This is a genomic window from Ancalomicrobiaceae bacterium S20 (assembly GCA_040269895.1).
In the GTDB taxonomy this organism is placed as follows: Bacteria; Pseudomonadota; Alphaproteobacteria; order Rhizobiales; family Ancalomicrobiaceae; genus Methyloraptor; species Methyloraptor flagellatus.
On sequence record CP158568.1, the window covers coordinates 4,156,028 to 4,385,167 of the forward strand.

Here is a 229,140-nt window from a genome sequence, read left to right on the forward strand (position 1 = left end):
TCAACGCGCCGCCGCGCGAAACGCGCTTCGGCGTGTTCCGGATGTGAGGGAGGCACCGATGACGACGTCCTCGATCCGGCCGCTCCGAACCGTCCTCGTCGCCAACCGCGGCGAGATCGCCGTCCGCGTGATGCGGACCGCGCGGACCATGGGCCTCCGTACCGTCGCGGTCCATTCCGAGGCGGACCGCGACGCGCTGCATGTGCGCACCGCCGATACCGCCGTGCTGATCGGCCCGGCAGCGGCACGTGAGAGCTATCTGAACGTCGCCGCTATTCTGGAGGCGGCTCGTGCGACGGGCGCGGATGCGATCCATCCTGGTTACGGCTTCCTGTCGGAGAATGCCGATTTCGCCGAGGCGGTCGCCGCAAGCGGGCTCATTTTCATCGGCCCGCCCGCGCAAGCGATCCGCGCCATGGGGTCGAAATCGGCCGCCAAGGCGCTGATGGAAAAGGCGGGCGTGCCGCTGGTGCCCGGCTATCACGGCGCCGATCAGGATCCGGGCCTGCTGGCGCGCGAGGCGGATCGGATCGGCTATCCGGTGCTGATCAAGGCCTCGGCCGGCGGCGGCGGCAAGGGCATGAAGGTGGTCGAACGCGCGAGCGACTTCGCCGAAGCGCTGGCTTCGGCACAGCGCGAGGCGAAGAACGCCTTCGGCGACGACCGCGTGCTCATCGAGAAGTACCTGACCCGCCCGCGCCATATCGAGATCCAGGTCTTCGCCGACGGCCACGGCAACGCCGTATCGCTGTTCGAGCGCGACTGCTCGATCCAGCGCCGGCACCAGAAGGTGCTCGAGGAAGCGCCCGCGCCCGGCCTGACGGCCGAGAAGCGCGCCGCCATGGGCCGCGCGGCGGTCGAGGCGGCGAAGGCGGTCGGCTATTTCGGCGCCGGCACGGTCGAATTCATCGCCGAGGGCGACGGCTTCTACTTCATGGAAATGAACACGCGGCTGCAGGTCGAGCACCCGGTCACCGAGGCGATCACCGGGCTCGATCTGGTCGAATGGCAGATCCGGGTTGCGCGGGGCGAACCGCTGCCGGTCCGGACCGAAGATCTGGCAATCCGCGGTCACGCGATCGAGGCGCGGCTCTATGCCGAGGATCCCGACAAGGGCTTCCTGCCGCAGACGGGCCGCCTGACCCATCTCGTGCTGCCCGAAGGGCTGCCCGGCATCCGCGTCGATGCCGGCGTCGCCGCCGGGGATGCCGTCTCGCAGTACTACGATCCGATGATCGCCAAGATCATCGCCCATGGCGCGAGCCGCGACGAGGCGCTCGCGCGGCTCGCCGCCGCGCTGGAGCGGACCGAGGTGGTCGGGCTCCGGACCAACCGGGCCTTTCTCGCCCGGATCGCCCGGCATCCGGCTTTCGCGGCCGCAGCACTCGATACCGGCTTCATCGAGCGGCACCGCGCCGATCTCATGCCCGAGCCGGCACCGGTCGGGCTCGACCGGCTGGCGCTCGCGGTCGCCGCACATCTCGACCAGGCCGGACAGGCGGCCGAGACCGATCCGGCCGATCCGTGGTCGCCCTGGGCCGCGGCCGGGGCGTTCCGGCTCAACCGGCCGCGCACGGTCAATCTGGTGATCGAGGCCGACGGCGCGGAACGGCGGATCAGCGCCGAGGTCGCGGGTTCGCGGCTGAACATCCGCGAGGCCGGACAGGCCGACACCGACATTGCGATCGAAGCCAGGTTCGCGGCGGACGGGCGGTTCGACGCGGTGCTCGGCGCGGGTGTCGGGGCGCGGCGGATCTCGGGCCGGGTGGTCGTCGCCGGCGGACGCACGACGATCTTCGCCGACGGTCGGGAGACGGTGCTGCGCTTCGTCGATCCGCGCGACAGTGCCGGCCATGCCGGCCACCACGCCGGGCGGCTCGTCTCGCCGATGCCCGGTTCGGTCGTGCGGGTCGACGCCGCCGTCGGCGCCAGGGTCGTGAAGGGCCAGCCGCTGGTGGTCGTCGAGGCGATGAAGATGGAACATGTCGTTTCGGCGCCGGCCGACGGCACGATCACGGCCGTCAAGGTCGGCATCGGCGACGTGGTGCAGGAAGGCGCGGAACTGGTCGCCATGGACGAGGCGTGACCCAAGCCGCGGAACATGAAAAGCCCGGCAAGGACCGGGCGGGAGGACGGGCGCGATGGCCGCGAACAGCTTCAAGGGCTTCGATTTCGATCTCGGCGAGACCGCCGACATGCTGCGCGACACGGTCGCGAGCTTCGCCGCCGACCGGATCGCGCCGATCGCCGACAAGGTCGACCGCGAGGACTGGTTCCCGCGCCATCTCTGGCCGGAGATGGGTGCGCTCGGCCTGCACGGCATCACGGTCGAGGAGGAATGGGGCGGCGCCGGGCTCGGCTATCTCGAGCACTGCATTGCGATGGAGGAGATCTCGCGCGCATCCGGTTCGGTCGGGCTCTCCTACGGCGCGCATTCGAACCTGTGCGTGAACCAGCTCCGCCGCTGGGGCACCGAGGCGCAGAAGCAGCGATACCTGCCGAAGCTCGTTTCGGGCGAGCACCTCGGCGCGCTCGCCATGTCGGAGCCCGGCGCCGGCTCGGACGTCGTCTCGATGCGGCTCAAGGCCGAGAAGCGGGGCGACCGCTACGTCCTCAACGGCACCAAGATGTGGATCACCAACGGCCCCTCGGCCGACACGCTGATCGTCTATGCCAAGACCGATCCGGACGCGGGCCCGCGCGGCATCACCGCCTTCCTGATCGAGAAGGATTTCAAGGGTTTTTCGGTCGCCCAGAAACTCGACAAGCTCGGCATGCGTGGCTCGGAGACCGGCGAGCTCGTCTTCGAAGACTGCGAAGTGCCGGAAGAGAATGTGCTCGGCGCGGTCGGCAAGGGCGTGAACGTGCTGATGTCGGGCCTCGACTACGAGCGCACCGTGCTCGCCGCCGGGCCGCTCGGCATCATGCAGGCGGCACTCGACATCGTGCTGCCCTACGTTCACGACCGCAAACAGTTCGGTCAGTCGATCGGCACCTTCCAGCTCGTGCAGGGCAAGGTCGCCGACATGTATGTCGGCCTCAACGCCTGCCGGGCCTATGTCTATGCCGTCGCCAAGGCCTGCGATCGCGGCCAGACCACGCGCGAGGACGCCGCCGGCGCCATTCTCTACGCGGCCGAAAAGGCGACCAGGGTGGCGCTCGATGCGATCCAGCTGCTCGGCGGCAACGGTTACATCAACGACAGCGCCACCGGACGGCTCTTACGCGACGCCAAGCTCTACGAAATCGGCGCCGGCACGAGCGAGATCCGGCGCATGCTGATCGGCCGCCAGCTGTTCGAACGCACCGCCTGAGCCCGCCCGCGCCACCGGCCGGGCATCATGCACCAGCGTGTGGATGAAGCGCATCTTGTCGATCACCGGGGCCGTCAACACGAACGGATAGAGATCCGGCTGACCCATGCTGCGGTTGATGCCGTTGACCGCGACGGTCAGCGGCACCCAGGCCTCGATCACGCGCTCGACCGGGCCGGCGCGGTAGGGATCGAACGATACGTCGGCGGACAGATCCTCGGCCGCGACCCTCGGCCGGAGCCTGAGGCCGAAGGCGTGCGCCGTCTCCAGCGCATCGACGATGTGCAGGTAATGCGCCCAGGTCTCGGCGAAATCCTCCCAGGGGTGCGCCGAGGCGTAGGCGCTGACGAAGCGGTCGCGCCAGTCGGCCGGCGGGCCGTTCTCGTAATGCGCCTTCAGCGCGTCGGCGTAGGAGACGCGCTCGTCGCCGAAGATCGCGCGGAAGTCATCGAGCCGGCCACCGTCGCGCACGAGCCGGTCCCAGTAGTAATGCCCGACCTCGTGGCGCATGTGGCCGAGCAGCGTGCGGTAGGTCTCGCCCATGGCGACCCGGCGCTGCTCGCGCTCGACATCGTCGGCCTCGGCGATGTTGAGCGTGATCAGGCCGTGGTCGTGCCCGGTCATTACCGGGGTCACCTTGCCATCCGGCCCGACCTCGTCGGCACGGAAATCGAAGGCGAGGCCCTCGTCGGGATCCTCCGTGCGATCGGGCATCGGCAGGCGCCAGCGCATGAGGGAGTAGAACAAGTGCCGCTTTGCGCCCTCGATCCGCTGCCAGCGCTCACGATTGGACGGATCGTCAAGCGCCGGGATCATCCGGTTGTGCCGGCAGGCGACGCAGAATCCATCGGCGTCATCGGCCTCGACCAGCCAGTTGCAGGCGTCGTCGGCCGCATTGGCGCAGAGTGCCAGCGGCCGATGGTCCGGGTCGGCGAGCAGGCGCCAGCGCGCGGCGGACTCTCCTCCGGCCTGAGCGCCGGTCTCCGGGTCGGCCGGCTCGACCGCCGTCAGTTCGAAGCGCGTCGGCCACCACGCGAGCCGGTGGCCGCAAGAAAGACAGGTGGTGTTGTCGAAAAAGGTCGGCTGGCCGCAGGCCTGGCACTGAAAGAGGCGCATTGCTCGACGAAGCTCCGGTCGGGATCCGGCGGGGTTCCGGTCGTGGCGACAACGCGATCTCAGCCGGAAAGTTGCCCCGACGCGGTGCAACCGTAGCGGCGCGGTGACCGGGGCGGGGCGCGGCCTCAGTCTTCGCGGGCCACGACGGTCACCGCCGCGCCGGCGGGCATCCCGGAGCCGACGATTTCGCCCAAGTCGCCCTCGAAGAAGTCCGGATTGAGGTCGCGCACGGCGGCGAGGCTCTGATGCAGTCGGCCGATATGGGCGCCCATGATCGTCGCCGCCGCGGTCGAGTCGCCGACCGCGATGGCATCGACCACCGCGCGATGCTCGCCGAGCGCGCGTTGCATGCGGCCCGGTTCGGGGAGCGTCAGCCGGCGCAGCCGATCGAGCTGGGTGCGGATCTGCAGCACGATCCGCCAGATGCGCGGATGGCCGGCGATCTCCGCGATCGCGCGGTGGAGCCCATCGTCGGCAATATGAAAGGCATCGCGATCGTCGCGCTCGGCGGCGACACGCTGATCCTCGAGGAAAGCGCGCAAGATCGCGATGTCGCCGGGGCCCGCCAGACGCGCGGCGGCACGCGCCGTCGCCTCCTCGAGCGCACGCCGCGCCACGATGGCCTCCGGTAGATCGGCGATCGGAATACGCGCCACCCGTGTGCCGGATTGCGGCGTGATCACCACCAGACCCTCGTCGGCGAGCCGGAGCAGCGCCTCCCGCACCGGCGTACGACTGACGCCGTGGTCGGCGGCGATATCCTTTTCCGCAATGACGGCGCCGGGACTGCGGGCGAGCGACAGGATTTCCTCCCGGAGCGCCCGGTGAACGATCGCCGACGCCGTTCGTGCACGGTCGCCGCCGGTCGACCTGCGCACGACGATCGTCTCGGTAGCCGGCTGGGGCATCCCCGGAACCTCCCTGCCACGAACCTCCCGCGGTGTCGCGATACGTCGCCGCGACACTCGTGATCATTGGTATATCAGCCCTTTACGTCGCTCAAGTCGCCATGGTTGCGCCGCCCGGCCAAAGCACGGCGGGAGGATTGCCATTTCGTTCCGCCTCTACAACCGGTGTGCGTTATTTTTCGGGACGTCGGTTGCAGTCGTTCCCTTCTTGTTCTATGAAGGATGGAAACGGGGGGTCATGCGATGGTCGCACGCGTCACGACGGTCGCCTTTCAGGGCATCGAGGCGGTGCCGGTCGACGTTCAGGTCCAGATCACCGCCGGCAATCCGAACTTCACCATCGTCGGTCTGCCGGACAAGACCGTGGGCGAAAGCCGCGAGCGCATCCGCGCGGCGCTCTATGCCTCGGGTCTGGCGCTGCCGCAGCGGCGGATCACGGTCAATCTGGCGCCCGCCGATCTGCCCAAGGAGGGCAGTCACTACGATCTGCCGATCGCGCTCGGCGTGCTCGCCGTCATCGGGGCGCTCCCGGGCGATCAGCTCGACGGTTTCGTCGCGCTCGGAGAACTGTCGCTCGACGGCACGATCGCCCCGGTCTCGGGCGTCCTGCCCGCCGCCGTCGGCGCCTGCGCGCTCGGCAAGGGGCTGATCTGCCCGGCCGACAGCGGCTCGGAAGCGGCCTGGGCGAGCCCCGAGCTCGATATCGTCGTCGGACGCAGCCTCGTTCAGCTCGCCAACCACTTCAAGGGCACGCAGGTGGTCGCGCGCCCTGAGCCGCGCATCCGCGAAAACGGCGTAGCCCTTCCCGACCTGCGCGATGTGAAAGGGCAGGAGACGGCCAAGCGCGCGCTGGAGATCGCTGCCGCCGGCGGGCACAACCTGCTTATGTGCGGACCGCCCGGTTCGGGTAAGTCGATGTTGGCGAGCCGTCTGCCGTCGATCCTGCCGCCGCTCGGGCCGCGCGAGCTCCTGGAAGTGTCGATGATCCAGTCGATCGCCGGCGAACTCGCCGATGGCCGGCTGACCGACCGGCGTCCGTTCCGTGCGCCGCACCATTCCGCCTCGATGGCCGCGCTGGTCGGCGGTGGCCTCAGGGCGCGGCCGGGCGAGATCTCGCTCGCCCATAACGGCGTGTTGTTTCTCGACGAATTGCCCGAGTTCAATCCGCAGGTGCTCGATTCGCTGCGCCAGCCGCTCGAGACCGGCTCGGTCATGATCGCACGCGCGAACCATCGCGTGTCCTATCCGGCGCGCATCCAGCTCGTGGCGGCGATGAACCCGTGCCGATGCGGGCTCGCCGGAACGCCGGGCCACAGTTGCCGGCGCGGCGATCGTTGCGCCGCCGACTATCAGGCCCGGCTTTCCGGCCCGCTGCTCGACCGCATCGACCTGCGTGTCGAGGTCGGCGCCGTGACGGCCGCTGACCTGATCCTGCCCGCGCCGGCGGAAGGATCGGCCGAAGTCGCCGCACGCGTCGCCGTGGCCCGAAACCGCCAAGCCGAACGCTATCGCGCGCTCGGCCTCGACGGCATCCGCACCAATGCAGAGGCACCGGCGGCCGTGATCGAGACGGTCGCCGCGCCGGACAAGGCCGGCGCCCGTCTGCTCGGCGATGCGGCCGAGGCCTTGCGGTTGTCGGCGCGCGGCTATCACCGCGTACTCAAGGTCGCCCGCACGCTCGCCGATCTCGACGGCGACGACCATGTCGGCCGCGTGCATCTCGCCGAGGCGCTCGGCTACCGGTCGGTGGGAGAGGGGTTTTCGGCTGCGGCGTGAGATCTCGTACCGGACGGGACCGCTGGCGCAGCGGTGCGATACCGGCACCAAGCGCGGCGCGCCGGCCGGGAACGCCCGGCGTGCGCCTGAACCGGTCATGTCGGTGAATTTGGGGACGCAGGGCCGCCGGCCGGCGCTCGCGCATGCCGAGGTCGCAAACTCGCGCGGCCGAACGTCCCGAGGCCGAGCATCCGAGCTCGAGCATGCGAGCTCGAGCATACCGGGCCGACAAGGACCGAGGCCGAGACAGGCGTTCGGTCCCACCGGCGGCACGGGGACGGCACGGGTCGGCTCAGACCTTGTCCTTCGCGGCGGCGACCCGCAGGCGGTGGATGAGGTCGGTCAAGGAGGCTTTCGACAGGCCGTGGATCTTGACCGCCAGCAGGTTGGCGAGTTCGGTCGCTTGCGGATCGAGCCCGGCCGTGTCGATGACCACGCGCGGATCGGACATCTCGGCGAGGCGCTGCAGCTCCTCGGCCTCGTCCCAGATCACGTTGAAATAGGCGATGATGCGCTGGACCATGAACCAGGTCGGCACGCCGCGCTTGCCGTGTTCGAGCGCGGACAGGTAGGTCGGTGTAACGGCCAGAGCCTCGGCCATCGCTTTCAGCGTGACCCCGCGCTCGGCGCGCAACTGGCGCAGCTTGGCTCCGAACGGCGTCATCGGTCGGCCCCTCCGCCCGTTCCGCGCCGGCGTCGATCGCGTCGGGGCTTCTTCGTCGTGACCCCACGCCCGGCGTACGGGTCCGCACCGTTATCGCCATCGCCCGACACGCCGCGCTGCTGTGCGGCGGTCTCGTCGGCCAGACCGGCCGTCGCCGCATCCATCGGCCCGGCATGGGCCTCCAGCGCGGCCCGAAACGCGGCCCGCAAGGCCTCGGCGCCCGACCCCACCAGACGGGCGGCGTCGCCGAGCAAGGCACCGCGCCGACGACGGCGGCCGGCCGAGGGCTGTTCGGTCTGCGCGGATCCCGGCGCGGCGGGCATGACATGGGGTGCGACGACGGTGCTCTCGGCCGGGTCGTCTCTGTCGCGCAGCGGCCGAACCCCGAGGGCTTCGGCCCAATGATCGGCGGGATCCTTCGCCTCGGACGGCGGCCGCGGCCGCTTTGCGCCTCGGCCCGACGCGCCCGCCTCCTTCGACGCGGGCGGCTTGGCCACGCTCGGGCTCGGGCCGGGCACCGGAATCGTGAGCACGCGGGCGCGGCGCAGGCGGACATAGAGCGCGCCGGCGCCGCCATGGGCCAGATGGGCCTCCTCGAAACCGACCACCTGATCGCGCATGTCCGGCATGGACAACCATTGCGGCACGACGCGGCGGAGCACGCCGCGATCGTTGGGGTCGAACAGAGGGCCGGACGATCCGCTGCGCCCCTTGCCGGTGATCACCAGCACCATCTTCAGCTCGCGCCGGCAGGCGTCGGCGATGAAGCCGCGCAGCGTGATGAGGGCGTCGTGCTGGGTCAGGCCGTGCAGATCCAGCCGCGCCTCGACCGGCTCACGGCCGCGCGCGAGCCGCCGGCGCGTGCGATCGTCGAACGGCGCCAGCGGCTTCAGCGCCGGCTTCGGACGCGCCGTTACGGCGGCGGGCGACGTCCTGTGTCGCTTGCCCGGCTCGTGCCCGTGCGCCGGGCCGGCGACCAGCGGGGCGTCATGATCGGCTTCGGTCGCGAGCGGTCCCGCACTACCCGGATCGAGCAATGCTGCCGGACCGTCGGCGTTCGCCGACGTCTCGATCGGCCGGCCGGATTCGAGCGGCGCGATCGACTGGGCAACCTGGTCCCACAGCGCCCGCTCATCCGCCCGGAGATCGCGCCGGCGTCGGCCGCCACCCGAACCGCCGGCCATCATGCGGTCTCCCGCGGACGCAGGAGCACGAAGGCGGTCGGGCGGTGGCGGATACGGCCGGCAACCATGCCGGCCGCCTCGCCGCAGCCGACGAAGATATCGCCGCGCGCCGGTCCGACGATCGCCGATCCGGTATCTTGCGCGATCATCAGCCGCTCGAAGGCGACCTCCTCACCCTCGGGCCCGAGCGGGAGCCGGCCGGCCAGATAGATCGGCGTCCTGAAGGTGTGCTCGGTCCGATCGACCGCCAGGCTGCGGCCCGGCGTCAGCGGCGCGCCGGCTGCGGCGATCGCGCCGAGCGCCGGATCAAGCTCGGGCAGTTCGCGGAAGAAGATGTAGGAGCGGTTCTCGCGCATCAGCGCGCGGCCGGCATCACGGTCCGCCTTCAACCAGGCGCGCAGACGATCGGCCGTCAGCGGCTCGGTACCGGCGAGGCCGAGGTCCGCGAGCCGCCGCCCGATCGACGTATAGGGGTGGCCGGTCTTGCCGTCGAAGGCGATCCGCAGCGTACCGCCGTCTTGGAGGTCGATCCGGGCGGAGCCCTGGACATGGACGAAGAAGGCGTCGACCAGATCCTCGACGAAGGCCAGTTCGAGGTTGCGGCCGTCGAGCGCGCCGGCCTCGATCGCCGGCCGGTCGGGGTGTTCGACGAGGCGGCCGCCGGGTTCGCGGCGCGCAAACGAGAGGGCCGGGTCGAGATCCGTCGGCCGGGTCGCCGCGTCGACCTCGACCAGATCGTCGGGGCGCCGGTACACGGGCACCGTGAATCGCGCGGTCCGCTCGCGGGAACCGGCCAGGACGGGCTCGTAGTAGCCGGTCAGGAACGGTGCGGCGCGAGACTGGACGACGGGCTCGAAGTGGCGCTCGAAGAAGGCGCGCGCGGCGACGCGATCGAGCGGGCCGGCCGCACGGGCCGCGGCACCGATCGCGGCGAGCCGACCGCCATCGATGCCGAGCGCGCGGGTTTTCGGGGTCGCTCGGCCATGACGGCGGCGGAGCGGAGGAAGGCGGCATAGGCCGCCTCGTGCGCGTCGTCGGCCCAGCCCGGCAGGGTCGCAAAGTCGAGGCGCTGCCAGGCCGGTTCGTTCACGGGGGGGATCCTTCCACCGGTCCATACGACGGGCCGGGCCGGTCATCGGGTACGTCAAGCGGGACGGCTCGATCGGGCCTCGCCCGGCCGATCGGACAGGCGCTCAGTCGGGCGCGTGGGTCGCGACCAGACGCCAGTTCGGGTCGCTGGTGTTGGTTTCGCGCGCGAAGGTCCAGATGTCGATGAGCTCGTTGACGCGGTTCGGGTCGCCGTCGACGACATGGCCCTGTGCGTCCTTGGTCGCCGAGATCGACTGGCTGACGAAGCGGATCGTGATCTGCGCCGTGCCGCCGCGCAAGGCGGCCTCGACGATCTCGGCCTTCTCGATGCCGACGAAGGTCATCTCGACCTTCTCGCCACGCTTCTCACGCTCCTCGATCGCCTTGGCGAAGCCGTCGTAGACCTCTGGCGAGAGCAGCGGCTTCAGCGTCTTGGTGTCGCCGGCGGCGAAGGCGCCGACGATCATCTCGTAGGCGACGCGCGCGCCGTCGACGAAGTGGCGGCGATCGAAGCTGCGATCCGAGGCCATGATCGTCGCCAGCGCCCGATCGAGGGCCGAACCCGGCGCCGGCGCGGCATCGGGCGCGACCGGCTCGGGCTGAGCCGGCGTACGCGGCAGCGGCACGACATTGTCGTTCTGCCCGCGGACATCGCCGCCGCGCGCGTCCGACCCATCCGCCGGCGTCTCGCCCCGGCGCGTCCAGCGCTCGGGCGGGCGTTCGTTGCCCGTCTTCGCACCGAGCACGCTGCGCAGCCGGACAAAGATCACCACGGCGATGACCAGAAAGATGATGCTGTAGATATCGAATATGTGAGCCATCGGCCGTGCACCCAGTGACCAGGTCGATCCAACCCGGCGGTTGGATCGATCTGGCCACGCCTTGAAAGCGGGCGGCGCTGCGCGAAACGGCTCGGGCCACTTCGATCACACCGCCGCAACGAAGCGCGTCGATCAGGTCGAAGGTCCGCCGATCCTGACCGCGCCGCGCATTCCGTGATATAAGCCTAACCGCTCCGAGTTCCAGACGGAACGGCATCGAGCGGTTCGCGATCCGACAAACGCCGCCGTGCCTTCGAGCGGCATCGGTTCGGTCTTGCCGCAACGTGGCCTCTATGAACGGCCTCGGGTCTTTCGTTCTCGTTACCGTTCCTACCGAAGCAGGCCCGCACTGGTAAAGCGGCGGCCGCATCACGAAATGGGTCTCGAACGCACCCCGACAGCCGCGGCGCCGGGCCTCGACCCGAACAATGGAGTGAACCGATCTCATGCCTCTGCTCGCCCTTCTGTTCCTGGCGTGGCCGTTCCTGGAGATCGCCGGCTTCATCGTGGTGGGGCGGGCGATCGGCGTGCTGCCGACGCTGGCGCTTCTGATCGCGTCCATCGCACTCGGCGTGCTCATCCTGCGCGGTCTCGGGTTCGCGACTGTCGGTCGGCTCCGGGCGGAATTCGACCGTGGGCGAAATCCGGGCGAGACGCTCGGCCACTCGGCGCTCATCGCGCTCGCCGCGCTGCTCCTGATCGTGCCCGGCTTCCTGTCGGACATCGCGGCGTTGCTGCTCCTCGTACCGCCGGTGCGGACGATGCTGATCCGGGCGATCGGCCGGCGCGCCGACTTCGTCGTGGTCCGCACCGAGGCCTCGTCACGCGTCGTCGATCTCGACGAGGGCGAGTGGAGCCGCAAACAGCCCGAGACCGCGGCCGGCGCTCCGCGTGCGGATTCGCCCTGGCGGCAACTCGGGCCGGGGACCGGACCCGATCGCGAAGCCGGGCCGCGCTGAGCGGGCCCGCCGGCCGGCGGCGCTCCGCTTCGGCGCGCCTGGGGTGGCGGTCTTTGCTTGTGCGCGCGCGGCCACTCGTGCTAGCGAGCAGCCGTCCGACGGCGACGGGTCATCCGTACCGTCCCAGAGTTTCCGGGGATTTTCATGTCGAACGAAAACGGCGGTAACGCCACAGCGAACACGCAGGGCGGCGGCGCTCCGTCGGTCAACGTGCTGGCGCAGTACGTCAAGGATCTGAGCTTCGAGAACCCGGGCGCGCCGGCGTCGCTCGCGCCGCGCGAGCAGGGCCCGGAGCTGACGATCAACGTCAACGTCGGCGCCAAGCCGCTGTCGGAGACCGAGATCGAAGTCGACCTCAAGCTCGAGGCGCGGGCGCTGAGCGGTTCGGAGGTGCTGTTCGCCGCCGAGGTGATCTATTCGGGCCTGTTCCGGATCATGAACGTGCCGGAAGAGCACATTCATCCCTTCGTGCTGATCGAGTGCCCGCGCATCCTGTTCCCGTTCGCGCGGCAGATCGTCGCCGACGTGACCCGCAATGGCGGCTTCCCGCCGCTGATGATCGACCCGATCGACTTCGTCGCGCTCTATCAGCAGAACATGGCGCGCGAGCAGGTCGGCGCGCCGAACTGAGCGCGTTTCACCGCGAGTGTTTCACGTGAATCACTGGAGGCGCGGGTCGCGAGGCCCGCGCCTCTTGCATTTGTGCGGGTCGGAAAGGTCAGGCCTCGGTCGAGTACTTCCGCCAGATCGCGTTGTCGCCGAGCTTGGCGATGAAGGCGTCATGGGCCGCGCGTTCCTCCGCCGTGATGCGTGGCGCGAGCGGGGTGGGCCGGGTCCGGACGAGGCGGGCAAGGCCCGAACCGGACGATCCGCCGACGGAGACGGCGGTCTCGGTGACCAGGCTGAGCGCGGCCTGCTTGCCGCCGATCAGCTCGATATAGACTTCCGCCAGCAGCTCGGCGTCGAGCAGAGCGCCGTGGCGCGTCCGCCGCGAATTATCGATACCGTAGCGCGAGCAGAGCGCATCGAGCGAATTGGGCCCGGCCGGATGCTTGCGTTTGGCGAGCGCAAGTGTGTCGAGCACGTTGTCCCAATGCACGGGATCGACACCGATCCGGGCGAACTCGGCATTGATGAAGCCGATATCGAAGGCAGCGTTGTGGATGACCAGCCGCGCCCCAGCGATGAAATCGGCAAAGCCGGGACCGACTTCGGCGAACTTCGGCTTGTCGGCCAGGAACTCCTCCGACAGGCCGTGCACGTCGAAGGCCTCGCGCGGCATGGACCGCTCGGGGTTGATGTAGACGTGATAGCTCTGGCCGGTCGGGATGTGGTTGATCAGCTCGACGCCGCCGATCTCGACAATGCGGTCTCCGCCGCGCGGGTTGAGGCCGGTGGTCTCGGTGTCGAGCACGATCTCGCGCATGGGTCGGGTCCGCCGTTGAGGATCCGCCGAAGGAATCACCACGGGCCGCTCACCGCAAGGCCGGCGGCTTGCCTTTCCCCATCATCCCGGCCGCGGCGCGGATCACATCGGCGACCTGCCGTCGAGCCGGTTCCAGGCCGCGCCCGGTGTCGATGACGAAATGGGCGCGGGCGCGCTTTTCGGCGTCGGGCATCTGGCGGGCGAGGATCTGCTCGAACCGTTCGACGGTCATGCCGGGACGGGCGAGCACGCGGGCGCGCTGGACGTCCGACGGTGCCGTCACCACGACGAGCGCATCGACGCGGTCTGCTGCGCCGGTCTCGAACAGCAACGGCACATCGAGCACGACCACCGACCGGCCGGCCGCAGCCGCCTCGTCCAGAAACCGCCGCTCGGCCGCGCGGACCAGCGGATGCACAATCGCCTCCAGCCGACGCATCGCGACATCGTCGCCGAGCACGCGCGCCGACAGTGCCGGGCGATCGACCACGCCGTCGCGGGTCGTGCCCGGAAACGCCGCCTCGACGAGCGGAACCGCCTCGCCGGCATAGAGCGCATGGACACTCGCATCGGCGTCGTGGACCGGGACGCCGGCCTCGCGGAACAGCGTGGCCGTGGTCGACTTGCCCATGCCGATCGATCCGGTGAGGCCGAGCACGATCATCGGTGACCCTCGATGTCGGCCAGCACCAGATCGCGCAGCGCCGGCGTAACCTCGGGACAGCCGCCGAACCAGCGCCGGAAGCCCGGCACCGCCTGATGCAGCAACATGCCGAGGCCGTCGACAGTCGGATTGCCGCGCGCCCGAGCCCGGGCGAGCAGCGGCGTCTCCAGCGGCACGTAGACGATGTCGGTGACAAGCGCGGTCGCGGGGAGCGCGGCGAGATCGAGATCGAGATCCCCCTTGCCCGACATGCCGAGCGAGGTGGTGTTGACCAGCACGCGCGTCTGGCCGAGCAGTGCCTCGGCTTCGCTCCAGTCGTGGGCGACCGCACCGAGGCGGGTCGCCAACTCCTCGGCACGGGCGCGGGTGCGGTTGACGATCCGCACCTTCAGGCCGCGTGAGGCGAGCGCCCATACGACCGCGCGGGCCGCGCCGCCGGCGCCGAGCACCAGCGCTTGACCCCCGCTGTTGTCCCAACCATGTGCACGGTCGTCGAGATTGGCGAGAAAACCGAGCGCGTCCGTGTTGGTGCCGCAGAGCTTTCCAGCCTCGATCCACAGGGTATTCACCGCCCCGGTGGCACGGGCGACGGGCTCGAATTCGTCACAGGCGGCGAAGGCGGCTTCCTTGTGGGGAACGGTGACGTTGGCACCCGCGAGGCCGGACCGCGCCAGTCCGGCGAAGAAGCGAGCAGCGTCTTCAGGCCGGACCGCGATCCGGCCGTAGCCGCCGGCGCGGCCGAGCTTGCGGAGCCAATAGCCCTGGATCAGCGGCGAGCGGGCATGGGCGACCGGCCAGCCGACGACGGCCGCGATCGGGCCATCGGCAGCGCCGCGCTGGAGGTCGTCGACACGATAGAGATCCTGATCGAAGGCAGTCATGCGAGGGCACGTCCCATGCGGCGAAGTTCGTCGAGCAGCGGCAACAGCGGCAGCCCGAGAATGGTGAAATAGTCGCCCTCGATGCGCTCGAACAGCTGAATGCCGAGGCCTTCGAGCTGATAGCCGCCGACGCTCGACAATACCCGGTCGCCGACCGCCTGGAGATAGGCGTCGAGAAACGCGTCCGAAAAGGCGCGGACCGTCAGGCGCGCGGTCGAGACATGGCGCCAGACAACGCTGTCGCCACGCGCCAGCACGAGCGCCGAATGAAGTGCGTGGGTCCGGCCGCGCAGGGACAGAATCTGCTCCCGCGCCTCGTCGATGGTTTCGGCCTTCACATAGCGACGACCATCGAGCCCGAGGGTCTGGTCGCAGCCGAGCACCAGATCGTGGGGCCGGCGCGATGCGACGTCGAGCGCCTTGGCCTCCGCCAACACCATGGCGATCGTTTCCGGATCGGCGCCGGCGGCGAGGTGCTCGGCCTCGACCGCGCGTTCGTCGACCTGCGACGGTTCGGCATCGAAGGCGAGGCCGGCACCGGTCATCAGGCCGACGCGGGCCTTGCTACGCGAGGCGAGGACGAGACGTCCGGCCGCGGGGTCGAAGGACGAGTTCATGAAGCGCTTTCGGAAGAGGGGGCGGGCGGAAAATGGCGACGACGATCGGTTCCGGGATCAGGCGCGCCGCGCGCGCATCAGCGAAATGATCGCAGCCGCGGTTTCCTCGATCGAGCGCCGCGTCACGTCGATCGTCGGCCATTCGTGTTCGGAGCAGATGCGGCGCATGTCGGCGATTTCCTGCGCGATCGCCTGCCGATCCGCGTAGGCCGTGTCGAAGGTCTTGGTGCCGAGCGCCAGAATGCGGTTCTCGCGGATCTGCGCGATCCGCTCGGGGCTCGCGACCAGACCGACGATCACCGGCCTGGTCACCTCGAACAGGGCGGGCGGCAGCGGCACGTTGGGGACCACGGGGATGTTGGCGACCTTCACGCCGCGGTTGGCGAGATAGATCGAGGTCGGCGTCTTCGATGTGCGGGATACGCCGAGGATGATCACCTCGGCGTCGTCGAGATCGCGCGGCAGCTGGCCGTCGTCATGCGCCATGGTGAAGTTCAGCGCGTCGATCCGACGGAAATATTCGGCGTCGAGCGCATGCTGGGCGCCGACGCGGTGCGTCTGGGCGACGTTCAGATAGGAGCGGAACACATCGAAGATCGGCGCCAGCACCGAGACGCAGGGCAGGCCCTGGTCGCGGCAGAACCGGTCGAGCCGCGCCGCAAGGTCCTGCGACACCAGCGTATAGAGCACGATCCCCGGCGACTGCTCGATCTCGATCAGCGCCCGGTCCAGATGCCGGTCGGTGCGCACCAGCGGATGCACGTGCTCGATCGCCTCGATCGACTCGTACTGGGCCGCGGCGGCGCGGGCGACCGTGATCAAGGTCTCGCCGGTGGAATCGGAAATCAGGTGGAGGTGGAAGTAGTTGGGTGCGGTGTTCACAGCTTCGTCCCCAGAGCGGCGTGCGGCTGGGGAGAAGTCCCCGGCACCCGGTGCGGCGGGCGACAGTGTTGCCGCTCGCCCGCAAACGATCAACAGCCACGACCGACGGGGATCGTCGAAGCGGCCGATCCGGGGATCCGGGGAGTTCGTAAACGATTCGTTAACGATCGACTCCTCGTCCACAGGGCGACACGCGCCGTGACGGTCGTTAAGGCCTTGGTAACGAAGCTTAAGAAAGCGTAAACGCCGATCCGGCCGACAGGCTGGGGAGAACGGCCGGTCGCGTCCGCCGCAGGTGGACGAGGTCGTTTCCGGATTGTGGATCGCCGGGGATACCGGTAATCCACCGCCTAAGAGTCAAACCAAGAGTCTTCTCGAAGAGAGATTTAAGGGAAGGGGGCTGTGCGTGACCGAACGCGGCGGATCAGGACAGGGGCCGACGGCACCCGAACGGAAGCTCCTCAAGGTCCTGGCGGGCGAAGCTATCTTTCCTCCTCCGATCTGGGTCATGCGACAGGCGGGCCGCTACCTGCCGGAGTACAGGGCAACGCGGGCCGAAGCGGGCGGGTTCCTGGATCTCTGCTACACGCCGCGGCTGGCGACCGAAGTCACCCTGCAGCCGATCCGGCGCTACGGCTTCGATGCGGCGATCCTGTTCTCCGACATCCTGGTCATCCCGGATGCGCTGGGACGGAAGGTGAGCTTCCTGGAGGGCGAGGGACCGGTTCTCGAGCCCCTACCGCTCGGCGAGGTCGAGCGGCTGTCGGGTGAAGGCGTCGTGGATCGTCTGGCGCCGGTGCTGGAGGCCGTCGCATCGATCCGGGCTGCCCTGCCGCGCGAGACCACGCTGCTGGGCTTCTGCGGGGCTCCCTGGACGGTGGCGACCTACATGATCGCCGGACGGGGCACTCCGGACCAGGGACCGGCCCGGCGGGCCGCGCTCGGCGATCCCGAGCGGTTCGGCCGGCTGATCGATGTCCTGGTCACCGCCTCGATCGATTATCTGATCGCGCAGCTCCGAGCCGGGGCCGATGCGGTGCAGATCTTCGACACATGGGCCGGCGTGCTCGACGAGGCGTCGTTCGAGCGCTGGGTGATCGAGCCGACCAAGCGGATCGTCGCAGGGATCCGCGCCGCCGTGCCGGGGGCGCGCGTGATCGGCTTTCCGAAGGGCGCGCAGGCTTCACTGGTACGGTTCGCCGCCGAGACCGGCGTCGATGCGGTCGGCATGGACTGGACCATGCCGCTCGGTTTTGCCCGCGATGCGATCCAGCCGAAGGTTGCTGTTCAGGGCAACCTCGATCCGATGCGGGTGGTGACCGGCGGCCGGGCCATCGATGAGGGCGTCGATCGCATCCTCGAGACGCTTGGTCAGGGCCGGCTGATCTTCAATCTCGGACACGGCATCACGCCGGATGCGGATCCGGCCCATGTCGCACGGCTGGTGGACCGGGTGCGCGCGGCGCGGCGTTGAAGCGATCGGATCGAATCCGGGCAAGGGAGAGGCATCGATGACATCCGATCTCGGATCGATCGAACGGGACCGGTCTCCGGCGCGGCGGGCGGCGATTGCCATCGCGGTCACGGTTGTGCTGTTCGGCGCGCTGGTTCTCTGGAATCCGGCCGGGCTCTACAACTGGATGAAGGCGTTGCATGTGATCGCGGTCATCGCCTGGATGGCCGGCATGCTCTACCTGCCGCGGCTTTTCGTGAACCACGTCGGACTACCGATCGGGTCGGCCGAATCCGAGCTTCTGAAGGGCATGGAGCGCCGCCTGCTGCGGATCATCGTCAATCCGGCGATGATCGTGACCTGGGTGGTCGGCGCCTGGCTGGTCTGGCAGGGCGAATGGTGGCGAGCGCCGTGGTTTCACGGGAAATTCGCCCTCGTGCTGATCCTGTCGGCTCTGCACGGGCACTTTTCGGCCGCGGTCCGGGCCTTCGGCGAGGATCGGAACGCGAAGACGGCGCGCTATTGGCGAATCATGAACGAGATGCCGGCCCTGTGCATGATCGGCATCGTCATCCTGGTGATCGTGAAGCCGTTCTGAGCGGCGTTCCGCTGCACGTTCCGCATCGAGAACCCTTTTCCCGATCGAGGCTTGGCGCGGTCCGTACGGGCCCTGACGGCACGTTTGGCGAATTGCTCTTGTCCGAAGCCGCGCGGACCGCTATTTTCGCGATATCACCTCTTTGCAGGCGCGGCCCTTCCCCATGACGAAGGGCCCCGACTTGAGCCCGGTCCATCCGGCGCCCGGTCTGCCCTGCTCTCTCCCCGTTCTTCGTATCGACTGGTCCGGCCCGCACGCGACCTCTTCGATTCCCGATATCGATCGCTTTCGTCGCGCCATCCGACGCCCGCGCCCTCACGAGATTCCCACTCATGCAGCAGTTGAAGCTTCAGGACCTCAAGTCCAAGTCCCCGACGGAACTCCTCTCCTTCGCCGAAGAGCTCGAGGTCGAAAACGCGAGCACGCTGCGCAAGCAGGAGCTCATGTTCGCGATCCTGAAGCAGCTCGCGGCCAAGGAGACGGAGATCATCGGCGAGGGCGTCGTCGAGGTCCTGCAGGACGGCTTCGGCTTTCTGCGTTCGCCGGATGCGAACTACCTGCCGGGTCCGGACGATATCTATGTCTCACCGTCGCAGATCCGGCGCTTCTCGCTGCGCACCGGCGATACGGTCGAGGGCCATATCCGCAGCCCGAAGGAGGGCGAACGGTACTTCGCCCTGCTCAAGGTCAACACGATCAACTTCGAAGACCCCGACAAGGCGCGCCACAAGGTCCACTTCGACAATCTGACGCCGCTCTATCCGGACGAGCGGTTCAAGATGGAGCTCGAGGAGCCGACCTCGAAGGACATGTCGCAGCGGATCATCGACATCGTGTCGCCGCTCGGCAAAGGCCAGCGCGCGCTGATCGTCGCGCCGCCCCGGACCGGCAAGACGGTGCTGCTCCAGAACATCGCCAAGTCGATCACGGCGAACCATCCGGAGTGCTACCTGATCGTCCTGCTGATCGACGAGCGTCCGGAAGAAGTCACGGACATGCAGCGCACGGTAAAGGGCGAGGTCGTGTCGTCGACCTTCGACGAGCCGGCGTCGCGCCACGTCCAGGTCGCCGAGATGGTGATCGAGAAGGCCAAGCGCCTGGTCGAGCACGGCCGCGACGTGGTGATCCTGCTCGACTCCATCACCCGCCTCGGCCGCGCCTACAACACGGTGGTGCCGTCCTCGGGCAAGGTGCTGACCGGCGGTGTCGACGCCAACGCGCTGCAGCGGCCGAAGCGCTTCTTCGGCGCGGCGCGCAATATCGAGGAAGGCGGTTCGCTGACCATCATCGCGACCGCGCTGATCGATACCGGCAGCCGCATGGACGAGGTGATCTTCGAAGAGTTCAAGGGCACCGGCAACTCGGAAATCATCCTCGACCGCAAGGTCGCCGACAAGCGGACGTTCCCGGCGCTCGACATCACGCGTTCGGGCACCCGCAAGGAGGAGCTGCTCGTGCCGTCGGACATGCTCAAGAAGACCTATGTCCTGCGCCGCATCCTCACGCCGATGGGTACGGTCGACGCCATCGAGTTCCTGCTCGACAAGCTGCGGCAGACCAAGACGAACAGCGATTTCTTCGATTCCATGAACACCTGATCGGGCGGGGTCGTTTCGCGATTCACGTGGAACATCCACCCCGTCGATCGATTCGGATCTGTAATGAAGCCCGGCCGGGATCCCCGTGCCGGGCTTCGTGTTGTCAGATCGAGAGCGGCGGGCTCTCTCAGGTGCCGGGCATCGGCCGGCCGGTCAGCAAGGCACGCAGTTCGGCCGGCTCGGTCACAGGCAGCGAGCAGGCGCCGTCGCGGCAGACGAAGGCCGTCGCCATGCCGGAGATCGGCGCCTTGCCGCGAGCCGGGTGGTCTTCGGGAAGATCGTCGATCGATTCGACCACGAAAGGAATGACGCGCAAATCGGTCGAAGCGGCGATCTCGTTGCGCATCGGCGTCAGGCTGGTGCCCGGCGGGGCGGCGATGACGACTTCGACCGGTCCCAGGCGCGTGTCGAGCGCGTTGAGCAGGCTCGCGGTGCCGAAAACGTTGCGCAGCACATCGCCGGAGAAGGCGAGCAGGATGCGATCGGCACGGTCTCGGAAGCGCGGCTCGCCGGTCAGAATCCACAGCCGGACCAGAGAGTCCGCCAGTGTGCCATTGGCATTCGGGGTCGCTTCGTCGAGTGCGCTCTTCGGGCGAACGACTAGAGCCTCGGCATCGCCCGCGGTCATGTAGACGCCGCCGGCCGTCTCGTCCCAGTAATGAGTGTGAAGCGCATCGGCCCAACGTACCGCGTCCGCGATCAGGGCTTCGTCGCCGATCGCTCTATGGAGCGTGAGAGCGGCGCGGATCATCTGGGCGAAGTCCGACGCCATGCCCGGGAAGACGAGGCGTCCCTCGCGCCAGGAATGGCCGAAGCGATCGCCGCGGGTCATGGATTCGGTGACGAAACGATACGCGTCCCAGGCCGCGGCGACCCAGTCGGGCCGTTCGAAATGGGCGCCGCAGCGAGCGAGGCCAGCGATGGCGAGGCCGTTCCAATCGGCGAGAACCTTGTCGTCGAGGCCTGGACGAACCCGATGCGCGCGCGCCGCCAGCAGCTTGGCACGGGCGGCGGCGAGGCGAGTTTCATCCTCGAGCGATCGACGGTCGGGAGCGCCGGACCGGTTCAGGATGTTGACCTCCTCCCAGTTTCCCTCCGGTCGAACCCCATAGGCCGTGATGAACAGGTCGGCGTCGATGCCGAGAACGCTGCGGATCTCGGTCTCGTCCCAGACATAGAACTTGCCTTCGACGCCCTCGGAATCCGCGTCGAGGCTCGAGGCGTAGGCGCCGCCGGGCAAGGTCATTTCTCGCGTCAGCCAGCCGATCGTCTCCTCGATTCGGTCCCGAAACAGCGGGTCGTCGGTTTCGGCGTGGGCGAGGCAATAGAGGTCGAGGAGTTGGCCGTTGTCGTAGAGCATCTTCTCGAAATGCGGCACGAGCCAATGATCATCGACCGAGTAGCGCGCGAAGCCGCCGCCGAGATGGTCATAGATGCCGCCCTGCGCCATCTTGCGCAGCGCGAGGAGGGCGGCGTCCTTGTAGGCGGGAACGCCCGTGCGGGTGCCGGCACGCCAGAGCAGTTCGAGCAGACCGGCCTGCGGGAACTTCGGCGCGCCCTGCGTGCCGCCCTCGTCGGGATCCATGATCGCCAGCAGCTTTTCGGCGGCCGCGTCGAGCAGGGGGCGATGCAGAGGTGCGCCCTCGCGGGCCCGGGTCTCGATCCGCTCGATCAGTGCGCGCCGGTTTTTGGCGACGCGGTCAGGCTCCTCGCGAAACACCCGCGCGACTTCCTCGAGCACCTGGGTGAAGCCCGGCTTGCCCCACTTCGCCTGTTTGGGAAAATAGGTGCCGCCCCAGAACGGCTCGCCCTCCGGGCTCAGGAACATGGTCAGCGGCCAGCCGCCCGGTTCGCCGAGCGCATGGAGGGCGGCCATGTAGATCTGGTCGATGTCGGGCCGTTCTTCGCGGTCGACCTTGATGTTCACGAACAGGCGGTTCATCACCGAGGCCACCGCTTCGTCCTCGAAGGACTCGTGCGCCATCACATGACACCAATGGCAGGCCGCATAGCCGATCGAGAGCAGGATCGGCTTGCCGGTCGCCTTCGCCTCGGCGAGCGCCGCAGGGCCCCAGGGACGCCAGTCGACCGGGTTGTCGGCATGCTGCAGCAGATACGGACTGGTTTCGCCGGCGAGCAGGTTCATCGGTATGTCCATCTGTTCGGGTTCGACGCAGTGACCGTGGCGGCGTCGGGCTTTGCGGTTGGAGCAGTTTCCCGGTGCGTAGACAATCGCTAGAGCGGCATCCGATCAGATTGGATCGGATGCCGCTCTAGCCTATTTGTAAACGCAAGCCTTTTCCGATCGGAGTGAATCACTCCGATCGGGTCTTGCTCTAGAGAGGATCGTGGCGCCCGCAAAGTCAGATGGCGCCGACGGTCGATAAGTCGAGGATGCGGCATCGGGTTCGGCCTGCCGGGTCTTCGAATGCCGTGGATCGGAGTGGAGCCGCTTGAACGACACGATCTTTGCCCTGTCGAGTGGCGCGGTGCCGGCCGGGGTCGCGGTGTTCCGGATCAGCGGTCCGGCGACGCAAGAGATCCTTGTCTCGGTCGCCGGCAGCGTGCCGGAACCGAGGCGGGCGAGCCTGCGCGGACTTCGACAGGTCGACGGGACCCTGATCGACCGCGGGCTGGTGATCTTCTTCCCCGGACCGAACAGCTTTACCGGCGAGGACTGCGCGGAGTTCCATGTCCACGGCGGCCGCGCGGTGGTGGCGGCGATGGTCGCGCGGCTTGCCGGTCTGCCGGGGGTGCGGGCGGCGGATGCGGGCGAGTTCACGCGCCGGGCATTCGAAAACGGTCGCATGGACCTGACGGCGGTGGAGGGTCTCGCGGATCTGGTCGCGGCCGAGACCGAGCAGCAGCGCCGGGCCGCGCTCCGGCAGGCGGAAGGCGGGTTGGCCCGGCTCTATGAAACCTGGCGGCATGGGTTGACGCGTGTTCGCGGTCTGGTCGAGGCGGATCTCGATTTCGATGACGAGGGGGATATCCCGGGATCGGTCGCCGATCGCGCTTGGATCGAGGCCGGCGCTCTGCGCAAGGCTATCGCTGCTCATCTCGACGATAGCGGGCGCGGGGAACGGCTTCGGCGCGGCGTTGAAGTGATGCTGATGGGACCGCCGAATGCCGGCAAGTCGTCGCTGCTCAATGCGCTCGCGCGGCGGGACGTCGCTATCGTCACCGCCGAAGCCGGCACGACGCGCGATTTGATCGAGATCCATGTCGACCTCGACGGCTATCCGGTGACCCTCGTCGATACGGCCGGGCTGCGTGAAGCGGAGGGTCTGGTCGAGCGTGAGGGCATTCGTCGGGCCCGGTCTCGTGCCGCCGCCGCGGATCTGGTGCTCTGGCTCGAATCGGCCGACGGGGACGGGACCGCGGTACCGCCGGACGATCTGGTCTGTCCGGTCTGGCGGGTGGCGACCAAGGCCGATGTGGTGCCGGCGGAGGCAACGGATTCGGACTCGAAACGAGCGTCATCCTTATCGATCTCGGTGGTGACCGGGCAGGGCCTGTATCGGCTGGAGTCCGAACTCGGTGCTTTTGCGGCGGAGATCTGCGGCAAGAGCGACGAGCCGATGATCTCGCGCGCGCGCCATCGGCATCACCTGGAAGCTGGGCTCCGCCATCTCGATGCGGCGATCGAGAATGACTTTCTGCCTTTGGAACTTCGGGCCGAAGAGCTGCGTGCGGCCGCCGAGGCGATCGGTCGCGTGACGGGCAAGGTCGACGTCGAAGAATGGCTCGGCGTCATCTTTGCGGAGTTTTGCGTCGGCAAGTGATCGGATCGGACTCGGAACTTTGTTTCACGTGAAACATCGATTCGACTCCGATCAGATTCTCGGCGATGGTGCGAGCGCCTATGATTGCCGCGTCGCGAGCGAGGCGGCGTTCGAGCGCCACGCTTTGACGCGAAAACGCGCCTGCGATAAAACGCTTGGAAGGCGGCCGGAGCCGCGCAGAGAACCCCAATGAACTCGGATGTGATTGTCATCGGCGGCGGCCACGCCGGCGTCGAGGCCGCGGGCGCTGCGGCACGGCTCGGTGCGCGAACGCTATTGGTCACCCATCGCTTCGACACGATCGGCGCGATGTCGTGCAACCCGGCGATCGGCGGCTTGGGCAAGGGGCATCTGGTCCGCGAGATCGATGCGCTCGACGGCTACATGGGCCGGGTCGCCGATCTCGGCGGCATTCAGTTCCGCATGCTCAACCGCCGCAAGGGTCCGGCCGTGCGCGGGCCGCGTGCTCAGGCGGATCGGCGCCTCTATGCGGCGGCGATGCAGGAGGCGATCCGGGCGACGCCGCTGCTGACCGTGGTCGAGGGTGAGGCGGACGACCTCGATGTGGTCGATGGGCGGGTCGCCGCCGTGCTGCTCAAGGACGGCCGCCGGCTGCCGACCGGCGCGGTGGTGATCACCACCGGCACGTTTCTGAACGGCCTGATCCATATCGGCGATGTGCGGCGCCCCGGCGGCCGGGTCGGCGAGGAACCGGCCCGTGGTCTCTCGGCGACGCTGACGCGGCTCGGGATCCGCCTCGGTCGTCTGAAGACGGGCACGCCGCCGCGTCTCGATGGCCGGACCATCGATTGGAGCGCGGTGGAGATGCAGCCGGGCGACGACGAGCCGGTGCCGTTCTCGACGCTCACCACCACTCTGCCGAACCCGCAGATTCAGTGCGGCATCACGCGCACCATCGAGGCGACGCACCAGGTCATCCGAGACAACCTGCATCGCTCGGCAATGTATGGCGGTCACATCGACAGCGTCGGGCCGCGCTACTGTCCCTCGATCGAGGACAAGATCGTCCGCTTCGGCGATCGCGAGGGTCACCAGATCTTCCTGGAGCCCGAGGGGCTCGAGGACCCGACCGTCTATCCGAACGGCATTTCGACCTCCCTGCCGGAGGATGCTCAGCGCGCGTTGCTGGCGACGATCCCCGGTCTCGAACGCGTCGAGATGGTCCGGGCTGGCTACGCGATCGAGTATGATCATGTCGACCCGCGCGAGCTCGACCGATCGCTCCAGGTTCGGGCGGTGCCGGGGCTCTATCTTGCCGGACAAATCAATGGCACGACGGGCTACGAAGAGGCAGCCGCGCAGGGATTGGTGGCCGGTCTCAATGCGGCTCGATTCGCTTCCGGAATGACGCCGCATGTGTTCGATCGCGCGGACGGCTATATCGGCGTGATGATCGACGATCTGGTCGGGCGCGGTATCAGCGAGCCCTATCGGATGTTCACCTCGCGTGCCGAATTCCGCCTGCTGCTGCGGGCCGACAATGCCGACCAGCGGCTGACGCCGATCGGCATAGAGCTTGGGCTGGTCGGAGCGGAGCGGCGGGCGCACTACCTCGCCAAGGCGGAAGCGCTGGCCGGGGCGCGAACGCTGATCGCCGGGCTCTCGATCACGCCGACCGAAGCGGCACGAGCGGGACTGGTGCTGAACCAGGACGGGGTCCGTCGTTCGGCCTTCGATCTGCTGGCCTATCCCGATATCGACTTCGCACGGTTGTCCCGGATCTGGCCCGAGCTGGCCGCGCTTGATCCGGCGGTCGCGGAGCAGGTCGAGATCGATGCGAAATACGCGGTGTACCTGGACCGGCAGGCGGCTGATATCGACGCGCTGCGCCGCGATGAAGCGGTTGCCATCCCTGCAGGACTAGACCTGGCGAGCTTGCCGGGCCTTTCCAACGAGATCCGCCACAAGCTGCTGCGGCACCGCCCTGGCACCATAGGGCAGGCTTCGCGGATCGACGGCATGACACCAGCGGCCCTGACCCTGTTGCTTGCCCACGTGCGGAAAGCCGGCAAGAGCGGCGTGACGTTGACGGCCGACAACGGGTGACAAACGGACATTCGCGCGGGGCATCGACGGGTGACGCGGCCGAGGCCTGCGCAACGGCTTGAACAGGGTGCGGAGAGACGTCCGGTTGGTCCGTGCCGTTTCAGGGATGCAAGGATCGACACTCTGGAGAGGATCGCTCGCTGGCGCGTCTAGGCCGTCGGAAACGGTGGGCGCTATGTCACGCAGCGCGGGGCCGGTGCGGGCTCTGGCGTGGGTCCGTGGCGGTCTTGGAGATCGGGGCTTACTGTACCGGTTCCGGGTTGCTTGGCCGGGACCCGAAGGGCTCGTGGATCACGGTCGTCGGGAAGCGAGCGCGCCGCCAGTCTCTCGCTTAGCGAATGATCGGCGGTTACATACTTCTCTTTGCTCGCTGCGACCGGCAGGGTTGGATCGTCTATGCCGGTGGATAAAGAAAGCCGCCATTGAAGGAGGGATTCGCCTTTGTCGCTGAACAGGGCGGAGTTCTTCGGGCGGGAAGTGGCCGGCGGCTTCCCGGTGTCGGCTGCAGCAAGACTAGGCGGTGGTAGGGGGCATATTCTGGCGGGCCAGATTGCCGTTTGTGCGGCGCAGATGGTGAGGGGCGGAGGCAGGCCCGGCGTATCCGCGGAGTTGCCGCCTGCTAGCCTGAGCTTTTTGGCCGACGGCGGGTGCCCCAGGGCAGCGACCCTATTCGTACTGTCGCGAGGCTAGTCCGGCTCGAAGGCAGTCGGTGGCGCTGTTCGATGTTTGCGTTGGAGTGCCATGCATTGAGGGATTCCGACTCGACCGCGTGACTGATAGGATCCTTGGTGGCCGGGCGGCGTGCACCGAGCCCACCCAAGCCAACGATTCGAGTCCGGAATGAAGATCGATCTGCCCGAGGCTGTTGACGCCGTTTCGGCCATTTACCCTGTTTCACGTGAAACCATGGAGCGGCTGGAGATCTATGCCGGGCTGCTGCGCAAGTGGCAGAAGAGCCAGAACCTCGTGTCGCCGGCTACACTGCCGCATCTGTGGACCCGACATATGGCCGACTCGGCGCAGGCGCTGGCGATGCTCCCGGAGGCGCGGCGATGGGTCGACATTGGCTCCGGTGCAGGATTTCCCGGTCTCGTCACGGCGATCCTGCTCGCCGACGTCGAGGGCGCGCAGGTCGATCTGGTCGAGAGCAATCAGGGCAAGGCGGCTTTCCTCAGGACGGTGGCGCGGGAGACGGGTGCGCCCGCGCGCGTCCATGCCGAGCGGATCGAGGCATTCACGGGCCGATTTGACGAAAAGGTCGATGCGGTTTCGGCGCGGGCCCTGGCTTCCTTGGCCGATCTCTGCCGTCTGACGGCGCCTCTGGCGGCGCGCGGAGCGGCGCTTGTTTTCCACAAGGGTCAAGATTTTGCGTCTGAGCTGAAGGAAGCCACTCAATCTTGGGATCTGGATCTGGTACAAAGGAGCAGTCGGATCGACCCCGCCGGCTCGATCCTCCTCATTCGTCGCTTGGTTCCTCGCACGTCCGTTTGACGGAGTGGATTCCGCCATGAGCTCTCTTCCGAAGATGCCGCGCGTGCTCGCACTCGCCAACCAGAAGGGTGGCGTCGGCAAGACGACCACCGCCATCAATCTGGGCACCGCGCTCGCCGCCATCGGTGAGGACGTGCTCATCATCGATCTTGACCCGCAGGGCAACGCCTCGACCGGTCTCGGCATCGATCGGCGCAGCCGCACGCGCTCGACCTACGACCTCCTGGTCGGCGAGGCCGATCTCGGTCAGGTGATCATCGAGACCGCAGTACCGCGGCTCTGGGTGGCGCCGTCGACGCTCGATCTGCTCGGTGTCGAGCTCGAGATCGCGGCCTCGTCGGATCGTGCTTATCGGCTACGCAAGGCGGTCGCGGACTACGCCGCGCGCATTGCCGGGCAGCCCGGCATGCCGCATTTCAGCTACGTGTTGGTCGATTGCCCGCCGTCGCTGAACCTCTTGACCATCAATGCCATGTCGGCCGCGCATTCGGTGCTGGTGCCGCTGCAGTGCGAGTTCTTCGCGCTCGAAGGTCTGTCGCAGCTGCTGTCGACCGTCGAACAGGTCAAGGGCTCGCTCAATCGCGAGCTTACGATCCATGGCATCGTGCTCACCATGTTCGACGCGCGCAATAATCTCTCCGGCCAGGTCGTCGCCGACGTGCGCGAGCACATGGGCGAGGCGGTCTACGAGACGATCATCCCGCGCAATGTCCGCGTGTCGGAAGCGCCGTCCTACGGCAAGCCGGCGCTGCTCTACGATCTGAAGTGCTCGGGCAGCCAGGCCTATCTGCGGCTCGCCTCGGAGATCATCCAGCGCGAACGGCGCATCCGCGCCAACGCGGCGTGATCGATTCTCATCCGTAATGAATGTCGGTCGTTGCGGGGCCGGCAGTGATTCCAACGCGTGGGAGGCTCCTTTTGGGGGAACGCGACATGGTCGAAGAGCGTAGGCGCCTCGGGCGCGGGTTGGCGGCACTGCTGGGCGATATGGCCGAGCCGGAGACGAGCGCGCCGGACCGCGAAGGTCACAAGCGCATTCCGGTCGAGTTCCTGCGGCCGAACCCGCGCAATCCGCGTCGGAGTTTTGCCGAGGACGACCTCGCCGACCTCGCGGCCTCCATCAAGGAGAAGGGTATCGTCCAACCGATCCTGGCGCGGCCGGCCAAGGCGCAGGCCAATGCCTACGAGATCATTGCCGGCGAACGGCGTTGGCGCGCGGCGCAGCGCGCCGGCCTGCACGAGGTGCCGGTGATCGTCCAGGACGTCTCGGACAAAGAGGCGCTCGAGCTCGCGATCATCGAGAACGTCCAGCGCGCCGACCTCAACCCGATCGAAGAGGCCTACGGCTACGAGCAGCTGATCGCCGAATTCGCCTATACCCAGCAGGATCTGGCGCAGGTGATCGGCAAGAGCCGCAGCCACGTCGCCAACACGCTGCGTCTGCTGAAACTGCCGGACTCGGTCAAGTCGCACCTCAAGGACGGCAAGCTCACCGCCGGCCATGCCCGGGCGTTGATCACCGCCGACAATCCGGGCGCACTCGCCGAGCGCATCGTCACCGAAGGCCTTACCGTCCGCGATGTCGAGGCGCTGGCGCAGGCGCCGAAGCCGGTCGAGGCGATGAAGCCGGGTCGGCCGAAGCGCGACAAGGATGCCGATACACTGGCGCTGGAGAAGACCATCACCGACGCGCTCGGGCTCGCAGTGACGGTCGACCACAAGCCGGACGGGTCGGGTGAGGTGCGGATCCGCTACCGGAGCCTGGAACAGCTCGACGAAATCGCGCGACGGCTCCAGCACGGCTGAGCGCGCAGGCGGCAAGTTGGCGATATGAGGGGCGGGCACGTGCGTGGCCGCCCTTTCTGTTTTTGCGCAGACGGTACGCCGCCGGATCCGGCTTGAACCCCCCAGGACTATGAGGCTCCGCATGCCGGTCTGCAGCAGAGGGCGGCGGGCGGTCTCGGTGCCTCGAGGCATCTCGCCTCGGGCAGCTTCGTCGAACGCGAGGCGTTCGGACGAGGGTTGGCGGCCGGATGCGAACGGCCGGGCTCGGCTTCAGCGTCGGTCGGCGGCGCGGGCCGCGCGGGCTATCTGCAGGAAGGCGTCGTTGAGCACGGCGGTCGCCAGTTGCGGCGTGGTGCGGGACCGCAGCATGGCCTCGTCGAGAAGCTGGAGCGCGCGCTGGAGCCGTTTGGCGGTCCAGAGCGTCAGCTGGCGGGTCATGATCGGCTTGCGCTTGTCGTAGACGGGCGGCTGCATTCGCGCGATCACGTCGGGAATGGTGCGGCCGGAGTCGACGTCGGCGCGGGCGCGGTCGAGCATCTGGAAATGCCGGATCACGGCGGTCCCGGCGCCGGCTGGCGAGGTGCCGGCCCCTTCGAGCCCGGAGACGAGGCGGTCGGTCTCGGTCGGGTTACCGCCGGCGATGGCATCGATCAGCGCGCTGACCTGGTAGGTGCTGACGTCGCCGACGACGGCGGTGACGTCATCCGCCGTGATGCGGCCGCGGCCGTGGCAATAGAGGCAGAGTTTTCGGACTTCGCCGCGCGAGGCGAGGCGGTCGCCGCCGAGCTGGGATTCGAGCAACTCGCGGGCGTCGGCGTCGATGGTGAGGCCGGCGAGCCGGGTCTCTTCCTCGATCAGGCGGGCCAGGTCGGCGGCGTTGTCGACGTAACAGGCAATGGCCGCCGCCGCGGGGTGATCCTCGAAGCGCTTGCGCAGGCCGGTGCCCTTCTTGAGATCCCCGGCCTCGACGACCACCAGGCTGCCCTGCTCCGGCGTGTCGAACAGCGGTTCCAGCGCCGGGCCGACGTTGTAGCGCGCGCCATCGTCGCGTACCCAGACCACGCGCCGGTTGCCGAACAACGAGACGGTGCGCGCCTCGTCGATCAGGCGCGCCGGGTCGGACGACACCTCCGAACTGCCGAGCTTCACCAGCGAAAAGGGATCGTCGGCGCCGGCCGTGGCAGCCTTGATCAGCTTGGCGGCGCGTTCGGCGATCAGGCCCTCGTCCTGGCCGTAGATCAGCACGAGCGACACGCGGTCGAACGGCTTTTTCAGGAAGGCGTCGACCTCGGAGGGCTTCAGCGCCGCCATCGATTCGGCTCCGGAACGGGATTTACGAGCCGTGCGTGGCCAGGAAGACCGCGATCTTGGTGCGAATGTCCTGCGCGATCACGGTCGCGGCGCGGTTTTCGGCGTCGCGCGCCGCGCGGACATTGGCAAAGCGCTGGTTCGTCGCGTCGTAGGCCGCGTTCGCAAAGCTGTTGCCGTAGGTCAGCGTCTTGCCGGTCGCGATGTCGGTCAGCGCGTAGCTGGCATTGAGCGTGACCAGATAGCCGGCCGGGATGTTGGTCTGCTTCTCGACGCCGACCGGGGTCGAATTGTCGGTGTAACGAATATCGAGACGGTAGAGCGGCTTCGGCGTTTCGCCACCGTGGGAGAGGCCGAACTCCAGCTCGTTGCGGATCTTCTGGCCGACGCGGCCTTCCATCAACGCAACATCGACATACCGCATCCGCTCGTTGACCGGCGCTGCGCCGCCGGGCAGGGCGACGGAGCCGTAGAGCGGCCGGACGTTCGAGCAGCCGGCGAGGCCCGTCAGGGCGCCGAGCGCCAGCGTTGCGACCAGGAGACGCTTCATCTTGTCCTTCCGGCGGAGCCGGCTCCTCGACTTGATCTGGCGCCCATCCTAGGGCCTGGCGCGGCCGCGGCCAATCGCAGGCGGGCAACGCTCCCCGAGAACGGTCACCTCGGGCAGAGAGCGGCGGTATGCGAGGCGAGGGCCGATTCACGTGAAACGGCCCCCGCCGGCGTTCTGCGGTCAGGCGACCACGTTGACGATGCGCTGCGGCACCACGATGACCTTCTTCGGCGCCTTGCCTTCGAGGGCCTTCTGCACGGCCTCGAGCGCCAGGACCGCGGCGCGGACCGCGGCCTCGTCGGCGGTGCGGGCGACGGTGATCTCCGCGCGCTTCTTGCCGTTGATCTGGATCGGCAGCGTGACCTCGTCGTCGACGGTCAGGCTGCGATCGACCACGGGCCAGCCCGTGGTCGCGACCAGGCCGTCGCGGCCGAGCGCGGTCCAGCATTCCTCGGCGAGATGCGGCATCATCGGTGCGATCAGGCGCACGAGCACGCCGAAGGCTTCAGAGAGGGCCGCGGCGAGGCTCGGATCGGAGCCCGCCTGACCATCCGCGACGACCTTGCCGATGGCGTTGACGAACTCGTAGAGCCGCGCCACGGCCCGGTTGAAGCCGAGCTTCTCGATGTCGTCTTCGACCGCGGCGAGCGTCTTGTGGGTCGTCTTGGCGAGTGCCAGGGCGGCCGGCGACCAGGTCGCGGACACTTTCGGCGCGGCCCGGACGACATCCGCCGCCTCGCCGACCAGACGCCAGATGCGTTGGACGAACCGATGCGCGCCTTCGACACCGGCCTCGGTCCAGATCACGTCACGATCGGGCGGGCTGTCGGAGAGCATGAACCAGCGGGCGGTATCGGCGCCCCAGGTCGCGATGATCTCGTCCGGATCGACGACGTTCTTCTTCGACTTGGACATCTTCTCGATCGAGCCGATCTCGACCGGCGCACCGTCCTTGCGCAGCCGGGCGCAGCGCTTGCCGTCGATCTCCTCGATCTCGATCTCCACGGGCGAGATCCAGGCACCGTCGGCGTCGCGATAGGTCTCGTGGACCACCATGCCCTGCGTGAACAGGCCGGCGAAGGGCTCGTCGAGCCCGGCATGGCCGGTCGCCTTCATCGCGCGGGTGAAGAAGCGCGAGTAGAGCAGGTGCAGGATCGCGTGCTCGATGCCGCCGATGTACTGGTCGACCGGCAGCCAGGAATCGACCGCCGACCGCGTGGTCGGCGCTTCCGTGTTCCACGGGTCGGTGAAGCGGGCGAAGTACCAGGACGAATCGACGAACGTATCCATTGTGTCGGTTTCGCGCCGGGCCGCCTTGCCGCACTGGGGGCAGTTCACGTGCTTCCAGGTCGGATGGTGGTCGAGCGGGTTGCCCGGCCGGTCGAAGGTCGCGTCGTCGGGCAGCAGCACGGGGAGCTGATCCGCCGGCACCGGCACGACGCCGCAGGCGTCGCAGTGGATCATCGGAATCGGGCAGCCCCAATAGCGCTGGCGCGAGATCAGCCAGTCGCGCAGGCGATAGTTCACCTGTCGGGTCGCCTGCGGAGCGCCGTCGAGCGTGATCGCCTCGAGCTTGGAGGCGACGGCGTCCTTCGCCGCCTCGATCGCGAGACCATCCAGGAAGCCGGAATTGAACAGCGTGCCCTCGCCGTCGTAGGGCGCCTTCTCGACCGAGAAGGCGGCCGGATCGGTGTCGGGCGGCAGCACGACCGGCTTGATCGGCAGGCCGTACTTGGACGCGAAATCGTGGTCACGCTGATCATGACCCGGGCAGCCGAAGATCGCGCCGGTGCCGTAATCCATCAGGATGAAGTTCGCGACATAGACCGGCAGCGTCGCGCCCGGGATCAGCGGATGTTCGACGGTGAGGGCGGTCTTATACCCCTCCTTCTCGGCGGTCTCCAGGACCGCGAGCGAGGTGCCCATCTGGCGGCACTTCTCCTGGAACGCAGCGAGCGCGGGATCGGTGGCGCCGAGCGCCTTGGCGACCGGATGCTCGGGCGAAATCGCCATGAACGACGCACCGAACAGCGTGTCCGGCCGCGTCGTGAAGATCTCCAGCGTGGCGTCACCGTTCGGGGCTGCGGTCGTGAAACGGAAACGGACGCGCAGGCCCTCGGACTTGCCGATCCAGTTGCGCTGCATCAGGCGCACCTTGTCCGGCCAGCGGTCCAGGCCATCCAGCGCGGTCAGCAGGTCCTCGGAGAACTGGGTGATGCGAAAATTCCACTGCTCCAGTTCGCGCTGCTCGACCACGGCACCCGAGCGCCAGCCGCGACCGTCGACGACCTGCTCGTTGGCGAGCACGGTCATGTCGACCGGATCCCAGTTCACCTTCGACTTCCGGCGATAAACGAGCCCGGCCTTGAAGAAATCCGTGAACATCTTCTGCTGGTGCTTGTAGTAGTCCGGCGAGCAGGTCGCGATTTCGCGCGCCCAGTCGAGCGAAAGTCCCATGGACTTCAGCTGACCGCGCATGGTCGCGATGTTTTCGTAGGTCCACTTGGCCGGATGGACCTTGTTCTGCATGGCCGCATTCTCGGCCGGCAGGCCGAATGCATCCCAACCCATCGGGTGCAGGACATTGAAACCCTTGGCGCGCTTGTAGCGCGCGACCACGTCGCCCATGGTGTAGTTGCGCACATGGCCCATGTGGATGCGCCCGGACGGGTAGGGGAACATCTCGAGCACGTAGTACTTCGGGCGCGGATCGTCGTTCTTGGTCGCAAAGACATCCGCGTCGGCCCAGGCCTTCTGCCAACGCGGTTCCGATTCACGGGGATTGTACCGTTCGCTCGCCATCGATCCGTGCCCGATCCGCTTCTCTGATAAATCTGTGGGTCGGCCCCGCGGATCGCGCGATTTTCGCTTGCGAACACCTGCGGCACGGCCGAACGGCGGACCTTCACCAGAAAGCGGCATGCCGGTCAATGGTTTCGGCCGCGGAATCGCCTCGGCGGCGATGCCGCGATGGCTGTTGTGGCGGTCCGGCATGGGCGCATGCTATCGGAGGCCATCGCAACGACCTGCCGGACCCCCTCATGAGCGCTCCCGACCGCCTCGCCGAGATCCTCCATCGCATGCGCCGGGCCGAGAAGGCCGTCGGACGCGCCGAGGGCGCGACGACGCTGGTCGCGGTGTCGAAGACCTTCGGCGTCGATGACATCCGGCCGGTGATCGCGGCCGGCCAGCGGATCTTCGGCGAGAACCGCGTGCAGGAGGCCAAGGCCAAGTGGCCGGAGCTCCGGGCCGAGACCGCCGGCATCGAGCTGCATCTGATCGGACCGCTGCAATCGAACAAGGCGCGCGAGGCGGTCGAACTGTTCGACGTCATCCACACGGTCGATCGCGAGAAGATCGCGGCGGCGCTCGCCGAGGAAATGGCGCGGCTCGGCAAGCGGCCGCGCCTGCTCGTGCAGGTCAACACGGGGCTCGAGGATCAGAAGGCCGGCATCGATCCGCGCCAGGCGGTCGGCTTTGTCGAGCGCTGCCGGTCGGTGCATGGGCTCGCCATCGAAGGGCTCATGTGCATCCCGCCGGTCGGCGAGGAGCCCGGCCCGCATTTCGCGCTCCTGGCCAAACTCGGTCGTGAGGCGGGGACGCCGATGCTGTCGATGGGCATGTCGTCGGATTTCGAGACCGCGATCGGTCTCGGCGCGACGCATGTCCGTGTCGGCAGCGCGATCTTCGGAGGTCGGTCGTATCCGGCCTGAGTCGCGTCGAAAATCGTGTCGGAAACGAAACGACCGGCCGAATGGGAGACTCGCTGGCGGCGTTTCGCCGTGTCGTCCGAGCTCTGCGTCATCCGGATTCGAACGGCCGCCTGCGGCCTTCCCAGGCCCGCCGCAGGGCTTCGACTTTCCCTGCGCGGGCGATCGGGCGCGTAAGCTCCTCTCTTCCGCCTCAGCGCACCACCATGACCGCGTTGCGGCCGATCCGGCCGAGGATCTTGCGCAGGTCGGGTTCGGAGACAGCGACGCAGCCGGCGGTCGGGCCGCGGTCCGGGCGGGTGAGATGAAAGAAGATCGCCGAGCCGCGGCCGAGCGATCGGCGGCTCACATTCCAGTCGAGCACCACGACGATGTCGTAGAGGCGGTCGGTCCGGGCCATCGTCTCGTGCGACTTGGCGAAGGGCAGGCGGACGAGCCGATTGTAGCGACCGTCGGTCGGATCGTCGGCCCAACCGTCGTCGGTCCGGGTCGGACGAAACGGGATCGGTGCCGGCGGCCAGCCGACGCGGTCGGCGCGATAGAAGCCGCCGACGAGCCGCATGCGCGCGGCCGGAGTTGCTCCATCGCCCTCGCGCTTGAAGCGCGTGATTCCGCCGCGCCCCAGGCTGCAGGGGAAAACGTTGCCGGCGATCGTGAGCAGTCCTTCGGTGGCCGCTCCAGGTTTTCGGGTGACCGTGAGCAATATCGGGCGACGTGCGGGCACGCTTTCTCCTGATCGAAATGCGCCAAAACGGCGTATCACACGCGAGCGTGACCGTGGCGACGGGTTCGGACAGATTTTCGCCACATGCAGCGTGTCTTGCACAAGTGGCCGAACGATGTTCTTTTTGTCTCGGACTTGCGGGACAAGCAATGCCACGCGGACGACGCGACGACACCGATCGCGATCACCGGTCTGCCGATCCCCGTCGCGGGGTGGCGCGCCGATGTGATCGGTCGGGTCACGGGTCGGCGGCGATCGACGCGGAGGTGGGGAGCCGCAGCGATCATCGGGCGTGAGCATGGACGACGCCGTTCGCCGCGGAGCCACGAGAGAGGAAACCCATGGCCGCCCGAAAGATCCTCATTTGCGATGACGACGACGATCTGCGCGAAGGTCTCGTCGAGCAGCTCTCCCTCTACGAAGAATTCGAGACGGTCGCGACCGAATCGGCCGCCAAGGGCATTCAGGCCGCTCGCGGCGAGCAGGTCGATCTCATGATCATGGACGTCGGCCTGCCGGACATGGACGGCCGCGAGGCCGTGAAGCTGCTGCGCAAGGGCGGCTTCAAAGCGCCGATCATCATGCTGACCGGCCATGACACCGATTCCGACACGATCCTCGGGCTCGAGGCCGGTGCGAACGACTATGTCGCCAAACCGTTCAAGTTCGCGGTGCTGCTGGCGCGGCTGCGCGCGCATCTGCGCCAGCACGAGCAGACCGAGGATGCGACCTTCAACATCGGCCGCTACACCTTCCGTCCCTCGGCCAAGCTGCTGGTCGACGAGAAGGGCAGCAAGGTGCGGCTGACCGAGAAGGAAACCTCGATCCTCAAGTACCTCTACCGGGCCGGAGAACGTGCGGTGTCGCGCGATGTTCTCCTGCACGAGGTTTGGGGGTATAACTCCGGCGTCACGACGCACACGCTCGAGACGCACATCTATCGTCTTCGCCAGAAGATCGAGCGGGATCCCTCGCAGGCCGAATTGCTGGTGACCGAGACGGGCGGCTACAAGCTGGTGCCGTAACCGGTGTGATCGCCGGACACGAGGCGTCGGATTGCCTCGGGCGGACCTTGGTGGGTCGCGCTCGAGGGGGACGACGCGAGGTCCGGCGGTTCCGGTGGGGCGCCGGCGTTTCGGCGCGGGGTCTGGCCGCGCCGTTCGAGGAAGCCGGTCCGGGCGTCCTCGGACGAAACAATCATTGGATTCCGGTGCCTGTGCGATCCATCGCGGTCGCCCGGAGCCCTGGGGGTGAAACCGGCCGGGAATGACACTCGAGCACGATATCGACATCCTTGGGCGCGTGCCGTTCTTCTCCGGCCTCTCCGCGGAACCGTTGAAGCTCCTCGCCTTCAGCGCGGACACGCTCGACCTCGCCGACGGCGCCGTGCTGTTCGAGGCGGGCGAGCGCGCCGACACGGGCTATGTCGTGATCGACGGCCGGGTGGCGCTCGCGCGCGACGAAGCGGGCGGCCGCAAGGTGCTCGATCTGGTCGGGCCGGCATCGCTGCTCGGCGAACTGGCGCTGATCGTCGATACGGTGCGGCCGGTCACGGCGATCGCGCGCGGCGCCGTGCGCGTGCTGGCGATCCGCCGGCCGCTGTTCCGGCGCATGCTGGAGAACTATCCGGATATCGCGGTCGGGATCCGCGACCAGCTCGCCGACCGGCTCGGCGGTCTTGCGCCCGAGATCGGGCGCATTCACGATATCGTCGCGGAGCCGGACGAGGGCTGACCCCCCGTCCGGCCGCCGCCTTTTCTTCAGCCGAGCACAGCCGCCATCACGCGGGCGAGCCGCTTGCCGAAATCGGACGGATGGGCCGGCGCCTCGCCGTCGAGGATGCGCGCCTGGCCGAGCAGGAGATGCGCGGCGTCGTCGACGAGGCTCTTGTCGTTATCCGCAAGGCGCCGCGTCATCGCCGCGACAATGGCGTGGCGCGGGTTGATCTCCAGGATCGGCTTGGCGAAGGCCGCGCCGCCCTGATGGCGGGCGATGATCTTCTCGAACTGCTTGTCGGGCCCGAAATCCGGCGCGACCAGACAGGCCGGGCTCTCGTCGAGGCGCGCCGACGGGCGCACATCGGCGACCTCGGCCTCCAGCACGGTCTTCAGATGCGCGACCAGCGCGGCGACATCGGCCGCCGGCGCTTCGTCGGCCTTGTCGGCCTCGGGCTTCGCCGGTTCGGGGATCGCGTCGAGATCGGCGGCACCTTGCGTGATCGACTGGAACGGCTTGCCCTCGTAGCCGAGCGCGGAGCGGACCCAGAAGGCGTCGACCGGATCGGACAGCAGCAGCACCTCGACGTCGCGCTTGCGGAAGCCCTCGAGATGCGGGCTCGCCGCGGCCCGTTCGGCCGTGTCGGCGGTCACGTAATAGATCCGGGTCTGGTTTTCCTTCAGATCCTTCACGTAATCGGCGAGCGAGCGCCAGCCGTCGCCGGAGCGGGTCGTCTTGAACCGGGCGATCTTGAAGATGTCGTCGCGGCGCTCGGGATCCTCGTAGAGCCCTTCCTTGATCACGGGACCAAAAGCGCCCCAGACCTTCTCGAAGCTGTCCTTGTCGGTATCGGCCAGTTTGCCGATCTCGGTCAGGACCTTGGTCGTGACGTTCTTGCCGATCGCCTCGAGCACCGGGTTCTTCTGCAGCATCTCGCGCGAGATGTTGAGCGGCAGATCCTCGCTGTCGACCACGCCGCGGACGAAACGGGCCCAGGCCGGCAGGATTTCGACCTCGTCGGAGATGAACACGCGCCGGACGTAGAGCTTGACCCGGCCCTTGCGCGCCGGATCGAACAGGTCGAACGGCTTCATCGACGGCACGAATACCAGCACGGAATATTCGTGCCGGCCCTCGGCCTTGTAATGCAGCGTCAGTGCGGGCTGATCCCACTGGCCGGAGACATTGCCGTAGAACTCGGCGTACTCCTCCTTGGTGATCTCCGACTTCGGCTTCACCCACAGGGCGGAGCCGTCGGTCAGCGCCTTGCGCTCGGCCTCGCCCGCCGTGGCGAAGGCGATCGGCACCGGGATATGCGCGGAGTATTCGCGCACGATCCGCTCGATCGTCGCCTCTTCCGCATAGGTCGCAGCGTCCTCGAGCAGCTCGAGGACGACACGCGTGCCGTGGGCGGGAGCGCCGGGAAGCGCGGCCGGCTCGATCTCGAAGCGGCCGCGGCCGTCGGAGGTCCAGGTCCAGGCCTCGGCGCTGCCGGCCTTGCGGCTCGTTACCCGCACGCGGGCGGCCACCATGAAGGCGGAATAGAAGCCGACGCCGAACTGGCCGATCAGGTTCGACGGCTGGGCGCCGTCGGAGAGTTCATCGAGGAAGGCCTTGGTGCCGGAGCGGGCGATCGTGCCGAGATTGGCGACCAGCTCGTCGCGATCCATGCCGATGCCATTGTCGGCGATGGTCAGGCGGCGGGCGGCCGGATCGGCTTCGATCACGATCTCGAAGCGCTCGCCGTCACCGATCAGCGCGGGCTCGGCGATCGCGCGCCAACGCAGCTTCTCGCAGGCGTCGGCGGCGTTGGAGACGAGCTCGCGGAGGAAGATGTCCTTGTTGGAATAGACCGAGTGCACCATCAGGTGCAGGAGCCGCGACACTTCCGCCTGGAAGGCATGGGACTCGGCCGGCGCATCGGCCGGCCGCTCGGTGGTTTCCGTGCTGTTTTCCGGGGTCATGGTTCCGTCGTCGATCATCGGTGGGAACGTCTGCGGGTCTCGCGGCCCGCGCGTGCCTGATATCGTCGATCGTGACCCGGATTCAAGTCGACGGCCGCGCGGCCGTCACTTCATATTGGTGCTGAGGTTGGTGAAGGTCGAGCCGAGATTGGTGCCCAGGGTCGTCGCACCGGTGATGATCGCGACGGCGATCAGCGAGGCGATCAGGCCGTACTCGATCGCGGTGGCGCCGGATTCGTCCTTCAGCAGGGCAAGGAAAAATTTCATCGTGACCTCCATGACGCGGTGACGGATCACTTCGCCGCCCCCGCCGATACGGCAGACCATGACATTCACGGTTGAATCAGCTCTTAATCACGGACAGATCTTTGGCGATAAATTCTATGCCTTCCCCGGCTCTCGTCCTGCTGGTCGGTGCGCTCTGAGGCGAAATCGGCCCGAATCCCCTACGTCATTCGAGGTTTTCGCTCACCGTGGACGTTCAGGACGTGTGAACCATCTTCGCAAGACATGAAAAAACGCCGCGCTCCGGGGGGGAGACGCGGCGTTCTCGATCGTCATCGACGGGTCGGGGTGAGGCACGGTCCCGATCCGATTGGTGGGTACCTGTGATCAGCCGAAGCTGCGCACATCGACGAAGTGGCCGGCGATCGCGGCGGCCGCCGCCATGACCGGCGACACCAGATGTGTCCGGCCCTTGAAGCCCTGCCGGCCCTCGAAATTGCGGTTCGAGGTCGAGGCGCAGCGCTCGCCCGGGTCAAGCCGATCGGCGTTCATCGCGAGGCACATCGAGCAGCCGGGCTCGCGCCACTCGAAGCCGGCGGCCTTGAAGATCACGTCGAGGCCCTCGGCCTCGGCCTGGTCCTTCACGAGGCCCGAACCCGGAACCACCATGGCGAGCTTGATGTTCGGGGCGACCGTCTTGCCCTTCACGATCGAAGCGACCTGGCGCAGATCCTCGATGCGACCGTTGGTGCAGGAGCCGATGAAGATCTTGTCGAGCGCGATGTCGGTGATCTTCTGGCCCGGCTTCAGGTCCATGTACTCGAGCGCGCGCCACTTGGAGGCGCGCTTGTTCTCGTCGGCGATGTCGTCGGGGTTCGGCACGGTGCCAGTGACCGAGACGACGTCCTCGGGGCTGGTGCCCCAGGTCACGATCGGCGGCAGGTTCGCGGCGTCGAGGCGGATCTCGGTGTCGAAGTGCGCGCCCTCGTCGGTGAACAGCGTCTTCCAATAGGCGATGGCGCGCTCGAGCGCCTCGCCGGTCGGCGCCTTCGGCTTGCCGAGGATGTATTCGAAGGTCTTCTCGTCCGGCGCGATCAGGCCGGCGCGGGCGCCGCCCTCGATCGACATGTTGCAGACGGTCATGCGGCCTTCCATCGACAGCGAGCGGATGGCTTCGCCAGCATATTCGATGACGTGGCCGGTGCCGCCGGCGGTGCCGATCTCGCCGATGATGGCGAGGATGATGTCCTTGGCGCCGACGCCGTCCGGCAGCTTGCCGTCGACGGTGACGCGCATGTTCTTCGCCTTCTTCTGCACCAGCGTCTGGGTGGCGAGCACGTGCTCGACTTCAGACGTGCCGATGCCGTGGGCGAGCGCGCCGAAGGCGCCATGCGTCGAGGTGTGGCTGTCGCCGCAGACGATGGTCATGCCGGGCAGGGTGAAGCCCTGCTCGGGGCCGACGACGTGGACGATGCCCTGCCGCTTGTCGAGCTCGTTGTAATATTCGACGCCGAACTCGGCCGCGTTCTTGGCGAGCGTCGCGACCTGCAGCGCCGACTCCGGATCGTCGATGCCGTGGCTGCGGTCGGTCGTCGGAACGTTGTGATCGACGACGGCGAGCGTCTTCTCCGGGGCGCGGACCTTGCGATGAGCGGTGCGCAGGCCTTCGAACGCCTGCGGGCTCGTCACTTCATGGACGAGATGGCGATCGATATAGAGCAGGCACGTCCCGTCCGGCTGGGTATCGACGACATGGTCGTCCCAGATCTTGTCGTAGAGCGTGCGCGGGGTCGTGCTACGCGCGTTCATCCTGGCGTACTCCCTGAAATCGTCCGGCCTTCGGGTCCCGGCCATGAAGGCGTTCATTTAGAACAACCGGGCCCGGAACGAAAGAGCCGAGACGCTTGCCTTCCGTGCGCTTTGCCGTTATCTAGCCGCTCGGATTTCGGCGTCGAGCCGAATCCGGGCGCCGCAGCGCCGCCGAAGCCGATCCAGGGTGATTAGCAAGATCACGATCGATCGTCCCGGACGACGCGGTCATCGGCCGATAGGTCCAAGCATTCGCAACCGGTGGGCTCGCCCCACCGAAAGTGAAGCCAGATCAACCGGTTGACGAAGCGGACGTGGAGTTGATAATCTCTTGGGCGGGCCAAAACCCGACCGGATGCCGACTTAGCTCAGCTGGTAGAGCACATCATTCGTAATGATGGGGTCGTAGGTTCGAATCCTATAGTCGGCACCACTCTCCTCTTCCCGTTCATCCTCTCCTTCGCGCTGATTATGCAGCTGGTCGCCTCGGGCCGAGGTGGTCCGCCTTAGCGCATTTTTGTCATGCGTCCCACGCCTGATCGCAGGCGCCGTCGTCGTCGGCAGGTGCCGACGCTCGTCGCCGCCCTATGGGTTTGCCGGCGCTCAGAAGACCATCGATCCGTTCCGCGCGGGAACAAGCGCGAGCCAAGCACGTTTGCTTACCAGGGCCCGTGCATTCCGACATGTGCCTCGGGGTGCGCGTGTTGTGTCCGGCCCAGCGAAGGGCTGTCCGAACGTTCAATGCGCCGGTCGTGGTTCGGGGCATGGTGGGCCGATGGCGCAGTCGATATCGATCCGGAAATCGCCGACGGGAATTCAAGGCTTCGACGAACTGACACTCGGCGGCCTGCCGGCCGGGCGCACCGCGCTGGTGTGCGGGTCTGCCGGCTGCGGCAAGACGCTGTTCGCGTCGACCTTTCTGGTCAACGGCGCCCGCGATTACGACGAACCGGGCGTGTTCGTCTCCTTCGAGGAGCGGCCGTCCGACATTGTCGAGAACGTCGCCTCGCTCGGCTTCGGGCTCGACGAGCTGGTCGCCACGGGCCGCGTCTATATCGAGCATATCGTGATCGATCCGTCGGAATTCGCCGAGATCGGCGAATACGATCTCGAAGGTCTGTTCCTGCGGCTCGAACTGGCCATCGATCAGGTCGGTGCCAGGCGGGTGGTGCTCGACACGATCGAGAGCCTGTTCTCGGCCTTCGACAATCCCGCCGTCCTCCGCGCGGAGATCCGCCGGCTGTTCGACTGGCTGAAGGACCGCGGCATGACCACGGTCATCACCGGCGAACGCGGCGAGGGCTCGCTGACCCGGCAGGGGCTTGAGGAATATGTCTCGGACTGCGTGATCCTGCTCGATCATCGCGTCGACAGCCAGATCTCGACGCGCCGCATGCGCATCGTGAAGTATCGCGGCACCAGCCACGGCACCAACGAATACCCGTTCCTGATCGACAGCGACGGCTTCTCGGTGCTGCCGGTATCCTCGCTCGGGCTCGAACATCGCGTCTACGAAGAGCGGATCTCGACCGGCGTGCCGGATCTCGACGCGATGGTTTCGGGCGGCGGGTTCTATCGCGGGTCGAGCATCCTGCTCTCGGGCGTCGCCGGGTCGGGCAAGTCGTCGCTGGCGGCCTGTTTTGCCGCGCAGGCGTGCCGGAGCGGCGAGCGGGCGCTCTATTTCTCGTTCGAGGAATCGCGCGAACAGGCGATCCGTAACATGCGGTCGATCGGCGTCGATCTCGAACCCTATTTCCGTGCCGGCCAGCTGCATTTCGTCGCGACGCGGCCGACCTTGTACAGTCTCGAGATGCACCTCGCGATCCTGCTGCGCGAGGTGATCCGGACCGAGCCGACGCTGGTCGTGCTCGATCCGATCTCGGCCTTCACCGAGAGCGGTGCGCGGCTCGAGGTGCAGTCGATGCTGCTCCGGATGGTCGACTTCCTGAAGACCAAGGGCATCACCGGCGTGTTCACCCACTTGATGCAGGGCGGCGACAATCTGATCAAGACGGACGCCGGCCTGTCGTCGCTGATGGACACCTGGGTCCTGCTGCTCAATCGCGAGACCAACGGCGAATTCAATCGCGAGCTCTATCTGCTCAAGGCGCGTGGCCTCGAACATTCCAACCAGGTGCGGGAGTTCGTCATGGGCGCGGACGGCATTCGGCTGCTCGAACCCTATGTGGGCGACGGGCATGCGCTGACCGGCTCGGCGCGCCGGGCCGAGGAAGCGCGGCTCAGGCGGGTCGAGATCGAGCGGTCGCAGCGGGTCGCGCGCGAGCAGGCGCGGCTCGAACAGAAGCGGCGCGGCGTGCTGGCGCAGATCGAACAGTTGCGGTCCGAACTCGCGGCCGAGGAGGCGGATCTCAAACTCCTGATCGACAGCGAGACGGCCTACCGGCAGAGCCTCGCCGACGATCGTCATGTCATGGAGAAGAGCCGGCGTGCCGCGAGGCCGGACGGAGCATCGCGATGAGTCAGTCCGAACCCCGCAAGCTCGTGCTCTATGTCGCCGGCCAGACGCCGAAATCGCTGGCCGCCATCGCCAATCTGGAACGGATCTGCACCGAGCATCTCGCCGGCAAATATACCGTCGAGGTGGTCGACCTGAAGAAGAACCCGCAGCTCGCCCGCGAGCACGCCATCGTCGCGATCCCGACGCTGGTCCGCGAGCTGCCCGTGCCGCTCAGGAAGATCATCGGCGACTTGTCGGATACGCAGAAGGTGCTGGTCAACCTGATGGTGGAGGCCGAATGAGTGCCGCCCAGGACGAGGTCCAGACCCTGATCGCGGACTTGCGACGCCGGCTCGACGAGGCCGAGGAGACGTTGCGCGCCATCCGCGACGGCGAGGTCGATGCGCTGGTGATCCGCGGCGGCGTGGAAGACGAGGTATTCGCGATCGGGGACGACGCCGAATCGTTCCGCAAGTTCATCGAGGCGATGGACCCGGGGGCCGCCGCCGTCGATGGCAGCGGCCGGGTGCTCTACGCCAATGCGGCGATGATCGAGCTCATCGGGCTCCCGCTCGGCTCGGTGCAGGGCCGGCTCTTCGCCGACCTGTTCGCGACCGAGCCGGCAGACGCGATCCGGGCCCTGCTCGATCAGGCGAGCGACGCGCGCGCGAGCGCGGAGATCGTGTTCCGGGTCGGTACGGGCGAGATGGGGGTGGGCGAGCGGATCCATCTGGTCGCGGCGACCCCCGTCCGGCTCGGCACGATCACCGGCCGGGCGGTGACGCTGACCGACATGACCGAGCGGATCCGTGCCGAACGGGCCGAACAGGCCGAGCAGGTTTCAAACGCGATCATCGCCTCGGCCAACGAGGCGGTGGTCGTCTGCGATCCGGCCGGGGTGGTCACCCACGCCAATGCCGCCGCGGCCGCCGCCTTCGATCGTGGGCTGGTCGGGCAGAGCTTCGATGCCGCATTGCCGCTCGTCCTGGCGGAGGGCTGCGGCTTTCCCCGCGTCGAGGATCTGGTCGCGGTCGCGGCCGCGGGGACGTCGGTGCAGGGCGTCGAGGCGGCGATCCGTGTCGGTGAGCGGCCGAAGGATGTGCTGATCAGCGCGGCACCCTTGCGGGTCGCGCTCGGCCAGATGGTCGGCTGCGTGTTGACGCTGGTCGACATCTCGCAGCGGCGCGCCGCCGAGAAGCAGCAGCTCCTGCTGCTGCGTGAGCTCGACCACCGGGTCAAGAACACGCTCGCGCTGGTGCTGTCGATCAGCAACCGGACGCTGTCGGTCGAAGACACGCTCGAAGGCTTCCAGCAGGCATTCACGGCGCGCATCCAGGCGCTGGCGGCGACGCACACGCTGCTCGCCCACAAGGGCTGGAGCGATCTCCAGCTCAGCGACATCATCATGGCGGAGATCGCGCCCTATACCGACGACGAGGCCGATCGGATCGAGCTCGGCGGCATCGACGTGTCGCTGACGCCGCGCACCGCCATTGCCATGGGCCTGATCATCCACGAATTGACCACCAACGCGGTGAAATACGGCGCGCTGTCGACCGAGACCGGTCGGATTTCGGTGCGCTCGATGGGGCGCTCGCGCGACCGCGACAGCCTGATGATCGAGTGGCTGGAGACCGGCGGGCCGTATGTCGAACGACCCGTGCGGTCGGGGTTCGGGCGCACCGTGATCTCGCGCAGCCTCAGCTATTCGCCGAACGGCGGGGCGGACCTGCAATTCCCGCCCTCGGGTGTCCGCTGCGTGATCGACATTCCGGGCGAAGAGATCGTGGTCTGAGCGGAACCGCCCGGCTTGAAGCGCGCTGCTCACACCGGCGCCACCATGTAGCGTGCCGTCTCGCCGTACCCGGCCAGGCTCTCGGCGAGGTCCGGGCGGGCTTCGATCACGAAGCCGAGCCGCGCCCATAACACTGTCGTCCCATAGACCGACACGCAGGAGAGGGCGCCGATGCCGCGCGCGCACGCCTCGGCGCGCAGGTGGTCGATGAAGGTCGCCGCCAGATTGTGGCCGCGCGCCTCCGGCAGCAGCGCGACATCATGGACGAAGATGCAGTCCGGCGCCTCAGGCAGGCGCTCCAGAAAGCGGTCGAGCTTCGGGATCGCCCCGAGCCGCCACGGATGGGCGATGGCGTAGCCGACCACCCGGCCGTCGGCGACGGCGACCCGCGCGGTCGCCGGTGCCAGGGCGATTTTTTCGGCGAACACCTCGGAGCGCTCGGGCATGTCGGGGTGGATCACCTCGGCGATCGCTTCGGCGGCCGCGAGCGCGTCGGTCGTGAAGGGCTGCCAGATCGGCGCGGGCAACATGGCGTGGTTCCCGTTGGAGGATCGCGGCGCGAGTGACGGCCGGACGGGTGTTCTACCCGACCGGTGAGCTGAAGTCAGGCCGGCCCGCCGTGGCAGGCGTCATGCACGCCGCGGGCGCGCGCCAGGCCAACCCGTGGGATATCGATCGGCGGGACGGGCGAATCCGTCCCGCCGATGTCCGTTGCCTTGCGGTCCGCTCAGGCGTTGAGCGCGGCCGGCGGCAGCTGGTAGGCCGGCGGCATGGCGACTGCGTCGGCCGGCGCCTCGGTGCGAACGGCGACGCGCCGGGTCTTCTCGAGGGTCTTGTCCGAGACCGAGATGAACAGCCCGATCGCCGGCTCGCCCGCCACCGTGGTCGGCAGACACAGCGGCTCGGCCTCGAAGCCGAGACGCAGGAGCCGGGTGATCCAGACCGGATGCGCCTCGGCGGTCAGATGCTCGATGCGGTTCTCCAGCGCGTGCTCGACGATCGCCAGCATCAGCTCGCGCTCCGCCTGGCCGAGCGCGAAGCCCTGGCCGCGATAGTCCGGTGCGACGCAGTGCCGCGTCCACTCCAGGATGTTGGGCCCGCGCGGGATCGGCCGGGTCTGGCACAGGTGCGACAGGACGTCGGACAGCAGATGCGGACGGGTGGTTTCGAGCAGGCGCGCATAGGCGACGAGGACCTGCCCGCGCATGACGCAGATATGGGTCGCGCCCTCGGTATCGAAGGCGTCCATCTCGCGCTGGTCGGGCCGGGCGAGGTCGCTCCAGCCGCGCTCCTCGACGAACACGCGATGACGCAGCCGCCAGGCCTGTTCGAGCACGGCGGTATGCTGGTCGGCCTGATCGTGGGGAATGACGAGGATCATTGGTCTGGTCCTTTCGGAAAACGTTTCTGGTGGATCGCGGTTGGGCGAGATGAACGACGCCTCGGAAACCGGGGGTCGCAAAAATCATAAGCCTGAATCGCGACATCGCGACCAGGTTGCCGAATGCGGTAGCGCAATTGAAAATTCAGGTGATTCTCGCGCAGCCGCCGATAAGACGCGGGGCGATGGGGACCGGGCGCCCGATTTCTGCCCGGAAAGCCGTGATGCGTGCGCGTGAGGCCGCCGCATGGCTGGCGGCGATGCAGGGCTCTGGTCCGGCCTGGCGGAGGTGGTGTGGCCGGGCGTCTCTGCGCCCGGCGGGGCGCATCAGTGGATCAGGCCGTGGCGCATGCCGATGGCGACGGCCTGCGCGCGATTGCTGGCGCCGAGCTTGCGGGTCGCGCAGGTGATGTACCACTCGGCCGTGCTCTCGGAGATCGACAGGATGCCGGAGATCTCCCAGGAGGTCTTGCCTTCGGCGATCCACTGCAGGCATTCGCGTTCGCGCCGGCTGAGGCGCGGGGCGTCGGCAGCGGGCTGCAGCGTGATCAGTTCGCGCACGCGGTTCTGGACGTAGATGCCGACCAGATGCAGCATGCCGCGATCGGCCTCGTCGAGGTCGACCTTGTGGGCCGCCATCGACAGAACCGACTGCCGGCCGTCGAGGTCGTAGACCGGAACGCAGAAGCCGTCGCGCATGCCGAGCTCGGCGGCCTCGTCCATGACGCGCTGCTCTTCCGGCCGGATCTCCTTCATTGCGGCGATCGCCTCGGACCAGACGAACGGCTCGGCCGCGCCGCGGAGTCGCCGGGCGACCGGGTCGACCTGGACATAATCGTTTTTGAGATAGTGTTCGAGCCAGGTCTGATTCCAGCCGGACAGCATAATATAGCCGTCCATGCGACGGCCGGGGTTCGGCACTCCGGTCAGCAAGAACGAATCGAAGCCATACTGACTGCCAAGATCGCGCAGCGACTTGAGCGTCCGCTCCATCGAGCTTTCGTGCTTGATACCCTCGATGAAATCGAGTGCCGTCTTCATGCGGTCGGCAGGAACGCTGTTCTGCATCCGTCTGAGTCCGTGCAATACGATCTTTCAGATCGAGTGGTTTTGTACATCAAAGCCGTGAGTTCCGTCCGCTCCGGCACTCAATTCCTGATCGTAAGTCGATTTCCACTCGGGCGCGCAAGGCCCCACCGAAGGGGAATCTATCGCAGATTTGGGTCTGAACCGCAAGCTTTGCCCCTTTAGTCCGTGTTTACTACAGCTCACGTATGCGGCATCTACTGCGGGTGGCACGTCACAGCATGGTCGCTTGTCAGGATCGGGGTGATCGCCTACTTCGAGGCGATGTTCCCCGAAGGCCCGGAGCACCCATGCGGCTCGACTTCTCTCTGGTTGCCGTTGCTGTATTGTCGCTTTCGACGGTTGTCCAGCCGTCGGCCCAGGAAACGCGGCCGGGCGGAGCCGACGCCGGGATCGAGCGGCGCATCGATGCGCTGGTCGAGCGCATGACGCTGGAGGAGAAGCTCGGGCAGATGAGCCAGGGCGGCTGGGCGCCGGACTTCGACCTCAAGGAGGCGGAATCCGGCATCATCGGCTCCCTGACCAATGCCGACGATCCGGCCGCCATCGCCAAGATCCAGGCCGCGGCCCGGCGGTCGCGGCTCGGCATCCCGATCCTGATGACGCACAACGTAATCCACGGGTTCCGGACGCTGTTCCCGGTTCCGATCGGGATGGCGGCGAGTTTCGATCCGGCGCTGGTGCGCGAGACCGCGCGCTGGGCGGGGCGGGAATCGGCGGCGGTCGGACTGCACTGGACGCTCGCGCCGATGGTCGACATCTCGCGCGATCCGCGCTGGGGTCGCGTGGTGGAGGGGGCGGGCGAGGATGTCTTCCTCGGCTCGATGATGGCGGCGGCGCAGGTCACGGGTCTGCGCGAGGGCGGCATCATCGCCTCGCTCAAGCACTATGTCGGCTATGGCGCGGCCGAGGCGGGACGCGACTACAACTCGACCTCGATCCCGCCCGTCGAACTGCGCGATATCTACCTGCCGCCGTTCCATGCCGGCATCGCCGCCGGTGGTGCGACGATCATGGCGGCGTTCAATGCGCTCAACGGCACGCCCGCGACGGCCAATCGCTGGACGCTCGATCAGGTGCTGAAGCGGGAATGGGGTTTCGACGGCTTCGTCATCTCCGACTGGGATTCGATCATCGAGCTCATGAAGCACGGCGTCGCGGGGTCGCGGGCCGAGGCGGCGGAAAAGGCACTGATGGCCGGGGTCGACGTCGACATGGCCGGCGAACTGTTCCGCGACGAACTGCCGGCCCTGGTCAAGGCCGGCCGCGTGCCGATGGCGCGGATCGACGATGCGGTCCGGCGCGTGCTGCGCGTCAAGTTCCGTCTCGGCCTGTTCGACCGGCCGGACCCCGATCCGGCGGCGGCCGACGCGCAGCTCCTGACCCCGGCCGCCCGCGAGGCGGCACGGCGGGCGGCGCGCGAGACGATCGTGCTGCTCAGGAACGACGGCGACCTGCTGCCGCTCGCCCCCAAGGCCAAGCGGATCGCGCTGGTCGGCGGTGCGGCGGCCGATCCGTCCGATCACATGGGATCGTGGGGTGCGGCGGCCCGGCAGGGCGACACGGTCACGACGCTCGCTGCGCTGCAGGCGCGCGCTTCGGCGGGCGGCTACGCGCTCACCTATGCGCGCGGCTGTGCGGACGACTGTACCTCGACCGAAGGCTTCGACGAGGCGGTGCAGCGGGCGAGCGAGGCCGACCTGGTCATCGCGGTGCTCGGCGAGCCCTGGTACATGACCGCCGAGGGCACCTCGCGCACCCGCCTCGGCCTCCCGAACAGGCAGCAGGAGCTGCTGGAGCGTCTGGTCGCCACCGGCAAGCCGGTCGTGCTCGTGGTGTTCGCCGGCCGTCCGATGGCGCTGACCTGGGCGGCGGAGCACGTTCCGGCGATCCTCTATGCGTGGGCACCGGGCACGGAAGGCGGCAACGGGATCGCCGATCTCTTGTTCGGTGATGCCTCGCCCTCGGCGCGCCTGCCGATGACCATGCCGCGCGCGGTCGGGCAGATTCCGGTCTATTACGACCACCTGCCGACCGGCCGGCCGGCCACCGACGATCGCTACTCGTCGCGCTATATCGACGAGGAGAACGCGCCGCTCTATCCGTTCGGCTATGGCCTTTCCTACACGCGCTTCGCCTATTCGGACGTCGCCATCACCGCACCGAAGCCAGACCGCGAGGGCGTGCTCGAGGTGGCCGTGACGGTCGCGAACACCGGCGCGCGGGCCGGCAAGGATGTCGTCCAGCTCTATGTCCGCGATCTGGTCGCGTCGCGGTCGCGGCCGATCCGGCAGCTGAAGGCCTTCGACAAGGTTGCGCTCGCGCCGGGCGAGAGCCGGCGCGTGACCTTGCGCGTACCCATCGATCGGCTCGGCTTCCACGCGGAGGAGGGTGGCTATCAGGTCGAGCCGGGCCGCTTCGAGGTCTATCTCGGCGGCGACAGCCGGGCGCCGATGGTCGGCGGCTTCGAGCTGCCGACGGGCGTGGACTATCCCGGCGCACCGCCGGTCCGGCTCGACTGATCGGCCAACTTGTCGCACTTCCCGAGAGGAAGACGGCTAATTGTAGCCCGCGGCTTTACCGGGATTTAAAGCGGCCCGGCGCAGACTGGCGAACGTCCGCCCGCACTGCGGCGCCGCCCCCGCGCGCCGCTTCTTCCGAAAGAGGCCCATGGCCAACGCCGCCCCCGCCGTCTCCGACCACCGGGTTCCGGACAGGGGCGCGGACCGGGAAGCCGTGCTGCGGCTGGTGGCGCAGCTCCAGGAAGACTTCATCGCCGACGACGAGCACGCGGCGATCTTCCAGCGCATGGTCGAGGCGGTCATCACGCTGACCCAGAGCGCCTTCGGCTTTTTCGGTGAGGCCCTCGTCGACCCGGATGGCCGGCCTTATCTGCGCCTGATCGCGCTGACCGACATCTCCTGGAACGCCTGGTCGCGGGCGATGTATCGGCAGGTGGAGACCGGCGGGCTCGAGTTCCGCAACTTCGACAACATCATCGGTCGCGCGCTGTCGCAGAGCGCGCCGACGATCGTCAACGACATGGCGTCCAATCCGCATACGGGCGAGTTGCCGCCGGGCCATCCTCCGATCACGACCTTCCTGGCGCTGCCGGTGCACAAGGGTGACACGCTGGTCGGCATGATCGGGCTCGCCAACCGGCCGGGCGGCTATTCGCCCGCCGTGATCGAGCTGATCGAGCCGATCGTGCAGACCTGCGGCACGCTGATCTCGGCCGTGCGTATCGAACGCGAGCGGCGGGCCGCGGTCGAGCTGTTGCACGAGGCGGTCGAAGCGATCCCGGAAGGCATTGTCGTCCACGACGTGCACGACCGCATGGTCCTGTGCAACTCGGCCTACCTCGATCTCTATCCGAAGAGCCGGGACGGCCGATCGCTGTCGCTGTGTTTCGAGGATCTGGTCCGGCAATCGGCTGAACTCGGCGAATATGTCGACAGCGGTGAGACCGAGGCCGAGAAAGCGGCCTGGATCGACTGGCGGCTCGCCGCCCACCGCAATCCGAGCGGTCCGTTGTTCCAGACCACCCGGACCGGCCGGCATCTGCGGATCGACGAGCGGCGAACCGCTTCGGGCCTCACGGTCGGGCTGCGGACCGATCTGACGGAAATTCTCAAGACCCAGACGCTGCTGCGCGGTAGCGAGGCGAAGTTCCGATCGCTGTTCGATCTGGCGCCGCTCGGCATTGCCCGGTTCGATGCCGACGATCGCATCGTCGAGGCCAATCCGGCCCTGTGCACGCTGCTCGGTCGTGACGCGGCGCTCGACGGCGCCTTCGCGCTGGTCGAGATCCTGCACGATGACGACCGTGCGCGTTTCCAGCAGACGCTCAAGACCGTGCGCGACCGCGGCCGGTCGCTGAGTGGCGAATTTCGGATCGTGGTCGAGGACGGCGCCGTCGTGACCGTGCTCCTCCACGCGGCGGCGGTGCCCGAGCAGGGCGGCGGCGCCGGCGTCTGGGCGTTGCTTCAGGACATTTCCGAGCGCAAGCGCATCGAGGACGTGATCTGGCACGCGGCCCATCACGACAGCCTGACCGGCCTGCCGAACCGGACCTATCTCGCCGAGTATCTCGCCGGCAAGGCGCCGGGATCGGACGGACCGGGTGCCTCGTTCGGCCTGCTGCTGGTCGATCTCGACAATTTCAAGCTCGTGAACGACACGCTCGGCCATGAAGCCGGCGACGTGCTGCTGACCAAGGTGGCCGATCGGCTGGCCAAGGGCGTGCGCAAGCGCGACTTCGTCGCACGCCTCGGCGGCGACGAGTTCGCGGTGGTCGCCAGCAACGCCCGTTCGGTCGCAGAGCTGCAGAAGCTCGCCGACCGGCTGCTCGTCGCGCTCACGCGCCGGATCCCCTATGGCGACCGTTCGATCCAGACCTACGGCAGCATCGGCATCGCGCTGTTTCCGCCGCACGGCCGCGACGCCCGCGAGCTGATCCGCTCCGCCGACATCGCGCTCTACGAGGCCAAGCGCGGCGGCCGCAATCGCGCGGTGGTGTTCGACGGCGAGATGCTGCGCGAGGCGCGCGCGCGCTTCGATGCCGCCCAGACCGTGCGCCAGGCCCTGGCCGAGAACCGGATCGTGCCGGTCTACCAGCCGATCGTCGATCTCACGACCGGGCGGCTCGACGGTCTGGAGGCGCTGTTCCGGGTCAAAAGCGAGACCGACGAACTGATCGGACCGGCCGAACTCGCGAGCATCTTCGAGCATCACGAGCTCGGTCGGGCGATCGACCTGCACATGCTCGATCTCGTCACCGCCGACATGGCCGACTGGCTGGCGCGCGGCATCGATGTCGGGCAGGTCGCGGTCAACGTCTGCGACGGCGAGCTCGGGCGGCACCGCTATGACGAGCGCGTGCTCAAGCTCATGGCCACCCGCGGCATCCCGGAAGGGCGGCTGCGCATCGAGGTGGCCGAAGCGGCGCTGCTGCGAACCGAGATCGCGGCGATCGCGCCGACCTTCGCCAAGCTCGCCGCCCATCGCGTCGATGTCGCGCTCGACGACTTCGGCACCGCCTTCGCGGCGCTCAAGCATCTCAAATCGTTACCGATCCAGCAGGTGAAGATCGACCGCTCGTTCATTGCCGACATCGACGACGACCCGGCGAGCCGCTCGATCGTCGCGGCGCTGGTGCGTCTGTGCGCCGACCTCGGCAAGAAGCTGATCGCCGAGGGCGTCGAGACCGAGCGGCAGCGCGATGTGTTGCTCGAACTCGGCTGCCGCTACGCGCAGGGCTATCTGATCGCCCGGCCGATGACCAAGGCCAAGGCGGAGATCTTCGTGCTCAGGAGCTTCGCGCAGGCCATGCGCCGGGAGATCGGTGCTTCGGACGTAGCCGAGGTCGCCGACGTGCTGCTGCCGGCGGTGCGGGCGAGCTGAGCTTCGGGCGCCGGACCGATCTGCTGCCGGTCCCGGTGGACAAACCGCGGTTTGCGCTCCATCTCTCGGACAAGACCGTTCGCGAGAGACCGAAGAGCGATGCTGCAACAGATCCGTGCCTTTCTCGCCGACCTCGTCGCCGCCGATCAGGAGACGCCGCGCTTCGACGCCGATGACCGGCGGCTCGCGGTCGCGGCGCTGCTCGCCCATGTGATCGGCATCGACGGCTTCGTTTCGGCCGAGGAGCGCGCGCGGCTCGAGGATGTGCTCGCCCGACACTTTTCGCTTTCCGTCGAAGATGCCCGGGCGCTCGCCGACGCGGGGCGCGAGGCGGAACTGGAGTCGGTCGATCTCTATCGCTTCACCAGCGTGGTCAAGCGCGGCGCACCGCTCGAGGAGCGGCTCGCGGTGGTCGAGATGCTGTGGGAGCTCGTCTATGCCGACGGCGTGGTGCACGAGTTCGAGGACAATGTCGTCTGGCGGATCGCCGACCTGATCGGCGTGGAGACGCGCGACCGGGTATTGATCCGGCAGGAGGTCGCCGCCGGGGTCGCCAAGACGGCGAGCGAGACGGCCGAGGGCTGAACCGGAACCGTGGCGCTGCCCAAGGGCCGCGGTTTTCCGCCACAGCCGGGCAGCTCTGCCGCACTGCGGCATTGCATCGTGATCTCAGCCGTCTCATGATCGGTCCATCGTCATCCGCGAGGGATTCTCCGATCGCCCATGGGACGACCGAGCCGCTCTTCCCCGTCGTCCGGCCATGCGCCGCGCATCCTGATCGTGCTGCATCAGGACACCTCGACCCCGGGACGGGTCGGGATGACACTCGCCCGCCGCGGCTTCGTGCTGGACATCCGGCGGCCGCGCTTCGGAGACCCGCTGCCGACGACGCTGGCAGACCATGCCGGCGCGGTGGTGTTCGGCGGCCCCATGAGCTGCAACGACTGCGAGGAGTACGTCCGGCGCGAGATCGACTGGCTGTCGGTGCCGCTTCGGGAGGAAAAGCCGCTGCTCGGCATCTGCCTCGGCGCGCAGATGCTGGCGCGGCACCTTGGCGGCAAGGTCGAGCGGCATCCGCATGGACGCGTCGAGATCGGCTATTTCCCGCTGCATGCGACCGAGGCCGGGCGCCGGCTCATGGCGTGGCCGAGCCATGTCTACCAGTGGCACAACGAAGGCTTCGAGTGCCCCGCCGGCGCGACGCTGCTCGCGCGCGGCGACGATTTCCCGAACCAGGCCTTCTCGGTCGGCCCTGCCGCCTATGGCATCCAGTTCCACCCGGAACTGACGCTCGCGATGATGCATCGCTGGACGGTCCGGGGCGCGCCGCGGCTCGAGCTGCCGGGCGCGCAGGCGCATCACCAGCATTTCGCCGGCCGCGAGACCTATGACGCGCAGACGCGGCTGTGGCTGGAGCGGTTCCTCGACCTCTGGCTCGCGCCGCGCGGCCGAGCCGGCCTTTGCGGCCGCGGCCGAGTGAGGCGTCGCGGCCGGCAGGCCGCCATTCCATCGAAGGATGACGGTTTCCCGGGCCCGCGGCCGTCCGGTGCGCGCTCGGTGACGCCGCCCGTGGGCGTCGGGTCAAAAGAAAAGGGCCGCTTTCGCGGCCCAGTGTCTTCGAACTCAAGGGGGATTTGAACCACGCTTGCCTCAGAGGCCCGGCCCGATCCTCGACCACGGGGGGCTGGGGGGCTGAAGATTTCCGGAGCCGAAGCCGAGCCGGACCGTCTGAGACAACGATAGTAAGGTGGTGGCCGACCATGGCTCGCCAAGGGCTCCATTGTGGCAAAAGCGGGATGTTCTTCACGCTTTTCTGAAGTCGATTCGCCTGCGCCGCAGCCGCTCCCCGGAACGATCGCGCCCGATGCCGGTTGGTCTTCGACCGGCGGAGCGCACGCCGATCGAGGCGCTTGCCAGGAGCCGCGAAGCCCGCGATCATGAAGATGCGATGACAGTCCGGAGGGGTCGCCTTGGCCGATATCGAGGATAGCCGGCGCGTTGCCGGGGCCGCCGGAGACACTGCCGGCGAGACCGGCGCAGGACGGCCGCCCTTCGGGAGTGCGGTGGTCGCACCCTTTCCCGGCGCTGCCGCGGTGCGCAACGTCACCTTCGACCGGCGAGAACTCGAGGCGATCCTGCGGCTCTACGGCCGAATGGTCGCCGAGGGTGAATGGCGTGACTACGCGATCGACCATCTGCCCGAACGCGCGGTTTTCTCGATCTTCCGGCGCACGAGCGAGGCGCCGCTCTATACGGTCGAGAAGAACCCGAAACTCGCCCAGAAGCAGGGCGCCTACTCGGTGGTCGCCCAAGGCGGCATGATCTTGAAGCGCGGCCAGGATCTGGCGCGGGTGCTTGCGGTCTTGGAGAAGAAGCCGAAGCTGGTCAGCGTTTGAGGCTTACTGCAAACGGCGCCTTCCGGGTTTGCTATCGATCAGCGAGTGTCGGAGATTTCGATAGCGCCGTGTTTAGATGCGCCACGCATGGAGCGTCTCATCGTGGAGCCGTGGATTCGGCAGAGGTTCGACTTCGGCATCGAACGCAATGTCACCCCTAGATTTTCAGGGATTGGCCAAACGGGCGGCAAGCTGACATTATCCTTCTCAAAACGACTAATCGTATTCGGACGTAAAGATAATGTTTTCGAGAAAGCTTTTGATGGCGACAATCCGCTGCTTCAATGGTTTAAAAATCGGGTATGGAAGTTCGCGCTTCTTTTCTTCGATCGCTGTTTTTATATTTATTGAAATGGTTGTTTTATATATTTTTGCTCAACAAGCAGCCGCAGTTGCGGGGTCTTGGAAAGACGACCCATTGCCGGCATTTAAGCTTCTCGAGCCCGACCGAAATGTCTCCGCACGCGACTGGAAGAGCCCCTACTGCATGGCTTGGGACGACGGCTGTACACGCTGCACCAAGCCGAGCGCAAAAAGTAAGCCGATTTGTAATGACATCGCGGCAGAGCAGCGGTGTGTGCCCGAGAAGATTAAGTGCGACAGCGGCGACTGGAAGGAGCTCAGACGCCTCTGCGCAGGTCCTGCTTACATAAAGGCGGACGAACATGGAAATATTCTTGACATAACATACTGCGATTTTGATTTCGAGGTGGACAAGAAGACCGGATTTCTCAAATCGAGAGAACAGGGCGTCTGCATGTCCGTTGCTCCGTCCAATTGGCGCAAGGTGCTCGACGAAAATATCGTAATAAGAAATTTGCCTGTAAAAGACAATTACAGTCAAAATAGAAAAGTTAAGGCACCCTGGCAAACCCTTATCTGTACATACCCTCAGTTCTTCGACCGCGGCTGGATCATAATTCAAAGTAGATAACGAAAATAATTATTTTGCGATTCGCCGTAAAATATGGGAATGGCTCATACATACGTCAGAGTCATATGAAATTCGGTCATGCTGACTAGTAGGAAAAATCGTAGGGTCCGTCCGCGAGCGCATTTGCGGCGCGACCGCCCGTGGAAGTCGGAATGTCCTCAGCTCGCGAGATCCGGCAGGATCGCGGCGCCGACGATCGGGCCGAGCCGGCCTTCCTTGCCGATCTGCACCAGCACCGCGCAGCCCGTGCCCTTGGCGCGGGCCAGATCCTGACGCGGCAGTTCGATGCGGGTCGCCTTGCCCTTCCACATGCCGACCGCCTGCAGTGAGCGGACCACGTGGCTGTAGGTGATGGTCTTGCCGGTGTTCTCGCCGCGGCCGATCGGTACCGTGTGGCTGCGATCGAACAACACCAGCCAGACCGTCGCCTTCTCCGGCAAGGGCTCGGCGGCAGCGGGGATGTCGATCGTGATCGAATCCGCATTGGCTGCGAGGCCGACGTCGACGGCGAGCGGCGGGCCGGAGGTCGTCGACGCGGTGATGGCCTTTTCGACCGCTGCCTTGTCGGAGCCGACCGCATGCAGCCGGCCGTCGACGATCATCTGCGGCGTATAGACCGTGCGATCGCCGCGTGCGTCGGCATAGGCACGCTGGCGCTGGGTGAACTCGGGACGGGCGGCGGTGTCCTTCCAGCCGAGATAGTCCCAGTAGTCGACCGCGAAGGACAGGGTGACCAGGGTCGGATCCTGGACGAGCTGATTGAACAGCGCATCGGCCGGCGGGCAGGTCGAGCAGCCCTGGCTCGTGTAGAGCTCGAGCACGGCACGGACCTTGTTCGGCTCTTCGGCTCGGGCCGGGTCACGCTCGCCGAAGCCGATCCCGAGCACACCGAACCCGACCGCGCCGATCAGCGCGGGCAGGAGCAGAGCTTTCTTCAGGAACGGGTTCACGGGACGACTCGCCGATTTCGGGCCGCGCGATGCTGCCGCGCCCTTTTGTCCTAAGCAACCCGCGTTTCAAGTGCGAGTCACGTTGGGGTGACTTTTCGTAACGGCGATTCTCACGGGTCTGCGCGGCAAAACGGTCGGCTTTCGGTCCAAGCGCCATGGAGCGCGAATGAAAAAGGCCGCCGGCGCGAGCCGGCGGCCTTGATCGTTGCGTGTCCCGTCGCGATCAGGCGACCAGATTGCGCAGCACGTAGGGCAGGATGCCGCCGTTGCGGAAGTAGTCGATCTCGTCGAGCGTATCGATGCGGCAGATCAGGTCGACCGCCAGCTTCGAGCCGTCCGACTTGACGATCTCCGCCTGCATGATCTGGCGCGGCTTCAGATCGCCTTCGATGCCCTTGATGGTGACGATCTCGTCACCCTTGAGCCCGAGCGACTGCCAGCTCTCGCCGTCCTTGAACTGCAGCGGCACGACGCCCATGCCGACCAGGTTCGAGCGGTGGATACGCTCGAAGGACTGGGCGATCACGGCACGGACGCCGAGCAGGGTCGTGCCCTTGGCCGCCCAGTCGCGCGACGAGCCGGTGCCGTATTCCTTGCCGGCGAAGACGACCAGCGGAACGCCCTCGTCCTTGTACTTCATCGCCGCGGTGTAGATCGGCAGTTCCTCACCACCCGGATAGTGGATGGTCAGGCCGCCTTCCTTGCCGCCCAGCATCTGGTTCTTGATGCGGATGTTGGCGAAGGTGCCGCGCATCATCACTTCGTGATTGCCGCGGCGGGTGCCGTACTGGTTGAAGTCCTGCGGACGGACCTGATGATCGCGCAGGTACTCGCCCGCCGGGCTCGCCGCCTTGATCGAACCGGCCGGGGAGATGTGGTCGGTGGTGATCGAGTCCAGGAACAGGCCGAGGACGCGAGCGTTCACGACGTCCTTCACGGGCTTCGGTTCACGCTCCATGCCGACGAAGTAGGGCGGGTTCTGCACGTAGGTCGAGGTGCCCTGCCAGGAGTAGGTGAGGCCCTTGGTGACCTCGATCGCCTGCCAGTTGGCATCGCCCGCGAAGACGTCGGCATACTTGGTCTGGAACACCTTGCGGGTGATGAACTCCTCGATCACCGCGTCGATCTCCTCCTTGGACGGCCAGACGTCCTTGAGGTAGACCGGCTTGCCGTCGCGGTCGTAGCCGAGCGGCTCGCGGGTCAGGTCGACCTGCATGTTGCCGGCGATGGCGTAGGCGACGACCAGCGGCGGCGAGGCGAGGTAGTTCGCCTTGACGTCCGGATTGACGCGGCCTTCGAAGTTGCGGTTGCCGGAGAGCACCGCGGCGACCACGAGGTCGTTCTTGTTGACCGCCTCGGAGATCTCCTCGGCGAGCGGGCCGGAGTTGCCGATGCAGGTCGTGCAGCCGAAGCCGACGAGGTTGAAGCCGAGCGCGTCGAGGTCGGTCTGCAGACCCGACTTCTCGAGATATTCGGCCACCACCTGGCTTCCGGGCGCGAGCGAGGTCTTCACCCACGGCTTGGAGGTCAGGCCCTTGGCCGCCGCCTTGCGGGCGAGCAGGCCGGCACCGATCATCACGCTCGGGTTCGAGGTGTTGGTGCAGGAGGTGATCGCGGCGATCACCACGTCGCCGTGACCGACCTCGAAGTCCTTGCCCGTGACCGCGACGCGCTTGCCGGCCTCGCCGGGCTTCTTGAACTCGCCTTCGAGCGCGGCGCGGAAGCCTTCCTTAGCCGCGGCGAGCACGACGCGGTCCTGCGGGCGCTTCGGACCGGCGAGCGACGGCTCGACGTCGCCGAGGTCGAGTTCGAGCGTGTCGGTGAACACCGGATCGGCGGTGGCTTCCGTCCGCCACATGCCCTGGGCCTTGGAATATTCCTGCACCAGAGCGATGCGGTCGTCCTTGCGGGCCGAGGTGGTGAGGTAGTTCACCGTTTCGGCGTCGACGGGGAAGAAGCCGCAGGTCGCGCCGTATTCCGGCGCCATGTTGGCGATGGTCGCGCGGTCGGCGAGCGACATCGAATTGAGGCCCGCGCCGAAGAACTCGACGAACTTGCCGACGACGCCCTTCTTGCGCAGCATCTGCGTGACGGTCAGCACGAGGTCGGTCGCGGTGACGCCCGGCTTCAGCTTGCCGGTCAGGCGGAAGCCGATGACCTCGGGGATCAGCATGGAGATCGGCTGGCCGAGCATGGCCGCCTCGGCCTCGATGCCGCCGACGCCCCAGCCGAGCACGCCGAGGCCGTTGACCATGGTCGTGTGGCTGTCGGTGCCGACCAGCGTGTCCGGATAGGCGGTCTCGACGCCGCCGTCCTTCTTCGTCCAGACGGTCTGGGCGAGGTACTCGAGGTTCACCTGGTGGCAGATGCCGGTGCCCGGTGGCACGACGCGGAAGTTCTCGAAGGCCGACGCGCCCCAGCGCAGGAAGCGATAGCGCTCCTGGTTCTGCTCGTACTCGCGGTCGACGTTCTTCTGCAGCGCGGTCGGGTTGCCGGCGAAGTCGACGACGACCGAGTGGTCGATCACGAGATCGACCGGCACGAGCGGGTTGATCTTGGTCGGATCGCCGCCGAGCGCCGTGACCGCGTCGCGCATGGCGGCGAGGTCGACGACCGCCGGCACGCCGGTGAAGTCCTGCATCAGCACGCGCGCCGGACGGAACGCGATCTCGCGCTCGGCCTTGCCGCGATTGTTGAGCCAATCGGCGATCGAGCGGATGTCGTCCGCGGTCACCGAACGGCCGTCCTCGAATCGGAGCAGGTTCTCCAGGAGAACCTTCAGCGAAAACGGCAGCTGCGAAATACCGGGAAGTCCATTCTTCTCGGCATCAGGCAGGCTGAAATACTCGTAGGTCTTGTCTCCGACCTTGAGCGTCTTGCGCGATTTGAACGAATCGAGGGAATTGGTCACGGCTCGGGGTCCCTTCCTAGCGGGTCGGATGGGCCACGGCGGAGTACGAAACACGAAAACCGAAGAGCTCGGCTTCGGACCAACCGGCCTTGGTCCCGATCCGATCGGAATTGTGCAACGCGATATCGGGTCTGTCGATGGGTCGGGCCCGATATCTCGGCCGTCGGCTTCCGGACTGCGAGGCCTGCGCCGACCGGTGGGCAGGTTGCGCGCCTCATAGCGAATTTCGTAAGACGTGACCAGTCGGCCTAAGGTCGGTCAGCCGTGTTTTTCGCGCTGCGGAAATCAAGCCGGCTCATCACTTCGCAGCATGCGTCCGAAGGGGGATCCCATCCCGATGACCAGCCCGACGGCCTTGATGCTCGGGGCGCGCGATCTCGCAGTCGAGCGCGGCGGCCGCATCGTGTTCTCCGACCTCGATTTCCGGGTTTCGAGCGGCGCCGCGCTGGTCGTCACCGGCCGCAACGGCGCCGGCAAGTCCACATTGCTGCGCACCATTGCCGGGCTCCTGAAGCCGAGCGCGGGCGCGCTCACTCTGGAGGGCGGCGATCCGGAGCGCTCGATCGGTCAGCAGTGCCACTATTTCGGCCATCAGGACGCGCTGAAGACCGCCCTGAGCGTCGAGGAGAACCTGGCCTTCTGGCGCGCCTTCAACGATCGGCCGGCGGCTGGCGTGTTCGACGCGCTGGAGGCGGTCGGGCTCGGCCGGCTCGCAGGCCTGCCGGCGGCCTATCTCTCGGCCGGGCAACGTCGACGCCTGTCACTCGCCCGGCTGATCGTCTCGGAAAGGCCGATCTGGCTGCTCGACGAGCCGACCTCGGCGCTCGACGCCGCCTCCGAACGCATGTTCCTCGGCCTGCTCGAGACCCATCTCAGCCGCGGCGGCATCGCGGTCGCAGCCACGCATCTGCCGCTCGCCATCGCGTCGGTGGTGCGGCTCGAGATCGGCGCGCCGGTCGCGGTCGAGGCCGGCATCGGGGGCTTTCGGCATGACGGCGCTCTGGGGCCTGTTCCTGCGCGATCTCCGGCTCGCGACCCGCCTTGGCGGCGGCGCGCTGATGGGGGCGCTGTTCTTCCTGACCGTCGTCACCGTGATCCCGTTCGGTGTGGGGCCGGACCTCAATCTCCTGTCGCGGATCGGGCCGGCGATCCTCTGGATCGGCGCGCTGCTCGCGACCCTGCTCGGGCTCGACCGGCTGTTCCAGGCCGACCGCGACGACGGCGCGCTCGACGGCATTTTGATGGGCGATCAGCCGCTCGAACTGGTCGTCTTGGTGAAATGCCTCGCCCATTGGGTCGCGACCGGCCTGCCGCTGGTGGTCGCTGCGCCGCTGTTCGCAATCTTCATGAACATGGAGCCGATCGCGATCGCCGCGACCACGGCGACGCTCCTCGTCGGCACGCCGGCGCTGACTTTCCTCGGCGCGATCGGCGCGGCGCTGACGGTCACGCTCCGGCGCGGCGGCCTGCTGCTCGCCGTGCTCGTGCTGCCCTTGACCGTGCCGGTGCTGATCTTCGGGGTGTCGGCGGCGACGTCCGTCTCGATCGGCCCGACGCCGTTCGGCACGCCCTTCGCGATCCTCGCCGCGCTCGGCCTGTTCGCCGCCGTGCTCGGCCCGGTCGCGGCGGCGGCCGCGCTCCGGTTCGCGGCGGAGTGAAAGGCCCGCGCCGGCGCGGCCCCGCGTCCTTCCGCCCTTGACCTGCCGCATTGCCCGGGCCACTTCCGCCGCATAGAACTGTTCCATCTCGGGATCGGCGGGGCAGGGCCGGTTTCGGAGCGCCCGATCGGGTGGTCGGCAACCGCGAGCAGGGACGACGGACGGATAATCCATGGCGTGGATCGACTACGCGAACCCGACGCGCTTCCTCGGGCTCCTCGACCGGTTGTTGCCCTGGCTCGTCGGCGCGACCGTCGTGCTTCTCGGCGTCGGGCTCTATCAGGTGTTCCTGATCGCGCCCGACGACTACCAGCAGGGCCAGACGGTCAAGATCATGTATCTGCACGTGCCCTGCGCGTGGCTGTCGATGTTCTGCTACATGGTGATGGCGGCGTCCTCGCTCGGCACGCTCGTGTGGCGGCATCCGCTCGCCGACGTCTCGGCCAAGGCGGCCGCGCCGCTCGGCGCCGTGTTCACGCTGATTTGTCTCGTCACCGGCTCGCTGTGGGGCAAGCCGATGTGGGGCACCTGGTGGGTCTGGGATGCGCGGCTGACCTCGGTGCTGGTGCTGTTCATCATGTATCTCGGCCTGATCGCGCTCTGGCAGACGATCGAGGATCCGGCCAAGGCGGCGAAGGCCGCCGCCGTGATGACGCTGGTCGGCGTCGTGAACATTCCGATCATAAAATTTTCGGTCGAGTGGTGGAGCACGCTGCATCAGCCGGCGGCGGTGTTCCGCATGGACGGGCCGACGATCGACCGCTCGATGCTGATCCCACTCATGGTCATGGCAGTCGGCTTCACGTTTCTGTTCATGACGCTGCACTTCCTCGCCATGCGCAACGAGATCCTGCGCCGGCGGCTGCGCACGCTCAGGATGATCGAGGCGCAGGGCCTCGAGCGGGGGGCGGCGTGATGTTCGATCTCGGCACGCACGCGGGGTTCATCCTCGCCTCCTACGGCATCGCGGTGGTGCTGCTCGCCGCCGTCGTGGTCTGGATCCTCGTCGATCACCGCGCGCTGAAGCGCTCGTTGGCGACACTCGAAGCGCGCGGCGTGCGCCGGCGTTCGTCGCGGCCGGATGGGGCTGCGTCGGGTGGCGCATCGGCGGCGGGGACGGCGTCGGACGGTGCGGTCTCGTCGGAGGTCGCGCCATGACGGAAGCCGATTTGCAGGGTGCGGCCGCCGTCCGGCCGCGCCGGCGCGTGCCGGTGCTGGCGGTGCTGCCGCTGGTGATTTTTGCCGGCCTCGCCGGCCTGTTCCTCTATCGGCTGGAGGCCGGCGGCGACACGAGCCGCGTGCCCTCGGCGCTGATCGGCAAGCCGGTGCCGGACTTCGTCCTGCCGCCGCTCGCGGGTCTCGTCGAGGCCGGCGCGCCGGTGCCGGGGCTCGCGACCGCCGACCTCAAGGGCCGCGTCACGGTGGTCAACGTCTTCGCCTCGTGGTGCGTGCCGTGCCGGCAGGAGCATCCGCTCCTGATGCAGCTCGCGAAAGACCCGTCGGTCCGGCTGGTCGGCATCAACTACAAGGACGAGCCGGAAAACGCCCGCCGCTTCCTCGGCTCGCTCGGCAACCCCTACGCCGCCGTCGGCGCCGACGAAAAAGGCCGCGCCGCCATCGATTGGGGCGTCTACGGCGTGCCGGAAACCTTCGTCGTGGGTAAGGACGGGCGGATCGCGTACAAGTTCATCGGGCCGCTGTCGGACGAGAGTTTTGAGCGGGTGTTGAAGCCGGAGATCGGGAAGGCGGGGCGTTGATGCTCCCAGCAACTGAACGTGGCTAGCTAAAGATCGAACTACTATAGATAGCCGCGTACGTTTGGGTAAGCCCACGATAAATAGCAGATTGGCCTCTTGCATCTCTGCGTCAGCACAACCATCTAGTACGTGCTGCCGGAAATGGCCGGACAGTATGGTCGTTTCGGAAGTCAAGTGGCACGATTGCCGACAGGATCACGATGATTGACATCATCGCTGTATCGGCGGCGCCGGACCAGCAGACAGTGAGCATCGCTCGCACTCCTACGGCTACAGTATATCGCCTTGCGTTTTACAAACCCGCGTTCGGGGATGCCTACGTGACAGCATTGGGCAGAACCAACGTTTCGAGGCGTGCGATTGGGGGGCGTTCGGCGCAAGCCGAGGTTCAGGGTTGGAACCAGCCCTCCAATCTCTGCAATTGAGGCTTCCATGAAGCACAAGTGGTTCCGCCCAAGGGGCTACAAGCATTTCGACGCGCCGGTCGGTGAGGCATTTGCGGAAAAGGCTTGTGATCCGAATTTCGTTGAAAGACACGCGTGGTCGCCGCTTATTCATTACGTGAAGCGTGTAAAGCGCTACAAGCCTACATCCGGCAAGACGAAATACAAAGATCGTCCGATCATGTTCGCATCTCATCGTGATGCGTGCATTCTCGCAAAGTACGCGGCTGATATCGGCGATCGACTGGATGCGCACTACAGGGCAAACGGCCTTCACCGTAACGTCATTGCCTATCGCAGGCTTAGACGCGCCAACTACCATTTTTCCGCGGATGCCTATCGCTTTGCCAAAGAGCGCAGCAAATGTGTCATTCTGTGTTTCGATATCACAGGCTTCTTCGACAACCTTGATCACACTATTCTGAAAGATCGATTGAAGTGGCTGCTTGGGGTTTCGGAACTGCCCAAGGATTGGTTCGGAGTCTTCCGGCACGTCACGAAGTTTCGTCGTGTCGAGCGCACGGCGCTCGAAGCGAAGGACGAATTTAAGGCTAGATTGAAGTCCGATACGAAAGAGCCGGTTGCGACGATTGCGGAAATCAAGGCCGCGTCCATTCCGATCATCGGAAATCCGAACAAATTCGGCATTCCGCAAGGAACGCCGATTAGCGCGTCCTTTTCAAATCTTTACATGATTGAAGTAGATCGTGTGATGGTTGAGGCCTGCAACGCGATCGGCGCGCTTTACCAACGCTATTCTGATGACATTTTGATCGCTTGCGCCCCCGAGCATGAAGCGGAAATTGAAAAGATCCTCAAAGATACGGTTAACGTTCATAAGCTTGAAATCAAAGATGAAAAGACTGAAAGGGCTTTGTTCGAATCGGGAAGTCGAGACGTTTTTCAGTATCTTGGATTCAATGTAACACAAAAAGGTGCTGTGATCCGGCCTTCATCGCTTGCCAGACAATGGCGAAAGGCGAGATACGCGGTAAAGAAGACGAAGGCGCAAGGGCTTGACGCCATCACGAAAGGGACGTCGACATATATATCGACGAAGAACCTTCGGCGGAGGTTCTGGCCGACTGGCGCACGAAATTTTTCGAAGTATGCACGGCGCGCGGCGGACGAATTCGGATCGAAAGCTATCGTTCGTCAAGCGTTGCGCCTTGAACGAATGGTCGATCAGGCCATCCGCGACATGAAGGCCGTATCGCCCGCCCCAACGCCCTGAAGCTACCGTGGCAGCAGATTCTCCGAGCGGTCTCATGGACGGCGGGTTGGTGCCGAAATTTGTCAATCGGCGAGCAATCTTGACCCCGGATCGGCGTCGAACTTTGACCCCCTGGTTTCGCGCAGTTGGGCGCTTCCGATCGAATGTCGAAGCTTCGCTGTGAGCATGTCGTCGGTGTCGTGACGGAGGGAGGGCGTAGCCCGACCGGAGGCACTATACCGACGACGGCGCCGATCTCAGGCCCGGTGTTTGAAGCGCCAGCTGTCGTTGCCGGTCTCGACGATGTCGCAGTGATGGGTGAGGCGGTCGAGCAGCGCCGTAGTCATCTTGGCGTCGCCGAACACCGACGGCCATTCGCCGAAGGCGAGGTTGGTCGTGACCACGATCGAGGTGCGCTCGTAGAGCCGGCTGATCAGGTGGAACAGCAACTGACCGCCGGATTGGGCGAAGGGCAGGTAGCCCAACTCGTCGAGGACGACGAAGCCGAGGCGGCAGAGCCAGTCGGCCATTCGCCCCTGTCGGCCGGCACGGGTCTCGGCCTCGAGCTTGTTCACGAGGTCGACGACGTTGAAGTACCGCCCCCGCATGCCGGCTCGGATGCAGGCCCGTGCGATGGCGATGGCCAGGTGGGTCTTGCCCGTGCCGGTACCGCCGATCAGCACGACGTTGCGCTGCTGGCCGATGAAGCCGCCGGCGGCGAGGTCTCTGACCAGGTTCTCGTTGATCGGCGTGCCGTCGAAGGCGAACTCGTCGATGTCCTTGGCGAGCGGCAGCTTGGCCACGCCCATCTGGTAACGGATGGAGCGGGCCTGCTTCTCGGCGATCTCGGCGGTGAGCATCGCCGCGACGATGCGCTGTGGGTCGTGGTTGCGCTTCAGGGCCGCCGCTACGATCTCGTCGTAGGCCGCCTTCATGCCGAACAGCTTCAGCTCGGTCATCGTGCTCAGGATCTTGGTGCGGTCCATCAGCCGGCCCTCCGCAGGTCGTCGTACCGCGCGCAGTCGGCAATCGGCTCGAACCGCAGCTTCAACGCATCCGGGGTCAGGATGCCGACCGGGATCGGCGCGGGCCGCCGTCGCGCCAGGATGTTCAGCACCACGTCGGCGGAGTGCACGCCTTCGCCGAGCGCCTCGGCGCAGGCCGCCTCGACCGCACCCAGTCCGTCGTCGAGCACCGCGGCGAGGATCTCCACCATCTGCCGGTCGCCGTCGTTGGAGCCGGCGAGCTTGCGGCGCACCCGATCCATCGCGCCCGGCAGAACCCAGTCCTTGAACGGGGCGCCGTTGCGCAGGGCTCCCGGCTTGCGGGCGAGCACCGGCACGTAGTGCCAGGGATCGTAGATCGTCTCGCCGCGACCGAAGGAGCGAGGATGCTCGGCGACCACTCGGCCGTCCTGACGAACGACGATCCGATCGGCATAGGCCCGGATCTCCACCGGCCGGCCGACCGCGCTCGCCGATACGGAGTATTTGTTGTTGTCGAACCGCACGAGGCAGGTCTTCGATACCGACGCCGTCACCGCGTGGAACCCGTCGAAGGGGCCGCGATACGGCACCAGCGACGCCCGCTCGGCTTCGAACGCTTCCCATATCGTCCGGTCGGGGAACTCCGGGTTCCGATGCGCCTTGGCGTAGGCGATGCACCGGTCGAGCAGCAGGGTGTTCAACTCGTCGAAGGACCGAACCCGCAGGCGCGGGGTGAAGAACCGCTCGCGGACCAGCCCGACCTGGTTCTCGACCTGCCCCTTCTCCCAGCCCGAAGCCGGCGTGCAGGCGACCGGCTCGACGAGGTAATGCCCCGCCATCTGCAGGAAGCGCCGATTGTAGGCCCGCTCCTTGCCGACGAAGATCGTCTCCACCGCGGTCTTCATGTTGTCGTAGATGCCGCGCGTGCAGGTGCCCCGGAAGAAGGCGAAGGCCCGGTCGTGGGCATCGAACACCATCTCCTGGCTCTCGCGCGGATAGGCACGGACGAACATCATTCGGCTGTGGCAGAGCCGGACGTGCGCCACCTTCACCGTCATCGGCAGGCCGTTCATCAGGACGACCTCGTGGCTCCAGTCGAACTGGTACGCCTCGCCCGGCGCGAAGGAGAGCGGCACGTAGGCGTCGACCTTCGCCGCCGACGTCTCCAACGCCCAGGCCCGCGCGTAGCGACGAACGGCGTCGTAGCCGCCTTCGTAACCCCGGCCGCGCAACTCCTCGAACAGTCGAACCAGCGTCAGCCGCTCACGCGCAGATGCTGCCGCGTTCGCCGCGAGCAGCCCGTCCAACTCGGTCTTCCACGGTCCGAGCTTCGGTAGCGGCTGGTTCCCGCGACTGTAGGAGAAGATCGTTTCACCGGAACGCAGCACCTTCCGGACCGTGTTCCGGGCAACATGCAGTTCGCGGGCGATCTCCTTGATCGAACGACCTCGAACGAAGAACTCGCGGCGTATCCGCGCAATCGTATCCACTGACTTCATCCCCCGACCGCCGCCCTCCACGAAAGGAACGGCAGTCTGCTCGCGGTGGCGGTAAGGGGGTCAAAATTGGACGCCGATCACCCCTCGTAGGGGGTCAAAGTTCCACGCCGAAACACATCCGAAGATGCGCCGTCCGCCGCCCTGCCGGTTCCGGCAGCATCCGCTGAACCTACAGCGTCGAAACAGCGCGGCCGTCCGTTCATGCCCGGCCAGAGCGGAAATCCGTCCGGTCGGCCGAAGGGGGCCAAGAACAAGCTGACCGACCTGTTCCTGTCGGCCATCGTCGACGACTTCGCCGAACATGGGGCCGAAGCCCTCGCCCGCGTCCGTACCCAAGACCCGGCGTCGTACCTCAAGATCGTGGGCAGTCTCGTTCCCCGCGAACTCGTCTTGCAGCGCGAGGAAAGTCCGGCCATCGACTACGCCGAACTCTCCCATGACGAGTTGGTCGACCTGCTGGAAGCGGTGAGGAAGCGGAAGTTCGTCGAAAATGCGCTGAAGACGATATGACGCGCTAAACGCCTTCGTCCGTCATGCGTTCAATTGCGGCGCGGACGCGGTGCCATCGGCCTTGTTGAAAGTTGTCGGAATACCGCCAAGCCCTATCCTCTTCGATGAAGGCCATTTCGGCCGCGCGCTCACCCCATCGCGCCAGCATAACCTTGGCGTCTGCCTCGATTGCCGCCTTCGGGATCAGACGCGGCCGAATGTCCAAATCCCATATGACCCATAGCAGCGAACCCCATATCGGGAACGCTGCAAGCGCGATCACCAGCCATTTCAGGGCAAGCCACCAGTCCAATCGAGTGTCCACCGACCACGAAATATCTGAATTTAAGATAACTGATTTTCAGATATAATTGAAGTCCCCATCGCTGGCGATGGGGTTCGAAATGGCCAAGACATTGGGGACGGAACGGCACAAGGCTCTGATTTCGATGCTGATTGAAAAGCGCGAAGCCGCTGGCCTCACCCAAGCCGAACTTGCCGATGCCTTGGGTGAATATCAGTCCTTCGTGGCACGATTGGAGAGCGGTCAGCGCCGTGTCGACGTGATAGAATTCATATTATTGTCGGAAATTCTAAAGTTTAATCCAGGCGAGGAAATCAGTTTAGTTATGAACCGATAACTTTTCTACCTTTTGAGAATGCCAGAATCTTCTCTATTATTCCAATTTTGCCCGCATTTCCCATTTCTGTGTAATGCTTTTTTGCGCAATCAATAGTATGTTCGAAATTTTCTCTTTCGCCGATTCTATCAAATATCTTTGCTTTTATTAGATTTATTTCTCCGAGATGGCGAGCGATAACGTTTCCGCCTTCCACCTCAATTTTCTCAACGAGATGTAAGGCATCGTCAAATTTACGCAGACTAATATAGGCATCTATTATAGCAATATCATTATATATAGTAAGCCAGCGATCGGCACCTTCGTCTATATCTTTTTTATTGAGTTCCAATATCAATGGTAGCGCTTTGCCGGCAAGATCAAATGAATGAATAGACATCGCCCTGAGTTTATTCAGATAGGCGTCCGTGCTTGCATTTTTAAAACCATAGGCTCGGAGTGGATCACTGTCATCTGAGTCAAAAATAGAATATAAATCGTGAACATAATCGAGGTTTGTAATTACATCTTCCAAGAAATCTCTATTTTCGTCGGGAAAAAATACTTCTTCTGGATTAAAAATCATTAGAATCCTTTGGTCGACTATAGATCCTAAAAAGAAGCTGCTTTTATTATGCAAATGCAGTTGATCCATTTGCGAAATGGACTCATTTTGATTTATGTAGTCGTTTCCATATCGATAAATTAGATTCTCTCTGTAGAGAGTAATTAGTATACGAAAATAGACATCTTCAGCGTTCAGCGATTTTATGCGCCTCGAAATGATCATAGTCCGAATAAATATAAAATAATTAATCGCATTAATACTTTCATCTGCATCAGAGAATTTTATATTTTCAGAATAGCATATTTTTCGAAAGTTCAACGGTTCGTCAAGGTCTCTTAGTTCGCACTTTATTCCTGAAAAATGACCAATAATGCTCTCAATATCTTCTCTGGTGAATCGCTCTTTCTTTGAAGCTGACGCAATATATGCAGAGTCAATTAGATCTGAAAGATAATCATCATTTAGATATCGCTTAATCTGAAGCAATGTAGAAAAACTTGGAATGACATCACCATTTGTTATTCTAACCCAGTTCCTATATGTTATTCTAAATCCAGAAATTATTTCCATTTTCTTTTGTCCGCTTTCGATGTGCTTCTTCTCCAATGAAAAACGGAGCGCGTCCGCAAGGGGCATTTCAAGCTTGCGTCCATCAAACCGGAATTGAGGAACCTTAGGGGTCATTCTGTGTCGCTTCCTCTTGTCATTGGTGCCTTGTAATAAATCCGCACACAAAGGAGGTGCGGCATGACTAAATTCGAAATCATCACACTCATTCTGATGATTATCCAGATCATATTGATGCTTGTTCTCTAGTAAGTAAATTTTCATGAAAATAGGCTGCCTGGTCGTTGACCATTCAGCCTATTTTTTTATTTCATATACAGTACATATATTGCCACGGTCGACACTCATTGAGAATTGTTTCCGATTTTATTCATATTTAGCAAGTCCCTTCTGACTCATGATCGGTTATTCGTTCAACCTGCACAAACTCCTTATTCTCGATCATCAAGAACAAGCACTTTCCGCCTGACCGCTCTGCCCAAAGTTCGCCGATCAGCCGCTTTTCCTTCGCGTCGTCGGCTGACGCCAGATGCGCGCCCTTGTATTCGATGGCCAATACACGGCCGTCGTTCAGAAGCGCGACGAAATCCGGATAGAACTTGTCCGACGAGGTTTGCAACCAGAAAGAATGCGGCTGGCGTGCAGTGTTGCGCACCCAAGCCTTCACCTCCTTGAGCCGATCCAGATAGACGGCGCATTCGTGCTCTTCGCCGCGGGGCTCAAGATCGCCGATGACGCGGAACAGGTGCTTCTTGAAGTCCGTCCCGCCCTTGTAGGGCTGATTGTAGCCGTAGCGGTTTTCGTCGAATACCAGTTCCACGGCCGAACTGGTCGCAAATTCGAGACCGCTTTGTGGGAACAACGCCTGTTCGAAGGCCGTCTTCTCCCGTTCGTCGCGGTGTTTTCCGATGACCTTCACGAAGGCTTCGACCAATCGGAACTTCGCCTTGGCCAAGGCTTCAACGGTCATGCCCGTCTTCGCCGTGATCACGTCCAGCGCCTTGGCGATGAAGAGCGTCGACGAAACGCGGGTGATGTCGCGGCGCGACGAGAACGGCAAACGCCGGTCGATCCAGTTCACCAGCGCGTTCTTGGTCCAGCCGCGTTCGGCGAGTGCGAGCGAAAGCTGTTCGTGCAGGTCGGTGACAAACTGCACCGTCACCTGTCCGGCCGTGCTCACGTCCACATGGGCTTCGTCCCCGGCAGGCTTGGGAGGGGCGAAGAAATCGAGGATCGGGGCCGGATCACTCTCTTCCAGCTTCCACGGGATATCGAGGAAATGCGCCCGGTCGAACAGTTGCGGCCCGGTCGGCGTCGTAACGGCGAGCCTCGGCACGGCGAAGCGGATAGCCTCTTGCGCCGCGTCCGGAACCTTGAGGCGCGCGCCGCGCGAGCGATGCACCAGTTGGTCGATGACGACGGCGGCGGCTTCCGGCATAGCGAGCTTCAGCGCCGTGCGGTCATAGTCGGTCAGAGCGCCGCGCGCCCGGATCGTTCCCGTGCTGAGGTCGATTTCGACCCGCCCGCCGGTCGCGGTCTCGATATTGGTCTTGAAGCTGGTGGCGTCGATCTCGGCCGGAAGCGCCTCTTCGAAGACGAAGGCCGATCCGCGTTCTTCGAAGCCGGGAATGACCGGCACGGCACGCACCAGTGCTTGGGCTTCGACGCGTTCGAACCCGTTGTTGACCAGCCCGTCGCGAAGCGTGTTCGCCGCATTCTGGAAACTGGTCGTCGTCGCGAAGGCATAGGCGCGGTTCAGGTCTTCATGCACCTTCCGCTTGGCGCGGGGCAGTCGCAGAACCCGGCCCAAAAGCTGTTCCACCGCGCGGGGCGACTTCTGTTCCGCGACCGAACAGAGCACATAGGCGAAGGAGCAATCCCACCCCTCCTTCAATGCCTGCTGCGTGATGATGAACCGAACCCGGCAATCGCGGTCGAACAGGTCGACGCCATCAAGCCCCTTGCTGTCGCCGGTGGCGATGACGACGTGATCGTCGGGCACCCGGAAATCATCGACGAGAATCCTCTTCACCTCTTCGGCGTGCAGTGTCGGACGATCCTTCGACTTGGCTTCGGCCTGAAGCAGCATGACGGGGCGGACGAATTCGCCGGTCGTCTTCTCTTCAGCCGCCGCCGTCGCCGTCAGTTCGTCCAGCCACGCCATGGCATCGCCGATGGTTTCGCGCGGGTCCGCCCGGCCGCGAAGCACCACCGGTAGCTTGATCATGTCGGCGGCCTTGAGTTCGGCGGCGGACACATGGTGCAGGACGTTCGACGCGTAGATGCCCTTTTCGGGCTTGTGCTCCTCTGGCGTGACCGGCGTTGCGGTGAATTCGACTATGAGCGACGGCTTCAGCCGCGCCAGCGTGTCGAACGACAGGTCGGTGCGGGCATTGTGCGCCTCGTCGACGATCACCATCGGGCGGCGGATGCGCAACACGTTGGCGAGCGACGGCACCGGGTCGCCGGATGGACCGGCATCCAGCAAGGCGCGTTGCCCGTCGGCGAGGCCGCTGAAATGGTCCATCAACTCGCCGTTGGCCTCGTAGACCTTGCGGCCTTCGGTCTCTTCCACCCGGAAGGCTTGGATGGTCGCGACGATCACCACCAATCCGCCGTCATAGTCGGCGCGCTTGGCGTAGAGGGCTTCCTGAACGGTCATCACGCGGACATTCTCGCCGAAGCGGTCGGCGAGCGCGCGGCGGTTGGGATTGGCGCGGTCCTGCAAGCTGGCGAGCGTCTGTTCGCGGATCGTCTGCGACGGCACCAGCCAAAGCACAGTCGGTGCATCGGTGCGCAGGAAGCTGTCGGCGGCAATGGCGACGGTATGGGCGGCAAGCACCGTCTTGCCGCCGCCTGTGGGCACACGCAGGCAGACGTAGGGCAATCCGGGCAACGACGGCGGCGGCACATAGGACCGCTTGGTGATGGCGTAGAACGCTGTGTCGGCGTCGCCGAGTTCCACCGTCTTTTCGAGATACCGGCGAAGAGTGGCGAGCGTTTCAAGCTGGTAGGACTTGAGCGTGAAGAGCGGCAGTGTCATTCGAGGTCGCCCTTCTTGGTCTTCGGCTTCGCGCCCAACAGCTTCTTCGTCTCGCGATCAAAATCGCTGAGATAGGTCCGGTCCTGTTCGATCCGGTATTTGTCGAACTCGGCGAGTGCCTTGGCGTCGGCATCCTTGCGGCTCACCTTGCCCGCCCCTTGCAGAATGTCGCGGTCGTTCAGCGTCAGGAAGCCGTGAAGCTTGGCGATCCAATCGGCCATCTTCATGGGAATGCGACGTTCCGCCTGTCCCTCGGCGAAGTCGAGATACTGCGAGACGATTCGTTCCATCGCCGTCAGTTCGCCTTCGTCCAGATAGTTCAAGGCGCTGGTGACATCGGTTGCCGTCGGCACGACGCCCTTGAAGGACGTCATGCCCATGAGCGGCTGCGATGCATCGGCGCGCGCCTTGATCACTTCCGGCGCGGTCATGCCGTGGATGGCGTAATGGAACTTGTTCTGGACGGTGGCGAAGAAGGTCTTCGTGATGTCCGCCTTCGGATCGTAGTCGATGCTGGTCGCAAAGATGTCGGTGATCTTCTGATAGAAGCGCCGTTCGGAGACGCGAATGCGCCGGACACGGCGCACGAGTTCGTCGAAATAGTCATGCCGCGATTGGCTGAGACGTTCGTCGTCCATCGCGAAGCCCTTGACGATGTATTCGCCGAGCCTCGCATTGGCCCATTGCCGGAACTGCGTGCCGCGCGCCGAACGCACCCGAAAGCCGATGGCGATGATCATATCGAGATTGTAGTGGGCAACGGCCCGCGAGACGGTTCGTCGGCCCTCGGTTTGAACTGTCAAGTATTCCTTGACGGTTGCGGTCGGGTCCAATTCGCCTTCGTTGAACACGTTCTTGATGTGTAGACTGATGTTCTGCTTCGTCGTTTCAAAGAGGCTGGCAAGCTGAAGCTGGTTCAGCCAGACGTTTTCGCCCTGCACGCGCACGTCGATGCGCGTTCGCCCATCTTCGGCGACATAGAGCAAGAATTCGGTCGGCTGGTCGCTCATGGTCAAAGCCCCTCGATCTGATAGGGGATTTGCTTGAAGGTCACGCCGAGGCGGGAAAGGCGGTCGTCGGGCACGGTACAGCCTTCTGCGTAGACGACGCGCGCGCCGGTGAAGCCCGTTTCCGGTAAGGGCAGGGCATCCAACATGGAACCGGTCAGCACATTGCCCGCTGCCGTGCTGGCGACGCCGGCACTGTCCGTCGCATGTAGGAGGTAGATGGCGCGGCCCTGAAACGTCCCGATCAACGACGACGATCCGTCGGCACGACGCGGGATCGGCGAGCCGGTCTCGCAGAAGAACACATGGGCGGCGAGATCGGGATAAGTGACGGCCGGACTGACGTTGCCGTCGGCATCGAAGAGCGGTTCGCCGAGGGTGCAGAAGCGGAAGCCGCCGCCCGCCCCTTCGACATGCTCCTTCGTTCCGTTCGCTCTGCCCTTGTCGTATCCCGCAATGACCCGCGACAGCCGTTCGGCCGTCACGTTCTGGCAAATGGACGGTTCCATTTCGATCAGAATGTAGCGCCGTCCCCCTCCTTGCCGGGCGACGGCAACGCCGGTCGTGCCCGATCCAGCAAAGGAATCCATGACGATATCGCCGGGTTCGGTGCTGATTTCGATGATACGCTTCATCAAGCGCGTGGGCTTTGGCGTGATGAAGACCGACGCGCTATCTTCGAAGCTCACCGTTTCGAGCAATTCCTTTTTGGCCTCTTGAGTGTGGCCAACATCTTTGTAGAACCAAAGCGTTTGCGGGACGACACCTTGCTTCACCTCAGACAGGAAGCGCTTGAGGCGCGGTACGTTATCCTTCGTCTCACCCCACCAGACGCGGCCGTCTGCGTCCAATTCCTTCATCTTCGACTTTGAAACGCGCCAGTACATTCCCGTTGGGGGGCCGGGGATAACCCGTCCCGAAGGCGTTTCCACGGCGTACGTCCCTTCGCCGTAGAAGTTGCGCGCCGAGAAGTCGCCGGAAGTCCACGGGCCGCGCGGGTCATTGTCGGGATTGGTATATCGTGCATCTTGTTCGGCGCTTCGGGCAAGCAAACCCATCTGGCAAAGGCCAATGTTTTTCGCGTACGCATAAATGTAGTCATGATCATCCGAGAAAAATTGTGCCGAGTTCTTCGGTGAAAACACTTTTTGCCAAATGATCGAAGCAAGGAAATTACCGCGCCCAAAAACTTCATCTAAAACCATACGAAGCGAGCCGGATTCGCTGTCGTCCATCGATACGAAGATCGATCCATCTTCGCTCAAGAATTCTTTCAACAGGCGCAAACGCGGATACATCATGCACAGCCATTTGTCATGACGCGACAGGTCTTCGGCTTCCTTGCCGACGGTCGCCCCCAGCCATGCCTTGATCTCAGGCGAATTCACATTGTCGTTGTAGACCCAACCCTCGTTGCCTGTGTTGTACGGCGGGTCGATATAGATGCACTTCACCTTGCCCGCGTAATAGGGCAACAGTGCCTTCAGGGCTTCGAGATTGTCGCCCTGCACCAGAAGATTGCCCGCGTCGGGATCGCCGACGGACTTGTCTTTGTCGCAATGGATCAGCCGATACGGCACGTCGCGATGGTGGTTCACCACCGCCTTCTTGCCAATCCAATCGAGTGTGGGCATGTCCCGGCTATTCCTTGTTAAACCAGAGCGATAGCTTCGAATCGCATTTCGCCTGAATGATACTCCAGCAACGGCAATATGTCATCGAATTCGCAGACAGGCCGAAAATCCGGTGCATTTTGCGTCGGATTTTGATTTCTGGTGCGACTCATGGTACAAGTCTCTCAATTCGACTCGACAAGGCGTTGAGCCGCGACCTTAGCACCGCCCAAGGACGTCGCCATGTTCAATCATCTGCATTACGTCCCGATCCTCAAATGGAAGCTCGGTGAATATCAGGCGTTGGCACGATTGGAGAGTTCCGTCAAAGACCGCGTAACCCCGTTGATCGAACTTCCGGCGGTTGGCTATGATTTCGAGAACAGCCGTGTCGCAAAGTCGCTCGACGATCACCTGAAGGACTTCGGTCGACGGCTGAAGGCAAAGTGGGCTTCAAGGACGTGCTTCGTCGATACGAAGAACATCGCCTCATCCGAGCGAATGGCCGATGGAACGCACCCGCTCGAGCGCGTCATGCAGCTTGCGCGGACGGAAGGGTGTACGGCGATCCCGGTTGTTGCGCTTTCCTGCGATGCCGAATATCGCCGCTCGGCTGCGGTGGCTGTTCTTGCAGATGGCAATGGCGCGGCCATCCGTCTTCAGCTTGAAGACTTCGATCGACAGAATATCGATCGCGATATAGAGCTACTGCTATCTGATATCGGCGCCAGTGTTGCAGGTTCTGATTTGATAGTTGATCTTTGCGATAAATTCCTACCAACATCTGTATTCGTCGAGGCAATAATTAGTTCACTTCAAAAATTGCCTCATTTGAATCGTTGGAGAACATTTACTATTGCGGGCAGTTCGTATCCGAAGACGCTTCAGGACGTTGCATTTACCATCCACAAAACTGAAGGAACAGACACACCAGTTCTTTACCCAGATACGTTGTATCCTCGGCGTGAGTGGGCAATTTATAAAACTATTGTAAATACACTTGGAAGAAAAGCCCGCCTACCAGCTTATGGGGACTATGTAGTAGCTCATCCGGATCCCGTTGAGCTTGACATGCGCCTCATAAAGCCATTCGCCAAACTTAGATATACAACAAGTGACTCTTGGTATATTATAAAAGGAAAGCCAGTACGGACTTATGGATTTGACCAATACAAGGACATGTGCAAGCAGACGACGAAGAAAGAGCGCATTTTTGAAAAATCACTACCTTCTGATGGGGACCGATACATCCAGGGATGCGCGGACGGCGACGAGAGTACGGGCAATATGACGACGTGGGTTTGGGTTTCCAGCAACCGGCACATTACGCGGGTTGTGGCTGACCTCTCCACTTTTCACGGCGCTTGAGCATCGCCCGAACGGTGTCGCGAAGCTCGTCGAGTGGCATCACACGGGCGAGTTCCCGATAGAGATAGGCGCGCGGCTTCCGAAGGTCCTTTTCGGAATATTCGAGGTCGCGCAAGACCTCCTTCGCCTCGATGCTCCAAAGGAGTTCGGCGACGGCCAACGGGTCGATGTTGGCGTTCATGCGAGGGCGACGCTCGTCCCGCAACTGAATGCCGCCGCGCGGACCTTCGGTCGCGATCTTCACGCCCCACCACGGCGGAACGATATCCATCGCCTTGTCGGCGTGGCGCTGACCGACGACCAACGTCGCACGATCCAAGACCGACCCGTAGATTTCGATTTGGGCGGGCAGGCGGTCGAGCGTATCGGAATCGCTCTTGATCTCGTAACCGTGAAGCGAACCGTTCACGACGGCGACGTCGACGCGCGCGACACCATGACGAAGTCCGAGTTCATGCAGCACGAGGGTATCGGGTTCACCCTCATGTCGCTTCAAGACCTCTCGTCGCAGCGCGTTCCGGACGTCGATGTCACGCACCTTGGCCTCCCGCCGGTGTCATTATTGTTGGCGAGGCAAAAGTAACGTTTGCCCTAACAACCGTGATATAAATCCGCCCCCGCGAATCTGTCGACGTTGAAGTTTGGGCAGGAGCCGCCACGCCAAGGCGCCGGTGCCCAATCTTGAGTCATTTCCCTTCGCGTGGGTAAAGGGTGGGTAAACGTCTGAACAACAAAAAAGCCGCCTTGCGGCGGCCTGTTTGTAACTCCCTCATTTTATTGAGGGAAATTGGAGCGGGCGAAGGGATTTGAACCCTCGACCCCAACCTTGGCAAGGTTGTGCTCTACCCCTGAGCTACACCCGCATCCTGGGTAACGCCGCCAGTGTCCCGGCGACGGGCGGTTCTATAGACCGAACCGGCCGGGCTTTGCAACACCCTATCTGCGTTTCTCTCCATCGCCGGCAAAGGAATTTTTCGGAAATCCCGGTTTTCCGCCCGATTTCGACCGTCCGGCCTGTGGATGGCCGGCTCGGTGCCGTGCATGCGCGGCGGCCAGTGATGCCTTTCGCATCCGCTGCACATCGGTCGGAACCGGCCCGGACCGTCTCGAACCGGAGGGAGGCCGCCATGCGCGCGTCATCCGATCGAACTGTTTTGCGCTCGTCCGGCCTTGCTCTAAACGTCGGTTCGAGAAAAGCGCGTGCGTGGCGTCGGGCCGACGGTTCGGCGGTCGCGCCGCGCGCCGCCGCATTGTCCGTTAGGAAAGCCCATGCCCTTCACCCGTGACGACCTGTTCGCAAAACTCGCCGAACTCGGCATCGAGACCACCACGCTCGAGCACGAGGCCTTCTTCACCGTCGCCGAGAGCCGGCATGCCAAGGATGCGCTCGCCGGCGGGCATACGAAGAACCTGTTCCTGAAGGACAAGAAGGACAACGTGTTCCTGGTCACCGCCGAATACGACGCGGCGATCGATCTGAAGAGGATCCACGAGAAGATCGGCGCCTCCGGCCGCGTGACCTTCGGCAAGCCGGAGCTGCTCATGGAGCTGCTCGGCGTCATCCCCGGCTCGGTAACGAGCTTCGGCGCCATCAACGATACCGCCGGCCGCGTCACGGTCGTGCTCGATGCGGCCTTGATGGAGCACGCGGTCATCAACGCGCATCCGCTGGTCAACACCGCGACCACCTCGATCCGGCGCGAGGATCTGGTGCGCTTCCTGGAGGCGGTCGGGCATCCGCCGAAGATCGTCGCGGTCTCGGACGGCAAGGTCTCGTTCGACGAGGCGCCGGCCGAGGGTTGAGATCCGCGTCCGGCGCAGACCACCGCGGCAAATTTCCCGTGGGGTGTCGCGAATTGTATTCGCGCGGCTTTGACCCCATGTTATGCGCCGCAGGATTTTCCACGACCGGGCGCGCCGCATGCGCCGCGCGTGCCCGACAAATGACCGGACCCGACCCATGAGCGGCCCCAGCTTTTCCTACGGCAACAGCTATTCCGGCTCCGTTTCCGGCTCCGCAGGCGGACAGGCGGGCGGTCAGGCGACCGCGCGCTTCGAGGCGCCCCAGGCCCCGGCGTCGCCGGGCCCGGCGGGCGCCGCCCCCGGCGATCTGATCAAGGAGACGACCACCCGCGATTTCGTCAAGGACGTGATCGAGGCCTCGCGCCAGCAGCCGGTGCTGGTCGATTTCTGGGCCGAGTGGTGCGGCCCGTGCAAGCAGCTCACCCCGGTCATCGAGAAGGTGGTCAAGAACGCCAAGGGCAAGGTGAAGCTGGTCAAGATGAACATCGACCACCATCCGGAGGTCGCGGGCCAGCTCGGCATCCGCTCGATCCCGGCCGTGATCGCATTCAAGAACGGCCAGCCGCTCGACGGCTTCATGGGCGCGGTGCCCGAGACGCAGATCCAGAGCTTCATCGAGCGTGTCGCCGGTCCGGTCGGGCCGTCGGACGTCGAGACGCTGCTCGCGGAGGCGGCTGCGGCCGAGGCGGAGGGCGATCTGCAGGGCGCGGCCGAGCTGTTCGCCGCCGTGCGCGAGATGGAGCCGGACAACCTCGACGGCACGGCCGGGCTCGCCCGGATCTTCGTCACCGCCAAGGAATTCGATCAGGCGCGCGCGCTCCTCGCGGAGGTGCCGGCCGCCAAGCAGGGCGATCCCAAGATCGCCGGCGTCAAGGCGCAGCTGGAGCTCGCCGAGAACGCCGCCAAGCTCGGCGACCCGACCGCGCTCGAGGCGCGCATCGCCCATGATCCGAACGACCACGACGCGCGGTTCAATCTCGCGCTGATCCTCAACGCCCACGGCCATCGCGAGGGCGCGGTCGATCATCTGATCGAGATCGTGCGCCGCAAGCGCGACTGGAACGAGGAGGCGGCGCGCAAGCAGCTCGTCCAGTTCTTCGAGGCCTGGGGCCCGAAGGACGAGATGACGCTCTATGGTCGTCGCCGGCTGTCGTCGGTGCTGTTCGCCTGATCGGTGCGCGCCCGCCCCCGCGCGGGCGGGGCGCTGTGAGGCGGACGCCCCTAACCGTCATCCCGGCGGCGTGCCGGCAGGTGCGCCGCCGGCCTATCGCAATGAAGCGCGGGACGTCGTCATGACTCAGGCCGGCAACGCCACCTATCGCGGACCGGATGTCCTTCCGCCGGTCGTGCCGCTGTTCCCGCTGCCGGGCGCGCTGCTGCTGCCGCGTGGCCAGCTGCCGCTCAACATCTTCGAGCCGCGCTATCTCGCCATGGTCGAGGACGCCATGCGCGGCGACCGGCTGATCGGCATGATCCAGCCGCGCTTCGATCGCGGCGCGGTCGATCTCGATGGCCGCCCGCCGCTGGTCGAGACCGGCGGGCTCGGCCGCATCACGCAATATGCCGAGACCGGCGACGGCCGGATCGTGCTGACACTGACCGGCGTCAGCCGGTTCCGGATCGTCGAGGAAATGTCGACCACGACGCCCTATCGCATCGCGCGCATCACGGCCGCGCCCTTCGCCAGCGACTTCACGCCCGGTTTCGGTCAGGAGGCGGTCGATCGCAAGGCGGTGATGACGGCGTTCAAGGCGTTTCTGGAGGCGAACGATCTCGAGGCCGACTGGAACAGCTTCAACGGCGCCGACAACGAGCCGATCGTCAATTCGCTGGCGATGATGTCGCCCTATGGCGCGGCCGAGAAGCAGGCGCTGCTCGAGGCCGCGGATCTGAAGACGCGCGGCGACATCCTGGTCGCGATCACCGAGCGGATGCTCGCCGGCCGGGCGAGCCCGCACGGGCCGCTGCAATGAACGGAGCCCCGCCGATGGACGAAACCACGCGCAGCGAGGAACGCCAGAAGGGCCGCGTCGACCCGAAGCTCCTGGAGCTGCTGGTCTGCCCGCTGACCAAGACCACGCTCGCCTACGACGCCGAGCGGCAGGAGTTGGTCAGCCGCGCCGCGAAGCTCGCCTTCCCGATCCGTGACGGCATCCCGATCATGCTGCCGGAAGAGGCGCGGCCGCTCGAGTGAACGGCCGAGGACAGGTGTCGACGAGACAGGAGTGGAGCATGCGCGGTTCGATGGCTTTATCGATGGCTCTGGCCACCTTCGCGGCTGCCGCGCTGACCACCGGCGGCGCGGCCCGTGCCGATCTCGCCGCCGGTGCGGCCTGCGCGGCGAAACTGCCGGTGCCCGCGAAGCTCGTCTATGACGCGGTCGCGCCGGCTTTGAAGCCGGACAGCGTCATGAAGGATGTCGTGATCGCCCAGGTCCGGCCGCTGGTCCTGTCGGGCAAGCTCGATCGGGCGTCGGCGCGGGCCGCGGCCGAGGCTGCCGGACCCTGCCTGAAGCTGGTGAAGTGAAGCCGGCGGACCGGATCGGTGAAGATTCCGGTTACCGTACTTCCTCGCAGGATTTCAACGTTTCCTCCGTAGTTTTGCTCGCCGAAGCTCCCGGTCGCGGGAGCATTCGGGGAGTGTGTCATGCGTCTCTTCAAGCTAGCCGGGGCGATCCCGGCGGCGCTCATCGCGCTCGCCCTCTCGGGCGTGGGCGCGGCGGCGCGCGAAATCGTGTCGTTCCCGGCCGGTTACGAGCCGGGCACCATCGTGGTGAAGACCAGCGAGCGAAAGCTCTATTTCGTGGTCGGCTACGGTCAGGCGGTGCGCTATCCGATCGCGGTCGGCATGCCGGGCAAGGAATGGTCCGGCGAGACCGTCATCGCGCGCAAGGAAGTCAACCCGATCTGGGGTCCGCCGGCGGAAGTCCGGCGCGACAAACCGAGCCTGCCGGCACTGGTGCCGCCAGGACCGTCCAATCCGCTCGGGCCGCGCGCCATGGTGCTCGCGGCCGGCGAATACGCGATCCACGGCACCAACCGCCGCGATTCGATCGGCACCAAGGCCTCGTACGGCTGCATTCGCATGTACAACGAGGACGTGGTGGAGCTGTTCGACCGCGTCGGCGTCGGCACGCGCGTGGTCGTGCTGCGCTGAGCACGGCAGCGTCGATCGGCGGTTTCGGGCCGGCCGTCCCTCGGGGTGGCCGGCTTTTTCTTTGCGCCAAGCTCCGGATCCCACGACCCCGGCAACGTCGCTTCGCCGGCTCTCCGTATCCGTTCGGACTACGCCGCCCCCGCGTCGCCGGCCTAAGATCGTTCTCCGGTCGGTCGCGGGACGGATTTCGACGCGACCGGCGATACGGGGGGAGAACAGATATGCACCGGCTCTTTGCTTCGATTGCGCTTGCCGTTCCGGCCGTCACGGCTGCGGTGCTGGCCGTTTCCGTCCTCGAGCTCGTCGCCGCGGAAGCGGCCGAGGTGCCGGATCCCGCCAACGGTCTGCGGCTCGCCCGGCGCTGGTGCGCGGCCTGCCATGTCGTGGAACCGAGCCAGACGGCGGCGGCGGCCGACGCGCCGGCCTTCGCGGCGCTGGCCGCCGATCCGCTGCGCGCCGAGGACGCGATCGCCAACATCCTCGCAGCGCCGGCCAAGGCGCATTCCAAGATGCAGGATCTGGCGCTGTCGCGGCTCGAGATCGGCGATCTCGTCGCCTACATCAAATCGCTGCGCCGCTGAGCGGCGCGTCGGCGACTGCCTTTCCAACCCTTTGTGGTTGCTCGACCGGCGGCGGAGAAAGACCGCCGCCGAGGCATCGTCGATGTCGCGAGCCCCGCACGGCGGCGTAACAGCACGGGAACGAGCATCGACGCCTGCGGGTGCGGAGAGGGCCCGCAGGGCCTCGGCGGCGAGGGGTGGGATCCGTGCCCCCGGACGAGGGAACGGCCCCGAAAGGGGGCGGGGGGAACCGCGGGGAAAACCGCCTCCTTCGCTGCCTTGGACTGTGCTGGACGGCGTCGCGTTACAGATGTCGCGCTGCGGGCCGGTCGAAACCGGCTCAGCGGGCGCCGCTAGTCGTCGTCCGGCTCTTTCCCGTCGCAATGCGCAATGCCATATGCTGCAAGGAAGACACGAGACGAGGCGAGGTCGGGCTGGCGCCGGGGCGTCATTCTCGAGGCTCAAGGGACGGACGGACGACATCATGAATGGCGAACGCCACCTCGAAGACGATCGCCAGCGCGCGGCGGAGGAAGCCTTGCGCCGCGTCGCGCGCGAAAGCCATGGCGTGGCGGATTCCGGCCTCGGCGGTGTCGTTGACGGCACCAAGCGGCATTTCGGCGCCGCCGATGTCGATCCGGCCGACCCGATCGAGGTCTGGGGCACGCGGATCGGCCGCGGTCTCGCCCTCGTCGCGATCGGCCTTCTCCTCTGGCATCTCGTCGCGACCTACGGCTGAACTCCCGTCCGCCGTGCTCTCCCCATCGTCACGTCCCGTCTCTCCCGAAAGAGCCCCGCATGACCTTGCCGATCGACTGGAGCACGCTCGCCGCCCCCGGCCTCGACGATTTCGAGACCCTGGCGCTCGCCGCCCATGCTGCATTGCCAGAGGCGTTCCGCCAGCTGACCGGTGAGGTGATCGTGCGCATCGCGGACTTCCCCGAAGACGACGTGCTGGACGAAATGGGGCTGGAATCACCGTTCGACCTGCTCGGTCTGTTCCAGGGCGTCGGGCTCGCCCATGGCGCGGCAACCGCCGCGACCGGGCAGATGCCCAATCAGGTCTGGCTCTATCGCCGCCCGATCCTCGACTATTGGTCCGAACACGACGAGACGCTCGGAGCGATCGTCACCCATGTGCTGGTCCACGAGATCGGCCACCATTTCGGTCTCTCCGACGACGACATGGAGGCGATCGAGGCGGCGGCGGGGTGAGGCTTGGGCGCGCGCCGGCCGGGGTGCGCCGAAGCAGCCCCGAGCCCCGCGATTTTCGCCGGCGAAAACCGCGCCCGCGGCGGCATGACATCGTCACGCCTTGGTGTTAGAGAAGCCGCTCGTTTCCGCGCTCATTGCGCGTTGTCCGCACGAAAGGCCCGTCCCATGTCCTCGACGCCTTCCATCTTCATCGACGGCGAAGCCGGCACCACCGGGCTTCAGATTCGCGAGCGGCTGGAGGGGCGCCGGGACGTGCGCGTGGTCTCGATCGATCCGGACAAGCGCAAGGACGCCGACGAGCGCAAGCGGCTCTTGAACAGCTGCGACGTCGCCATTCTGTGCCTGCCCGACGAGGCGGCGATCGAGGCGGTGTCGCTGATCGAGAACCCGGACGTGAAGGTGATCGACGCCTCGACCGCGCACCGGATCGCCGAGGGCTGGGTCTACGGCTTCGCGGAGATGGCCAAGGACCAGGCCGAGCGCATCGCCGACGCCAAGCGCGTCGGCAATCCGGGCTGCTATCCGCAGGGCCTGATCGCGACCGTGCGGCCGCTGGTCGAGGCCGGGCTCATTCCGGCGACGACCCCGATCACGCTCAATGCCGTCTCGGGCTACTCCGGCGGCGGGCGCAAGATGATCGAGGACTACGAGGCCGCCGCCGATCCGTCACCCTACATGCCCTATGGGTTGTCGCTGAAGCACAAGCATCTGCCGGAAATGCGCGCCTATGCGCATCTCGAGGAAGATGTGCTGTTCCAGCCGGCCGTCGGCGCCTATGCGCAGGGCATGCTGACCTTCGTGCCGCTGCAGCTCTGGTCGCTGCCGGGCACGCCGACCGCCGCGCAGCTGCACGAGGTGCTGGCGACACGCTATGCGGGCGAGACCTTCGTCACCGTGGCGCCGTTCGCCGCGGTCGACAAGCTCGCCGAGCTCGATCCGCGCGGCCTCAACGGCACCAACGCGATGCGGCTGCACGTGTTCGGCAATGACGCGAAGCGTCAGGCGATCCTGGTCGCGGTCTACGACAATCTCGGCAAGGGCGCGTCCGGCGCGGCCGTGCAGAATCTCAATCTGATGATCGGGCGCGACCACGCCGCCGGCCTCGCCGCCGCGGCCTGAGCCCGACATTGCACACGCGCCCGACCGGCCGGCCCGACACCGCCGGTCGAGGTGCGGATCGATCCGGAGGAAACCCCATGCAGAAGTTCACCAAGCTGACGGGCGTCGCCGCGCCGCTGCCGATCGTCAACGTCGACACGGACATGATCATCCCGAAGCAGTTCCTGAAGACGATCGAGCGCACCGGCCTCGGGCGTGGTCTCTTCTATGAAATGCGCTTCGACGAGGCGGGCGCCGAGAAGCCGGGTTTCGTGCTGAACCAGTCGGCCTATCGCAAGGCCGAGATCCTGGTCGCGGGCGACAATTTCGGTTGCGGCTCGAGCCGCGAGCATGCGCCCTGGGCGCTGCTCGACTACGGCATCCGCTGCGTGATCTCCACGAGCTTCGCCGACATCTTCTACAACAACTGCTTCAAGAACGGCATCCTGCCGATCGTCGTGACGCCCGAGCAGCTCAAGCTGCTGATGGACGACGCCGAGCGCGGCTCCAACGCCACGCTGACCGTCGACCTCGAGGCGCAGACGATCAGCGGTCCGGACGGCGGCACGATCTCCTTCGAGATCGACGCCTTCAAGAAGCACTGCCTGCTCAACGGTCTCGACGACATCGGCCTGACGCTCGAAAAGGGTGCGGCGATCGACACCTTCGAGAAGAAGAACGCCGAACTGCATCCCTGGGCCTGAGGACGATCCATGACCCGCAAGCTGATTTCGACCGGTTCGCCCTTCGAGAAGGTCGCCGGCTACTCGCGCGCCGTCGCCGACGGCGACTGGTGCTGGGTGTCGGGCACGACCGGCTACGACTATGCCGCCATGGCGATGCCGGAGTCGGTCGAGGACCAGACCCGCAACGCGATGGAGACGATCAAAAAGGCGCTCGGCGACGCCGGCTTCGCGATCGAGGACGTCGTGCGCGCGACCTATTACGTCACCGACGCCGCGATGATGGACGTGGTGTTCCCGATCGTCGGCTCGTACTTCGCCGAGGTCCGTCCGGCCGCGAGCATGATCGTCTGCGGTCTGGTGAAGCCGGAGATGAAGGTCGAGATCGAGGTCACGGCCAAGAAGCGCGGCTGACGCGCCAGGACCTGCATGAATCGGGAAGCCGGCGTCGCGGGTGCGGCGCCGGCTTTTATTTATTGGAGGATAGCGCCGCAAATGTAAAAGGGCTGTAGTCTATATACATTTAGCCAAATGACGCGATCCAAGGATTTTTGTGTACTCGTTTATGGAATCTATGTCCTTCTGGATGGTCTTGGAAATTGAATTGGTTAAATCGTTGAAATTCGGAATGATCTTGTCGCGAATAATCGTTTTTTCTATTTCGCGAGCCCTCAGTGTTTGGTGGTATATATCTAAGAAATTGTCGCTGTAATGTGGCGGATATACGCGCTTTAGATCAATGCTTTCGAGGCCCTTTATTGCCACATCAAATACTATAATTTTATCGTCAGTCAATAAATTTGGTTCTCTATTATCTACCTCTTTGAGAAAAGGAATTACAAACCTAGTAGCGAGACAGGCAAGATTTCGAAATGCGACGAAATCGTCCTTGCGTTCGGCTTCAATTTTGGCAGAATCTTGAAGTAAAGCAAAGGACGCGATAGCAGCTGCCACCATTGCGGACGACGGACTTCCAAATTTATAGAAATATCGACAAAATCGCGCACAAGCTGGTTTTATTCTCCTCTCTATCGCAAATGCGACTATAAGCATAATTACGAATGGAGTAAAACAACCCAAGAGCGCTAAGGTGAACACGGTCGACATCGACATTTTGGCCGTTCCTCCGAGGATGCCTGTCGACCCTTATTTTAAAACATTCCGTTCAATATAAAACGGTATACCCTTTAGGTAGCAGCGCGCACCAAGTTATGATGCGCGCTACTTCGATCCCTAAGCTCCTCACGCCACCATCGCGCCCTTGAGCCGCGGCAGCGCCGCGTCGAGGGCCTTGCCGAACTTCGCCAGCATCTCGTCGATCTCGGCGGCGGTGATGATCAGCGGCGGGGTGAAGGCGATACGGTCGCCGATGGCGCGGACGACCAGGCCGACCTTCTGCGCCTCGTCCTGCACCACGATGCCGGCCTTCGCCTCGGGGGCGAAGGGGATGCGCTTCTCCTTGTTGGCCATCAGCTCGACGCCGGCGATCAGGCCGATGCCGCGGGCGTTGCCGACCAGCGGATGCGCCTCGGTCGCCTCGAGACCGGCCTGCATCAGCGGGCCGACCTGGCGGACATGGCCGAGGATGTTGCGCTCCTCGTAGATCTTCAGCGTCTCGTTGGCGACCGCGCAGGCGACCGGGTGGCCGCCGTAGGTGAAGCCGTGGCCGAAGGTGCCGAGCTTGCCCGACTGGTCGAGCATGGCGTTGTAGATGTCTTCCGAAATCATCAACGCCGAGATCGGCTGATAGGCGGCCGACAGCGCCTTGGCGCAGGAGACCATGTCCGGCTTCAGGTCGTAGGTCTCCGAGCCCCACATGTTGCCGGTGCGGCCGAATCCGCAGATGACCTCGTCGGCAAGGAACAGGATGTCGTATTTCTTCAGGATCGGCTGGATCTTCTCGAAATAGCCCTTCGGCGGCGTGATCGCGCCGCCGCCGCCCTGCACCGGCTCGGCGAAGAAGGCCGCGATCGTCTCCGGGCCCTCGGCGAGGATCAGCTTCTCGAGCGCTTCGGCCATGCGGGTCGAGAACTGCTCCTCGGTCTCGCCTTCCTCGTGGAAGCGGTAGTAGTGCGGGTTCTCGGTGTGGCGCATCATCGGCAGCGGCGCGTCGAAGCCGCCGTGCATGTGCGGCTGGCCGGAGACCGAGACCGAGGCGACCGTGTTGCCGTGGTAGCCGCGGACGCGGCCGATGATCTTCTTCTTCTCGGGGCGGCCGCGGGCGTTGTTGTAGTACCAGACGAGCTTGATCGCGGCGTCGTTCGCCTCCGAGCCCGAGCACTGGAACAGCACCTTCGACATGCCCTTCGGCGCGATCGACAGGAGCCGATCGGCCAGTTCGACGCTCGGCACGTGGCTCTTGGCGAAGAACGTGTGGTAGTAGGGCAGCTCCAGCAGCTGCTTGTAGGCGACGTCGGCGAGCCGCTTCTCGGAGAAGCCGAGCGAGGCGCACCAGAGGCCGGCCATGGCCTCGAGATACTTGTTGCCCTGTTCGTCGTAGATGTAGACGCCCTCGCCACGCTTGATGATCGTGCCGCCGTGGTCCTTGTAGGCGACGAGATCGGTCTGCTGATGGATCACCGTCGCGCGGTCGATCAGGTCGTGCGAATTCGAGAGCATCGGGGGATTTCTCCGTTCTGGTGCGGATCGTTTGACGAGAAGTCCGGCCGGGCGCGGGCGCCCGGTCGGCTGGATCGCGTGGGAGCTTACTCCGCGGCCGCCGGCGCGACAGCGAATTCCTGAGTCTCGGCGCGGGCCGCCACCGCCGCGCGGCGGCTGGCCCTCGCTTCCTCGCGGCGCTTCAGGATCTCGTAGAGGATCGCGCCGAGGACCGTGATCGCGACGATGGTCACCGCCAGGGCCGAGAGCGCCGGCGTCGTGCCCTGGCGGACGCGACCGGCGAGCACGGTGGTCAGCGTCTTGTCGGCGAGGATCGCGAAGGTCGTGGTGTTGTAATTCTCGAACGACGACAGGAACGCGATCACCGCGGCGGAGGCGATCGCCGGCATCAGGAACGGCACCAGGATGTCGAAGAACACCCGCGCGCGCGTCGCGCCGAGATCGAGCGCGGCCTCCTCCAGCGTCCGGTCGAAGCGGGCGAGCCGGGCGAGGAAGATCAGCATCGTGTAGGCCGCGATGAAGCTCGACTGCGCCAGTACGGTCAGCACCGTACCGTCGTAGATGAATTTGGTGCCGGTGAAGTTCGTCGTCTGGCGCCAGAACACCACCGTCGAGATGCCGATGATCACGCCCGGGGTCAGCACCGGCGAGACGACGACCAGATAGTAGAACGACCGGGCGCGGGCGTAGATCTGGCTCATCACCATCGCGCCGGCGAGCCCGATCGGCACCGAGACCAGCACGACCAGAACGGCGATCCACAGGCTCTTCTTCAGGCCGTAGACGAGGTCCTTGTCGGCGGCGAGCACCGAGAACCAGTCGAGCGTGAAGCGCTCGAACGGGCTCACCGTCGGGTAGGCCGGCGTGTTGAACGCCGTGATGCCCATGATCACCAGCGGCCCGAACAGGTAGGCGAAGAACACCAGGATGTAGAAGCCGAACAGGGCCTTCCTGACATGAGCGGCGGTCATCGGGCGATCTCCCCAAGGCGCAGGCGGAAGATCTTCAGGACGCCGAGCACGAAGACGATGCAGGCGACGAGCAGGATCAGCGCATAGGCCGCGCCCTGTTGCCAGTTGAAGGCCTGATAGAACCGGTCGTAGACGATCGGCGTGAACCAGAGGCTGCGCGGGCCGCCGAGGATCAGCGGCGCGGCGAGCGCGCCGGCGGTCAGCATGAACACCAGCGTCGCGCCGGAGGCGATGCCGGGCTTGGCATGCGGAAGCACGATGAAGGTGTGGATGTGCCACCACGGTGCGCCGAGGTCGCGGGCGGCCTCGATCTGGTTCTTGTCGAGCGTCTCGATCGCGTTGTAGAGCGCGAACATCATCATCAAAAGGTAGGCGTAGGCGAGGCCGGCATAGAGCGCGACGTCGGCGGCGAGGAAGTCGATCGGCTGATCGAGCACGCCGATCGCGACGAGCGCGTTGTTGATCACGCCCTGCGTGCCGAACAGGAGCCGGAACGCAAAGGCGCGCAGGATCTCGTTGACCCAATAGGGCGCAATCAGCAGCAGCAGCACGAAGCGCAGCCGCGCCTTGCTCGCCACCTGCGCCATGTAGAAGGCGAGCGGGTAACAGATCAGGAAGTCGAGCACCGTGATGATGATCGAGACCCAGATGGTCAGGAAGAAGGCGGTCAGGTGGGTGACGTTCCAGCTCGCGGTCGAGGTGGTCGAGCCGAACAGGAAGTACTTGTAGTTCTCAAGCGTGTAGAAGTCCTTCGGACCGCCCCACTGCGGCGGCGGCAGCTTCGGGCGGAACGACAGATCGATCATGGCCATCAGCGGCATGACGATCATGAACACGGTCCAGAGTCCGACCGCGACGATCAGAAAGGTCGCGACCGGCCAGCCGTTGCGGGCGACGAAGCCGGGCGGAGCGGCGTCCCCGAGCCGACGGCGCTCGGTCCAGGCCATGACGAAAAAGGCCGCGACCACCAGCGGCGGCAGGCCGTAGATGACGAATTGGCCGATCGAACTATGCATGGGCCACGTCCGGCGGCAGCACGACCGCATCGGCGGGCGCATAGGTCAGCGTCACGTCCGCGCCCTCGGCCGGGATGTCGCGCGCGGCGCCGCCGGCGAGCGTCACGGTCAGCTTGCGGCCGCTCGGCAGCGCGACGCCGACATGGGTGACGGTGCCTTCGAAGGCGGTTTCGACCACGCGGCCGGCGATGCCGGCGCCGCCGGCCCGGCCGATCGCCAGCGCCTCGGGGCGCACGAACAGCACGGCGTCGGAGCCGTGCATGAGCTTGCGGGCGTTGACGCCGACGAGCGGACCGACCTCGGTCTCGATCATGGCGATCTCGCCGTCGGCACCGTCAGCGACCTTGCCGGCGAGCGCGTTGTTCTCGCCGACGAAGCTCGCGACGAAGGCGGTGCGCGGCGTCTCGTAGAGCGTGCGGCCGTCGGAGACCTGCTCGATCACGCCGCGGTTCATCACGGCGATGCGGTCGGACATGGTCAGGGCCTCGCCCTGGTCGTGGGTGATGTAGATGAAGGTGATGCCGACGCGGCGCTGGATCGCGCGCAGCTCGTTGCGCATGTGCTGGCGGAGTTTCAGGTCGAGGGCCGACAGCGGCTCGTCGAGCAGCAGCACCTGCGGTTCGACGGCGAGCGCGCGGGCGATCGCCACGCGCTGCTTCTGGCCGCCGGAGAGCTCGTCGACGCGCTTGCCGCCCTGGCCGGGCAGCGCGATCAGGTCGAGCAGCTGCTCGACCTTCGCCATGCGTACCTTCTTCGGCACGCCGCGCACGCGCAGACCGTAGCCGATGTTGTCGGCGACCGACATCATCGGAAACAGGGCGAGGTTCTGGAAGATCAGCGCGGTCGGCCGCGCGTTCGGGCCGATGCCGCGCATGTCGCGGCCGTTGATCAGCACGCGGCCCGCGGTCGGCTCGACGAAGCCGGAAATGGTCCTGAGCAGCGTGGTCTTGCCGCAGCCGGAGGGCCCGAGAAACGAGAAGAATTCGCCGGGGGCGATGTCGAGCCGGGCGTCGTCGACGGCGGTGAAATCGCCGAACCGGACACTGACGCCGTCGAGCTGTACCGCAGAGGTCATGAAGAGCGAGGCTCCTGGGGGCTTTCGAAGGGGGCTTTCGAAGATGCGAGGTGCCGACGCGGACGCGCGGGCGCCGAGAAAGATCCCCTCATGGCGAGGCGCACGCGGAACGTGCGCCTCGGATCACGAGGGGATCCCTCACGAGACCGATTTCGATCAGGCCGCCTTGAACTTCTCGGCGTACTGGGTGCGCAGCTCGGCGAACCAGGACGGTTCGGGGATGCGGTTCCAGAGCTTCGAGATCGCATCGCCCGGATAGGCTTCCTGGAAGTTCTTCTTGGCGACCTCGGAGAGGAACGCGTCGGAGCCCTTGCAGACCGGGTTGTAGCCCGAGCCGTCGGCGACCTTGGCCGAGGTCTCCGGCGAGTGGACGTATTCGAGCCAAGCGTAGGCCTGTTCGACGTTCTTGGCGCCGGTCGGCATGGCCCAGCCGTCGAGCCAGGAGATCGCGCCTTCCTGCGGCGCCATGTAGCTGACCGGCTTGCCCTGCTTCTTCAGGGACAGGGCCGGACCGTCCCAGGTCTGGCCGATGACGACGCCGTTCTCGAGCAGGCCCGACTTGGTGTTGTCGGCCGAGTCCCAGAACTGCTTGATCCACGACTTCTTGGAGATCGCGAACTTGAGGATCTCGTCGTAGATCTTCTTCATGTTCTCCTCGTTCTTGAAGGCATCCGCCATCCGGTTCGAGGGGACCTTGCCGGTGGCGTCGAGCCACAGGCCGATGCCGAGCAGCAGCGAGTGCGGACGGCCCTGGACCTTGCCCTTGTACTGCTCATCCCAGAGCGAGCCGTAAGACAGGGTCTTGTAGTCGAGCGTGGTCAGGTCGGTGCGCCAGGAGATGGCTTCCGAGCCCCAGCAGTGCGGCACGTGGTAGAGCTTGCCGTCCCAGGTCCAGATGCTGGTCGAGCCGTTCAGCATCGCCGGCAGCAGGTTGTCGAGCTTCAGCTTCTTCGTGTCGAAGGGCTGCAGCACGCCGATTTCCTTGAACTGCGGCGCGCGATCATGGGTCGGCTGGCAGAGGTCGAAGCCTTCGCCGCCGGTCGCCTGCAGCTTGTTGATTTGCTCCTCGTTCTGGGAGAACGGCGTCGAATTGACCTTGATGCCGGTCTTCTTCTCGAACTCGGGGATGACCGGGTTCGGCAGTTCGTCGTCCCAGTGCAGCAGGTTCAGGGTGCCGGAGGACGACAGCGCGTCCTTCACGTACCAGGGGCCGGTCGCGGTGATGGCGCCGGCGCCGGCCGCGGCCTTCAGCATGGTACGACGGGTGAAGCCCTTCGCCGCGGCGAGGGTCTTCACGGTCTCGGATCGATTGTCACGGTTCTTGCTCATGGGCGGATCGTCTCCAGGGGAACGCCGGCGCCTGGAAAAGCACGATCCAGGCCAATGCCCTCGGGTCACGGACAAAGCCCGCCAGAGCCGCCCGCCGAACCCGAATGAATCGACCGTTCAATAAAGATCCGCTTCCCGTGCGCATCGGCCCTGCTCGGCACCGATCGCAAAAGCCTAGCCTTCGCTCACCCCTCTGCGGCAGAGTGCGTTGGTGCTTTTTTGAGCGTCATTCTAGGATCTGCATATGTTGACGGCAGCCGCGGCAGCAATCGTGTTCCTCGCGGGTATCCTGCGGGGAATGACCGGGTTCGGCTTCTCGCTGCTGGCGGTCATGGGGATCGGGCAATTCTGGCCGCTCGAACTGGTCACGCCCACGGTCTTGATGCTCGAGCTGGTGCTGACGGTGCTGCTGATCGGCGACAACGTCCGACCGCACATGGACCTGCGCTGGCTCGTTCCGATGACGCTCGGGGGCGTGTTCGGGGCGGTCGCCGGGCTCTACGGGGTCGGCGCCCTGCCGGCGGCGGCGGTCAAGCCGGTGTTGAACCTCGCGATCTTCGTCTCTGCGCTGATCTCGCTCGTGCATGCGCGACTGCCGGCGCTCGCCACGCCGTTCGCGGCGGGCGTGGCCGGCTTTCTGGTCGGGGCTCTCGTCTCGGCCTTCGCGGTCGGGGGCCCTTCGCGGTGGTCTGGTTCCTCGCGATCGGCGCGGCGCCGGCGGTGATCCGCGCCAACGTCATCGTGTTCTTCGGCGTGCTCGACCTGTTCGTGGTCGGGCTGCGTGCCGCCCAGTTCGGTCTCTCGACGCAGGCGCTGCAGACCACAGCGCTGCTCACCGTTCCGGCCGTCGCCGGCGCTTTCGTCGGCGGTCGGCTGTTCCGCAAGATCGACGCCGGCTTGTGGCGTCGCATCGCCGCCTGGTCGATCGCCGCCGCGGCGGCGATCAGCCTCATCCGCAGCCTGTTCACCGCCTGATCGGCATACGCTTCCGAAGGTTCTTCCGCATGATCAAGAAAATCGAACGTTACCCGGCCATGGCCGACCGCCAGCTCCAGCCGCGCTACACCGGTATCCCGACGTTCTTCCGGCTGCCCTATGCGGAGGTGCTCGAGGATATCGACATCGGCCTGATCGGCGTTCCGTTCGACGGCGGCGTCACGCACCGGACCGGCACGCGCCATGGTCCGCGCGAGATGCGCAACCAGTCCTCGCTCATCCGCAAACACAATCCGGCGAGCGGCATCTCGCCGTTCGAGCTGGTGCGCTGCGCCGATCTCGGCGACGCCTGGGTCGAGAAGCCCTACGAGCTCGAAGGCGCGCATCAGGAGATCGGCGCCTTCTTCCAGGACGTCTGCGCGGCCGGAATCATGCCGCTGTCGATCGGCGGCGATCATTCGATCTCGCTGCCGATCCTGCGCGCGGTCGCCAAGGACGGCCCGGTCGGCATGGTGCACATCGATGCCCATTGCGACACCGGCGACGATTATCTCGGCTCGCGCTTCCACCACGGCGCGCCGTTCCGCCGCGCGGTCGAGGAGGGCCTGCTCGACCCCAAGCGCGTGATCCAGATCGGCATCCGCGGCAGCCTCAACGTGCCGGACATGTGGGACTTCTCCTACGACACCGGCATGCGGGTCGTGGAGATCGAGGAGTTCACCGACAAGGGCTGGGCCTGGGCGGCCGAGGAGGCGCGCCGGATCGTCGGCGACGGGCCGACCTATTTCTCCTTCGATATCGACAGCCTCGACCCGTCGCAGGCGCCCGGGACCGGTACGCCAGAGATGGGCGGTATCACGGTCCGGGAGGCCCAGCGTCTGATCCGCGCGCTCGCCGGCGTCGATTTCGTCGGCGGCGATCTCGTCGAAGTGTCGCCGCCCTGGGACATCGGCGGGCTCACCACCATGTCCGGCGTGACGATCCTGTTCGAGATGCTGTGCGTGCTGGCCCAGGCGAAGGACGCGCGGCAAGCCTGAGCGGGTACGCCACGGCGACGGCTCGCGGCGGCGCTCCGGGCGTCGCCGCGCCTGCCGATCAGGCCGGAACGAGCCTCGCCTTCCGGCCGCGGGCGGCGAGGAAGACGAGGCCGCGCTGCAGCAGGATGAAGGCGAACAGCAGCGCGCCGATCACGATCTTGGTCCACCAGCTCGACAGCGTGCCGTCGAAGGTGATGTAGGTCTGGATCAGGCCCTGGATCAGCACGCCGACGAAGGTGCCGGCGACGGTGCCGACGCCGCCGGTCAGGAGCGTGCCGCCGATCACCACCGCCGCGATCGTGTCGAGCTCGACACCGGTCGCGGCGAGCGAGTAGCCGGCCGAGGTATAGAGCGCGAAGACGATGCCGGCGAGCCCGGAAAGCCCGCTCGACAGCGCATAGATGCCGACGGTGGTGCGCACCACCGGCACGCCCATCAGCCCGGCCGAGGTGCGGTTGCCGCCGATGCCGTAGACGTAGGTGCCGAAGCGGGTGAAGTGCGCGAGCACGATGCCGGCGAGCGTCGCGGCGAGCATGATGAGCGCGATCAGCGTCAGCCGCCCGCCACCGGGCATGACCCACTTCAGGCCTAAGATCGCGCTCCAGGTCGGATGCGCGATCGGGATCGAATCCGTGGTCAGCAGGAAGCAGACGCCGCGCGCGAAGAACATGCCGGCGAGCGTGACGATGAAGGGCGGCGTCTCCAGGTAGTGGATCATCAGCCCCATCACCGCGCCGAACGCGGTGGTGATCACCAGCACCAGCGCGAAGGCGACCAGCGGGTCCAGCCCGGCGCGGATCGTCACGGCCAGGAACACGCCGGTGAAGGCGATCACCGAGCCGACCGACAGATCGATGCCGCCGGACAGGATCACGAAGGTCATGCCGACCGCGGCGATGCCGAGATAGGCGTTGTCGGTCAGGAGGTTCAGCACCACGCGCAGCGACAGCATCGTGGGGAACTGCGCGGCGCAGAGCGCATAGGCGACGACGAAGACCGCGAGCGTCGCGACGAGCGGCAGGTTGCGTCCCATCGTCAGGCCCCCTTGCGCGGCAGGAAGAAGCGGAGAATCCGCAAGAAGGCCGGCGATTGCAGCACCAGGATCGCCAGGATCACCAGCGCCTTCACGATCAGGTTCATCTCGGGCGGGTAGCCGGAGAGCAGGATGCCGGTGTTCATCGCCTGGATCACGAAGGCGCCGACCAGCGACAGCAGGATCGAGAAGCGGCCGCCGAACAGCGACGTGCCGCCGACCACGACCGCGAGGATCGCGTCGAGTTCGAGCCAGAGCCCGGCGTTGTTGGCGTCGGCGCCGCGGATGTCCGCGGCGGCGATGACGCCGGCGACCGCGGCGCAGACGCCCGAGATCGCATAGGTCGCGATCAGCACGCTGCGGCTGTCGACGCCGGCATAGGTCGAGGCCCGGCGGTTGACGCCGATCGCCTCGACCAGGAGCCCGAGCGCCGTCGCCCGCACGATCGCGGCCGTAAGGAAGGCGAGGCCGAGCGCGATCACCACCGGCATCGGCAGGCCCCAGACGGTCGAACTCGATACCGCGATCAGCGACGGGTCGGTGAAGGTCACGATGACGCCATTGGTGATCAACTGGGCGATGCCGCGGCCGGTCACCATCAGGATCAGCGTCGCGATGATCGGCTGGATGTCGAGCACGGCGACCAGGATGCCGTTCCAGAGCCCGCACAGGAGGCCGACGCCGAGCGCGGCGGCAAGGATCACGATGAGGCTGTGATCGCCGGTCGCCAGCGTCGCGGCGGTGGCGCCGGCGATCGCCATGACCGCGCCGACCGACAGGTCGACGCCCTTGGTCGCGATCACCAGCGTCATGCCGATCGACAGGATCGCCACCGGCGCGCCGCGGACGAGCACGTCGACGACGCTGCCGAACAACCGGCCGTCCTGCAGGCGGATCTGGAAGAAGTCCGGGAAGAACCACCAATTGGCGAACAGCACGGCCGCGAGGGTCAGGATCTGCGGCAGCGCGCCGAGACCGATGCGGAAGGGACGGGAGGCGAGCGTCATGCGGCGGCTCCGGCTTGCGAGCTTGCCGGCGTCTCCGCGGCGATGGCGCGGACGATGCTCTCGACCCCGACCGCGTCGCCTTCGAGCATGCCGACATGGACTCGGTCGCGCAGCACCAGGACGCGATCGGCATAGGCGACGATCTCGTCGATCTCGCTTGAGATGACCAGCAGGGCGAGCCCCTCCGCGCACAGGCGTTCGATCAGGCGGATGATCTCGGCATGGGCGCCGACGTCGATGCCGCGGGTCGGCTCGTCGAGGATCAGGAAGCGCGGCTCGGTGGCGAGCCAGCGCGCCAGCAGCGCCTTCTGCTGGTTGCCGCCGGACAGGAGCTTGATCGGCTTGTCGGCGTCCGAAGTGCGGATGTCGAGCGCCTTGATGAATTTGTCGGCGATCGCCCGGCTTTCGGCGGCGCCGAGCGGCTTCAGCCAGCCGCGCCGGGCCTGCAGCGCCAGAATGATGTTCTCACGCACGCCGAGGTCGCCGACGATACCGTCGGTCTTGCGATCCTCGGGACAGAAGCCGAAGCCGAGCGAAACCGCCTTGCGCGGCGAGGCGATACGCTGGGCGGCGCCATCGACGGTCGCGGTGCCGCTGTCGGCCTCGTCGATGCCGAACAGCAGTTGCGCGGTCTCGGTGCGGCCGGAGCCGAGCAGGCCGGCGACGCCGATCACTTCGCCGGCGCGGATGTCGAGATCGAAGGGCGCCACGGAGGTGCGCCGGCCGTAGCCGCGCAAGGACATGAAGCTCTCGCCGGGCGCGCCGCGGCCGCCGTGCCGGCCGATGGTCTCGTGTTCGAGCTCGCGGCCGAGCATGGCGCGGATCACGTCGATGCGCTTCAGGCCCTCGATGTCGCGGGTCTCGACCTTGCGGCCGTTGCGCAGCACGGTCACGCGCTGGCAGAGCGCGAAGACCTGATCGAGGAAATGGGTGACGAAGATCACGCCGATGCCGCGCGCGGTCAGCTGGCGCACGGTGGTGAACAGCGACTGCACCTCGCCGGCGTCGAGGCTGGCGGTCGGCTCGTCGAGCACGAGCACCTTGCCCGACAGATCGACGGCGCGGGCGATGGCGACGATCTGCTGCACGGCGACCGAATAGTCGCCGAGCGCGGCGCGCACGTCGATGTCGAGGCCGTAGTCGGCGAGCAGCGAACGGGCGAGCGCGTTGGTCCGCGCCGCGCGACGGAAGCCGAACCAGGTCGGCTCGCGGCCGAGATAGAGGTTTTCCGCCACCGAAAGGTTCGGCAGCAGGTTGACCTCCTGATAGACCGTGCCGATGCCGAGCCGCTGGGCATCGGCGGTATCGGTCGGATCGATCGGCGTGCCGTCGAGCCGGACCTCGCCGGCATCACGCGACAGGACGCCGGTCATCACCTTGATCAGGGTCGACTTCCCGGCGCCGTTCTCGCCGAGGAGGGCATGTACCTCGCCGGCGCGCAGATCGAAATCGACCGCATCGAGCGCCCGCACGCCGGGAAACGTCTTGGTCAGCCCTCGGATCTCGAGGACGGGCTCGGAGCCTGCCACCATCCGGATCTCACAATCCTGCTTACACGGGTCCGCATCGGCCGCGGCCGACGCGGAACGGGTCGGGCGAAACGCCGTCACCGTGCCGTCCGGCCGGGCGGCACGGCGATCAGCCCCCCCTCGGGGAATGCCCGGGCGCGCGGCGCGGGTCAGGCGCCGCGCACCCTTGCGCCCTCTCAGTAGCCGAGATCCTTGCGCGCCTCGTATTCCTTGGCGGCGGTGTCCGGCAGGTAGACCTTGCTTTCGGTCTGGATCCACTTGGGCGGCATCTTGCCGTCCTTCTTGTACGCGATGACCGCGTCGAAGGCCGGGCCGGCCATGTTCGGGGTCAGTTCGACGGTGGCGTTGGCCTCGCCGTTCGCCATGGCCTTGAACAGATCCGGCACGGCGTCGATCGACACCATCAGGATGTCCTTGCCCGGCTTGAGACCGGCTTCCTTGAGCGCCTGGATCGCACCGATCTGCATGTCGTCGTTGTGGGCATAGACCGCGCAGATCGACTTGCCGCCGTTCTCGGCCTTGATGAAGCTCTCCATCACTTCCTTGCCCTTGGCGCGGGTGAAGTCGCCGGTCTGGGAACGGGTGATCTTGAGGTTCGGGTGCTTGGCGATCGCCTCGTCGAAGCCCTTCTTGCGGTTGATCGCCGGCGAGGAGCCGACGGTGCCCTGGAGTTCGACGATGTTGCAGGGCTTGTCGCCGACCGTCTTGGCCAGCCATTCGCCGGCGACGCGGCCTTCGTAGACCGTGTCGGAGGTGACGGCGGTCAGGTAGAGGCTGTCGTCCTTGCTGTCGATCGTGCGGTCGAGCAGCACGACCGGGATCTTGGCGTCCTTGGCTTCCTTGAGCACGTCGTCCCAGCCGGTGGCGACCACCGGGGCGACAAAGATCGCGCCGACGCCCTGGGCGATGAAGGACCGGATCGCCTTGATCTGGTTCTCCTGCTTCTGCTGCGCGTCCGCGATCTTCAAGTCGATGCCGCGTTTCTTGGCTTCGAGCTTGGTGACGGAAGTCTCCGCCGCGCGCCATCCGGATTCCGAGCCGATCTGCGAGAAGCCGACGGTCAGATCAGCGGCGAAGGACGATCCGCTCATCATGGCCAAGGCGCAGACGGTCCCGAGAACGATGTTCTTGAGCTTCATAAAGACCTCCCCATACGTCACCGTTCTTTTTGGGCGACTGGGGAAAAGCTTAGGCCCGGCCGACATGCCGTTCAAATGCATTTAAGGGTAAAAACGATATCGAATTTGATATGTTGCAACGCACGGTGGCGATAAGCGATTGATTCTTCACGGCTTCGCAAGGCTGGTTGTGCGATGCGGCATGACGAAATGGCTGCCGCAGCCGTGGTTCGCAGCGACCGGCAGGCCGGACTCAAGCGTCCAGATCGACCTTGCGGCCGATCCGGGATCGGGAAGACGAGATCATTCACCGAGCAGCGTCACCGCCCCGCTCAGCCGTGCGAGCGACGAGCCGCCGACATAGACATCGAAGGTGCCGGGTTCGATCCGATAGGCACCGTCGTCATCGTGGAAGCCGAGCTCCGCGACGGGGACGGTGAGCCTGACCCGCTTCGTCTCGCGCGAGGCCAGATCGACGACCGCGATCGCCTTCAGCTGCCGGAGCGGCCGGCTGCGGGTCGCAACGCGCTGGTGGACATAGAGCTGCACGATCTCGCGACCGGCGCGGTCGCTGCGGTTGGTCACGCTCGCCTCGGCGACGAGCGTGTCGCCGCGGCCGAGTGTAGGGGCGCCGAGCGTCAGGTCGGTGTACGCGAAGCGCGAATAGCTGAGGCCCCAGCCGAACGGGTAGAGCGGCGTGTTCTCCTCGTCGATGTAGCGCGACCAGAGGTCGTCGTCCTCGTCGAGGCCTTTCGGTCGGCCCGTCGGCAGGTCGTCATAGGCGAGCGGCACCTGGCCGAGGTGGCGCGGCATGGTCATCGGCAGGCGGGCGGAGGGGTTAGCCTCGCCCATCAGGATGTCGACCAGCGCCGGGCCGCCCATGGTGCCGGGCGAGAAGGCATAGAGCACGGCGCGCGCCTTCGACGCGGCTTCGGTCAGCACCATCGGCCGGCCCGCGAAGACGACCAGCACGATCGGCTTGCCGGTCCTGGCCAGGCGATCGAACAGTGCCTGCTGGTGGTTCGGCAGGCCGATGCGCGTGCGCGAGGTCGATTCCGCGGTCATGAACCAGGGCTCGCCCAGCACGGCGATCACGAGATCGGCCTTCTCGGCGGTCGCGACCGCGCGATTGAAGCCGCCGGTCTCGGTGCATTCGTCGTCGCACCCCTCGGCATAGGTCAGCGTCGTCGTCGGGCCGACCCGGCGTTTCAGCTCCTCGTAGACCACCGGCGCGTCGGTGCGCAGCCCGAGCGCGCCCCAGGCGCCCATGTGGTCGGACGCATCGCGGGCGGCGGCGCCGATCACGGCGATGCGCTTCGTGGTCTTCGCCAGCGGCAGGATCTCGTCGCGATTCTTGAGCAGCACGATCGAGCGGCGGGCGAGATCGCGCGCGGCTGCGCGGGTTTCCGGGCGGGCGAGCGCGGCCTCGGCTTGGGTCGCATCGGGATCGCGGCGTGTTTCGGCCGGGTCATAGAGGCCGAGCCGGAATTTCGTGCGCAGGATGCGGGTGACGGCATCGTCGATGCGCGTCATCGGCACGCGCCCGGAGCGGACCAGCTCCGGCAGGTTGTCGCGGAAGAAGTGGCCGGCGATCTCCATGTCGAGTCCCGCCATGACGGCGCGCTCGGCGGCCTGTGCGCCATTGCCGGCGACGCCGTGGTTCAGGAGCTCGCGGACCGAATCCCAGTCCGAGATCACGAAACCGTCGAAGCCCCATTCGGTCTTCAGGAGATCGGTCAGCATGCGCCTGTTGGCGGGCAGCGGCACGCCGTTCAGCGCATTGAAGGCGGCCATGATCACCGGCGCGCCGGCCTCGAGGCCGGCCTTGAACGGGGCGAGATAGACGTCGCGCAAGAGCGGCGTCGACAGGTCCGCCTCGGCATAGTCGCGTCCGGCACGCACCGCGCCATAGCCCACGAAGTGCTTCAGCGTCGCGCCGAGGCCCGCCTTGGCGAGGCCGCGCACGCTCGCGGCCGCGAAGCCGCGGGCGAGGAACGGATCCTCGCCGGGCCCCTCGACGACGCGGCCCCAACGCGGGTCGCGCGAGATGTCGATCATCGGGCCGAAGGCGAGGTTGACGCCCTGCGCCCCGGCCTCGCGGCCGGTCAACTCGGCCGCGGTCTCCCAGACCCGTTCGTCGAAGCTTGCCGCAAGCCCGAGCGGCACCGGGAACAGCGTCCGGTAGCCGTGGATGATGTCGCGGGCGAAGATCAGCGGGATGCCGCGCCTGGCGGCCCGCGCACGGGCCTGGAACTTCGCCATGGTCGCGGCATCGGGCATGTTGGCCATGGCACCGATCAGGCCACGATCGATCTCGCTCTCGTCGAAGGTCGCCGACCACGAGCCCATCGACATCTGGCCGACCTTCTCCTCGAGCGTCATGCGCGAGACGATATCGGCGATCTTCGCCTCGATCGCCGGATCGCGCGGGCCGGAGACGGAGCCCGTCTCCGCCGCCAGAGCCGGCATGAGGCCGGTGACGGGCGGCAGGCCCGTGAGGGTCGCGGCGACGGTGATCGCGAGTGGGGCGAGAACGGCGAGGAGACGGCGGCGCGGGCTGAGCCGGGCGGCGGGCGTCGCGGGCATGGCGGGGTCCCGTGGCGGAGGAAGGTGGCGGAACCTTTGCCGTCCGAAGTTCCGCGCGTCAAACCCCGTGCGGTGCGAGACGCCGTTGCGTCACGGGCATGTGAGCGCCTCGCACCACTTGTTTGCGATCGTGATGAATCGCCAACGGCTTCAGCCGCTCACCTTGAGGAAGATCGCATAGAGCGAGGTCTGCGCGGTGATGTAGAGCCGGTTGCGCTTCGGGCCGCCGAAGGTGACGTTGGAGACGATCTCTGGGATCGGGATGCGGCCGATCAGCGTGCCATCGGGAGCATAGGTCAGCACGGCGCCGTTGCTGGACGTCCAGATGTTGCCGAGCCGGTCGACCCGGAAGCCGTCGAAGAAGCCGGCCGGCGAGGTCGCGAACACGCGGCCGTTGGCGACGCGGTCGCCGGAGGCCGCTACGTCATAGGCGCGGATCACCGGCGCGACGTCCGGGAAATGGGTGGCGCCGGTGTCGGCGACATAGAGGACGGTCTCGTCGCGCGAGAAGGCGAGACCGTTGGGGCGGACCATGTCGGTGACGATCGCGGTGGTCACGGCCGTCTTCGGATCGAAGCGATAGAGATGGCAGGCGCCGATCTCGCTCTCGGCGGCGTGGCCCTCGTAGTCCGAATCGATGCCGTAGGTCGGGTCGGTGAACCAGATCGTGCCGTCGGACTTCACCACGACGTCGTTGGGCGAATTCAGCCGCTTGCCGTCGACCCGGTCGACGAGCGCGACCCACCGGCCGTCATGCTCCAGCCGCGACACGCGCCGGCCGCCGTGCTCGCAGGCGATCACGCGGCCTTCCGTATCGATCGTGTGGCCGTTGTGGTAGCCGCAGGGGTGCTCGAACACCGAGACCGAGCCGTCGGTCTCGTCGTAGCGCATGACCCGGTCGTTCGGGATGTCCGACCACAGCAGCGACTTCGCCGCCGGCACATAGACCGGGCCCTCCGACCAGCGGCAGCCGGTATAGAGCCGCTCGGGCAGCGCGTGGCCGATGATCAGCGCGGAAAAGCGCGGATCGAGGATCTCGTACGGGCTCGCGACCATGGTTTCTCTCCCCTCGTCGGGCGCCGGATTGAAGCGGCGGCGCCTCGTTGCGGAGAGTGAGACCCGGAGCGGCGGAGAGCGTCAAGGCTCGGACGAAAAGAAGTTTTCCGATCGCGCTGTCATGGCAGCGCCGGCACGGGCCTCAGCCGTCGAGCCCGGCGATCGCCTTGGCGAAGTCGGACGCTTCAAAGGGCTCGAGATCGTCGGCGCCTTCGCCGACGCCGATGAAATGGACCGGCAGGCGGAACTTCTCCGCGATCGCGACCAGGATGCCGCCGCGCGCTGTGCCGTCGAGCTTGGTCATGACCAGGCCCGTGACGCCAGCGACCTTGCCGAAGATCTCCACCTGGTTCAGCGCGTTCTGGCCGGTGGTGGCGTCGAGCGTCAGGAGCACGTCGTGCGGGGCGGACAGATCCTGCTTCTTGATCACGCGGACGATCTTCTCGAGCTCGGCCATCAGCTCGGCCTTGTTCTGCAGCCGGCCGGCGGTATCGATGACGAGCACGTCCGAGCCGTCGGCCTTGGCGGCCTTCAGCGCGTCGAAGGCGAGCCCGGCCGCGTCGGCGCCGGGTTCGCGGGCGATCACCGATGCGCCGGTGCGCGAGCCCCAGATGCGCAGCTGGTCGATCGCCGCGGCGCGGAACGTGTCGCCGGCGCAGAGCGTGACCTTGCGGCCCTCGCGGCCGAGCATCTGGGCCAGCTTGCCGATCGTGGTGGTCTTGCCGGTGCCGTTGACGCCGACGACCAGAATCACGTGCGGTTTCAAGCTCGTATCGATGGCAAGCGGCTTGGCGACGGGTAAGAGGACCTTTTCGACCTCGTGGGCCAACACCGCGCGGACCTCCTCGTCGGAGATCTCTTTGTCGAAGCGGTCGCGGCGCAGCGCCTCGGTGATCTTCATCGCCGTCGGCAGGCCGAGATCCGCCTGGATCAGGATGTCTTCGAGCTCGTCGAGCGTCGCGCCGTCGAGCTTGCGCTTGGTGAAGATCGCGGTGATGCCGGTCGTCAGCGACGAAGAGGTGCGCGCCAGGCCGGATTTCAGCTTCTGCCACCAGCTCTTCTTGTCCGGCTCGGCCGGAACGGGGACGGGCGGCGCGGTGATGCCCGAAAAGGTGACGGGCGAAACGGTGACGGGCGGGGCCACGGCGGGGGCAGTCGCCGGAGCCGGCTCCGGCGCGACTTCGATCACGTCCTTGGCCGTGCTCTCCGGATGCTCGAACAGCGCTTCCGCCTCGGTTTCCGAGACGGGCGGTTCGGCGTCGGGCATCGCGCGGTCGTGCGGCTCGGCCGGGATAGGCGCCTCGGCCGGCTGGTCCTTGCCCCCGAACAGCGACTTCCAGAACCCGCGTTTCTCGGTCATCAAGCCGCCTCGGCGATCAGCGCGCGGGCGGTGTGCCCGGTGATGCGCGCGGTCAGGATCTCGCCCGGCTCGGCGATCGCGGCCGGTCCGGGTTGAAGTTCGCAGAGCGTGAATTGTTCGGTGCGGCCGAGCCCGGCCTTCTCGACCAGCACGCGGCGGAGCTGGCCGACCTCGGCATCGAGGTGGGCCTGCAACGCGGCCTCGCCCTTCAGGCGCAGCCGTTCGGCGCGCGCCTTGATCGTCGCGCGGTCGAGCTGCGGCATGCGCGCGGCCGGCGTGCCGGGGCGGGGCGAGAACGGGAAGACGTGCAGATGCGTCAGCCCGCAGTCGTCGACCAACGCCAGGGAGTTCTCGAACATCGCCTCGGTCTCGGTCGGGAAGCCGGCGATCAGGTCGGCGCCGAACACGATCTCAGGCCGGCGGTCGCGCAGATCGTTGCAGAAGCGGATCGCGTCGTCGCGCAGGTGCCGGCGCTTCATGCGCTTGAGGATCATGTCGTCGCCGGCCTGCAGCGACAGGTGCATGTGCGGCATCAGCCGATGCTCGGTCGCGATGGCGTCGACCAGCGCGGGGTCGGCCTCGACACTGTCGATCGACGAGATCCGGAGGCGTTCGAGGTCCGGCACATGCTTCAGGAGGCTCTGCACCAGCGCGCCGAGGCGCGGGGTGCCGGGCAGGTCCTGGCCCCAGCTCGTGATGTCGACGCCGGTCAGCACGACCTCGGCATAGCCGTTGCCGGTGAGGCGCTTGACCTGCTCGACCACGGCGCCGGCCGGCACCGAGCGCGAATTGCCGCGGCCGTAGGGGATGATGCAGAAGGTGCAGCGGTGGTCACAGCCGTTCTGGACCTGGACGAAGGCGCGCGTGCGGCCTTCGAGCCCTTCGATCAGGTGGCCGGCGGTCTCCTTGACCGAGAAGATGTCGTTGACGCGCACCTTCTCGGTCTCGCCGATGCCGAAGGCGCCGCCGAGACCGTTCCAGCTCTCGGCCTCGAGCTTGGCGTCGTTGCCGAGCACCAGATCGACCTCGCCCATGCCGGCGAAGGTCTCCGGCTCGACCTGCGCGGCGCAGCCGGTCACGACAATGCGCGCGGTCGGGTTCTCGCGCTTCAGGCGGCGGATCTGCTGGCGCGCCTGGCGCACCGCTTCGCCGGTGACGGCGCAGGTGTTGACCACGACCACGTCTTCGAGCCCCGCCTTCTCGGCGAGTGTCTTCATGGTCTCGGATTCCACCGTGTTGAGCCGGCAGCCGAAGGTGACGACCTCGACGCCCATCACTCGGCCGCCTGCGGCGTGTCGACGACCCGGAAGGCGAGCGTGTCGAGATCCAGTTCGCCGACGAAGTCGGTCGCGACCGGGCCGGTCATCAGGATGTGGTCGTCGGAAGCGCGCCACTCGATGACGAGATCGCCGCCCGGCAGCGTGACACGGACGGTCCGGCCGGTGCGCTTGGTGCGGGCTGCGGAAACGGCCGCGGCGCAGGCGCCGGTGCCGCAGGCGCGCGTGATGCCGGCGCCGCGTTCCCAGACGCGCTGGATCAGCGAGCCTTCGCCGGTCACCTGCACGAGCGAGATGTTGGCGCGTTCCGGGAACATCGGATGATGCTCCAGCATCGGGCCGATCTTCTCGAGATCGTAGGCCTGGACGTCGTCGACCCAGAAGATCGCATGCGGGTTGCCGACGTTGACGACCGAGGGCGAATGCAGGATCGGCGCATCGATCGGGCCAATTTGGAGCTCGATCGCGCGGGTGTCGGCGAAGGGTTCCGCCAGCGGAATCTCGGCCCAGCCGAAGCGCGGCGTGCCCATGTCGACCGTGATCCATTCCGGCGCATCGCCATCGAAGGCGCGCAGCAGGCCGGCGCGGGTCTGGATGGTCACCGCCTTGGAGCCCTCCTCCTGCATCAGCAGCCAGCCGATGCAGCGCGTGGCGTTGCCGCACGCTGAGACCTCGGTGCCGTCGGCGTTGTCGATCCGCATGAAGGCGGTCGCGCCCGCCTCGGAGGGTTCCATCGTGACCATCTGATCGAAACCGATGCCGGTCGCGCGGTCGGCGAGCTTCATGATCGCTTCCGGCGACAGGCGCAGCGGCTCGCGCCGGGCATCGAGAACGAGGAAGTCGTTCCCGAGCCCGTTCATCTTGCGGAAGGGGATCGTATTGGCGGTCATTGTGTCGCCCGATAATGTCGCGAGGCCGGATTTCCGTTCTATATGCGCAAGTCCGCGGCAAAACACCAGAAGCAGCGGCGCAATTCCCCGCTGCCAGGATGAACGGGGTCGGGTCCGCCCGCCGTTCGAGGAGACTTCCGTCATGAACGACACGCCCCCCGCCGCCGCGCCGGATGAACCGCATTGGGCTCGCGTGCAGGTGCCGTCGGAGTGGGTGAGCCGGTTCCTCGCCGGGGTGCCGGCGGGGGGCTCGGTGCTCGACGTCGCTTGCGGCACCGGGCGCCACGTCCGGCTGGCGCTCGAACGCGGCTACCGGGTCACGGCGATCGATCGGGACCTGTCTCGACTCGGCGAGACGGCAACGCATCCGCGGCTGGAGACGATCGTCGCCGACCTGGAGACCGGCGCGGCATTTCCGGTCGCCGACCGGCGTTTCGACGCGGTCGTGGTCACGAACTATCTCTGGCGGCCGATCCTGCCGACGATCGCCGCCGCGGTCGCCGAGGACGGGCTCCTGATCTACGAGACCTTCGGGCCCGGCCAGGAGCGCCACGGCCGGCCGACGCAGACCGATTTCCATCTCCGGGCCAATGAACTGGCGAGGCTCGCGATCGCCACGGGGCTGGTGATCGTGGCGTTCGAACAGGGCGAGCTCGACGGGCGTTTCTGTTCCGGCGGCGCGATGAAGATCGTGCAGCGCATCGCGGCGGTCGGACCGCGCCATCGCTGGGCCCTCGAGGCGCCTCGCCCCCTCGGCGGGGAGTGAGCAGGGCTGAAATGCCTGTTACGCCATGACGTTGCGGTATTCGGCGCGTCTGCGCGCCGCGAAATCCACAAGGCGGCTCCGCTGTCGCAAGTTCGGAGTTCCGGGCGTCATCGGAACATGCGATGGAAGGCGAACGCCCGTTCGGGCGGCTGGCCCATGGACGATGAACCGTGGGCGATACGGGGGGACGCGGGCGAGCCGGGGGCGGGCGAGCCGGATCTTTCGGGAGGACGGCATGACCACCAGTTCGATGAAGACGCTCGCCACGCTCGCGCTGGCGGCCGCGATGGCGGCAGGGCCGGGCGTGGGGGCGCTCGGCCAGACCGCGCCGGCCCCGGAACCGGCCAAGCCGACCGCTCCGACTGCGCCTGCGACCCCGGAGGCCCCGTCGAGTGGAGCGCCGGCGACTGTTGCGCCGGCACCCGTTACGCCTGCCCCCGCCGCTCAGGCGCCTGCTCCCCGCGGCGCCGACCCAGACACCTCCAGCCCAGACACCTCCAGCCCAGACGCCGCCGGCCACCACGCCGCCGGCCTCTTCGCTGCCGACGCCGACGTCCCCGAGCGAAATGGCGCCGGGTGCGACCCAGTCCCCGGCGCCGGCCGAGCCGTCGAAGCCGGCGCAGACGGCCGAGCCGGAGAGCATCCTGCTGCCCGACCGGCCGGTCCTGTCGATGACCGGCACCGCGACCTGGGAGGAGGCCGAGAAGGAGCTCGGCCGCTCGTTCGAGCAGATCTTCGCGGCGATTCGCGAGGCCGGCCTGAAGCAGGCCGGGCCGCCCATGGTCGAATATACCGAGAGCGACGACGAGAGTTTTGGCTTCAAGGCCATGGTGCCGCTCGCCGACGAGGCCGGCGACAACCTGCCGGAGGATATCGAGCGCGGCCGCTCGCCGACCGGCCGCGCGCTCAAGTTCGTGCACAGGGGCTCGTTCGACGGGCTGGAGGCGGTCTACAACAAGATCTTCGACTACCTCGCCGCCAAGAACCTGCAGGTGCTCCGGGTGATCGAGGAATATCCGTCGGACCCGGCGAACACGCCGGCCGACAAGATGGTCACCAACATCTACGTGTTCACTGAGCAGCCCTAGACCGGGCAGCCTTGAACGGGCAGCTCTGACTGACGGGTGCCTTGGTCTACGGAATGGTCCTCGCCGGCCGATCGGTCGGCAGGGCGATCACGACCGCCGCAGCGGCGAGCGCCAGACCGGCGCCGGTCAGAAAAGTCGCGCCCGGGCCGATACGGTCCCAGACGATCCCCGCGAGGATGCTCGCCGGGATCATCGCGACGCCGCTCGCCAGATTGAACAGGCCGAAGCCGGTGCCGCGTAGCGCCGCCGGCGCGGTGGCGGCGACCAGCGCCGACAGCACGCCCTGGCTCAGCCCCATCGAGGCGCCCCAGAGTGCGACACCGATGAAGACGCCGGTGAGATCCGTCGCGAGGCCGAGCGCCAGATCGGCGGCGATCAGCACGACCAGGCCCGCCACCAGCAACGGCCGGCCGCCGAGGCGATCCTGCAGCCGGCCGGCCGGATAGGCGACCGCCGCATAGACGATGCTCATCGCCGCGATGACCGCGGGCGTCCAGGTGACCGGCAGGCCGGCGGCATTGGCGCGGATGACGAGAAACGCCTCGGAGAAGCGCGCCAGCGTGTAGATGACGCCGGCGAGCACCACGGCCCAATAGGCACGGGGAAAATCGCGCGCATCCGCCAGGCGGATCGGCGCGCGCGAGCGGACCGGCTCGACGCCGCGATCCTCGACCCCGAGCGCGAGCACCGCGACCGCCAGGAACGCCGGCACGACCGCGAACCAGAGCACCGTGCGGATGTCGTCGTGAAACACCATCATGAGGCCGATCGCCGCCGCCGGGCCGATCGCGGCGCCGACCGTGTCGAGCGCCTGCCGGAGCCCGAAGGCGGCGCCGCGAATGTCGGGATGGGTCACGTCGGCGATCAGGGCATCGCGCGGGGCGCCGCGGATGCCCTTGCCGACCCGGTCGGTCATGCGCGCCGCGATCACCAGTTCGACGGTCGAGGCGAGCGGGAAGGCCGGCTTGGTGAAGGCCGCCATGCCGTAGCCGAGCACGGCGAGCAGCTTGCGCTTGCCGAGCCGGTCGGACAGCCAGCCGGAGAAGATCTTGACGATCTGCGCGGTCGCCTCGGCAAAGCCCTCCAGCACGCCGAGCAGGGTCGCCGACGCGCCGAGCGTGCCGACCAGGAACACCGGCAGCAGCGCATGGATCATCTCCGATGAGACATCCATGAACAGCGACGTGATGCCGAGCGCCCAGACCGTCTTCGGCATGGCCGGGACGGTCGGGAGCCGGCGCGCGGGTTCGAAGAGAGGCGGTTTCGAGGACATCGGGACGCGGCGCTCCGGTGGAGGGTCCGTTGTCCACGGTTTTGGCGCTCGCGACAACCGCGATCGTGCGGCGAGGCCGAGCGTCAGCATGACAGTATTTGAAAGTAGAAAACCGAATACGGGTTGGGCGACAGCGAATGGATGATGCGTCTCTGTAAAAAAGTGATAATGAAATGGAACAAAGATCGATGTTTGTTACAAGGTCGAGCTCAAGCTCGGTAAGGGTCGATCTTTCTTGAGTCCGTTTTTATTGGGCGTCTTTGGTCTGCTCAAGTATCGACCATCGACACGGCCTTGCCGGTTCCGAAGGAGGATCTGATGACATTTGCGATGCGTCCCACCGGAGCCCCGACCGGTTTCGACTGCCTGGATCCGGTGCCGCTGTCGGCCGAGGACTTCGACGACTATGGCGGCGGCGTCACCTATGTCGGTCCGGCCGGGCCGGAGAACGGCCGGGCGGCGCGGGTCGCTGCGGCGGTCGATGCGTTGCGCCGGTTCGCGGGTGCGACGAAGCGCTGAAGCGATCGCCGGTCCCGCGCTCGGGCGCAAAGAAAACGGCCGGAGCGGGGCTCCGGCCGTTCGATGATCCGAGCGGATCGCGATCCTCAGTGCTGGGCGACCGCCGGGGGCGTTCCGACCGGCAGGGTCGGCTCGGCGGCATGCGCGAGCGGGTGGGCGAGCGCCTCGGCGAGCTTCTTGCGATCGAGCTCGCCTTCCCAAGCGGCCACGACGATCGCGGCGACGCCGTTGCCGGTGATGTTGGTCAGCGCGCGGCATTCGCTCATGAACTTGTCGATGCCGAGCACGATCGCCATGCCCGGGACGAGCGCCGGGTTGATGACCGCCAGCGTCGCGGCGAGCGTGATGAAGCCGGCGCCGGTGATGCCGCTGGCGCCCTTCGAGGTCAGCATGGCGACCGCGAGGATGGCGAGCTGCTGCTCGAAGGTCAGATGCGCGCCCATGGCCTGACCGATGAACAGCGTGGCCAGCGTCATGTAGATGTTGGTGCCGTCGAGGTTGAACGAGTAGCCGGTCGGAACCACGAGGCCGACGACCGGGCGGGCGCAGCCGGCGCGCTCGAGCTTGCCCATCAGCTGCGGCAGCGCGCTTTCCGACGAGGAGGTGCCGAGCACGATCAGCAGCTCGTCCTTGATGTAGGCGATGAAGCGGAAGATCGAGAAGCCGACCAGCTTGGCGATGATGCCGAGCACCACGAAGATGAACAGCGCGGCGGTGATGTAGAAGGTCGCGATCAGTCCGAGCAGGCTCGAGATCGCCGCCGGGCCGAACTTGCCGATGGTATAGGCCATCGCGCCGAAAGCGCCGATCGGGGCGGCCTTCATGACGATGCCGATCACGCCGAACACCGCATGCGAGGCCTCGTCGATGAAGCCGCGCAGTGCCTTGGCCTTGTCGCCCATGGCGAGCAGGGCGAAGCCGAACAGCACCGAGAACAGCAGCACCTGCAGGATGTCGCCGGCGGCGAAGGCGCCGACCACGCTGTCCGGAATGATGTGCATGACGAAGTCGACCGGCTTCATGTCGGCCGCCTGCTTGGCGTAGTTCGCCACCGCGGCGGCGTCCGGCGCCTTGCCGGCGAAGCCGACGCCCGGCTGTACGACGTTGCCGACGATCAGGCCGAGCACGAGCGCGAAGGTCGAGACGACCTCGAAATAGATCAGCGCCTTGACGCCGACGCGGCCGACCTTCTTGGCGTCCTGCACATGGGCGATGCCGGAGACCACGGTGCAGAAGATGATCGGCGCGATCACCATCTTGATCAGCTTGATGAAGCCGTCGCCGAGCGCCTTGATCCAGTCGTTCTTGGCGAAATCGGGATAGAGCCAGCCGACGAGCGCGCCGAGCACGATCGCGAACAGGACCTGGACATAGAGCACGCGATAGAGCGGCTTCTTCTCGTGAACGACTGCGGCGGCTGACGTGGCCATGAACGTTTCTCCCCGGGGCGGCGGATCTTTGCCGGGCCGCTCGCGCTCCTCGTCGGCCGCGAACCGGAGCTTTCGCCCATCGGATCGATTTGACCGGGTCGGAGGCGGTGGCACCGGTCCCTGGCGGGACCTGCCACCCACTTGCGCGACGGCGACCGCGCGCTCCCTCGGCGTGCGGTTGAGGACGGCAAATGCACCCGGGGAGAGGGGCTCGTCGAGTTGTGGATTCCCGACATTCCGCCCATTTCCGGCCCTTATCGAGACAAAAGTCTCAATGCCGCTTCGCCAGGCTCGGGCTCAGGCGTCGGGATCGGGCGCGAGCGAGACGCCGTTGAGCCCGGCCACGAAGTCCGACAGGGTCGGCACGAAGTCGCCGCCGTGGCCGCTCGCCACCGCGGTCGCGAAGGCGTTCTTCACCGCCGAGCCGACCGGGTTCGCCACGCCGGCCGCGTTGGCGAGACCGTCGAGATAGCGCACGTCCTTCAGCGCGTTGGCGAGGGTGAACTTGTGCGCCTCGGGATTGCGGTTGATCACCCAGTCGAAGAACGTCTGGTAGAAGCCGCAATCCATGCGGCTGCCGCGCAGCACGCTGTCGAACACCTGCGGCGAGATGCCGGTCTTCTGGGCGAGGGTGAGCGCCTCGGCATAGATCGAGGCGTAGCCGAGCGAGACGAAGTTGTTGAGCAGCTTCATCTTGTGGCCGTCGCCGACCGCACCGATGCGAACGCTCTTCGCCGCCCAGGCGCGGATCACCGGCTCGATCCGCGCATAGGTCGCCTCGTCGGTGCCGACCATGGCGGAGAGCTGGCCGGCCTCGGCCTGCGCCGGCGTGCCGCCGAGCGGCGCATCGACGAAGGTGACGCCCGCGGCCGCGGCCTCGCTTGCGAGCTGCAACGTCGAGGTCGGGTCCGCGGTGGTGCAGTCGATGATGACGGTGCCGGGCGCGGCGCCGGCGAGGAGGCCGTTCGGGCCCCGCATGTTGGCTTCGACCTCGGGCGAACCGGTCACGCAGAGGAATACGATCGTCGAGGCGCGCGCGACCTCGGCCGGCGTCTTCACCTCGGTCGCGCCCTTGGCGACGAGCGCTTCAATGGGCGCGCGGTTGCGATGGCCGAGAATGGTGAGCGGAAACCCCTTCGCGAGCAGGTTCGCCGCCATGCCACGGCCCATGAAACCGAGGCCGATGAATCCGATGCGTTCGCTGGTCATTGTCGTTCCCTCCCGGGATTTTTGATCGGCGGATCGCCGCCGTGTTCGGGAGGCACGATAATCTGGTATATGAGTGGCCGATAGACTGCCTGCGCGATGGCTGCCGCCCGGTGCCGCACCCGACCAGGGCACCTCGGGCGCCGTTCGGTCCGCTCATAGGACGGCCGCGCGCCCCCTTCCTTGACTCTCCCGCGCATTTGCGCCATAGCACGCGCCTCTCGCCGATGTTTTCGTCGACGACCCGCCGACCGGGACTTGGATCCCGGAGGTCAACGCCCGCCAGCGCGATGCGCCCGCGGGCGCGTTTTCGTTTGGTCCGGTCTCCGGTTCGCCGCTGATCGCACCTTCCGAAGCCGGGCGGGCCGACCGATATGGAGACGCGCGAGGGAGACGTGAACGCCGGCGACAAGGCCGGGCCTCGTGTGACACCGCCGACCCTCGGCGGTTCCGATGGACGAAACGGACAGGACGTCCGCTTCGATCGAACCACCAGAGGCCCGGGCGCCGCCGGGAGAGAAGGACGCCATGTTCGAGAGCCTTTCGGAACGCCTGTCCGGCATTCTGGACAAGCTGACCCGCCGCGGCGCGCTGACGGAGAACGACGTCGGCGAAGCCATGCGCGAGGTGCGCCGCGCGCTCATCGAAGCCGACGTCGCGCTCGACGTCGTGCGTTCGTTCACCGACAAGGTCCGCGCCCGCGCGGTCGGCCAGGAAGTGCTGCGCTCGGTCACGCCGGGCCAGCAGGTCATCAAGATCGTCCACGACACGCTCGTGGAGATGCTCGGCTCCGACGCCCGGCCGATCGATCTCGAGGCGCCGGCGCCGGTCTGCATCATGATGGTCGGCCTGCAGGGCTCGGGCAAGACCACCACCACCGCCAAGATCGGCAAGCGGCTGACCGAGCGCATGCGCCGCAAGGTGCTGCTCGCCTCGCTCGACACGCGCCGTCCGGCCGCGCAGGAACAGCTGCGCGTGCTCGGCGAACAGAACGCCGTCGCGACGCTGCCGATCGTCGCCGGCGAGAGCCCGACCCAGATCGCCGAGCGCGCGATGACCGCGGCCCGGCTCGGCGGCTATGACGTCGTCATCCTCGACACCGCCGGCCGCATCCACATCGACGAGCCGCTCATGCTCGAGATGGCCGAGATCAAGCGGGTCGCGAAGCCCCACGAGATCCTGCTCGTCGCCGACAGCCTGACCGGCCAGGACGCCGTCAATCTGGCGAAGTCGTTCGACGAGCGCGTCGGCATTACCGGCATCGTGCTGACCCGCATGGACGGCGACGGCCGCGGCGGCGCGGCGCTGTCGATGCGCTTCGTCACCGGCAAGCCGATCAAGCTGATCGGCGTCGGCGAAAAGGCCGATGCGCTCGAGGACTTCGATCCGAGCCGCATCGCCGGCCGCATCCTCGGCATGGGCGACATCGTCGCCCTGGTCGAGAAGGCCGCGCAGGAGATCGACATCCAGAAGGCCGCCAAGGCGGCCCAGCGGATGCAGAAGGGTCTGTTCGACCTCGACGATCTCTCCGAGCAGCTGCGCCAGATGCAGAAGCTCGGCGGCATGAAGGGGATCATGGGGCTCATGCCCGGCATGGGCAAGATGAAGGGTCAGCTCGACGCCGCCGGGCTCGACGACCGTTTCATCAAGCGTCAGCTCGCGATCATCTCCTCGATGACCAAGGCCGAGCGCGCCAAGCCGGAGATCCTGGCCGCCTCGCGCAAGCGCCGCATCGCGGCCGGTTCCGGCACCAAGGTCGAGGACATCAACCGGCTGCTGAAGCAGCACCGGCAGATGGCCGACATGATGAAGATGATGGGCAAGAAGAAGGGCGGCCTGCTCGGCGGCCTCGGCTCGATGTTCGGCGGCGGCATGCCGGACATGGATCCGGCTGCGCTCGAGGAACTGGCCAAGTCGGGCAAGATCCCCGGCATGCCGCAGGGCGGCGCCGGTGGTCTGCCGGGCGGCCTGCCGCCGGGATTGCCCGGCGGGATGGGGCTGCCAAGGGCTTCCCCGGTCTGCCCGGCGGGCCGAAGGGCCTGGGGTTCCCGGGCCTGCCCGGTCTCGGCAAGAAGAAGTGACGAGGACGGACATGACCGACGCTGCCCAGTCCGCCGCTGCCCAGTCCCCGATTGAAGGTGCGCCCGCGATCCATCCGGAGCTCGCCCGGCTGCGCCAGTCGATCGACAACATCGACGCGGCGCTGATCTGCATTCTGGCCGAACGCTTCCGCTGCACGCGGGCGGTCGGCGAACTGAAGGCCCGCGAGGGCCTTCCGGCGTCCGATCCGGGGCGCGAGGCGGTGCAGATCGCCCGTCTGCGCCAGCTCGCGGCCGACGCCAAGCTCGATCCCGACTTCGCCGAGAAGTTCCTCGGCTTCGTCGTCAAGGAAGTCATCCGCCACCACGAAGCCATTCGTGACGGCCGGAGCTGATCAGTTTCAACGGAATTCCAAGGACCAACAGGAGTAACCCATGTCCCTCAAGATCCGTCTCGCCCGTGGCGGCACCAAGAAGCGTCCGTACTACCGCATCGTCGTCGCCGACGCCCGCAGCCCGCGTGACGGCCGCTTCATCGAGAAGATCGGCACCTATAACCCGATGCTGCCGAAGGACGGCGAGCGCGTCGTGCTCGTGACCGAGCGCGTCCAGCATTGGCTCTCCGTCGGCGCCCAGCCGACCGATCGCGTCGCCCGCTTCCTCGACGCCGCCGGCCTGTCGAAGCGCGAGGCCCGCAACAATCCGCAGAAGGCCGAGCCGGGCAAGAAGGCCCAGGAGCGCGCTGCCGAGAAGGCCAAGAAGGCCGCCGCCGCTCAGGAAGCAGCCGCCGAGTGATCGGACAGGCATCGCGCGCATCGTCGGGGCCGCTCGTGAAGGGTCGTCGTCATGGATGATCGTCTGATCCTGGTCGGCCAGATCGGCGCCGCGCACGGTATCCGCGGCGAGGTGCGGGTGAAGTCCTTCACCGCGCCCGCCGATGCGATCGCGGACTACGGCCCGCTCACCGCGACCGACCGGAAGGGTCGGTCGCGTGTGCTGACCGTCGACCGGCTGCGCGATCAGGGCAATGTCCTGGTCGTGAAGTTCGCCGAGATCGCCGATCGCACCGCAGCCGAGGCGCTGAACGGCACGACGCTGGCCGTCGACCGTTCGGCGCTGCCCGAGCCGGAGGACGAGGAGACCTTCTACCACGCCGATCTGATCGGCCTTCCCGCGGTCGATGCGGACGGCACGGTGCATGGCGTGGTGGTGGCGATCCAGGACTTCGGCGCCGGCGATCTCCTGGAGATCGCCCCGGAGGGTGGCAAGTCGGTCTACCTGCCGTTCACCAGGGCCTTCGCGCCGACCATCGATCTCGCCCATGGCCGGATCGTGATCGCGCCGCCCGAGGGCCTGTTCGGCGGTGGTTCCGACGATGCGGCCGCCGAGGCGGAAGCGCGGGCCGCCGGTGCCGATGGTGTCGGTCAGGCGGTGTCGGACGATGCCGTGGGGCCGAACGACGCCGAAGGGCAGAACGGTGGGGGCAAGGCGCCGTGAGCGGTTTCCGCGCCACGGTGCTGACGCTCTATCCCGAGATGTTCCCGGGGCCGCTCGGCCTCTCGCTCTCGGGACGGGCGCTCGACCGTGGCGACTGGTCGCTCGATGTCGCCAACATCCGCGATGCGGCGACCGACCGGCATCGGTCGGTGGACGACACGCCGTCGGGCGGCGGACCGGGCATGGTCATGCGGGCCGACGTGGTCGCCCGCGCGATCGATACCGTGTCGCCCGCCGACGATCCCCGGCCGCGGCTCTACATGAGCCCGCGCGGCCGGCGGCTCGATCAGCGCCTCGTGCGCGATCTCGCGGCCGGTCCCGGCGTGGTGATCCTGTGCGGTCGCTTCGAGGGGCTCGACGAGCGGGTGATCGAAGGGCGCGGGCTGATCGAGGTCTCGATCGGCGACTACGTGCTCTCCGGCGGCGAACTCGCCGCGCAGGTGACGCTCGACGCGGTCGTCCGGCTGCTGCCGGGCGTGATGGGAAAGATCGAGTCCGGCTCGGAGGAGAGCTTCGAGGCCGGGCTCCTGGAATACCCGCAGTACACCCGGCCGCAGGTCTGGGAAGGGCGGGAGATACCGGAAATCCTCACCTCTGGCGACCATGGCCGCATTCGGGCATGGCGTCGGGCCGAGGCCGAACGGATCACGCGCGAACGGCGCCCGGATCTCTGGGACGCCTACCGGGCGGGGACGGACGGAACGACATGAAGAATCACGGCAGGTCGGCCCTCGAGACCACGACGAGGGCATGACAAGCCGCGGAACTTCGAGTATAGGCAACGCCAACGCGAGAGTGGGCGCCGTCCGACCCGGTCGTGAGACCCGGTCGAATGTGCCCCGCGACAGGAACAACCGACGCCCGACGCGCATCGCAGACGGCTCGACACATTCAAGGTGCAGTCATGAACATCATCGAACAGCTCGATAAGGAGCAGATGGCCGCTATTGTCGAGAAGCGCGCCATCCCGGACTTCGGTCCCGGCGATACCGTCCGCGTCAACGTCAAGGTCGTCGAAGGCACGCGCACCCGCGTGCAGGCCTACGAGGGCGTCTGCATCGCCCGCAACGGCGCCGGCCTGAACGAGAACTTCACCGTCCGCAAGATCTCCTACGGCGAGGGCGTGGAGCGCGTGTTCCCGGTCTACACTCCCCTGATCGAGTCGGTCGAGGTGGTTCGCCGCGGTAAGGTCCGTCGTGCCAAGCTCTATTACCTGCGTGGCCTGACCGGCAAGGCGGCCCGTATCGTCGAGAAGAAGCAGGACAACCGCAAGCAGGAAGCCAAGAAGACCGCCTGAGGTCTTCGGCCTGTTTCGGCAGTTTCGCAGCGCCGGTCGGGGCAACCCGGCCGGCGTTTTTGCGTCTGGCTGTTCGTTGCGTCGGGCCGCTTCATGCATCCGGGCGCTCGGGCGATATTAAGCCTAACGAGAACTAAACATCGGCCGGGCGGCTGCGTGCCCTGGTCTCGCCCCGAACCGCGCCCCAGAGTCCCTGCTCGTAACGTTCTGTTAAGAGATCGGCTCGGGTCATGCGGTATCGGGCACTCGACGGCTGGCGCGGCCTTTCAGCGCTCGGGGTGGCACTGTTCCACCTGAACGCGCTCGGACACTTCTCCGCGCTCGGCTTCGTCCAGAACAGCTTCCTGCTGGTCGACTTCTTCTTCGTGCTGAGCGGCTTCGTGATCACGCGCGCCAGTGCCGACACGCTGGGCGCCGGCCGGGGCGCGGGGCCATTTCTGGTGCGCCGGTTCGGCCGGGTCTATCCGCTGCATTTCGTCATGCTGGCGGCGTTCCTGGCGATGGAGTGCCTGAAGCTCTGGGCGTCCAGGCACGGCGCGGTGCTGAACACGCCGCCGTTCGCCGAGGCGAAGTCGCTCGCGACGCTGCCGAGCAACCTGCTCATGATCCAGTCGCTGGGCTTCTACGAACATCCGACCTGGAATTTTCCGGCCTGGAGCATCTCGGTCGAGTTCTGGACCTATGTCGTGTTCGCGCTGGTCTCGGTCGCGACCGCCGGGCGGACGCGGACGTGGTTTCTGGCCGGGCTGATGGTCGGATCATGGGCGGTCGTCGCGATGTTCTCCCGGCACGGGCAGGAGGTGATGGCGGATCTCGGCTTCTTCCGCTGCCTGTCGGGCTTCCTCGCCGGCCATTTCGTCGCGCGCATCGCCGATCGGCTGCCGCGGCCGGGGCGCTTCGGAACGCTCGTCGAAGTCGGGGCGACCGTGCTCGCCGTCGGCTTTGTCAGCGTGGCGGGGACGTCCGCGCTCGGGTTTGCGGCGCCGCTCGTCTTCGCGGCCGTGGTCGCGGTGTTCGCGGCCGAGGCGGGGGCGCTGTCGCGCTGGCTCTCGACTGCGCCGCTGCAGGCGCTCGGCGCCTGGTCCTTCGCGATCTACATGCTGCACGTGTTCGTGCTGGAGAACCTGATCGGCCGCGTCGTGGTCATCGCCGAGCGGCATTTCGGCGTGGCCTTGATCGGCGTCGGTCACGACCCGCTCGGCGGGGCGGACTATCCGCTGATCCTGCTCGGCGGCCGTTTCGAGGTCGATCTCCTGGCGATCGGATACCTCGCCGTGGTGATCCTGCTCGCGGCGGTCGCGCATCGTGTGGTCGAGATTCCGGCCCGCACCGCGTTCCGGCGGCTCGCCGACGGCCGCCTGCGCTTCGGGACGGCCCGCGCGGCCGGCGAACCGCGCGCGTCGGCGTAAACGCAAACGGGCGCCGTACGGCGCCCGTTCGACGGGTCTCCTGCAACCTTCCTATCAGCTGAAGAGGCGGAACCGCTTGGCGGCGGTATCCTCTTCCTCTTCGACATCGGCGCCGGCCGGGCCGGGATCGTCGGGGGCGCGGTTGAGGCCGACCGGCGGGATGGCCGGGCGGGACGCGGCGCCATCGGTCGCGACCGCGGCCGGCGTCACCGGCTTCATCGTCTCCGACTTCGGACCGACCACGACCTTTTCCGCCGCAGCGGGCTTCGGGGCCGCCTTGACGGGTTCAGGCTCGGGCGCGGCCGGCGTCGAGCGCCGCAGGCGCCGGTTCAGCCGGAGACGGAGTGGCCGGAGACGGAGTAGCCGGAGACGGGGCGGAAGGCCCGGACGGACCCGCACCGAGCTCGATCGTCTTGGCGGATGCAGCCGGGGGCGCGATCTCTTCCTCTTCGATCGCGAGCAGGTGGTCGTCGCCGGTGAGGCTCTCGGGCGGCACCTTCCATTCGAAGGCGTCGAGCTTGCCGGTCGCTGGCGACACCGGCATCCAGGTGTCCGATACGAAGCCTTCCGCGACCCAGGCCGGATCGCGCGGCGCGCGCACCGCGCGGGCGAGCCAGCCGCGCGCGGCGTTGCGGTCGCCGTGCTGGCGGGTCTCGATCTCGGCCATCAGCAGGCAGACGCGCCGGGTCGGCACCTCGGCGATCAGCGGCTTCAGCGCGGTGCGGGCGCCGTCGAAGTCGCCGGCGTCGAGCGAGCCCCAGGCGATCGCGAAGGCGCCTTCGGGATGGTTGGCGCGCACGCGGCCGAGCTCGCGGATGCGGGTCAGGCGATCCTGCACCGAGTCGCCCGGACGCAGATAGGCGTAGGCGCGGGCGAGATCGGGATGTGGGTCGAGCCGCCAGGTGCTCTCGATCACGCGCGCGGCCTTGCGGACGTCGCCGCCGCGCGCGAGCAGGCGGGCGGCCAGAACCGAGGCCGGTACCAGCTCGGGCGCCAGGCCATGGGCTTCCATGGCGAGGTTCTTGGCGCGCTCCGGTTCACCCTGTTCGAGCTCGCCGGCGAGCGCGGTCAGTGCGACGGCGCGCAGCCGCTTGGCGGCGGCCTTGTCGATCACCTTGTTGCGGGCGTTGCGATCGATGGTGGCGAGCGCGTCTTCCCAGTCGTGGGTCTGGGCCTGGAACTCGAGCAGGGCCTGACCGGCCCAGCCGATGCGCGGCTGGGTGTTGTGGGCCTCTTCCGCGAAGTGCCGGGCCGCTTCGGCCTCGCCATAGCGGGACGCCTCGACATAGAGGCCGCGCAGGCCGAGCAGGCGGGTGTCCGGCTCCTTCGCCATGCGCTCGAAGGCGGCCCGCGCGCGGTCGCGGTCGCCGGTCAGCTGGGCGGCCTGTGCTTCGAGCAGCAGCGCGAGCGGCTCGTCGCCGAGGATGCGGCGCGCCTCGATCGCGAGCCGGCCGGCCTGCGACGGGTCGCCGGCGCCGACCGCGATCATGCCCTGCGACAGCGCGCGCCAGCCGCGCTCGCGGCGGCGGCGTTCGAAGAAGGCGCCGATCAGGCTCGGGGTGTTCCAGACACCGCGCAGCACCGCGACGACGGCCATCACGATCAGGATCAGCACGGCGATGGCGATACCGACGGTCATCACGTCGGTTTCGGTGCGATAACCGAGCCAGTCGACCGCGACGGCGCCGTTGTGATCGGCGAGCCAGGAGAAGCCGAGCGCGGCGGCGGCGAGGAACGCGAAGAACAGGACGAGCTTCAACATTCGCTTATGGCCTCACTGGCTCGGCTGGGAGAGCTTGGCGAGCACGGCGCCGGTGACGGCGGTGAGCGCCTTGTCGGCGGCGACGCGGGCCTTCAGCGCCTGCGCCCAGGCCTCGGAGACCCTCTTTCCGGCGTCGGGGAGCGCGTCCCATTCGGCCGCGGCGCCGGCGAAGTCGCCCTTGCCGAGCTTGGCCTCGATCCGGGCGACGATCGCGCCCGGACCCGAGCCGGCCGCCTCGCCCTCGGGGCGGATGCGGACGACGCGGGTCGCGTTGTTGAAGATCGCGCCGAACACGCCGGCTTCGTTGCCGACCGGCTTCGGCTCGGTCACATCGAGGATTGCCGGCGCGATCGCCTTGAAATCGGCGGCGAGCTTCGCCGGCGTGGAGACGCCGGTCGCAGCGAAGGGCGCGAGCGGCTTCAGTTCGACCGAACCGCCGGCGATGCCGGTCGCGGTGTCGAGTTCGCCCTGATAGGGGCGGCCGGCATCGACCGCGGCGCGCAGCGCGCCGAGCGAGACGGCGAGGATCGCGTCACGGCGGGCGGCGGCGCCGTCCTTGGTCCAGGCTTCGAGCTTGCCGACCGTGGTGCCGAGAGCGGCGACGCGGCCGTCGATCGCGTCGGTCTTCTGCGCGATGCCGTCGACGGCCTTGCCGACGTCGGCCTTGATCGTGTCGATGGTGGCGACGCGCTGGCCGAGATCGGCAATCTTGGTGCCCGCCTGTTGCTGGCCGCTCGCCAGCGCCTTGATGTCGCTGGCGAAGGCTTCGACCGCAGTGATGCGGGTCAGAGCGCCGTCGACGGTGGCGCGCACGTCCTCGAGCGAGGCGATGCGGCCCTGCAGCCGCTCCATCGCCTTCTTCTGCTCGTCGGTGAAGCTCTGCAGGTTGGCCTGCGTCGCGGCCGAGGCGTCGAGCAGGCGCTTGGACAGGGCGCGCGCGTCGGACTCGAACACGCCCATGCGCGCCTTGAGGTCGCCGTTGGCTTCCTCCAAGGCGGCGCGGGCGCTGGCGAGGTCCGCGGTCGCCTTGGTGCCGGCGTCGGTGACGCTCTGGGTCAGCTTGGCGATTGCGGCGTCGTATTCGGTCTTGGTCGGGCTCGGCGGCGGTGCCGGCTTGGTTTCGATCGCCTCGACGCGGGAGCGAAGGGCGGCGAGATCGGCGGCGCGCGCCTCGATTGCCTTGGCGTTGTCGGCGGCGGCGGACCGGGCGGCATCGACGGCGGCCGGTTCGACCTTGGGCAGCGCCTTCAGCGCCGCATCCAGCTCGGCGAGGCGCTTCTCGATCGGGGTGAGGTCGACCGCCGCGCCGGTCGTCGGGCGCGCGGAGAGGTCGGCGATCTTCTTTTCGAGCGCGGCGACGTCGGCCGGGGCTCCGGTGGTACCGGAGCCGCCGGCGCCTGGCCAGTTGCCGCTCGCGGCGAGGCCCCAGGCGGCGCCGAGGCCGAGCACGCCGCCGACGAGCGCGGCGGCGATCGGCATGGCGAGGCCGGGCTTCTGCTCGGCGGCGACGGGCGCCGTCGTCGCGGACGGCCGTGCCTCGGACGAGGTTTCGGCCGAGGCGCCGATCGATGCATCCGGAGATGCGGATGCGTCGGCGGTGGTCGCCTCGATCGTGCTCGGGTTCAGCGGCTCGGACGAAGCCGAGGCTTCGGTGACCGTCTCGGGAGAGGCCGGGGCCGGATCGGCCGGCGTCTCGGACGCGGGGTGGGCGGTGCCGGATGTGGCGGCGTGGGTGGCGCCGGCGGCCGTGGTCTCGGCCTCCGTAGCCTCCGCCGGCGCGGCCTCCGGAGCCGTGGCGCCGGTGGCTACGGTTTCGGGCGCGGGATCCGGGTTGGTGGGCTGCGGCGTCTCGCCTTCGCGGGGCTCGACGCGCACCGATGCGGCCTGCAGGTCGATGGTGATCGGATCGCGCCGGCCGGTGTTGTCGCCGCCGTCGTTGCGACCCGCATCCTGACGCGACTTGTCTGCGCCGCTGCCCTTGCCCTTGGCCATTCCGTTCTCCCTGCACGAGCCCTCGTCGGGTCCGGTGCCGCCCGGTGGCCCGGGCCACCGAGGACACGACGGTCGGCGACCGGTCCCGGTTCCGCTCACATCGCCGCCCGATCGCGGCGGGCGCATGGCGAAGTCGCCGGGCCCGCGCTCATCGAAGCGGCGTTCGTCTCGTCCTTGGCGCAAACCCCTAGCCGCGCTTCTTTAACGGAGTGTGGCGAGCAGGCTCTCCGCGGTCGGTTCGTCGGCGACGACCACCCGCTGAAAGCCGGCCTCGGCCACACGGGCCGCTACGGGAGCGGATATAGCATGGACCGTCGGAGCCGGCCAATTCCGGCCTTCGAAGGCCTCAGTCAGGCGACTGACAAACAGGTCGGCCGTCCGTTTCGAATAGAGCAGCACGGCTCGGATCGACCCGTCGGCGAGGGCCGCCACGGTTGCCGGATCGAGATGGTCGGACGGGTCCATCCGGTAGATCTCGCTGGTGACGACCGTCAGTCCGTCCGGCGCGAGCCGGCCGGCGAGATCGCCGCTGCGGTCGACGCCGGCGGCATAGAGCACCGCGCCCCCGGCGGGATCGCAGGCCGCGAGCAGCCGGCCGGCCAGATCCTCCCAGGTGCCGCCGGCCGAGCGCACGTCGGCGAAGCCCGCGTCGCGGGCGGCGGCGGCGGTCGCGTCGCCGACGGTGAAGACGGGCTTGTCTCGATAGGCGCCGATCTCGGGATGCTGGCCGAGAAGCCGGGCGGCGGCCCGGCTGGTCAGCGCCACGGCCTGGATGCCGGCCGGGTCGGGCAGGGCGGCGTCCAGCGGCCGGGGCACCAGAAGCGGGTCGACGATCGGGTCATGCCCCATCGCGCGTAGCCGGTCCGCGGTGGTCGAGGCCTCGGGTTCCGGGCGCGTGACGAGAACCCGCATCCCTGGAGCCCCGCTCAGACGCCGAGCGAGGCGAAGAAATCGGCGCCGCCGCGGATGCGCAGGGCCTCGCCGGCCTCGCGGCCGATCGCGGCCGCGCGTTCCGGCTCGCCTTCTGCGGAGATTGCATGCGCCTGCTGGCCGTCCGGCCGCAGGATCAGGCCGCGGAACTGCAACCGCTCGCCGTCGACGGTCGCGAGACCGGCGATCGGCGTGCGGCAGGAGCCGTCGAGTTCGCGCAGGAAGGCGCGTTCGCAGATCAGCGCCGCGGCGGTCTCGGGATGGTGGATCAGGCCGACCAGCTCGTTGACCTCGCGCTCGTCCGCCTTGGTCTCGATGCAGATCGCGCCCTGACCGACGGCGGGAAGAAAGTCCTCGGCCGGAATCAGGCTCGCGATCTCGTGGTCGAGACCGAGCCGCTTCAGGCCGGCATAGGCGAGCAGCGTCGCGTCGACGACGCCCTCGTCGAGCTTGCGCAACCGGGTCTGCACGTTGCCGCGATAGTTCACCACCGCGAGGTCGGGGCGCAGCCGCTTCACCATCGCCTGCCGGCGTAGCGAGGCGGTGCCGACCACCGAGCCCGGCGGCAGTTCGGCGAGCGTCTTGGCCTTGCGCGAGATGAAGGCATCGCGCACGTCCTCGCGGGGCAGGAAGGCGGACAGGATCAGCCCGTCCGGCAGGATCGTCGGCATGTCCTTCGAGGAATGGACGGCGAGATCGATGGTACGCTCCTCGAGCGCGTCCTCGATCTCCTTGGTGAACAGTCCCTTGCCGCCGACCTCGGCGAGCGGCCGATCCTGGATGCGGTCGCCGGAGGTCGACATCACGACGATCTCGAACCGGTCCTGGGCGAGCCCGGTCGCGGCCATCAGGCGGTCGCGGACCTCGTGGGCCTGCGCCAGCGCCAGCGCGCTGCCCCGCGTTCCGATCCGCCAGATCCGCGTCGACCCTGCCGTCGCGCTGCCGTTGTGCGCTGCCGAAGCGTCCGATTGCCCGTGGGATTGCACGTGGTTCCGTCCCGATGCTAGAGCAGGTCCGGCTCGCCGCCGGACGCCGGCCTCCCCATGGCCGGCTCAGTTTCGATCTTCTCTAGAGGAGATCCGAACGGTGCGCCATCGTTGTTACCCCGATGCCGTTGCGTGCCGCATCGGCCGAGATCCGCGCGGCTCCGAGCCTTCGCGCCAACCACGATCCGCCCCGGTCCGCAATGCCCAGATCCGCGACGCCATCCGCCGGGACGACCGGCGAGATCCTGATCCTAGGGATCGAGACGAGCTGCGACGAGACCGCCGCGGCGGTGGTCGCGCGCGGACCCGACGGGCAGGGCCGGATCCTCGCCAATGTCGTGCGCTCGCAGATCGAGGAACATGCCGTGTTCGGCGGCGTGGTGCCGGAAATCGCGGCGCGCGCGCATGTCGAGTTGCTGGACGGCATCGTCGCGGCCGCGCTCGCCGATGCCGGGGTCGGCTTCGGCGACCTTGCGGCGGTCTCGGCGACCGCCGGCCCGGGCCTGATCGGCGGCGTCATCGTCGGGTTGATGACGGCCAAGGCGATCGCCATGACGCATCGCCTGCCGCTCGTCGCGGTCAATCATCTCGAAGGTCATGCGCTGACGGCGCGCATGACCGATCAACTCGCCTTCCCCTATCTGCTGCTGCTCGTCTCGGGCGGTCACACGCAGTTCGTCGCCGTGCACGGGCTCGGCCGCTACGAGCGGCTCGGCACCACCATCGACGATGCCCTCGGCGAGGCCTTCGACAAGACCGCCAAGATGCTCGGCCTACCCTATCCGGGCGGACCGGCGGTCGAGCGTGTGGCGCGCGACGGCGACCCGACCCGCTTCGATCTGCCGCGGCCCTATCTCGGCCGCGACAGCCTCGATTTCTCGTTCTCCGGCCTGAAGACCGCGGTCCGGCAGGCGGCCGCGGCGGTCGCGCCGCTGACCGAGCGCGACGTCGCCGATCTCGCCGCCTCGTTCCAGGCCGCCGTCACCGATGTGATCGGCCGCAAGGTCGAGCGCGCGCTGGAACGGTTCCGGCGCGCGACCGGGGTCGCCGAGCCGGTGCTGGTCGCCGCTGGCGGTGTCGCGGCCAACAAGGCGATCGGGGCGGCGCTCGGGGCCGCCGCCGCGAAGGTCGGCGGCCGCGTGGTCGTGCCGCCGCCGAAGCTCTGCACCGACAATGGCGCGATGATCGCCTGGGCCGGCGCCGAACGGCTCGCGGCCGGGCTGATCGACGGGCTCGACGCCCCGGCCCGCGCGCGCTGGCCGCTCGATGCCGACGCGGCGCCGAAGCTCGGTTCCGGCCAGCTCGGGGCCAAGGCATGAGCGCGGCGGAGACCTCCGGGGCGACGATGCCGGGCGCGATGCGTTCGGTGGCGGTGGTCGGCGGCGGCGCCTTCGGTACGGCGCTGGCGCTGGTGGCGGCGCGGGCCGGCCGACGCGCGGTGCTCGTCGCGCGCGATGCGGAAACGGTCGCCGCGATCAACGGGCAGGCCCGCAATCCGCGCTATCTCGGCGATCTCGTCCTCGAGCCTGCGATTGTGGCGACGACCGACATCGGCGCCGTCGCCAAAGCCGATCTCGTCGTCCTCGCCGTGCCCGCGCAAGCGACGCGTGCGGCGGCGCGCGATCTCTCCGGCGTGGTCCGGCCGGGCGTGCCGGTGATCGCCGCCGCCAAGGGGCTTGAAAACGGCACCCACGCGGTCATGACCGACATTATCGCCGCCGAGTTGCCGCAGGCCGCGCCGGCCTGCCTGTCGGGACCGAGCTTCGCCGCCGATATCGCGCGGGGCCTGCCGACCGCGCTGACCGTCGCGGCGGCCGACATGGACCTTGCCGAGGCGCTGGCGCAGGCGCTGACCTCGCCGAGCTTCCGGCCCTATGCCTCGGACGATCTCATCGGCGTGCAGATCGGCGGGGCGCTGAAGAACGTGCTCGCCATCGGCGCCGGCATGGTGGTCGGTCGCGGGCTCGGGGCGAGCGCGCAGGCGGCTCTGGTCGCGCGCGGCTTCGCCGAACTGGCGCGGCTCGGCCGGGCGCTCGGCGGGCGTACCGAGACGCTGATGGGGCTTTCGGGCCTCGGCGATCTCGTGCTGACCGCGACCTCGCCGCAGTCGCGCAATTTCTCGCTCGGGCTCGCGATCGGGGAGGGCGGCTCCGTCGCGGCGCTGACGGGGGCCGGGACCAAGCTCGCCGAGGGCGCGACCACGGCCGCGGTCGCGGTCCGTTTCGCGGCCGAGCGCGACGTCGAGCTGCCGATCGCGGCGGCGGTCGCGGCGGTACTGTCGGGCCGGCTCAGCGTCGATGGCGCGGTCGAGAGCCTGATGTCGCGGCCGCTGAAGCGCGAAGTCGAATAGGCGCGCGTGCCGGTGGTGTGCGCGCCTCGGCCGCCCGCTTCACCGGTTCCGCCCCAGCCCGAAACCCTCTACTGTGCCGGCGCAACGGTTCGTTCCATCGGAGGACATGCATGCTGTTCATGGCGATCTGCCGCGACAAGGCCGGGCACACGGGCGTGCGCGCGGCCAACCGCGATACCCATCTCGCCTGGTTGAAGGGGCTCGGCGACACGGTGAAGATCGCCGGTCCGTTCATGGACGAGGCGGCGACCGAGATGCGCGGTTCGCTGGTGGTGATCGAGGCGGAGAGCCTGGCGGCGGCGACCGCGATCTTCGACGCCGACCCTTACAAGGCGGCGGGCCTGTTCGAGAGCGTCGAGATCCGGCCCTGGCGCTGGGTCGTCGGCGCGCCGGCCGCGTGAGGCGCGACCATGGCGCATTGGCTCTACAAGTCCGAACCGGAGGTCTGGTCCTGGGACCGGCAGGTCGAGGCCGGTGAGGCCGGCACCTATTGGGACGGCGTCCGCAACTATCTCGCCAACAATCACATGAAGGCGATGCAGGTCGGCGAGCGCGGCTTCTTCTATCACTCGAACGAGGGCAAGGCCGTCGTCGGCATCGTCGAGGTGGTCAAGCCCTGGGCGCATGATCCCAAGGACGAGACCGGCAAGTTCGGTGCGGTAACGTTGAAGGCGGTGGCGCCGTTGCCGAAGCCGGTCGGGCTCGTCGAGATCAAGGCCGATCCGCGGCTCGCCGAGATGGTGCTGGTCAAGAACTCGCGGCTGTCGGTGCAACCGGTCACGGACGACGAATGGGCGCTGATCTGCTCGCTCGGCGGCGTGACGGCACCCTGAACGGAGACCGGATGGGCAGGGGCGACGAGGCGGCTTTCATCGCGGCGAACACGGCTCTCGCCGCGCCGCCGCACGTGCCGGAGATCCGGCTGCATCTCGCCACCGATGCCCTGCCGCTCTGGCACAAGACCGAAGAGGAACTCGACGCCGCGGGCCTGCCGCTGCCGTTCTGGGCTTTCGCCTGGGCCGGCGGGCAGGCGCTCGCGCGCCATGTCCTCGACAATCCGGATCTGGTCCGCGGCCGCCAAGTGCTGGTGTTCGCGGCCGGCTCGGGGCTGGAGGCGATCGCGGCATGCCGGGCCGGTGCGGCCGCGGTGGTCGCGACCGATATCGATGCCTTCGCCCGCTCCGCCATGGTGCTGAACGCGGCGGCGAACGGTGTCGGCTTCGAGATCACGGCTATGGACGTGCTCGCCGCGCCGTTCGCGGCGCTTCAGCCGCGCCCGGACGTCGTGCTGCTCGGCGACGTCTTCTATGAAAAGCCGATGGCCGAGCGGGTCGCCACCTGGGCGGCGCAAGCGCTCGCGGCCGGCGCGAACGTGCTGGTCGGTGATCCCGGCCGGTCGTACCTGCCGAAGGATCGCCTCGTCGCGCTCGCCGAATACCGCGTCCCGACGACATTGGCGCTCGAGGATGCCGAGGTGAAGCGCACTGTCGTGTGGCGCTTTCTCGGCTGAACGACTTCTGTTTCCGACTGCTTTCGGCCCCCGATCCGTTCATGGCGGAGGGAGGCGTCGTTGCGCGTGACATCCCCCGAAATCGCCGTGACCGGTCTCGACGTTCGGCCTCTCGCTTGCAAATATGAAGGAGAGGTTGACGGCTCGTCTCAATTCGGGACGAAAGCCGTCCCGGAATCGGACTTTCGGAACGCGAGTCGACCCGTCGGGTTGGTCGTTTCGGGATCGGGAGCGCGAAGCGGATGGAAATCGGACCGAACGGCGGCACCTGGCGGTTGGGGGCGTATGGACGCCGCCGGATCGCGGCCGGCCGTGTCGGTGCGGTGCCGCCCGGCGCCAAACGCGAGGACGAACGCGACGAGGGCAGCCGCGACGAGCGCCGCGCGCTGGTGGCGCCGACACGGATCGCAGAGCCCGTCGAGGAACCGACCCGGATCGTTCGGTTCCGCTCGCATGCGCCGTTCGTGGCGCAGCTGATCGCCAGCCGTGACGCGCATCCGGACCTCAGGACCCGGCGCCGCGCCGAGCCGGCGGTGGCGGCGGACGCCTACGAGCGCACGCGTGACCGGCCGAGCGACCTCCCGGCCGGCTATCTCGTTCGCACCGCGCTCTGAGCGCGATCAGAGCGCGTCGGATCGGCTTGTCGCTGGCTTTCTGTCGCGCGAAGTGGTGCACGATCGGGGCATCCCGATCGTGCGTTTAGAGGCCGCCCGGCTCAGTAGCCGATTGCGCAACCGTCCTTGCGCGGATCCGAACCGCCGATCAGCACGCCGCGCTCGTGGTCGATGAAGATCGCCTGGCCGCCGCCGATGGCGTTCTTCTCGGTCACGACCTGGTGGCCGCGCGCCTTCAGGCCTTCGACGGTCGCGGCGGGGATGCTGCGCTCGGCCGCCGCGGTGGTGCGGTCCGCGGCCCAGAACAGGCGCGGGAAGTCGAGCGCCTCCTGCGGGTCCATGCCGTAATCGACGATGTTGCTGATCAGATGGGCGTGGCCGACCGCCTGATAGGCGCCGCCCATGACGCCGAACGGCATCACCGGCCGGCCCTTGCGCAGCGCGAAGCCCGGAATGATCGTGTGCATCGGCCGCTTGCGCGGGCCGATGCAGTTCGGATGCTTCGGATCGACGACGAAGCAGGCGCCACGGTTCTGCAGCACGAGGCCGGTCTTCTCGGTGACGATGCCCGAGCCGAAGTGCGAATAGACCGAGTTGATGAAGGAGATCGCGCGCTGATCGCGGTCGACGACGGTCAGGTAGACCGTGTCGGCCTCGGGGATCTTCTCAGGCGTCACGTCGGCGAGCCGGCTTTCGCGGCTGATCCGGTCGGCGAGCCCGGCGCCGTAGCCGTCGGATATCAGCACGTCGACGGGCGCGCGCATGTGCGCGGGATCCGAGATGAAGGCGTCGCGCACCGCATAGGCGAGCCGGCCGGCCTCGAATTCGAGGTGGAACCGCTCGGGGCCATGCGGGTCGAGGCTCGCGAGGTCGAAGCGCTTCAGGATATTGAGCATCACCAGCGCGGTGATGCCCTGGCCGTTCGGCGGGATCTCGGCGATTTCCATGTCGCGATAGGTCGAGGTCACCGGCGTCACGTCGGTCGCCTCGGTCGCGGCGAGGTCGTCGGCATCCAGATGGCCGCCGAGCGCCTTGATCGTCGCGGCGATGTCGTCGGCGATCTCGCCCTCGTAGAAGGCGCGTGCGCCTTTCTCCGCGACGATCTTGAGCGTGCGGGCCAGTGCCGGCAGCCGCCACAGGTCGCCGGCGACCGGGGTGGCGCCGTTCTTCAGGTAATGCATCGTCGCGCCAGGATTGGCCGCGAGCTTGCCGAGATCGCCCGCCCAGTCGTGGGCGACGCGCGGCGTGACCGGAAAACCGTGCTCGGCGTAGCGGATCGCCGGCTCGAGCGCGCGGCCGATGTCCCAGGTGCCATGCTTCTCGAGCAGATGCGCCCAGGCCGCGACCGAGCCCGGCGCGGTCACGGCATGGACCGACTCGGTCTCGATCTTGTCGATGCCACGCTCGACGAACCAGTTCGCTTCGGCTCCCTTGGCGGCGCGTCCCGAGCCGTTCAGACCGTGGAGGCCGCCGTCGGGCGTCGAGATGATCGCGAAACAGTCGCCGCCGAGGCCGGTCATGTGCGGCTCGACCACGGCGAGCACCGCGGAGGCGGCCACGGCCGCGTCGACGGCATTGCCGCCGCGACGCAGCACATCGAGCGCGGTCGCGGAGGCGAGCGGATGCGAAGTCGCGGCCATGCCTTCGGTCGCCATGGCGGGCGAGCGGCCCGGGAACTGGAAGTCGCGCAAGGGAGGTCTCCGGAGAGGCAGGGCGGCAGGAAGGGGCGGATTGGCCGGACGGTGGTCCCGTCGCGGTCCCGGTTGCGATCTCAGTCGCGATCGAAGCCGAAATCGCGGCGCGCGCCGCGGATCGTCACGGTGAAGCCGCCGACCACGTCGATCAGCGCGATCACCATCAGGACGAAGAACACCGAGGTAGCACAGGCGCGGACCGTCAGGAACTCGACCAGATAGGCGATGAACAGGACGAGCGACATGCCGTGGTCGACGATGGTCGGCCCGGACGTGCGCGTCGCCTTGACGATCTCGATGAACAGAGAGACGAGCGCGACGACGATCAGCACATCGCCGAGCATCAGCGTGAAACGGCCGCCCGAGACCAGGTCGAGGGCGAGGATCGGCCGCGTCCAGGGATCTCCCGTCGCGACGCCGAACGGCCCGAGACCAACGAGATTGTAGACGACGAGGGGCACGAGGGTCAGCGGGATGTTGAAGAACATCGGTCCACCGGTCGGTTGGCAGGAAGCCGAATTTGGCACGCCGGGGGGCGAGAAGAAAAGACCGGGGAAGGGGATGGCTGCCAAAAGAAAAGGCCGGCGCTGGCGCCGGCCCGATCTTTCAGGACATCATGCCGCGGCGGACCGCGACCGGAAGCGTTTGGTGGTTCGGATCGAGAACGGCGACGCGTGCGTGGCCGTCGATCGAACCAAAGACCTCAGTCGGCCTTGGCTTCCAGGATCTGGCGACCGCGGTACATGCCGGTCTTCAGATCGACGTGATGCGGACGGCGCAGCTCGCCCGAGTCCTTGTCCTCGACGTAGGTCGGCGCCTTGAGCGCGTCCGCCGAGCGGCGGAAGCCACGCTTCATGCGCGACGTCTTTCTTTTCGGAACGGCCATTTCTCGAACTCCCGATACGTCCGGCCCGGCTGCGGTCTCGACCGCCGACGCCGTCCGTGTCACTTCAATGTCGTCCCCGTCCGAAGCCCGGTCCCGATCGGCCCCGTGGCAGACACGAGGGCACCTCGGCGACGTCTCGGAGTGGTTTGCCGGTCCCGCGGTCGACCCGCGAGCCAGGCACCACTCAATGAGCTTCGTTGCGGGAGCGACCCGACCGAAGTGCCTCGTCAAGGGTGGATGGGCGCGGCTTATACAGTCTCTCGTCCCGTTTGACCAGTACGCCGGCGTGTTTTTCTGCCGCGCAAACGGGCCCGCAGCGCCGGGCCGCGCCGATGATGTCCCGGCGTCGTGCCGAGATGGTCAACGCATCGTGGTCCGCGTCGTTTTCGCACCGAAGATGCAGCCGGTCCAGGCGTCGGCGGCGAGCATCCGGCCTTCGATGGTCGCGGCGAGAATCCGGTGCCGGCGGCTCGGCTTCTCGGGCTTGCGCAGGATCGGGTTCGGCAGGCTGGTGGCCAGCAGCGCCGCCTCGCGCCGGTCGAGCGCGGCGGCCGGCTTGTTGAAGTGCCGGCGCGCGGCGGCCTCGGCGCCATAGATGCCTGGACCCCATTCGGCGATGTTCAGGTAGATCTCCAGCACGCGACGCTTCGGCATCACGAAGTCGATCCAATAGGCGAGCGGCAGCTCGATCGCCTTGCGGACGTAGGAGCGGGAGTTCCACAGGAACAGGTTCTTCGCCACCTGCATGGTGATGGTGCTGGCGCCGCGCACGCCGCGGCCGGTCTTCTCGGCGCGCGAAAGCGCCTCCTGCATCTCGTCCCAGTCGACGCCGTGATGGGTGCAGAAGGCCGCATCCTCCGAGGACACCACCGCCTTGATCAGATGCGGCGAGATCGAGCCGATCGGCATCCAGCGCTGGTCGATCGCCTCGCCTGAAAGCCGGTCGGCGAGAATGGGCGAGGTGATCGGTGGGTCGATCCCGCGATAGGCGACCGCGCCGAGGAATGGCACCGTCGCGAGCAGCGCCACGACGATCACCAGCGTGCGCAGGATCCTGAAGGCGGTGCGCCAGCGCGACCGGCGGGATCCGCGCGCGGTCGGCGCCGCCCTCGACGTGCCGGATTTCAGCGCCGGGATCTTGGCCGCGTCATCCAATTGGGTTAGCTGAGCGCCCGAGATCCGATCCATGAGAGCCGCCCTTCCGCCATGACTGCAACGCTCGACGACGAACGCGGCCCCTTCGAGGCACGTCTGGCCGATGCCGCCGGCGCTGTCGAGACAACGCTCGACCGGCTGCTCGGTGCCGACCCGCTCGACCAAGAAATAGCGCGTCCGGCGCGGCTGATCGAGGCCATCCGCTATGCGACGCTCGGCGGCGGCAAGCGGCTCCGGCCGTTCCTGCTGATCGAGGCTGCCGCATTGTTCGGCGTCGGCGGCGAGGGTGCTGCGCGCGGCGGCGGCGCTCGAGATGCTCCATGGCTACAGCCTCGTCCATGACGACCTGCCGGCCATGGACGACGACGATCTCAGGCGCGGCCGGCCGACCGTGCATCGCGCCTACGACGAGGCGACGGCGATCCTGGTCGGCGACGCGCTGCTGACCTATGCCTTCGACGTCATGGCGGATCCTGCGACCCATGCCGACGGCGCGGTGCGCGCCGACCTGGTGCGCCGGCTGGCGCGCGCGGCCGGGCTCGGCGGCATGGTCGGCGGCCAGATGCTCGATCTGGCGGCGGAGGGCCGCTACGCCGCCGACGGCCGGCCGCTGGCGCTCGGGGCGGACGAGATCCGCCGGCTGCAGGCGATGAAGACCGGCGCGCTGATCCGTTTCGCCTGCGAGGCCGGCGCGGTGATCGGCGGCGCCGGTCCCGACGATCTCGCGCGGCTCGGCCGCTATGGCGCGATCATCGGCCTCGCCTTCCAGATCGCCGATGATCTGATCGACCTCGAAGCCACGCCCGAGGTTGCCGGCAAGGCGACCGGCAAGGATGCCGAGCGCGGCAAGGCGACGCTGGTCGCGCTCAACGGGGCGGCAGCAATGCGCGCGCAACTTGGCGAGCTCGTGACCGAGGCCGAAGCGGTGCTCGCGCCGTTCGGCGACCGTGCACGAACGCTGGTCCAGACGGCGCGGTTCATCGCCGGCCGCTCATTCTGATTTCGGCGGCAGAGGTCGTCGTTCCGTCGTCCCTCCAGCAAAGAAAAAGGCCGGCAACATGGGTTGCCGGCCTTGAAGTTGTGCCCGCTGGGAGGAAGCCGGCGACGGTCGGGCACCGCCACCGGGGAAGAACCTGTGGTCGATCTCACTTCTGGGCGAGATCGAAGGCCTCGAGCGCGACGCGCGGCGCCACCGCTTCGGTCAGCACGCCGACCGGCTTGGCGCGGGTGGCGGCGGCGAAACGGGCGGCCGGCACGTACCAGGGCGCGACGGCGGCGGTCATGACGCTCGCCCGCGGCGAACGGCTGCCGAGCCGGTCGAGCTTGGCCTTCTGAACCGCCTCCGACAGCAGGTCGTCGGCAAGCGCGTAGGAGGCGAGCTGGTGCACGGCAGTCATCGGCACGATGATCTGCGTGACTTCGCGGGCCTGGCCGGTCTTCAGCATGGTGGTGCGCACCGTCGCCGGCAGCGCGCCGCGGGAGGCGGCCTCGGCGACGTCGGTCTCGTCGAGGATCGCGACATCGACGCGACCCTTGGCCAGCGCCAGCATCAGCTCCGCCGGGGTGCGGCGGGTCTCGGCGTTCGGCTTCAGCAGGCGCAGGTAGTTGACGGTGTGCAGCGCGCACTCGCCGTGCGCCCAGACATCCGCGCCGCGCTCGCCGAGCTTGGCGTCGTAGATGAAGCCGCGGCAGCCGTTGACGGGCAGGCTGATCAGCAGCGTCTCCAGGAAGGTCGCGCCATACTGCTTGCCGAAGCCCGGCACGAAGCCGACGCGCTTGGGATGCGAGCCGGCGAAGGCGGCGAGGCCCTCGGTGGTTTCGACCGCGCTGGCGGCGACCTTCGACTGGTCGAAGGCGACGACCTGCTGGCGGATGTCGAACGGCACGGTCGAGCCGGCCATGTAGGCCGCGTCGGCGACATTGGCGATCGCCGGATCGATGTCCTTGGAATGCGGCAGCAGATCGAGCACGCGGCCGGAGGCGAGGCCCGCCTCGACGAAGCCGCGGGCACGGGCGTCCGACATCAGCACGAGGTCGGCCGGGCTCGGGCGACCGGCTTCCTTGGCGGCGGCGATCTCGGTGGTGATGGTCGCGGCCGGCTTGACGGCGAACTCGACCTTGATCCCGCGGGACTTGGCGAAGCGCGGCGCGACGACTTCGGCGAAGAAGGTCTTGAAGCGGCTGTCGTCGGCCCAGACGGTCAGCGTGCCGCCGGCCTTGAGCTGGGTGGCGATCGCGGTGCGGATCGCGTTGCGGTCGAGGGCCGTGCCGGTCTCGGCCGCGCGGGCCGGGGTGGCGAGAGCGGTGGCGGCGAGCAGCGCCGCGGCAATGGCATGGGTGTACGTGCGGTTCATCGGACTTCTCCTGCCGGTGCATCGGGCCGCCGGTCAGTTCGGGAAAAAACGAAGTCTCCCGATCCTTGGGTTCCGTTATCGGTCTTGTCATTGGCGGATCATCTCAGGCCTCTCGCCGAAGCGGGGTGGCCCGGAGCCGCTGTGCTGTTGATGAATCGTGTAATCGAAGCCCGTGGCACTGTAAAATCAGTGATGTTGCCGACCTGAACCGGTTAAACAACTGTTCATAGGCGATCCCGATCGATCGACGGCCGCATCCATCCATGGGGGGCAGTTTCAATCGATCAGATTCGAATAAGGTGAATTGCTGATTTAAACGCGTTTAATCTCGCGAGCGCTTTTCGACAGTGACGCGACAATGGCATGCGTTGCGCGCAGCCCAGCCGTGCGCAAAATGCTTCCAGCTTTAATAAAATCAGACGACTGCGGTGACGGTCGCGGTCACTCGGCCGCGCGGCCGACGCCGAAGCGGCGCTCGATATAGTCCTCGACCAGCTTCTTGAAATCGTCGGCGATGCCGGGACCACGCAGCGTCAGCGCCTTCTTGCCGTCGATGAACACGGGCGCGGCCGGGGCCTCGCCGGTGCCGGGCAGCGAAATGCCGATATCGGCATGCTTCGATTCACCCGGCCCGTTCACGATGCAGCCCATGACGGCGAGGTTCAGCGTCTCGACGCCCGGATACTTCTCGCGCCAGACCGGCATCGAGGTGCGGATGTGGTCCTGGATGTCGCGGGCGAGTTCCTGGAACACGGTCGAGGTGGTGCGGCCGCAGCCCGGGCAGGCGGCCACCACCGGCACGAAGGAGCGGAAGCCCATGGTCTGCAAGAGTTCCTGCGCGGCGATCACCTCGCGGGTGCGATCGCCACCGGGCTCGGGCGTCAGGGAATAGCGGATCGTGTCGCCGATGCCCTGTTGCAGCAGGATGCCCATCGCGGCCGAGGAGGCGACCAGCCCCTTCGAGCCCATGCCGGCCTCGGTCAGGCCGAGATGCAGCGCATAGTCGGAACGCCGGGCGAGTTCGACATAGACCGCGATCAGGTCCTGCACCTGGCTGACCTTGGCCGAGATGACGATCCGGTTCCTCGACAGGCCGAGTTCCTCGGCGTAGGCCGCCGACAGCAGCGCCGACTGCACGATCGCCTCGTGCATGACCTCGCGCGCCGAACGGGGCGAGCCGGCTTCGGCGTTCTCGTCCATCAGGCGGGTCAAGAGATCCTGGTCGAGCGAGCCCCAGTTGACGCCGATCCGGACCGGCTTGCCCCAGTGGATCGCCTTCTCGACGATTTCGGCGAACTGGCGGTCCTTCTTGTCCTTGAAGCCGACGTTGCCCGGGTTGATCCGGTACTTGGCCAGCGCCTCGGCGCAGGCCGGATGATCGGCGAGCAGCTTGTGGCCGATGTAGTGGAAGTCGCCGACCAGCGGCACGCGCACGCCGCGCTTCAGCAGCTTCTCGTGGATGTGCGGCACGGCCGCGGCCGCCTCGTCGCGGTCGACGGTGATGCGGACCAGTTCCGAGCCGGCGCGGGCGAGGGCCGCGACTTGCGCCACGGTCGCTTCGATGTCGGCGGTGTCGGTGTTGGTCATCGACTGCACGACCACCGGATGCCCGCCGCCGACGATCACGCCGCCGATGTCGACCGGCACGGTGATGCGACGGGCGAGGGGGCGGCGAGGAAGGCGGTCATGGGCGAGGCTCCGGCTGGCCGGCGCACGGTGGCGGCGGCACCGCACAAAAGGGGCCTCGGATCGGCTTCGTCAAGGGGCGCGGAAGGGGTCGGGCGCCGCCTATCGGCGCGCATGGCGGCTCCGGCAGGTTCGGAAACCCTGATCCGCGCAGGCCGGAAGCATTCTTCCTGCCCTTGCGCCGGCTCCGCTTCTGATTAATGTGCCGCGCAAATTCGGCATTATGACAGGAACGGGATCGCGATCCATGGCGACGAAGCAGGTCAAGAAGGTCGTACTCGCCTATTCGGGCGGGCTCGACACGTCGATCATCCTCAAGTGGCTGCAGGTCACCTACGGCTGCGAGGTGGTGACGTTCACCGCCGACCTCGGTCAGGGCGAGGAGCTCGAGCCGGCGCGCAAGAAGGCCGAGATGCTCGGCATCAAGGAGATCTTCATCGACGACGTGCGCGAGGAGTTCGTGCGCGACTTCGTGTTCCCGATGTTCCGCGCCAATGCGCAGTACGAGGGTCTCTACCTGCTCGGCACCTCGATCGCCCGGCCGCTGATCGCCAAGCGCCAGATCGAGATCGCGCGCCAGGTCGGCGCCGACGCGGTCTGCCACGGCGCGACCGGCAAGGGCAACGACCAGGTTCGCTTCGAGCTCTCCTACTATGCGCTGCAGCCGGACATCACGGTGATCGCGCCCTGGCGCGAGTGGGAGTTCAAGAGCCGCGAGGCGCTGATCGACTTTGCCGAGAAGAACCAGATCCCGATCTCCAAGGACAAGCGCGGCGAGGCGCCGTTCTCGGTCGACGCGAACCTATTGCACTCGTCCTCGGAAGGAAAGGTGCTCGAGGATCCGTGGATCGAGGCGCCGGAATACGTCCACATGCGCACGATCTCGCCGGAGGCCGCCCCCGACAAGGCGACCGAGATCGTCATCGATTTCGAGAAGGGCGATCCGGTCGCCATCGACGGCGAGCGCCTGTCGCCGGCCGCGCTGCTGACCAAGCTCAACGAGCTCGGCAAGGCCAACGGCATCGGCCGGCTCGATCTCGTCGAAAACCGCTTCGTCGGCATGAAGTCGCGCGGCATCTACGAGACGCCCGGCGGCACGATCCTCTTGCAGGCGCATCGCGGCATCGAGAGCATCACGCTCGACCGCGGCGCGGGGCACCTCAAGGACGAGCTGATGCCGCGCTATGCGGAGCTGATCTATTTCGGCTTCTGGTACTCGCCGGAGCGCGAGATGCTGCAGGCGTTGATCGACAAGAGCCAGGAGCAGGTCACCGGCCAGGTGCGGCTCAAGCTCTACAAGGGCAACGTGACGGTGACCGGCCGCCGCTCGCCCTATTCGCTCTACGACCAGGACCTCGTCACCTTCGAGGAGGGCAAGGTCGCCTACGATCACCGCGACGCCGCCGGCTTCATCAAGCTCAACGCGCTGCGCCTGCGCACGCTCGCCAAGCGGCGCGCGCGCGACGCCGGCTGATCGACGTCGGCCGATGGCCGAAGACGAAAAAGCCCCCTCGGGGCGCGGCGCGGGCGAAGTCAACGGCTTCGCCCGCGTTCTGTTTTTTGCGGCCGCGGTGGTGGTCGCGGCCGTCGCCCTGGTGGTGATCGGCGTCGGCGCCCTGATCGGATCGCGAACGACGGTGTTCGTGGGGGTGACCGGGTTCGGTGTCGCCCTCTATCTGGTCTGGCGCGCGTTCAAGGCGCCGTGACGGTGCTTCCGCCGGCGATTCGCTCATCCGAGCATCGCCCGCGACTTCCACCGGCGCGGGCGGTCCGGAATTTTACCTTCTTCGCAACAGCTTGTCCGGCATGCGCCGAACGGCCTCGCCTTCGCCGCTTTTGTCCTTATATTGCACTGCACAATAATAATGATTCCGAGGAAGTGCCCGACCCGAAAACCACTGACGAGAGGTGAGAATGACCACCACGACCGTCACGGGCTCGGTTCGGAAGCTATGGATCGCGGATCTCGACGCCTTCAGGCAACATCTGACGCGTCTCGATCCCGCCACCCGCCGCCAGCGATTCGGCATGGGTGCCAGCGACGAATTCGTGAGCCGTTATGCCGAGACGAGCTTCAAGCTCGACACCCTGATCCACGGCTGGTTCTCCGCGGGCATGATCCGCGGCGTCGGTGAGCTGCGTGCCATCGACGGCGGACGCCGCGAGGCCGAGGCCGCCTTCAGCGTCGAGGCCGGTTGGCAGAACCAGGGCGTGGGTTCCGAACTGATGGAACGCACGCTGCTCGCCGCACGCAATCGCGGCATCAGCCGCGTCTACATGAGCTGCCTGGCCTCCAACGGCCACATGCAGCGCCTCGCGCGCCGGTTCGGCGCCGAGCTCGAATACGAGGCGGGCGACGTCGTCGGCCTGCTGCTGCCGCCGAGCCCGTCCCCGGTCTCCTACATGAAGGAAGCCGTCAACGACGCCTCCGGCTGGGCGACCGCCGTGCTCGATCTCCAGCGGGGGATGCTGCATGCGGCCGAATGACGTGGCACTCGCCGCGGGCCGGGTCTGGCGGCGATTTCCGTGGGCGGTCAGGACCGCGCGCCCGCGCATCCTGATCGGCCTCGGACGGGCCTGATCGGCTCCGCCGACGCCTCAACGAGCAAGAGCCCCGGATCTCGCGATCCGGAGCTTTTTTGAATCGCGACATCTGATTGCCAAGGCAGGCCGCGTGGAAGCTCGGCTAGTGCTTGGTATTCGACGAAGTACTCAACTGCGAGGCGGTTGCGTATCCGCTTGAGACTCGGGTGAATCAGTTTCATCGGCAGCACCAATGTAGGCGGCAAGTCCGACTGCGATAAATATTATTCCAATGATGGCTTCGTACAATGTTGAAAATCTTGCGACAGTATTGGTTGGATAGAAGTCGCCAGATCCTAACGTTGTGATCGTGACGCCCGATAAAAAACAAGCATCGAGAATCGATTCGAATTTATTATTAAATATTACCTTGTCCGGGTACATTCCTTCTAATACAGCATACAAAAATCCGAACCAAATAATAATTTCAACGTACGCAAGACTTAACAAAATTATGCGTTCTTGCCGATTTATGGGCATTCTCTTTTTATTTTGCCCGTTGTTGATTGCATCATGAAAAAAGGCAAAAACAAGCTCGTTGACTCTAGTTATGCAAAAATACATAGCAAGAAACTTGATCGCCCCGTCGGGGCCGACAATTTTTACGTCTAATGTTACGAAGGCCGTTGCAAGAAAAATTATAAAATAAAAGACCGAATTCCATATCAACATTGTCTTAAAATTCTTAATACACGTCCTATCTATTAGGCAGCGCGCAGCATATCGGCTGGGTGACAGCACAAACACTATTGGGCTTTTCATGCTGGTATCCAAAGTCACGATACTTGGAAGGACTAGCGCTCCCTGTCGAAGTAGTTTGAGACATGATGCGGTTATGTCAACCGAAAATTGCGAGAGGGTCTTGCAGCGTCTCCAATGACGTTTGCGCTAGATAGCCTCGTTCATCAAAGGATATCCAAGTCTCGCCATAGCGTCGCCCAACACCGCAAGGCGCGCGGAACCGTAGCGCCCCGCGGTGCGTGGACATTGGATTATGATCCGCTCAACTGCAGTCCACACGCTGGTGCGTCACATGCGGCGCTCGACCATCATCTTCTTGATCTCCGCGATCGCCTTGGCCGGGTTCAGACCCTTCGGGCAGGTGTTCGCGCAGTTCATGATCGTGTGGCAGCGGTAGAGCCGGAACGGATCCTCGAGATTGTCGAGGCGCTCGCCGGTCGCCTCGTCGCGGCTGTCGATCAGCCAGCGATAGGCCTGCAGCAGCACGGCCGGGCCGAGATAGCGATCGCCGTTCCACCAGTAGCTCGGGCACGAGGTCGAGCAGCAGGCGCACAGGATGCACTCGTAGAGGCCGTCGAGCTTGGTGCGATCGTCGTGGCTCTGGCGCCATTCGGTCTGCGGCTCGGGCGTGACGGTCTTCAGCCACGGCTCGATCGACCGATGCTGCGCGTAGAAGGTGGTCAGATCCGGAACCAGATCCTTGATCACCGGCATGTGCGGCAGCGGATAGATCTTCACCGGGCCCTTCACGTCGTCCATGCCCTTGGTGCAGGCGAGCGTGTTGGTGCCGTCGATGTTCATCGCGCAGGAGCCGCAGATGCCTTCACGGCACGAGCGGCGGAAGGTCAGGCCGGCGTCGATCTTGTTCTTGATGTAGAGCAGACCGTCCAGCACCATCGGACCGCAATCGTCGAGATCGACGAAATAGGTGTCGATGCGCGGGTTGGCGCCCGTATCCGGATCCCACCGATAGACCTTGTATTCCTTCAGGCGCGTCGCCCCGGCCGGCTTCGGCCAGGTCTTGCCCTCGGTCATCTGCGAGTTCTTGGGGAGCGTGAGCTGAACCATGTTTGCCTCGTCTCCTCAGTACACGCGCGCCTTGGGCTCGATGTACGACACGTCGTTCGTCATCGTGTAGGTGTGCACCGGCCGGTAGTCGATCGTGACCGTGCGCTTGGACGGATCGGCCCACGCGAGCGTGTGCTTCATCCAGTCCTGGTCGTTGCGGTCGGGGAAATCCTCGCGGGCGTGGGCGCCGCGGCTCTCGGTCCGGTTCACGGCCGAGTCCATGGTCACCACGGCCTGGGAGATCAGGTTGTCGAACTCGAGCGTCTCGATCAGGTCCGAGTTCCAGATCAGCGAGCGGTCGGCGACCGAGACGTCGTCGATGCCGCCCCAGACCTCGTGGATCAGCTTGTGGCCTTCCTCGAGCACCTCACCGGTGCGGAACACGGCGCAGTTGGTCTGCATCGTGCGCTGCATCCGGTTGCGCAGCTCCGCGGTCGGCGTGCCGCCCTTGGCGTTGCGGAAGTGGTCGAGGCGGGAGAGCGCCAGTTCGCCGGCGTCGGCCGGCAGGTCGGCGTGGCGCTCGCCCTTGGAGATCATCTCGGCGCAGCGCAGACCCGCCGCGCGGCCGAACACGACCAGGTCGATCAGCGAGTTCGAGCCGAGGCGGTTGGCGCCGTGAACCGACACGCAGGCCGCCTCGCCGATCGCCATCAGGCCGGGGACCACGGTGTCCGGGTCGCCGTTCTTCTTGGTCAGCACCTCGCCGTGATAGTTCGTCGGGATGCCGCCCATGTTGTAGTGGACGGTCGGCAGGACCGGGATCGGCTCCTTGGTCACATCGACGCCGGCGAAGATCTTGGCGCTCTCGGAGATGCCCGGCAGGCGTTCCGCGAGGATCGCCGGGTCCAAGTGCGACAGGTGCAGGTGGATGTGGTCCTTGTTCTTGCCGACGCCGCGGCCTTCGCGGATCTCGATCGTCATCGCGCGGCTGACGACGTCACGCGAGGCGAGGTCCTTGGCCGACGGGGCATAGCGCTCCATGAAGCGCTCGCCGGCGGAGTTGGTCAGGTAGCCGCCCTCGCCGCGCGAGCCCTCGGTGATGAGGACGCCGGCGCCGTAGATGCCGGTCGGGTGGAACTGCACGAACTCCATGTCCTGCAGCGGCAGGCCGGCGCGCAGCACCATGGCGTTGCCGTCGCCGGTGCAGGTATGCGCCGAGGTACAGGAGAAGTAGGCGCGGCCGTAGCCGCCCGTCGCCAGGATGGTGCGATGGGCGCGGAAGCGATGGATCGAGCCGTCTTCCTGGCAGAGCGCGACCACGCCGCGACAGGCGCCGGTCTCGTCCATGATCAGGTCGATCGCGAAATACTCGATGAAGAACTCGGCCGAATGCCTGAGCGACTGGCCATAGAGCGTGTGCAGCATGGCGTGGCCGGTACGGTCGGCCGCCGCGCAGGTGCGCTGGGCGATGCCCTTGCCGTAGTCGGTGGTCATGCCGCCGAACGGGCGCTGGTAGATCTTGCCGTCCTCGGTGCGCGAGAAGGGCACGCCCCAGTGCTCGAGCTCGTAGACGGCGGCCGGCGCGTTGCGGACCAGATATTCGATCGCGTCCTGGTCGCCGAGCCAGTCGGAGCCCTTGACGGTGTCGTACATGTGGAAGCGCCAGTCGTCGCGACCCATGTTGCCGAGCGCGGCGGCGACGCCGCCCTGGGCGGCGACCGTGTGCGAGCGCGTCGGGAACACCTTGGTGATGCAGGCCGTCTTCAGGCCGGCCTCCGAGGCGCCGGTGACGGCGCGCAGGCCCGCGCCGCCGGCGCCGACCACGACCACGTCGAAGGTGTGGTCGATGAACTTGTAGGCGTTGCCACCGAGCGCGGGGGCTCCGACGCCGTTCGATCCGTCGGCCATGATGGTCACATCCCGAAAGAGAGCTTCGCGACCGCCCAGATCGAGGCAATGCCCACGATGGCGGCGAAGAAGCTGTTGGCCATGAGCGCAAGGGCCTTCAGGCCCTCCGTGTGAACGTAGTCCTCGATGATGACCCGCATGCCGAGCTGCATGTGGACCGCACCGGCGACGATCGAGGCGGCGAGCAGGATCGCCGAGAACGGCGAGCCGAGCACCGCGCGCGCCTCGGCCGGGCTGCCGGCGTGGGCGATCGAGAGCACCAGGATGACGAGGAACAGCGCGAGCGGGATCAGCGCCAGCGCGGTCAGGCGCTGCAGCCAGAAGTGCTCGGTGCCGTCCTTGGCGGAGCCGAGGCCCCGGACGCGGGAGAGGGGCGTGCGCATATCGGTCATCGGATCACCTCACCGCACGATGTAGTAGACGACCCAGATCAGGATCGTCAGCGCGACGGAGCCGTAGAGATTGATCTTGGCCATGGCGAAGCGGCGATCGCGATCGAAGCCGAGCCCCATGTCCCAGACCAGATGGCGGACGCCGCCGAGCATGTGGTGCATGAGCGCCCAGGTGTAGCCGAACAGGATCAGCTTGCCGATGAAGCTCGCCATGAACCACTGGACCGCGGCGAAGCTCGACGCGCCCGAGGCGGCGGCGATCAGCCAGATCGCCAGCAGCGCGGTGCCGACGTAGAGTGCGGCACCGGTGATGCGATGGACGATCGACATCGCCATCGTCCACGAGAACCGATAGATATCGAGGTGGGGCGAAAGCGGCCGCGCCGCAGCGCCGCGGAGTTTGGTGTCGGTCGTCGACATGTCGCGCTAACCGTCCGTCCGTGCGATGGAGTGAGCCGACCGCCCGCCATGGGCCGGCCGGAACCCGAAGGATGGAAGGGTTCTAGTCTCTTTTTGCAGCGTGTCAAAACCTTCGAAGGGCGTAGACCGCTTTGCAACCCTGTTCTTCAAGCGACCAACGGTCGCCTGCGCCTTTCGGGCGCGGCCGACGCGATGACGCACTGCGGCATCGGGGGCCACGTAACGGCCGCCGCGGGATGGATCCCGCGGCGCTTCAGCCGGATCGGTCGACCGATCCGCGCGGGCCGCGATCCGGGCGACCTGGGGTCAGGCGCGCGCGATCTGGTAGGTCTCGAAATGCTGCGGGTCGAGCGCGCCGCCGGCGACGGTCTTCTGGTCGCCGTCGTGGTGCAGGATCACCTCGGGCAGGTGCGGCAGCGGCCGGCGGACCTTCTCGGCCGGCGCGATGACCAGCGCCTCGCCGGCGACGACGGCCTGACCGTCCTGATTCTCGGCCTTGCAGTCGAGCGTCACATGCCGCTTCTCGGCCTTGGTGCGCACGGTGACGCTGAAGCGGATCGTGTCGCCGATGCTGACCGGGTAGAGGAACTGCAGGCTCTGGCCGAGATAGAGCGTGCCGGGTCCGGGGAGCCGCGTGCCGAGCAGGGACGAGATCACCGCGCCCGACCACATGCCATGCGCGATCACGCGGTGGAACCGGCCGGCATTGGCGTAGTCCTCGTCGAGATGGGCCGGGTTCAGATCCCCCGACACGGTGGCGAACAGCTCGATATCCTCGCGGCGCAACACGCGGGCGACTTCGGCGCGGTCCCCGACGGCGATCTCGTCGAAGGTACGGTTCTCGATCTCGGTCATCGACGTCTCCTTGCTGCGACGCGACAATTATGCTGCGTCGCAGCGAGGAACGCTACGCCGATCCGATGTCAATTCGGCGTCACTGCCCGTGATCGGGGTGAGCCCGGCCGGGCGAAACCCCAATGGACGAAGCCGTTTCAGGGGCTCCGGGCCCAGCCGACCGTCTCGCCCTCGAACAGGGGCACGAGCGTGCCCTCGCCCGGCACCTCGACCGATTCCGCAATGAAACGGCCGGTTTCGGCATAGGTGACCGTCTCGGTCGCGACGGGCAGACCGTAGAAGGCCGGGCCGTTGCGGCTCGCGAAGGCCTCAAACCGGTCGAGCGCACCCTCCTCGGCGAAGACCTTCAGATAGGCCTCCACCGCCACCGGCGCGGAAAACACGCCGGCGCAGCCGCAAGCGCATTCCTTGAGGTGTTTCAGGTGCGGCGCGGTATCCGTGCCGAGAAAGAAGCTCGCCTCGCCGCTGCTCGCGGCGGCGCGCAGCGCCAGCCGGTGCTTCTCGCGCTTCAGAACCGGCAGGCAGTACATGTGCGGGCGCAGGCCGCCCTGGAAGATGGCATTGCGGTTGTAGAGCAGGTGCTGCGGGGTGATCGTGGCGCCGAGCCGGCCGGGATGCGCGCGCACGACCGCGACGGCCTCCTCGGTCGTGACGTGCTCCATCACGATCTTGAGGCCGGGGAAATCCTTCAAGGTCGGCAGCAGCACCTCTTCGACGAAGCGCGCCTCGCGGTCGAAGATGTCGACGTCGGCGCGGGTGACCTCGCCATGAGTCAGGAGCGGCATGCCGGCCTTTTCCATCGCGGCCAGGACCGGACGGATCGCCGCGATATTGGTGACGCCGAAGTGCGAATTGGTCGTCGCATGCGCCGGATAGAGCTTGGCGGCAGTGAACACGCCGTCGCGGTGGCCGGCGACGAGATCGGCCGGATCGGTGCCGTCGGTCAGATAGCAGGTCATCAAGGGCGTGAAGGTCACGCCTTCGGGCACGGCGGCGAGGATGCGGTCGCGGTAGGCGGCGGCCATGGCCGCGGTGGTCACCGGCGGCGTCAGGTTCGGCATCACGATCGCGCGGCCGAAGGCGCGCGCCGTGTAGGGCACGACGGATTTCAGCACCGCGCCGTCGCGGAAATGAACGTGCCAGTCGTCGGGGCGCGGAATCGTGATCGTGCGCATGGGCCTGCCGGTCGCTTGTGAGGTTGCCCCCTCTTCAGCACGAGCGCCCCCTTCGATCAAGCGTCGGCGGATCGCGTGTCGTTCGATCGAGCCGCGGCCGTCATGCCGCGTCGGGCATCTCAGCCCCTGCGCTCGACGATCTCGACGCGGCTGCGGCCCTGGCCCGCGCGTTCGACCCGGATCTGGACCGGGATGCGCTCGTGCATGGCCGGGACGTGGCTGATCACGCCGACCTTGCGGCCCTGGCTCTGCAGGCTCTCGAGCGCATCGATCGCCAGTTCGAGCGAACCGGCATCGAGCGAGCCGAAGCCCTCGTCGATGAACAGCGTCTCGACGAAGGACTGCCGGCCCTCAAGGCCGGACAGCGCCAGGGCTAGCGCGAGCGAGGTCAGGAAGCGCTCGCCGCCGGAGAGGCTGCGGGTCGAGCGGATCTCGTCGCCCATGTCGCGGTCGACCACGGTCAGGCCGAGGCCATCGACGCGGCTGAGCCGGTAGCGCGGCGCGAGATCCTTCAGATGGCGATTGGCGAGGGCGGTCAGGCGGTCGAGCGTGATCTCCTGGGCGATGCGGCGGAACTTGTCGCCTTCGCGCGAGCCGACGGCGGCGTTGACCGCCTGCCAGACGGCGCAGGCGTCCTTGGCTTGCGCGATCTCGGCATCGAGCCGCGCCGCCTCTGCCGTGGTTTCGGCATCGCGGGCGGTCTCGGCCTGGAGCCGGCCGCGCTCCTCGGCGAGCGCGGTCTCCTGTTCGCGCAGCGCGGCGATGGCGGCCTGGATCTCTTCGACCGGGCGTGCCGGGCGGCCGGCGGCCAGCGCGGCGTCGAACGTGGACCGGCGGTCGGCGAGGGTGGTGCCGGCGCGAACGAGCGCGGCGTTGAGCGCGGTCAGCCGGGTGTCGAGCGGTTCGATCTCGGCTTCCGCTGCCAGCAGCGCCTCGACCTCGGCCTCGGCGCGATCGAGGCTGCGGGCCGCGGCCGCCCAGGCCTCCCGGCAGGCGGCGCGCGCCGTTTCCGCCTCGACTTGCGCAGTCTTGGCCGCGGTTTCGGCCGCGCGGGCGCCGGCGAGATCGGCGCTCGCCTTGGCCAGCGCACCGCGTGCGGCGTCGCGGGCAGCGTCGGCCGCAGTCCGGACCTCTAGGATCCGCGCGCGATGGGCCTCCGTCGCCTCGCCGTCCAGCAGCCCGGCGCGCTCGGCCGACAGACGGGAAAGCGCGGCTTCCCGCTGGACAAGGGCGTCTCGACATTTCGCCAAGGCGTCCCGGGCGGCCACTTCGGCGGCGGCCGCGCGATCGGCGGTCGCTTCGGCCAGCCGTAGCGCCTCGCGTGCCGGCTCGACCGATGCTTCGAGACTCTGCCGCGCCTCGACCTTCTCAGTGAGCAGGGCCTGGACCCGCTCCGGATCGCGGTCGAGATCGGCAGACGCAAAACCGGCCTCGCCGAGCGGCGCGGACAGCCGCGCGTCGATCTCGGTCAAGCGGCGGTCCGCCCCGTCGCGGCGCGATCGTGCCGCTGTTTCGGCGAGTGCCGCCTCGGCGCGCGCGGCGACATCGGCATCGCGCTCGGTCCGCCGCAGCTCGCGGGCGGTATCGAGCGTTTCGATCGTACGGCGCAGAGTGTCGATCTCGGTGTCGAGCGCCGCGGCCGCGCGCAGCCCGTCGCGGGCTTGCTTGTAGGCGCCGGTGGTCCGCTCGCGCCAAAGGTCGAGGGCGGCGAGGGTTGCGGGGGCGGCTCATCGGCGGTCGTCAGGCCGAGGTCGAGCGCGGTTTCGACGATGGTCGCGGTCCGGCTGGCGATCTCGGGGGCGAGCGCGGCGAGCTGCGCTTCGGCCTTGGCGATCCGGTCGGCGGCATCGTTGCTCGCGGCCTGGTGTCCGGCCAGTTCGCCGCGCCCGGTCGCGATGGCGGTGTCGAGATCGGCGATCACCTTGTCGAGCGTCGCGCGCTCGGCCCTGATCGCCTCGGCGCGCGCGGTCAGCGCCGCGTCGGTCGCGGGATGATGGGTCGAGCCGCAGACCGGGCAGGGCTCGCCCTCGGCGAGTTCGGCACGCATCCGGCTCGCATGCACGGACAGGATCTGATCGGCGAAATCGGCGAGGGCCTGGTGCCCGGTCCGACGATCGGCCGCGGCGATGCGGTCCTGCCCGAGCTTCTCGAGTTGTTCGCCGGCCGCCCGCGCGGCGGCCTCCGCGGCGGTTCGGCGATCGCGGGCTTCCCGGCAGGTCTCGGTGCGCTCGGCGGCGTCCTCGAACACCCGCCGCAGGTCGGCGATGGCCCGGCCGAGCGTCTCGACCGCCTCGCGCCGCGCCTCCAGCCCGGCGACGTCGATCGCAGCGCGCGCCGCCCGGCGCTCGTCGAGCTGCGCTGTTCGGTCCGCCCTTTCGGTCGCGTCCTTGCCATCGGCCTCCGCGAGCGCGGCGAGCCGGGCATCGCAATCGGCGATCGTCTGCCCCGATGCGGCAATCGATTGCGCGGCGTCGCTGGCGGCCTGCTTCTCTTGCCGTCGTTCGTTGATGAGCGGGCCGAGATCGGCCCATCGGCCGGCGAGTGCGGCCATGCCGGTCGAGGCGGCCAAGGCGGCCTCGATCTCGGCCAGCCCGGTATGGCGCCCCTCGACCTGGCCCTTGGCTGCGTCGAGCGCGCTCCTCTGCTCGACCGCCTGCCGCTCGTCCTTGGTGACCGCTTCGGCGGCGGCATCCCGCTCGCGGCGCGCGTCGACGATCGCACCATCGAGGCGCATTGCAGCAGCCCAGATCGGATCGAATCGCTCGACGTCCCTCCGTGCCGCCTCCGAAGCATCTTCCGTGGTCGTGAGCTGTTCTTGGGCAAGGTTGGCGGCCTCGGTCGCCTTGGCCACGGTGCCGGCTGCCTCGCGCAGGGCCGCTTCGGCGCGATCGAGGCGGAGGGTCGCATCGGCGAGACGATCGAACACCGGACGGACCGCCTGGGCCGCTCGTAACGCGGCCAGATGGGCGCGGTCTTCGGCGGCCGCCTCGCTTGCGGCGCGGGCGGTGCCGAGCGCGGCTTCGGCCGCCGCGACCTCGGCCTCGGCAGCGATGATGCGTTCGGCGCGAGCGAGTTCGTCCGTCTCGGTGTCGGCGCGGGCGCGCAAGGCCTTGATGTCAGTCCCGATCGCCGCGATCCGTTCAGCGAGCGCCGCGCGTTCGGCCTCCGACAGCACGGGGATCATCGCGCGGCGCTCCTCCAGCGCCGTGACGGCCTTCTCGGCCGCGCGGGTACGCTCGAACACCTCCATCGAGACCTTGGCATAGAGGTCGGTGCCGGTGATTTTCTCCAGCAATTCGGCGCGCTCGCCGTCCTTGGCGCGCAGGAAGGCATCGAAATCGCCCTGCGACAGCAGCACCGTGCGCGTGAACTGCTCGAAGGTCAGGTCGGTCAGGTCGAGGACGGCCTTGTCGACCGCCCGCGCCTTGTCGGCCAGCCTCAAGACGACCGCACCGCTGTCGTCGAGCCGGTCGAGGCGCCGCATCGGATCCTGCAGGCGGCCGTCGGCCTTGCCGCGGGCGCGCGCGATCGACCAGCGGGCGCGATAGGGGTGGCCGTCGCGGGCGAGGAAGTCGACTTCCGCGAAGCCGGTCGGCGCCCCTTTGCGGAGGATCGACGCCGGATCGGTGACGCGGAGCTTCTCGTCGCCCGTGTCGGGGATCTTCTCGTCCGAGCCGCGATCGCGACCGATGCGCGGGAACTCGCCATAGAGCGCCAGGCACATGGCGTCGAGGATGGTCGATTTGCCCGCGCCGGTCTCGCCGGTGATCGCGAACAGGCCGGCGCCGGCGAGCGGCGCGGCAGTGAAATCGAGGTCGAAGCGCTCGGCGAGGCTGGCGAGGTTCTGGCCGCGGATGGCGAGGATGCGCATGTCAGGCGCCCTGCCTGTCCGGATCGAGCACGGCGTCGAGCGCGGCCGCGAAGGCGGCGAGGTGGCGCTCGTTCGGCGCGATGCCGGGGTGCGCCTTGTCGAAGGCGAGACGGAACAGATCGAGCGGGTCGCGGTCGGCGAGATCGATCGCGAGATCCGTGGCCGGTGCGTCGTCGGCCTCGCGCTCGGGGCGTTCGATGCCGTGGCCGACCAGCCGGACCGGGAAGGCGCTGGCGATGCGGTCGAGATCGGCCTTCAGCGTCGGCGCCGGGCCGTCGAGCCGGATGCCGAGATGCAGGAACGGCCGTTCCGTGATCGGCAACGCCGGATCGAGGCCGAGGCTCTGGAGTTCGGCCTCGATCGCGGCCGGCGCGAGGCCGCCGCGCGCCGGGATGCGCAGGAACGGCACCGGCCGCTCGATCGGCACATGCTCGATGCGGGTGCCGGCCGCGTCGATCTCGACGATCGTGACGCCGTGGTCGTAGCCGCGTTCGGTCGCCGACAGCGGCATCAGCGAGCCGGAATAGCGCACGGTTTCGCGGCCGATGCCCTGCGGCTTGTGCAGATGGCCGAGCGCGACATAGGCGACGTCGGCCGGAAACAGCGTCGCGGGGATCGCATGTTCGCCGCCGATCAGGATGCGGCGCTCGGCGCCTTCGCTCTCAAGTCCACCGGCGATGGTCAGATGGCCGGTCAGGATCAGCGGTGCGGCCCCGATGCGGGCGCGGGCGGCGGCGACCGCCTCGGCATGGAAGGCGGTCACGGCGCGAACGACCGGCGAGCCCGGGATCTCCTCGCCGGTCTCGATCGGCGGCAGCGAGGCCGGACCCAGATGCGGGATCGCCAGCACATGGGCGGCGACGGCGCCGGTCGCCGATCGGAGCGGGATCAGATGGCGGTCGAGGTCGATCGCACCGTCCCGCCGCGCGACCGTACCGATCGTATGGATGCCGAGCGCGGAGACGATCGGTCCCGGCGCATCGATGCGGCCGGCCGGGTCGTGGTTGCCGGCGGTCACCACGATCGTCAAGTCGGGCAGCGCCCGGCGCAGGCGGCCGAGCGTCTCATAGTAGAGGCGCTCGGTCTCATGCGGCACGTTGATCGTGTCGAACACGTCGCCGGCGAGGATCAGCGCGTCCACCTGCCGTTCCGCCGCGATCGCCACCAGCCGGTCGAGCACGCGGGCGTGCTCGACCTCGCGCGACCAGCCCTGGAGTTTTTGGCCGAGGTGCCAGTCGGCGGTGTGCAGCAGGCGGATCATGGGCGGGGAGAACCGTCGGAACAGGTCGTCAGAACAGATAGGCCGCGAGCAGCCGGGCGACCGGGCCGGAGGCGAGAATCGCCGAGCCGATCATGCAGACGGAAACCAGCGTACCGCGCATCGCAAGCCTCATGACAGCCCCCATTCACTCCGCTACAGTGGTAAGACCAGAAACTAGATACACACAGAAACTAGACGCATATGGGTGATCCGTCAACTTCCGAGTCGAAGCCGGTCCGACACGCGCGGGGCGAGTCGTCTGCGCGCTCTGATTCCGCCGTCGTTTCCCGGTCGCAGGGGCGACCCTCGGCGGCACAGGGCCAGAGCGCAGAGCCGGGCGAGGCGCTGCGCTGGGGTGTCGAGCGGCGGCTCGCCTATCTCGAACAGCGGCTCTATTGGGACGGCTCGGTCAGCCGGCAGGCGCTGATCGACCGGTTCGGCATTTCGGTGAACCAGGCCTCGGCCGATTTCGCGCGCTACATGGAGATGGCGCCCGGCAACATGGCCTATGACGGGCGGGCCAAGCGCTATCGTCCGACGGACGGCTTCGTCATGCGGTTCGGAGCGCCGGATACGGCGCGTTTCCTGGCCGAAGTCCGGGCACGGGCGGAGGGGCTGATCGAGGATGCGGCGGCGTCGATCCCGGATCCGCCGGCAGCCGAGGTCGTGCCGCTGCCGGTCCGTGCGGTCGATCCAGCGGTGCTGCGTGAGGTGGTGCGGGCGATCGAACGGGGGCGCGGCATCGCCGTGACCTACCGGTCGTTTTCGACGCCGGGGGCTCGTCGCCGGGTGATCGAGCCGCATGCGCTGGTGTTCGACGGCACGCGCTGGCACGCGCGCGCCGGTGACCCGAGAAGGGCGACTTCCGCGACTTCGCGCTCGGGCGCATGACCGAGGCGGTCGCGGTCGGTCCGGCGCGGCTCGATCGCGGCGCCGACTCGGATTGGCTCGCCCATGTGACGCTGGTGCTCGGGCCGCATCCCGCGCTGACGCCCGATCAGGCCGAGGCGGTGCGGCTCGACTATGGTTTCGACGGCGCCGAGCTGCGACTGACGGTCCGGCGCGCGCTCGCCTTCTACGTCAAGCGACGGCTGCGGCTCGACATCGACTGGCGCAGCGTGCCGGCGACGACCCAGCACATCCGGCTCGTCGCCGAAGAGCCGGCCGCGCTCGGGACGGATGACACGGACCTGTCGCGCCGCTAGAACTAGGCGCCAATCCAGAAAAAGGCCTCCGCGACGGGGCCTCGCGCCCTGCTCTTCGCGCTCTCCGGAGGTCTCATGTCCGCGTTCTACGCTTCTCGCCGTGCCCTGATGCTCGCCTCGGCTCTCGTGGCCACGCCGCTCCTGTCGTCGGCGGCCCTGGCCGATCCGGTGAAGATCGGCTTCGTGTCGACGCTGTCGGGGCCGTCGGCGGCGCTCGGCGTGCACATGCGCGACGGCTTCCTGCTCGCGGTCAAGGAACTCGGCGGCAAGCTCGGCGGCCAGCCGACCGAGGTCGTCGTGGTCGACGACGAGCTGAAGCCCGACGTCGCCGTCACCAAGGTCAAGGCGCTGCTGGATCGCGACAAGGTCGACATCGTCGCCGGCGTCGTCTTCTCCAACGTCATGATGGCGATCCAGAAGCCGGTGCTCGAGAACGAGACCTTCATCGTCTCCGGCAATGCCGGCCCGTCGCCGCTCGCCGGCAAGGGCTGCTCGCCGTATTTCTTCTCGGCCTCCTACCAGAACGACCAGAACCACGAAGTCATGGGCAAGTATGCCCAGGACAAGGGCTACAAGCGCGTCGTCCTGATGACGCCGAACTACCAGGCCGGCAAGGATTCGATGGCCGGTTTCAAGCGCCACTTCAAGGGCGAGGTGGTCGAGGAGATCTTCACGCCGCTCGGCCAGCTCGACTTCTCGGCCGAACTCGCGAAGATCGCCGCCGCCAATCCGGATGCACTGTTCACGTTCATGCCGGGCGGCATGGGCGTCAATCTGGTCAAGCAGTTCAACCAGGCCGGGCTCAAGGACAAGATCCCGTTCCTGTCGGCCTTCACGGTCGACGAGACGACGCTGCCGGCGACCCAGGATGCCGCGATCGGGCTCCTGTCGGGCGCGGAATGGGCGCCGAACATCGACACGGCCGAGAACAAGGCCTTCGTCGCGGCCTACGAGAAGGAATACGGCGTGGTGCCGTCGGTCTATGCGGCGCAGGGCTATGACGCGGCCAAGCTGATCGACGGCGCGCTGAAGGCGACCGGCGGCAAGGTCGCCGACAAACAGGCGTTCCGCAAGGCGCTGGCGTCGGCGCCGTTCAAGTCGGTGCGCGGCGGGTTCTCGTTCAACACCAACGGCTTCCCCGTTCAGGACTTCTACGTCGCCAAGGCCGTCAAGCGCGCCGACGGCAAGTTCGCCACCGAGACCGTCTCGAAGGTTTTCGCAGAGGCAAAGGACGCCTATGCGGCCGAATGCCCGCTGAAATGAGCAGCGAAGTCGGATCCGAGGCGTCGGCGGCGATTGGCAGCGCGCCGATCCGGATCCACGTCACCGGCGCCTCCGGCGCCGGTGTCTCGACGCTCGGGCGGGATCTCGCCGCGCGGCTCGGTCTGCCCTGGCTCGACACCGACGACTTCTATTGGGCGCCGACCGACCCGCCGTACACCACCAAGCGACCGATCGAGGACCGCATCGCGCTGATGCGGGCGTCCTTCGGCGACGGCGGCTGGATCGTGTCGGGATCGATGGACGGCTGGGGCGATCCGGTGATCGCCGAGGCCGGGCTCGTCGTGTTCCTCGAGACGTCGACCGAGATCCGGCTCGAGCGCCTGCGACGGCGCGAAAGGGCGCATTTCGGCGCCCGGATCGATCCGGGCGGCGACATGCACGAAAACCACGAGGCGTTCATCGCCTGGGCGGCCGGCTACGACGTCGGCACGACCGAGGGCCGCAACCGGGTCCGGCACATGGCATGGCTGGCGCGATTGCCGATGCCGGTGATCCGGCTCGATGGTGAACGCCCGACCGCGGACCTCGCCGACGAGGTCATTGCGGCAGTGGGGGCGGCAGTCGGGGCGGCATTCGAGTGGAGATCGCCGCGATCCAGTCGCCGCGGTAATGGAGACGGCGCCGGCCGCGCGTCGGATGCGCCCGGCCGCGCTCCGGCTCAGAGCCAGCGCTGCGAGAGCAGGAAGGGCCCGCGCCCCGGCACACCGAACACCGTCGAGGCGGCATTGCGGCGCTGAACCGGCTGGGCTTCGCGGCTCGGCATCGGCGTGCCCGGCCGCGCCATACCTGCGGCGGTCGTCTGTCTGGCGATCGGACGCGGCACCGAAGGGGCGTCGGGGCGGGGCGCCGGGCGGGGCTCGGCGTCGGCGGCCGGGCGAGCGGCGCGGAAGCCGCTTTCCGGCGTGACCGGCCCGGAGGCTCCCGGAGCGGACGTCGCCGAAGGGCTTGGACGGCGGGTCGGTCGATCGAATTCGCGCACGATCAGCGTTCGCCGTCCGCTCACCCGCGGACCGCTGCTCGAGGCGCCGGTGTCACGATCGCCGTCGCTCTGCTGGATCTGCCGGACGAGGGAGCGGAAGTCGCCGGTCTGGTCATCGTTCTTCAAGGGAGTGCCTTCGTCTGCGCGCCGATCGTTCCCGTCACCGCGGGGCCGGCCATGGATCTCAATATGGGTCGATTAGACGCTTGCGGCGCCGTCGCCGACATTAAATCTTCGACAGGTTTCTGCCGGAAACGATCACGAAATCGATAGGCCCATCGGGTTCATCGAAACGTCGTCGGCCGCCGCACGACCGCGGAAGCGCTCTGAACGTCGAGGCCGGTACGCTGCGGGCGACCAAACGCCCACGGCGTCGTTGCCGGACTGTGTCGCACCAAAATGCGTTCCGAACCTATGACATCGACCGCCTCCGCCGTAAAGCCCGGAGGCGTCCGTAAGGGCACGTCAGGAAAATCACAGGGATGTTTGCCAACGGATCAGTGTGGGGCCCGAATTCTACCCGGGCGCCCTGTAAATCCTGCGCATTTTACTGAAGGGGGTCAACTAGATCCCAGCAAGTTGCATGGCTCAGTTGCAGACCTGGATCCGGCGCCAGGAAACGTGACGGCGGCCATGCCGGTCGTGCCAGACCACCCGGCGACGGGTCCAGTAGCAATCGTCGCGGTAGAACGGGGCGGTCAGGCCGAACCCGGGAATGATCAGCGGCGCGGGATTGTAGTAAGGCCGGTAGTGCCGGCGATAGTAGGGCCGGTTTCCATAGTATGGCCGGTTCCCGTAGTAGGGCCGATGTCCGTAATAGCCGCGCGAGCGATAGTCCGGGCGGGGACCGATGTTGCCGCGGTTGCGCAGCGGCGGCGTGGCCTGCGGCGCCTGTCGAGGCATCGACATGCCCGGCGTGCGGCCGCCGCTCTGGCCTTGGCCCTGGCCGGGCGGCATCCAGGCCGGATTCTGGCTCTGCTGGGCCGCCGCCGGGGTGAAGTCCGCGACTACAGGGCCGAGCAGTGCCGCGACCGTGGTCGCGGCGATGAGCAAACGCTTCAACATCGTCGGTACTCCTCGATTCCGGGTCGTCTCCCGTCCCGCCTCACGCAACGTGGCCCGTACGCCGGGCCGGGTGCGGCAAAGAAGACCTTCGGCTCATCCAACGGCAGACTGTCGCAAGGGTTCCCGGTCGGGCCGGTTGGCGCGGTCTCGTCGTCGCCGTGGCGATCGTCTTGCAATCGTCTTGGAAATCCGGCACCCCGGTCCTGCCGTAGAGGCGAACACGAACCGGGGGATGGCCATGGCGAACATCGAGGTTCAGCGGCTCGGACCTGCGCAGGCGCACGAACTCGCGCCGCTCGTCGCCGGCTATGTCCAGGAGACACGCCGCGGAGCGCCGCCGCAGCCGGACGACTATTATACCCAGAACATCCTCAGCGACCGGATCACCGAGATCGCCGGGGCGCGGATCGACGGCGAACTCGCCGGCTTCATCCTGTTCTTCGACCTGCCGGACTTCGTGTCGGGCCTGAGGGTCGGCGTGATCGACGTGTTCTTCGTGCGCCCGGATCGCCGCCAGCGCGGCCTCGGCACCGCCCTGATCGAGTGGATCAGCGAGGAGGGCCGGCGGCGCGACTGGTCGCATATCCGCTGGCGTGTCGACGAGCGCACCGCGACCGACAGCTCGCTGCATCCGCATGTCGCGGAGAAGGCGCCGTGGAGCAGCTACGTCATCCATCTCAATCGGGGGGGCGACGGCCGGTGACATCGGGCCTGCCCTGCCGGCTCGGCCTCGGGGCGGACTGGACCGGCGATGTCGGCAGGGAGATCGGCCGCCTCGGCAGGCGAACGAAAGGGCCCGCCGGCCAATGGCCGCGGGCCCCTCGTTCAGAACGCGTCGTCGGACCGTGTCACGCGCGCTCGATCAGCGGCAGACGCGCACTTCCCGATACCGAACGCGCGGACCCCACTCGGTCCAGACGCGAACCGGGCGACGCTCGAACCAGCAGCGCGGGCGGTGGTGGTAGGGACCGTCCCAGCGGCGCGGCGGCGGGCCGTCCCAGCGATGCGGCCGACCATCCCAGTAACCCTGGGCTTCGGCGGTGGTGGCCGTGCCGACGCTGCCGGCCACGCCGGCCGTGCCGAGAACCGCGGCCGTCACGAGAGCGTAGAGGGTCTTGCGGATCAACATCTTCGTTTTCCTTCCCTTTCCGGCGCGACGGCCGCTGGCCATCTGCCGGTATGGTTCGATAATGCGCGCGGAGCCCTGAACGTGTTCTGATCCCGTAGTTTATCTGTTATTCATCTGGATCGCCATCAGGTTGCGCACGGAGGGGGCGCGTCTGAGATTGCGGCGGCCAGCATACGGCGGACCATAACGATGTGGGTTGCCAGTCCGAAAAGGGGGCTCGATGACGACCGACAGTGTGCCCGGTCCCAGTGTGCCCGGCCCCAGTGCTTCGGATCCCGGTGCGTCCGGTCCCGGACCGCGCCCGCCGATCGAGGCCGCGCGCGGCGCGACACGGCGCCGGTTGGTCGAGGCGGCGGCGGCGCTGTTCTGGGCCGACGGCTATACCGCGACCAGCATCGCGGCGGTCGCGGCCGAGGCGGCGGTCCCGGCGGGCAATGTGTTCTATCACTTCAAGGCCAAGGCCGATCTGGCGCGCGCGGTCGTCGACCTGTTCGCCTCGGAGACCGCCGCGAGCCTGGCGCGGATCGATCGACGTCAGCCCAAGCCGCTCGATCGGCTTGCGGCCTTCGCGGCGCTGCTCGCGGACGCCGTGCAGTCGCGGGTGGCGCGCGGCTGCCCGATCGCGCGCGGCACGACCGAGTTTCCGGCGGCTTGCGAGCCGGCGCGACCCTTCACAATCATGGCGGATTGGCTCGCGGCGGTGCTGGTCGCGACCGGCGTCGGGCCCGAGGCGGCGCGGGCGGTGGCCTTGTCGGCGCTGGCGCGCTGGCAGGGCGCGATCGTGCTCGCCCATGCGACGGCGGACGAAACGCTGCTCGCCCGTGAGATCGAGGCGGTCGGGCAGGTGTTGCGGACGGCGGCGGTCGGTGCCCTCGGGGCGAAAACCTGAGGCGGCTCAGATCGCCTCGCCGCGCAGCAGGCGCGGCGTGTCGCCGCCGACGCCTGCGGCCTCGCGAATGAAGCGGCGCTTCAGCCACGCGACCCGATCGACCAGCCCGAGCCCGAAATCGCGGATGAAACGCAGCGGATCGGCGTCGTTGGAGAACAGTCGGTTCAGCACATCGGTGACGACGCCCATCTCGAAAGCGTCGAAGCGCCGCCAGCGCTGGTAGCGCTCCAGCACGTCGAGCCGGCCCGGATCGAGGCCGAGCCGGCGCGCCTCGACGATGACCTCGGCGAGCGCGGCGACGTCCCGGAAGCCGATGTTGAGGCCCTGGCCGGCGATCGGATGGATGCCGTGCGCGGCGTCGCCGCAGAGCGCGAAGCGCGGACGGACGAAATCGCGCGCGAGCAGCAGGCCGAGCGGGTGGGCATGGCGCGGGCCGGCCAGCTCGAGCTCGCCGAGATGGCGGCCGAAGCGGCGTTCGAGCTCGAGGCGGAAGGTGAATTCGTCGCCGCGGACCAGACGCTCGGCGGCCGGCGTCTTCTCGGTCCAGACCAGCGAGGAGCGGTGGCGGCCGGCCGCATCGTCGGCGAGCGGCAGGATCGCGAAGGGACCGGAGGGCAGGAAGTGCTCCTCGGCGCGGCCGCCGTGCGGGCGCTCGTGGGCGACTGTGGTGACGATGCCCGACTGGCCGTAGTCCCAGCGCACGGTGCGGATGCCGGCGAGCTCGCGCAGATGCGAGCGCACGCCGTCGGCGGCAACGAGCAGCGCGGTGCGGATCGTGCGGCCGGAGCCGAGGCGGACCGAGACGGCCGCATCGGTGGTTTCGAAGCCGGCGACCGTTTCCGGCAGCAGGAATTCGACATGGGCCGCGCGCCGCCGCGGCGAGTGCATCGACCATCACGGCGTTGGGCACCATGTGGGCGAAGGGCTCGCCGTCCTCGAGCGCGCCGCCGAAGGTCAGGAACACCGGTCGGGTCGCCGCGTCGGTCAGCGAGTCGGTGACGATCATCTCCTCGATCGGCTGGGCATGCGGCGCGATCTGGTCCCAGACGCCGAGGCCGTCGAGCATGCGCCGCGCCGCGGCCGCGATCGCGGAGGCGCGCCCGTCCGGCGGCGCGGTGACCGGGCGCGGATCGACGATCGCCACCGCGAGGCCCGGATCGGCCTGCTTCAGCGCCGTCACGAGCGACAGGCCGACATAGCCGCCACCGGCGACCACGACATCGAACTGAGGCTTCATGTCCGGTCTCCTCCTTCGCGCGGCCGCGCCGCGTCCGCTTCCGGAAATGTGGGAAGGCGTCGGCGATCGTCTACTCCCGCAAGGACGGCCGGTCAAAGTCGCATCGGAGCGGTCTCGGCCTCGGAGCGGAGCTCGGCACCGGCCGACCACGGTCTGGCCGGCCTGCGGCGGCGGCGCATTGACAGTCGACCGGTCCGCCCGTCACACCTCGGGCGGCGCGGTTTCGAGCCGCACCGCGCGCCACAGGACTGGAGCCGTCATGCCGACCGCCGTCGAAAACCTGCTTGCAACGCTCGATCTCGAGCCGATCGAGGTCAACCTGTTCCGCGGCCGCAGTCCGCAGGTGGGCTGGCAGCGCGTGTTCGGCGGGCTGGTGATCGGCCAGGCGCTGACCGCGGCGACGCGGACGGTCGAGGGCGTGCCGGTCCATTCGCTGCAGGGCTACTTCCTCCGGCCCGGCGATCCGGCCGTGCCGATCGTCTACGAGGTCGATCGGATCCGCGACGGGCGCAGCTTCCTGACCCGGCGGGTCGTGGCGATCCAGCACGGCCAGGCGATCTTCTCGATGTCGGCATCGTTCCATGCCGCGGAGCAGGGGCTCGAACACCGGGTCTCCATGCCCGATGTGCCGAAGCCCGACGCGCTGCCGAGCGAGGCGGAGCTGCGCGAGCGCTATCTCCACGCCGCGCCCGAGAGCGTGCGGCGCTACTGGGAGCGGGAGCGGCCGATCGAGATCCGGCCGGTCGACTTCACCCACTATGTCAGCCGCGAGCCGCTCGACCCGACCCAATATGTCTGGGTCCGCGCGACGGGTGCGCTGCCCGACGATCCGGCGATCCATGCGGCCGTGCTCGCTTATGCCTCCGACATGACGCTGCTCGACACGTCGCTGTTCGCCCATGGGCGATCGGTGTTCGACAAGGACCTGCAGCTCGCCAGCCTCGACCATGCCATGTGGTTCCACCGGCCGTTCCGCGCCGACACGTGGCTCCTCTATGCGCAGGACAGCCCGACCACGGGCGGGGCGCGCGGCTTCAATCGCGGTCAGATCTTCACGGCCGACGGCGTGCTCGTCGCATCGACGGCGCAGGAAGGATTGATCCGAAAAGCGGCGCCGAGACCATGAAATGGCAGTTCGCAAATTAGGCAAGAGCCTATTTTTTGATCATAACGACGGTCTTTGAACAGTCCTGCCGAAAAGCCGCGGAATCTCTGCCTAATTCCGCGCCTAGCCATGACTCGTCAAATGGCACCCGTCTCTGCCCCGAACCCAATTCCTTCGCGCTGTTAAACGCTTAGCGAACACGCGCCGGATTGGCACGAAGCTTGATTCTCTATCCGCGGAGCCGGTCGGGCCAGCCTCGCCGTCACCGGAGTCATAACTTCGACGAGCCCGCATCCAAGCGGGCAGGGGAAACGGGAACCATCCAATGAAAATCGTGATGGCCATCATCAAGCCGTTCAAGCTGGACGAGGTGCGCGACGCGCTCACTTCGATCGGCGTGCAGGGTCTCACCGTGACGGAAGTGAAGGGCTACGGCCGCCAGAAGGGTCACACCGAGATCTATCGCGGCACCGAATATGCCGTGAGCTTCCTTCCGAAGATCAAGATCGAGGTCGCCGTGGCCACCGACCAGGTCGACAAGGTCGTCTCGGCGATCTCGTCCGCCGCCAAGACCGGCCAGATCGGCGACGGCAAGATTTTCGTCTACGGCATCGACCAGGCCGTCCGTATCCGCACGGGCGAGACCGACGTCGAGGCGCTCTGAGAACTCGCGGGGAGTCATAGAACGATGAACTTCAATCTCACACCCTCCCGGGGCACCCGCTGGGCGCTCGCCGCCGCCGGCGCCGCCGCGCTGATGGCGCTCTCGGCGCACGGCGTCATGGCCCAGGACACCGCGGCCCCCGCGGCTGCGTGCTGCTGCGGCGCCCGCCGCGCCGGCTCCGATCGTCCCGAACAAGGGCGATACGACCTGGATGCTCGTCTCGACGGCCTTCGTGCTGCTGATGGCCACCCCGGGCCTCGCGATGTTCTACGGTGGTCTCGTCCGCTCCAAGAACGTCCTGTCGATCTACATGCAGGTGCTGTGCGGCTTCAGCCTGCTCGCCGTGCTCTGGGTGATCTACGGCTATTCGGTCGCCTTCACCTCGAACCCGAGCGAAGCGCTGAACCCGTTCTTCGGCGGCTTCTCCAAGATGTTCCTGAAGGGCGTGATCACCTATGATCCGGCCTCGGGCAACAGCTACGGCAACGCGGCGACCTTCTCGAAGGGCGTGCCGATGTACGAGCTGGTCTACGCCATGTTCCAGCTCACCTTCGCGGCGATCACGCCGGCCCTCATCGTCGGCGCCTTCGCCGAGCGCATGAAGTTCTCGGCCGTGATGCTGTTCCTGGCGCTGTGGTTCACCTTCGCCTATCTGCCGATCGCCCACATGGTGTGGTTCTGGTCGGGCCCGGACGCCTACACGCTGTCTGAGTCCAACGTCGCGGTGATCAAGGCGATGTTCGGCGACGATGCCGCCAAGTCCTACCTCGACATGGCCAAGCCGTTCCTCGAGAAGCTCAAGGCCGTCGGCACCGACAAGGACAAGATCCAGGCGATCCTCGACGACTGGTCGTCGGCCAACGGCGCCGCCGCGGGCTTCCTGTTCAACAAGGGCGCACTCGACTTCGCCGGCGGCACGGTCGTGCATATCAACGCCGGTGTCGCGGGCCTCGTCTGCGCCCTCGTGCTCGGACCGCGCGTCGGTCTCGGCAAGGAGAACATGGCGCCGCACAACCTGACCATGAGCGTCATCGGCGCCTGCCTGCTGTGGTTCGGCTGGTTCGGCTTCAACGCCGGTTCGAACCTCGAGGCTTCGGGCGGCGCGGCTCTCGCCTTCGCCACCACGCTGATCGCCACCGCCACCGCGACCCTCGCCTGGACCTTCGTCGAGTGGATCGGCCGCGGCCATGCCTCGGCGCTCGGCGCCGCCTCGGGTGCCGTCGCCGGCCTCGTCGCGATCACCCCGGCCGCCGGCTTCGTCGGCCCGATGGGCGCGATCGTGATCGGTGCTGCCGCTGGCGTGATCTGCTACTGGGCGGTGACCTGGCTCAAGGGCATGTTCGGCTACGACGACAGCCTCGACGTCTTCGGCGTCCACGGCGTCGGCGGCATCGTCGGTGCGCTGCTGACCGGCGTGTTCGTCAACCCGGCCCTCGGTGGCGCGGGCGTGACCAACTACGCCTCGACCGATCCGACCGCGACCAGCATGGCAGCCTATGACATGGCCGCCCAGATGGTCTCCCAGCTCTGGGGTGTCGGCACCTCGATCGTCGTGACCGCCGTCGTGTCCTTCGTCGCTCTGATGATCATCAAGGTCACCATCGGCCTGCGTGTCAGCGAGCCGGCGGAGCGCGAGGGTCTCGACATCACGACCCACGGCGAGCGCGCCTACAACTGATCGGCAATCGGGCGGGTCCTCGGACCCGCCCGACCCGTTCAGAACCGCGGGTCATAAGACCTGCCGCTTCGTCAAGGCCGCGGGTTCTCGGACCCGCTGTCGCCCGGTCCGGCGGATCTTCGGATCAGCCAGACCCGTTCCTCCTCCGCGGATCTCATGGTCCGCGCCGGTTCCGATCCCCGACCTTCACAGGCCGTCTCGTCTGGACCGACCGCTTCGCCTCCTAGCCGCCATTTCGGACCGGGCCCTCAATCCTCCCTCTCTCCCAGCTACGGTTTCTGGCGGCGAACTTGCCCCGGACGGGTCTCCCGTCCGGGGCTTCTTCGTTCGAGGGTACCGGTGGCGGCACCAGTGGCGGTCCGGCCCGGACGCAGGCCAGCCCGGTCATCGTCCGGGCCGATGCGGCCGCCGCCCGACCGCACCCCAGCCCGACCGCACCCCGCCTTCCGTGCATGTCGGCCCGGCGGCCGTGCTGTTCACGGCTTGGTTAACAGTGACTTTACCGCTCTGCGGCTAGGGTCGGACCATGACCAGCCCCGAGACAGCCTCCGGCCATCGCCCTGCTCCGCGCCCCGCGCGCGCGTCGGCCTTCACGTCGCCGTTCCAGCGCCTCAACGAGCTCCTGGAGCCCCATGCTCCGGGCAGGGCGCCGATCAACCTCACCATCGGCGAGCCCAAGCACGCCTTCCCAGCCTTCGTCGGCCCGGTGCTCGCGGGCGCGCTCGACGGCTTCGGCCGCTATCCACCGATCAAGGGCACCGACGACTTCCGGGCCGCGGTCGGTGCCTGGCTCGAGACGCGCTACGGCCTTGCCGGCCGCATCGATCCCGCGACGATGATCCTGCCGCTGAACGGCTCGCGCGAGGGCCTGTTCTATGCCGCGATCGAGGCGCGCATGGCGACGGCGAAGCGGATCGCCGATCCGGCGATCCTGTTCCCGAACCCGTTCTACCAGACCTATGCCGCCGGCGCGGTCGCGTCCGGGGCCGAGCCGGTCATGCTCGATGCCGGCCCGGAGACGGGCTTCCTGCCCGATCTCGATCGGGTCGATCCGGCGCTGCTCGAACGCACCGTCGGCGTGTTCTTCGCCTCGCCCGCCAATCCGCAGGGCGCGGTCGCGTCGGAAGCGGCCTGGACGCGGCTGATCGAGCATGCGCGGCGCTACGATTTCGTCCTGTTCGCCGACGAGTGCTATTCCGAGATCTACCGGTCGACGCCGGTGCCGGGTGTGCTCGAAGCGGCGGCGAAGACCGCCGGCGGCTTCGACCGTGTGGTCGCGTTCAATTCGCTCTCCAAGCGTTCCAACCTGCCGGGCCTGCGCTGCGGCTTCGCGGCCGGTGATCCGGCCTTCCTCGGCCGCTGGCTCAAGTTCCGCAACATGGCCGCGCCGCAGGTGCCGGGCCCGATCCAGGCGGTCGCCGCCGCGGCCTATCGTGACGAGGCGCATGTCGAGGAGAACCGCCGGCTCTACAACGCCAAATATGCGGCGGCCGAGCGCATCCTCGGCACCCGCTACGGCTACGAGACGCCCGAGGGCGGCTTCTTCCTCTGGCTCGACGTCAGCGCCCAAGGCGGCGGTGAAGCGGTGGCGCTCAGGCTCTGGCGCGAGGCCGGCGTCCGCGTGCTGCCGGGCGGCTATCTCTCGGCGGCCGGGTCGGACGGCACCAATCCCGGCGAGCCCTACCTGCGCGTCGCCATGGTCGAGGACCAGGCGGCGACCGAAGAGGCGCTCGCCCGCATCGTCGCAACGCTCGGCTGACAGGATCGAAGGACGGACACCCATGCGCCAAGCCCGCTCCGCCCCGACCCCGGCCTATGGCCAAGGGCCTGAACTGAAGCAGATCGTCGGCCGCAATCTGGTCGGGCTCGGCGGGCTCGGCCTGATCGCGTTGACCGCGCTCGTCGCGACCGCGCTCGCGACCTGGCAGGCGACCGATCCGAGCCTCTCCAACGCGACGTCGGCACCGGTGCGAAACGCGCTCGGACGTTTCGGCGCGGTGGTCGCCGATCTCGCCATGCAGCTGATCGGCCTGTCGAGCGCGTTCCTGCTGCTGCCGCTCGTCGTGGTCGGCTGGCGGCTGCTCGCCTCGGGGAGGCCGGACTCGGCCGTCGTGGGCTCGCCATGTGGGTGGTCGCCGGCCTCGCGGCCTCGGCGGCGCTCGCCGCGGTGCCGCTGCCGGTCGGCTGGCCGCTGCCGATCGGCCTCGGCGGCGCGATCGGCGACATGATCATGCGCCTGCCGGTCTTCCTGGTCGGCGATGCCTTCGGCCTCAAGATCGGCATCGGCGTGATGTTCGGCTTCGCGGCCTTCGCCGCTGTGGCGATGATGCTGGGCTGGATCGGTCCGAAGCCGGAGACGCGTGAGGAGCGCCTGGCGCGGCTCGCGGCCTATGCCGACGAGGACGATGCCGAGAGCGACGGCGGCGGCTTCATGCCGCTCGCCATGCTGCATCACTGGCTGCTGGTTGGCCGTGCCAACCTGCTGCGCCTGTTCGGTCGCCGGCCGTCGACACTCGACAATCGCGGCGCCTTCTCGCTCGGCCGCATGGTCGACCGGGTCCGCCATCGCGGCGAGGAGACGGACGAGGACGATTGGGCCGAGCCGGCGCCGCGGCGTCCGGCGCTGCGCTCGCGCGTCGAGCCGTCGCTCGACGAGGACCGCCGGCCGGAGGTGCAGCCGCAGCCGCGCGGCGCTCGCGTGGTCACGCCGCGTCTCGCCACCGCGCCGATGCCGGCCCCGGCCGAGGTCGAAGACGACGACGGCTATGACGATCGCGGCGGCTACGACGACGCGGACGAGCGCGCGTTCAATCAGGATTACGAGCGCGACTACGACGATCGCAATTACCACGAGGAGGAGCCGCCGTTCGATGTCGATCCGCCGGCTCCGGTCCCGGCGCCGGCACCGGTTGCCCGCACTGCCGCTGCCGCTCCGGCGCGGCCGCTGCGTGGTCCGGCAGCGAACGTGCAGCCGCCGGCCGCCGTCGAGCCGTCGCGCCGCGTCGATGTCACGCCCGCGGCCAAGCCGCTCGGACAGGCCCGTTCGGCCGCGCGTGAACGCGTGTTCGGCGGGCCGGTCTCCAACGAGGGCTATCAGTTCCCGCCGCTGACGCTGCTGACCGAGCCGAAGCGGCTCGGGCCGGACGCCAGCCATTCAGAGGACGTGCTCGAACAGAACGCGCGCGACCTCGAAGGCGTTCTCGACGACTTCGGCGTCAAGGGCGAGATCATCCATGTCCGCCCGGGCCCGGTCGTCACGCTCTACGAGCTCGAGCCGGCGCCGGGCGTGAAATCCTCGCGCGTGATCGGCCTTGCCGACGACATCGCCCGCTCGATGAGCGCGGTCTCGGCCCGTGTCGCGGTCGTGCCCGGACGCAATGTGATCGGTATCGAACTGCCGAACCAGCGCCGCGAGACGGTCTATTTCCGCGAGATGATCGGTTCGCCCGACTTCCAGGAGACCAAGCAGAAGCTCGCGGTCTGCCTCGGCAAGACCATCGGCGGCGAACCCGTCATCGCCGACCTCGCGCGTATGCCGCATCTGCTCGTCGCCGGTACGACCGGCTCGGGCAAGTCGGTCGCGATCAACACCATGATCATGTCGCTGCTCTATCGGATGACGCCGCAGCAGTGCAAACTGATCATGGTCGATCCGAAGATGCTCGAACTGTCGGTCTACGACGGCATCCCGCATCTCTTGTCGCCGGTCGTCACCGATCCGAAGAAGGCGGTGGTGGCGCTCAAGTGGGCGGTCCGCGAGATGGAGGACCGCTACCGGAAAATGTCGAAGCTCGGTGTGCGCAACATCGACGGCTTCAACGCCCGCGTCGCCGAGGCCAATGCTCGTGGCGAGGTGCTGACCCGCGAGGTGCAGACCGGCTTCGATCGCTCGACGGGCGAGCCGGTCTACGAGCAGGAGGAACTGGCGCTCGAGCCGTTGCCCTACATCGTCATCATCGTCGACGAGATGGCCGACCTGATGATGGTCGCCGGCAAGGACATCGAAGGCGCGATCCAGCGCCTCGCGCAGATGGCGCGCGCCGCCGGCCTCCACATCATCATGGCGACGCAGCGCCCGTCGGTCGACGTGATCACCGGCACGATCAAGGCGAACTTCCCGACCCGCATTTCCTTCCAGGTGACGTCGAAGATCGACAGCCGCACGATTCTCGGCGAGCAGGGCGCCGAACAGCTGCTCGGCCAGGGCGACATGCTCTACATGGCCGGCGGCGGCCGCATCCAGCGCGTGCACGGGCCGTTCGTCAGCGACGATGAAGTGGAGAAGATCGTCGCGCACCTGAAGAAGCAGGGCGTGCCGCAGTATCTCGACGCGATCACCGCCTCGGACGACGACGAGGACGGCGAGGGTCCGGGTTCGGGCAGCCTCGACGGCATGGAGGAGAGCGGCGACCTCTACGACAAGGCCGTCGCGGTGGTGCTGCGCGACCGCAAGGCTTCCACGTCGTACGTCCAGCGCCGCCTGCAGATCGGCTACAACCGCGCCGCCTCGCTGATCGAGCGGATGGAGAAGGAAGGCATCGTCGGCCCGGCCAACCACGCGGGCAAACGGGAGATCCTGGTCGGCGGCGAGGAGTGAGCGGCCGTATTCGGAGGACTACCGGTCGCCGTCCGCGCCGTTGCTGACGGTGCGGTCGCAGTGTTGCCACGAGAGCCGGATTAAGTCGTCTTTGACATGAGAGGGTTCCGGTCGATTCGCGCCGATCGCGGCGCGCGCGGGACCCGCCCGAGGATCGATCGTATGACCCAATTCTTCGCCGCCCGCCCGACCGTGCTCGCCCTCGCGTTCGCTGCCGGTCTCGCGGCTGTGCCGGCCGTCGCCCAGACCACGCTCGCACCGCAGGGGGCCGCGGCCCAGACGGCGCCGCAGACCGGTGTCGCGATTCCGGTCGCCGGCCCTTCCGCCGCGATCCCGGCGACCGGCGGCGTGCAGCCGGTGAAGCTCAATCCGGCGCAGCGTGAAGTGCTCGGCACGATCAACAAGTATTTCAACTCGATCCGGATGATGTACGGTGATTTCGTGCAGTTCGGGCCGGACGGTGAGCGCTCGGAAGGCCAGTTCTTCATGGAGCGGCCGGGCAAGATCCGCTTCATCTATGCCAAGCCGTCGACGCTCGACATCGTCTCGGACGGCACCGACGTTGTCGTGCGCGACCGCAAGAACCAGACGCAGGATCTCTATCCGCTGTCGAAGACGCCGCTGCGCTTCCTGCTCTCCGACCAGATCGACCTGACCACCGAGGCCAATGTCACGCGCGTCGGCATCGAGCCGGATCTGGTGTCGATCGTGCTCGAACAGAGCACGGTGTTCGGCGACGGCCACCTGACGCTGATCTTCGACCGCAAGTCGAGCGAGCTGAAGCAGTGGACCGTCACCGACGCGCAGAACTACGACACGTCGGTCGCGATCTACAACGTCAAGCAGAACCAGCCGATCGACCCGATCACGTTCAAGTACGATCGCCTCGCGCCGGCCCTGCAGCGGAAGTGAGCGCATAGCGCGCATTCGGCCGTGGTGCGGGTTTCGATTGGCGATCCCGCGCAAAAGGCTCTAAACCGAGAGCCCCGCCTCGTCGGCGGGGCTTTTGCTTTTTCTGCAACGCACGTGCACCGGTCGCCATGCTGCTCTCCATCGCCACCTGGAACATCAATTCCGTCCGGCTGCGCATGCCGATCGTCGAGCAGTTCCTCGCCGCCCATCCGGTCGATGTGCTGTGCTTGCAGGAGACCAAGACGCCGGACGCGAATTTCCCGCTCAATCCGCTGCGCAAGCTCGGCTACGAGCACATCGCGATCCACGGCCAGAAGGGCTATCACGGGGTTGCGATCGTCTCGAAGGTGCCGTTCGCGACCACCGACCGGCGTGACTTCTGCGCCAAGGGCGACGCCCGCCATGTCGGGGTGACGCTCGATCTCGGCAAGACGGCGGTCGATCTGCACAATCTCTATGTGCCTGCCGGCGGCGACGAGCCGGATCCGGCGATCAACGACAAGTTCGCCCACAAGCTCGCCTTTCTCGACGAGATGGCGACCTGGATCGGCCAGGGGCCGGCGGCGAACCCGACCGTGGTGGTCGGCGATCTCAATATCGCGCCGCTCGAGCACGACGTCTGGTCGCACAAGGCGCTGCTGAACGTCGTCAGCCATACGCCGATCGAGACCGAGACGCTGGAGCGGATCCGCACCGGCGGCGGTTTCGTCGACGTCATGCGCCGGCATGTGCCGCATCCCGAGAAGCTCTACACGTGGTGGAGCTATCGCGCGGCCGACTGGCGCGCCGCCAACAAGGGCCGCCGGCTCGACCACGTCTGGGCCTCGCCGGATCTCGACCCGACGCTCGCCGGCATGGAGATCCTGACCGACGCGCGCGGCTGGGATCGGCCGTCGGACCACGTTCCGGTCGTCGCGCGCTTCGAGATCTGAGGCGCGCGCCGTTCCACGTGGAACAGCCGCGCGCTCTTCACATCGCGGAACCGATCGGGCTCGGATCGCGTCGTCATGGCGCGACCGAGCTCGCGCCGTCTCGGCGTTGGTGAAAACCCACGTTTTCCAAGGCGCGCCACCCGTCGCATCGCCTATGCGATAGCCGACTTGCAGACGTCACGGCGAAGCGCATAACCTTTCGAATCAGTGGGGTGCTTCGCGATCTTGAAGCGCCCGCGGACCGGCGGCGGGGCCCGTTCGGCTCCGTCCCGGCCAGACCGGAGGGACGAACCGATGCCACGCCTCTTCACCGGTCTCGAGATCCCCGCCGAACTCGGCGTGCGGCTCTCCATGCTCAGGGGCGGCCTTTTCGGCGCCACCTGGATCGACCCGGAAAACTATCACATCACACTGCGTTTCGTCGGCGATATCGACGATCGCACGGCTGAGGAAGTCGCCAGCGAGCTCGGGCGGATCCGCCGTCGCGCCTTCGAGGTGTCGCTCGAGGAGATCGACAGTTTTGGCGGCCGGCAGCCGCATTCGGTCGTCGCCAAGGTCGGGGCCAAGAACGGCATCATGGAGCTGCAGGCCGAACACGAGCGGGTCATGCAGCGGCTCGGGCTCGAGCCGGAGCCGCGCCGCTTCACACCGCATGTGACGATCGCACGCACGAAAGGTGCCTCGAACCGCGCCGTCGCCGACTGGCTCGCCATTCGCGGCGGGCTGTTCGGCGCGCAGTTCAAGGCGGCGCGTTTCGTGCTGTTCTCGTCGCGCTCGTCGCGGGGCGGCGGGCCCTATGTGATCGAGGAGAGCTATCCGCTGGCGGCGTGAGGGCGCGGCCTCGGACACGGCGCGTGCGTGCATCGGCGCCATGACCCTGACGGCTCGGGGGCGGGCCGGCGCCTCAGCGGTCCGCGAAGCTCGCTTCCAACGAGAACGGCCGCACCCTCTCGGGTACGGCCGCGATCTTTCCTCATAGGGATCCAGCGATCACGCGGCGCCGGCTTCGCGCAGGCGCTCGTGCTTCTTGCGCTCGTTCGGGTCGAGGTGGATCTTGCGCAGGCGGATCGACTTCGGGGTCACTTCGACCAGCTCGTCGTCCTGGATCCAGGCCAGCGCCTTTTCGAGCGTCATGCGGATCGGCGGGGTCAGGCGCACCGCCTCGTCCTTGCCGGAGGCGCGGACGTTCGACAGCTTCTTGCCCTTGAGCACGTTGACCTCGAGGTCGTTGTCGCGGGTGTGCTCGCCGACGATCATGCCCTGATAGACCTTCCAGCCCGGCTCGATCATCATCGGGCCGCGATCTTCCAGATACCACATGGCGTAGGCGACGGCCTCGCCGGCATCGTTGGAAATCAAGACGCCGTTGCGACGGCCCGCGAGTTCGCCCTTGTAGGGCGCGTAGTCATGGAACAGCCGGTTCATGATCGCGGTGCCGCGCGTGTCGGTCAGCAGTTCCGACTGGTAGCCGATCAGGCCGCGGGTCGGCGCGTAGAACACCAGGCGCTGACGGTTGCCGCCCGACGGACGCATCTCGATCATGTCGGCCTTGCGCTCCGACATCTTCTGCACGACGACGCCCGAGAACTCCTCGTCGACGTCGATCAGCACCTCTTCGATCGGCTCCATCAGTTCGCCGGTCGCCTCGTTGCGCTGGAACACGACGCGCGGGCGCGAGACGGCGATCTCGAAGCCCTCGCGGCGCATGGTCTCGATCAGCACGGCGAGCTGCAGCTCGCCGCGGCCGGAGACGAAGAACGAGTCCTTGTCCTCGGATTCCTCGATCTTCAGCGCGACGTTGCCCTCGGCCTCCTTGAGTAGGCGGTCGCGGATCATGCGGCTGGTGACCTTGTCGCCCTCGGTGCCGGCGAGCGGCGAGTTGTTGACGATGAAGGACATCGTCACGGTCGGCGGGTCGATCGGCTGGGCCTGCATCGGGGTGTCGACCGAGAGGTCGCAGAAGGTGTCGGCGACCGTGCCCTTGACGAGGCCCGCGATGGCGACGATATCGCCCGCCTCACCGAGCTCGATCGGCGCGCGCTCGATGCCGCGGAAGGCGAGGATCTTCGATACGCGGCCCTGCTCGACCGTGCTGCCGTCGGACGACAGAACCTTGATGGTCTGGTTCGGCTTGACGGTGCCCGAGGTGATGCGGCCGGTGATCATGCGGCCGAGGAACGGGTTCGCCTCGAGCAGCGTGCCGATCATGCGGAACGGGCCGTCGTCGACGGTCGGTGCCGGGACGTGGTCGAGCACGAGGTCGAACAGCGGGGCCATGCCATCGGTGTTCGGGCCTTCCGGCGCGCGGGCCATCCAGCCGTTGCGGCCCGACCCGTAGAGGATCGGGAAGTCGAGCTGTTCGTCGGTCGCGTCGAGATTGGCGAACAGGTCGAACACCTCGTTGACGACCTCCTGGATGCGGGCGTCGGAGCGGTCGACCTTGTTGATCGCCACGATCGGACGCAGGCCGACCTTGAGCGCCTTGCCGACCACGAACTTGGTCTGCGGCATCGGGCCCTCGGCGGCGTCGACCAGCACGATGGCGCCATCGACCATGTTCAGGATGCGCTCGACCTCGCCGCCGAAGTCGGCGTGGCCGGGGGTGTCGACGATGTTGATGCGCGTGTCCTTCCAGACGACTGACGTCGCCTTGGCCAGGATCGTGATGCCACGTTCCTTTTCGAGGTCGTTGGAATCCATGACGCGCTCGGCGACGCGCTGATTCTCGCGGTACGAGCCCGACTGCTTCAGGAGCTCGTCGACCAGGGTCGTCTTGCCGTGGTCGACGTGGGCGATAATGGCTATGTTCCTGAGCTTCATGGAAAATCCGTGTCGGTTCGCGGTCGCGTCTCGGCCTCGTGCCGTGCGGCCCGCGCGCATCATTGGTCAGCGTCGCTTTGGGATGGGCGCCCTCATACCCCGTTTCGGGGGGCAAGAGCAAGTTTTCCCGAGAAGCGTAAGCAAAAAGCACGCCGAACGATGACGGTGGCGTGACGCGATTTGCGGTTCTCGACCGGCCGCGGCGTCGGCCTGCCGTTGATGCGGGCGCGGGCACCGGGACAGGAGGAACGCCGTCGACGCATCTTGCGTGTAGCGGCAAGAACAAAAATTTCTGATTGCATTTCACTCGATCGAGCGTAATCTCACAATCATTGAATGCGCATTCATAATGAAACAACTTTTCAGGGAGGCTATCATGGCCGACAAGACTGCCGCGCGTCCGGAGCAGGAGCGCATCTGCAATCTCGTTCCGTCGAAGAACACCGAGAAGGACTGGCAGTTCGAGCACGCCGTCGCCGCCGGCGCGCTGACCGCCGTCGCCGCGCCGCCGCCGAGCGTCGATCTGCGCGCGGCCTGGTGGGACATCGGCAACCAGGGCAGTACCGGCTCCTGCGTCGGCTGGGCCTCGACCGACGGTGTCGCGCGCTACATGTTCGTCAAGGCGAACCGGCTCGCGCAGAACGCCAAGCTGTCGCCGCGCTTCACCTGGATGGCCTCGAAGGAGACCGACCAGTTCACCTCGCGGCCCGAGACCATGATCGAGGGTGCGGGCACGTCGCTGAAGGCCTCCGTCGACATCCTGCGCAACTACGGCGCCGCGCCGGAGACGCTGCTGCCGTTCAACATCGCGACGCTGATGTACGCCGGCAGCGAGAACGCCTTCTACGCGACCTGCGCGTCGCGCAAGATCGCGTCCTACTTCAATCTGCAGAAGAACCTGGCGAGCTGGCGCTCCTGGCTGGCTTCCACCGGCCCCCTGCTGGTCGGCCTCAGCGTCGATCGGACCTGGGACAACGCCACCGCGACCCACGGGCTGCTCGACACGTTCCAGCCGAACACGGTTCGGGGTGGACATGCCGTCACCGTCGTGGGCTATCGTAAGGACGGGCGGTTCATAATCCGCAACAGTTGGGGAACCGCCTGGGGCGATCAGGGCTTCGCCTATGCGAGCGAGGCCTACATCAACGCCGCCTTCTTCAACGAGAGCTATGGTGTGACCTTGTGATCGGACGATCGCTTTTCCTGACCACGGCTCTGGCCGCGGCGTTGTGGGGCGTCAGTGTCCCGGCCAACGTCGCGGCCGCGGCGTGTCCGCCGGAGTGCAATGGCACCATGAAGATACTCACGGAGGCCGACGCCGGTGCCGAAGTCGCGCTCAGCGTCGGAGAGACGATCGAGGTCGTGCTGTCCGAGAACGCGACCACCGGCTACACCTGGGCCATCGAACGGATCGAGCCCGCCGTGGTGACGGTCGCCGAACGCAGCTCGCGCTATCCGCAGCAGGGGGCGGTCGGCAGCGGCGGACACGCGGTGTTCCGCCTCACCGCGGCGACACCCGGCAAAGGCACGGTGCGGCTGCGCTATTGGCGCGAGTGGGAAGGCGATGCCTCGGCCATTCGGCGCTTCCAGTTCGGCGTGACCGTGGCCCCGTGAAGAGTTGCTTGGCGCCCGTCGCCCCTGTCCGCCGATCGGGGATCTTTCGTGGCGGGCTACGCTCCCCTACCCGAACCGCGCGGATCGGCGCCTGCAGGACGCGTCCCGGCCATCGGCCGTCGAGAATTCGCTTGAACGCTCCGGCATGGATCGCTCATCTGACAAGAGTTCAGGCGAGCGGGGTCGGCGCAGCATGTCCATCGAAGCTGTCGAAGGTCGAGGAACGGGGGCGGACGTCCGCGCAGGCGCGGTGCGGGGTGTGCTGTTCGACAAGGACGGCACCCTGATCGACTACGAGGCGAGCTGGGCGCCGATCAACCGGACCTGTGCGGCGCTCGCTGCGCGCGGCGATGCGGCGCTCGGGGACCGGCTGCTGATCGCCGGCGGCTACGATCCCGAAACCGACCGGTTCCGGGCCGGCAGCCCGTTCGCGGCCGGCACCGCGCGCGAGATCGCCGAGGCGCTGATCGCCGGCGGCGCGGCCTGGGAGCCGGAGCCACTCACGGTCGCGCTCGACACGGTCTTCCGCGAGGCCTCGACCTCTGTGGTGCCGGTCACGGACCTGGCCGGCCTGTTCGCGGCGCTGTCGGCGCGCGGGCTCAGGCTCGGTATCGCCTCGAGCGACAACGAGGCCTCGATCCGCCGTTTCGCCGCGGCGCAGGGCATCGACGGGCATCTCGACTATGTGGCGGGCTACGATTCCGGTCAGGGCGTGAAGCCCGGACCGGGCATGGCGCTCGGCTTTCTGGCGGCGACCGGGCTCGCCGCGGAGGCGATCGCCGTGGTGGGCGACAATCTGCACGACATGCATATGGGGCGCTCCGCCGGCGCGGGATTCCTGGTCGGCGTGCTGACCGGCACCGGCGGCCGCGACGTGCTCGCGGCGGAGGCCGATGTGGTGCTCGATAGCATCGCTGAGCTGCCACGATGGCTCGCTTCGGTGTGACGGGCGAAAAAGCGCCGCAAATGGCGGCTTGTTGATGGTATTGCCGCGGGCTCGGGGGTCGCGTCCCCGACGGGCTTGGTTTAGAACGTGGCCGACATCAGGGGTGAGGAGCCGGTTCTCATGTGGCATGCAGTACGCGTCGGGCTCGTGATCGGAATGACCGTTTCGGTCGCGGGGTGCGGGCGGCTCGGATGGGGCGACTCGGGCGGCCGCGAGGCCGTGCGCTACGAGCCGCTGCCGGCGAGCCCGACCTCGCCGGTCGCCCAGACTGCACTGCCGCCGGTGCCGCCGCCGAGCCCGGTGCAGCAGGCACCGCTCGATGCGCCGCCGCCCGGACCGGTGGCCGGCGTCGATCCGAACCAGCCGCTCGGCGCGCCGGCGCCGCTCGGCACGGCGCCCGCCGCACCCGGCGCGGTGCCCCCGCCGGTCCCCGGCGCGCAGCCGGCAAGCCGGTCGCCGCCGCCGATGCCAAGGGCCCGGCGATCGGGCGCGGCGACGTGGCCGGCGGCTGGCAGATCTCCGGCGGCGACAGCTGCCAGCTGTTCACCAACGTGACCGCCTGGAGCGGCGGCTATCGCGCGGTGACCCGCGGCTGCACCTCGCCGGATCTGCAGAAGGTCTCGGCCTGGGATTTGAGCGGTCGTCAGGTGTCGCTGAAAGGCCCGGACGGCACGGTCGTGGCCACCGTCGCGGCGGCCGGTCCGGACCGTTTTTCGGGCCAGACGGCGAGCGGACGCGCCATCGCTTTGTCGCGATGACAAAAACTACTTACGGCCTGCACAAAGTTTCTTACCCTGGTTGATTGAAATCCGGGTGTAGTGAACTCATGATGCAATCGAAGAACGGTGTGATTTGCCGTTCGCGGTTGTGGCCTATGAGCAAATATGCGCCTCTAACCGACTATCTGAAGCGCTACGGTGGTGACGAATGGAACGTCACCTTCTCCGAAATCGAGCAGATACTCGGGTTTCCTCTACCGCCGAGCGCATCCACGCACCGAACCTGGTGGGCTAATCACGGTGGCGTGATGGTCCACCAGAAGGCATGGATTTCCGCGGGCTGGCGGGTCGTCATGGTCGACAAGGAACGCGGTCAGGTCCGCTTCATGCGCCAGGTGACCACGCAGCGGCGGCCTCCGGAGCCGCCGGGCGGGCAATGGCTCAATGTGGCGGGCGCGATGGCGCGGGTCGACCCGCGCCATGTCGCCGAAGTGCGCCGCTATCAGGGCGCCGCGGACCTGTCCGTGCGCCTCGACTGGCAGCATCTCGGACCGGCGGTGCGCGACGGGCGGAGCTGGCGCTGCCCGGTCATCGCGGCCGTGCCGGGCGTCGTGCGGTTCCATGTGTTCCGGCGGGGCCTGCATGCCTTCGTCGTGCGCAGCGCGCGCGATCTCGCGGTGCTCGCCCGGCATCCGCGCGATGGCTCCTCGGAGTCCGAAACGATGTGGCAGTCGCTGCGGATGGCCGATTCCGTCCTGATCGACTACCTGCTCGCCGAGCATGTGACGGTCGGTTCGGGCGGGGCGATCAGGGCTGCCGACTTCTCCGATCTGCGCGATCTGTTCCTGGCCGAAGCCGCCGCGATCGCTGTCACGCGGGAGACCGGCCTGCCGGTGCTCGGCGCGGCGTGAGCCGCGCGGACTAGTGCTCGGCGCGGCGTGAGCCGCGCGGACCAGTGCCCGGCGCGGCGTGAGTTGCCGCGGGTCGCGGCGTCGAACACCTCGATTCCGTTCGGCATGGGGCTACCTGCCACGGTTCGGCGCCATGGCTCGGTATCACGGCCGCGCGCGGAACGGGCTCAATAATCCGACAGCACGACGTCGTCGGAATATTCCTCGCCGTGGACTTCCTTGACGATCGCCTGGCCGCAGATGACGCGGCCCTTGACCGGGTCGAAGGTCAACGTCGGGTCGCCGGCGAGTGACCAGCCCTTGTTGAGCGCCGCGGTGACGCGCTTGCAGAAGGCGGTGTCGTCGGGGCCGGTCAGGTAGCGATAGAGTTTCATGTGAATCGGGATCTCCGGAGAGCGGATCGCGGCGCGCGGGTCCGCGGCACCTCTGCACGGGGTGCCTCCTGACATAGTGCGCCGCCTGTCGCTTGGCGAGCGGGCCGGACGAAATCATCCAGCCGCGGTCGGATGCGCAGCGGGCGGCGGTCCGACATCGCCGCGTGCCGATCAGGCCGCGGCGGCCGGCACCGCGGCGCGGGCGATCGCGACCGTGCGTTCGGCCATCTCGGCATGCAGCCGCTCGACCATGCGGCCTTCGAGCGTGATGACGCCCTTGCCGGCGTTCTCGGGCAGTGCGAAGGCGGCGAGGATCTTCTCGGCCCATTCGAGCTCGGTCGCGCTCGGCGAGAACACCTCGTTGGCGACCGCGATCTGGCTCGGATGGATCAGCGTCTTGCCGTCCATGCCGAGATCGCGGCCCTGCAGGCACTCGTCGCGGAAGGCTTCCATATCGTCGAAGTCGTTGAAGACGCCGTCGATCACGTCGAGGCCATGGGCGCGGGCGGCCTGCACGGTGGTCGACAGCCAGGTGATCATCGGCAACCGGCCGCGCACGATGCGGGCGCGGGTCTCCTTGGCGAGATCGTTGGTGCCGAGCACGAAGCAGGCGAGCCGGCGGCCGGCCGGCGCCTGCCGGGCCGCGGCGATCGCGCCGGCGTTGAGGATCCCCATCGGGGTCTCCATCATGGCCCAGATCTTGGTGTGGTCGGGCGCGCCGAGCATGTCGAGCTTGTCGCCGATCTCGTAGACGTCGTCGGCGAACGAGACCTTCGGCACCAGGATCGCGTCCGGGCCGAGCTCGGCGGCGACCTTCAGGTCTTCCTTGCCCCAGGGTGTCGACACCGCGTTGACGCGGATGATCACCTCGCGCGGCCCGTAGCCGCCGGTGCGGAAAGCCTCGGCCACGCGCTCGCGCGCGACTTCCTTGACGTCCGGCGCCACGGAGTCCTCGAGATCGAGGATCAGCGCGTCGGCGGCGAGGGACTTCGCCTTCTCGAGCGCGCGCACGTTGGCGCCGGGCATGTAGAGCACGCTGCGGCGCGGCCGGATCTGCATCGGAAAACCTCCCCCCGGTTCGGCTTGTCGGTTCGGCGCCGTCTGGCGCTGATCTGGTTGGCGCACATTTGACGCTTCTGCGACAAAGCGTAGCGCCCGCCGGATCGTGCCGCAATGCACCATTGGGCGCGGCCGGCGCACAGGATCTTTTCCGAAGCGAGGGGTAATCCGGCTTCGTCTATTCCGCGCGGATCGAGCCGACGGCGGAAGCGAGCGCCAGCACGATCCAGGCACCGATCAGAGACGAGCCGCCGGTCGGAGCCGCGTAGGGGAACAGGCCCTGGCCATGGAACACCCGCGCGGCCATGTCGCCGGCGAACAGGCCGGCGCCGATCGCCATCACGATGCCGATCAGAACGAGCACCAGCCGGCCGCGCTCGCGACGGCGCTCGGCGAGCGCGGCGAGCCCGAGCAGCGCCGCGGCGTGGACGAGCAGCAGTTCCGCGCCGCTCGCCAGCATGGCGCCGCCGGGGACGTGGCTCGCCGCCGCAGCGGCAGCGACGCCGGCGGCGCCGAGGAGGCCGGCGAGGACGAGGAGCAGACGCGAATTCATGGGGAACTCCCGATGGCTGATGTCGGGAACCTAGGGCGCGGGCCGGGCCGGGAAACCGGTCCGGCCGCAGAATGGCCATGCGCAGGTCGGGTCTCGGGTGCGCGCCGCCCGCCGCTCAGCGCGGCATCAGCACCCAGTAGTCGAGATCGAGGATCACGGCCGGATCGTATTCCTTGCCGTCGGCGCCATAGAGCGGGAAATCGTTGGTCGGCCGGTCCTTGGTCGCGATCGTGCGCAGGCGCAGCGCGCCGACGTCGTCGCGGCCGGGCAGTTCGGCGGTCTCCAGTACCTGCGACCACGCGAAGACCGTGCAGCCGGCGAACAGCGGCGCGACATGGCGGCCGCCGTTGATCGCCGCGACGTGAAAGGCATTGGCGAGGCCGTTGAACGACAGCGCGCGGGCGAGGCTGATCACGTGGCCGCCGTAGATCAGCCGTCGGCCGAAGCGACCCTGTCCCTCGGTCCACTGGTTGAAGTGCACCTTGGCGGTGTTCTGGAACAGGCGGGTCGCCATCTGGTGCTCGGCCTCCTCGACGGTCATGCCGTCGACGTGGTCGATCATTTCGCCGGCCTGATAGTCCGACCAGCTGTGGCGCGAACCGGCGAGGACGCCGTCATAGGCGCTCGGGTCGATCACCGGCACGGCGCCGCCGATCTGCGCCGGGGTCAGCGCCGAGGGCAGCTCGGGCACCTTCTGGTCGGCGACGACCGCCTTCTCGTCGAGCTTGCGAACCATGACCCAGCGGACATAGTCGAGCACTTCCGCGCCATGCTGGTTGTAGCCGGTCGAGCGGACGTAGACGACGCCGGTCTTGCCGTTGGAATTCTCCTTGAGGCCGATGACCTCGGAGACCGTCGACAGCGTGTCGCCCGGATAGACCGGCGCCAGGAACCGGCAGCCGGCATAGCCGAGATTGGCGACCGCGTTGAGCGAGATGTCGGGCACGGTCTTGCCGAACACGACGTGGAAGACCAGGAGGTCGTCGAGCGGCGCGTGCGGGTAGCCGATCGCCTTGGCGAAGGCGTCGGAGGACTGGACGGCGAAGCGGTTGCCGTAGAGCGCGGTGTAGAGCGCGGCGTCGCCGGTCGTGACCGTGCGCGGCGTCGCGTGGCGGATCACCTGGCCGAGCCGGAAATCCTCGAAGTAGTTGCCGGGGTTGGTCTTCGGCTTCGTTCCGCTCATGGTCCATCCGCTCCTGTTCAATCCGCTCCCGGCCGCGCATCGTGATCGAGGGGGTCGTCGCGGTCTTGGCGTGAAGCGTCGCGGGAGTAAAGGCCTTCCAAGGTCTGAGAGCCGCGACGGCGCGCCGCGCCCTCGGGGGCGGCTGCGCCCTGGCGATGCCGCGCGGCGCAATGCCACGCGGGTTCAGGCCCAGATCGCGATCGGGCGGCCGCGTTCGTCGCGACCGGGCGGGTTCGGGAACGGCGTCGCCTCGCTTCTGGCGATGCGTTCGGCGATCAGCGACACGACCGCGGCGTCGAGGAGATCGTCCGGGCCGACGCCGCGCGGCCGCGGCCCTTCGAGCAGCGCGCGCGGCAGGCCGTGGCGAACGAGCAGGTCGACGCGTTCCGCGAGGCCGGGCGGGTTCGGCCGGCTCTTGACCTTCTTCGGCAAGGGCATCGCCCGCTCGCCGTTCAGGCGCCAGAAGGCGACCTCGGGATGGACTTCAAACACCCGGCCAGCGAGATCCCGTTCGTCGAACAGCGCGTCCATCTCGCGGATCTTCGGGAACAGGTAGAAGCACTGCTTCGAGACCTTGCGCGGCGGCTCGGAGGTCTCGGCCGCGACCCGGCAGGCGGCGGCGTAGCCCGCGTCGTCGGGCAGGCCGATACCGGCCTCGACCGCGGCGCGGCTCGGCACCGTGAACACCGACGATTGCCGCTCGCCGAGAAAGGCGCGAACCAGCCGTTCCGGGCCGCGGCCGCCGGGGCCACTGCGGTCGGGCAGGCCGATCGGCATGTCGACGCCGACCACGGCCGGGTCGTTGCCGTCGGCGAGGATCTCGGTGAAGCGCGCGTGAACCTTCGCTTCGGGCGGTCGGTCGGTGCCGGGCCAGCGGTAGACCGCGATCCAGCCGGCCGGGCAGCCATCGACGCCGGCGACGGCGCGGCCGGGTGTCCAGGCGGGGATCGGATGGTCGGGCGCGGGGGCGCGGTCGGTCATTTCGCGCGCGGCTTCGGCGTCGCGATGGCGCGGACCGTCACCTGCGCCATCGGGTGCAGGATTGTGTCCTGCTCGGCGGCGAGCACCAGCTCATCGGAGCCGGCGCGGACGCTGCGGGCGACCATCTCGAACACGGCGCCGAGCGCGCGCGGCAGCGCTGCTTCCGAGGTCATGCCGTCGAGCCGGCGCGCCAGGAAGGTCGCGGCGAGCAGGTCGCCGGTGCCGTTCGGCGCGCCTTCGACCAGCGGATGCTCGGCCTGCAGGCAGCGGGTCGCCTCGACGAGCAGCGTCGCGACCGAGCGATGCATCATCGCTGGCGCGGACGTGACCAGCACCGTGCCGGGTCCGAGCGCGCGCGCCGCCGCGATGGCCTCCGCCGTCGAGCCGACCGGCAGGCCGGAGAGCCAGCCGGCCTCGAAGCGGTTCGGCGTCGCGATGTCGGCGAGCGGCATCAGCCGGTCGCGGATCGCGATCGCGGTCGCTTCGGGCAGATAGAGGCCGCCGGAGCCGTCGGGCTTCTGGTCGCCGATCACCGGGTCGCAGAGATAGAGCGCGTCGGGCCGCGCGGCCTTGATCGCCGCGACCAGTCCGGCCGCCGCCTCGACCTGTTCGGCCGAGCCGAAATAGCCGGTCAGCACCGCGCCGACCTCGCCGAGCCAGGGCGCGCGGGCGAGATCGGCGGCGAGCGCGGCAAAGGCATCGGCCGGCGGGACGTGGCGGCTCGCCCGGCCGTGACCCGGGTGCCAGGGCAGCAGCACGGTCGGCAGGAACCAGACCGGAAACCCCATGCGCTCCAGCGCGAAGACGACCGCGCGGCCGCCGACGCTGCCGCGCGCGACCAGGCTCGACAGCACGACCACGGCCGGGCGGCCGGCGGGCGCGGAGCGGGCGCTGGGCGCGTCTGGGGTGGTCGCAGTGGCGGATGCCGGCGGAGTGGCGCCTTCCATGGGGCAGGATCCCGGTTCGAACGGTCGTGGCCACGCTTGTCGCGGCAATTGCCCGGCCGGGCAAGGGGCCGCGACGCTGATCCGGACCGGCGGTCCGTCACGATCGTAGCAGCGGCGCGCCTCCGCGCCTCGGCCGCCGGCGCGTCAGATCACGTTGAGCTCGAACACCGGCTCCTTGCGCGCGATCCGGTCCCAGCCGAACAGCGTGAGATCGAGGCTCTGGAACCGGCCGTGCACGATCAGCTCGGCGACCGCGCGGCCGGCGGCGGGGGCCTGCTGCAGGCCGTGGCCGGAAAAGCCGTTGGCGAACAGGAAGTTCGAGACGTCCGGATGCGGGCCGATCACGGCGTTCTGGTCGAGCGTGTTGTAGTCGTAGTGGCCGGCCCAGGCGCGGACGAGCTTCAGGCTCTCCATCGCCGGCACGCGAGTGGCGAGCGCGGGCCAGATCACATCCTCGTAGAGCGCGTAATCGACATCGAAATCGCCGTCGGCGCGCGGATCGGCGTCCTCGGCCGGCGAGACGCCGCAGATGTGGTACTCGCCCTCGGGGCGGATGTAGACGCCGGTCGCATCGATCAGCATCGGCATGTCGGGCAGCGGCGTGCGGCAATGCACGACGAAGACGCAGCGCTTGCGCGGCTCGACCGGCAGGGCGAGGCCCGCGAGCGCGGCGACATCGCCGCCGGCGGGGCCGGCGGCATTGACCAGCACGCCGCAGCCGATGCGGCGGCCGTCGGCGAGCGTCACCGCGGAGACTTTCGCGCCGGTCTTCTCGATGCCGGCGACCGTGCCTTGCGTATAGGTAGCGCCGGCGGCGCGGGCGCCCTTGCGGATCAGGTCGAGCAGCATGTGCGCGTCGAACCAGCCCTCGCCGGTCTGGCCGAAGGCGGCGAGCGCCACGTCGTCGAGCGACATCCACGGATAGCGCTCGGCGAGTGCTCCGGGCTCGATCAGCACGATATCGGCGCCTTCGGCGGCCTGGACGCGGTGGTTCTGCTCGAGCACGGCGCGGCCGGCGGCGCTGGCGAGCACCAGATAGCCGCCCTCGCGGAAGCCGACGTCGGCATCGGCGCCGAAACGGGCCTTCAGATCCTTGATGAAGGAGACGCCGAAGCGCGACAGGCGGATGTTCTCGGCGGTCGAGAACTGCTGGCGGATCGAGGCGGCGGAGAGCGTCGTCGAGGATCGTGCGTAGGTCGGGTCCTTCTCGACCACGAGCACGGAGCCGGCGAAGCCGAGCTCGTGCTTGAGGAAATAGGCGACCGACGAACCGACGATCGCTCCACCGACGACGACAACGTCGTAATGCTCGGACATCGCACACGAACTCCACTGAGACGATCTGCTGAGAAGATCTGGCCCGCGGGCTCCGTCACGAGGGGGCGGTCACCGGGGTCTTGTACGGGCGTTCAACCTAGTTCAACCGGGCCGCCGGAGCCATGCCCGTGTCGCAGAGCCGAGGCGGCGTCGGCGGTGGTGCCGCGCCCCGCACAGGATTGGGCGTCACCGCCGGGTGCGTTCGACCACCGACGCGCGTGGCCGGGCGACGCCGACGATCGGGCGGTCCGGGATCGTCGGATCGGCGGCTCGCGCGACGGGCGGTTGCGGGGCAGGCGTCTGGTCGATCGTGGGCACGGACGTCTTCTGCGGCATCGGACGCGGCGTCTCGGTGCGTGGGGCGGGCGGGGGCGTCACCGGCTCGGGCGGCGGTGCCGGATAGCGCTCGGGGTCGGGCCGGCCGGCGCCTCGGTCGCCGGCTTGCGCCGGAACAGGCCGGCGCCGTGTCCGGCGACGATCCAGTAGACGAGCGCGCCCGCGATACCGGCGGCGATCGCCGGCTTCATCGCGCCGGGCACGTTGCCGAAGGTGTTCAGAAAGGCCGCGTAGCCGACCGCGCCGCCGGCGGTCAGGTGGATCAGGATCGACCGGACCGACAGGATCTCGGTCAGGATCGCGAAGATCAGCCAGTAGCCGGCGGCGAAACTGGCCATCGGCAGGGCGTAATCGGCCGTGAAGGCGCCGAGCCGGTCGAACTCGCGCGCCATGCGGAGCAGCAGTTCCTCGGGCGTACGGGCCGGGAAACTCGACTGGAGCGGCAGGATGCGGTTGCCGACGAACAGCGTCAGGCCGGCGACGAGACCGGCGAGATAGAAGCCGATCGTCACCATGATCAGCCGCCAGATGATCCGGAACAGCGCGCCCATGACATCCCTTCCTCGGCCCGGTGCCGGGTCGACCACCGCTCAGCGGGACGGCCCCCGTGCGGGACGGAAGGTCGGACGGATCCGTGGCAGAGGCAAGGCCGAAACCGCGTCAGCGGCGCGGTTCATCTTTCAGAGCGTCGGTTCGCGCCGATGGCCGGCCTCGGCCAGCGAGGCCGGCGGCGGAGGCGGCAGCGGGCGAACCGCGACCAGCCAGTAGAGGAGACCCGCGACCGCGCCGACGCCCGCGATCGTCGCATAGAGGCCGACCCCGGAGCTTGCGCCGCCACGGATCAGGGCGGCGACCAGCTGCGCGCTGGCGCCGGCGAGGGCGCCGAAGCCGAGATAGGCGAGGGCGCTGCGGATCTGGCGCGTCTCGGCGATCACGATCAGCGCAGCCGAAACCGGCGCGGCGGCGACGAAGCTGGTCAGGAAGGCGAAGAGAACGACGATGCCGACGTCCGACAGGCCCATCGTGCGCACGACCTTGTCGGAGCCGAGCACGGCGGCGTCGCGCAGGATCAGTGCCAGCGGCAGCAGGATCGCGGCGGCGAGGCAGGCGATCGCATAGGCGCCGATCACCGTCCAGAGCCGGCGAATCCGTTCCTGGCCGGGGTTCCGTTTCGCCGCTTCGAAAACCATGGGCCTTGCGTCCTCGTGGTTCGATCGCGACGGACGGAGCCCATCCGCCGCGATCGAACCACTCGCTCATTGACGGCGTGACCGGATCGGTCCGATCCCGCGCCTCGCCCGAATCGGCGATAGCTCGACCGGCATTTTAAGGCGCGATACCACCGGCGGTCGAGACGCGATCGGCGCGGAAGCGGCTCGCGCAACGCCGACATGCAGACGGGTGGAGGGGCGGCTCAATCCTCGCCGCCGCCGCCGATCATGGCTTCGAGCGCCATGCGCTCGCGCACGCGCAGCCGCTCGGAGGCCGACTTCAGCTGTCCGCAGGCGGCCAGGATGTCGCGACCGCGCGGCGTGCGGATCGGGCTCGCGTAGCCGGCGCGGTTGACGACCTCGGCGAAGGTCTCGATCTCGTCCCAGTCCGAGCACTCGTAGGCCGAGCCCGGCCACGGATTGAACGGAATGAGATTGATCTTGGCCGGAATGCCCTTCAGGAGCCGCACCAGCTCGCGCGCGTCGGCCGGGCTGTCGTTGATGCCCTTCAGCATCACGTATTCGAAGGTGATGCGGCGGGCGTTCGACAGGCCGGGATAGGCGCGGCAGGCGTCGAGCAGCTCGGCGATCGGATACTTGCGATTGAGCGGCACCAGCTCGTCGCGCAGGTCGTCGCGCACGGCATGGAGCGAGATCGCCAGCATGGTGCCGATCTCGGCCCCGGCGCGCGGGATCATCGGCACCACGCCGGAGGTCGACAGCGTGATGCGACGCTTCGACAGTGACAGGCCGTCGCCGTCGGAGGCGATCAGCAGTGCTTCGCGGACATTGTCGAAATTGTAGAGCGGCTCGCCCATGCCCATCATGACGATGTTGGTGACGAGCCGGCCTTCGCTCGGCAGCAGGCCCTCGGCGTCCTTGCGGGCGTTGGCCGCGACCTCGGGGAAGTCGCCGAGCCGCTCGCGCGCGACGACGATCTGGGCGACGATCTCCTCGCGGGTCAGGTTGCGGACCAGCTTCTGCGTGCCGGTGTGGCAGAACGAGCAGGTCAGCGTGCAGCCGACCTGGCTCGAGACGCAGAGCGTGCCGCGGCCTTCCTCGGGGATGTAGACCGTCTCGACCTCGACCGGGCGGCCGGCGCCGCGGGCGGGAAACCGGAACAGCCACTTGCGGGTGCCGTCGACCGAAATCTGTTCGGTGACGATCTCCGGGCGGCCGATCGTGTAGCGCTCGGCGAGCGCGGCGCGCATGTCCTTCGAGACGTTGGTCATCGCATCGAAGGAGGCGGCGCCGCGCAGGTACATCCAGTGCCAGAGCTGGGCCGTGCGCATGCGGATCTGCCGATCCTCGACGCCGACGTCGGCAAGCGCCTGGCCGAGTTCCTCGCGCGTCATGCCGAGCAGCGAAGGCTTGGCATCGCGCGCGGGCTGCGCCTCTGCGACCTTCATGATCTGGCTCAGATCGGCACGGTCCTTCGGCAGAAGCGAAACGGTGGCCATCGGCAGAACTCTTCCTGGCATCGCCCGTGACCTGGTCGACGGAGCGCCATCGGCCGCGAGCGCGGGGACCAGCGGTCCTGCGCGGCGCCGACATCGAGGCGCGTCACGGCGGTTGCAACGAAAAAAGGGCGGAGGGGAGGCCCCTCCGCCTGTTTCGTCATCCTATAGCCGATTATGGCGCCGATCGGAAGTGTCGCGCCGGACGGGCGACGTTTTCCGAGCCCGCCCGTCCGGTCGGGCCTACTTGCAGCCCTTGCCGATCGCGTCGAGCATTTCGCCGAAGCCGGCGAGCGAGAAGGCATAGGTCGTGGTGTTGCCGCGGCCGGACTGGCCCTGCGCCGACATCTTCTTCCCCTTCTTCATCGCATCCACCAGCTTGGCTTCCTCGGTCGCATTCTCGAACCAGGCACCGTCGCCGCGCGTGAACAGGGTGAACTTCTTGCCGTCGATGTCGACGGTCAGCTTGCTGCCTTCCTTGAACGGATAGCCGACCTGGATGCTCGGCTCGTTGCGCACGTGCTCGCCCGGTCGGGTCGAGACGAAGAAGAAGACGTCGCCATGATTGAGCCCGTTCGGCTCCATCTTCTGGGGTTTGGTCAGCGCGTAGCAGACCTTGCCCTTGGCTCCGGTGGCGGAAACCGCCTTCCAATCCTTCGATTCGGCGAGTTGGTAGGGCGTTGCGGCCTGGGCCAGGGCCGCGGCCGTGCCGGCGAGCAGCAAGGCGGCGGCGAGCCCGATCGGACGAACGGTCCACATGTCGATCGATCACCTCATGCGTGACGCTGCGCAGGGGGTTACGCACGCGTCCGGGACGAAAAGGTCCCCGTCAGAAAACCACGCGGATGGTTACCAAGCCGTTGCCGCCCCGCGTTGACACGGAAAACGGCGGCTTCGCGCGGGCGAAGAGCGCGAAACGGCGAGGCGCATCGGCGGCTTCGATGGGCAGTCGGCAACCGCCGCCCACCACACGGCGATCCACACCGGGGAGCTTATGGGACGGGATGCGCTCCGGTCGGACCGGAACGCCGAATCGCCGTTCTTCCGCGGGGCGGAACGGCACTTCGGCTTCCGGGCCGCGTTCGATCTCGGACCGGAACCATCGGGGCTAGACGCTTCGGTTCAAAAGAGGCGAAAGTCAGGCGTGCCGTTTCCGTCTCGCTGAGGGTCGCGCCTGCGGCGAGGAAATGTTACGTCGGTGGAGGCGCGTGGGCGATGTCCGCGGCACGCGCCCAACAATCGAGTGGTCATGCCGTCATCGGACCCGACCGGGGCCCCGAGCGATCCGGAAGCCTTCAACGCCCTCGTCGAGCGCGTCGCCGCATCGCATGATCGCGTGGCCTTCGCCGCGCTGTTCGACCATTTCGCACCGCGCATCAACGCCTATCTCATGCGTCTCGGCATGGACAACGGCTCCGCCGAGGAGCTGACGCAAGAGGTCATGGTCACGCTGTGGCGCAAGGCGCATCTGTTCGACCGCACCAAATCATCGGTGGCGACTTGGCTGTTCCGAATCGCGCGCAACCGCCGCATCGATGCGCTCCGGCGCGACAAGGCTTCCGCGCTCGATCCGGAAGACCCGATGCTGCAGCCGGCCGGCGCCGACGACGCCGAGGAGGGCATCGACGCGGCCCGGCGCGAGGGCGCGTGCGCGCGGCGATGGCGACGCTGCCGGCCGAGCAGGTCGAGCTGGTGCGGCAGGCGTTCTTCGGCGGGCTGTCGCACAGCGAGATCGCCGAGCGGACCGGCCTGCCGCTCGGCACGGTCAAGTCCCGCATCCGTCTCGCTTTCACAAGGCTGAGGCGCGCGCTCGAAGGCGACGGCGCGATCGATCTCTGATACCGCTCGGCGATCCGTCCAATCCCAGACCCTCCGGAGACGTCGACACCCATGGCCATGGACCCCGAAGCCGCGCTCGCCCACGCCCGCGATCTGCTCAGCCGGATCCCGCTGGTCGACGGGCACAACGATCTGCCCTGGGTGATCCGCGAGCAGGCCGATCGGCCGGGCGACGTCGCCGCGGCCAGGCTCGGCGAGGATCTGCCGAAGCGCGACAGCGACATTCCGAAGATGCGCGCCGGCGGCCTGACCGCGCAGTTCTGGGCGGCGTTCCTGCCGACCGAGACGCCGCATCCGATGCGCGCCTACATGGAGCAGATCGCGCTGATCCGGCGCATGGAGGCGCTGCACGCGGACGTGTTCCTGCCCGGCCGGCGCGCCTCCGACATCGCGCGCGCCAAGGCCGAGGGCAAGATCGCCTCGTTCATTGCGGTCGAAGGGGGTGTGGCGCTCGAAGGCAGCCTGGAGGTCCTGTCGGTCCTCTACGATCTCGGCGCGCGCTACATGACGCTCTGCCACAACGAGACGCTCGATTGGGTCGATTCGACCACCGACGTGAAGCGGCACGGCGGCCTGACGTCGTTCGGCCGGCGTGTGATCGCCGAGATGAACCGGCTCGGCCTGATGATCGACTGCTCGCATACGTCGCACGACGCCATGCGGCAGGTGCTGGCGCTGTCGAAGGCGCCGGTCGCCTTCACCCATTGCAATGCCTTCTCGCTCTGTGCCCATCCGCGCAACGTGCCGGACGACGTGCTCGCCGCGATCCCGGCGAACGGCGGCATCGTGATGGCGACCTTCGTGCCGGACTTCGTCTCGGAGGCGTCGCGCACCTGGATGGCGCCGATGAAGGACGCGTTCGGCAAGACGATTCCCGATCCCGACTGGACGACCTTCATGCCGGCGCGCCGGGCCGAGCTCGGGCCCTGGCCGCGCGGGAGCGTCGCGGAACTCGCGACCCACATCGAATACATGGCCGACAAGGCCGGCATCGCCCATGTCGGCATCGGCTCGGACTTCTTCGGCGGCCCGACGCCGCAGGGGCTGGAGGACCAGAGCCGGTTCCCCTATCTCCTCGCGGAGCTCGTCGGCCGCGGCTGGTCGGACGACGCGCTCGCGGGGCTGATGAGCGGCAACTTCATCCGCGTGTTCGAGGCGGTCGAGCGGGTCGCCGAGGGCCTCGGGGAGCAAGCACCGGCGCTCGGTCGCGTCGGCGAGGAGTGAGGACCAGCCGGACGCCTCGAGCCTGTCGTCATGGCTCGAGCCTGCCGTCAAAGGGGGATCGCCGTTGAAAGCCGTGCTCTGTCGCGAACTCGCCGGACCCGCCGCGCTGGTGCTGGAAGACCTGCCCGATCCGCTGCCGGGGCCGGGCGAGGTCGTGATCCGCATGCGCGCGGCAGCGCTCAACTTCTTCGACACGCTGATCACCGAGGGGCGCTACCAGTTCAAGCCCGAGCTGCCGTTCTCGCCGGCGGGCGAGATCTCGGGCGAGATCGAGGCGCTCGGCGCGGGCGTGACCGGTCTCGCCCGCGGCGATCGGGTGATCGCCTATGTGAAATGGGGCGGCGCGCGCGAGAAGGTGGTCATCGCCGCCGATCGGGTGATCCCGATGCCCGTCGGGCTCGGCTTTGTCGAAGCGTCGACCTTGATGGTCACCTACGGCACGACGATGCACGCCTATGTCGACCGCGCCGACCTGAAGCCCGGCGAAACGGTCGCGGTGCTCGGCGCCTCGGGCGGGGTCGGGCAGGCGGCGGTCGAGATCGCCAAGGCCTTCGGCGCGCGTGTGATTGCCTGCGCGGCGGGCGACGACAAGCTCGCCTTCTGCCGTTCGATCGGCGCCGACGAGGTCGTCGACTACGATGCCGAGGATCTGAAGCTCCGGCTCAAGGAACTGACCGGCGGGCGCGGCGTCGACGTGGTCTATGACGCGGTCGGCGACCGCTATTCGGAGCCCGCCGTCCGCGCGCTCGCCTGGCGCGGCCGGCTGCTGGTCGTCGGCTTTGCGGCCGGCGAAATCCCGAAGATCCCGCTCAACCTGCTGCTGCTCAAGGGCTGCGACCTGCGCGGCGTTTTTTTCGGCGAGGCGGTCGAGCGCGAGCCGGCGGCATTCCGCGCCAACATGATCCGGCTGATGGAGTGGGTGGTCGCCGGCCGGATCAGGCCGCACATCCATGCCATGGTGCCACTCGCCGAGACGGCGCAGGCGATCGGCGAGATCGCCGCCCGGCGGGTCAAGGGCAAGATGGTCGTCGTGACCTGAGGCCCCGGCGAGACCTCTGCAAGGACAGCAGAGCGCGGCGCTCTGGTCCGTCCGGTCGTGGCCAAGGTTCTCGTCAGTCTTCCGTCAGCTTTTGAGCCGTTGCGGCGCGAAACATCATGCATCGGCCGGAATCCAGATCGTGTCCGCTCCGGATCGACACGGCCGGGCCATGATCTCGCCGCCATGACGCTTGAGCATACAGCAAGCGGGGGCGAGACGGCGTAGGTGGCACGGTTGCCTGCCCCCGAAAGGCTCGGCCATACGCCGCCAACCCGAGGAGGATCGCGATGCGCGCGACGGGTCTGCTCGCAGTGAAGCGTTTCGGGCTCGGCGGACGGCCGGGCGAGGTGGCCGAGGCCGCCTCCGACCCGAAGCAATGGCTGCTCGCCAGCATTCGGGAAGGAACCGATACGCGGCTCAAGGAGATGCGCTCGACCAAGCCGGGCGATCCGGTCAAGGCGCCGCAGACGACGCTCGATACCTGGCTGAACATCCGTCGGTTCGAGATCGAGGAATATATTTCGCGCCGGGTCGACGGGGTCGCGCGCAAGGACGCCAAGCCGCCGGTGCAGCCGGTCGCCGCCAACGCGGCCCAGTCGAACGCGATGCAGTCGAACGGGATGCAGGCCAACGCAGTGCAGCAGCGCGGCGCGGCCGTGACGCCTGCGGTCGCCAACGCGGCGGCGCCGGCCCCGACGACGCCCCAGCCGAAGCTGCAGAATCCGGTCGGACCGCTCTACAATGCCGAGGTCGAGGCGCGCTTCGTCGAGGCGCGTGTCTCCCGTCGCCCGCTGGTCGAACGGCTGGCGTGGTTCTGGTCGAACCATTTTGCGATCGGCGTCCAGAAGGGTCAGATGATCCGCGCGCTCGCCGGCGCTTACGAACGCGAGGCGATCCGGCCGCATGTGCTCGGCCGGTTCCGCGACATGGTCGCGGCGGTCGTGCGTCATCCGGCGATGCTCGACTATCTCGACAACGCTCGCTCGATCGGCCCGGAAAGCCTGGTCGGCCGCTGGAAGAAGAAGGGTCTCAACGAGAACCTTGCCCGCGAGCTCATGGAGCTGCACGTGCTCGGCGTCGATGCCGGCTACAGCCAGGCCGACGTCACCAATCTGGCGCGGATCCTGACCGGCTGGACCGTCGGCGATCTCGATACGCTCGAACCCGGCCGCACCGTGTTCATGGTCAACGCGCATGATCCCGGGCCGATCACGGTGCTCGGCAAGACCTATCAGCCCGACGGCGCGGCGCAGCTCGATCAGGTGCTCGACGATCTGGTGCGGCATCCGGCGGCGGGGCGGTTCGTGGCGCGCAAGCTGGTCGCGCATTTCGTCGGACCGGCCGCGCCGCCGACGCTGGCGCCGCGGCTCGCCGACGTGTTCACCCGCACCGGCGGCGATCTCGGCGCGGTGACGCGCGCGCTCATTGCCGACGACGAGGCGTGGGTCGAGGGGGACAAGCGCGTGATCCCGCCGTGGGATTTCGCGGTCGCGACGGCACGCGCGCTGGAGACCGATCTGCCGATCGGCATGGTGTTCCGCCTGACCGACGTGCTCGCCCAGAAGACCTGGGACGTCCCTCGCCGCAGGGCTGGACCGAGACCGAGGACTGGGGCAGCCCGGCCGCGCTGGTCGAGCGGCTCGACTGGTCGGACGAGATCGCCCGGCGCTTCGTCGCAACGCGCGACGTGCGGCAGCTCGCGGAAGCGGTGGTCGGCCCGACGCTGTCGACCGATACGGCGACCGCGATCGCCCGGGCGGAAAGTCGACAGCAGGCGCTGGCGCTCCTGCTGATGTCGCCGGAGATGCAGCGGCGCTGAGCGTGAGCGGCCCGCTGCCGCTCCACCTTTGCGGCCTCAGGCCTTTGGCGGATCGTCGAGCAGCCTTTTGGCAATCTCCCGGTGTTCCGGCTTGATCGAGCCGGCGACGAGGCCGAGCGCGGTGACGAGCACGGTTGCGTCGTCGGTGAAGCCGATCAGCGGCAGTACGTCGGGCAGGATGTCGATCGGCGAGACGAAATAGGCGAGCGCGGCGAGCAGCGTGAAGCGCACCCTGCGCGGCGTCTCGGGGTCGAGCGCGGCGAGATAGCCGGCGACGACATCGTCCATGAACGGGATCGCGCGGGCGGCGCGGCGCACGGTGCGCCAGAAGCCGTCGCGAACGCGGGTCTCGCGCGTCTCCTCCGGACCGATGATTTCGGGATCGAGATAGATGCCGTCGTCGCGCCGGGCCATGGGCGTCCTCCTCGTGGTCTGAGATCGGAACGCCCGAACCCGGCGTCAAGATCCCGGCACCGCTCGCGCCCGTCCGGACGCGGTCGGCGCGGCGCAACCCATCCACAACGCGGGCCCCTGCCGTCGGGCCGATCACCACAATTATATCGACGCCCCCTTCCGCACCGCCGAAGTCGGAGTTACGCTTTCGGCATGAGACTTGGTCAGATCGGTGTGAGACGAGCCTCGGCGTCGGACGCCGCGGCGATCGCCTCGGTCCATGACGAGGCCTGGCGCCTCGCCTATCGCGGCATCATTCCGGGTGCGAACCTGGAGCGTATGGTCGCGCGCCGCGGGCCGGCGTGGTGGCTCCGGGCCATCGAACGGCGCGCCGCCGTGCTGGTGATCGAGGTCGGCGGTGCGGTCTGCGGCTATGCGACGGTCGGTCCGAGCCGCATGCGCATGCTGCCCTTCGCCGGCGAGATCTACGAACTCTACCTGAAGCCGGAGTACCAGGGCCTCGGCTTCGGCCGCCTGCTGTTCGAGGCGGCGCGCGAGGAGCTGAAGCGCTGCGGCTTCAAGAGCTTCTCGGTGCGCGCGCTTTCCGAGAACGATGCCGCGCACGGCTTCTATCGCCGCATGGGCGGCAAGCTCGCTGCGGAAACCGGCGAGCGCGTCGGCGACAAGACGCTGCCGGTGGTCGTGTTCGGCTGGAACGGCGGCTGAGCCGAGGCGGCCCGGAACCGGTAAGGCCCGCAACCGGGCTCCCGCATGCCGACGGCGAGCGCTTTTTTGGCCGGTCCGACGAAGGACGGCTTTTCCTTTGTGTGTGCGATGCGGTATGACGCGGGTCTTCGATCCGGGTCCGCCGGATCCGGATCTTTACCCGAACGCCCTCGAGGGGAGAGCGCATGCGCATCGACGCCATTCCGCTCGGCAAGAACGCGCCGAACGACATCAACGTCATCATCGAGGTTCCGATCGGCGGCGAGCCGATCAAGTATGAGCTCGACAAGGCGTCCGGCACCCTGTTCGTCGATCGCTTCCTCTACACCTCGATGCGGTATCCCGGGAACTACGGCTTCGTGCCGCACACGCTCTCGGACGACGGCGACCCGATCGACGTGATCGTCTGCAACACGCGCGCGATCGTTCCGGGCGCGGTGATCAACTGCCGCCCGATCGGCGTGCTGCACATGCAGGACGAGGCCGGCCACGACGAGAAGATCCTCGCCGTGCCGTCGTCGAAGCTGACCAAGCGCTACGACAGCGTCACCAGCTACTCGCAGCTGCCGCAGATCACGCTGGAGCAGATCCAGCACTTCTTCGAGCACTACAAGGACCTGGAGCCCAACAAGTGGGTCAAGGTCGTCGGCTGGGGCGACGACGCCGAGGCGCGCAAGCTGATCGTCGAGGCGATCGAGCGCTACCAGAAGGACAAGGCCGCCGCGGAGTGATCCGCCGGCCGGCGTGTCCGGAACTGTGACTTCTGGAAAAGGGCGGGGCGTTGGTCTCGCCCTTTTTGCGTTTCGGTTGATGCCTCGGCTCGCAAGTGCTTGCGGTGTCACCGCGCCTGCGCGTGATATTCGCGGTTCGGGCGCATGTCGGTGGCGGTGGCGACGCGGTTCGACATGTTGAAGAAGCCGGTCACGGCGGCGATGTCCCAGATGTCGCGATCGGTGAACCCGACCGAGCGCAGGCCGGCGCGGTCGGCGTCCTCGATCGCGTGCGGCGTCTCGGTCAGCTTGACGGCGAAGTCGAGCATCGCGCGCTGGCGGGCGTCGAGCCGGGCGGCGCGGTAGTTCATCACCATGAGCTCGCCGAGCACCGGATCGCCCGAGAGCTGGCGCACGGCGGCGCCATGGGCGGTCAGGCAGTAGAAGCAGCGGTTCACCGCCGAGACCGCCACGGCGATCATCTCGCGCTCGAGCTTCGACAGGCCGGATGGCGCCAGCATCAGGTCGTTGTACATGGCCGAGAACGCCTTGAGCTTCGGCAGATCGAAGGCATAGGCGGCGAGCACGTTCGGCACGAAGCCGATCTTCTCCTGACACTTGGCGAAATAGGCGCGGGTCTCCTCGTCGAGCTCGGCCATCGGCAGATCGAGGATGATCGGCGGCTCGGTCGTGGCTGCGGTCTCGGCCGGCGCGGCGTTGTCGCCCTTCCGGCCGGGCTTCTCGTGCTTGGCTTCCGCGCGCCGGACCTCGGCGTGCTTCGCCTCGTCGGAGGCCTTCTTGCCCTTCTTCGGGCTCTTTTCCTTCGCCATCGCGTCGTTTCTCCCTCGGATTGCCGTCCGAACCGCGTCCGGACACGTCCTCGCCCATATTTCCCGCTCGGTTGGCGGACGCAACCGTCTCGCTCGCGTCATTGGAACGCGAGTATCCGTTGATCGGCCCCGGCCGCTCGGCCATGGTGGGACAGGATGTCGCGGGTCGGGAGCCGCGACGTGGAGAAGAACTCGATGACGATCATGATCGAAGCCGCAAAGGCCGAACGTCTCGCAGCCGTCCGCCGCCTCCTGGCCGCGCGACCCGACGAAGCGGCGTTGACCGCCTTCGCCGACCTCTTCTTCGAGCGCGGCTCCTCCGAGGATCTGGTCGCCTACGAGGCGGCCGAGCTCGCCGCCATCGCCGAGAACGCCTGGAGCCACCTCGCCGAGCGCGATCCGGCCCGACCGTCGATCCGCGTCTATGATCCGGCCGCGCCGGAGGGCGCCGTCCGGCTGCCGACCGAGACCGTGGTCGAGATCGTCAACGACGACATGCCGTTCCTGCTCGATTCGGTGATGGGCGAGCTGACCGAGGCCGGCCACGGCATCCGGCTGGTGCTGCATCCGATCTTCGCCGTCGCACGCGATGCCGGCGGGCGGCTCGACCGGTTCTCCGATCCGCGCAACGCCGACAAGGGCGCGGGGCGGGAAAGCCTGATCCGCATCCACATCGAGCGCCTCGCCGGCGCCGAGGTTCGGCAGGCGCTCGCCGAGGCGATCGGGCGCACGCTGACCGACGTGCGTCACAGCGTCGACGACTGGAAGCCGATGCTCCGGCGGCTCAAGCGGGCGCGCAAGCAGATGCGCGACGGCAAGCCGGTCGGCTCGAAGGAGGACCTGCTCGAGACGGTCGATTTCCTCGACTGGCTCGGCGACGACAACTTCCTGTTCCTCGGCATGCGCGACTATCTCTACACCGAGGACGGCGGCCAGGGCCGGCTGGAGCGGATCGAGGATTCCGGCCTCGGCGTGCTCACCGATCCGGAGGTGCGCGTGCTCCGGCGCGGCGACGACAACGTCAACGCCTCGCCGTTCATGGACCTGTTCCTGAAGTCGTCGCGCGCGATCGTCGTCACCAAGGCGAACCTGCGTTCGCGCGTGCATCGGCGCACCCACCTCGACTACGTCGGCGTCAAGCAATACGACGACGACGGCAAGCTCGTCGGCGAGCTGCGCATCCTCGGCCTGTTCACCTCGACGGCCTATACGGCCTCGGCGCGGCAGATCCCGCTCGTCCGGCACAAGATCGACCGCATCCTCGCCCGCGCCGGCTTCGATCCCGGCAGCCATTCCGGCAAGGCGCTGGTGATGGTGCTCGAGACCTATCCGCGCGACGAGCTTTTCCAGATCGAGGAGGACCAGCTCTACGATTTCGCGTTGCGCATCCTGGCGCTCGACGAGCATCCGCGCATCCGCGCGCTGGTGCGCCACGACCTGTTCGACCGCTTCGTCTCGGCGCTGATCTACCTGCCGCGCGACCGCTACACGACCGACGTGCGCGTGCGCATCGGCACGGCTCTCGAAGAGGCGTTCCGTGGCCGGGTGGTGTCGTGGCGGCCGACCTTCCTCGAAAGCTCGCTGATGCGGGTCCACTTCATCATCGGGCGCTACGGTGGCGTCACGCCGACGATCGATCCCGATGCGCTGGAGACGACCGTCGCGGCGATCGCGCGCACCTGGCGCGACGATTTCGACGACGCGGTCGAACGGGCGCTCGGCGTGCCGAAGGCCACCCGCATGCTGGCGCGCTACGGCGAGGCGTTCAGCGCCGCCTATCGCGAGGCCCGTTCGGCGGAAAGGGCGGTCGCTGACATCGGCATCATGGAGGCGATGGGCGATGGGCGCTCGATCGCGATCGATTTCTATCGCCGGGACGGGGAAGCCGCGGCGCGCGTGCAACTCGCCCTGTTCCATGCCGAGACGCCGGTGCCGCTGTCGGATCGCGTGCCGGTCCTGGAGAACATGGGCCTCCGCGTCATCAACGAACGCACCTACGAGATCGCGCCCGCCGGTCTGCCGCGGCTCTACCTGCACGACATGACGCTGGAGCGCGCCGACGGCGCGGCGCTCGATCTGACGGCGGAGACCGATGCGCGGCTGGAGACGCTGTTCCTCGCCGTCTGGCACGGCCGGGCCGAGAACGACGGCTTCAACGCGCTCGGCCTCGCCGCCGGCCTCGACTGGCGGCAGATCTCGATCCTGCGCGCGATCGGCCGCTATCTGCGCCAGATCCGGATTCCCTATTCGATCGACTATGTCTGGGCGGCGCTGCGGCGCTACCCCCAGACCGCCGCTGCGCTCGTGGCGCTGTTCGAAGCCCGCTTCGATCCGGATCGACCCGACGACGATCGCGATCTCGCCGAAGCGCGGCTCGTGGCCGAGATCGAGGCCGAGCTCGACAAGGTGCCGAGCCTCGACGACGACACGATCCTGCGCCGCTATCTCAATCTCGTCCGCTCGATCGTGCGCACCAACGCCTACCAGCACGACGCGGCCGGGGCCTTGCGCGAGACGCTCGCCTTCAAGATCGACAGCCGCGCGGTCACGGCCATGCCGGAGCCGAAGCCGTTCCGCGAGATCTGGGTGTTCGGGCCGCGTGTCGAGGGCGTGCATCTGCGCTTCGGCAAGGTGGCGCGCGGGGGCTTGCGCTGGTCGGACCGGCCGCAGGATTTCCGCACCGAGGTGCTCGGTCTCGTGAAGGCGCAGCAGGTCAAGAATGCGGTCATCGTGCCGGTCGGCGCGAAGGGCGGCTTCGTGCCCTTGCAACTCGTCGCCGGCATGAGCCGCGACGCCTGGCTCGCCGAAGGCACCGAGGCCTACAAGACCTTCGTCTCGACGCTTCTGACCGTGACCGACAATCTGGTCGGCCACGCGGTCGTGCCGCCCCCGCGCGTGGTGCGCCACGAGGGCGACGATCCCTATCTGGTCGTCGCGGCGGACAAGGGCACGGCGACCTTCTCCGACACCGCCAACGGCATTGCCGAGGAGGCCGGCTTCTGGCTCGGCGACGCTTTCGCGTCCGGCGGTTCGGTCGGCTACGACCACAAGAAGATGGGCATCACCGCGCGCGGCGCCTTCGAGGCGGTGAAGCGGCACTTCCGCGAGATGGACGTCGACATCCTGTCGACGCCGTTCTCGGTCGCCGGCGTCGGCGACATGTCGGGCGACGTGTTCGGCAACGGCATGCTGCTGGCCTCGACCATCCGGCTCGTCGCCGCCTTCGACCACCGGCACATCTTCCTCGACCCGGATCCGGATCCGGCGTCGAGCTTCGCCGAGCGCGAAAGGCTGTTCGACCTGCCGCGGTCGAGCTGGGCCGACTATGACGCCGCGAAGATCTCGGCCGGCGGCGGCATCTATGCCCGCAGCGAGAAGGCGATCGATCTCTCGGAGGCGGCGCGGGCGATGCTCGGCCTCGATCATACGCGGGCGACGCCGCAGGAGGTCATGAACGCCATCCTGCGCATGCCGGTCGACCTCCTGTGGTTCGGCGGCATCGGCACCTATATCCGCGCCTCGACCGAGACCGATGCCGACGCCGGCGACCGCGCCAACGACCCGATCCGTGTGGCTGCGCCGCAGGTGCGGGCCCGTGTGATCGGCGAGGGTGCCAATCTCGGCGTCACGCAGCGCGCGCGTATCGAGCTCGGCCTCGCCGGGGTGCGCGTCAACTCCGACGCGATCGACAACTCCGCCGGCGTCAACTCCTCCGACGTCGAGGTCAACATCAAGATCGCGCTCGGCCATGCGGTACGCGCCGGCGAGCTGACCATGCCCGATCGCAACGTGCTGCTCGCCTCGATGACCGACGAGGTTGCGCATCTGGTGCTCGCCAACAACTATCGGCAGACGCTGTCGCTGAGCCTCGCCGAACGGCGCGGGCTCGAAGATCTCGGCTATCAGCGCCGGCTGATGGAGACGCTGGAGCGCGCCGGCCGGCTCGACCGGGCGGTCGAGTTCCTGCCCGATGATCCCGCGCTCATCGCGCGCGAGAAAGCTGGCAAGGCGTTGACCCGTCCGGAACTCGGCGTGCTGCTGGCCTATGCCAAGCTGTCGCTCAAGGAGGACCTGATCGGTTCGGACGTGCCCGACGATCCGTTCTTCCGGGCCGAGCTCACGGCCTATTTCCCCTCGGCGATGCGCGAGCGCTTCGCCGGTGCGATCGGTGCGCATCGGCTGCATCGGGAGATCATCGCGACCCGGCTCGCCAATCTGGTGATCGATCGCGGCGGGCCGGCCTTCGTCGCGCGCATCGCCGACCGGACCGGCGCCACGCCGGCGACGATCGCGCGCGCGGCGGCCGCGGCTGCGGCGGCCATCGGCTCCGAGCGCCTCGACCGGCAGATCGACGCGCTCGATACGCTGGTACCGGGTGCTGTGCAGCTCGAACTCTACGCGGCCGTGCAGGATGCGCTGATCGATGCGACGGTCTGGGCGTTGCGCAACGTCTCGCTCGACGCCGGGCTCTCGGCCGTGGTCGCGCGTTTCGCCGAACCCGTCGCGGCGCTCGCGCCGGCCTTCGACGGTATCGTCGGTGTGGCGATCCGCGATGCGGTCGCGGCGCAGACGGCGACCTGGGTCGCGGCCGGCGTGCCGGACGATCTGGCGGTCCGGCTCGCGCGGCTGCCGGTGTTCGCGGCGCTGCCGGATGCGATCGTGGTGGCTGAGCAGACCGGCGCGGCGGTCGAGGATGCCGCGCGGGTGCATTTCGCCGCGGCCGAGCGGCTGCGCATCGTGGCGCTGGAGACGGCGGCGCGGCGGGTCGCGGTCAAGGACTACTATGACGGCCTGGCGCTCGACCGCGCGCGTGGCATGCTCGCGGCCGCGCATCGGGCGATCGACGCGCACGCGCTCAACACCGATGGCGGTCTGGAGGCGTGGCTGGTCGGCCTCGGCCGGGCGCCGGAGGCGGCGCTCGCCCAGATCGACGAGATCATCGGCACCGGCGGCCTCACCGTCTCGCGCTTTGCGGTGGCGGCCGGGCTGATCGCGGATCTGGCGAACGGCAAGGCGTGAGCCGCTCGGAGGAGCGTAAAGAAGGGCGACCAAGAAAGAGGGGCGGCAACGCCGCCCCAATCTCCCTTGATCCCTGTGTCCGTGTATTCCGGCGCTTCAGTGTCGGAAGTGGCGCATGCCCGTGAAGCACATCACGATGCCGGCCTTGTCGGCGGCGGCGACCACGTCGTCGTCGCGCATCGAGCCGCCGGGCTGCACGACCGCGGTCGCGCCGGCCGCAATCAGTGCCTCGAGGCCGTCGGCGAACGGGAAGAACGCGTCCGACGCGGCGACCGAACCGGCCGTCAGCGACTCGGTCAGACCCGCCGCCTTGGTCGCCTCGGCGGCCTTCGACACGGCGATCTTTGCCGAATCCACGCGGCTCATCTGGCCGGCACCGATGCCGACGGTGGCGCGGTCCTTCACGAACACGATGGCGTTCGACTTGATGTGCTTCACCACCCGGAACGCGAAGGTCATGTCGTCCTCCTGCGCCGGCGTCGGCTGCTTGAAGGTGACGACCTTGAGCTCGACGTCGTCGACCGTGCCGTAGTCGCGGGTCTGCACCAGCAGGCCGCCGGCGACGGTCTTGGCCGTGAAGCCGGCGCCACCGGGATTCGGCAGCTTGCCGGCGAGGAGCAGGCGCAGGTTCTTCTTCTCGGCGATGATCGCCTTGGCCTCGTTGGTGGCGTCGGGGGCGATGATCACCTCGGTGAAGATCTTGACGATCTCGTGGGCGGTCTCGGCGTCGAGCTTGCGGTTGAAGGCGATGATGCCGCCGAAGGCCGAGACGGGGTCGCAGCGCAGCGCCTTGAGATAGGCGTCCTTCAACGTCTTGGCCTCGGCGACGCCGCAGGGATTGGCGTGCTTGATGATCGCGCAGGCGGCGGTGCGGTAGGGGTCGAACTCGGCGACGAGTTCGTAGGCCGCGTCGGTGTCGTTGATGTTGTTGTAGGAGAGCTGCTTGCCCTGCACCTGCACGGCGGTCGCCACGCCCGGGCGCTGCTCGGCCGTGCGGTAGAAGGCGGCGAGCTGGTGCGGGTTTTCGCCGTAGCGCATGACCTCGACGAGCCGGCCGCCGAAGGCGCGGTAGGCCGGGTTCGGCTCGCCGACCTTCTCGGCGAACCAGTTGGAGATCGCCGCATCGTAGGTCGCGGTGCGCGCGAAGGCCTTCTGCGCCAGCCGGCGGCGGACCTTCAGCTCCGTGCCGCCCTTGGTCTCGATCTGCTCGAGGATCTTGGCGTAATCGGCCGGATCGACCACCACGGCGACATGGCCGTGGTTCTTGGCTGCGGCGCGGATCATCGCCGGGCCGCCGATGTCGATGTTCTCGATCGAGGTCGCCTCGTCGGCGCCCTTCGCGATCGTTTCCTCGAACGGATAGAGGTTGATCACCGCGAGATCGATGCCGGCGATGCCGTGGGCCTGCATGGCCTCGGCGTGGTCGGGGTCGTTGCGCACCGCGAGCAGGCCGCCGTGGACCTTCGGGTGCAGCGTCTTGACGCGGCCGTCCATGATCTCGGGGAAGCCGGTGACGGCCGAGACGTCGATCACCGGAACGCCGGCATCGGCGAGGCTCTTGCGCGTGCCGCCGGTCGAGACCAGCTCGACGCCCTTCTCGGCGAGCGCGCGGGCGAAATCGATCAGGCCGGTCTTGTCGGAGACGGAGAGGAGCGCGCGCTTGACCGGCACGAGATCGGGCGGCGCGATGTTCTTGGCCTCGACGGACATGGGCTGCGGCTCCGGCTTTCGCGGGAGCGGGCCACTCGGCGGCTCCCGGCAACGGGGAAATCTCGGCGCCGCGATAGCACCGGATCGCCGCGCGCGCAAACGAAGCCATGCGCTGGCTGCGATGCGAATGGAACAAGGGACGTCGGTCGCGGGCAGCTCGCGCTCACCCGCTCAGAGCGAGACGCGACGGCGGAGGGCGCGCGGCTCGGCGGTGCGATGGAAACTCCAGCGTACCTCGCCGAGACCGCCGGCGTCGGCGGCGACGACGATCTGCTCGGCGTGGCGGACGCCGTGCAGGTCGGCGAGATAGACCGATTCCTCGAGATGGGCCGGCAGATCGGCGCAGCGGAATTCCCAGGCCTCGCCGTCGGGGCCGAGCAGCACGACGCCGCCGCCGCCGAGAGCGGAGGCCTTGACCTGTGGGTGGATGTGGAACCGGATCACGAAGGGCGGCCGGTTGCCGCCTTCGAGCGGCACCACGCGGTCGCGGCCGTCGATGCGGTCGCCCTCGGCCGAGAGCCGGAGCGTGCGTTCGTGGAGCACGCCGAACGCCTTGGCATAGCCGTCGTGGCTGGCGACCACGGCGACGGTGCCGTCCGCCTCCTGCCGCTCGACCGGCACGCTCTCGGGGCCGCCGACCAGCACCGGGCCGAACAGGCGGGCGACGAGGCCCTTGTCGCGCACGGTCGCCGAGGAGCGGTCGCCGACCACCACGGTCGAGTGTGCCGCGGTGGTCCGCGCCATGCGCCGCCACTGCGGCAGTGGCCGGAACGGTGTGCCGCAATTGGTGATGTAGCGCGTCGTGCCGGAGGAGAACTCGAACGACAGCGTGCCGGCATGCGCGGCTTGGGCAACCGGGATCGGCGGCGGCGGGCCGGTGTCGACGATCACCACCGTGCGACCGGCCTCCAGGCGCTGGAAGCCGGAATGCGAGGCGTTGCCGTGGGTGGCGCCGCGGGCGTCGTCATAGACGAGCACGGTCGCGACCAGATCCGTCGGCGTCGGGCCGACGCCATTGAAGAGCGCGATGGCGCCGTCGCCATGCCGGACGAACCGGAGCCACGGCATCATGCGATCGACCGCGTTCATCAGCGCGGCCGAGGCCGGAATGCCGCGCGCCGACAGCGCTTGGCGCAGCGGCAGGAGGTCGATCAGGATGTCGAGCGCGGCGGCCGGATTACGCGAGATGTGGCCGCCGTCGGGCAGGATCTGGCGCTTCAGTTCGTCGTCGAGCCGGCGCATCGCGGTCTTCACCTGTCGCCGGAATCCCTCGACCGCCACGGCGGCGGCGAGCAGCGCGATCGCGGTCTTCAGCCGCGGCAGACCGTCGGGCTCCTCGCCGTAGCGGATGCGCAGGCGCTTCACATGGCGGGTGATGCCGACCAGGAAGCGCTGGTAGAAGGCGGCGTCGCTGTCCTCGAGCACCATCGGCGACTGGGCGAGCCAGGACATCAGCCGGCGCGAGGCGACGTCCGGCTCCCAGGCGACCGGCGGATGGGTATCGAGCCCGAGCCAGTCGTCGACCAGGGCGCGGGCATTGGAGCGGGCGATCGGCGTATCGGCGGCGCGCAGGTGCCGCAGCCAGCCGAAGCCGTGCAGCACGCGCGCCCATTCGTCGGATGGCGGGGGCATGTCGAAGGGCGAGCGGCCCCGGCACTCGACCACCTGACCGGAGAACACGAAACTGCCGGCATAGATGTCGCCGGCGACCGTCGGATCCGCTGTACGCAGGTCCTGCGGGGCGATGGCGAGACGATCGGCCGATGGCTCGAACGACGCACGCAGGCCGCGCGCGAACCGGCGCAGCGGCGCCGTCGCACGTCGCGCGACCTCGCCCACGACCAGTCGCAGTCGTCGGCTCAATCCGTCCATGCCCTGGATCGGCATGTTCCCCGCCCCGGTGGGTCGTGCCCCGGGCGAAAGCGTTCGCTCCCGCCGGATTCCGACCACGCACATCCTGTCACCCGCGCGAAGCAGCGCGGGCATTGTCCCAACCTCCACGGCACCCGAACGAGGTTAAAGGCCGGTTAAGTCGACGCCGGAGAGGTGAATTGAGCCGGCTCAGGACTCGTTTCGGATCAGGCGTGCGGCAAAGAAGCCATCGCAGCCGCCGGGCTGCGCGTCGGTTGCCGGCAGGTGAAACGGCAGGGTGCGCAGGTCGCCGGCGAGGGTGATCGCCTGCGCGAGACCGCCGATCTCCTCCGGCCGGACGGGCAGGCGACGGAACGGCGCACCCGCGGCGAGAAACGCCTCGATCTGCGCCTCACCCTCCTCGGGCTGCAGCGAGCAGGTGCAATAGACGAGCGCCCCGCCGGGCTTCACCCAGGCGCTCACGCGCTCCAGCAACCGCTTCTGCAGCGCCGCGAGGGTGGCGACATCCTCCGGGCTCTTCAGCAGCATGACGTCCGGGTGGCGGCGGATGGTGCCGGTCGCGCTGCAGGGCGCGTCGAGCAGGATCGCGTCGAAGCTCTCCTTGGGCGTCCAGGTCTCCAGATCGGCGGCGACGACGCGCACGTTCGGCAGTCGCAGCCGGCCCATGTTCTGCTTCACGCGCTCGAGCCGTTCCGGCGACAGGTCGACGGCGGTCACCTCGGCGCCAGCGGCGGCGAGTTCGGCGGTCTTGCCGCCGGGCGCGGCGCACAGATCGGCCACCTGCCGACCCTTGACGTCGCCGAGCAGGCGCGCCGGTAGCGCGGCGGCGGCGTCCTGCACCCACCATTCGCCTTCGAGGAAACCTTCGAGCTTGTCGATGGCGCCGCCGCCGGCGAGGCGCACCGAGCCGGTCGGCAGCACGGCACCGCCGAGCGCGGCGGCCCAGCGCGCGGGATCGGATTTCACGGTCAGGTCGAGGGCGGCTTCCGTCAGATGCGCCTCGGCGATGGCGCGGGCGCGCTCGGGACCGTAGGCCGCCGTCCAGCTCTCGAACAGCCATTCGGGCGTGTTCAGCGCGGCGGCGTCCTGGTCGGCGAGGATCTCGTCCTTGCGGCGGGCGAGCGTGCGCAGCACGCCGTTGACGAGGCCCTTCCAGGCCTTCGCGATCCGGTCCTCGTCGGTCAGCGTCACCGACAGCGACACGGCGGCATGGTCGGGCACGTCGAGGAACAGGATCTGCGCGACGCCGACGCGCAGGATGTCGACCACGCGGTCGGCCTTGTCCGGCAGCGGCTTCTCGATCAGGCGGCGCAGCACGTCGTCGATCTGGCCGAGCCGGCGCAGCGCGGTCGACACCATGGCGCGGACGAAGGCGCGATCCTTCGGCGCCAGATTGCGGAAGGCCGGCGTGGTCGAGCGGCTGTCGAACTCCATGTCGAGCGGCCGGTTCTTCTCGACGATCTTGGCCAGGATGTCGGTCGCGAGCCGCCGGGCGGCGAGGCCGGGGATTTCCGGCCGCCGCGATCCGCGTGCCGGGTTGCCGCCGCCCGAACCGGTCGCCCCTCCGGACGGTCCGGTTCGATCCTGCCGCTCATCCCTGTTTCGGCCGTCGCCGCGCTGCTCGCGATCCCGCAATCCGTCGTTCCTCATGCCGCCGCCGGCCGCTGCCAGCGCTCGCTCAAGCCCAGGGGCCCCGGCGCGTGCGGCCGGGGTCCGTGACCGGCACGGCACCGCGCCGTCCCGTTGCCGACGGCATACGCGAATTTCCGCTCGCGCCATAGTCGAAACCGCCAGGGAACCCGGCGTCGGGGCCGCCGCCGGCGAGCTCGCGCAGTGCGGCGATGCGGTTCTCGGTCGAAGGATGGGTCGAGAACAGGTTGTCGAAGGAACGGCCGGACAGCGGATTGACGATGAAGAGATGCGCCGAGGCGGGATTGGCCTCGGCGGCCTCGTTCGGGATCATGTGCGCCGCGCCGGAGATCTTGGCGAGCGCGGAGGCGAGCCACATCGGCTGGCCGCAGATCTCGGCGCCCATGCGATCGGCGGCGTATTCGCGGGTGCGGCTCACCGCCATCTGCACGATCGAGGCGGCGAGCGGCGCGACGATCGCCGCGATCAGCACGCCGACCCAGCCGAGCGGATTGTGGTTGTCGCGATTGCCGCCGACGAAAAAGGCGATGTTGGCGAGCATCGAGATCGCGCCGGCGATGGTCGCGGTGATCGTCATGATCAGCGTGTCGCGGTTCTTGATATGAGCGAGCTCGTGCGCCATCACCCCGGCGACCTCCTCGCGGGTCAGCATGGCGAGCAGGCCGGTCGTCGCGGCGACGGCACCGTGCTCGGGATCGCGGCCGGTGGCGAAGGCGTTCGGCTGGTCGCTGTCGATCAGGTAGACGCGCGGCGCCGGCAGGCCGGCCCGCGCGGCAAGATCGTGGACCATGCGCACCAGATCCGGCGCTTCGGCTGCGCTGACCTCGCGGGCACCGTGCATCGACAGCGCGATGCGATCGGCGTTCCAGTAGCTGAACAGGTTCATCGCCAGTGCGACGAGGAACGCGATCATCATGCCGCCGCGGCCGCCGATCATGAAGCCGACGCCCATGAAGAGCGCGGTCAGCGCGGCGAGCAGCAGGGCGGTGCGAAAGTAATTCATCCTCGGGTCTCCGGCGTCGTTGGGGCGTCGGACGTCAGGGGGCGCACGTCAGCGTTCGATCATCGGTGGCGCATGGACCGAATGGACGGTTTCTCGGACCCGCGCCTCGCCTATATGATGGGAGCGCGGTCAGCGTGCTGCAAGGAAGCGGCGCGCGCCGGCCCGGCAGGACGACCGCCGGAAGCCTTCCGCAGCAACCGAGAGCGAGCCTTACCCATGACTACCATGTCCGACCCCGCGTCCGGCGAGCGATCCGCCGGCCCCAGCGCTCCGGTCGTCGAGGGAGCCGCGCCGGCGCGGCCGCGTTTCGAGGATCTGCCGCCGGCGGCCCAGCGCGCGCTGATGGAGGCCGAGGAACGGCGCAAGGCGGCGCAGGCTATCGCGCAGAATCTCTCTTTGCCGCGCGAGGTCAACGGCCGTGGCGGCGCCGAGCCGGTGCGCTATGGCGACTGGGAAGTGAAGGGGATCGCGAGCGACTTCTGACGTCGGCACGACTCATGTCCGGAGCGTCGCGCGTCCCCGCTCAGGCGGTGCCCGGATCAGGCGATCCGTCGGTTCGCGACGCCGTCTTCGGCCCCGGCCGTGTCCGTCAGCATGGCCTCGATGCGGTCGGGGGCGACCGGACGGCTGAACAGATAGCCCTGCATCTCGTCGCAGGCGTGGTTGGCGAGGAAGGCGGCCTGTTCCTCGGTCTCGACGCCTTCCGCCACGACGCTCAGCTTCAGCGCCTTAGCCATGCCGATCACGGCCTGCGAGATCGCGGCATCCTCGCTGTCGCCCGGCAGGTCGCGGACGAAGGAGCGGTCGATCTTGATCGTGTCGACCGGCAGCTTCTTCAAGAGCGACATCGACGAATAGCCGGTGCCGAAGTCGTCGATGGCGATCCGGATGCCGCGGCTGCGAATATCTTCGAGCAGATGGCTCGCGTGATAGACGTCGCGCATCATCGTGCTCTCGGTGATCTCGATCTGCAGCAGATCGGGCCGCATGCCGCTCAGGGTGAGTGCGGCGTCGATATCGGTGCTGAGGCCGCCGTCGGAGAACTGGCGCGGCGACAGGTTCACCGCCATCGAGATCGGCGGCAGGCCGCGTGCCCGCCAGGCGGCGGCCTGCTGACAGGCCTCGTTGAGGACCCAGCGGCCGATCGGGACGATCAGGCCGGTCTCCTCCGCCACGGCGATGAACTGGTCCGGCGGAACCTCGCCCCGCTCCGGACACGACCAGCGCAGCAGGGCCTCGACGCCGGTGATCCGGCGCGTCGCGACATTGACCTTCGGCTGATAGAGCAGGCGGAACTGGTCGAGCCGCAGCGCGTGGCGGAGCTGGGATTCCATGATCAGCCGCTCGACCGACATCGGCTTGGCGCGCGCCGAGAAGAAGCGGAAGCCGTTCTTGCCTTCCTCCTTGGCGCGGTACATGGCGACGTCGGCGTTCTTGGTCAGCGTCGCCTCGTCCTCGCCGTCGGACGGGTAGAGCGCGATGCCGATGCTCGCGGTGGTTCGGCATTCGACGCCGCAGAGCAGCAGCGGCTCGCTGACCGCGCGCAGGATCTCACGCGCCGCGGCGCCGACCGAACCGGCGTCCTCGGCATTCTTCAGCACGACCACGAATTCGTCGCCGCCAAGCCGCGCGACCACGTCGGTCGGCTCCAGGCATCGGCCGAGGCGGCCGGCGATCTCGACCAGCAGCTCGTCGCCCGCGACATGGCCCAGGGAGTCGTTGATCACCTTGAAGCGGTCGATGTCGATGAACAGCACGGCGAAGCGGTTGGCGGCGCGGCGGGCGACGCGGATCGCCTCGTGCAGCAGCACGTTGAAGTTCGCCCGGTTCGGCAGGCCGGTCAGGCCGTCGTGGGTGGCGAGATACTTCACCCGTTCGTCGGCGCGGGCCTTCTCCTCGGCGCGCTGGAAGTTCTCCAGGGCGAAGGAAACGTTGTTGGCGAGCCGGTGCAGCAGTTCGACCAGATCGGGCGTGAAGGCATTCACTTCGCTCGACAGGAACACCAGCACGCCGACCGCCCGACCGTTGCTGATCAGAGGCAGCGAAGCGCCGGACCGGTTGCCTTCGCGCCGGGCCCGCTCGTGAAAGGCCGTGCCGCGCGCGTCGGCGAGATAGTCGTTGATCACACAGGGCTGCATGGTCCGGAAGGCGCGGCCGCTCATGCCGAGACCTTCCGGGCAGGCATCGGTCACCGCGATACGCACGGTCTTCTGCAGGTGCGCCTTCGGTCCGGCCCAGGCGACCACGCGCATGTAGGTCTCGCCGGGTTCGGCGAGCGCGATGATGGTGGAGGCGAACTTGCCGCCATGGACGGCCGCGCGGCAGACGCGCCGGAACAGGTCGTCGCGGGTGCGGGCGCGGATGATCGCCTCGTTGGTGGCGCTCAGCGCCGCGAACATGCGCGTCAGCCGTTCGCGCTGGGCCTCCGCCCGCCGGCGTTCCTCGCCGCGCTCGAAGTTGTCCAGTGCGAAGACGATGTTCTCGGCGAGCCGCTGCAGCAGCTCCACGAAGTCGGGGGTGAAGTTCTCCGATTGGCTCGACGAGAAGGCGAGCACGCCGATCACCTCGCCGCCGCGCAGCAGCGGCACGGCAGCGGCCGACGAGCCATAGGGCGCCAGGGCGACCGCATCGGTGCTCAGCACGGGGCGGCGGTCGCGGTAGGCCGCGGCGATGATCGCGGTGGCGCCGTCCGTCGCGGTGATTTCGATGTCAACGGGTTCGGCCCGGCGCAGCGAGGCGCCGGCCATGGCGACGATGGTTAGACGACCGGCGTCCGGGGCCGCCAGGGCGATGACCATGGAGGCGAACTTGCCGCCGCGGCGGCGGCGCTGACGAGGCGAAACAGCTCCTCGCGGGACCGTGCGCGCATGATCGCGGCATTGGTCGCGCCGAGCGTCGCCAGCATGCGGGCGACTTGGTCCAGCCGCTGCGCCGCCGCGTGGCCGGTATCGGGATCGCCGCGTCGCGGCCGAACATTCGATCTCGTCACCGAACAAAGCCGTTTCACATGGGTCCGACCGGTGTTCGATCGGAACAAGACATTTCTGCACTATGCCCGACAGACCTAAATTCGCGGTTACTGGCAAAAGCGTGCGGCCTCAACTCCTTGTCAGTAACTGGAATTTTTGTTCAACCCGAGAACGTCGCGGCAGTCTTCAGGCCGAGCTCCGACAATCGCTGTTCCAGAGCCGCGATGAACACGCGCGTCTTCGGCAGCACCTGCCGGGCCGTCGGGTAGACCGCCCAGATCGCCAGGGCGCTCGGTGCGGCATCGTCGAGCCGGATCGGGATCAGCCGGCCGGCGGCGATGTCCTCGGCGATGTTCCACTCGGCCAGGATCGCCAGGCCGAGGCCGGCGAGGCAGGTCTCATAGATCGCGTCGATCGTGTTCGACGCGAAGCGACCGGCGACGCCGATGCGCGTTTCCCGCCCCTCGCGCAGGAAGCTCCATTGCGTCGTCTCCGACAGGGGCAGGCAGTCGTGGTCGCGCAGATCGGCGAGGCGGGTCGGCGCCCCACGCCGTGCGAGATAGGCGGGGGCCGCGACCAGCAGCCGCGGGCTCGGCGCCAGCCGGCGGGCGACGAGGCCGTTTTCGGCCAGCGGCGCGATGCGGATCGCGAGGTCGAGGCCGCTTCCGACAATGTCGGACGGCAGATCGCTCAGCTGCAGGTCGATGGCGAGTTCGGGATTGGCGGCGAGCAGTGGGCCGATCAGCGGCAGGACGATCCGGCGGCCGAACATTACCGAGGTCGACACGCGCAGGCGACCGGCGGCGCCGGTGCTGGCCGAGCGCAGCAGCGCCCGTCCCGTGGCCGCGCTGTCGAGCATGGTTTCGGCGAAGGGCAGGAAGGCTTCGCCCTCCGGCGTCGGCGACGAGGCGCGGGTGGTCCGATGCAGCAGGCGTACGCCGAGCTCGCGCTCCAGGGCCACCAGCCGGCGCGAGGTCAGCATCGGCGAGATGCCGAGCCGGCGTGCGGCACCGGAGAGGCTGCCGGTCGCGGCCGCCTCGACGAAGACGGCGACGGCATCGATGTCCATCGTGGTGATCTCGCCTTATCCATTTTTGATAGACCGGCTGGTCGTTTCCCCTCGATACTGCGAAAATGGATAAGCTGCTACATGGGCGGCACGGAATTTCCGCCCCGTCTCTTTCCCGTCCGACGCGGGGGTGCCTGTTCCGGGTCTCGTCAGACCCGAGCGCGGTGCTGCGCCGGACCTTCAACGGAGCGATCGCCGGACCCCGCCGCACGGCGGCCGGTTCGGCGGGTCGCGCTCCGGGAGCCGTGCCATGTCTCAGCACACCGCATCCGATCCCGCCGCCACATCCGTCCTGGGGCGTGGTCTCATCCTTCTGATGGCGACCGCCACCGGCGTCGCGGTCGCCAACATCTATTACAACCAGCCGATGCTCGGCGTGATCGAGGCGGATCTGCCGCCATCGCCGCTCGCCGGGTTCATCCCGACCGCGACCCAGCTCGGCTATGCTGCCGGGCTGTTCCTGGTGGTGCCGCTCGGCGACATCGTCGAGCGGCGGCGGTTGATCACGATCCAGTTCGCGCTGCTCGCGCTGGCGCTGGCCGCCGCGGCGCTGGCGCCGAACGCGCTGGCGCTCGCCGCCGCTTCGGTGCTGATCGGCATGGGATCGTCGGTCGCGCAGCAGATCGTCCCCTTCGCGGCGGCGCTGAGCGCGCCCGGCCGGCAAGGGCGGACGATCGGCACGGTCATGGCCGGTCTGTTGTGCGGCATCCTGTTCAGCCGGACGCTGGCGGGCTTCGTCGCCACCCATGCCGGATGGCGCGCGATGTTCGGGCTCGGCGTGCCGCTGGCGCTCGCCGCGGCGGCGGTGATGCGCGCGACGCTGCCGCGCTCCGTGCCGACCGCGACGATCGGCTACGGCGCCGCACTCGTGTCGCTCGGCCGGCTGTGGCGGCACCATCCGGCGCTCCGGCGGGCGACCTACACGCAGGCCGCGTTGTTCGGCGCTTTCTCGGCGTTCTGGACCGTGCTCGCGTTCCATCTCGCCGAGCCGCACTTCGGCCTCGGGGCCGACTTCGCCGGCCTGTTCGGCCTGATCGGCGCGGCCGGCGTCTTCGCGGCGCCGCTCGCCGGCACGCTCGCCGACCGTCGCGGCCCGCGTGCGGTCATCGCGGCGGGGGCTGCGACCGTGCTCGTGTCCTGGCTGGTGTTCGTCGGCTGGAACAGCCTCGCCGGACTGGTCGTCGGTGTGCTGTTGCTCGATTTCGGCGCCCAGAGTGCGCTGATCTCGCACCAACACCTCGTCTATGCGCTCGAGCCGGCGGCGCGCTCGCGGCTCAACACCGTATTCATGACCGGCATGTTCCTCGGCGGTGCGCTCGGCTCGGCCGGCGCGACGGCGGCCTGGATGCAGGGTGGCTGGACGGCGGTCGGCCTGTTCGGCGTGGCGCTCGGCGCGATGGCGCTGGGGGTCACGGCGCTTGCCCGCACCCGGCGCGGACATCCTCAGACGAAGACGGCGGCGCATTGAGCGCCGCCGAGGGCTGACCGTCGACCGTCACAGCGGCGCGACGGTCGAGCCTTCGATCAGGCCGCGGCAGGCGGAGACCTCCGCGGCCATGACATCGAAAGCCCCGGACCCGCGCCGCGTGGCGCAGGTCCGGGTGGGTCAGCAGCCAGAGATCGGTCGCGAAAGCCTCGACCAGCGGGCCGAGACGGCGCAGGCCCGGGCGCGAATCACCGACGAAGCAGGGCAGGTGGCCGACGCCGACGCCGGCCTCGATCGCCTCGGCGAGGCCGAGCACCGTGTCGATGCGATAGGCGATCCGCTCCGGCGCGACGTGGTCGCGCACATGGCGCACCGCCGCCAGGCCGGCGAGACTTTCGCCGAGCGACACCCAATCCCGCTCATAGAGGCTCGCCGCGTCGACCGGTTCGGGGCGTGGAAACGCGCTCTCGGCGCCATAGAGCGCCCAGCCGATCCGCGCCAGGCGTCGGCCGATCAGCGTCTCCGGCGGCGCATCGGTCGCCCGGATCGCGACGTCGGAGTCGCGCTTGGACAGGTTCAGAGCGCGGTTGCCGATCACGATGTCGAGCCGGACCTTCGGGTACTGGCGCCGGAAGCGGGCGAGCATCGGCGTCAGCAGATGGATCAGCAGCGAGTCGTTGGTGGTGACGCGCAATTCGCCGCTCGGCTCGGGCTCGCGCCCGGACAGGCGGCGGGTCAACGAGGTGATTTCGCCGTCGAGCCGCTCGGCGACCGCGACGATCTCCTCGCCGGCCGGCGTCGGCACGTAGCCGGTGCGCAGCCGCTCGAACAACCGGACACCCAGGCCCGCCTCGATCTGATTCAGCCGGCGGAACACGGTCGAGTGGTCGATGCCGAGCGCGGCGGCGGCCGCGGGCAGCGACCGCGTCTCGGCGATCACGGCCACGACGCGGAAATCATCCCAGTTCAGCGTGCGTTGGGGGATGGCCATGGTCGTCTCGATCTTTCCTCTGCGCAATGATTATTGGATCAGTGCGAAGGTACGATTGCAAGCATGCAATCGAAATGAGGTGCACCAGAGCGAGGGACGTCCTATCTGTCTGGTCATCGGAACGCCCGGCCACGAACTCGGGCAGGAGTGACCCAAGATGACCAAGGGTATCCATCATGTCACCGCGATCGCCGGACCGGCGGCTCGCAATCTCGATTTCTACACCCGCGTCCTCGGACAGCGTCTGGTGAAGAAGACCGTCAACTTCGACGATCCGGGTACTTACCACTTCTATTTCGGCGACGAGATCGGCCATCCCGGCACGATCCTGACCTTCTTCCCCTGGGCCAATGTCGCGGCCGGCCGGCTCGGCGTCGGTGAGACGTCGGAGACGGCCTACCGGGTGCCGGCGGCCTCGATCGGCTGGTGGACGCAGCGCTTCATCGAGAAGGGCGTGCCGCACGAGGCGCCGGAGAAGCGTTTCGGCCAGACCGTGCTGCCGTTCCGCGATCCGGACGGCATGCGGCTCGCGCTGGTCGGCGTGCCGGGCATCGAGGCCGAAGCGGCCTGGACGACCGGCGACGTGCCGGCCGAGCATGCGCTGCGCGGCTTCTTTGGCGTGACGCTGCTGCTCGACAAGACCGAGGCGACCGGCGCGATCCTGACTGACGTGCTCGGCTTCAGCGAGACCGGCCGGGAGGGCAACCTGACCCGCTACGGCACGGAGGCCGGCGCCGGTGGCGTTGTCGATCTGCGCGCGGCCGGCGGCTTCCTGCCGGCGCGGCCGGGCGCGGGCTCGGTGCATCACGTCGCCTTCCGGGCGGCGAACGATGCCGAGCAGGCGGCGATGGTCGAGAAGCTTGTCGCCAACCACAATGTCCGCGTCACGCCGCAGGCCGATCGCAACTACTTCCGTTCGGTCTACTTCCGTGAGCCCGGCGGCGTGCTGTTCGAGATCGCCACCGACGAGCCGGGCTTCGCGGTCGACGAGCCGGTCGAGAGCCTCGGCACCGCGCTGAAGCTGCCGGCCCAGTACGAGCGCCACCGCGCGCGGATCGAGGCGGTGTTGCCGGATCTGACGCCGGCCGAGGCGACCGCCTGACGATCGGCTGACGATCGATCCTGAACATCCCGATATCGGCCGGCCGCGGCGACGCGGCCGGCCATCGGCTCCCGTGCCGCTGCTTCGAGTGGCGCCGTCACGGGATCGAGGAGGTTTCCATGGACACGCTCTCCCATATCCATCGTTTCGTGCCGGGCGCCGATCCGGCCGCCACGCCGCTCCTGCTCCTGCATGGCACCGGCGGCGACGAGAACGATCTCCTGCCGCTCGGCCGGGCGCTGTCGCCCGGCGCGGCGCTGGTCTCGCCGCGCGGCCGCGTGCTCGAACACGGCATGCCGCGCTTCTTCCGCCGGATCGCGGAAGGCATTTTCGACGAGGATGACGTGCGTCGGCGGGCCGGCGAGCTGGCCGGGTTCGTCGCCGGAGCGCGGGCCGCTTACGGGCTCGGCGCGCCGATCGCGGTCGGCTACTCGAATGGCGCCAATATCGCCGCGGCGGTGCTGCTGACCCATCCGGGCGTGCTCGCCGGGGCGGTGCTGATCCGCCCGATGCAGCCGCTTGGCTCGACCGAGCCGGTGCGGCTCGACGGCACGCCGATCCTGATGCTGTCGGGCGCGCGCGATCCGATCGTGACCGCGGATGACGTCGGCGGGCTCGCCGAGCGGTTCCGGGCCGCGGGCGCTGCGGTCGACCACCGCACATTGCCGACCGGCCATCCGCTGACCCAGGCCGATGTCGATATCGCCCGGGCCTGGATCGCGGAAGCGGCGAAGGCCATCGACCCGGTCCGCTGACGCGGGTCGGATGACGGGTGCGAAAAAAAGCGGGCGGCGCCTCCGGGGGAGAGGCGCCGCCCGCGCGTCCTTGTCGGAGCGGATCGGGTGGGGGCGCCCGATCCGCTGGTTCCGGCTCAGACGTCGAAGCGGTCCGCGTTCATGACCTTGGTCCAGGCCGCGACGAAGGCGTCGACGAATTTCGCCTCCGCGTCCGCCTGGGCATAGACCTCGGCGAGGGCACGCAGCTGCGAGTTGGCGCCGAACACGAGATCGACGCGGGTCGCCGTCCACTTCACCGCGCCCGACTTGCGATCACGGCCCTCGAACTCGGTCTCCTCGGCCGAGGTCGACTTCCAAACCGTGCCCATGTCGAGCAGGTTGACGAAGAAGTCGTTGGTGAGCTGACCCGGGCGGGTGGTGAACACGCCATGGGCCGTGCCGCCATGGTTGGCGCCGAGCACGCGCAGGCCACCGACGAGGGCCGTCATCTCCGGCGCGGTCAGCGTCAGCAGCTGGGCGCGGTCGACCAGCAGTTCCTCCGGCGAGATCGTGAAGGCGGCCTTCTGGTAGTTGCGGAAGCCGTCGGCGACGGGCTCCAGCACCGCGAAGGACTCCACATCCGTCTCGTCCTGCGAGGCGTCGGCGCGGCCGGGCGTGAACGGCACGGTGACCGCATGGCCCGCAGCCTTGGCGGCCTGTTCGACCGCGGCCGAGCCGGCGAGCACGATCAGGTCGGCGAGCGAGACCTGCTTGCCGCCGGTCGCGTTGGCATCGAAGGTCGCCTTGATGCCTTCCAGCACCGAGAGGACCTTCTGCAGCTCGGCCGGTTCGTTGACCGCCCAGTCCTTCTGCGGCGCGAGCCGGATGCGCGCGCCGTTGGCGCCGCCGCGCTTGTCGGAGCCGCGGAAGGTCGAGGCCGAGGCCCAGGCGGTCTTCACCAGTTCGGCCGTCGTCAGGCCCGAGGCGAGGATCTCGGCCTTGAGCTTGGCGATGTCGGCGGTGTCGATCAGCGGGTGATCGACGGCCGGGATCGGGTCCTGCCAGATGAGGTCTTCGGCCGGGACCTCCGGGCCGAGATAGCGGACCTTCGGGCCCATGTCGCGGTGGGTCAGCTTGAACCAGGCGCGGGCGAAGGCGTCGGCGAACTGATCCGGGTTCTCGAAGAAGCGGCGCGAGATCTTCTCGTAGGCCGGGTCGAAGCGCAGCGCGAGATCGGTCGTCAGCATCGCCGGGGCGTGCCGCTTCGAGGGATCATGTGCGTCCGGCACGCTGTTGGCGCCGGCGCCGTGCTTCGGCTGCCACTGGTGGCCGCCGGCCGGGCTCTTGGTGAGCTCCCAGTCGTAGCCGAACAGGTTCCAGAAGAAGTTGTTGCTCCACTTGGTCGGGGTCGAGGTCCAGGTCACCTCGAGGCCCGAGGTGATGGTGTCGGCGCCGTGGCCGGTGCCGAAGCTGTTCTTCCAGCCGAGGCCCTGCTCCTCGATCGTGGCGCCTTCCGGCTCGGGGCCGACATGGCTCGCCGCGCTGGCGCCATGGGTCTTGCCGAAGGTGTGGCCGCCGGCGATCAGCGCGACGGTCTCCTCGTCGTTCATCGCCATGCGCGCAAAGGTCTCGCGGATGTCGCGGGCGGCGGCGAGCGGGTCCGGATTGCCGTTCGGACCTTCCGGATTGACGTAGATGAGGCCCATCTGCACGGCGGCGAGCGGGTTCTCCAGGTCACGGTCGCCGGTGTAGCGCTTGTCGCCGAGCCACTCGGTCTCCGAGCCCCAGTAGATGTCCTCTTCGGGCTCGAACACGTCGGCGCGGCCGCCGCCGAAGCCGAAGGTCTTGAAGCCCATCGATTCCAGCGCGCAGTTGCCGGCAAGGATCATCAGGTCGGCCCAGGAGATCGCGTTGCCGTACTTCTGCTTGATCGGCCACAGCAGGCGGCGGGCCTTGTCGAGGTTGGCGTTGTCCGGCCAGCTGTTGAGCGGGGCGAAGCGCTGCGTGCCCGAGGAGGCGCCGCCGCGGCCGTCGCCGGTGCGGTAGGTGCCGGCCGAGTGCCAGGCCATGCGGATGAACAGCGGACCGTAGTGGCCGAAGTCGGCCGGCCACCAGTCCTGGCTGTCGGTCATCAGCGCGACGATGTCGCGCTTGACCGCCGCCAGATCGAGCGTCTTGAACGCCGCGGCATAGTCGAACGTCTCGCCGAGCGGGCTCGTCAGCGCGGTGTTCTGATGGAGGATCCTGAGGTTGAGCTGGTTCGGCCACCAGTCCTTGTTCGACCTCATGCCGACATTGGTGGCCCCGTGGACCACCGGGCACTTGCCGGTGCCCGCCGTGTTGGTTCCGTGCATCGATCTCTCCATTGTCGCGGGTCCGGTCGGGCGGACCCGCATTGTTCGACGCCCTGTTCTGGACGGTGCAATCCGTCGTTCCGGCGCGTCGCATGTCGCGCCACCGCTTCCGCGGCGCTCCGTCCAAGCGGGTTGCTCGAACGGCACCGCCAGGCCTGCGTCCTGCTGTTTCGCCTGTCCCGCCCCTCGCCATCCCGCCACAGGGACGCGAAGCGATCGTGACGCCGAAGCTTCAGCCACGGTCATTGTTCTATCGGAACTGTTCCATTAGATTAAGTTGGATTATCTGATCGGTGTGATAAGACAGACTTATGATCAACCTCACCCTGAAACAGCTCCGCTATTTCGAGGCCTTGACCCGGTCCGGCCATTTCGGCCGCGCTGCCGACGCCTGCGCGATCTCGCAGCCGGCGCTGTCGATGCAGATCAAGGAGCTGGAAGAGGCGCTCGGCACCGCGCTGTTCGAGCGCAATGCCCGGCAGCTCCGCCTGACCGGCTTCGGCGAGGAATTCGCGCGCCGGGTGCGCGACATCCTGCGCGCCGTGGACGAGCTCGGCGATCTCGCGCGGGCCTCGCGCGACCGCTTCGTCGGCCGGCTCAGGCTCGGCGTGATCCCGACGGTCGCGCCCTACCTGCTGCCGACCATCGTCGACAAGCTGACCCGCGCCCATGCCGGCCTCGATCTCCGGCTGCGCGAGACGACGACGCCGAAGCTGATCCATGAGCTGGCCGACGGCCGGCTCGACGCCGCGATCGTCGCGCTGCCGGTCTCCGAGCCTGCCTTCGTCGAGGTCGGTCTGTTCTCGGAGGAGTTCGTGCTGGTGCGGCCGCGTGCGGACGAGAGCCGGCCGGCCCCGAGCCGGGAGATGCTGCGCGAGATGCGGCTCCTGCTGCTCGAGGAAGGGCACTGCTTCCGCGACCAGGCGCTGTCCTTCTGCAATCTGGCGGCGACGCGGCCGCGCGAGTTGCTCGACGGCAGTTCGCTGTCGACGCTCGTCCAGATGGTCGGCGCGGGCATCGGCGTGACGCTGATCCCGGAGATGGCGGTGGCGGTCGAGACGCGATCGGCGGCGGTGTCGATCGCGCGGTTCGAGGCGCCGAAGCCGGCCCGGACCATCGGCATGATCTGGCGCAAGACGAGCCCGCTCTCCGAACAGCTCAACGAGATCGCCGGCATCGTGCGCGCCTCGGCCGCGACGCTCTATGCGCCGACCGCGCCGGAACCGGTGGTCTGACCGGTCCGCCGATCGAATCTCGGCGCGGTCGACAGCGGCGACCCGCGCGTCTATGGGAGTGGGCTTGCGGCACGCGGCGTATCCTGTTCGGTGCGTCCTCATTCCAGGGTCCGGCCCTTGTCCGAGACGGCTCTTCCCAGCTCTGCGGCGGCTCCGCGATCGTTGGCGCGGTTCCGCGAACTCGGCCTTCTCGCGCTCGCCGCCGCGGTCGGCGTTCTCGCGGGCGCGGTGGTGACCGCGATGAGCGGGCTCACACAGAAGTTGCATGCCGTGTTGTTCGGGATCGGCGGCGGCGCGCGGCTCAGCGAGCAGGCAACGCTCGCCGCGCCCTATCTGGCGCTGGTGCCGGTGGTCGGCGGCGCGCTGATCGGGGCGAGCATGCTCGCCGCCCGGCGGTTCGCGACGCGCGTTCCGGTCGACCCGATCGAGGCGAACGCGCTGCATGGCGGTCGGATGTCGATCGGCGAGAGCCTGTTCGTCGCGGCGCAGACGATGATTTCGAGCGGCTTCGGCGCCTCCGTCGGTCTCGAGGCCGGCTACACGCAGGCGAGCGCCGGCTTCGCCTCGCGAATCGCGCTGGCGCTGCGGCTGCGCCGCAACGAGGTACGTACCCTGGTCGGCTGCGCGGCGGCCGGCGCCATCGCGGCCGCGTTCGACGCGCCGCTGACCGGCGCCTTCTACGGCTTCGAACTGATCATCGGCACCTATTCGGTCGCGCTGGTCGCGCCCGTGCTGGCCGCCTCGCTCGCCGCCAGCCTGACGGCGTCGTGGCTCGGCGCGGTCCAGACGCCGATCGAGATCGGCGATGTGCCGATGATGACCGGGACCGATCTGCTGCCGTTCCTGGCGCTCGGTCTGATCGGCGGTCTGGTCGCGGTCGGAATCATGCAGCTCGTCACGCTGGTCGAGCGCCTGATGCGGACCGCCCGGATCCCCGGCCCGGCGCGACCGCTCGTCGGCGGCGCCATCGTCGGCGTGCTCGGCCTGATCACGCCGCAGGTGCTGTCGTCCGGCCATGGCGCGCTGCATCTCGAGCTCGGCGCGACGACCTCTCTCGCCGCGCTCGGGGCGCTGTTCGGGCTGAAGGCGCTCGCCTCGGCGGTATCGCTCGGATCGGGCTTTCGCGGCGGATTGTTCTTCGCCTCGCTGTTTCTCGGCGCCCTGCTCGGCAAGATCTTCGCCGGCCTGCTCACGGTGACGGCGATCGCGCCGGAGGTGGTGCCGCTGGTCGCGGCGGTGGTCGGCATGGCGTCGGTGGCGGTCGGCATCGTCGGCGGGCCGATGACCATGTCGTTCCTTGTGCTCGAGACCACCGGCGATCTCGCGATCACCGGCGCGGTGCTCGCGGCGTCTGTCATGTCGGCGGTCGTCGTGCGCGAGACCTTCGGCTATTCGTTCTCGACCTGGCGCCTGCATCTGCGTGGCGAGACGATCCGCAGCGCGACTGACGTCGGCTGGATGCGCAGCCTGACCGTCGCGAAGCTCCTGCGCCGCGACGTGAAGACCTTCCCAGCCGACGGCACGCTGCAGGCGTTCCGGCTTGCCTATCCGCTCGGCTCGGCACAGCGGGCGATCGCCGTCGACGCGGACGGGCGCTATGCCGGCATGATCGTCGTCGCCGACGCCTATGCGCCGGAAAGCGAGCGCAAGGAGCCCGGCGAGACGGTCCGCCCGCTCGCCCGTCACGAGGACTGCATGCTGCTGCCGTGGATGAATGTCGCGGAAGCCGCCAAGCTGTTCGAGGCCGCGAAGGCGGAAGAACTCGCAGTGGTCGACGGCATGGCCAGCCGCAAGGTGCTCGGCCTCGTCACCGAACAGCACCTGCTCCGCCGCTATGCCGAGGAACTCGACAAGGCGCGCCGGGATCTCGCGGGCGAGCGGTAGCGCGGGGCGTATCGCGCCCGCGGGGCCTCAATCGTCGTCCCAGCCGTGATGGTGGCCGGGGCCGGGACCGGGGCCGCCGCGGGCGAGCGGCGTCAGGTTGCGGGGATCGAACTTGCGCTTGACCATGGCGCCGGTCTCGTCGGTCGCCACGACCTTGTAGCAGCCGTCGTCGGCACGGATCCGGAGCACGGTCCAGCCCTGCGCCTCGAGCTTCTTCTGCAGCGCCTCGCGCGGCTGCCATTCGGCGAGCGGCACGTCGCAGCGGCCGTCGGCATAGGCGGCGATCGTCCAGGGCGCCGCGCCGAAGGTCAGGGTGCCGATGGTCAGGGCGCCGATGGCGAGCAGTCTCCGTAAAGGTCTCATATATCCGCTCTCCCGCGGCCCCTCTGCCGCCAAGGGATAGGCGAAACGTTCATCCGCCGGAAGAGGCGCGGCGGCGCTCCGTCGATCAGCTCCAGGCCAGGGCCGCCAGTTCGGCCCGCTTGCGAATGACGAAGCGGTGGTGCTCGATCACATCGATCATCCGCGCGTCCTGCAGTCGCGTCAGCGATCGCGATACGGTCTCGATCACAAGGCCGAGCCAATCGGCGAGGTCGCGGCGGGTCATCGGACAATCGAACGCTTCGGCGCCGGGCGACATGACCTCGTTGAGGCGCAGCAGCGCGAAAGCGACGCGTTTGAGCGCCGAGCCGCTGCCGAGAACGAGTGCATGGCGCTGACTGCGCTCCAAGGCGCCGAGAAGGCCTTCGGCTAATGGATCCGAAGCCGAGGTGCCGGATCCACCCGTGGTCGTCAGTTCCACGAGCCGGCTCGCGAGCAGCGCTTGTGCGCCGATCTCGTCGCGGTCCGATCCGGACAGGACGATCACCTCGCCCGGCCCGGCGACGTCGAGAATCTGGCGGCGGCCGCCGGCGAGGATCGCCCATTTCATCACGGCGCCGTCCAGAATCTGGAAGCTCGCGCTGGCCTCGCCGGCGCGAACCGAGCCTCGCGCTCGCATGAGGCGGGTCTGGATCCTGGGCGCGATCGGCGCGAGGGCGGATTCGGGATGGGCCGGCCGGTACATGGGGGCTTCGCGGGTTCGATGAGGAGCGATCGGTCGGATGCAGACCACCACGCGAAGCTGACGGCCGCCTGAATGCTGCGCGCTGTTCCCGAGATGTCATTCCGGTGCGTCGGGCGTATGGTCGGAGGCGTCAAAGAGGCTTCCCGCATGCGAATCCTGCTCATCGAAGACGATGCCGTGCTCGGCACGGCCGTGCGCGACCAGATCGTCGCCGATGGTCATCCGGTCGACTGGGTCCGCCGGCTCGACGATGCCGGTGATGCGATCCGGGTGGTGCCCTACGACCTGATCCTGCTCGATCTGATGCTGCCGGACGGGCGCGGCCTCGATTTCCTCAAGGGCCGCCGGCAGGCGGGCGACGTCACGCCGGTGATCATCCTGACCGCGCGCGACCAGATCTCCGACCGGATCGCCGGGCTCAACACCGGCGCCGACGACTATCTGGTCAAGCCCTTCGATCTGCACGAGCTCTCCGCACGCATCGGCGCCGTCGGGCGCCGCTATACCGGCAATCCCAATCCGCTCGTCAGCGTCGGCGATCTCGATGTCGATCTCGCCGCGCGGCTGGTGATGCGCGCCGGCAGGCCGATCCGGCTGACCCCGCGCGAATGGGCGCTGTTCGAGGCGCTGGTGCAGCATCCGAACGTGCTCCTGACCAAGTCGCAGCTGGAAGACCGGCTCTACGATCTCGGTGCCGATATCGAGAGCAACACGATCGAGGTCTATATCGGCCGGCTGCGCAAGAAGGTCGGCGCCGATGCGGTCGAGACCGTGCGCGGCATGGGCTACCGGCTCGGTTCGCCGGGCGCGGCGGCATGAAGCGCGGTCTCGGCCTCGGTTTCGGTCGCGCGAGCCTGCGCCGGCGGCTCGGTCTCGGGCTGGCGCTCGGCCTGACGGCGCTCTGGCTCGCCGCCACGACGGTGGCCGGGCTCGTGCTGCGGAGCGAGGTCGACGAGGTGTTCGACAGCGCGCTGCAGGAGGTCGCGCAGCGCGTGCTGCCGCTCGCCTATGCCGAGATCCTGACCCGCGAGGACGACCGCTCGATCCATCACATGCCGCCGGTCGGGCCGCATCGGGAATACATCTCCTATGTCGTCCGCGACGCGCAGGGGCGCGAGTTGCTGCAATCGAGCGATGCCGACAGCCTGCACATCCCGAAGGATCTCGCCGTCGGCTTCGCGACGACGGATCAGTTGCGGACCTATACCGAGACCGCCGTGCAGGGCACGATCGTGGTGACCACGGCCGAACGGCTGTTCCACCGCCAGGGAGCGGTGCGAAAGGCCGTGATGGCGCTGGTCTGGCCGCTGATCGCGCTGGTGCCGATCGCGATCCTCGGGGTCTGGTTCGCGGTCCGGACCTCGCTCCGGCCGCTGGTGTCGTTCCGCGCGGCGATCGAGGCGCGCGGGCGCGGCAACCTGAGCCCGGTCGAGACCGAAGGGCTGCCCGCCGAGATCGCGCCGGTCGCGGCGTCGGTCGATGCGCTGATCGGGCGCCTGCGCGGTGCGCTGGAGGCCGAGCGCGGCTTCACCGCCAACAGTGCGCACGAGCTGCGCACGCCGATCGCTGCCGCGCTGGCCCAGACCCAGCGCCTGATCGCGGAGCTGGCGGGCGACCCGCGCCGTGATCGCGCGCAGGCGATCGAGGCCGCGCTGAAGCGGCTCGCCCGGCTGTCCGAAAAGCTGATGCAGCTCGCCAAGGCGGAGGGTGGCGGGCTGATCGCCGCGCATCCGCAGCCGCTCGCGCCGGTGCTGCGGCTGGTGATCGACGAGATCGACCGGCAGCTCGAGTGCGCCGATCGGCTCGAGCTCGCGATCGAGGGCGGCGAGGCGCCGTCGTCGGATCTCGACCCGGATGCTTTCGCGATCCTCGCGCGCAATCTGATCGAGAATGCCCTGAAGCACGGCGATCCGGAGCGGCCGGTCTGGGTCCGCCTGGCCGACGACCGGCTCGAGGTCGGCAATCACGGGCCGGTGGTGCCGCCGGAGCGGCTGGCGGCGCTGACCCGGCCGTTCGAGCGCGGTCCGACCACGGCGGACGGCGCCGGGCTCGGCCTGGCCATCGTCTCGGCGATCTGCCGCGGGGCCGGTCTCGGCCTCGATCTCGCCTCGCCGCTGCCGGGCGGGGCGGACGGGTTCCAGGTCGGCGTCCGGCTCACCCCGCACGCCGGTGCGATCCCGCCGCGAGCCTGACGCTCGGCTGAACGGCGCGGGCCGGCCGGGTTCAGGCTGGTGTCAGGCGTGAGCGCGACGGTCTCCCCATCGAACGCAAAGGGAGACTCTCATGCGCAGACGCACATTCCTTGCCGGCCTCGTTCTCTCGACCGCGTTGGTCGGCACGGCCGTGGCGGCCGGCGCCGGCGCCTTCACCCGCGAACACGGTGAGCGCGCCGAGGCCTTCAATCGTGAGCGCCCGAGCGATGGGCGCTTCCAGCTGGCCGATCGCGGTCGCGAGCGCCATCACGATCGCGACCGCCGCCACGCGCGCCATCACCACGACGATGATGACGACGACGACGACCATGGCGACCGCGGTCGCGGCGCCCGTCTGCCCGTGACGGGGCCGGTCGATCCGAACGCGCCCGTGCCGGACAACGGCCTGTTCCAGGGCAAGGCCCGGCCGAAGGTCGAGGTTCGCTGACCTGCGGAGCGACCGCTCGGTCGTCCTTCTGTCACCCGTTTCGAGGACATGCCATGAAGATCCTGACATCGGCGGCCGTCGCCGCCACCGCATTCGTTCTCCCGACCCTCGTCGAGGCCAAGCCCGTCACCTTCGAGGTGAAGCTCAACGGCTACGGTGGCAACGGCGCCTATGTGGCGCTCTACGTCACCGATGCCGCCGGTGCCTACAAGGGCACGCTCTGGATGGCGGGGTCCAAGATCAAATACTGGCGCCATCTCGCCGACTGGCAGCGCCTGTCCGGCGGCCGGCCGGCCGAGGTCGACGGCATTACCGGCGCGAGCGTCGGCTCCGGCAAGACGCTCAAGATCAGCCTCGACCTCGCCGATGCCATGATCGACGCCGGCTACAAGGTCCATGTCGACACCGCCGTCGAGGACGGCCGCGACTATCCCTCCGAAGTCGTCGTCCCGCTCGGCACGCCTGCGAACGGCAAGCCGATCGCCGGCAAGGGCTACGTCAAGTCGCTGACGGTCTCCTACTGACCCGGCCGCCGTCCCGAGGTTTCGAGGGTTTCCCATGTTTCGCCGTCTTCATTCGCTCACCGGTCTCGTGTTCGCGATCGGGCTCACCGTGATCGCCTCGACCGGTGCAATCCTGTCGATCAACCCGGCCGTCGATCGCGCCACCCTGCCGACCGTCGAGCGCGGCACCAGCGTCGCCGCGCTCGCCGCCGCGGTCGCGGCCCGGCACGAGACGGTCGACCGCATCGTGGTGCGACCGACCGGCGTCGTGACGGCGGACTGGTCGGATGGCGACACCTCGGGGTGGAGATCGTCGACCCCGCCACCGGGCGGGGCTCGGCCCCTATACGGTCTCGGAGACCACGCGCTGGCTGACCAACCTGCATCGGTCCTTCCTCGTCGGCGATGCCGGCCGGGTCGCGGCCGGGCTCGGCGCGCTGGCGATGTTGGCGCTGTCGGTGAGCGGTCTCGTGCTGCTTGCCCGTTCGCTCGGCGGCTGGCGTGCGCTCGCCCGGCCGATCCGCGGGTCGGCGCTGCGCCGCTGGCACGGCGAACTCGGGCGCCTCGCGGCCGCCGGGCTCGTTCTGTCGTCGCTGACCGGACTGTGGATGTCGGCCGACCGTTTCGGCCTCCTGCCGGAGAGCGAGTGCGGACCTCGCCGCGACCCCGACCGGCGGCCCGGCCATGCCGGTCGGCGCGCTCGCCGCATTGGCCGCGATCGACAGCACGGATCTGCGCAGCCTGAGCTTTCCCGCCAAGGGCGATCCGACTGATACCTTCGCCGTCGTCACCACGGCGGGCGAACTGCGCGTCGATCCGGCGACCGGCGCGACGCTCGCCTTTGCCCCGGCGACCACGCTCGACCGCATCGGCGCGATCGTCCGCCTGCTGCATACCGGCCGCGGCGCCTGGGCGCTCGGCCTCGTGCTCGGGCTCTCGTCGGCGGCGGTGCCGATCTTCGCGGCGACCGGTGCCGTATTGTGGTGGCGTCGCCGCGCCGCGTCGCCGCGCATCGAAGCCAACCGTCCGGCGCGTCTCGCCGACACGGTCATCCTGGTCGGCAGCGAAGGCGGCTCGACCTGGGGTTTTGCCGCGACGCTGCATGCGGCGCTGACGCGGGCGGGCCACGCGGTCCATACGGGCGCGATGAATGCGGTCTCGGCCGCGCATGTCGCCACGGCGGAGCGGCTGATCGTGCTGACCGCCACCTATGGCGAAGGCGACGCGCCGGCCTCGGCCAGGCAGTTCCTCGATCGGTTGGACCGGCTCGATCGCCGTGTCCCGGTCGCGGTGCTCGGCTTCGGCGATCGCAGCTTTCCGCAGTTCTGCCGCTACGCCCAGCAGGTCGTGGGTGCATTCGAGGCGCGCGGTTTCCCCTTGCTCATGCCGTTGAAGCGGGTCGACCGGCAATCCGCCCAGGAATTCGCCCAGTGGGGCCGCGATCTCGGCGCCGTGCTCGGCCATGATCTGCCGCTCGCTCATGTCGCGGCGAAGGTTCCGACGCAGCCGCTCGAGCTGGTCGGCCGCGAGGATTATGGCGCGGCGGTCGGAGCGCCGATCGCGATCCTGCGCTTCCGTGCGCCGGCGGATACGCGCGGCCGGCAGGGCCGGCTGCCGTCCTTCGAGGCGGGCGATCTGGTCGGCATCGTGCCGCCCGGCGATGCGATGCCGCGGTTCTACTCGCTCGCCTCCTCGGCGCGCGACGGCGTGCTCGAGATCTGCGTGCGCAAGCGCGACGGCGGGCTCTGCTCGACGCTGCTGCACGGGCTCGAGCCGGGCGGGCGCGTCGACGCCTTCATCCGGCCGAACCCGAGCTTTCGCCCGGCGCAGGGGCGCGCGCCGCTGATCCTGATCGGCGCCGGCGCCGGCATCGGGCCGCTCGCGGGCTTCGTGCGCGCCAATGCGATGCGCCGGCCGGTCCATCTCTACTGGGGTGGGCGGAGCCCTGCGTCCGACTTCCTCTATGAACACGAGCTCGCGCAGTACCTGGCCGAGAAGCGGCTGACCTCGCTGACGACCGCCTTCTCGCGCGAGGCCGACGGCGCCTATGTCCAGGATCGTCTCGCCGCCGATGCCGCGCGCCTGCGCGATCTGATCCGCCACGGCGCGCAGGTGCTGGTCTGCGGCGGCCGCGACATGGGCGAGGCGGTGCGCGAGGCGCTCGACGCCGTCGTCCATCCGCTCGGGCTCGATCTCGCCACGCTCAAGTCGACCGGTCGCTATGTCGAAGACATCTACTGAGCTCCCGAACCGCGCGCCCGTGGCCCGTCGGGCGCGCTTGCGGCGGCGCCCGACGCCGCGACCCATCGTCGGGCCCTGAGCGGCCCGACGATGGGTTCCGATGGTCGGCGATCGTCCATGTCGCGCCGTATCACGACCTCGCCGGCCTGGCGGCCGACCTGCAGGCGGCCGTGGATCGGGTCGACGACCAGATGTCGACCTGGAAGCCGAATTCCGACCTGAACCGGATCAACGCGGCGCCGGTCGGCCGGTGGCTCGACGCGCCGGCCGAGCTGATGGCCGTGCTCGACGCGGCGCTGGCGATCGGCCAGGCCTCCGGCGGTGCCTTCGACATCGGGGTCGGCGATCTCGTGCGGGTGTTCGGCTTCGGCGGCGGTCGCCGGCGGCCGGATGCGGCCGGCATCGCGGCCACCGCCGGCCGGCCGTCGTTCGAGCCGCCCAAGACACTCGAGCTCGATCGTCTCGGTCGCCGGCTGCGCAAGCATGCGGCGTTGTCGCTGGATCTCTCCGGTATCGCCAAGGGCTACGGCGTCGACGAACTGGCGCGGGTGGTCGAGGCGCACGGCATCGGCTCCTACTTGGTCGGCATCGACGGTGAGATGCGTGCCGGCTGCGCCAAGCCGGATGGACGGCCCTGGATGATCGGCCACGAAAGGCCGGACCCCGACGCGCGCGACCTCGCCGGCCTGTTCGAGCTGACGGCAGGCGCGGTCGCGACCTCGGGCAATTATCGCCACACGGCGATCGTCGGCGATCGCCGCGTGTCGCACACGATGGACCCGCGGTCGGGCATGCCGGTCGACAACGATCTCGCTTCGGCGACGGTGTTCGCCCTGACCTGCATGGCGGCGGATGCCTGGGCGACCGCCTTCATGGTGCTCGGCGCCGACGCCGCGCTCGCCCTGGCCCGCCGGTGCGGCCCGCCCGCCGTGCTGGTCCGGCGCGACGGGGCGACGCTGTCGTCGCTCGATCGCGCCACAGGGCTGGGGTGACAAGCGGGCGTCGAACGGTGGCCGGTCGCTTCGATCCGGCACGGATGCCGGTCCTCATCGAGAGCCTTCATTCGGGCGCAACGCGAGCAGGCGCGCAGCATTCGGGGGCCGGCGAACAGCCGGCCGGCGCGGCCGGATCCTTCGTGCCGCGCTCTCCCGGTGCCTTCCTGTCCCGCTCTCCACATCTTCCGTCGGACTCCCGCCATTGAAGGCGACGCCCGTTTCGTGTATAGAACATATCATGAACATTTTGCCGATCACCCAACCGATGCCTTCGCGTGAGGCCGCGGACGGAGAGGCTTTGAGGCTCCTCTCGCCCGGGCAATTCGCCGAAGTCTATGCCGCCACCGAAGCCGACGCCTGTGCCGCGGAAGGGCTGGCGTTGGCGGCCGTCTCGGCCTTCGCGCCGCGGCTGCCGATCCTGTGGATTCGTCATGGCTTCATCGGCCAGGAGACCGGCCGGCCCTATGCCGGAGGCTTGCGGGAGATGGGCATCGATCCGGCCCGCTTCATCATCGTGCATGCCCGCAACCCCCTGGCGGCCCTGCAGGCCGGGCTCGAGGGCGCACGGTGTCCCGGCGCGGCGGCGGTCGTGATCGGCCTGTGGGGCGAGACCAAGGCCTATGATCTCGTCGCCAGCCGCCGTCTGGCGCTGGCGGCGGCGGAAAACAGCGTGGCCCTGATGCTGGTGCGCATCGTCGCCGCGCCCAGCCCCAGCGCCGCGGCCTTCCGCTGGTCGGTCGCCTCGGCGGCTTCCAAGGCCTTTCCCGCCAACGCTCCCGGTCATCCCGTCTTCGAGGTCAAGCTGCTGCGCGCCCGTACCGGGGCCGCCAACGCGCGTTATCGTGTGGAGTGGAACCGCGATGCTCGAACCCTTACGGCCGAACCTCTCGCCGGCGATGCCGCCGGCTCGCGAGAGAACTTCCGAGACAGGCCGGCGCTATCTGGCGCTGTGGTTCCCCTTTCTGCCCACCGACCGGTTCCGCCGGGCGAACGCCTCGATCATCCGCGCGCCGGATGACGGCAAGGCCGAGGCGCCGCTCGTGCTGGTCGCCAAGCAGGGCGGCGCGCTTCGCATCGCCGCGCTCGATGCCGCCGCCACCGCGCTCGGCCTGAGCCTCGGCATGCCGCTCGCCGAGGCCCGCGCGCGATCGAGCCTGTTGCGCTCCGTCGAAAGCGAACCGCATGCGGACGCAGCCTTCCTGCGGCGATGCGCGGACGTCTGTGAAAGGTTCACGCCGCTGACCGCCCTCTGGGGATCCGACGGTCTGATGCTGGACGTGACGGGCTGCACCCATCTGTTCGGCGGGGAGCAGGCGCTGATGGCCGAGGCCCGGCGCTGGATGGGAGCGTGCGGGCTGACCGTCGCCGCGGCGCTCGCCTCGACGCCCGATGCGGCGGCGGCCTTCGCCCGCCATGCCCCCGGCCTGATCGCGCCGCACGCGGAGGCGGAGGCGCTGGCCAGACGCCTGCCGCTCGTCGCCCTCGATTGCGACGATGCGGTGATCGTCGCCTTGCGGCGGGCCGGGTTCAGCCATCTGGGCGATCTCGCGGATCGGCCGACGCGCATTCTCGCCAGCCGCTTCGGTGAAGCGGTGACCGAGCGGCTCGGCCGCATCCTCGGCCGTATCGATCGGCGCATCACCCCCCTCAGACCGCCGCCCGAACTCCTGGCCGACAAGCTGTTTGCCGAGCCGGTCACCGCCATGGAGGCGCTGCTGGCGGCACTCGAAAGTCTGGCGACCGCGCTCGCGGAGATGCTGGAACAGCGCAGCCTCGGCGGCCGGGGCTTCCGGGCGACGCTGTTCCGCACCGATGGCGCGGTCGTCCATCTCGACATCGAGACGGCGCAGCCGCTGCGCGAGGTCAGGGCGCTCATGCGCCTGTTCCGTCTGCGCATCGACACGCTGGCCGAGCCGGTCGATTTCGGTTTCGGCTTCGATGCCCTGCGTCTCGCCGTCCTCAGGACCGACCGCCTGGAGCATCGTCAGCAGACCCTGACCGGCAGCCTGGAGCGGCCGGCCGACGAGCGGGCGCTCGCCGACCTGATCGACCGGCTGATCGCCCGCTTCGGGCATGATAATGTCCGTCGTTTCGTGGCGCGCGACAGCCACGATCCGGTGCGGGCGAGCGGCACCGCACCCTATGCCGATGTGATCCCCGACGAAGCGGGGACCCACGAAGACGTCTGGCCGCCGCTCGAGGCCGGTCAGCCGCCGATGCGGCCGCTGACGCTGTTCGCGCAGCCTCAGCCGATCGAGGCCTTGGCGGAAGTGCCCGACGGCCCGCCGCTGCGCTTCCGGTGGCGACGCGTGCTGCATGATGTCGCCCGTGCCGAAGGCCCCGAACGGATCGCGCCGGAATGGTGGCTGACCGACCATCAGGGCGCCCAGAGCCGCGACTATTACCGCGTCGAGGATGCGGCCGGCCGCCGCTTCTGGGTGTTTCGGGAAGGCTCCTTCGAGGACGTCTCGCACCGGTCGCGCTGGTATCTGCACGGGCTGTTCGCATGACCGCGCCGCCCTTCGCCGAACTGGTCGCCGCCAGCAACTTCTCGTTCCTGCGCGGCGCCTCGCCCGCCGCGGATCTCGTGCTGGTGGCGCTTCTGCTCGGCTATCGCGGTCTCGGGATCGCCGATCGCAACACGGTCTCCGGCGTGGTGCGCGCCTGGTCGGCGCTGCGCGACATCCGCGAGGGCGGCCTCGTCCCGCCGGTCAAGCGTCGCGTCGGCTCCGGTCCCGGCGAGTACCTGTTCGAGCCCTATCGGGGGCCGA

General features: G+C 67.9%; 208 protein-coding genes, 2 tRNA genes and 10 pseudogenes (2 of these 220 only partly in view). 118 read left to right on the forward strand and 102 right to left on the reverse strand.

Going from position 1 to position 229,140, the window contains the following annotated elements:
- The 3 genes in view from ABS361_18710 to ABS361_18720 are tightly spaced (at most 55 nt apart) and all read left to right on the forward strand, a layout consistent with a single transcriptional unit that may run on beyond the window.
- Positions 1-47, forward strand: partial view of a carboxyl transferase domain-containing protein gene (locus ABS361_18710; protein XBY44058.1) — the 3' portion only. Its footprint begins 1,561 nt before the window's first position; 47 of the gene's 1,608 nt are visible here — the last part of the coding sequence; its start codon lies beyond the left edge, outside the window; its stop codon occupies positions 45-47.
- An 11-nt stretch (positions 48-58) separates the two neighbouring features.
- On the forward strand, positions 59-2,086 hold the full coding sequence (locus ABS361_18715) for an acetyl/propionyl/methylcrotonyl-CoA carboxylase subunit alpha (protein XBY44059.1): 2,028 nt from the start codon (positions 59-61) through the stop codon (positions 2,084-2,086).
- Positions 2,087-2,141: 55 nt separating this feature from the next.
- Complete coding sequence (locus tag ABS361_18720) at positions 2,142-3,314, forward strand: isovaleryl-CoA dehydrogenase (protein ID XBY44060.1); 1,173 nt, start codon at positions 2,142-2,144, stop codon at positions 3,312-3,314.
- Here ABS361_18720 and ABS361_18725 read toward each other — a convergent pair.
- Both ABS361_18725 and ABS361_18730 read right to left on the reverse strand, forming a co-directional pair.
- Complete coding sequence (locus tag ABS361_18725; GenBank protein ID XBY44061.1) at positions 3,222-4,430, reverse strand: putative zinc-binding peptidase; 1,209 nt, start codon at positions 4,428-4,430, stop codon at positions 3,222-3,224. The two genes, ABS361_18720 and ABS361_18725, sit on opposite strands and share 93 nt — an antisense overlap.
- Before the next feature lie 125 nt (positions 4,431-4,555).
- On the reverse strand, positions 4,556-5,338 hold the full coding sequence (locus ABS361_18730; GenBank protein XBY44062.1) for a GntR family transcriptional regulator: 783 nt from the start codon (positions 5,336-5,338) through the stop codon (positions 4,556-4,558).
- 243 nt (positions 5,339-5,581) lie between these two features.
- Here ABS361_18730 and ABS361_18735 point away from each other — a divergent pair, with 243 nt between their 5' ends.
- Entirely contained in the window at positions 5,582-7,114 is a 1,533-nt protein-coding gene (locus ABS361_18735; protein ID XBY44063.1) for a YifB family Mg chelatase-like AAA ATPase, read from the forward strand.
- A gap of 292 nt (positions 7,115-7,406) precedes the next feature.
- Here ABS361_18735 and ABS361_18740 read toward each other — a convergent pair whose 3' ends face one another.
- The 5 genes from ABS361_18740 to ABS361_18760 form a co-directional block, all read right to left on the reverse strand.
- Complete coding sequence (locus tag ABS361_18740; protein XBY44064.1) at positions 7,407-7,778, reverse strand: helix-turn-helix transcriptional regulator; 372 nt, start codon at positions 7,776-7,778, stop codon at positions 7,407-7,409.
- The gene (locus tag ABS361_18745; protein XBY44065.1) at positions 7,775-8,962 is read right to left on the reverse strand and encodes a Smr/MutS family protein; all 1,188 of its coding nucleotides are present in this window, start codon (positions 8,960-8,962) and stop codon (positions 7,775-7,777) included. The genes ABS361_18740 and ABS361_18745 overlap by 4 nt, the downstream gene beginning before the upstream one ends.
- Positions 8,962-9,888, reverse strand: coding sequence for an MltA domain-containing protein (locus tag ABS361_18750; protein XBY46945.1), 927 nt, complete (start codon positions 9,886-9,888; stop codon positions 8,962-8,964). The genes ABS361_18745 and ABS361_18750 overlap by 1 nt, the downstream gene beginning before the upstream one ends.
- Positions 9,780-10,052, reverse strand: a complete 273-nt coding sequence (locus ABS361_18755) for a hypothetical protein (GenBank protein XBY47003.1) — start codon at positions 10,050-10,052, stop codon at positions 9,780-9,782. The genes ABS361_18750 and ABS361_18755 overlap by 109 nt, the downstream gene beginning before the upstream one ends.
- Before the next feature lie 103 nt (positions 10,053-10,155).
- A complete protein-coding gene (locus ABS361_18760) occupies positions 10,156-10,872 on the reverse strand; it encodes a Tim44/TimA family putative adaptor protein (GenBank protein XBY44066.1) in 717 nt (238 codons plus the stop codon).
- A 446-nt stretch (positions 10,873-11,318) separates the two neighbouring features.
- Between ABS361_18760 and ABS361_18765 the strand changes: the two genes are divergently transcribed.
- Positions 11,319-11,831 carry an FxsA family protein gene (locus ABS361_18765; protein XBY44067.1) on the forward strand — a complete coding sequence of 171 codons (513 nt, stop codon included), beginning with the start codon at positions 11,319-11,321 and terminating at the stop codon, positions 11,829-11,831.
- 144 nt (positions 11,832-11,975) lie between these two features.
- Positions 11,976-12,461: a protein-export chaperone SecB gene (secB, locus tag ABS361_18770; GenBank protein ID XBY44068.1), complete on the forward strand. Its 486-nt coding sequence runs from the start codon at positions 11,976-11,978 to the stop codon at positions 12,459-12,461.
- 88 nt (positions 12,462-12,549) lie between these two features.
- On the opposite strand, the gene dnaQ is transcribed toward secB, so the two are convergent.
- Genes dnaQ through ABS361_18795 form a run of 5 tightly spaced genes read right to left on the reverse strand, consistent with a single transcriptional unit; the run spans position 12,550 to position 16,301 of the window.
- A complete protein-coding gene (gene dnaQ, locus ABS361_18775) occupies positions 12,550-13,257 on the reverse strand; it encodes a DNA polymerase III subunit epsilon (GenBank protein XBY44069.1) in 708 nt (235 codons plus the stop codon).
- A gap of 49 nt (positions 13,258-13,306) precedes the next feature.
- Positions 13,307-13,921 carry a dephospho-CoA kinase gene (gene coaE / locus ABS361_18780; protein ID XBY44070.1) on the reverse strand — a complete coding sequence of 205 codons (615 nt, stop codon included), beginning with the start codon at positions 13,919-13,921 and terminating at the stop codon, positions 13,307-13,309.
- Positions 13,918-14,802 (reverse strand): shikimate dehydrogenase, encoded by an 885-nt coding sequence (locus ABS361_18785; GenBank protein ID XBY44071.1) that lies wholly within the window; start codon positions 14,800-14,802, stop codon positions 13,918-13,920. The genes coaE and ABS361_18785 overlap by 4 nt, the downstream gene beginning before the upstream one ends.
- Entirely contained in the window at positions 14,799-15,419 is a 621-nt protein-coding gene (locus ABS361_18790) for a Maf family protein (protein ID XBY44072.1), read from the reverse strand. The genes ABS361_18785 and ABS361_18790 overlap by 4 nt, the downstream gene beginning before the upstream one ends.
- Positions 15,420-15,476: 57 nt before the next feature.
- Positions 15,477-16,301 (reverse strand): pyruvate, water dikinase regulatory protein, encoded by an 825-nt coding sequence (locus tag ABS361_18795; protein ID XBY44073.1) that lies wholly within the window; start codon positions 16,299-16,301, stop codon positions 15,477-15,479.
- A gap of 406 nt (positions 16,302-16,707) precedes the next feature.
- Between ABS361_18795 and hemE the strand changes: the two genes are divergently transcribed.
- The 3 genes from hemE (at position 16,708) to rho (ending at position 19,950) form a co-directional block, all read left to right on the forward strand.
- Positions 16,708-17,775, forward strand: coding sequence for a uroporphyrinogen decarboxylase (gene hemE, locus ABS361_18800; protein XBY46946.1), 1,068 nt, complete (start codon positions 16,708-16,710; stop codon positions 17,773-17,775).
- Positions 17,776-17,812: 37 nt separating this feature from the next.
- A complete protein-coding gene (locus ABS361_18805; GenBank protein XBY44074.1) occupies positions 17,813-18,352 on the forward strand; it encodes a CopD family protein in 540 nt (179 codons plus the stop codon).
- Between the two features lie 332 nt (positions 18,353-18,684).
- On the forward strand, positions 18,685-19,950 hold the full coding sequence (rho, locus tag ABS361_18810; protein XBY44075.1) for a transcription termination factor Rho: 1,266 nt from the start codon (positions 18,685-18,687) through the stop codon (positions 19,948-19,950).
- Between the two features lie 127 nt (positions 19,951-20,077).
- Here the strand turns inward: rho and ABS361_18815 are convergent, their stop codons facing one another.
- On the reverse strand, positions 20,078-22,108 hold the full coding sequence (locus ABS361_18815; protein ID XBY44076.1) for a thioredoxin domain-containing protein: 2,031 nt from the start codon (positions 22,106-22,108) through the stop codon (positions 20,078-20,080).
- Between the two features lie 295 nt (positions 22,109-22,403).
- Here ABS361_18815 and mnmE point away from each other — a divergent pair, with 295 nt between their 5' ends.
- From mnmE to ABS361_18840, 5 genes are all read left to right on the forward strand, one after another.
- Positions 22,404-23,735, forward strand: coding sequence for a tRNA uridine-5-carboxymethylaminomethyl(34) synthesis GTPase MnmE (mnmE, locus tag ABS361_18820; protein XBY44077.1), 1,332 nt, complete (start codon positions 22,404-22,406; stop codon positions 23,733-23,735).
- Positions 23,736-23,924: 189 nt separating this feature from the next.
- Positions 23,925-25,802 carry a tRNA uridine-5-carboxymethylaminomethyl(34) synthesis enzyme MnmG gene (gene mnmG / locus ABS361_18825; GenBank protein XBY44078.1) on the forward strand — a complete coding sequence of 626 codons (1,878 nt, stop codon included), beginning with the start codon at positions 23,925-23,927 and terminating at the stop codon, positions 25,800-25,802.
- Between the two features lie 840 nt (positions 25,803-26,642).
- The gene (rsmG, locus tag ABS361_18830; protein ID XBY44079.1) at positions 26,643-27,293 is read left to right on the forward strand and encodes a 16S rRNA (guanine(527)-N(7))-methyltransferase RsmG; all 651 of its coding nucleotides are present in this window, start codon (positions 26,643-26,645) and stop codon (positions 27,291-27,293) included.
- Positions 27,294-27,309: 16 nt separating this feature from the next.
- Positions 27,310-28,140, forward strand: a complete 831-nt coding sequence (locus ABS361_18835) for a ParA family protein (GenBank protein XBY44080.1) — start codon at positions 27,310-27,312, stop codon at positions 28,138-28,140.
- 86 nt (positions 28,141-28,226) lie between these two features.
- Complete coding sequence (locus ABS361_18840) at positions 28,227-29,099, forward strand: ParB/RepB/Spo0J family partition protein (protein XBY44081.1); 873 nt, start codon at positions 28,227-28,229, stop codon at positions 29,097-29,099.
- A gap of 249 nt (positions 29,100-29,348) precedes the next feature.
- On the opposite strand, the gene holA is transcribed toward ABS361_18840, so the two are convergent.
- The 3 genes from holA to leuS all read right to left on the reverse strand — a co-directional run bounded on the left by holA (position 29,349) and on the right by leuS (position 33,738).
- Positions 29,349-30,389, reverse strand: a complete 1,041-nt coding sequence (gene holA, locus ABS361_18845) for a DNA polymerase III subunit delta (protein XBY44082.1) — start codon at positions 30,387-30,389, stop codon at positions 29,349-29,351.
- A gap of 22 nt (positions 30,390-30,411) precedes the next feature.
- The gene (gene lptE, locus ABS361_18850) at positions 30,412-30,936 is read right to left on the reverse strand and encodes an LPS assembly lipoprotein LptE (GenBank protein ID XBY44083.1); all 525 of its coding nucleotides are present in this window, start codon (positions 30,934-30,936) and stop codon (positions 30,412-30,414) included.
- A 180-nt stretch (positions 30,937-31,116) separates the two neighbouring features.
- On the reverse strand, positions 31,117-33,738 hold the full coding sequence (gene leuS / locus ABS361_18855) for a leucine--tRNA ligase (GenBank protein ID XBY44084.1): 2,622 nt from the start codon (positions 33,736-33,738) through the stop codon (positions 31,117-31,119).
- A 239-nt stretch (positions 33,739-33,977) separates the two neighbouring features.
- On the opposite strand from leuS, the gene ABS361_18860 reads away from it, so the two are divergent.
- The gene (locus tag ABS361_18860; GenBank protein XBY44085.1) at positions 33,978-34,649 is read left to right on the forward strand and encodes a YggS family pyridoxal phosphate-dependent enzyme; all 672 of its coding nucleotides are present in this window, start codon (positions 33,978-33,980) and stop codon (positions 34,647-34,649) included.
- 190 nt (positions 34,650-34,839) lie between these two features.
- Here the strand turns inward: ABS361_18860 and ABS361_18865 are convergent, their stop codons facing one another.
- Positions 34,840-35,670 (reverse strand): L,D-transpeptidase family protein, encoded by an 831-nt coding sequence (locus tag ABS361_18865; GenBank protein XBY44086.1) that lies wholly within the window; start codon positions 35,668-35,670, stop codon positions 34,840-34,842.
- Positions 35,671-35,711: 41 nt separating this feature from the next.
- On the opposite strand from ABS361_18865, the gene ABS361_18870 reads away from it, so the two are divergent.
- Entirely contained in the window at positions 35,712-36,395 is a 684-nt protein-coding gene (locus ABS361_18870; GenBank protein ID XBY44087.1) for a response regulator transcription factor, read from the forward strand.
- 241 nt (positions 36,396-36,636) lie between these two features.
- A complete protein-coding gene (locus ABS361_18875; GenBank protein ID XBY44088.1) occupies positions 36,637-37,104 on the forward strand; it encodes a cyclic nucleotide-binding domain-containing protein in 468 nt (155 codons plus the stop codon).
- 26 nt (positions 37,105-37,130) lie between these two features.
- Here ABS361_18875 and htpG read toward each other — a convergent pair whose 3' ends face one another.
- The 3 genes from htpG to leuC form a co-directional block, all read right to left on the reverse strand.
- On the reverse strand, positions 37,131-39,068 hold the full coding sequence (gene htpG / locus ABS361_18880; GenBank protein ID XBY44089.1) for a molecular chaperone HtpG: 1,938 nt from the start codon (positions 39,066-39,068) through the stop codon (positions 37,131-37,133).
- Between the two features lie 87 nt (positions 39,069-39,155).
- Complete coding sequence (locus tag ABS361_18885; protein XBY46947.1) at positions 39,156-39,317, reverse strand: Flp family type IVb pilin; 162 nt, start codon at positions 39,315-39,317, stop codon at positions 39,156-39,158.
- Between the two features lie 345 nt (positions 39,318-39,662).
- Complete coding sequence (gene leuC, locus ABS361_18890; protein XBY44090.1) at positions 39,663-41,084, reverse strand: 3-isopropylmalate dehydratase large subunit; 1,422 nt, start codon at positions 41,082-41,084, stop codon at positions 39,663-39,665.
- A gap of 357 nt (positions 41,085-41,441) precedes the next feature.
- Between leuC and ABS361_18895 the strand changes: the two genes are divergently transcribed.
- The 4 genes from ABS361_18895 to ABS361_18910 all read left to right on the forward strand — a co-directional run bounded on the left by ABS361_18895 (position 41,442) and on the right by ABS361_18910 (position 45,337).
- Positions 41,442-41,517 (forward strand) — tRNA-Thr (locus ABS361_18895).
- A 342-nt stretch (positions 41,518-41,859) separates the two neighbouring features.
- Positions 41,860-43,563 (forward strand): circadian clock protein KaiC, encoded by a 1,704-nt coding sequence (gene kaiC, locus ABS361_18900; protein ID XBY44091.1) that lies wholly within the window; start codon positions 41,860-41,862, stop codon positions 43,561-43,563.
- On the forward strand, positions 43,560-43,844 hold the full coding sequence (locus tag ABS361_18905) for a circadian clock KaiB family protein (protein XBY44092.1): 285 nt from the start codon (positions 43,560-43,562) through the stop codon (positions 43,842-43,844). The genes kaiC and ABS361_18905 overlap by 4 nt, the downstream gene beginning before the upstream one ends.
- Positions 43,841-45,337, forward strand: a complete 1,497-nt coding sequence (locus ABS361_18910) for an HWE histidine kinase domain-containing protein (protein XBY44093.1) — start codon at positions 43,841-43,843, stop codon at positions 45,335-45,337. Before ABS361_18905 ends, ABS361_18910 begins: the two co-directional genes overlap by 4 nt.
- Before the next feature lie 29 nt (positions 45,338-45,366).
- On the opposite strand, the gene ABS361_18915 is transcribed toward ABS361_18910, so the two are convergent.
- The 3 genes from ABS361_18915 to ABS361_18925 all read right to left on the reverse strand — a co-directional run bounded on the left by ABS361_18915 (position 45,367) and on the right by ABS361_18925 (position 47,786).
- Positions 45,367-45,867, reverse strand: a complete 501-nt coding sequence (locus ABS361_18915; protein XBY44094.1) for a GNAT family N-acetyltransferase — start codon at positions 45,865-45,867, stop codon at positions 45,367-45,369.
- Between the two features lie 197 nt (positions 45,868-46,064).
- On the reverse strand, positions 46,065-46,718 hold the full coding sequence (locus tag ABS361_18920; protein ID XBY44095.1) for a GNAT family N-acetyltransferase: 654 nt from the start codon (positions 46,716-46,718) through the stop codon (positions 46,065-46,067).
- Between the two features lie 327 nt (positions 46,719-47,045).
- Positions 47,046-47,786 (reverse strand): LuxR family transcriptional regulator, encoded by a 741-nt coding sequence (locus ABS361_18925; GenBank protein XBY44096.1) that lies wholly within the window; start codon positions 47,784-47,786, stop codon positions 47,046-47,048.
- A 308-nt stretch (positions 47,787-48,094) separates the two neighbouring features.
- Between ABS361_18925 and ABS361_18930 the strand changes: the two genes are divergently transcribed.
- The 7 genes and pseudogenes from ABS361_18930 to ABS361_18960 all read left to right on the forward strand — a co-directional run bounded on the left by ABS361_18930 (position 48,095) and on the right by ABS361_18960 (position 56,537).
- A complete protein-coding gene (locus tag ABS361_18930; protein XBY44097.1) occupies positions 48,095-50,326 on the forward strand; it encodes a glycoside hydrolase family 3 N-terminal domain-containing protein in 2,232 nt (743 codons plus the stop codon).
- A gap of 148 nt (positions 50,327-50,474) precedes the next feature.
- Positions 50,475-53,207 (forward strand): EAL domain-containing protein, encoded by a 2,733-nt coding sequence (locus ABS361_18935; GenBank protein XBY44098.1) that lies wholly within the window; start codon positions 50,475-50,477, stop codon positions 53,205-53,207.
- A gap of 99 nt (positions 53,208-53,306) precedes the next feature.
- On the forward strand, positions 53,307-53,792 hold the full coding sequence (locus ABS361_18940) for a TerB family tellurite resistance protein (GenBank protein XBY44099.1): 486 nt from the start codon (positions 53,307-53,309) through the stop codon (positions 53,790-53,792).
- A 138-nt stretch (positions 53,793-53,930) separates the two neighbouring features.
- Positions 53,931-54,644: pseudogene (locus ABS361_18945) on the forward strand (glutamine amidotransferase).
- A gap of 626 nt (positions 54,645-55,270) precedes the next feature.
- Positions 55,271-55,603 carry a DUF2794 domain-containing protein gene (locus ABS361_18950; GenBank protein ID XBY44100.1) on the forward strand — a complete coding sequence of 111 codons (333 nt, stop codon included), beginning with the start codon at positions 55,271-55,273 and terminating at the stop codon, positions 55,601-55,603.
- 87 nt (positions 55,604-55,690) lie between these two features.
- Positions 55,691-55,954: a hypothetical protein gene (locus tag ABS361_18955; GenBank protein ID XBY44101.1), complete on the forward strand. Its 264-nt coding sequence runs from the start codon at positions 55,691-55,693 to the stop codon at positions 55,952-55,954.
- Positions 55,866-56,537 carry a hypothetical protein gene (locus ABS361_18960; protein XBY44102.1) on the forward strand — a complete coding sequence of 224 codons (672 nt, stop codon included), beginning with the start codon at positions 55,866-55,868 and terminating at the stop codon, positions 56,535-56,537. The genes ABS361_18955 and ABS361_18960 overlap by 89 nt, the downstream gene beginning before the upstream one ends.
- Positions 56,538-56,695: 158 nt before the next feature.
- Here ABS361_18960 and ABS361_18965 read toward each other — a convergent pair whose 3' ends face one another.
- Together ABS361_18965 and acnA are read right to left on the reverse strand one after the other, a co-directional pair.
- Positions 56,696-57,487, reverse strand: coding sequence for a DUF1223 domain-containing protein (locus ABS361_18965; GenBank protein ID XBY44103.1), 792 nt, complete (start codon positions 57,485-57,487; stop codon positions 56,696-56,698).
- A 223-nt stretch (positions 57,488-57,710) separates the two neighbouring features.
- Positions 57,711-60,398, reverse strand: a complete 2,688-nt coding sequence (gene acnA, locus ABS361_18970; protein XBY44104.1) for an aconitate hydratase AcnA — start codon at positions 60,396-60,398, stop codon at positions 57,711-57,713.
- 355 nt (positions 60,399-60,753) lie between these two features.
- Here acnA and ccmA point away from each other — a divergent pair.
- The 6 genes and pseudogenes from ccmA (at position 60,754) to ABS361_19000 (ending at position 65,490) form a co-directional block, all read left to right on the forward strand.
- Positions 60,754-61,320: pseudogene (gene ccmA, locus ABS361_18975) on the forward strand (heme ABC exporter ATP-binding protein CcmA).
- A gap of 67 nt (positions 61,321-61,387) precedes the next feature.
- A complete protein-coding gene (ccmB, locus tag ABS361_18980) occupies positions 61,388-62,056 on the forward strand; it encodes a heme exporter protein CcmB (GenBank protein ID XBY44105.1) in 669 nt (222 codons plus the stop codon).
- A gap of 172 nt (positions 62,057-62,228) precedes the next feature.
- Positions 62,229-62,972 carry a heme ABC transporter permease gene (locus tag ABS361_18985; protein ID XBY44106.1) on the forward strand — a complete coding sequence of 248 codons (744 nt, stop codon included), beginning with the start codon at positions 62,229-62,231 and terminating at the stop codon, positions 62,970-62,972.
- A complete protein-coding gene (ccmD, locus tag ABS361_18990) occupies positions 62,972-63,214 on the forward strand; it encodes a heme exporter protein CcmD (GenBank protein XBY44107.1) in 243 nt (80 codons plus the stop codon). Before ABS361_18985 ends, ccmD begins: the two co-directional genes overlap by 1 nt.
- The gene (locus ABS361_18995) at positions 63,211-63,813 is read left to right on the forward strand and encodes a DsbE family thiol:disulfide interchange protein (GenBank protein ID XBY44108.1); all 603 of its coding nucleotides are present in this window, start codon (positions 63,211-63,213) and stop codon (positions 63,811-63,813) included. Before ccmD ends, ABS361_18995 begins: the two co-directional genes overlap by 4 nt.
- 432 nt (positions 63,814-64,245) lie before the next feature.
- On the forward strand, positions 64,246-65,490 hold the full coding sequence (locus tag ABS361_19000) for a reverse transcriptase/maturase family protein (GenBank protein XBY44109.1): 1,245 nt from the start codon (positions 64,246-64,248) through the stop codon (positions 65,488-65,490).
- A 236-nt stretch (positions 65,491-65,726) separates the two neighbouring features.
- Here the strand turns inward: ABS361_19000 and istB are convergent, their stop codons facing one another.
- Positions 65,727-66,455, reverse strand: coding sequence for an IS21-like element helper ATPase IstB (gene istB / locus ABS361_19005; protein XBY44110.1), 729 nt, complete (start codon positions 66,453-66,455; stop codon positions 65,727-65,729).
- Positions 66,455-67,954, reverse strand: coding sequence for an IS21 family transposase (gene istA, locus ABS361_19010; GenBank protein ID XBY44111.1), 1,500 nt, complete (start codon positions 67,952-67,954; stop codon positions 66,455-66,457). The genes istB and istA overlap by 1 nt, the downstream gene beginning before the upstream one ends.
- A gap of 201 nt (positions 67,955-68,155) precedes the next feature.
- Here istA and ABS361_19015 point away from each other — a divergent pair, with 201 nt between their 5' ends.
- Positions 68,156-68,464, forward strand: a complete 309-nt coding sequence (locus ABS361_19015; GenBank protein ID XBY44112.1) for a DUF5681 domain-containing protein — start codon at positions 68,156-68,158, stop codon at positions 68,462-68,464.
- Positions 68,465-68,468: 4 nt separating this feature from the next.
- Here ABS361_19015 and ABS361_19020 read toward each other — a convergent pair whose 3' ends face one another.
- Positions 68,469-68,756 (reverse strand): hypothetical protein, encoded by a 288-nt coding sequence (locus ABS361_19020; GenBank protein ID XBY44113.1) that lies wholly within the window; start codon positions 68,754-68,756, stop codon positions 68,469-68,471.
- 91 nt (positions 68,757-68,847) lie between these two features.
- On the opposite strand from ABS361_19020, the gene ABS361_19025 reads away from it, so the two are divergent.
- The gene (locus ABS361_19025; GenBank protein ID XBY44114.1) at positions 68,848-69,084 is read left to right on the forward strand and encodes a helix-turn-helix transcriptional regulator; all 237 of its coding nucleotides are present in this window, start codon (positions 68,848-68,850) and stop codon (positions 69,082-69,084) included.
- Here the strand turns inward: ABS361_19025 and ABS361_19030 are convergent.
- From ABS361_19030 to ABS361_19045, 4 genes are all read right to left on the reverse strand, one after another.
- A complete protein-coding gene (locus tag ABS361_19030; GenBank protein ID XBY44115.1) occupies positions 69,071-70,462 on the reverse strand; it encodes a hypothetical protein in 1,392 nt (463 codons plus the stop codon). The two genes, ABS361_19025 and ABS361_19030, sit on opposite strands and share 14 nt — an antisense overlap.
- 112 nt (positions 70,463-70,574) lie before the next feature.
- Entirely contained in the window at positions 70,575-73,241 is a 2,667-nt protein-coding gene (locus ABS361_19035) for a DEAD/DEAH box helicase family protein (GenBank protein XBY44116.1), read from the reverse strand.
- On the reverse strand, positions 73,238-74,251 hold the full coding sequence (locus tag ABS361_19040) for a virulence RhuM family protein (protein ID XBY44117.1): 1,014 nt from the start codon (positions 74,249-74,251) through the stop codon (positions 73,238-73,240). Before ABS361_19040 ends, ABS361_19035 begins: the two co-directional genes overlap by 4 nt.
- Positions 74,252-74,253: 2 nt before the next feature.
- Positions 74,254-75,882, reverse strand: coding sequence for a site-specific DNA-methyltransferase (locus ABS361_19045; GenBank protein ID XBY44118.1), 1,629 nt, complete (start codon positions 75,880-75,882; stop codon positions 74,254-74,256).
- A gap of 222 nt (positions 75,883-76,104) precedes the next feature.
- Between ABS361_19045 and ABS361_19050 the strand changes: the two genes are divergently transcribed.
- Positions 76,105-77,229, forward strand: a complete 1,125-nt coding sequence (locus ABS361_19050) for a beta family protein (GenBank protein ID XBY44119.1) — start codon at positions 76,105-76,107, stop codon at positions 77,227-77,229.
- On the opposite strand, the gene ABS361_19055 is transcribed toward ABS361_19050, so the two are convergent.
- Together ABS361_19055 and ABS361_19060 are read right to left on the reverse strand one after the other, a co-directional pair.
- Complete coding sequence (locus tag ABS361_19055; GenBank protein ID XBY44120.1) at positions 77,186-77,767, reverse strand: sce7726 family protein; 582 nt, start codon at positions 77,765-77,767, stop codon at positions 77,186-77,188. The genes ABS361_19050 and ABS361_19055 overlap by 44 nt on opposite strands.
- 250 nt (positions 77,768-78,017) lie before the next feature.
- Positions 78,018-78,092 (reverse strand) — tRNA-Gly (locus ABS361_19060).
- 406 nt (positions 78,093-78,498) lie between these two features.
- Between ABS361_19060 and ABS361_19065 the strand changes: the two genes are divergently transcribed.
- From ABS361_19065 to ABS361_19120, 12 genes are all read left to right on the forward strand, one after another.
- Positions 78,499-79,032 (forward strand): YbaK/EbsC family protein, encoded by a 534-nt coding sequence (locus ABS361_19065; protein XBY44121.1) that lies wholly within the window; start codon positions 78,499-78,501, stop codon positions 79,030-79,032.
- A 157-nt stretch (positions 79,033-79,189) separates the two neighbouring features.
- On the forward strand, positions 79,190-80,203 hold the full coding sequence (gene trxA / locus ABS361_19070; protein ID XBY44122.1) for a thioredoxin: 1,014 nt from the start codon (positions 79,190-79,192) through the stop codon (positions 80,201-80,203).
- A gap of 121 nt (positions 80,204-80,324) precedes the next feature.
- Positions 80,325-81,005 (forward strand): LON peptidase substrate-binding domain-containing protein, encoded by a 681-nt coding sequence (locus ABS361_19075; protein XBY44123.1) that lies wholly within the window; start codon positions 80,325-80,327, stop codon positions 81,003-81,005.
- Between the two features lie 14 nt (positions 81,006-81,019).
- Positions 81,020-81,226, forward strand: coding sequence for a Trm112 family protein (locus ABS361_19080; GenBank protein ID XBY44124.1), 207 nt, complete (start codon positions 81,020-81,022; stop codon positions 81,224-81,226).
- A 62-nt stretch (positions 81,227-81,288) separates the two neighbouring features.
- Positions 81,289-81,558: a hypothetical protein gene (locus ABS361_19085; protein XBY44125.1), complete on the forward strand. Its 270-nt coding sequence runs from the start codon at positions 81,289-81,291 to the stop codon at positions 81,556-81,558.
- 120 nt (positions 81,559-81,678) lie between these two features.
- Complete coding sequence (locus ABS361_19090; protein ID XBY44126.1) at positions 81,679-82,188, forward strand: L,D-transpeptidase; 510 nt, start codon at positions 81,679-81,681, stop codon at positions 82,186-82,188.
- A 221-nt stretch (positions 82,189-82,409) separates the two neighbouring features.
- Positions 82,410-82,769 carry a c-type cytochrome gene (locus tag ABS361_19095; protein ID XBY44127.1) on the forward strand — a complete coding sequence of 120 codons (360 nt, stop codon included), beginning with the start codon at positions 82,410-82,412 and terminating at the stop codon, positions 82,767-82,769.
- Positions 82,770-83,232: 463 nt separating this feature from the next.
- A complete protein-coding gene (locus ABS361_19100) occupies positions 83,233-83,487 on the forward strand; it encodes a hypothetical protein (protein XBY44128.1) in 255 nt (84 codons plus the stop codon).
- 59 nt (positions 83,488-83,546) lie between these two features.
- The gene (locus ABS361_19105) at positions 83,547-83,963 is read left to right on the forward strand and encodes a metallopeptidase family protein (protein XBY44129.1); all 417 of its coding nucleotides are present in this window, start codon (positions 83,547-83,549) and stop codon (positions 83,961-83,963) included.
- A 165-nt stretch (positions 83,964-84,128) separates the two neighbouring features.
- Complete coding sequence (gene argC, locus ABS361_19110; GenBank protein XBY44130.1) at positions 84,129-85,082, forward strand: N-acetyl-gamma-glutamyl-phosphate reductase; 954 nt, start codon at positions 84,129-84,131, stop codon at positions 85,080-85,082.
- Positions 85,083-85,159: 77 nt separating this feature from the next.
- Positions 85,160-85,765, forward strand: coding sequence for a 3-isopropylmalate dehydratase small subunit (leuD, locus tag ABS361_19115; protein XBY44131.1), 606 nt, complete (start codon positions 85,160-85,162; stop codon positions 85,763-85,765).
- A 9-nt stretch (positions 85,766-85,774) separates the two neighbouring features.
- Complete coding sequence (locus tag ABS361_19120; protein XBY44132.1) at positions 85,775-86,158, forward strand: RidA family protein; 384 nt, start codon at positions 85,775-85,777, stop codon at positions 86,156-86,158.
- A gap of 99 nt (positions 86,159-86,257) precedes the next feature.
- On the opposite strand, the gene ABS361_19125 is transcribed toward ABS361_19120, so the two are convergent.
- From ABS361_19125 to ABS361_19150, 6 genes are all read right to left on the reverse strand, one after another.
- The gene (locus ABS361_19125) at positions 86,258-86,857 is read right to left on the reverse strand and encodes a hypothetical protein (GenBank protein ID XBY44133.1); all 600 of its coding nucleotides are present in this window, start codon (positions 86,855-86,857) and stop codon (positions 86,258-86,260) included.
- Positions 86,858-86,986: 129 nt separating this feature from the next.
- Positions 86,987-88,363, reverse strand: coding sequence for an aminotransferase (locus ABS361_19130; GenBank protein ID XBY44134.1), 1,377 nt, complete (start codon positions 88,361-88,363; stop codon positions 86,987-86,989).
- An 86-nt stretch (positions 88,364-88,449) separates the two neighbouring features.
- The gene (locus ABS361_19135) at positions 88,450-89,334 is read right to left on the reverse strand and encodes an ABC transporter permease subunit (protein XBY44135.1); all 885 of its coding nucleotides are present in this window, start codon (positions 89,332-89,334) and stop codon (positions 88,450-88,452) included.
- Positions 89,331-90,350, reverse strand: coding sequence for an ABC transporter permease (locus tag ABS361_19140; protein ID XBY44136.1), 1,020 nt, complete (start codon positions 90,348-90,350; stop codon positions 89,331-89,333). Before ABS361_19140 ends, ABS361_19135 begins: the two co-directional genes overlap by 4 nt.
- Positions 90,343-91,425 (reverse strand): ABC transporter ATP-binding protein, encoded by a 1,083-nt coding sequence (locus ABS361_19145; GenBank protein XBY44137.1) that lies wholly within the window; start codon positions 91,423-91,425, stop codon positions 90,343-90,345. The genes ABS361_19140 and ABS361_19145 overlap by 8 nt, the downstream gene beginning before the upstream one ends.
- 156 nt (positions 91,426-91,581) lie before the next feature.
- Positions 91,582-92,754, reverse strand: coding sequence for an extracellular solute-binding protein (locus ABS361_19150; GenBank protein XBY44138.1), 1,173 nt, complete (start codon positions 92,752-92,754; stop codon positions 91,582-91,584).
- 244 nt (positions 92,755-92,998) lie between these two features.
- Here ABS361_19150 and ABS361_19155 point away from each other — a divergent pair, with 244 nt between their 5' ends.
- The 3 genes from ABS361_19155 to speB are packed head-to-tail and all read left to right on the forward strand — an operon-like array spanning position 92,999 to position 94,727.
- On the forward strand, positions 92,999-93,478 hold the full coding sequence (locus ABS361_19155) for a TSUP family transporter (GenBank protein ID XBY44139.1): 480 nt from the start codon (positions 92,999-93,001) through the stop codon (positions 93,476-93,478).
- Complete coding sequence (locus tag ABS361_19160) at positions 93,439-93,729, forward strand: hypothetical protein (GenBank protein ID XBY44140.1); 291 nt, start codon at positions 93,439-93,441, stop codon at positions 93,727-93,729. Before ABS361_19155 ends, ABS361_19160 begins: the two co-directional genes overlap by 40 nt.
- Positions 93,730-93,758: 29 nt before the next feature.
- Positions 93,759-94,727, forward strand: a complete 969-nt coding sequence (speB, locus tag ABS361_19165) for an agmatinase (protein ID XBY44141.1) — start codon at positions 93,759-93,761, stop codon at positions 94,725-94,727.
- A gap of 58 nt (positions 94,728-94,785) precedes the next feature.
- On the opposite strand, the gene yjfF is transcribed toward speB, so the two are convergent.
- The 9 genes from yjfF to dapF form a co-directional block, all read right to left on the reverse strand.
- Positions 94,786-95,760, reverse strand: coding sequence for a galactofuranose ABC transporter, permease protein YjfF (gene yjfF / locus ABS361_19170; protein ID XBY44142.1), 975 nt, complete (start codon positions 95,758-95,760; stop codon positions 94,786-94,788).
- Positions 95,761-95,762: 2 nt separating this feature from the next.
- Positions 95,763-96,767 carry an ABC transporter permease gene (locus ABS361_19175; GenBank protein ID XBY44143.1) on the reverse strand — a complete coding sequence of 335 codons (1,005 nt, stop codon included), beginning with the start codon at positions 96,765-96,767 and terminating at the stop codon, positions 95,763-95,765.
- Positions 96,764-98,299, reverse strand: a complete 1,536-nt coding sequence (locus ABS361_19180) for a sugar ABC transporter ATP-binding protein (protein ID XBY46948.1) — start codon at positions 98,297-98,299, stop codon at positions 96,764-96,766. Before ABS361_19180 ends, ABS361_19175 begins: the two co-directional genes overlap by 4 nt.
- Before the next feature lie 173 nt (positions 98,300-98,472).
- Positions 98,473-99,435: a galactofuranose ABC transporter, galactofuranose-binding protein YtfQ gene (gene ytfQ, locus ABS361_19185; protein ID XBY44144.1), complete on the reverse strand. Its 963-nt coding sequence runs from the start codon at positions 99,433-99,435 to the stop codon at positions 98,473-98,475.
- A gap of 282 nt (positions 99,436-99,717) precedes the next feature.
- Positions 99,718-102,000: a glycoside hydrolase family 3 N-terminal domain-containing protein gene (locus tag ABS361_19190; protein XBY44145.1), complete on the reverse strand. Its 2,283-nt coding sequence runs from the start codon at positions 101,998-102,000 to the stop codon at positions 99,718-99,720.
- Between the two features lie 150 nt (positions 102,001-102,150).
- Positions 102,151-103,056: an SMP-30/gluconolactonase/LRE family protein gene (locus ABS361_19195; protein ID XBY44146.1), complete on the reverse strand. Its 906-nt coding sequence runs from the start codon at positions 103,054-103,056 to the stop codon at positions 102,151-102,153.
- A gap of 142 nt (positions 103,057-103,198) precedes the next feature.
- Positions 103,199-104,416, reverse strand: a complete 1,218-nt coding sequence (ftsY, locus tag ABS361_19200) for a signal recognition particle-docking protein FtsY (GenBank protein ID XBY44147.1) — start codon at positions 104,414-104,416, stop codon at positions 103,199-103,201.
- Positions 104,416-105,690 (reverse strand): tRNA (N(6)-L-threonylcarbamoyladenosine(37)-C(2))-methylthiotransferase MtaB, encoded by a 1,275-nt coding sequence (mtaB, locus tag ABS361_19205; protein ID XBY44148.1) that lies wholly within the window; start codon positions 105,688-105,690, stop codon positions 104,416-104,418. Before mtaB ends, ftsY begins: the two co-directional genes overlap by 1 nt.
- A complete protein-coding gene (dapF, locus tag ABS361_19210; protein ID XBY46949.1) occupies positions 105,690-106,553 on the reverse strand; it encodes a diaminopimelate epimerase in 864 nt (287 codons plus the stop codon). Before dapF ends, mtaB begins: the two co-directional genes overlap by 1 nt.
- A 172-nt stretch (positions 106,554-106,725) precedes the next feature.
- On the opposite strand from dapF, the gene ABS361_19215 reads away from it, so the two are divergent.
- Together ABS361_19215 and ABS361_19220 are read left to right on the forward strand one after the other, a co-directional pair.
- Positions 106,726-107,349 carry a class I SAM-dependent methyltransferase gene (locus ABS361_19215; protein ID XBY44149.1) on the forward strand — a complete coding sequence of 208 codons (624 nt, stop codon included), beginning with the start codon at positions 106,726-106,728 and terminating at the stop codon, positions 107,347-107,349.
- 566 nt (positions 107,350-107,915) lie between these two features.
- Positions 107,916-108,437 (forward strand): GyrI-like domain-containing protein, encoded by a 522-nt coding sequence (locus ABS361_19220; protein XBY44150.1) that lies wholly within the window; start codon positions 107,916-107,918, stop codon positions 108,435-108,437.
- 46 nt (positions 108,438-108,483) lie between these two features.
- On the opposite strand, the gene ABS361_19225 is transcribed toward ABS361_19220, so the two are convergent.
- A complete protein-coding gene (locus ABS361_19225) occupies positions 108,484-109,653 on the reverse strand; it encodes an MFS transporter (protein ID XBY44151.1) in 1,170 nt (389 codons plus the stop codon).
- A gap of 375 nt (positions 109,654-110,028) precedes the next feature.
- Between ABS361_19225 and ABS361_19230 the strand changes: the two genes are divergently transcribed.
- Positions 110,029-110,229: a hypothetical protein gene (locus ABS361_19230; protein XBY44152.1), complete on the forward strand. Its 201-nt coding sequence runs from the start codon at positions 110,029-110,031 to the stop codon at positions 110,227-110,229.
- 86 nt (positions 110,230-110,315) lie between these two features.
- Here the strand turns inward: ABS361_19230 and ABS361_19235 are convergent, their stop codons facing one another.
- Entirely contained in the window at positions 110,316-111,659 is a 1,344-nt protein-coding gene (locus tag ABS361_19235) for a dicarboxylate/amino acid:cation symporter (protein XBY44153.1), read from the reverse strand.
- 297 nt (positions 111,660-111,956) lie between these two features.
- Complete coding sequence (locus ABS361_19240; GenBank protein ID XBY44154.1) at positions 111,957-113,000, reverse strand: NAD(P)-dependent oxidoreductase; 1,044 nt, start codon at positions 112,998-113,000, stop codon at positions 111,957-111,959.
- 393 nt (positions 113,001-113,393) lie between these two features.
- Between ABS361_19240 and ffh the strand changes: the two are divergent.
- The 7 genes and pseudogenes from ffh (at position 113,394) to ABS361_19275 (ending at position 119,107) form a co-directional block, all read left to right on the forward strand.
- Positions 113,394-114,946: pseudogene (ffh, locus tag ABS361_19245) on the forward strand (signal recognition particle protein).
- 11 nt (positions 114,947-114,957) lie between these two features.
- Complete coding sequence (locus tag ABS361_19250; GenBank protein XBY44155.1) at positions 114,958-115,299, forward strand: chorismate mutase; 342 nt, start codon at positions 114,958-114,960, stop codon at positions 115,297-115,299.
- Positions 115,300-115,339: 40 nt separating this feature from the next.
- Positions 115,340-115,699, forward strand: a complete 360-nt coding sequence (gene rpsP / locus ABS361_19255; protein XBY44156.1) for a 30S ribosomal protein S16 — start codon at positions 115,340-115,342, stop codon at positions 115,697-115,699.
- 51 nt (positions 115,700-115,750) lie between these two features.
- Positions 115,751-116,401, forward strand: a complete 651-nt coding sequence (rimM, locus tag ABS361_19260; protein ID XBY44157.1) for a ribosome maturation factor RimM — start codon at positions 115,751-115,753, stop codon at positions 116,399-116,401.
- Positions 116,398-117,111: a tRNA (guanosine(37)-N1)-methyltransferase TrmD gene (gene trmD, locus ABS361_19265; GenBank protein XBY44158.1), complete on the forward strand. Its 714-nt coding sequence runs from the start codon at positions 116,398-116,400 to the stop codon at positions 117,109-117,111. The genes rimM and trmD overlap by 4 nt, the downstream gene beginning before the upstream one ends.
- A 194-nt stretch (positions 117,112-117,305) precedes the next feature.
- Complete coding sequence (rplS, locus tag ABS361_19270) at positions 117,306-117,698, forward strand: 50S ribosomal protein L19 (GenBank protein XBY44159.1); 393 nt, start codon at positions 117,306-117,308, stop codon at positions 117,696-117,698.
- A 230-nt stretch (positions 117,699-117,928) separates the two neighbouring features.
- On the forward strand, positions 117,929-119,107 hold the full coding sequence (locus ABS361_19275) for an acyltransferase (protein XBY44160.1): 1,179 nt from the start codon (positions 117,929-117,931) through the stop codon (positions 119,105-119,107).
- A gap of 54 nt (positions 119,108-119,161) precedes the next feature.
- Here the strand turns inward: ABS361_19275 and ABS361_19280 are convergent, their stop codons facing one another.
- The 5 genes from ABS361_19280 to hemC all read right to left on the reverse strand — a co-directional run bounded on the left by ABS361_19280 (position 119,162) and on the right by hemC (position 124,708).
- Complete coding sequence (locus ABS361_19280) at positions 119,162-119,350, reverse strand: hypothetical protein (GenBank protein XBY44161.1); 189 nt, start codon at positions 119,348-119,350, stop codon at positions 119,162-119,164.
- A 43-nt stretch (positions 119,351-119,393) separates the two neighbouring features.
- Positions 119,394-120,869 carry a heme biosynthesis HemY N-terminal domain-containing protein gene (locus ABS361_19285; protein ID XBY44162.1) on the reverse strand — a complete coding sequence of 492 codons (1,476 nt, stop codon included), beginning with the start codon at positions 120,867-120,869 and terminating at the stop codon, positions 119,394-119,396.
- Between the two features lie 12 nt (positions 120,870-120,881).
- A complete protein-coding gene (locus ABS361_19290; protein XBY44163.1) occupies positions 120,882-122,861 on the reverse strand; it encodes a hypothetical protein in 1,980 nt (659 codons plus the stop codon).
- A 201-nt stretch (positions 122,862-123,062) separates the two neighbouring features.
- Positions 123,063-123,773: a uroporphyrinogen-III synthase gene (locus ABS361_19295; GenBank protein XBY44164.1), complete on the reverse strand. Its 711-nt coding sequence runs from the start codon at positions 123,771-123,773 to the stop codon at positions 123,063-123,065.
- A 14-nt stretch (positions 123,774-123,787) separates the two neighbouring features.
- Positions 123,788-124,708, reverse strand: coding sequence for a hydroxymethylbilane synthase (gene hemC / locus ABS361_19300; protein XBY46950.1), 921 nt, complete (start codon positions 124,706-124,708; stop codon positions 123,788-123,790).
- A gap of 311 nt (positions 124,709-125,019) precedes the next feature.
- Between hemC and tsaD the strand changes: the two genes are divergently transcribed.
- The 6 genes from tsaD to ABS361_19330 all read left to right on the forward strand — a co-directional run bounded on the left by tsaD (position 125,020) and on the right by ABS361_19330 (position 129,251).
- Positions 125,020-126,096: a tRNA (adenosine(37)-N6)-threonylcarbamoyltransferase complex transferase subunit TsaD gene (tsaD, locus tag ABS361_19305; GenBank protein ID XBY46951.1), complete on the forward strand. Its 1,077-nt coding sequence runs from the start codon at positions 125,020-125,022 to the stop codon at positions 126,094-126,096.
- Entirely contained in the window at positions 126,093-127,127 is a 1,035-nt protein-coding gene (locus tag ABS361_19310; GenBank protein XBY44165.1) for an NAD(P)H-dependent glycerol-3-phosphate dehydrogenase, read from the forward strand. Before tsaD ends, ABS361_19310 begins: the two co-directional genes overlap by 4 nt.
- A gap of 110 nt (positions 127,128-127,237) precedes the next feature.
- Complete coding sequence (locus ABS361_19315; protein XBY44166.1) at positions 127,238-127,528, forward strand: YciI family protein; 291 nt, start codon at positions 127,238-127,240, stop codon at positions 127,526-127,528.
- 9 nt (positions 127,529-127,537) lie between these two features.
- Positions 127,538-127,960, forward strand: coding sequence for an EVE domain-containing protein (locus ABS361_19320; GenBank protein XBY44167.1), 423 nt, complete (start codon positions 127,538-127,540; stop codon positions 127,958-127,960).
- An 11-nt stretch (positions 127,961-127,971) separates the two neighbouring features.
- The gene (locus ABS361_19325) at positions 127,972-128,637 is read left to right on the forward strand and encodes a 50S ribosomal protein L11 methyltransferase (GenBank protein XBY44168.1); all 666 of its coding nucleotides are present in this window, start codon (positions 127,972-127,974) and stop codon (positions 128,635-128,637) included.
- A gap of 242 nt (positions 128,638-128,879) precedes the next feature.
- The gene (locus ABS361_19330) at positions 128,880-129,251 is read left to right on the forward strand and encodes a hypothetical protein (GenBank protein ID XBY44169.1); all 372 of its coding nucleotides are present in this window, start codon (positions 128,880-128,882) and stop codon (positions 129,249-129,251) included.
- 101 nt (positions 129,252-129,352) lie between these two features.
- Here the strand turns inward: ABS361_19330 and ggt are convergent, their stop codons facing one another.
- The 4 genes from ggt to mtgA form a co-directional block, all read right to left on the reverse strand.
- Entirely contained in the window at positions 129,353-130,942 is a 1,590-nt protein-coding gene (gene ggt, locus ABS361_19335) for a gamma-glutamyltransferase (protein ID XBY44170.1), read from the reverse strand.
- Between the two features lie 80 nt (positions 130,943-131,022).
- Complete coding sequence (locus ABS361_19340; protein ID XBY44171.1) at positions 131,023-131,433, reverse strand: hypothetical protein; 411 nt, start codon at positions 131,431-131,433, stop codon at positions 131,023-131,025.
- A 215-nt stretch (positions 131,434-131,648) separates the two neighbouring features.
- Complete coding sequence (rpmF, locus tag ABS361_19345; GenBank protein ID XBY44172.1) at positions 131,649-131,831, reverse strand: 50S ribosomal protein L32; 183 nt, start codon at positions 131,829-131,831, stop codon at positions 131,649-131,651.
- 360 nt (positions 131,832-132,191) lie between these two features.
- Positions 132,192-132,986, reverse strand: a complete 795-nt coding sequence (mtgA, locus tag ABS361_19350; protein XBY44173.1) for a monofunctional biosynthetic peptidoglycan transglycosylase — start codon at positions 132,984-132,986, stop codon at positions 132,192-132,194.
- A gap of 51 nt (positions 132,987-133,037) precedes the next feature.
- Between mtgA and ABS361_19355 the strand changes: the two are divergent.
- A pseudogene (locus ABS361_19355) lies at positions 133,038-133,986 on the forward strand (polyprenyl synthetase family protein).
- Positions 133,987-134,131: 145 nt separating this feature from the next.
- On the opposite strand, the gene ABS361_19360 reads toward ABS361_19355, so the two are convergent.
- Together ABS361_19360 and ispG are read right to left on the reverse strand one after the other, a co-directional pair.
- Positions 134,132-135,340 (reverse strand): extracellular solute-binding protein, encoded by a 1,209-nt coding sequence (locus tag ABS361_19360; protein XBY44174.1) that lies wholly within the window; start codon positions 135,338-135,340, stop codon positions 134,132-134,134.
- 441 nt (positions 135,341-135,781) lie between these two features.
- A pseudogene (ispG, locus tag ABS361_19365) lies at positions 135,782-137,002 on the reverse strand (flavodoxin-dependent (E)-4-hydroxy-3-methylbut-2-enyl-diphosphate synthase).
- A 271-nt stretch (positions 137,003-137,273) separates the two neighbouring features.
- On the opposite strand from ispG, the gene ABS361_19370 reads away from it, so the two are divergent.
- From ABS361_19370 to ABS361_19380, 3 genes are all read left to right on the forward strand, one after another.
- Positions 137,274-138,500, forward strand: coding sequence for an argininosuccinate synthase (locus ABS361_19370; GenBank protein ID XBY44175.1), 1,227 nt, complete (start codon positions 137,274-137,276; stop codon positions 138,498-138,500).
- Positions 138,501-138,513: 13 nt separating this feature from the next.
- Entirely contained in the window at positions 138,514-138,732 is a 219-nt protein-coding gene (locus ABS361_19375) for a hypothetical protein (protein ID XBY44176.1), read from the forward strand.
- A gap of 208 nt (positions 138,733-138,940) precedes the next feature.
- Complete coding sequence (locus ABS361_19380) at positions 138,941-139,513, forward strand: GNAT family N-acetyltransferase (protein ID XBY44177.1); 573 nt, start codon at positions 138,941-138,943, stop codon at positions 139,511-139,513.
- Positions 139,514-139,738: 225 nt separating this feature from the next.
- On the opposite strand, the gene ABS361_19385 is transcribed toward ABS361_19380, so the two are convergent.
- The 10 genes from ABS361_19385 to ABS361_19430 all read right to left on the reverse strand — a co-directional run bounded on the left by ABS361_19385 (position 139,739) and on the right by ABS361_19430 (position 151,240).
- On the reverse strand, positions 139,739-140,281 hold the full coding sequence (locus tag ABS361_19385; GenBank protein XBY44178.1) for a potassium channel family protein: 543 nt from the start codon (positions 140,279-140,281) through the stop codon (positions 139,739-139,741).
- 357 nt (positions 140,282-140,638) lie between these two features.
- The gene (locus tag ABS361_19390; GenBank protein ID XBY44179.1) at positions 140,639-141,418 is read right to left on the reverse strand and encodes a succinate dehydrogenase iron-sulfur subunit; all 780 of its coding nucleotides are present in this window, start codon (positions 141,416-141,418) and stop codon (positions 140,639-140,641) included.
- 15 nt (positions 141,419-141,433) lie between these two features.
- Entirely contained in the window at positions 141,434-143,266 is a 1,833-nt protein-coding gene (gene sdhA / locus ABS361_19395) for a succinate dehydrogenase flavoprotein subunit (protein ID XBY44180.1), read from the reverse strand.
- 5 nt (positions 143,267-143,271) lie between these two features.
- Positions 143,272-143,658, reverse strand: coding sequence for a succinate dehydrogenase, hydrophobic membrane anchor protein (gene sdhD, locus ABS361_19400; protein XBY44181.1), 387 nt, complete (start codon positions 143,656-143,658; stop codon positions 143,272-143,274).
- A gap of 9 nt (positions 143,659-143,667) precedes the next feature.
- A complete protein-coding gene (gene sdhC / locus ABS361_19405) occupies positions 143,668-144,078 on the reverse strand; it encodes a succinate dehydrogenase, cytochrome b556 subunit (protein ID XBY44182.1) in 411 nt (136 codons plus the stop codon).
- Between the two features lie 306 nt (positions 144,079-144,384).
- The gene (locus tag ABS361_19410; GenBank protein ID XBY44183.1) at positions 144,385-144,933 is read right to left on the reverse strand and encodes a MaoC/PaaZ C-terminal domain-containing protein; all 549 of its coding nucleotides are present in this window, start codon (positions 144,931-144,933) and stop codon (positions 144,385-144,387) included.
- 137 nt (positions 144,934-145,070) lie between these two features.
- Positions 145,071-146,108 carry a dihydroorotase gene (gene pyrC, locus ABS361_19415; GenBank protein XBY44184.1) on the reverse strand — a complete coding sequence of 346 codons (1,038 nt, stop codon included), beginning with the start codon at positions 146,106-146,108 and terminating at the stop codon, positions 145,071-145,073.
- 119 nt (positions 146,109-146,227) lie between these two features.
- Positions 146,228-147,580 carry an SbcC/MukB-like Walker B domain-containing protein gene (locus ABS361_19420; protein XBY44185.1) on the reverse strand — a complete coding sequence of 451 codons (1,353 nt, stop codon included), beginning with the start codon at positions 147,578-147,580 and terminating at the stop codon, positions 146,228-146,230.
- Positions 147,577-149,979 (reverse strand): AAA family ATPase, encoded by a 2,403-nt coding sequence (locus tag ABS361_19425; protein XBY44186.1) that lies wholly within the window; start codon positions 149,977-149,979, stop codon positions 147,577-147,579. The genes ABS361_19420 and ABS361_19425 overlap by 4 nt, the downstream gene beginning before the upstream one ends.
- 1 nt (position 149,980) lies before the next feature.
- A complete protein-coding gene (locus ABS361_19430) occupies positions 149,981-151,240 on the reverse strand; it encodes an exonuclease SbcCD subunit D (protein ID XBY44187.1) in 1,260 nt (419 codons plus the stop codon).
- A 201-nt stretch (positions 151,241-151,441) separates the two neighbouring features.
- Between ABS361_19430 and ABS361_19435 the strand changes: the two genes are divergently transcribed.
- The 4 genes from ABS361_19435 (at position 151,442) to ABS361_19450 (ending at position 154,466) form a co-directional block, all read left to right on the forward strand.
- Positions 151,442-152,131, forward strand: a complete 690-nt coding sequence (locus ABS361_19435; protein ID XBY44188.1) for a WYL domain-containing protein — start codon at positions 151,442-151,444, stop codon at positions 152,129-152,131.
- On the forward strand, positions 152,128-152,445 hold the full coding sequence (locus tag ABS361_19440) for a hypothetical protein (protein XBY44189.1): 318 nt from the start codon (positions 152,128-152,130) through the stop codon (positions 152,443-152,445). The genes ABS361_19435 and ABS361_19440 overlap by 4 nt, the downstream gene beginning before the upstream one ends.
- A 75-nt stretch (positions 152,446-152,520) precedes the next feature.
- The gene (locus ABS361_19445; GenBank protein XBY44190.1) at positions 152,521-153,708 is read left to right on the forward strand and encodes an ABC transporter substrate-binding protein; all 1,188 of its coding nucleotides are present in this window, start codon (positions 152,521-152,523) and stop codon (positions 153,706-153,708) included.
- A complete protein-coding gene (locus ABS361_19450) occupies positions 153,705-154,466 on the forward strand; it encodes an AAA family ATPase (protein XBY44191.1) in 762 nt (253 codons plus the stop codon). Before ABS361_19445 ends, ABS361_19450 begins: the two co-directional genes overlap by 4 nt.
- On the opposite strand, the gene ABS361_19455 is transcribed toward ABS361_19450, so the two are convergent.
- Both ABS361_19455 and ABS361_19460 read right to left on the reverse strand, forming a co-directional pair.
- Complete coding sequence (locus tag ABS361_19455) at positions 154,388-154,834, reverse strand: hypothetical protein (protein XBY44192.1); 447 nt, start codon at positions 154,832-154,834, stop codon at positions 154,388-154,390. The two genes, ABS361_19450 and ABS361_19455, sit on opposite strands and share 79 nt — an antisense overlap.
- Before the next feature lie 462 nt (positions 154,835-155,296).
- A complete protein-coding gene (locus tag ABS361_19460; GenBank protein XBY44193.1) occupies positions 155,297-155,773 on the reverse strand; it encodes a hypothetical protein in 477 nt (158 codons plus the stop codon).
- Positions 155,774-156,011: 238 nt separating this feature from the next.
- Between ABS361_19460 and ABS361_19465 the strand changes: the two genes are divergently transcribed.
- On the forward strand, positions 156,012-156,476 hold the full coding sequence (locus ABS361_19465) for a GNAT family N-acetyltransferase (protein ID XBY44194.1): 465 nt from the start codon (positions 156,012-156,014) through the stop codon (positions 156,474-156,476).
- 159 nt (positions 156,477-156,635) lie between these two features.
- Here ABS361_19465 and ABS361_19470 read toward each other — a convergent pair whose 3' ends face one another.
- Positions 156,636-156,902 (reverse strand): hypothetical protein, encoded by a 267-nt coding sequence (locus ABS361_19470; GenBank protein XBY44195.1) that lies wholly within the window; start codon positions 156,900-156,902, stop codon positions 156,636-156,638.
- Between the two features lie 220 nt (positions 156,903-157,122).
- Here ABS361_19470 and ABS361_19475 point away from each other — a divergent pair, with 220 nt between their 5' ends.
- Positions 157,123-157,791, forward strand: coding sequence for a TetR/AcrR family transcriptional regulator (locus tag ABS361_19475; protein ID XBY44196.1), 669 nt, complete (start codon positions 157,123-157,125; stop codon positions 157,789-157,791).
- A 6-nt stretch (positions 157,792-157,797) separates the two neighbouring features.
- Here the strand turns inward: ABS361_19475 and ABS361_19480 are convergent.
- Positions 157,798-159,028, reverse strand: a pseudogene (locus tag ABS361_19480) (ubiquinone biosynthesis hydroxylase).
- A gap of 259 nt (positions 159,029-159,287) precedes the next feature.
- Here ABS361_19480 and tesB point away from each other — a divergent pair.
- The 9 genes from tesB (at position 159,288) to thpR (ending at position 169,747) form a co-directional block, all read left to right on the forward strand.
- The gene (gene tesB / locus ABS361_19485) at positions 159,288-160,154 is read left to right on the forward strand and encodes an acyl-CoA thioesterase II (GenBank protein XBY44197.1); all 867 of its coding nucleotides are present in this window, start codon (positions 159,288-159,290) and stop codon (positions 160,152-160,154) included.
- 304 nt (positions 160,155-160,458) lie between these two features.
- Positions 160,459-160,797: a P-II family nitrogen regulator gene (locus ABS361_19490; protein XBY44198.1), complete on the forward strand. Its 339-nt coding sequence runs from the start codon at positions 160,459-160,461 to the stop codon at positions 160,795-160,797.
- 145 nt (positions 160,798-160,942) lie between these two features.
- Positions 160,943-162,475 (forward strand): ammonium transporter, encoded by a 1,533-nt coding sequence (locus ABS361_19495; protein XBY46952.1) that lies wholly within the window; start codon positions 160,943-160,945, stop codon positions 162,473-162,475.
- A gap of 526 nt (positions 162,476-163,001) precedes the next feature.
- Positions 163,002-164,234 carry an aminotransferase class I/II-fold pyridoxal phosphate-dependent enzyme gene (locus ABS361_19500; protein XBY44199.1) on the forward strand — a complete coding sequence of 411 codons (1,233 nt, stop codon included), beginning with the start codon at positions 163,002-163,004 and terminating at the stop codon, positions 164,232-164,234.
- Between the two features lie 22 nt (positions 164,235-164,256).
- A complete protein-coding gene (locus ABS361_19505) occupies positions 164,257-164,703 on the forward strand; it encodes a DNA translocase FtsK 4TM domain-containing protein (protein ID XBY44200.1) in 447 nt (148 codons plus the stop codon).
- Complete coding sequence (locus ABS361_19510) at positions 164,598-167,072, forward strand: DNA translocase FtsK (GenBank protein ID XBY44201.1); 2,475 nt, start codon at positions 164,598-164,600, stop codon at positions 167,070-167,072. Before ABS361_19505 ends, ABS361_19510 begins: the two co-directional genes overlap by 106 nt.
- Before the next feature lie 162 nt (positions 167,073-167,234).
- Positions 167,235-167,984 (forward strand): outer-membrane lipoprotein carrier protein LolA, encoded by a 750-nt coding sequence (locus ABS361_19515; GenBank protein XBY44202.1) that lies wholly within the window; start codon positions 167,235-167,237, stop codon positions 167,982-167,984.
- Between the two features lie 128 nt (positions 167,985-168,112).
- The gene (gene xth / locus ABS361_19520; GenBank protein ID XBY44203.1) at positions 168,113-168,916 is read left to right on the forward strand and encodes an exodeoxyribonuclease III; all 804 of its coding nucleotides are present in this window, start codon (positions 168,113-168,115) and stop codon (positions 168,914-168,916) included.
- Between the two features lie 294 nt (positions 168,917-169,210).
- Positions 169,211-169,747 carry an RNA 2',3'-cyclic phosphodiesterase gene (gene thpR, locus ABS361_19525; GenBank protein XBY44204.1) on the forward strand — a complete coding sequence of 179 codons (537 nt, stop codon included), beginning with the start codon at positions 169,211-169,213 and terminating at the stop codon, positions 169,745-169,747.
- 159 nt (positions 169,748-169,906) lie between these two features.
- Here thpR and typA read toward each other — a convergent pair whose 3' ends face one another.
- Complete coding sequence (gene typA / locus ABS361_19530; protein XBY44205.1) at positions 169,907-171,736, reverse strand: translational GTPase TypA; 1,830 nt, start codon at positions 171,734-171,736, stop codon at positions 169,907-169,909.
- 376 nt (positions 171,737-172,112) lie between these two features.
- On the opposite strand from typA, the gene ABS361_19535 reads away from it, so the two are divergent.
- From ABS361_19535 to ABS361_19545, 3 genes are all read left to right on the forward strand, one after another.
- Positions 172,113-172,922, forward strand: coding sequence for a C1 family peptidase (locus tag ABS361_19535; GenBank protein ID XBY44206.1), 810 nt, complete (start codon positions 172,113-172,115; stop codon positions 172,920-172,922).
- A gap of 107 nt (positions 172,923-173,029) precedes the next feature.
- Entirely contained in the window at positions 173,030-173,350 is a 321-nt protein-coding gene (locus tag ABS361_19540; GenBank protein ID XBY44207.1) for a protease inhibitor I42 family protein, read from the forward strand.
- Positions 173,351-173,543: 193 nt separating this feature from the next.
- Complete coding sequence (locus ABS361_19545; GenBank protein XBY44208.1) at positions 173,544-174,296, forward strand: HAD family hydrolase; 753 nt, start codon at positions 173,544-173,546, stop codon at positions 174,294-174,296.
- A gap of 224 nt (positions 174,297-174,520) precedes the next feature.
- On the opposite strand, the gene ABS361_19550 is transcribed toward ABS361_19545, so the two are convergent.
- Positions 174,521-174,688 (reverse strand): hypothetical protein, encoded by a 168-nt coding sequence (locus ABS361_19550; GenBank protein ID XBY44209.1) that lies wholly within the window; start codon positions 174,686-174,688, stop codon positions 174,521-174,523.
- 105 nt (positions 174,689-174,793) lie between these two features.
- On the opposite strand from ABS361_19550, the gene ABS361_19555 reads away from it, so the two are divergent.
- Both ABS361_19555 and ABS361_19560 read left to right on the forward strand, forming a co-directional pair.
- Positions 174,794-175,054 (forward strand): AprI/Inh family metalloprotease inhibitor, encoded by a 261-nt coding sequence (locus tag ABS361_19555; protein ID XBY44210.1) that lies wholly within the window; start codon positions 174,794-174,796, stop codon positions 175,052-175,054.
- Between the two features lie 116 nt (positions 175,055-175,170).
- On the forward strand, positions 175,171-175,926 hold the full coding sequence (locus ABS361_19560; protein ID XBY44211.1) for a hypothetical protein: 756 nt from the start codon (positions 175,171-175,173) through the stop codon (positions 175,924-175,926).
- Between the two features lie 167 nt (positions 175,927-176,093).
- Here ABS361_19560 and ABS361_19565 read toward each other — a convergent pair whose 3' ends face one another.
- The 11 genes from ABS361_19565 to ABS361_19615 form a co-directional block, all read right to left on the reverse strand.
- A complete protein-coding gene (locus tag ABS361_19565) occupies positions 176,094-176,300 on the reverse strand; it encodes a DUF1737 domain-containing protein (protein ID XBY44212.1) in 207 nt (68 codons plus the stop codon).
- Positions 176,301-176,471: 171 nt separating this feature from the next.
- A complete protein-coding gene (locus ABS361_19570) occupies positions 176,472-177,359 on the reverse strand; it encodes a CoA ester lyase (GenBank protein ID XBY44213.1) in 888 nt (295 codons plus the stop codon).
- A 178-nt stretch (positions 177,360-177,537) separates the two neighbouring features.
- Entirely contained in the window at positions 177,538-177,912 is a 375-nt protein-coding gene (locus tag ABS361_19575) for a DUF423 domain-containing protein (GenBank protein ID XBY44214.1), read from the reverse strand.
- A gap of 115 nt (positions 177,913-178,027) precedes the next feature.
- Positions 178,028-179,095, reverse strand: coding sequence for a MaoC family dehydratase (locus ABS361_19580; protein XBY44215.1), 1,068 nt, complete (start codon positions 179,093-179,095; stop codon positions 178,028-178,030).
- 183 nt (positions 179,096-179,278) lie between these two features.
- Positions 179,279-180,076, reverse strand: a complete 798-nt coding sequence (locus tag ABS361_19585; protein ID XBY44216.1) for a DUF429 domain-containing protein — start codon at positions 180,074-180,076, stop codon at positions 179,279-179,281.
- A complete protein-coding gene (gene pdxY, locus ABS361_19590) occupies positions 180,073-181,023 on the reverse strand; it encodes a pyridoxal kinase PdxY (protein XBY44217.1) in 951 nt (316 codons plus the stop codon). The genes ABS361_19585 and pdxY overlap by 4 nt, the downstream gene beginning before the upstream one ends.
- Positions 181,024-181,167: 144 nt before the next feature.
- Positions 181,168-182,340, reverse strand: coding sequence for an FAD-binding oxidoreductase (locus ABS361_19595; GenBank protein XBY44218.1), 1,173 nt, complete (start codon positions 182,338-182,340; stop codon positions 181,168-181,170).
- Positions 182,341-182,714: 374 nt separating this feature from the next.
- Positions 182,715-183,227, reverse strand: coding sequence for a hypothetical protein (locus ABS361_19600; GenBank protein XBY44219.1), 513 nt, complete (start codon positions 183,225-183,227; stop codon positions 182,715-182,717).
- 129 nt (positions 183,228-183,356) lie between these two features.
- Positions 183,357-183,866, reverse strand: coding sequence for a hypothetical protein (locus ABS361_19605; protein XBY44220.1), 510 nt, complete (start codon positions 183,864-183,866; stop codon positions 183,357-183,359).
- Positions 183,867-184,090: 224 nt separating this feature from the next.
- Positions 184,091-185,347: a 23S rRNA (adenine(2503)-C(2))-methyltransferase RlmN gene (rlmN, locus tag ABS361_19610; protein XBY44221.1), complete on the reverse strand. Its 1,257-nt coding sequence runs from the start codon at positions 185,345-185,347 to the stop codon at positions 184,091-184,093.
- Positions 185,348-185,587: 240 nt separating this feature from the next.
- Positions 185,588-186,103 (reverse strand): invasion associated locus B family protein, encoded by a 516-nt coding sequence (locus ABS361_19615; protein ID XBY44222.1) that lies wholly within the window; start codon positions 186,101-186,103, stop codon positions 185,588-185,590.
- Positions 186,104-186,734: 631 nt separating this feature from the next.
- Between ABS361_19615 and ABS361_19620 the strand changes: the two are divergent.
- The 6 genes and pseudogenes from ABS361_19620 to ABS361_19645 all read left to right on the forward strand — a co-directional run bounded on the left by ABS361_19620 (position 186,735) and on the right by ABS361_19645 (position 191,265).
- Positions 186,735-186,863 (forward strand): annotated as a pseudogene (locus ABS361_19620) (sigma factor).
- A 140-nt stretch (positions 186,864-187,003) separates the two neighbouring features.
- Complete coding sequence (locus tag ABS361_19625; protein XBY44223.1) at positions 187,004-187,183, forward strand: sigma factor-like helix-turn-helix DNA-binding protein; 180 nt, start codon at positions 187,004-187,006, stop codon at positions 187,181-187,183.
- A 51-nt stretch (positions 187,184-187,234) separates the two neighbouring features.
- Positions 187,235-188,407, forward strand: a complete 1,173-nt coding sequence (locus ABS361_19630; protein ID XBY44224.1) for a dipeptidase — start codon at positions 187,235-187,237, stop codon at positions 188,405-188,407.
- Between the two features lie 64 nt (positions 188,408-188,471).
- Positions 188,472-189,446: an NADPH:quinone oxidoreductase family protein gene (locus tag ABS361_19635; protein XBY44225.1), complete on the forward strand. Its 975-nt coding sequence runs from the start codon at positions 188,472-188,474 to the stop codon at positions 189,444-189,446.
- Positions 189,447-189,733: 287 nt separating this feature from the next.
- Positions 189,734-191,002, forward strand: a pseudogene (locus ABS361_19640) (DUF1800 domain-containing protein).
- A complete protein-coding gene (locus tag ABS361_19645; GenBank protein XBY46953.1) occupies positions 190,921-191,265 on the forward strand; it encodes a DUF1800 family protein in 345 nt (114 codons plus the stop codon). Before ABS361_19640 ends, ABS361_19645 begins: the two are co-directional and overlap by 82 nt.
- Positions 191,266-191,301: 36 nt before the next feature.
- On the opposite strand, the gene ABS361_19650 is transcribed toward ABS361_19645, so the two are convergent.
- Positions 191,302-191,679: a YkvA family protein gene (locus ABS361_19650; GenBank protein ID XBY44226.1), complete on the reverse strand. Its 378-nt coding sequence runs from the start codon at positions 191,677-191,679 to the stop codon at positions 191,302-191,304.
- Positions 191,680-191,871: 192 nt separating this feature from the next.
- Here ABS361_19650 and ABS361_19655 point away from each other — a divergent pair, with 192 nt between their 5' ends.
- On the forward strand, positions 191,872-192,384 hold the full coding sequence (locus ABS361_19655) for a GNAT family N-acetyltransferase (GenBank protein ID XBY44227.1): 513 nt from the start codon (positions 191,872-191,874) through the stop codon (positions 192,382-192,384).
- A 185-nt stretch (positions 192,385-192,569) separates the two neighbouring features.
- Positions 192,570-193,115, forward strand: coding sequence for an inorganic diphosphatase (gene ppa, locus ABS361_19660; protein ID XBY44228.1), 546 nt, complete (start codon positions 192,570-192,572; stop codon positions 193,113-193,115).
- A 107-nt stretch (positions 193,116-193,222) separates the two neighbouring features.
- On the opposite strand, the gene ABS361_19665 is transcribed toward ppa, so the two are convergent.
- Positions 193,223-193,753 carry a peroxidase-related enzyme gene (locus ABS361_19665; protein ID XBY46954.1) on the reverse strand — a complete coding sequence of 177 codons (531 nt, stop codon included), beginning with the start codon at positions 193,751-193,753 and terminating at the stop codon, positions 193,223-193,225.
- A gap of 366 nt (positions 193,754-194,119) precedes the next feature.
- On the opposite strand from ABS361_19665, the gene ABS361_19670 reads away from it, so the two are divergent.
- Positions 194,120-198,943 (forward strand): NAD-glutamate dehydrogenase, encoded by a 4,824-nt coding sequence (locus ABS361_19670; GenBank protein ID XBY44229.1) that lies wholly within the window; start codon positions 194,120-194,122, stop codon positions 198,941-198,943.
- Positions 198,944-199,039: 96 nt separating this feature from the next.
- On the opposite strand, the gene purH is transcribed toward ABS361_19670, so the two are convergent.
- The 4 genes from purH to htpX all read right to left on the reverse strand — a co-directional run bounded on the left by purH (position 199,040) and on the right by htpX (position 205,178).
- Complete coding sequence (purH, locus tag ABS361_19675; protein XBY44230.1) at positions 199,040-200,653, reverse strand: bifunctional phosphoribosylaminoimidazolecarboxamide formyltransferase/IMP cyclohydrolase; 1,614 nt, start codon at positions 200,651-200,653, stop codon at positions 199,040-199,042.
- Positions 200,654-200,824: 171 nt separating this feature from the next.
- A complete protein-coding gene (locus tag ABS361_19680; protein XBY44231.1) occupies positions 200,825-202,540 on the reverse strand; it encodes a heparinase II/III family protein in 1,716 nt (571 codons plus the stop codon).
- A 174-nt stretch (positions 202,541-202,714) separates the two neighbouring features.
- Entirely contained in the window at positions 202,715-204,034 is a 1,320-nt protein-coding gene (gene rsmB / locus ABS361_19685) for a 16S rRNA (cytosine(967)-C(5))-methyltransferase RsmB (protein XBY46955.1), read from the reverse strand.
- Between the two features lie 169 nt (positions 204,035-204,203).
- Positions 204,204-205,178: a zinc metalloprotease HtpX gene (gene htpX / locus ABS361_19690; protein XBY44232.1), complete on the reverse strand. Its 975-nt coding sequence runs from the start codon at positions 205,176-205,178 to the stop codon at positions 204,204-204,206.
- Between the two features lie 216 nt (positions 205,179-205,394).
- On the opposite strand from htpX, the gene ABS361_19695 reads away from it, so the two are divergent.
- Entirely contained in the window at positions 205,395-205,661 is a 267-nt protein-coding gene (locus ABS361_19695) for a DUF1674 domain-containing protein (GenBank protein ID XBY44233.1), read from the forward strand.
- A gap of 56 nt (positions 205,662-205,717) precedes the next feature.
- Here the strand turns inward: ABS361_19695 and ABS361_19700 are convergent, their stop codons facing one another.
- Together ABS361_19700 and ABS361_19705 are read right to left on the reverse strand one after the other, a co-directional pair.
- Positions 205,718-207,976, reverse strand: coding sequence for an EAL domain-containing protein (locus ABS361_19700; protein ID XBY44234.1), 2,259 nt, complete (start codon positions 207,974-207,976; stop codon positions 205,718-205,720).
- Positions 207,977-208,307: 331 nt separating this feature from the next.
- Positions 208,308-209,216, reverse strand: coding sequence for a LysR family transcriptional regulator (locus ABS361_19705; protein XBY44235.1), 909 nt, complete (start codon positions 209,214-209,216; stop codon positions 208,308-208,310).
- Between the two features lie 250 nt (positions 209,217-209,466).
- Between ABS361_19705 and ABS361_19710 the strand changes: the two genes are divergently transcribed.
- Positions 209,467-210,684, forward strand: coding sequence for an MFS transporter (locus ABS361_19710; protein XBY44236.1), 1,218 nt, complete (start codon positions 209,467-209,469; stop codon positions 210,682-210,684).
- Here ABS361_19710 and ABS361_19715 read toward each other — a convergent pair.
- Positions 210,626-211,633, reverse strand: a complete 1,008-nt coding sequence (locus ABS361_19715) for a LysR family transcriptional regulator (protein ID XBY44237.1) — start codon at positions 211,631-211,633, stop codon at positions 210,626-210,628. The genes ABS361_19710 and ABS361_19715 overlap by 59 nt on opposite strands.
- Positions 211,634-211,790: 157 nt before the next feature.
- Here ABS361_19715 and ABS361_19720 point away from each other — a divergent pair, with 157 nt between their 5' ends.
- A complete protein-coding gene (locus ABS361_19720; GenBank protein ID XBY44238.1) occupies positions 211,791-212,735 on the forward strand; it encodes a ring-cleaving dioxygenase in 945 nt (314 codons plus the stop codon).
- Between the two features lie 119 nt (positions 212,736-212,854).
- Positions 212,855-213,490: an alpha/beta hydrolase gene (locus ABS361_19725; GenBank protein XBY44239.1), complete on the forward strand. Its 636-nt coding sequence runs from the start codon at positions 212,855-212,857 to the stop codon at positions 213,488-213,490.
- 116 nt (positions 213,491-213,606) lie between these two features.
- On the opposite strand, the gene katG is transcribed toward ABS361_19725, so the two are convergent.
- Positions 213,607-215,805, reverse strand: a complete 2,199-nt coding sequence (gene katG / locus ABS361_19730) for a catalase/peroxidase HPI (protein XBY44240.1) — start codon at positions 215,803-215,805, stop codon at positions 213,607-213,609.
- A gap of 311 nt (positions 215,806-216,116) precedes the next feature.
- Between katG and ABS361_19735 the strand changes: the two genes are divergently transcribed.
- Positions 216,117-217,040: a LysR substrate-binding domain-containing protein gene (locus ABS361_19735; GenBank protein ID XBY44241.1), complete on the forward strand. Its 924-nt coding sequence runs from the start codon at positions 216,117-216,119 to the stop codon at positions 217,038-217,040.
- A 162-nt stretch (positions 217,041-217,202) separates the two neighbouring features.
- Entirely contained in the window at positions 217,203-218,924 is a 1,722-nt protein-coding gene (locus tag ABS361_19740; protein XBY44242.1) for a chloride channel protein, read from the forward strand.
- Between the two features lie 27 nt (positions 218,925-218,951).
- On the opposite strand, the gene ABS361_19745 is transcribed toward ABS361_19740, so the two are convergent.
- Positions 218,952-219,287 (reverse strand): PepSY domain-containing protein, encoded by a 336-nt coding sequence (locus ABS361_19745; GenBank protein ID XBY44243.1) that lies wholly within the window; start codon positions 219,285-219,287, stop codon positions 218,952-218,954.
- 85 nt (positions 219,288-219,372) lie between these two features.
- Positions 219,373-219,855, reverse strand: coding sequence for a helix-turn-helix domain-containing protein (locus tag ABS361_19750; GenBank protein XBY44244.1), 483 nt, complete (start codon positions 219,853-219,855; stop codon positions 219,373-219,375).
- A 282-nt stretch (positions 219,856-220,137) separates the two neighbouring features.
- Here ABS361_19750 and ABS361_19755 point away from each other — a divergent pair, with 282 nt between their 5' ends.
- From ABS361_19755 to ABS361_19805, 11 genes and pseudogenes are all read left to right on the forward strand, one after another.
- On the forward strand, positions 220,138-220,809 hold the full coding sequence (locus ABS361_19755; GenBank protein XBY44245.1) for a response regulator transcription factor: 672 nt from the start codon (positions 220,138-220,140) through the stop codon (positions 220,807-220,809).
- Complete coding sequence (locus ABS361_19760) at positions 220,806-222,182, forward strand: HAMP domain-containing sensor histidine kinase (GenBank protein ID XBY44246.1); 1,377 nt, start codon at positions 220,806-220,808, stop codon at positions 222,180-222,182. The genes ABS361_19755 and ABS361_19760 overlap by 4 nt, the downstream gene beginning before the upstream one ends.
- A gap of 91 nt (positions 222,183-222,273) precedes the next feature.
- Positions 222,274-222,630 (forward strand): hypothetical protein, encoded by a 357-nt coding sequence (locus ABS361_19765; protein ID XBY44247.1) that lies wholly within the window; start codon positions 222,274-222,276, stop codon positions 222,628-222,630.
- A gap of 53 nt (positions 222,631-222,683) precedes the next feature.
- Entirely contained in the window at positions 222,684-223,154 is a 471-nt protein-coding gene (locus tag ABS361_19770; GenBank protein ID XBY44248.1) for a DUF2271 domain-containing protein, read from the forward strand.
- A gap of 34 nt (positions 223,155-223,188) precedes the next feature.
- A pseudogene (locus ABS361_19775) lies at positions 223,189-223,338 on the forward strand (hypothetical protein).
- A gap of 82 nt (positions 223,339-223,420) precedes the next feature.
- The gene (locus ABS361_19780) at positions 223,421-223,906 is read left to right on the forward strand and encodes a PepSY-associated TM helix domain-containing protein (GenBank protein XBY44249.1); all 486 of its coding nucleotides are present in this window, start codon (positions 223,421-223,423) and stop codon (positions 223,904-223,906) included.
- A complete protein-coding gene (locus ABS361_19785; protein ID XBY44250.1) occupies positions 223,818-225,374 on the forward strand; it encodes a flavodoxin domain-containing protein in 1,557 nt (518 codons plus the stop codon). The genes ABS361_19780 and ABS361_19785 overlap by 89 nt, the downstream gene beginning before the upstream one ends.
- Before the next feature lie 146 nt (positions 225,375-225,520).
- Positions 225,521-226,366, forward strand: a complete 846-nt coding sequence (locus tag ABS361_19790) for an FAD:protein FMN transferase (GenBank protein ID XBY46956.1) — start codon at positions 225,521-225,523, stop codon at positions 226,364-226,366.
- Positions 226,367-226,607: 241 nt separating this feature from the next.
- Positions 226,608-227,387 (forward strand): hypothetical protein, encoded by a 780-nt coding sequence (locus ABS361_19795; protein XBY44251.1) that lies wholly within the window; start codon positions 226,608-226,610, stop codon positions 227,385-227,387.
- Positions 227,388-227,409: 22 nt separating this feature from the next.
- Entirely contained in the window at positions 227,410-228,879 is a 1,470-nt protein-coding gene (locus tag ABS361_19800; protein XBY46957.1) for a DNA polymerase Y family protein, read from the forward strand.
- A pseudogene (locus ABS361_19805) lies at positions 228,876-229,140 on the forward strand (error-prone DNA polymerase) (it continues 3,214 nt past the right edge of the window). The gene ABS361_19800 and the pseudogene ABS361_19805 overlap by 4 nt, the downstream one beginning before the upstream one ends.

Coding starts and splice junctions, on each gene's coding strand:
- ABS361_18715 (XBY44059.1), top strand. CDS start 59: ATGACGACGTCCTCGATCCGGCCGCTCCGAACCGTCCTCGTCGCCAAC.
- ABS361_18720 (XBY44060.1), top strand. CDS start 2,142: ATGGCCGCGAACAGCTTCAAGGGCTTCGATTTCGATCTCGGCGAGACC.
- ABS361_18725 (XBY44061.1), bottom strand. CDS start 4,430: ATGCGCCTCTTTCAGTGCCAGGCCTGCGGCCAGCCGACCTTTTTCGAC.
- ABS361_18730 (XBY44062.1), bottom strand. CDS start 5,338: ATGCCCCAGCCGGCTACCGAGACGATCGTCGTGCGCAGGTCGACCGGC.
- ABS361_18735 (XBY44063.1), top strand. CDS start 5,582: ATGGTCGCACGCGTCACGACGGTCGCCTTTCAGGGCATCGAGGCGGTG.
- ABS361_18740 (XBY44064.1), bottom strand. CDS start 7,778: ATGACGCCGTTCGGAGCCAAGCTGCGCCAGTTGCGCGCCGAGCGCGGG.
- ABS361_18745 (XBY44065.1), bottom strand. CDS start 8,962: ATGGCCGGCGGTTCGGGTGGCGGCCGACGCCGGCGCGATCTCCGGGCG.
- ABS361_18760 (XBY44066.1), bottom strand. CDS start 10,872: ATGGCTCACATATTCGATATCTACAGCATCATCTTTCTGGTCATCGCC.
- ABS361_18765 (XBY44067.1), top strand. CDS start 11,319: ATGCCTCTGCTCGCCCTTCTGTTCCTGGCGTGGCCGTTCCTGGAGATC.
- secB (XBY44068.1), top strand. CDS start 11,976: ATGTCGAACGAAAACGGCGGTAACGCCACAGCGAACACGCAGGGCGGC.
- dnaQ (XBY44069.1), bottom strand. CDS start 13,257: ATGCGCGAGATCGTGCTCGACACCGAGACCACCGGCCTCAACCCGCGC.
- coaE (XBY44070.1), bottom strand. CDS start 13,921: ATGATCGTGCTCGGCCTCACCGGATCGATCGGCATGGGCAAGTCGACC.
- ABS361_18785 (XBY44071.1), bottom strand. CDS start 14,802: ATGACTGCCTTCGATCAGGATCTCTATCGTGTCGACGACCTCCAGCGC.
- ABS361_18790 (XBY44072.1), bottom strand. CDS start 15,419: ATGAACTCGTCCTTCGACCCCGCGGCCGGACGTCTCGTCCTCGCCTCG.
- ABS361_18805 (XBY44074.1), top strand. CDS start 17,813: ATGACATCCGATCTCGGATCGATCGAACGGGACCGGTCTCCGGCGCGG.
- rho (XBY44075.1), top strand. CDS start 18,685: ATGCAGCAGTTGAAGCTTCAGGACCTCAAGTCCAAGTCCCCGACGGAA.
- ABS361_18815 (XBY44076.1), bottom strand. CDS start 22,108: ATGGACATACCGATGAACCTGCTCGCCGGCGAAACCAGTCCGTATCTG.
- mnmG (XBY44078.1), top strand. CDS start 23,925: ATGAACTCGGATGTGATTGTCATCGGCGGCGGCCACGCCGGCGTCGAG.
- rsmG (XBY44079.1), top strand. CDS start 26,643: ATGAAGATCGATCTGCCCGAGGCTGTTGACGCCGTTTCGGCCATTTAC.
- ABS361_18835 (XBY44080.1), top strand. CDS start 27,310: ATGAGCTCTCTTCCGAAGATGCCGCGCGTGCTCGCACTCGCCAACCAG.
- ABS361_18840 (XBY44081.1), top strand. CDS start 28,227: ATGGTCGAAGAGCGTAGGCGCCTCGGGCGCGGGTTGGCGGCACTGCTG.
- holA (XBY44082.1), bottom strand. CDS start 30,389: ATGGCGGCGCTGAAGCCCTCCGAGGTCGACGCCTTCCTGAAAAAGCCG.
- lptE (XBY44083.1), bottom strand. CDS start 30,936: ATGAAGCGTCTCCTGGTCGCAACGCTGGCGCTCGGCGCCCTGACGGGC.
- leuS (XBY44084.1), bottom strand. CDS start 33,738: ATGGCGAGCGAACGGTACAATCCCCGTGAATCGGAACCGCGTTGGCAG.
- ABS361_18860 (XBY44085.1), top strand. CDS start 33,978: ATGAGCGCTCCCGACCGCCTCGCCGAGATCCTCCATCGCATGCGCCGG.
- ABS361_18865 (XBY44086.1), bottom strand. CDS start 35,670: ATGCTCACGCCCGATGATCGCTGCGGCTCCCCACCTCCGCGTCGATCG.
- ABS361_18870 (XBY44087.1), top strand. CDS start 35,712: ATGGCCGCCCGAAAGATCCTCATTTGCGATGACGACGACGATCTGCGC.
- ABS361_18875 (XBY44088.1), top strand. CDS start 36,637: ATGACACTCGAGCACGATATCGACATCCTTGGGCGCGTGCCGTTCTTC.
- htpG (XBY44089.1), bottom strand. CDS start 39,068: ATGATCGACGACGGAACCATGACCCCGGAAAACAGCACGGAAACCACC.
- ABS361_18885 (XBY46947.1), bottom strand. CDS start 39,317: ATGAAATTTTTCCTTGCCCTGCTGAAGGACGAATCCGGCGCCACCGCG.
- leuC (XBY44090.1), bottom strand. CDS start 41,084: ATGAACGCGCGTAGCACGACCCCGCGCACGCTCTACGACAAGATCTGG.
- kaiC (XBY44091.1), top strand. CDS start 41,860: ATGGCGCAGTCGATATCGATCCGGAAATCGCCGACGGGAATTCAAGGC.
- ABS361_18905 (XBY44092.1), top strand. CDS start 43,560: ATGAGTCAGTCCGAACCCCGCAAGCTCGTGCTCTATGTCGCCGGCCAG.
- ABS361_18910 (XBY44093.1), top strand. CDS start 43,841: ATGAGTGCCGCCCAGGACGAGGTCCAGACCCTGATCGCGGACTTGCGA.
- ABS361_18915 (XBY44094.1), bottom strand. CDS start 45,867: ATGTTGCCCGCGCCGATCTGGCAGCCCTTCACGACCGACGCGCTCGCG.
- ABS361_18920 (XBY44095.1), bottom strand. CDS start 46,718: ATGATCCTCGTCATTCCCCACGATCAGGCCGACCAGCATACCGCCGTG.
- ABS361_18925 (XBY44096.1), bottom strand. CDS start 47,786: ATGCAGAACAGCGTTCCTGCCGACCGCATGAAGACGGCACTCGATTTC.
- ABS361_18930 (XBY44097.1), top strand. CDS start 48,095: ATGCGGCTCGACTTCTCTCTGGTTGCCGTTGCTGTATTGTCGCTTTCG.
- ABS361_18935 (XBY44098.1), top strand. CDS start 50,475: ATGGCCAACGCCGCCCCCGCCGTCTCCGACCACCGGGTTCCGGACAGG.
- ABS361_18940 (XBY44099.1), top strand. CDS start 53,307: ATGCTGCAACAGATCCGTGCCTTTCTCGCCGACCTCGTCGCCGCCGAT.
- ABS361_18955 (XBY44101.1), top strand. CDS start 55,691: ATGGAGCGTCTCATCGTGGAGCCGTGGATTCGGCAGAGGTTCGACTTC.
- ABS361_18960 (XBY44102.1), top strand. CDS start 55,866: ATGGCGACAATCCGCTGCTTCAATGGTTTAAAAATCGGGTATGGAAGT.
- ccmB (XBY44105.1), top strand. CDS start 61,388: ATGACGGCGCTCTGGGGCCTGTTCCTGCGCGATCTCCGGCTCGCGACC.
- ABS361_18985 (XBY44106.1), top strand. CDS start 62,229: ATGGCGTGGATCGACTACGCGAACCCGACGCGCTTCCTCGGGCTCCTC.
- ccmD (XBY44107.1), top strand. CDS start 62,972: ATGTTCGATCTCGGCACGCACGCGGGGTTCATCCTCGCCTCCTACGGC.
- ABS361_18995 (XBY44108.1), top strand. CDS start 63,211: ATGACGGAAGCCGATTTGCAGGGTGCGGCCGCCGTCCGGCCGCGCCGG.
- ABS361_19000 (XBY44109.1), top strand. CDS start 64,246: ATGAAGCACAAGTGGTTCCGCCCAAGGGGCTACAAGCATTTCGACGCG.
- istB (XBY44110.1), bottom strand. CDS start 66,455: ATGGACCGCACCAAGATCCTGAGCACGATGACCGAGCTGAAGCTGTTC.
- istA (XBY44111.1), bottom strand. CDS start 67,954: ATGAAGTCAGTGGATACGATTGCGCGGATACGCCGCGAGTTCTTCGTT.
- ABS361_19015 (XBY44112.1), top strand. CDS start 68,156: ATGCCCGGCCAGAGCGGAAATCCGTCCGGTCGGCCGAAGGGGGCCAAG.
- ABS361_19025 (XBY44114.1), top strand. CDS start 68,848: ATGGCCAAGACATTGGGGACGGAACGGCACAAGGCTCTGATTTCGATG.
- ABS361_19030 (XBY44115.1), bottom strand. CDS start 70,462: ATGAAAATTTACTTACTAGAGAACAAGCATCAATATGATCTGGATAAT.
- ABS361_19035 (XBY44116.1), bottom strand. CDS start 73,241: ATGACACTGCCGCTCTTCACGCTCAAGTCCTACCAGCTTGAAACGCTC.
- ABS361_19040 (XBY44117.1), bottom strand. CDS start 74,251: ATGAGCGACCAGCCGACCGAATTCTTGCTCTATGTCGCCGAAGATGGG.
- ABS361_19045 (XBY44118.1), bottom strand. CDS start 75,882: ATGCCCACACTCGATTGGATTGGCAAGAAGGCGGTGGTGAACCACCAT.
- ABS361_19050 (XBY44119.1), top strand. CDS start 76,105: ATGTTCAATCATCTGCATTACGTCCCGATCCTCAAATGGAAGCTCGGT.
- ABS361_19065 (XBY44121.1), top strand. CDS start 78,499: ATGCCCTTCACCCGTGACGACCTGTTCGCAAAACTCGCCGAACTCGGC.
- trxA (XBY44122.1), top strand. CDS start 79,190: ATGAGCGGCCCCAGCTTTTCCTACGGCAACAGCTATTCCGGCTCCGTT.
- ABS361_19075 (XBY44123.1), top strand. CDS start 80,325: ATGACTCAGGCCGGCAACGCCACCTATCGCGGACCGGATGTCCTTCCG.
- ABS361_19080 (XBY44124.1), top strand. CDS start 81,020: ATGGACGAAACCACGCGCAGCGAGGAACGCCAGAAGGGCCGCGTCGAC.
- ABS361_19085 (XBY44125.1), top strand. CDS start 81,289: ATGGCTCTGGCCACCTTCGCGGCTGCCGCGCTGACCACCGGCGGCGCG.
- ABS361_19090 (XBY44126.1), top strand. CDS start 81,679: ATGCGTCTCTTCAAGCTAGCCGGGGCGATCCCGGCGGCGCTCATCGCG.
- ABS361_19095 (XBY44127.1), top strand. CDS start 82,410: ATGCACCGGCTCTTTGCTTCGATTGCGCTTGCCGTTCCGGCCGTCACG.
- ABS361_19100 (XBY44128.1), top strand. CDS start 83,233: ATGAATGGCGAACGCCACCTCGAAGACGATCGCCAGCGCGCGGCGGAG.
- ABS361_19105 (XBY44129.1), top strand. CDS start 83,547: ATGACCTTGCCGATCGACTGGAGCACGCTCGCCGCCCCCGGCCTCGAC.
- argC (XBY44130.1), top strand. CDS start 84,129: ATGTCCTCGACGCCTTCCATCTTCATCGACGGCGAAGCCGGCACCACC.
- leuD (XBY44131.1), top strand. CDS start 85,160: ATGCAGAAGTTCACCAAGCTGACGGGCGTCGCCGCGCCGCTGCCGATC.
- ABS361_19120 (XBY44132.1), top strand. CDS start 85,775: ATGACCCGCAAGCTGATTTCGACCGGTTCGCCCTTCGAGAAGGTCGCC.
- ABS361_19125 (XBY44133.1), bottom strand. CDS start 86,857: ATGTCGATGTCGACCGTGTTCACCTTAGCGCTCTTGGGTTGTTTTACT.
- ABS361_19130 (XBY44134.1), bottom strand. CDS start 88,363: ATGCTCTCGAATTCGCACGACCTGATCGACCGCGCGACGGTGATCCAT.
- ABS361_19135 (XBY44135.1), bottom strand. CDS start 89,334: ATGACCGCCGCTCATGTCAGGAAGGCCCTGTTCGGCTTCTACATCCTG.
- ABS361_19140 (XBY44136.1), bottom strand. CDS start 90,350: ATGCATAGTTCGATCGGCCAATTCGTCATCTACGGCCTGCCGCCGCTG.
- ABS361_19145 (XBY44137.1), bottom strand. CDS start 91,425: ATGACCTCTGCGGTACAGCTCGACGGCGTCAGTGTCCGGTTCGGCGAT.
- ABS361_19150 (XBY44138.1), bottom strand. CDS start 92,754: ATGAGCAAGAACCGTGACAATCGATCCGAGACCGTGAAGACCCTCGCC.
- ABS361_19155 (XBY44139.1), top strand. CDS start 92,999: ATGTTGACGGCAGCCGCGGCAGCAATCGTGTTCCTCGCGGGTATCCTG.
- speB (XBY44141.1), top strand. CDS start 93,759: ATGATCAAGAAAATCGAACGTTACCCGGCCATGGCCGACCGCCAGCTC.
- yjfF (XBY44142.1), bottom strand. CDS start 95,760: ATGGGACGCAACCTGCCGCTCGTCGCGACGCTCGCGGTCTTCGTCGTC.
- ABS361_19175 (XBY44143.1), bottom strand. CDS start 96,767: ATGACGCTCGCCTCCCGTCCCTTCCGCATCGGTCTCGGCGCGCTGCCG.
- ABS361_19180 (XBY46948.1), bottom strand. CDS start 98,299: ATGGTGGCAGGCTCCGAGCCCGTCCTCGAGATCCGAGGGCTGACCAAG.
- ytfQ (XBY44144.1), bottom strand. CDS start 99,435: ATGAAGCTCAAGAACATCGTTCTCGGGACCGTCTGCGCCTTGGCCATG.
- ABS361_19190 (XBY44145.1), bottom strand. CDS start 102,000: ATGCCCGCGACGCCCGCCGCCCGGCTCAGCCCGCGCCGCCGTCTCCTC.
- ABS361_19195 (XBY44146.1), bottom strand. CDS start 103,056: ATGGTCGCGAGCCCGTACGAGATCCTCGATCCGCGCTTTTCCGCGCTG.
- ftsY (XBY44147.1), bottom strand. CDS start 104,416: ATGACCGAGAAACGCGGGTTCTGGAAGTCGCTGTTCGGGGGCAAGGAC.
- mtaB (XBY44148.1), bottom strand. CDS start 105,690: ATGGGCGTCGAGGTCGTCACCTTCGGCTGCCGGCTCAACACGGTGGAA.
- dapF (XBY46949.1), bottom strand. CDS start 106,553: ATGAACGGGCTCGGGAACGACTTCCTCGTTCTCGATGCCCGGCGCGAG.
- ABS361_19215 (XBY44149.1), top strand. CDS start 106,726: ATGAACGACACGCCCCCCGCCGCCGCGCCGGATGAACCGCATTGGGCT.
- ABS361_19220 (XBY44150.1), top strand. CDS start 107,916: ATGGCGCCGGGTGCGACCCAGTCCCCGGCGCCGGCCGAGCCGTCGAAG.
- ABS361_19225 (XBY44151.1), bottom strand. CDS start 109,653: ATGCCGAAGACGGTCTGGGCGCTCGGCATCACGTCGCTGTTCATGGAT.
- ABS361_19230 (XBY44152.1), top strand. CDS start 110,029: ATGACATTTGCGATGCGTCCCACCGGAGCCCCGACCGGTTTCGACTGC.
- ABS361_19235 (XBY44153.1), bottom strand. CDS start 111,659: ATGGCCACGTCAGCCGCCGCAGTCGTTCACGAGAAGAAGCCGCTCTAT.
- ABS361_19250 (XBY44155.1), top strand. CDS start 114,958: ATGACCGACGCTGCCCAGTCCGCCGCTGCCCAGTCCCCGATTGAAGGT.
- rpsP (XBY44156.1), top strand. CDS start 115,340: ATGTCCCTCAAGATCCGTCTCGCCCGTGGCGGCACCAAGAAGCGTCCG.
- rimM (XBY44157.1), top strand. CDS start 115,751: ATGGATGATCGTCTGATCCTGGTCGGCCAGATCGGCGCCGCGCACGGT.
- rplS (XBY44159.1), top strand. CDS start 117,306: ATGAACATCATCGAACAGCTCGATAAGGAGCAGATGGCCGCTATTGTC.
- ABS361_19275 (XBY44160.1), top strand. CDS start 117,929: ATGCGGTATCGGGCACTCGACGGCTGGCGCGGCCTTTCAGCGCTCGGG.
- ABS361_19285 (XBY44162.1), bottom strand. CDS start 120,869: ATGTTGAAGCTCGTCCTGTTCTTCGCGTTCCTCGCCGCCGCCGCGCTC.
- ABS361_19290 (XBY44163.1), bottom strand. CDS start 122,861: ATGGCCAAGGGCAAGGGCAGCGGCGCAGACAAGTCGCGTCAGGATGCG.
- ABS361_19295 (XBY44164.1), bottom strand. CDS start 123,773: ATGCGGGTTCTCGTCACGCGCCCGGAACCCGAGGCCTCGACCACCGCG.
- ABS361_19310 (XBY44165.1), top strand. CDS start 126,093: ATGAGCGCGGCGGAGACCTCCGGGGCGACGATGCCGGGCGCGATGCGT.
- ABS361_19315 (XBY44166.1), top strand. CDS start 127,238: ATGCTGTTCATGGCGATCTGCCGCGACAAGGCCGGGCACACGGGCGTG.
- ABS361_19320 (XBY44167.1), top strand. CDS start 127,538: ATGGCGCATTGGCTCTACAAGTCCGAACCGGAGGTCTGGTCCTGGGAC.
- ABS361_19325 (XBY44168.1), top strand. CDS start 127,972: ATGGGCAGGGGCGACGAGGCGGCTTTCATCGCGGCGAACACGGCTCTC.
- ABS361_19330 (XBY44169.1), top strand. CDS start 128,880: ATGGAAATCGGACCGAACGGCGGCACCTGGCGGTTGGGGGCGTATGGA.
- ABS361_19340 (XBY44171.1), bottom strand. CDS start 131,433: ATGTTCTTCAACATCCCGCTGACCCTCGTGCCCCTCGTCGTCTACAAT.
- rpmF (XBY44172.1), bottom strand. CDS start 131,831: ATGGCCGTTCCGAAAAGAAAGACGTCGCGCATGAAGCGTGGCTTCCGC.
- ABS361_19360 (XBY44174.1), bottom strand. CDS start 135,340: ATGAACCGCACGTACACCCATGCCATTGCCGCGGCGCTGCTCGCCGCC.
- ABS361_19370 (XBY44175.1), top strand. CDS start 137,274: ATGGCGACGAAGCAGGTCAAGAAGGTCGTACTCGCCTATTCGGGCGGG.
- ABS361_19375 (XBY44176.1), top strand. CDS start 138,514: ATGGCCGAAGACGAAAAAGCCCCCTCGGGGCGCGGCGCGGGCGAAGTC.
- ABS361_19380 (XBY44177.1), top strand. CDS start 138,941: ATGACCACCACGACCGTCACGGGCTCGGTTCGGAAGCTATGGATCGCG.
- ABS361_19385 (XBY44178.1), bottom strand. CDS start 140,281: ATGTTGATATGGAATTCGGTCTTTTATTTTATAATTTTTCTTGCAACG.
- ABS361_19390 (XBY44179.1), bottom strand. CDS start 141,418: ATGGTTCAGCTCACGCTCCCCAAGAACTCGCAGATGACCGAGGGCAAG.
- sdhA (XBY44180.1), bottom strand. CDS start 143,266: ATGGCCGACGGATCGAACGGCGTCGGAGCCCCCGCGCTCGGTGGCAAC.
- sdhD (XBY44181.1), bottom strand. CDS start 143,658: ATGACCGATATGCGCACGCCCCTCTCCCGCGTCCGGGGCCTCGGCTCC.
- sdhC (XBY44182.1), bottom strand. CDS start 144,078: ATGTCGACGACCGACACCAAACTCCGCGGCGCTGCGGCGCGGCCGCTT.
- ABS361_19410 (XBY44183.1), bottom strand. CDS start 144,933: ATGACCGAGATCGAGAACCGTACCTTCGACGAGATCGCCGTCGGGGAC.
- pyrC (XBY44184.1), bottom strand. CDS start 146,108: ATGCGCACGATCACGATTCCGCGCCCCGACGACTGGCACGTTCATTTC.
- ABS361_19425 (XBY44186.1), bottom strand. CDS start 149,979: ATGCGCATCCTCGCCATCCGCGGCCAGAACCTCGCCAGCCTCGCCGAG.
- ABS361_19430 (XBY44187.1), bottom strand. CDS start 151,240: ATGATCCGCCTGCTGCACACCGCCGACTGGCACCTCGGCCAAAAACTC.
- ABS361_19435 (XBY44188.1), top strand. CDS start 151,442: ATGGGTGATCCGTCAACTTCCGAGTCGAAGCCGGTCCGACACGCGCGG.
- ABS361_19440 (XBY44189.1), top strand. CDS start 152,128: ATGACCGAGGCGGTCGCGGTCGGTCCGGCGCGGCTCGATCGCGGCGCC.
- ABS361_19445 (XBY44190.1), top strand. CDS start 152,521: ATGTCCGCGTTCTACGCTTCTCGCCGTGCCCTGATGCTCGCCTCGGCT.
- ABS361_19450 (XBY44191.1), top strand. CDS start 153,705: ATGAGCAGCGAAGTCGGATCCGAGGCGTCGGCGGCGATTGGCAGCGCG.
- ABS361_19460 (XBY44193.1), bottom strand. CDS start 155,773: ATGTTGAAGCGTTTGCTCATCGCCGCGACCACGGTCGCGGCACTGCTC.
- ABS361_19465 (XBY44194.1), top strand. CDS start 156,012: ATGGCGAACATCGAGGTTCAGCGGCTCGGACCTGCGCAGGCGCACGAA.
- ABS361_19470 (XBY44195.1), bottom strand. CDS start 156,902: ATGTTGATCCGCAAGACCCTCTACGCTCTCGTGACGGCCGCGGTTCTC.
- ABS361_19475 (XBY44196.1), top strand. CDS start 157,123: ATGACGACCGACAGTGTGCCCGGTCCCAGTGTGCCCGGCCCCAGTGCT.
- tesB (XBY44197.1), top strand. CDS start 159,288: ATGCCGACCGCCGTCGAAAACCTGCTTGCAACGCTCGATCTCGAGCCG.
- ABS361_19490 (XBY44198.1), top strand. CDS start 160,459: ATGAAAATCGTGATGGCCATCATCAAGCCGTTCAAGCTGGACGAGGTG.
- ABS361_19500 (XBY44199.1), top strand. CDS start 163,002: ATGACCAGCCCCGAGACAGCCTCCGGCCATCGCCCTGCTCCGCGCCCC.
- ABS361_19505 (XBY44200.1), top strand. CDS start 164,257: ATGCGCCAAGCCCGCTCCGCCCCGACCCCGGCCTATGGCCAAGGGCCT.
- ABS361_19510 (XBY44201.1), top strand. CDS start 164,598: ATGTGGGTGGTCGCCGGCCTCGCGGCCTCGGCGGCGCTCGCCGCGGTG.
- ABS361_19515 (XBY44202.1), top strand. CDS start 167,235: ATGACCCAATTCTTCGCCGCCCGCCCGACCGTGCTCGCCCTCGCGTTC.
- xth (XBY44203.1), top strand. CDS start 168,113: ATGCTGCTCTCCATCGCCACCTGGAACATCAATTCCGTCCGGCTGCGC.
- thpR (XBY44204.1), top strand. CDS start 169,211: ATGCCACGCCTCTTCACCGGTCTCGAGATCCCCGCCGAACTCGGCGTG.
- typA (XBY44205.1), bottom strand. CDS start 171,736: ATGAAGCTCAGGAACATAGCCATTATCGCCCACGTCGACCACGGCAAG.
- ABS361_19535 (XBY44206.1), top strand. CDS start 172,113: ATGGCCGACAAGACTGCCGCGCGTCCGGAGCAGGAGCGCATCTGCAAT.
- ABS361_19540 (XBY44207.1), top strand. CDS start 173,030: ATGAAGATACTCACGGAGGCCGACGCCGGTGCCGAAGTCGCGCTCAGC.
- ABS361_19545 (XBY44208.1), top strand. CDS start 173,544: ATGTCCATCGAAGCTGTCGAAGGTCGAGGAACGGGGGCGGACGTCCGC.
- ABS361_19560 (XBY44211.1), top strand. CDS start 175,171: ATGAGCAAATATGCGCCTCTAACCGACTATCTGAAGCGCTACGGTGGT.
- ABS361_19565 (XBY44212.1), bottom strand. CDS start 176,300: ATGAAACTCTATCGCTACCTGACCGGCCCCGACGACACCGCCTTCTGC.
- ABS361_19570 (XBY44213.1), bottom strand. CDS start 177,359: ATGCAGATCCGGCCGCGCCGCAGCGTGCTCTACATGCCCGGCGCCAAC.
- ABS361_19575 (XBY44214.1), bottom strand. CDS start 177,912: ATGAATTCGCGTCTGCTCCTCGTCCTCGCCGGCCTCCTCGGCGCCGCC.
- ABS361_19580 (XBY44215.1), bottom strand. CDS start 179,095: ATGAGCGGAACGAAGCCGAAGACCAACCCCGGCAACTACTTCGAGGAT.
- ABS361_19585 (XBY44216.1), bottom strand. CDS start 180,076: ATGACCGACCGCGCCCCCGCGCCCGACCATCCGATCCCCGCCTGGACA.
- pdxY (XBY44217.1), bottom strand. CDS start 181,023: ATGGAAGGCGCCACTCCGCCGGCATCCGCCACTGCGACCACCCCAGAC.
- ABS361_19595 (XBY44218.1), bottom strand. CDS start 182,340: ATGTCCGAGCATTACGACGTTGTCGTCGTCGGTGGAGCGATCGTCGGT.
- ABS361_19600 (XBY44219.1), bottom strand. CDS start 183,227: ATGGGCGCGCTGTTCCGGATCATCTGGCGGCTGATCATGGTGACGATC.
- ABS361_19605 (XBY44220.1), bottom strand. CDS start 183,866: ATGGTTTTCGAAGCGGCGAAACGGAACCCCGGCCAGGAACGGATTCGC.
- rlmN (XBY44221.1), bottom strand. CDS start 185,347: ATGGCCACCGTTTCGCTTCTGCCGAAGGACCGTGCCGATCTGAGCCAG.
- ABS361_19615 (XBY44222.1), bottom strand. CDS start 186,103: ATGTGGACCGTTCGTCCGATCGGGCTCGCCGCCGCCTTGCTGCTCGCC.
- ABS361_19625 (XBY44223.1), top strand. CDS start 187,004: ATGGCGACGCTGCCGGCCGAGCAGGTCGAGCTGGTGCGGCAGGCGTTC.
- ABS361_19630 (XBY44224.1), top strand. CDS start 187,235: ATGGCCATGGACCCCGAAGCCGCGCTCGCCCACGCCCGCGATCTGCTC.
- ABS361_19650 (XBY44226.1), bottom strand. CDS start 191,679: ATGGCCCGGCGCGACGACGGCATCTATCTCGATCCCGAAATCATCGGT.
- ABS361_19655 (XBY44227.1), top strand. CDS start 191,872: ATGAGACTTGGTCAGATCGGTGTGAGACGAGCCTCGGCGTCGGACGCC.
- ppa (XBY44228.1), top strand. CDS start 192,570: ATGCGCATCGACGCCATTCCGCTCGGCAAGAACGCGCCGAACGACATC.
- ABS361_19665 (XBY46954.1), bottom strand. CDS start 193,753: ATGGCCGAGCTCGACGAGGAGACCCGCGCCTATTTCGCCAAGTGTCAG.
- ABS361_19670 (XBY44229.1), top strand. CDS start 194,120: ATGACGATCATGATCGAAGCCGCAAAGGCCGAACGTCTCGCAGCCGTC.
- purH (XBY44230.1), bottom strand. CDS start 200,653: ATGTCCGTCGAGGCCAAGAACATCGCGCCGCCCGATCTCGTGCCGGTC.
- ABS361_19680 (XBY44231.1), bottom strand. CDS start 202,540: ATGCCGATCCAGGGCATGGACGGATTGAGCCGACGACTGCGACTGGTC.
- htpX (XBY44232.1), bottom strand. CDS start 205,178: ATGAATTACTTTCGCACCGCCCTGCTGCTCGCCGCGCTGACCGCGCTC.
- ABS361_19695 (XBY44233.1), top strand. CDS start 205,395: ATGACTACCATGTCCGACCCCGCGTCCGGCGAGCGATCCGCCGGCCCC.
- ABS361_19700 (XBY44234.1), bottom strand. CDS start 207,976: ATGGTCATCGCCCTGGCGGCCCCGGACGCCGGTCGTCTAACCATCGTC.
- ABS361_19705 (XBY44235.1), bottom strand. CDS start 209,216: ATGGACATCGATGCCGTCGCCGTCTTCGTCGAGGCGGCCGCGACCGGC.
- ABS361_19710 (XBY44236.1), top strand. CDS start 209,467: ATGTCTCAGCACACCGCATCCGATCCCGCCGCCACATCCGTCCTGGGG.
- ABS361_19715 (XBY44237.1), bottom strand. CDS start 211,633: ATGGCCATCCCCCAACGCACGCTGAACTGGGATGATTTCCGCGTCGTG.
- ABS361_19720 (XBY44238.1), top strand. CDS start 211,791: ATGACCAAGGGTATCCATCATGTCACCGCGATCGCCGGACCGGCGGCT.
- ABS361_19725 (XBY44239.1), top strand. CDS start 212,855: ATGGACACGCTCTCCCATATCCATCGTTTCGTGCCGGGCGCCGATCCG.
- katG (XBY44240.1), bottom strand. CDS start 215,805: ATGCACGGAACCAACACGGCGGGCACCGGCAAGTGCCCGGTGGTCCAC.
- ABS361_19735 (XBY44241.1), top strand. CDS start 216,117: ATGATCAACCTCACCCTGAAACAGCTCCGCTATTTCGAGGCCTTGACC.
- ABS361_19745 (XBY44243.1), bottom strand. CDS start 219,287: ATGAGACCTTTACGGAGACTGCTCGCCATCGGCGCCCTGACCATCGGC.
- ABS361_19750 (XBY44244.1), bottom strand. CDS start 219,855: ATGAAATGGGCGATCCTCGCCGGCGGCCGCCGCCAGATTCTCGACGTC.
- ABS361_19755 (XBY44245.1), top strand. CDS start 220,138: ATGCGAATCCTGCTCATCGAAGACGATGCCGTGCTCGGCACGGCCGTG.
- ABS361_19760 (XBY44246.1), top strand. CDS start 220,806: ATGAAGCGCGGTCTCGGCCTCGGTTTCGGTCGCGCGAGCCTGCGCCGG.
- ABS361_19765 (XBY44247.1), top strand. CDS start 222,274: ATGCGCAGACGCACATTCCTTGCCGGCCTCGTTCTCTCGACCGCGTTG.
- ABS361_19770 (XBY44248.1), top strand. CDS start 222,684: ATGAAGATCCTGACATCGGCGGCCGTCGCCGCCACCGCATTCGTTCTC.
- ABS361_19780 (XBY44249.1), top strand. CDS start 223,421: ATGGCGACACCTCGGGGTGGAGATCGTCGACCCCGCCACCGGGCGGGG.
- ABS361_19785 (XBY44250.1), top strand. CDS start 223,818: ATGCCGGTCGGCGCGCTCGCCGCATTGGCCGCGATCGACAGCACGGAT.
- ABS361_19795 (XBY44251.1), top strand. CDS start 226,608: ATGAACATTTTGCCGATCACCCAACCGATGCCTTCGCGTGAGGCCGCG.